Origin of the sequence: Pulveribacter sp., assembly GCF_032079985.1 — a bacterium.
In the GTDB taxonomy this organism is placed as follows: domain Bacteria; phylum Pseudomonadota; class Gammaproteobacteria; order Burkholderiales; family Burkholderiaceae_C; genus Melaminivora.
The window spans coordinates 110,638-298,432 of the sequence record NZ_DAMATK010000003.1; the positions used below are offsets into that span (position 1 = coordinate 110,638).

Genomic DNA, 187,795 nt, shown 5'->3' on the forward strand with positions numbered 1-187,795 from the left:
GAACATGGGGCCCGAATACGTCTCGGCCTTCGTGATCGGCGACCAGTTGCTGTGGGGCGCCGCCGAGCCGCTGCGCCGCATGCTGCGCATCCTGCTGCAGCCCTGATCGGGCCATGACCGGCGGCCCTGCGCCTGCCGCGGGGGCGCGCAACGTATGGATACGCGCTGTTACCGTACGTTGTCCCGCACCAACATGAAAAACGGCTTTCCCTCCCTTTCCCCAGGGGCGGGAAAGCCCACGCACCCCGTTAGCTTGTCAGTGCAAACTGTTGCTGATATGGTGCTTTTTACATGTATTCACGCGCCGGCGCGGCCCCTGAAATGACCATAACAAACCCGCCTCTCCCGGCAATCTCCCCTCTTCGACCCGTTGCACCCATGCGTCGCTGGAAATTCTCTGCCTTGGCCACGGCGGCCATCTTGTCCGCCGGCCTGTACGCCACCGAGGCCAGCGCCCTTGCCCTGGGACGCCTGAATGTGCAATCCGCGCTGGGCGAACCCTTGCGCGCCGAGATCGACCTGCCGCAAATCACGCCGGCCGAGGCCGAGTCGCTGCGCGTGGCGCCGGCCAGCCCCGAGGTGTTCCGCGCCCAGGGCATGGAATATTCCTCCGCCGCGCACACCGTGCGTGTGCAGCTGCAGCGCCGCCCTGACGGGTCCATGGTGCTGCGCCTGAGCAGCACCCAGCCCATTAACGATCCCTTCGTGGATCTGGTCATCGACGCCAACTGGAGTTCGGGCCACATCGTGCGCAGCTACACCATGCTGCTGGACCCGCCCTCGCTGCGCCGCCCGCCCGCTGCCGTGACGGCCGCTCCCCAGGTACAGGCCCCGCGCACTCCTGCCCCCGCTCCCATCGCGCAGCGCGCCCAGCCGGCGGCACCCGCTGTAGCCGCTCCCGTGTCGGTACGCCCGCCGGCTGCCGCCCCCGCCGCCGCACCTGCTGCAACCGCCGAGGGCGCTGAAGTGACCGTGCGCGCTGGCGACACTGCCGGCCGCATCGCCAGTGCCCATCGCCCGTCCGGTGTGTCGCTGGACCAGATGCTGGTCGCACTGATGCGCGCCAACCCCGATGCCTTCATCGGCGGCAACGTCAACCGTCTGCGTGCCGGCGCGGTGCTGCAAATGCCCAGCCAGAGCGATGCCCAGGCCACGCCCCCGGCCGAGGCCCGCCGCATCGTTACCGCGCAAAGCCGCGACTTCAACGAATTCCGCCGTCGTCTGGCCGATGCCGCCCCCGCCGCCCAGGTGGCGGCGGCCGAGCGCTCCGCCAGCGGCAAGGTGCAGACCCAGGTCGAGGACAAGGCCCCCACGGGCACCACTCCCGACAAGCTGACCCTGTCCAAGGGCGCTGCCAACACCGCCAAGGCCGACGAGCAGCTGGCGCGCGAGCGGCAGGCGGACCAGAACGCAGCCCGCATGGCCGAGCTGTCCAAGAACATCTCCGAGCTCAACCAGCTGGGCAGCGCCAGTGCTGCGGCCGGTGGCGGCACGGCTCCGCAGGGCCCTGCACCGGGCATCAACGTGCCCGCCCCGGCAGGCCTGCCGGCCTCGGCCGCCGCTGCGGATGAGGCGACGCCCACACCTGCGCCGGCCCAGCCGGTGGCCTCTGCTGCCGACGTTGCCGCACCTGCCGCCTCGGCAGACGCGGTCGCACCGGCCGCGGGCGAGGCCTCCGCCCCGGCCGAGCAGGCGTCCGCGCCTGAGCCTGATCCGGCACCCGCTCCCGCACCCAAGCCTGCGCCGGCGCCACCTCCGGCATACGAAGAACCCAGCTTCTTTGACTCTCTGACCGGCGATCCGCTGATGGCCGGCGGCGCGCTGGCCATCGTGCTGCTGCTGCTCGGCTACGGCGGCTGGCGCGTGGTGCAAAAGCGCCGCAACGACGCCCCCGTGGACAGCTCCTTCATGGAAAGCCGGTTGACGCCCGACTCCTTCTTCGGCGCCAGCGGCGGGCAGCGCGTGGACACGGCCAACAGCGAGCTGACCACCGGCTCATCCTCCATGACCTATTCGCCCAGCCAGCTCGATGCCGGTGGCGACGTAGATCCCGTGGCCGAGGCCGACGTGTACCTGGCCTATGGCCGCGACCTGCAGGCCGAGGAAATCCTCAAGGAAGCGCAGCGCCACTACCCGGATCGCGTCTCCATCCCCGCCAAGCTGGCCGAGATCTACGCCAAGCGCCAGGACCACCGCGCCCTGGCCGCCGCGGCCGGTGACGTGCTGCGCCTGACCAACGGCCAGGGCCCGGACTGGACGCGCGTGTCCGACCTGGGCCGCACGCTGGACCCGGACAACAGCCTGTACCAGCCCGGCGCACACGCCGGCGCCTTGGGCATCGGTGCGGCAGCCGCCGGCGCCGCCGCTGCGGGCGTCGCAGCCAGCAGCTTCGCCAGCACCCTGGAGCAGGAAGACCGCCGGATCGATCCCGCGCCCGAGTCCGTGCTGCCCGACCTGGACCTGGATCTGGATCTGGATCTGCATGAGGCACCTCCGGCCCCTTCCGAGCCCAGCACCTTCGCCGCCGCGGCCGCCAGTCTGAATGCACAGCCTCCCGTCGCCCCGGCCCCGGCTGCCAGCGCCATCCCCGAGCTGCCGGACATGGACCTGACCGCCCCCCCTCTACCAGGTGGCGAGTGGGAAGCTTCAGCCCCTGCCCCGATCGAGTTCTCGCTGCCGGCCGCCAGTGCCCTGCCGACCGAGCCTTCGCCGCTGGACCTGGACGACGCCGGCCTGTCACTGATGGACTCTGCCAGCGCGCCTCTGGCTGCCGAGCCGGAGTCCACGACCGCCGCCTCCACCCTGGAATTTGACCTGGGCGACCTGTCGCTGGACTTGGGCTCCACGGGCAACGCAGAGACCCCCACCATGGCCCAGCCGCTGAGCCATGCCGCCGACGCGCTGCCCGAAGACCCGCTGGCCACCAAGCTGGCGCTGGCCGAAGAGTTCAACACCATCGGCGACAGCGAGGGCGCCCGTGCCTTGGTCGAAGAGGTCATTGCAGAATCCTCGGGCGACCTGAAGGTCCGCGCCCAGCGCTTGCTGGCCAAGCTGTCCTGATGGCCGCATCGCCGTGTGCGCGCGGCGCCAGCCGCGCCACCGGCCGGAGGGTGCCCCGATGAGGATGGCGCTTGGCTTGAGCTACTACGGCCAGGCCTACAGCGGCTGGCAGAGCCAGCCGGGCGGCAACACCGTGCAGGACCACTTGGAGGCGGCCCTGGCCCGCTTCGCCACCCAGCCCGTGCATACCCTGTGCGCCGGCCGCACGGATGCCGGCGTGCACGGCCTGATGCAGGTGGTGCACTTCGACACCCTACTGAAGCGAGAGCCGTTTTCCTGGGTGCGCGGCACGAATACCTTTCTGCCGCCAGGCATCGCCGTGCAATGGGCACAAGCGGTGCCCGACAGCTTTCATGCGCGCGCCAGCGCTATCGGCCGGCGTTATGCCTACGTGCTGTTGCAGTCCAGCGTGCGGCCCAGCGTGGAAGCGGGCCGCGTCGGCTGGGTGTTTCGTCCGCTGGACGGGGCGGCGATGCAGCAGGCCGCCCAGCATTTGCTGGGCGAGCACGACTTCACTTCCTTTCGCGCCAGCTCCTGCCAAGCCCATACGCCGGTCAAGACCCTGCGCCGCATCGACATTTCGCGCCGCAGCCTGGACGATGAGTCAGCCAAAGAACTGCACGGCGTCGTGCCCTGCTACTGGCGCTTCGAATTCGACGGCAGCGCCTTCCTGCACCACATGATTCGCAACATCATGGGCTGCTTGGTGATGGTCGGCCAGGGGCTCAAGCCGCCGGAATGGATGGGTGAAGTGCTGCAGGCCCGCTCGCGCGATGCCGCCGCACCGACTTTTTCGCCCGATGGGCTGTATTTCCTGGGCCCTCAGTACGACCCAGCCTGGGGCCTGCCCACGCGGACCGCTGCGTATGATTGGCTGCCATGAGCAGCAGCAATCTCCTTTCCGCGCCTGCGCGCACCCGAGTGAAGATCTGCGGCCTGACGCGCGAGCAGGACGTGGATGCGGCGGTGGACGCCGGCGCCGATGCCGTCGGCTTCGTGCTGTATGCGAAAAGCCCGCGCGCCGTGACGCCCGCACGCGCCGCCCAGCTGGCCGCCCGGCTGCCGCCCTTCGTCACGCCGGTGCTGCTGTTCGTCAACGCGCCTGCTACCGAAGTAATAGCTGCCAGCGCAAGAGTGGCGGGCGCTTGCGTGCAATTTCATGGTGATGAATCGCCCGAGGAATGCCTGCGCGCCACCGACGGCGGGCGCATTCCGTTTCTGCGCGCCGCACGCATACCCCTGGGGGCCGAGGGTGCGCGCTTTCCCCTCGTAGAATACGCAAGGCAATATTCCCACGCCCGCGCCATCCTGCTCGACGCCCTGGTCGAGGGCTATGGCGGTGGCGGCAAGGCATTCCATTGGTCACTTCTTCCAACAAGCGCCGACTCTCACCTCGTTTTGTCTGGTGGACTCACGCCTGCAAACGTGACCGATGGCATTGCGCAGGTGCGGCCGCGGTGCAAGACGCTCGCGGTTGACGTCAGCTCCGGCGTAGAAGCCACAGGCCCCGATGGCCTGGCCCTAAAGGGCATCAAGGACGCCGGCAAGATCCAACGCTTCATCGCCGCCGTGCGGGCGGCCGATGCGGCACCTGCCATTCTTTCTTCATAAATGTCCGACTACCAGCAACCCGATGCATCGGGCCATTTCGGCCCCTATGGCGGCAGCTTCGTCAGCGAGACGCTGACGCACGCCATTCAAGAGCTGCGCGACGCCTACGCGCGCTACCAGAACGACCCCGAGTTCCAGGCGGAATTCCGCTACGAGCTGGCGCACTTCGTGGGCCGGCCCTCCCCGGTCTACCACGCCGCGCGCACCAGCCGCGAGCTGGGTGGAGCGCAGATCTACCTCAAGCGCGAGGATCTCAACCACACCGGCGCGCACAAGATCAACAACGTGATCGGCCAGGCCATGCTCGCCAAGCGCATGGGCAAGCCGCGCATCATCGCCGAGACCGGCGCCGGCCAGCACGGCGTGGCCACGGCCACCATCTGCGCCCGCTACGGCCTGGAATGCGTGGTCTACATGGGCGCCGAGGACGTCAAGCGCCAAAGCCCCAACGTCTATCGCATGAAGCTGCTGGGCGCCACCGTGGTGCCGGTCGAATCCGGCAGCCGCACGCTCAAGGACGCACTGAACGAGGCCATGCGCGACTGGGTGGCCAACGTGGACCACACCTTCTACATCATCGGCACCGTGGCCGGCCCGCACCCCTACCCCATGATGGTGCGCGACTTCCAGAGCGTGATCGGTCAGGAATGCCTGGCGCAGATGCCCGCCATGCTGGCAAGCCAAGGCATCGCAGCCGAGCAGCCCGACGTGGTGGTCGCCTGCGTGGGCGGCGGCAGCAACGCCATGGGCATCTTCCACCCCTACATTGGCTACGCCGGCACGCGCCTGATCGGCGTGGAGGCCGCGGGCGAAGGCCTGGACAGCGGCAAGCACTCGGCCAGCCTGCAGCGCGGCTCCTCAGGCGTGCTGCACGGCAACCGCACGTACATCCTGCAGGACGAGAACGGCCAGATCACCGAGACGCACAGCATCAGCGCCGGCCTGGACTACCCCGGTGTGGGCCCCGAGCACGCCTGGCTGCAGGAGATCAAGCGCGCCGAATACGTCGGCATCACCGACACCGAGGCGCTGGCCGCCTTCCATCACCTGTGTCGCACCGAGGGCATCATCCCGGCGCTGGAGTCGAGCCACGCCTTCGCCTACGCCATGAAGCTGGCGCCGACCATGAAGCCCGAGCAGTCCATCCTGGTCAACCTGTCCGGCCGCGGCGACAAGGACATCGGCACCGTGGCCGACCTGTCGGGCGCCGACTTCTACGACCGCCCCAGCATGCGCGGCCTCGCCGTGAAGGGGGCCAAGGAATGAGCCGCATCCAGGCCACCTTCGCTGCCCTGCAGGCGGCCGGCCGCAAGGCCCTCATCCCCTACGTGACGGCCGGCTTCCCGTTCGCCGACATCACCCCCGCCCTCATGCACGGCATGGTCGAAGCCGGCGTGGACGTGATCGAGCTGGGCGTCCCCTTCTCCGATCCCATGGCCGACGGCCCGGTAATCCAGAAAGCGGGCGAAAAGGCGCTGGCCATGGGTGTCGGCATGGCGCAGGTGCTGGACATGGTGCGCAGCTTCCGCCAGCGCAACCAGACCACGCCCGTGGTGCTGATGGGCTACGCCAACCCGGTCGAGCGCTACGAGCAGCAGCGCGGCAAGGGCGCGTTCGCCCGCGACGCCGCCGAGGCCGGCGTGGACGGGCTGCTGATCGTGGACTACCCACCCGAGGAATGCGAGCAGTTCGCCTCTGAGCTGCGCTCGCACGGCATTGACCTGATCTTCCTGCTGGCTCCCACCAGCACCGACGAGCGCATACAGGAAGTGGCGCGCGTAGCCAGCGGCTACGTGTACTACGTGTCGCTCAAGGGCGTGACGGGCTCGGGCGCGCTGGACACCGCCGCCGTCCAGGCCATGCTGCCGCGCATCCGCCAGCACGTGAAAATCCCCGTCGGCGTGGGCTTTGGCATCCGCGACGCGGCCACGGCCCAGGCCATCGGCCGCGTGGCCGACGCGGTGGTCATCGGCAGCCGCCTCATCCAGCTCATCGAGGATCAGCCGCACGAGAAGGTGGTCGGTATCACCGTGGACTTCCTGCGCTCGATCCGCAAGGCGCTGGACGCATAATTTCCGCCCCACAAGGAATCCCTATGTCCTGGCTTGAAAAACTCCTGCCCTCCAAGATCCAGCAGACCGACCCGGCCGAGCGCCGGCAGATGCCCGAAGGGCTGTGGATCAAGTGCCCCAGCTGCGAGACGGTGCTCTACAAGAACGACCTGGAGGCCAACCAGAACGTCTGCCCGCAGTGCGGCCACCACCACCGTATCGGCGCGCGCGCGCGGCTCAACGCCTTCCTGGACGGCGAGGGCCGCTACGAGATCGGGCAGGAAGTGCTGCCCGTCGACGCCCTGAAGTTCAAGGACAGCCGCAAGTACCCCGAACGCCTGAAGGAAGCGCTGGAGAACACCGGCGAGACCGACGCGCTGGTGGTCATGGGCGGCGCCGTGAAGAGCATCAACGTGGTCGCCGCCTGCTTCGAGTTCGACTTCATGGGCGGCTCCATGGGCAGCGTGGTGGGCGAGCGCTTCGTGCGCGGCGTCGAGACGGCCATCGAGCAGAAGGTGCCCTTCATCTGCTTCACCGCCACCGGCGGCGCGCGTATGCAGGAAGGCCTGCTGTCGCTGATGCAGATGGCCAAGACCAACGCCGCCCTGACCCGCCTGGCCAAGAAGGGCCTGCCCTACATCAGCGTGCTGACCGACCCGACCATGGGCGGCGTCTCCGCCGGCTTTGCCTTCATGGGCGACATCGTGATCGCCGAGCCCAAGGCCCTGATCGGCTTTGCCGGCCCGCGCGTGATCGAATCCACCGTGCGCGTGACACTGCCCGAGGGCTTCCAGCGCGCCGAATTCCTGCAGGCCAAGGGCGCCGTCGACTGCATCGTGGACCGCCGCGAACTGCGCGACACCGTGGCCCGCAGTCTGGCCATGCTGCAGCGCCTGCCGGCCGACGCCGTGGCCTGATCGGGCGCCTGCAACAGCAAAAAAGACCGCCTGCCCGGCGGTCTTTTTTTGGGCCCATGAACCTCTTCCGAGCAGTTCTTAGGACATCAAAAACAATAGCTCCCAGCGCTTATCTGACGGGCATTGGAGGCCATTTTTACTCGAAAAACCCGGAGCCTCACAGCATCACCCCCGCCTGCAGGTTCGCCAGCACGATCATCACCACCTGCAGCAGCACCAGCACCACCAGCGGCGACAGGTCCACCCCGCCCAGCAGCGGTACCACGCGGCGCACCGGGGCCAGCAGCGGCTCGCACAGACGCGCCACCACGTCGGCGATGGGCGAGCGGGTCTGCACCCACGACAGGATGGCGTAAACGATGACCAGCACCATGAGCCCCATGACGGCCACGTGTGCAGTGCCGAACAGCGCCATGACCGGCGCCCAGGCCAGGCCTGCGCCGCCCAGCATCAAACCCAGCAGCAGGTACTGGCACAGCTTGAGCAGCAGGGCGCCGGCCAGGCTGGCCAGGTCCCAGCGGCCGGCGGCCGGCACGGCCTTGCGCAGCGGCAGCACCAGCCAGTCCGTCAGCGCGAACACCAGCCGCCCGAGGGGGTTGCCGAAGGGGACGCGTTGCAGCTGCATGTACAGGCGCAGCAGGCAAGCGCCCGCCAGCAGGCCGGTGGCCACGTCGAGGAGGTAGGTGAGGATTTGAAGCAGCATGGATGGATGTGGGCGCGAAAAGGAACCGTGCCGTGGGATGATAGCCAGGCACCGCCGCGCGTCTCTTTGCCCATGTCCCAAGCCCTGACCCTGACTTCCCTGCCGCTGTTTCCGCTGTCCACGGTGCTGTTTCCTGGTGGCTCGCTACAGCTGCGCGTGTTCGAGGTGCGCTACCTGGACATGGTGCGCAAGTGCCAGGCCGCTGGCGCGCCCTTTGGCGTGGTGGCGCTGGCCGACGGCAGCGAGGTGCGCCGCGCCGGCGCGCCGGCCGAGCAGCTGCACGACGTGGGCACGCTGGCCGCCATCGAGCAGCTGGACAGCCCCCAGCCTGGGCTGATTACCCTGCGCTGCCGGGGCGCGCAACGCTTTCGCATCACGCGGCGCAGCCGGCTGCCGCACGGCCTGTGGGTGGCCGACGTGGAGCAGCTGCCCGATGACGTCCCGGTGGCCGTGCCGCAGGACCTGCAGCACGCCGCCGCCGCGCTGGCCCAGGCCCTGGCCTCGCTGCGCGAACGCGGCACGCTGCCGGCGCCTGACGCGCAGGAGGCGGAGCTGCTGCAGGACTGCGGCTGGGTCGCCAACCGCTGGTGCGAACTGCTGCCGCTGCCGCTGGCACTGCGCCAGCAACTGATGGCGCTGGACAATCCGTTGATGCGGCTGGAGCTGGTGAGCGACGTGCTGGAGCGCACGGGCATCACGCGCTGAGAGAAGCCGTGCCTAGTAACGGGGCGTGTACTCCGGCACCCGCTCACGCAGACCCTGGCGCAGCTCCTGCGGCTCGGGCGCCGGGCCCAGGCCGTGCACCCAGTGCTCCAGCGCCTGCAGATCGGCCAGCAGCGGCAGCCCGCCCTCCCGCACCATGCGCAGGCGCGGGTGGGCGGTGGGCTCAGTGGTCTCGCCGTTGGCCAGCCATTCCTCGAACAGCTTCTCGCCCGGGCGCAGGCCGGTGAAGGCGATGGGCACCTCGGCCTCGGTCTTGCCCGACAGGCGGATCAGCAGGCGCGCCAGCTCCACGATGCGCACCGGTTCGCCCATGTCCAGCACGTAGATCTGGCCCGAGCGGCCCATCCAGCCCGCCTGCACCACCAGTTGCGCCGCCTCGGGGATGGTCATGAAATAGCGCACGATCTCCGGGTGCGTGACGGTGACCGGCCCGCCGCGCGCGATCTGCGCCGAGAACAACGGCACCACCGAGCCACTGGAGCCCAGCACGTTGCCGAAGCGCACGGCCACATACTGCGTACCCGGGTGCTGCGCGGCCACGGCCTGCACCACCCGCTCGGCCAGGCGTTTGCTCGCGCCCATCACGTTGGTCGGGTTCACGGCCTTGTCGGTGGAGACCAGTACGAACCGAGCGGCCCCGCACTCGCCGGCCGCCCGGGCCAGGTGGAGCGTGCCCAGCACGTTGGTGTGCAGGGCCTCGATCTCGTTGAGCTCCTCCATCAGTGGCACGTGTTTATAGGCCGCCGCATGAAATACCACGGCGGGTCGGTGCCTGCTGGCGATCGCCGCCATGCGATCCGGTTCGCGCACGTTGGCTGTGTAGTAGTGCCCCTGCAGGTGCGGGTGCACGGCGCGCAACTCCTGAGCCAGCTCGTAGATCGCGGCTTCGGACGCATCCACGCACACCAGCCGCGCCACCCCCAGCCGTGCCACCTGGCGGCACAGCTCGGCGCCAATGGAGCCGCCGGCGCCGCTGACCAGCACCGTCTGTCCGGACAGCCACTCGGCCAGGTCGCGCGCGTCCAGCACCACGGGCGCGCGGCCCAACAGATCCTCCAGCTGCACCTGGCGCAGGTCGGTCGTGGAGGCGCTCAGCCAGTGGTCGGCCACCGGCATGGACAGCACGTTCAGTCCCGTGCCCGACCAGCGCAGCAGCACTTCGCGCCGCAGGGCCGAGCCCGGCGGGCTGGCCACCAGCACCGAGCGCACACCCAGCGCCTCGGCCACACTGCCCAGGGCGTCGCTGCCGCCGACCACGGCCACGTTCTGCAGGCTGCGCCCCGCGTCCTCGCCGCGCGGCGAGACGATGCCCGCCACGTGCCAGCCGGGCACGCCCTTGAGGGTGCGCAGCGCCTGGTCGGCCTCCTCCAGCGTGCCCACGATGAGCAGCGGCGTGTGCCCGGGCGGGCGCTGGCGCAGGGCGTGCCGCTCGGCCAGCGTGCGCCAGGCGGCGCGGCTGCCGGCCAGCAGCACCAGGGTCAGCACGCCGAACAGCGGCAGTACCGAGCGCGCAAAACCCTCGTAGCGCAGCGCCATGATGCTGGCCGTGGCCGCCAGCGTGCCCAGCAGCACGCCCCAGGCCAGGTGGCGCAGGTCGGCCAGCCCCACGTAGCGCCAGGCCTGGCGCTGCACCTGCGCCAGGCCCAGGCCCAGCGCCATGCACAGCACGCCCCAGGGCATGGTCCTGAACGCCAGCGACAGGTATTCCTGCGGCATCTCGAAGTTGAAGCGCAGCCAGAACGCCGCCCACCAGGCCAGCGCCACCATGGCCAGGTCGGCCAGCGCAAACAGCAGCACGCCGCGGCTCCAGCGCATGGGGGTGCTCATGCGCGCACCCCGCCCAGCAACGCTGCGGCGGTGCGCAGCAGGATGGCCAGGTCGCCACGCAGGCTTTGCGTGCGCACGTAGTCCAGGTAGTAGCGCTGCTTGAGAGGCATGATGGTGTCGATATAGGTGCGCTCGGGCTCGGGCGAGGCGGCCAACAGCTCCTCCTCGTGGCGGAAGGCGATGCTGGCCGGGTCGGTCAGGCCCGGGCGGACGGACAGGATGATGCTGCGCGCCTCGGCCGGGTACAGGTCCATGTAGCGCGCCACCTCCGGGCGCGGGCCCACCAGGCTCATGCGGCCGCGCAGAACATCCAGCAGTTGCGGCAGCTCGTCCAGCTTGTGCCGGCGCAGCACGCGGCCCAGGCGGGTGATGCGCGCGTCGCTGGCGGCGGTGACCAGCGGCCCGCCCTCGCCTGCCGCACGCATGGTGCGGAACTTGTGGATGCGAAACGGCTGTCCCCGCAGTCCCACACGCTCCTGGCGAAACAGCGCCGGCCCGGGCGAATCCAGCCGCACGGCCAGCGCCAGCGCCAGCAAGAGCGGCCACAGCAGGGCCAGCGCCAGCAGCGACACGGCCACGTCCAGCGCCCGCTTCATGCGCCCGGCAGTACGCGGCGCACGGCCGCGATCACGCGCTGCACCGTGGCGTCGTCCATGCGGCTGTAGATCGGCAGCGAGGCCGTGCGCTCGTACACACCCTGGCTGACGGGAAAGTCGCCCGCATCCAGGCCGCAGGACTGGCGCCAGTAGCTCAGCTGGTGCAGCGGCACGTAGTGCACGCTCATACCGATGCCCTGGGCGAACATGGCGTCGATGAAAGCGTCGCGCGCCATGCCCTGCACCTGCACGGGGAAAAGATGCCAGGCGTGCACATCGCCCGGCGCCGGCAGGGGCGGCAGCGCCAGCGGCAAGCCGGCCAGCGCCTCGCGGTAGGCGGCGGCGATCTCGGCGCGGCGCTGCTGCATGGCGCGCAAACGGGGCAGCTGCGCCAGGCCGATGGCGGCGGCGATGTCCGTCAGGTTGTACTTGAAGCCCGGCGCCACCACGTCGTAGCGCCACGCGGGCACGGCGGTGTTGAAGCGGGCGAAGGCGTCGCGGTCGATGCCGTGCAGCCGCATGGCGCGGGCACGCCGGGCGTGTGCCTCGTCACGCAGCACGAGCATGCCGCCTTCGCCCGTGGTCATGGTCTTGTTGGCATAAAAGCTGAAGACGGTGGCGTCGCTGCCCAGGGTGCCGACCAGCTGCCCGGCGTGCGTGGCCGGCAGCGCATGGGCCGCGTCCTCCACCACGCGTAAATCATGCGTGCGCGCCAGCGCCAGCAGGGCCGTCATGTCGGCGCTGCGCCCGCCGAAGTGCACGACGATCAGGGCGCGCGTGCGCGGCGTGATGCGCGCCGCCACCTGTGCCGGGTCCATGCACAGGCTGCCAGGCTCGATGTCCACCAGCACCGGCTGCGCGCCCATATAGCGTATGACCTCGGCCGTCGCGGTGAAGGTGTGGGTGGTGGTGATGACCTCATCGCCCGGGCCGATGCCCAGCGCATCCAGCGCCAGGTGCAGGCCGGCGGTGGCGGAATTCACCGCCAGCAGGTGCAGGCCCGGCGCGCCCAGTAAATCGGCAAAGGCCTTCTCGAAACGCGCCGCCTTGGGGCCGGTGGTCAGCCAGCCCGAGCGCAGGGTATCCAGCACCTCGGCTTCTTCCTGCGGGCCGATGTCGGGCAGGGCGAAGGGCACGAAAGAGTCGGTCGATGGCATGGCGGGTCAGGGTTTCTCGATCAGGCACAGCACGTGGGTGCGCAGCCAGGGCAGCGCGTTGGCCCAGGCATACAGGCCGGGATGGGCGCGGCACAGCATGCGCCCCACCGGTGGCGCCAGCGTGACGCGGCGCACCTGCATGCGGCCCTGGGGGAACAGCGCGCGCACGCGGGCCAGCGGCACGCCGCGCACGTCGGGGTTGCGCGGGTTGCCCACGGTGAAATCGTGCCACAGCACCGCCCCGCCCGGGCGCAACCAGTGCCAGGCGCGCGCGGCCAGCGCCTGCTGGGCCGCGTCCGACAACAGGGACGAGAACACGGTGAACAGCAGCACCAGGTCCTGGCTGGCCTCGGGCAGGTCGGCCTGCAGGGCGTCGGCGGTATGGATGCGGCAGGCGGCGGGCAGCACGGCGCGCGCCTGTGCGGCCCGCTCGGCCTGCAGCTCCAGGCCCTGCAGCAGCGCGGGCGTGGCGCCCAGGCGGATCAGGTCCTGCAAATTGCCACCGCTGCCGCAGCCCACCTCCAGCACCGACAGGTCCGCCAGGCGGCGCCCGGCCAGCAGGCGCACCATGGCGCGCTGGCGCTCCTGCCAGGCAGCCAGGGCGTAGGCATCGGTCAGGGCGTAGCGCCGTGCATCCAGGGCCACATCACGCCTTGCGTAGCGCTGGCGCACGCGGCCGGACTCGTCCTGGCTCATCGCGTCAGCGCTCCCCAGCGCGGCTGCGGCGCGCGGTGGCGCCACCAATCCCACCAGCCGCGCAGCGAGCCCCAGCCGTAGCCCAGGTGGTAGGCCGCGATGACCGCCACCGCGCGCGCGGCCACGCCCGGCCCAACGCGCATGCCGGCGACGGCCAGGGCCAGCAGCAGGCCGTAGGCCAGCAACAGCGCGGCCAGGGGCATGGTGCTCCAGGCCAGGGCCAGGCCGGCGCCCGCCATCAGCGCCAGCACGAAGGCGGCGGGCACCAGGTGGCGCCATGCGGCGGCCTGGCCGTGCTTGGCGATGACGAAGGGCTTCCAGTAGCCGTACTGCTGGTACTGGCGAAAGACCTGGCCCAGGCGCGCGCGCGGATGGTAGGTGCTGCGGATGCGCGGGCTCTGCCAGATGCGGCCGCCAGCGCGACGCAGGCGCAGGTTGTGCTCGTCGTCCTGGTTGCGCACCAGTTGCTCATCGAAGCCGCCCACGCGCTGGAAGGTGGCGCGCGGCCAGCAGCCCAGGTAGACGGTGTCCACTTCGCCCTCGTATCCGAGGTCGCGCGAGCGTGCGCCGCCGGCCACCCAGGGCGACTGAAAGGCCGCGGCTACGGCGCGTTGCATGGGGGTGGCGCCCTGGGCGCGCCAGGGTCCACCCACGTTATCGGCGTCGGTCTGCTGCAGCACGGCGATGCACTGGGCCAGGTAGTCGGGGGCGTATTCGCTGTGGATGTCCAGCCGGGCAATCACGGCGCCTCGCGCGGCGGCGAGGCAGCGGTTCAGCCCTGTGGAGACGATGCGCCCCGGGTTGTCCAGCCAGCGAAAGCGCGTGTCCTGGTCGCACCAGCGCTGCAGCAGATCGCGTGTGCCGTCGTCGCTGCCGCCGTCGGCGATCAGCACTTCCATGTGCCAGCCGTGCGGCAGCTGCTGGCGGGCCACGCTGGCGCAAAACGCCAGGATGTGCGCCTGCTCGTTGCGGCAGGGGGCGATGACGGTGACCAGCTGCGGCGTGCCGCCGCCGGCGGCGAGGGGCGCAACGGTCATTGGGCGACCTCCGTGCTCCGCAGTGCGGCGCACGCTTGCTTGGGACGGCCCGGCGCGGCGCTCATGCCGGCGCGCCGCCGCCGCAGCGGAAGTAGTAGTGGTAGCGGTGCAGGGGAAAAACCCCGCTGTCCACGGCGCCCCAGCGCTCGCGCATGGCGGCCTCCAGGGCGCTGCGGCGCGTGCGCCAGTGCGATGCGATCTCCCAGTAGTGCCCGTCGGTCAGCCGCCGCCGGCACGGGATGCGCAAGCCCAGCGCCACGTTGATGAAGCGGTTGTGGATGCCCAGCCGCCCGGCCAGCCCCAGCCAGGGGAAGTGCCCCGGCAGCGAGATGAAGGCCCGCGGCGCCAGCGCACGCAGTGCATCCAGCTGCGCGCCGAATTGCTCGAAGGGGATGTGCTCCAGCACTTCGCAGCACGAGACCACGTCGAACGACTCGCCCGCCAGCAGCGCCGGCAGCTGGTCCAGCGGCGCGCACAGGTCGGCGCCTAGGCCAGGATTGATGTCGGCCGTCACCACCTCGATGCCGGCCTGGCGCAGGAAGGTGGAAACGAAGCCATTGCCCACGCCCACCTCCAGCACCCGGCGCGGGCGCATGGCGTGCAGCTGCAGCACCTGGAAGGACATGGAGTGCAGGTGCTCGGGCGTGAAGTTGGCGTCGCCCACGTAGTGGCCGCGAGCCAGTGCCGCCTCGCGCTGCGCGCCCACCCTGCCCTGCCTGCCCATGCGTTGCCCTTGCAAGAAAATTAAAACCAAATCAGCCTCCAGCGCCCGCCCATCAAGCGCTAGCAGCTATCAATTTTGATAAGCCACGACCATTCTACGCAGCCGGCCGCACGGCCCGCAGCGCCAGCGCAATGTACGCCGCGTAGACCAGCGAGGCAGCCGCCGCGTACAGCACCGCCACGCCCACCACGCCGCCCCACCAATAGCCCGCCACGGCCGCGCCCAGCGCCGCGGCGCACAGCAAAGCCTGCAGCAACACGCTGGTGCCCAGCCAGCCGCGCCAGGCCGGCAGGAAGGCCACCGGGCTGGCCACCAGCCGCACGGCGCCCAGGGGCGCCAGCGCCACCACCACCCACACCAGCTCCTGCCCCTGGGCGGCAAAAAGCCACGGCACCACGGCCGGCGCCAGCGCCATTAGCGCCGCGTGCACCGGCAGCGACAGCAGCGCCATGCGCATCAGCGCCGCCACCACGGCCGCGCGCGCGGCGCCGGCCACCACGCGCGCGCGCAGGTCGTCCGCCCAGGCCAGACCCAGCAGGCTGGTGGGCAGCATGGCTGCGCGCAGGCCCAGGGCGATGGCGCCGGCCGCCGCGTCGCCGCCCACCGCGCCCACGGCCAGCACCTGGCCGTGGTTGGCCACGGTGTTGAGGGCCAGGCCCGTCCATTCCGCCCGGGCAAAGCGCCAGTGGGCGCGCAGCAGGCGGCGGTCCCATGCAGGCACCGACGCCCGCGCGCCCCGCAGCAGCGCCCAGGCCAGCCAGGCCGCGGCCGGCACGCTCCACGCGGCGGCGGCCGGCCGCTCCAGCGCGCAGGCCAGCAGCTGCAGCGGCACCATCAGCAGGGCGGGCAGCGCCCGCGCGGCCGCGGCGCTGGCCAGGCGGTGTGCGCGGGCCTGCTCGGTGGCGCGGATCTGCAGCAGCGCCAGCGGTCCCACGGCCAGCGCGCCGGCCGCCAGCCAGTGCGGCGCGCCACCGGCCAGTGCTGCCAATGCCAGCACGGCGACAGCCAGCGCCGCCGTCCAGGCCATCCGCCGTGCGCTGGTGAACAGGCGCAGGGCGCGGCGCTCGCGCGCATGCAACTGGCCGGCGTATTCCAGCCGCAGCGGGGCCAGCGCCGCCGCCACGCTGGCCAGGGCCAGCGCCTGGCTCCAGGCGCCGAAGGGCTGGGCACCCAGCCAGGTCGACAGCAGCCAGGCCGAGGCAAAGAAGGCGCCGTGCTGCGCCAGCGTGAAGGCGACGGCGGCGCGCACACCCTGGCCCAGGCTTTTCACCGCTGGCCGCGCCCCACGCCCTGGTAGACAAAGCCCTGGCGCTTGAGCTCGGCCGGGTCGAACAGGTTGCGCCCGTCGAAGATGACCGGCGCGCGCAGCGCCCGGCGCAGGGCAGCAAAGTCAGGGCTGCGGTAGATCTTCCATTCGGTGGCGATCACCAGCGCATCCGCCCCCTGGGCCGCCTGCAGCGGGCCGTCGCAAAAGGCCACGCGGGGTGCCAGCCGCGCGCACCGGGCGGGCGGGTCACCGGCCATCAATTGCTCCAGCGAATGCACCAGCGGGTCGTGCGCCTGCACCCGTGCGCCGGCGGCCACCAGCCGGCGCACCACAGTGCGGCTGGGCGCCTCGCGCACGTCGTCGGTGCCTGGCTTGAAGGTCAGGCCCCACAGCGCGATCACCCGGCCGGCCAGCGAGCCGCCGAAGTGCTGCAGCACGCGCTGCACGAAGCGCTCGGCCTGGTCGGCGTTGACGGCCTGCACGGCCTCGACCACGCGCAGGCGCTGGCCGGCGGCGCGCGCCGTGTGGCACAGGGCGGCTACGTCCTTTGGGAAACACGAGCCGCCGTAGCCCAGGCCGGCATAGATGAAGTCATAGCCGATGCGCCGGTCCGAGCCGATGCCGCGGCGCACCTGTTCGATGTCGGCGCCCACGGCGTCGGCCAGCGCCGCCATGTCGTTCATGAAGCTGATCTTGGTGGCCAGCAGAGCGTTGGCGGCGTACTTAGCCAGCTCGGCGCTCTTCACGTCCATCACCACCATGCGCTCGTGGTTGCGGTTGAAGGGCGCGTAGGCACGGCGCAGCACGTCGGCCGCGCGCTCGCCGCCGCGGCCCTCGGGCACGCCGATGACGACGCGGTCCGGGCGCATGAAGTCGTCCACTGCCGCGCCTTCCTTGAGGAATTCGGGGTTGGAGGCCACGGCGAACGCCGGCACCCGTGCCAGCCGGCGCGCGGCCAATTCCTGGGCGATGGCGTCATGCACCCGCTGCGCCGTGCCCACCGGCACGGTGGACTTGTTGGCCACCACCAAAAAGCGCGACAGGTGCCGGCCCACGGCGTGCGCCACCTCCATCACCTGCGACAGGTCGGCGCTGCCGTCCGGCGCCATGGGTGTGCCCACGGCGATGAACAGCACCTCGGCATGGCGCACGCCCTGCGCCAAGTCGGTGGCGAAGGCCAGCCGCCCGGCAGCCCGGTTGCGCGCCACCAGCTCCTGCAGGCCGGGCTCGTAAAGCGGCACCTCACCGGCCTGCAGCTGCGCCACGCGCGCGCTATTGCGCTCCACGCAAAGCACATGGTTGCCCAGTTCCGCGAAGCAGGCGCTGGAGACCAGGCCCACATAGCCCGCGCCGACGATGGTGATCTTCATGATGGGTTGGCTGCGCTGTGGGGCCCGCCGCGCGGGCAGGGCCTAAAATCCGGCGATTGTCCCAAAGCGCGCACCGCGCCGGGCGGCCGGGCCAGCGCCCCGCCGCCCTCCCCCTCTTCCCCCTGCGTTCTTTCGCCTTTTTTCTGTCTATGTCTTCCGACCAGCCCACCCCCGCCAACCCGCCCGTGGATGAAAACCAGCTCATCGCCGAGCGCCGCGAGAAACTGCGGGAGCTGCGCGAGCGCCAGGGGCGCGGCGAAGGCGTGGCCTTTCCCAATGACTTCAAGCCCGCCCACCACGCCGCCGACCTGCAGGCCGCGCATGGCGGGCAGGAGGGCGATGCGCTGGAGGCCCAGGCCATCAGTGTGAGTGTGGCCGGCCGCATGATGCTCAAGCGCGTGATGGGCAAGGCCAGCTTCGCCACGCTGCAAGACGGCTCGCTGGGCGACACCGGCGGACGCATTCAGCTGTACGTGACGCGCGACGCCGTGGGCGAGGAGGCCTACGCCGACTTCAAGCGCTGGGACCTGGGCGATATCCTGGGTGCCGAGGGCACCTTGATGAAGACCAAGACGGGCGAGCTCTCGATCAAGGTGACGCGCGTGCGCCTGCTGACCAAGAATCTGCGCCCCATGCCCGACAAGTTCCACGGCGTGGCCGACCAGGAGGTCAAGTACCGCCAGCGCTACGTCGACCTGATGACCGACGAGGCCGCGCGCCGGCGCTTCGTGGCGCGCAGCAAGGCCATCAGCGGCCTGCGCGCCTTCATGGTGGAGCACGGCTTTCTGGAGGTGGAGACGCCCATGCTGCACCCCATCCCCGGCGGCGCCAACGCCCGGCCCTTCGTCACGCACCACAACGCGCTGGACCAGGAGATGTTCCTGCGCATCGCGCCCGAGCTGTACCTGAAGCGCCTGGTGGTGGGCGGCTTCGAGCGGGTTTTCGAGATCAACCGCAACTTCCGCAACGAAGGCATCTCGGTGCGCCATAACCCCGAGTTCACGATGATGGAGTTCTACGCGGCGTACTGGAACTACCTGGACCTGATGGACTTCACCGAGGCCCTGGTGCGCGATGCCGCGCTGAAGGCCACGGGCAGTTTGCAGCTGACCTACGGCGGTCGCGCCGTGGACCTGTCGCAGCCCTTCGCCCGCCTGACCATCCGCGAGGCCATCTACCAGTACACCGAAGCCGGCGCCCACGTGGACGATGCCGCCTGGCTGGTCAGCGCTCTCAAGAAGCTGGGCATGACGGAAGAAAAGGACCGCCTGTCCACCCGCTCGCTGGCCAGCCTGCAGGTGCTGTACTTCGAGGAGACGGTGGAGGACAAGCTGTGGCAGCCGACCTTCATCATGGAGCACCCCACCGAGATCAGCCCGCTGGCACGCGCCAACGACGCCCGTCCCGAGGTGACCGAGCGCTTCGAGCTGTACATCACCGGCCGCGAGTTCGGCAACGGTTTCTCCGAGCTGAACGACGCCGAGGACCAGGTCGCGCGCTTTTCCGCCCAGGTGGCCGCCAAGGACAGCGGCGACGACGAGGCCATGTTCTTCGACCATGACTTTGTGCGCGCGCTGGAATACGGCCTGCCGCCCACCGGCGGCTGCGGCATCGGCATCGACCGGCTGATGATGCTGCTCACCGACAGCCCCAGCATCCGCGACGTGATCCTGTTCCCGGCCCTGCGCCGCGAGCACTGAGCGAGCCCCGCCGCAGGCCATGGGCTCCACTGTTGCGAGCGTTGCGCCCGAGCACGAGCCGTTTTGCGTGCTGGTGGTGGAAGACCAGGCATCGCTGCGCGCCCAGCTGTGCAGCGAGCTGCAGCGCGCAGGCGCCACCGAGGTGCTGCAGGCTGCCGACGCGGACGCCGCGCTGCAGCTGTTTCGCCTGCGCCGCCCCGACCTGGTGCTGCTGGACATCCGCCTGCCCGGCAGCGAGGACGGCTACTGGGTGGCCCAGCGCATGCGCGAGGCCGAGCCCGGCGGCTGGACGCCCATCATCTTCCTGTCGGGCCTGGATGGCGAGGTGGACGTATGGCGCGGCATCGAGGCCGGCGGCGACGATTACCTGGTCAAGCCCGTCCGGCCCATCGTGCTGGCGGCCAAGCTGCGCGCCATGCGCCGCCTGCGCGACATGCGCCGGCGCCTGGTGCAGCTGACCGAGGAGCTGCACCTGGCCAACCAGCGGCTCAACGAGATGGTGGAACTGGACCCCTTGACGGGCCTGGTCAACCGGCGCGGCTTCGACCGCATCCTGCACAGCGAGATCCTGGCCGCGCGCCGCGACGGCACGCCGCTGACGCTGATGTTGTGCGACCTGGACCACTTCAAACGCTACAACGACACGCTGGGCCATGTGCAGGGCGACGAATGCCTGAAGGCCGTCAGCCGCGTGCTGCACGAGGTCTGCGTGCGCCCGCGCGATGTGGCCGCACGTTACGGCGGCGAGGAGTTCGCGCTGATCCTGCCCAACACACCGCGCTCGGGCGCCATGACATTCGCGCGCGCCCTGGGCCGGCTGCTGGCCGGCCACGCCATCGCCCACCCCGATTCACCCGGCGGCGAGATGCTCACGCTCTCGGGCGGCATCACCACCTGCGTGCCCGATGGCACCACCAGCGCCGAGAGCATGCTGATGCGCGCCGACGAAGCTCTGTACGCGGCCAAGGCGCAGGGCCGCAACCGCTTCTTCAGCTTCGAGATGCAGATGGACACCATCGAGCAGCGCCACCTGTGACCCTGCGGCCCGCCCCGACTTTTCTGAACGCATGCAATCGCGCCTGAAGCCCTACCTACCGCTGTGGATGCACGACTGGCTGGACGTCATCGTGCCGCTGCTGCAACTGGCCCTGATCGCCCTGGCGGCGCTGATGCTGCAAAAGCTGCTGCAGCGCATCCTGCGCCGCGCCAGCGAGCACTACCAGTTCCCGCACGATCTGCTCAAGCCCGTGCGCAACGTGCTGCGCTGGCTGATCTACGGCGGCGCGCTGCTGCTGGCGCTGGAGCGCCTGGGCGTGTCGGCCAGCGTGCTGTGGACCGCCTTCACCGGTTTTGCCACCGTGGGCGCGGTAGCGTTTTTTGCGGCCTGGAGCGTGCTGTCCAACCTGTTTTGCGCCCTGCTCATCGTCACCGTGGGGCCCTACCGCGTCGGCGACCACATCGAGCTGCTGGACAGCGGCGACAAGCCGGGCGCCCTGGGCCGCGTAGTGGACATCAACATGCTCTACACCACGCTGGAGGACGCCACCGCCCCGGAGCCGGGCACGCTGTTGCAGATCCCCAACGCGCTGATCTTCCAGCGCGTGGTGCGGCGCTGGCGCGCCGGCACGCCAGTGCCCGCCGAGCGCCTGGTACCGCTGGCCACGCCCGCAGTGGAACCCCTGCCGCAGACGCAGCGCGGTTCCAGCCTGCTGTAGAAGTAGCCGCCGTAGCAAAATGCTGTGCGCTGCAATACCCGCACTTACCCTGTTGCTGGTTTCCGACGGCGGGATAAGCTGGCGGCCTTCGCCGCAGGCCCCTTCGGGGCCTGTTGATTTTTCCAGCTACCACTTTTGACAATCGAGACACCGATATGACCACTCCGTTTCGCATGCATTCCGTCATCGCCGCCCTGGGCCTGGCCGGCGCCGCCCTGCTGCTGCCCGCGCATGCGCAGATCAAGATCGCCATGGTCATGCCGACCACTGGCCCGCTGACCCAGTACGGTGACATGGTCAAGGAAGGCGTGACCACCGCCGTCGAACTGGCCAACGCCGCCGGCGGCGTGAACGGCAAGAAGATCGAGCTGGTCTCCATGGACGATGCCTGCGAGCCCAAGCAGGGCCCGGTGGCCGCCAACCGGGTGGTCAACGCCAAGATCGGCTACGTGGTCGGTCCCGTGTGCTCGGGCGCATCCATTGCCGCCGCCCCCATCTACAACAACGAAGGCGTGGTGGTGGTGACTCCCTCGGCCACGTCGCCCGCACTGACCGACGGCAAGAACTACCACTTCATCTTCCGCACCATCGGCCGCGATGACCAGCAAGGCCCCTCGGCCGCCAAATTCATCGTCGAAAAGGCCAAGCCCAAGAAGGTCGCCGTGCTGCACGACAAGCAGTCCTACGGCCAGGGCATCGCCTCGTCCGTGCGCGACGATCTGAAGAAGGCCGGCGTGCAGGTCGCCCTGTTCGAAGGCATCAATGCCGGCGACAGCGACTACTCCGCCGTCATCACCAAGCTCAAGAGCGCCGGCGTGGACTTCGTCTACTACGGTGGCTACCACCCCGAGATGGGCCTGCTGCTGCGCCAGGCCAACGAGCAGGGCCTGAAGGTGCGCATGATGGGCCCCGAGGGCGTGGGCAACCCCGAGGTGAATGCCATTGCCGGCCCGGCCGTGGAAGGCATGCTGGTCACGCTGCCCGCCGACTTCTCGGCCAACCCCAAGAACGCCGCCGTGGTGAAGGCATTCCAGGACAAGAAGCGCAACCCTTCCGGCGCCTTCCAGCTGACCTCGTTCGCCGCCACCCAGGCCATCCTGGATGGCATCAAGGCCGTGGGCGACGACCCCGCCAAGGTGGCCGACCACCTGCACAAGGCCACCGTCGAGACGGTGCTGGGCCCCGTGTCCTGGAACAAGCAGGGTGACCTGAACTCGTTCGACTTCCAGGTCTTCGAATGGCACAAGGACGGCAGCAAGTCGCCGGCCGCCAAGTAAGCCTGCTGCTTCTCCATGCACACCGGTGTGCGCTTCCCAGCGCGCACCGGTGTGCTGCCATCGGGCCCCTCGTGGCCCTTTTTTTCGATTGAGGAGGAGGACACACCATGTCCGATCTCTTGCCCCAGCTGATACAGCAGCTGTTCAACGGTCTGTCCCTGGGCGCCATCTACGCCCTGATCGCCATCGGCTATACCATGGTCTACGGCATCATCGGGATGATCAACTTCGCCCACGGCGAGATCTACATGATCGGCGCCTACATCGGCCTGGTGACGCTGTCGGCCATCGGCATGCAGAGCGGCCTGCCGGTGTGGGCCATCATCTCCATCATGCTCATCGTGTCGGTGGTCATCACCGGCGTCTACGGCCTTGTCGTGGAGCAGGTGGCCTACAAGCCGCTGCGCGGCAGCCCGCGCCTGGTGGCACTGATCTCGGCCATCGGCATGTCCATCTTCCTGCAGAACTGGGTGGCCCTGGGCCAGGGAGCGCGCGACATGGCCGTGCCCTCGCTCATCCCCGGCGCGCTGCGCTTCGGCGGCGAGAACGGCGGCTTCGAGATCTTCGTGCCCTACTCGCGCATCCTCATCATCGTGGTGGCCGTGGCGCTGATGGCGCTGCTGACGGTGTACATCAAGCACTCGCGCATGGGCCGCGCCTCGCGCGCCTGCTCGCAAGACATGCACATGGCCAACCTGCTGGGCATCGACACCAACCGCGTCATCTCCTTCACCTTCATCCTGGGCGCCGTGCTGGCGGCCGTGGGCGGCGTGCTGATCGCCTTGGCGGTGGGCAAGCTCAACCCCTTCATCGGCTTCATTGCCGGCATCAAGGCCTTCACGGCCGCAGTGCTGGGCGGCATCGGCTCCATCCCCGGCGCCATGCTGGGCGGGGTGATTCTGGGCGTGGCCGAGACCTTCGCCGCGGCCTACATCTCGTCCGAGTACAAGGACATCGTGGCCTTCGGCCTGCTGGTGCTGATCCTGCTGTTCCGCCCCACGGGCCTGCTGGGCAAGCCTGAAGTGGAGAAGGTGTGATGCAAACCACCGCACAACGACCCATGGCCTTCTCGGCCAACCTGCGCCACGCCTTCGTCTCCGCGTTCCTCGCGGCCATCGTGGTGCTGCCCATCTTCACGCTGCACCTGGAGCGCGCCGGCGCCCGCACCATCATCGTGCCCGAGTGGCGCACGCTGCTGTGGGGCTGCCTGGCCGTCTTCGTGGTGCAGCTGCTGCGGCCGCTTTTCATGCAGCGCCTGCCGCGCCTGTCGCTGCCCAGCCTGCCGCAGCTGGCACCGCGCCAGCACAACGGGCTGCTGCTGGCCGCGCTGATGATCGCCGTCATCTGGCCCTTCTTTGCCGGGCGCAACGCCGTCGACATCGCCACGCTGGCGATGATCTACGTGATGCTGGGCCTGGGCCTGAACGTGGTGGTGGGCTTCGCCGGCCTGCTGGACCTGGGCTTCGTCGGTTTCTACGCCGTGGGCGCCTACACCTTCGCCCTGCTGTACCACTGGGCGGGCTGGAGCTTCTGGCAGGCGCTGCCGCTGGCGGGCGCCATGTCGGCATTCTTCGGCTTCATCCTGGGCTTTCCGGTGCTGCGCCTGCGCGGCGACTACCTGGCCATCGTGACGCTGGGCTTCGGCGAGATCATCCGCCTGCTGCTGGTCAACCTGACCGACTGGACGGGCGGGCCGGACGGCATCTCTGGCCTGCCCAAACCCAGCGTGCTGGGCCTGGAGATGGCGCGCAACCCGAGCACGGAGGGCGGCACCACCTTCCACCAGTTCTTCGGGCTGGACTTCAACTCCATGCACATGGTGATCTTTTTGTACCTGATGGCGCTGCTGCTGGCGCTGGTCACGCTGTTCATCAGCAACCGGCTGATCCGCATGCCCATCGGCCGCGCCTGGGAGGCGCTGCGCGAGGACGAAATCGCCTGCCGCTCGCTCGGCCTGAGCCCGATGAAGATCAAGCTCTCGGCCTTCACGCTGGGCGCCATGTTCGCCGGCTTCGGCGGGGCGTTTTTCGCCGCGCGCCAGGGCATCGTGAACCCCGAGTCGTTCACCTTCATCGAGTCCGCGCTGATCCTGGCCATCGTGGTGCTGGGCGGCATGGGCTCGCAGCTGGGGGTGATCCTTGCCGCCATCCTGTTGACCGTGCTGCCCGAGTTGGCACGCGAATTCTCCGAGTACCGCATGCTGATCTTCGGCCTGGTCATGATCGTGATGATGATCTGGCGCCCCCAGGGCCTGCTGCCCATGAAGCGCCACCACGTGGAGGTGCCGGCATGACGACAACGACGACAAGCCCGGCCGCCGCCTCTCCCCTGCTGCAGGTCGGCGGCCTGTGCATGCGCTTCGGCGGCCTGCTGGCCGTGGACCACGTCGCCTTCGACGTGGCGCCGCAGGAGGTCTTCGCCATCATCGGCCCCAACGGCGCCGGCAAGACCACGGTGTTCAACTGCATCAGCGGCTTCTACCAGCCCAGCGCGGGGCAGATCCAGCTGGCGGGCAGCAGCATCGCCGGCCACAGCAGCCACCAGGTGGCCAACCAGGGCGTGGTGCGCACCTTCCAGAACGTGCGCCTGTTCAAGGCCATGACGGCACTGGAGAACCTGCTGGTCGCCCAGCACCGGCAATCGCGCGCGCCGCTGCTGGCCGGCATCTTCAACACCGCCAGCTACCGCAAGAGCGAAGCCGAGAAGATCGAGCGCGCCATGCACTGGCTGGACGTGATGGGCCTGCGCCAGTACGCCAACCGCGAGGCCGGCAACCTGGCCTACGGCCACCAGCGCCGTCTGGAGATCGCCCGCTGCATGATCACCGGCCCGCGCCTGCTGATGCTGGACGAGCCCGCCGCCGGCCTGAACCCGCAGGAGAAAAATGACCTGCAGCAGCTCATCGACCAGCTGCGGCGGGACTACGGCGTGACGGTGCTGCTGATCGAGCACGACATGGGCCTGGTCATGGGCGTGTCCGAGCGCATCCTGGTCATGGAGTACGGCAAGCCCATCGCCCTGGGCACCCCCGAGGCCATCCGCAACGATGAACGGGTCATCAAGGCCTACCTGGGAGAAGCCTGATGGCTACGACGACCACGACAACGACAACCCGCGCCGCCGGCGTCACGCCGATGCTGCAGGTCAGCGGCCTGTTCACCCACTACGGGGCCATCTGCGCCGTCAACGACGCCAGCCTGCACGTGAATCAGGGCGAGATCGTTTCGCTCATCGGCTCCAACGGCGCCGGCAAGACCTCGCTGCTCATGACCCTGTGCGGCACGCCGCGCGCCAGTGCCGGCAGCGTGCACTTCGAGGGCGAGGACATCACCCAGCAGTCCACGCACCTGATCATGCGCAAGGGCATTGCCGTCTCGCCCGAGGGGCGGCGCGTCTTCCCCTCGCTGACGGTGGTGGAGAACCTGAAGATGGGCGGCTTCTTCCTGGGCAAGGAGGAGATCGAAGCCGGCATGGAGCACGTCTTCAAGCTGTTCCCCCGGCTGAAGGACCGCGCCCACCAGCGCGCCGGCACCATGAGCGGCGGCGAGCAGCAGATGCTGGCCATCGGCCGCGCCCTGATGAGCCGCCCGCGCCTGCTGCTGCTGGACGAGCCCACCCTCGGCTTGGCGCCTTTGATCATTGCCCAGATCTTCGAGATCATTCAAACCATCCGCACCGAGGGCGTGACGGTGTTCCTGGTGGAACAGAACGCGAACCGCGCGCTGGCCATTGCCGACCGGGGCTATGTGCTGGAGAACGGACGCGTGGTGCTGCAGGACACAGGGGCGAATCTGCTGGCCAATGCAGATGTGCGCAAGGCGTATCTGGGAGGGTGATCCGCCACCCCATCCACGCGCAGAAGCGGCCCTCGGGCCGCTTTTCTTTTGATAGCTGCTAGCGCTTACTGGCAAAGGGCTGGAGGCATTTTTGAAGCTTATTTTTAGTCAGCTGGCAAAGCGCGGTTGACAGCCCGCAGCGCGGGCACACCTGCGCGGCGCTTTGAGGCCCGGCCCCTCCCACGAGCGTCGGCCTGCGATTAGCATCCAGGGATCGAATGTCCTGAGGAAGGCTTCCGCCATGTCCACAGAACCCTCTAGCGACGAGCAGGCCACACTAGGGCCACGGAGCGGCGCAGCAGGCAAGCCGCCTCCACTGGAGCGCAGCCGGTTCGGCGGCACGCAAGCCCGCCAGGAGCGCCCGGACGATGACATCCCCGTGTCGCGCGGCGACCTCAGCAAGGGGCCGCAGGAGGTGCTGGAGGACCGCACCGCCCGCATCAACTGGCGCGTGCTGCTGTTCTCCTCGGCGGTGATCGTGGCCTTCTCGGTCTGGGCCAGCCTGTTGCCCGAGGACGCGCGCACGAAGATGAAGCTGGCGGTCGACTGGATTGCCACCAACCTGGGCTGGTACTACGTGCTGACCATGGCCCTGGCGACGGGCTTTGTGCTATGGGTGGCGTTCTCCAAGGAGGGCGACGTGCGGCTCGGCCCCGACCACTCGCGGCCGCAGTACAAGCTGGTGACCTGGGTGGCGATGCTGTTTGCGGCGGGCGTGGGCATCGACATGCTGTTCTATTCGGTCACCGGTCCCGTGGTGCAGTACCTGCATCCGCCCGCAGGCGTCGGCGGCTCCGCCGAGGCACTGCAGGATGCGGTGGTCTGGACGATGTTCCATTACGGCATCGCCGGCTGGTCCATGTATGCGCTGCTGGGCATGGCCATGGGCTACTTCGCATACCGCTGGGGCATGCCCCTGTCCATCCGCGCGGCGCTGTATCCGCTGCTGGGCAAGCGGGTGCGCGGCCCCCTGGGCGATGGCATCAGCGCCATCGCCCTGGTCGGCACGGTGTTTGGCGTGGCCACGTCGATGGGCATCGGCGTGGTGCTGCTCAGCGTCGGCTTTTCCCTGATCTTCGGCCTGCAGCAGGGCCTGGCGCTGCAGATCGCGCTGGTCGTCGGCGCCGTGGTCCTCACCATCGCGGCCACCACCTCGGGCGTGGACCGCGGCATCCGTTGGATCTCCGAGCTCAACCTCTGGAGCGCGGCGGCGATGATGGTCTACATCCTTGTCACCGGGCAAACGGCATTCCTGCTGAACGCCCTGGTCGAGAACATCGGCCGCTTCTTCGTGACGCTACCGGCCCGCACCCTGCAGACTTTCGTTTATGAGCCGGCCGGTGCCGAGTGGATGGGCGGATGGACACTGTTCTTCTGGGCCTTCTGGCTGGCCTGGGGGCCGTTCGTCGGTGTCTTCCTGGCGCGCATCTCGCGCGGGCGCACGCTGCGCGAGTTCGTCATCGCGGCCATCACGGCGCCCGTGCTGTGCGACTTCATCATCGTCTCGCTGTTCGGCAACTCGGCCCTGTTCCACGTGCTGCAGGGCAATACGGCCTTTGCCGAACTGGCCATTCAGAGCCCAGAGCGCGGTTGGTATGCACTGCTGGAGATGTTCCCGGGTGCGATGTTCCTGATCGGCTTGTCCACGCTGTCCGGCCTGCTGTTCTACCTGACCAGCGCCAACTCGGGTGCCATGGTGATGTCCAACTTCTCGGCGGCCATTCCTGATCCCTCGCAGGATGGGCCGAAGTGGCTGCGCATCTTCTGGGCCGTGCTCACCGCCGTGCTCACGGTGGCCATGCTGCTGGCGGGCGGCGTCGCGACCATGGAATACGCTACGCTGATCTTCGCCCTGCCGGTCACCGTCGTCGCCTACCTGGTGATGGCCTCCTTCTACAAGGTGCTGCGCATGGAGCGGGCCGAGCGCGAGGGCCAGGTACTGCACCGGCGCACCATGGCTTCGACGGGCGGCCATGTGCCCGAGCGATCGTGGAAGCAGCGCCTGGAGCAGGTGCTGACCTTCCCCTCGCAGCGCCAGGTCGTGCAGTTTCTCGACCGCACGGTCTACCCCGCGCTTGACGACGTCGCCACCGAGTTCAGGAAGCAGGGCTACGACGTCGAACGCACGACCGTGGCCGGCGCGGGTGGCGTCATGGAACCGGTGCTGCGCGTTTCCATGGAGAGCGCTCGCGCCTTCCTCTACCACGTGGCACTGGTGGAGACGCCGGTGCCCATGTTCAGCGGCCGCATGGCGCGCGAGACCGACGTCTACTACCGGCTGGAAGTGTTCACGCAGACTGGCTCCGGCGGCTATGACCTGATGGGCCTGACCAGGCAGCAGGTGATCGATGACGTGCTCGAGCGCTACGAGGCCCACCTGGCATTCCTCACCGTGTCGTCGGAGAGCAATACCGCTTCGGTGCTCACCCCGCCTGTGCCGCGCGCAGGCAAATAACTGCGGCCGGACCGACGCAGCAGATCCGGCGCATGCGTATACACCGGCTGCCTCCATCCGGACCAGACTCTGTCAACGCTGCCCCACAAGGTGCAAGGGCGCCGGCCGAACCCGGGGCGCCAGACCAGTCCGAGGGCCTGTTCATAATCTTCTCCTCCTGCCCGTTCAGTGAACCGGAGTCACCTCATGGATACCTCTGACACACGCATGCCCGCCCTGTTCATAGGCCACGGCAGCCCCATGAACGCGCTGGAAGTCAACGACTACACCCAGGCGTGGCGCCTCATGGGACGCCAGCTGCCGCGCCCGCGCGCGCTGCTGGTGGTGTCGGCGCACTGGTATTTCGGGGCGACGGCCGTCACCGCCATGGCCCGGCCGCGCACCATCCACGACTTCTACGGCTTTCCCCAGCAGTTGTTCGACTTCGACTACCCCGCGCCCGGCGCGCCCGATGTCGCGCAGGAGATCGTCCAAGTCGCCAAGCCGCACTGGGTCGGGCTGGACCGCGATCAGTGGGGCCTGGACCACGGCACCTGGTCGGTATTGGCCCACCTGTTTCCTGATGCCGATGTGCCGGTGCTTCAGTTGTCGATCAACGCGCTGAAGCCGCTGGACTACCATCTTGAGCTGGCCGCGAAGCTTGCGCCGCTGCGCGAGCGCGGGGTCATGGTGGTGGCCAGCGGCAACGTCGTCCACAACCTCAAGGAGGTGCGGTGGAAGGAGCCGTACGCCGCCTTCGACTGGGCCGAGCGTTTCGACGACGCAGTGGTCGATCAGCTCGCCCGCTCTCCCGGCGACCTGCTCCGCGTGACGGAGCACCCCGACTATGACCTGGCCGTGCCAACCCCCGACCATTTCATCCCACTGCTCTACCTGGCGGGCTTGGCCGCGGCGCAGGAGCAATCCCCGTCGGTGCTGCTGCGGGGATACTCCATGGGGTCGCTATCCATGACCTGCTACGGGCTGGGCACCGCCGGCTTGGAGCTGCTCGCGCCGCAGCGCCATGCGGCCGGCCTGCCACCCCACGTACCGCCCGAGCAAACCAACATCTGACGGCTCTGCCCACACTCAGGGCAGCAAGTCCAGCGCGTGCATGTACGCCGGCTGCACCATCAGCTCGTCCCACGGCTGCGGCAGCGTCTCGGGCAGCAGGGCAACACGGCGGGCCTCGCTCGCCTGGCTGGGCTGCCAGCGGCCGGCTGCGCCTGCGGCGGCCAGGCCGTCGATCAGCTCGTCCACCGCCCTGCCTTCGCCCAGGCTCTGGTTGCACAGCAGCACCAGGTCGCAGCCGGCCTGCAGCGCGGCCACGGCGGCGTCGGTGTAGCCGACCAGTTGCCCGTCCAGGCGGCGCGCGCCTTCCATGCTCAGGTCGTCGCTGAAGATGGCGCCATCAAAGCGCAGGCGCGTGCGCAGGATGTCCTGCAGCCACTTGCTTGAAAAGCCGGCCGGGCGGCTGTCCACCTTGGGATAGATGACATGCGCCGGCATGACGCTGGTCAACACGCTGGACAGCCAGGCATAGGGCGCGGCGTCGTCCTTCAGGATGGCAGCCAGGCTGCGCCGGTCCACCGGCACCTCGGTGTGCGAATCGGCCGCCACGTGGCCGTGGCCAGGAAAGTGCTTGCCACAGTTGGCCATGCCGGCCTGCAGCAGGCCGTGCATGAGGGCGCGCGACAGCATGGCCACGACGCGCGGGTCGCCGTGGAAGGCGCGGTCGCCGATGACCGTGCTGGGCCCCCAATCGAGGTCCAGCACGGGAGCGAAGGAAAAATCCACACCGCAGGCGCGCAGCTCGCTGGCCAGCACGTAGCCGGCGGCCGTGGCCGCGTCCATGGCGCGCAGGGCGCCGCTGCCTTCGCGCTGTTTGCTGCCCTGGCCGTCGTCCATCCACAGCTCGCCCAGGGCACGCATGGGCGGCAGATGGGTGAAGCCGTCGGTACGAAAGCGCTGCACGCGTCCGCCTTCATGGTCCACGCAGATCAGCAGGTCATCACGCACGGCCTTGATGGCGGCCGTCAGCTCCAGCAGCTGCAGCCGGTGCTGCCAGTTGCGCGCGAACAGGATGACGCCGCCCACCAGCGGGTGCGCCAGGCGCCGGCGGTCGTCGGCGCTCAGGGTGGTGCCGGCCACGTCGATGATCAGGGGGGAGTGTTGCGTCATGGTCTTTGCTCTTGAATGGATCGCCGGCAGCGCTTGCTGGGCAAGGGCGGAATGGGCCCGTGACGGCAAGCCCTGGGTGAGCGTCTGCGCTCTTCAGCCACGGACTGTAGGCTGCTGCCGACCTAAGAATGTAATTTTGACTGCTTCAGAGGCGCCCGGGCCGACTCTAAGTTAGAGCTGTCGCACGGGCTCTGGGCCTGTGTACATCGTCATCACTTCAAAGGACCGCATATGAACACCGATCAGATCAAGGGCGCCGCCAAGGAAGTTGCCGGCAAGGTACAGCAAAAGACCGGCGAGGTCTTCAACAGTCCCGAACAGCAGGTCAAGGGCGTTGCCAAGCAGGTCGAGGGTGGCGCACAGAAGTCTTACGGCAATGCCAAGGAAGACATCAAGGACGCCACGAAGTAAGTCCCGGCCAGCCCAAAGGCCCCGTTGCGAAGAGCCGCAGCGGGGCCTTTGCCGTTATACGGCCGAGCTGGGCTGCCTTCACCTGTACAGGCTGCTCAGCCCCGCTCGACCACGACGAAGCTGGCGGCATAGTCGCTCTCGTCCGTCACGCTCAGGTAGGCGCGCAGGCCGCGCGCGTCGAACCATTCCTTGAGCGCGCCGTGCAGCACCAGCGTGGGCTGGCCGCTGGGCAGGTTGGCAACCTCGCAGGCGCGCCAGGTCATGGGCATGCGCATGCCCATGCCGATGGCCTTGCTGAAGGCCTCCTTGGCGGAAAAGCGCGTGGCTAGAAAGCGCGCGCCGCGCTCGGGCCAGCGGGCGCTGCGGGCGCGCCAGGTGGCCAGTTCGCCGTCGGCCAGCACACGCTGGGCGAAGCGCTCACCGTGCCGCTCCAGGCTACCTTCGATGCGCCGCACGTCGCAGATGTCCGTTCCGATGCCGTAGATCATGATTGCATGCCAAATCAGCCTCCAGCGCTTGTCACACAAGCGCTGGTAGCTATCAAATCAGGAGTTCCAGCGCGAGATGCCTTCGTCGATGCACTGCTGGTAGGCGCGCACGGCGGCGGCGTAGCCCAGCTCCAGCGCATCGGACATGAAGGCGTGGCCGATGGACACCTCCAGCAGCCCCGGCACGCTCGCGACGAAGGCCGTGAGGTTGTCCCGGTTCAGGTCGTGCCCCGCATTCACACCCAGGCCGGCGTCCAGCGCCGCCTGGGCGGCGGCGGCGTAGCGCGCCAGTTGCTCTTCCTGCTGTGGCGTGCCCCAGGCGGCGGCATAGGGCTCGGTGTACAGCTCGACGCGGTCGGCGCCCACGGCGCGGGCCGCCGGCATCTGCTCGGGCACCGGGTCCATGAACAGGCTGACGCGCACGCCCAGGGCCTTGCATTCGGCAATCAGGGGCGCCAGGCGTTCGGCGTCCTGCGGAAAGCTCCAGCCGTGGTCGCTGGTGAACTGGTCCTCGCCGTCGGGCACGAAGGTGGCCTGGCTCGGGCGCACGGCACGGATGAACTCCATCAGGTTCTGCGTCGGGTTGCCCTCGATGTTGTATTCGCGCTCGGGCCAATCCTTGGCCAGCAGCTCGGCCAGCTCATGCACGTCGTGTGCGCGTATGTGGCGTCCGTCGGGGCGCGGGTGCACGGTGATGCCCTGAGCGCCGGCCTCCAGGCACAGCCGGGCGGCGCGCGCCACGCCGGGGATGCCCAGGTGACGCGTGTTGCGCACCAGCGCAACCTTGTTGACGTTGACGGACAGGGCGGTGCGCGGGTGGGCGGGTGTCATGGGAAGGGTGCCAGGGTCATCGCAGCGAAGCCGGCCAATATAGCAATCAATCAAGCCTGCGCCGGGCGCGGCGCTTGCAGCCGGTCAGCAATTCGCGCCGGAACCGGGCGGACGGGGGGCAACGGACGGCCAGGCCCGGAGCTTTCACAGGACCTGCAGGTCCATCATCAGCTGGCGCGTGCGCAGCAGCGGGCTGCCGCAGTGGTATTGCAGCAGGGCGCGCAGCTGGGGTTTCAGCTCCGCCGCGACGGGCGCCACGGCGCGCAGCAGCGTGGTGTAGGCGGTGCCGGGCTCCAGCGCGTGCTGCAGCGCCCCCCACTGCGCACCGTGCAGGGCCGCGCGGTCGCCGGAGGTGGCGGCGCGCAGGCCGCCTTCGGCCACCAGGGTGTAGGGCGCGTCGGGCGCCAAGGGGCCGAGGGTGGCCGTCTCCGCGTCCAGCGCGGGCAGCAGGCCGAGCTCGCGCAGCAGCAGCAGCTCGAAGGCGCGCAGCACGGGCTCCAGCGCATCGCCGTGCTCGCCGCTGCCCAGCACACGCACCACGCCGGCATACACATCGAACAGCGCGGCGTAGGGGTCTTCGCGCGCCAGCAAGCGCAGCAGCAACTCGTTCAGGTACAGGCCCGACAGCAGCGCATCGCCCGTGGGCATGACGTGGCCGCCAGCCCATTCGGCGCCGCGCAGGGGATGGATCTCACCCTGGCCGCCGCCCGTCACCGAATACGCCACGCGCAGCGGCTGCAGCGGCAGCAGCACGGGGCGAAAGTTGGAGGTGGGCTTTTTCGCCCCCTTGGCCACCAGCACCACGCGGCCGTGATGGCGGGTGAAGGCCTCCAGGATCAGGCTGGACTCGCTCCAGTCATAGCTGTGCAGGACGTAGGCGGGCTCGTCGGCGATGCGGCGGGTGGCCATCGCACTATTGTTTTAATAGCTGCCAGCGCTTGGCTAGCAAGCGCTTGAGGCCGATTCGACCAAAAAAGATTCTGCTCTGCCGCTGCCATCGCGGCGCACGCCCGGCACCTGACCGCGCCAGGCCAGCAGACGCCGTGGATCTGGCTTCGCCAGTCCACCGGCGTCGTCCCCCTTCCCGCAGCGCGCAGCGCAGCGAGAGAAGGGGGAAGCAGCGCAGCCGAGCAGGGGGTTGATCCCTATTCATAACCGAACGATCGGACACGGGCCTCGTCATCGGCCCAGCCAGAGCGCACCTTGACCCAGACCTCCAGGAACACCTTGGCGTCCAGCAGCTTTTCCAGCTCCTGGCGGGCCTCGGTGCTGATGCGCTTGAGGCGTTCGCCGCCTTCGCCGATGACCATGGCCTTGTGGCCGTCGCGCTCGACCACGATGGTCGCGGCGATGCGGATGAAGCGCTTGTACTGCTTGCTCTTTTCCTCGTCGAACTTGTCGATGACGACGGTGGAGGTATAGGGCAGCTCGTCGCCGGTGAAGCGAAACAGCTTCTCGCGCACCGTTTCGCTGGCGAGGAATTTCTCGCTGCGGTCGGTCAGCTCGTCCTCGCCGTACCACCAGGGTTGCTCGGGCAGGTATTTCTCCACGATGCCGTACAGCCGCTCGATGTCACCCTTGTTCTTGCCGGACATGGGCACGAACTCAGCGAACGGGTGGCGCTCCTGCATGTCCCGCAGCCAGGGCGCGATCTCAGCGCGGCGGTGGACGGTGTCGAGCTTGTTGGCAATCAAGAGCGTGGGGATGCCCGGCTTGAACAGGCTGAGCACCTTGGCGTCGGCCAGGGTGAAGCTGCCGGCCTCGACCACGAACAGGATCAGGTCCACGTCGCCGATGGCGCCCATGACGGTCTTATTCAGCGACTTGTTGAGCGCCGTGCTGTGCTTGGTCTGGAAGCCCGGTGTATCGACGAAGACGAACTGCGTGGCGCCGCGCGTGTGGATGCCGGTGATGCGGTGGCGCGTGGTCTGCGCCTTGCGCGAGGTGATGCTGACCTTTTGGCCCACCAGCGCGTTCATCAGCGTGGACTTGCCCACGTTGGGCTTGCCGACGATGGCAATCAGGCCGCAGCGCTGGCCCTCCACCGCGCCCGCCGCCGCGCCGCCGGGGCGCGCCGCGGCGAGCATGGATTCAAGGTCATTTTGGCCTTCAGCGCCCGCCTGCCCTGCGTCAGTAGCTATGGTTTTGGTAGTACCAGTCATGCCTTCAATGCTTTCAGTTGGGCCAGCATGGCGCTGGCGGCTGCCTGCTCGGCCGCGCGCCGCGAGGCGCCGGTGCCGCGCGCGCGCAGGCCTTTCTCGGCCACTTCGCACTCCACGTGGAAGACCTGGTTGTGCGCGGCGCCGGTGACTTCGGCAACACGGTAGCCGGGCAGCTTCAGGCGCCGGCCCTGCAACCATTCCTGCAGTGCGGTCTTGGCGTCCTTGGAGTCGGCCTGCAGACGGGCGCTCAGCTCCACCCCCTCGAACAGCCGGTGCACCAGCGCCTGCGCTGCCTCATAGCCGGCGTCCAGATAGATGGCACCGATCACCGCCTCCAGCGCATCGGCCAGGATGGAGGGGCGCTGCTTGCCGCCTGACTTGGCCTCGCCCTCGCCCAGGCGCAGCACCTCGGGCAGCTGCAACCGTGCGGCGATGGGGTGCAGCGACTCCTGGCGCACCAGGTGGGCGCGGATGCGCGACAGCTCGCCCTCAGGCAACGTGCGCAGCCGCGTGAACAGCAGGGTGGAGACGGCCAGGTTCAGCACCGAGTCGCCCAGGAATTCCAGGCGCTCGTTGTGCTCTGAGCTGAAGCTGCGGTGCGTGACCGCGCGCTCGAGCAGCGAAGGATCGGAAAACGCATGCTGCAGCCGCTGCTGCAGCGCCGTGAGACTGTCGGAAGGCACCGATGGGAGGAGGAACGGGTGAGGAGAAAGAAAGGTCAGTTCGTCGATTCGCTGAACCGGTAGACCAGGTAGGCCGGGCCGGCCAGCGCGATCTCGCGCGAGTAGCTGAAGGACACGACGACCTTGTCGTTGCGCTTGGTGATCTCCAGGTCCTTGCCGGTGACGGATTCGATGTTGTCGATGGCCGCGGCGCGGTCGAACGAGGCGCGGATCTCCGGCACCGTGCTGCCGTCGCGGGAGGCCTTGATGGCGGCCTTCTTGATGGCGAAGTACTCGATGAAGATGGGCACCGACTGCCCGCCAATGGCAAAGACCGCCACGGCCAGCACGCCGATGAAGACGACGCCGATGAAGGACAGCCCCCGCTGGCGCGAGCGGGTCGCAGCGCGTTGCTTGTTGACCATGCCTGATTTCCCCCGTTGGTGTTGTATGCGCGGTGCGGCCTGCGTTCAGTTGAACGAGCCGATGCGCTTGAGATTGCCGAAATTCATCCACACGAAGAAGGCGCGGCCGACGATGTTCTCGTCCGGCACAAAGCCCCAGTAGCGCGAATCGAGCGAATTATCACGGTTGTCGCCCATCAGAAAATAGTGGCCCTCGGGCACCGTGCAGCTCACGCCTTCCACGCTGTAGCGGCAGTTCTCGCGGAACTTGAAGTTGCTCGCGCCCTGCACGAAGGCGGGCACCTCGGGGTTGTTCAGCACGCGGTGGCGCTTGCCGCCCAGGTCTTCCTCGAACTGCTTGAAGTAGCGCATGGCGTCCTGGTCGAAGAAGTCCGGCAGTGCCGTGGTGGGCACGGCCTGGCCGTTCACCGTCAGGCGCTTGTTCAGGTAGGCCACCTCGTCGCCGGGGATGCCGACCACGCGCTTGATGTAGTCCATGCTGGGCTGGGGCGGGTAGCGGAACACCATCACGTCGCCGCGCTGCACGGGCGTGCCCTGGGTGATCTTCTTGTTGATGACTGGCAGGCGCACGCCGTAGGTGAACTTGTTCACCAGGATCAGGTCGCCCACCAGCAGCGTGGGGATCATGGAGCCGGACGGGATCTTGAACGGCTCGAACAAGAACGAGCGCAGCAGGAAGACGATGGCGATCACGGGGAACAGCCCGGCCGTCCAGTCCAGCCACCACGGCTGCATGAGGATGCGGCTCTTGGCCTCCTGCACATCGCCGTCCACCTTCTGGATACCCATGCGGTCCAGCTCGGCGCGGCGCTGCGCGGCGGCGTCCTCCAGGGCCTGCGCGGCGCGCCGGCGCCGGGGCAGGAAGAGCAGCCGCTCGGCCAGCCAGTAAGCGCCGGTGACCGCGGTGGCCAGAAACAGCAGCAGCGCGAAGTTGCCTTCGATAGCACCCGTATACCAGGCGGCCACGTAGCCGACGAAGGCCGCCAGCACGGCGGCGGTGATGTACTGCATGGCTTGCATGGCCGTTTACTCCTCGACCTGCAGGATGGCCAGGAAGGCCTCCTGCGGCACCTCGACCGAACCGATCTGTTTCATGCGCTTCTTGCCGGCCTTTTGCTTTTCCAGCAGCTTGCGCTTGCGCGAGACGTCGCCGCCATAGCACTTGGCCAGCACGTTCTTGCGCAGCGCCTTGATGGTCTCGCGGGCGATGATGTTGGCGCCGATGGCGGCCTGGATGGCCACATCGAACTGCTGGCGGCTGATGATCTCGCGCATCTTGGCCGCCACGGCGCGACCGCGGTATTGCGCCTGGGTGCGGTGCACGATGATGGACAGCGCGTCCACCTTCTCGCCGTTGAGCAGGATGTCCACCTTGACCACGTCGGACGGCCGGTACTCCTTGAACTCGTAGTCCATCGAGGCGTAGCCGCGGCTGACGGATTTGAGCTTGTCGAAGAAGTCCAGCACGATCTCGCCCAGCGGCAGCTCGTAGGTCAGCATGACCTGGCGGCCGTGGTACTGCATGTTCAACTGCACACCGCGCTTTTGGTTGGCCAGCGTCATCACGGGGCCCACGTAGTCCTGCGGCATGTACAGGTGCACCACGACGATGGGCTCGCGCACCTCCAGGATACGGCCCTGCTCGGGCATCTTGGAGGGGTTCTCGACCTGGATGACCTCCCCGTCACCCTTCACAACCTCGTACACCACGCTGGGCGCGGTAGTGATCAGGTCCTGGTCGAACTCGCGCTCCAGGCGCTCCTGAACGATCTCCATGTGCAGCAGGCCGAGGAAGCCGCAGCGAAAGCCGAAGCCCAGCGCCTGCGACACCTCGGGCTCAAAATGCAGCGAAGCGTCGTTGAGCTGGAGCTTTTCCAGCGCGTCGCGCAGCGCGTCGTACTGGTTGGCCTCGGTCGGGTACAGGCCGGCGAAGACCTGGGGCTGGATTTCCTTGAAGCCGGGCAGTGCCTGCGACGCCGGGCCGAGGTTGTTGGGCAGCTTTTTTTCCAGCGTGATGGTGTCACCCACCTTGGCGGCCTTCAGTTCCTTGATGCCCGCGATGATGTAGCCCACCTCGCCAGCCTTGAGTGCCTCACGCGGGATCTGCGCCGGCGTGAACACGCCCAGGTTGTTGGCATCGTAGGTCGCGCCGGTGGCCATCATCTTGAAGCGCTCGCCCTTCTTGAGTTCGCCATCAACGACGCGCACCAGCATGACCACACCCACGTAGCTGTCGAACCAGCTGTCGATGATCATGGCGCGCAGCGGCGCCTCGGTCTGGCCGCGCGGCGCCGGCACCTTGGCAATGATCTGTTCGAGCACGTCGTCGATGCCCATCCCCGTCTTGGCCGAGATGGGAAGAGCCTCGCTGGCATCGATGCCGATCACGTCCTCGATCTCGGCCTTGGCGGCCTCCGGATCGGCCTGGGGCAGGTCCATTTTGTTGAGCACAGGAAGCACTTCCACCCCCAGGTCCAGCGCCGTGTAGCAGTTGGCCACCGTCTGCGCCTCCACGCCCTGCGAGGCGTCCACCACCAGCAGCGCCCCCTCGCAGGCAGAGAGCGAGCGCGAGACCTCGTAGGAGAAGTCCACGTGGCCGGGTGTGTCGATCAGATTCAGGTTGTAGACCTGGCCGTCGCGCGCCTTGTATTGCAGCGCAGCGGTCTGCGCCTTGATGGTTATCCCGCGCTCGCGCTCGATGTCCATGGAGTCGAGCACCTGCGCTTCCATGTCGCGCTCTGCCAAACCGCCACAACGCTGGATGATGCGGTCGGCGAGCGTGGACTTGCCGTGGTCAATGTGCGCAATGATCGAGAAATTTCTGATGTGGTTCATCAACGGCTAACGACAAGTATTTGAATTGCAAAGGCAGCGGCCAAGAAAAAAGGGCGCATCGACTTTAGCGACGCGCCCTGAACCAACAATCTTTGGCAACTGCGATGGTTGGAGCTTCATTGTAGGCAAAAACACCTGCCCGCACAGCCTGCCCGGCCCCCTGCAGGGGCCATTGCCACGTTGCAAAGAAAATTTATGCACATCTTGTCCACAACCCGCAGCATTGCCGGGTGGCCGTGGACCGCGCCTGGATTCGTGGGGCGCCCGTCGGCGACCGGCCGGCCCGTGCTGGGCCTGGCAGCCTGCCGCGCACAGGGCGGCGGCGGCCATTTTCGGCGGGTCATTCTAGCAAAACGCCCCCGGCAGCCAGGAGGAGCGGTCAGCGGGCAGGGCGGATCAGCGCGTACTGCGCCCACTCGCCGCGGCGCACCAGAACGCTGATGGGTTTGGCCTTGTCGGCCTTGGCCACGGCGGCTTCGAAATCCTTGAGGGTGCGGACCTCGACATTGGCCAGCGCCAGGATGACGTCGCCCTCGCGCAGACCGGCGCGAGCGGCCGCATCGCTGGCGGTGACGACGCGCACACCGCCCTTGGTCTTGAGCTCCTTTTCCTGCGCCGGCGTGAGCTCGGCCACCACCAGGCCCAGCTGCTGGGCCGAGCTGGTCGGTTGCTGCTTGCCGTTCTGGCCGCCCTGCCTGTCTTCGCCCTTGGCCACAGGCTTTTCGTCCGGCTCGATCTCGGCGATGGTCACCGTGAGGTCGCGCGCCGCGCCGCGGCGAAACACCGTGATGCCAGCCTTGGTGCCTGGCTTGGTATTGCCCACCAGGCGCGGCAGGTCGGCCACCTTGTCCACAGGCTTGCCGTCATAGCGGGTGATGATGTCGCCCGCCTCGATGCCGGCCTTCTCGGCGGGCGAGCCCGGCTCGACGCCGCGCACCAGCGCTCCTTGCGCCTTGCCCAGACCGATGGATTCGGCCACGTCTTTGGAGACGCCCTCGATCTGCACGCCGATGCGCCCGCGCGAGACGCGGCCGGTGGCACGAAGCTGCTCACTGACGCGGATGGCCTCGTCGATGGGGATGGCGAACGAGATGCCCATGAAGCCGCCAGAGCGCGAATAGATCTGGCTGTTGATGCCCACCACCTCGCCACGCATGTTGAGCAGCGGGCCACCCGAGTTGCCGGGGTTGATGGCCACATCGGTCTGAATGAAGGGCAGGTAGTCGCCCGTGTCGCGCTGCTTGGCGCTGACGATGCCGGCCGTCACCGTGTTCTCCAGACCAAAGGGCGAGCCGATGGCCATGACCCATTCGCCGGTCTTCAGCCGGCTCACGTCGCCCACCTTCACGGCTGGCAGGCCAGTCGCCTCAATCTTGACCACCGCCACGTCGGTGCGCTTATCGGCGCCGATAATCTTGGCTTTGAACTCACGCTTGTCGGTCAGCGTCACGATGACCTCTTCGGCTCCCTCGACGACGTGGGCGTTGGTCATGACGAAGCCATCGGCGCTCAGAATGAAGCCAGAGCCCACGCCACGCGGCTGCTCTTCGCGCTGCTGCGGCCCCTGCTGGCGCGGCACGTTGGGCACCGGCAGGCCGAAACGGCGGAAGAACTCCAGCATCTCCTCGTCCATGGGCCCGGCGGAGCGTGTGCTGACACGTTCGGTCGTGCGGATGTTGACCACCGAAGGGCCGACCTGGTCCACCAAATCGGTGAAATCAGGCAGGCCGCGCACCGCTGCTCCAGACTGCGCCAGCGCGGGTGTAGCGGTGGCAAACAGGCCCGCACCGCCGGCAAGGCCCAGGGCCACCGCCAGAGCGCAGGCAGACAGACGGTTTCGGGAGGCAGGAGTGGTGGTGAACATCAGCGGCTTTTTCCAGTCAAAGAGTCTTGTTGTTGCGGCCCGCGCTCAGCCGGCGGGACGCAGCTTGGAAAGGCGACAGGCGCATTGGTTCCCCAACGCCTGCGGGGCCGAAGCGGCGGAGCAGCTCAGTGTTCGCGCCCCGCGAAGGTGGCGTTGCGCAGGAAGCCTGCCGGCATCTGCAACGCCGATGTGCTGTTGCCCAACTGGCGATGGGCGGCCAGAAGCTCGTCCAGGCGCGGGTCGCGGATCATGACCTGCGCGCCCTGTCCGGGTTGCGCCGGGCCTTCGGCGTTGGCGGCAACGACGGCCTGCGCTGGCAGGGACGGGGCGGGCGCCGCAGCCAACTGCGCGCCCTGCGGGGCAGTACTCAGGCCCACGTAGGCGTTCCAGCCGAGCACGGCCACAGCGGCCAGCGAGGCGAAGCCCGCAGCCAGCTTCCAGCGCAGCACCTGTGCATTGGCGGCGGGATCGTGGCTGGCCTGCGGGCCGAGCGGCTCCGCCAGCGGCTGCAGTGCCGAAGGCGCCAGGCGCGCGGGCGCTCCCTCTTGCGCCATCTGGCTGCGCAGGCGCGCCAGCAGCGCGCCATCGGCCGGCGCCAGGGCCGGTGCGCTCTGGCGCAGGGCATCGCCCACCATGTGGTACAGCTGCCAGCAGGCGCGGCCTTCCTCGGTGGCCGAAAAATCCATCGCACTTGCGAAGTCCGGCCCGTGCAGCTCCCCGTCGGCCAGGGCCGACAGGCGTTCACGCATCATCACAGCGTCTTGATCGTTCATGGTTTCACCCGTTCTGGCTGTCTGGCTACCAACGTTTGCCCGAGCGCTTGTCGAGCAGCGGCTTGACGCGCGCGGAAATCGCCTCGCGCGCCCGGAAGATGCGCGAGCGCACGGTTCCGATGGGGCAGTCCATGGCTGTGGCGATTTCCTCGTAGGTCAGACCTTCGATCTCCCGCAGCGTGACGGCCTGGCGCAGCTCTTCGGGCAGCGCCGCCATCGCGGCGTTGACCGCGGCGGCGACCTCCTGGGCGGCCAGCACAGTCTCCGGGGTTTCATCGCTGGTTAGTTCGCGATCGAGCAGCGAAGTTTCATCATCATCCTCAGACGCACTGCGCAGCGCGCTTTCGGTGATGACCGGGTCGCGGCGCAGATCCACCAAGGCCTTCTTGGCCGTGTTCACGGCAATGCGGTACAGCCAGGTGTAGAACTGGGCATCGCCGCGGAACTGGTGCAGGGCGCGCCAGGCCCGCAGGAAGGCCTCCTGCGTGATGTCGGGCACCAGGTCCACGTCGCGTACCATGCGGCCGACCAGTCGCTCCACCCGTCGCTGGTACTTGATGACCAACAGTTCGTAGGCCCGTTGGTCGCCCGCCACCGCGCGCTCCACCAGCCGCAGGTCGCTATCGGCGGGAGAGGGGCTGGCAGGTGGAGGAGCTGTCATGTCGTTGATCGTTGTGCCTGCCGTTCAGGAGGAGGAGGCTTCATCGGCGGAGGGCTGGGCAGGCGCCGCAGGGGCGCGGGAATATAACGCACGGCGAATGGCCGGCCAGGCCCCGGGCAGGGGTGCCGCGGCATCCTGCTGCAGCCACAGCCAGCACAAACCACCCCGCGAGAGGCGTCCATGCAGCAGCAATGCGAACTGCAGGTCCAATCGCACCTCGGGCCGGCCAGCTAGCAGTTCGGCCTGCGGCGTCCCGGCCCGTTGCAGATACCACTCGCCGCCGTCCCACAGCAGTTGCCCACGAGGGAGGCGGCGCTGCCAGGACCAGGCAGCTGCGCTACAGCCCAGCCACAACAGCAGCCCTGCCATCGCCTTGAACGCCTGATGGGTGTTGCCCAGTCCACCGGCGAGCCAACAGCTGACGGCCACCAGCCCTGCGGCGCTGACAGCCACCAGTACCCAGGCCACACCCTGGGAAGGCCCGACTGCGTGGCGCGCCGGCGGGGGCAGCAAATGGCCACGCATACGAGAGGCGAGAGGCGGCTCAGGTAGCCGAGCCGGCCTGCCGCGGCTTACACACGCTGGAAGACCAGCGTGCCGTTGGTACCGCCGAAGCCGAAGTTGTTCTTGAGCGCCACGTCCATCTTCATGTCACGCGCGGTGTTGGCGCAGTAGTCGAGATCGCACTCGGGATCCTGCTCGAAGATGTTGATCGTGGGCGGCACCTTCTGCTGGTGCAGTGCCAGCACGGTGAACACACTTTCGATGCCGCCGGCGCCGCCCAGCAGATGGCCAGTCATGGACTTGGTGGAGCTGACGACCATGTTTTTCGCATGGTCGCCCAGGGCCGCCTTGATGGCGTTGGTCTCGTTCAGATCGCCCAGCGGCGTGGAGGTGCCGTGCGCGTTCAAGTACTGGACCTGGTCGGCATTCACGCCGGCATTGCGCAGGGCCGCCTGCATGGCGCGGCGCGGGCCGTCCATGTTGGGCGCCGTCATGTGACCGGCGTCGGCGCTCATGCCATAGCCCGTGAGCTCGGCATAGATCTTCGCGCCCCGCGCCTTGGCGTGTTCGTACTCCTCCAGCACCAGCACGCCCGCGCCCTCACCCAGCACAAAGCCGTCGCGGCCCTTGTCCCAGGGACGCGATGCCGTTCGCGGGTCATCGTTGCGCGTGGACAGGGCGCGCATGGCGGCGAAGCCGCCCACGCCCAGGGGCGAAACCGTGGCCTCGGTGCCACCAGCGACGATGACGTCGGCGTCGCCGTACTCGATCTTCCGCGCCGCCTCACCAATGCAGTGCAGGCCGGTGGTGCAAGCAGTGACCACGGAGAGGTTCGGGCCCTTGAAACCGAAACGCATGGACACGTGGCCCGCCACCATATTGATGATGGAGGCCGGCACGAAGAACGGCGTGATGCGCCGCGGCCCACGTGCTTCCAGCTCGGCATGGGTGTTCTCGATCAGCGGCAGCCCGCCGATGCCGGAGCCGATGATGCAGCCAATGCGCGTGGCCAGCTCTTCATCCAGCGCCTCGCCGGTGGGCAAGCCCGCATCCTGCACGGCCTCCTGCGCGGCGGCGATGCCGTAATGGATGAAGGTATCCATCGTGCGCGCATCCTTGGTGCTCAGGTAGGCGTCCAGGTCGAACCCCTTGACCTCGCCGGCGATCTTGCAGGCGAAGTTCGACGCGTCGAACCGGGTGATGAGGTCGATGCCGGACTTTCCGGCGAGGATGTTGGCCCAGGCGTCCTGCACCGTGTTCCCCACGGGGCTGACGCAACCCAGGCCGGTCACGACAACGCGACGACGGCTCATGCGTTAAAAACCTTGTAGCTATGGGATGCGCGGCGCCGCTGCTGCGGCAATGCGCAAGCCAGAAGAAACCAGCGGCCCTGACCGGGCCGGGGATCCGGCAGAGGGCTGGAGATCAGCCCTTTTGGTGGGAGACGGCGTAGTCGATGGCGTTTTGCACCGTGGTGATCTTCTCCGCGTCTTCGTCGGGGATCTCGATGCCGAACTCGTCTTCCAGAGCCATCACCAATTCCACCGTGTCCAGCGAGTCGGCACCCAGATCGGCCACGAAGGCTTTTTCATTGGTGACCTGGGACTCTTCCACGCCGAGTTGCTCGGCGATGATCTTTTTGACACGTGCTTCGATATCGCTCATGGGTTTCCCTCAAGGGGTTGTGAATGAATCCGCGATTCTAGCCGCTTCGGGATAGTGCCCCAGCGCGGCCTGCCGTGCGGAAGATACGGCGCCAAAAGGCTTCAATTACATGTACATGCCGCCATTGACGTGCAACTCCTGCCCCGTCACATAGCCGGCACCTTCCGAGGCGAGATAGGCCACCGCGTGGGCGATGTCCTCGGGGCGGCCCAGATCGCCCAGGGCGATCTGCGCGCACAGGGCCTTCTTCTGCTCCTCGGGCAGGTCGGCCGTCATGTCGGTGGCGATGAAGCCGGGCGCCACGCAGTTCACCGTGATGCCGCGGCTGCCCAGTTCGCGCGCCAGCGCACGCGTCATGCCGGCCACGCCGGCCTTGGCGGCCGCGTAGTTGGCCTGGCCCGGGTTGCCCGAGGCGCCCACCACGCTGGTGATGCTGATGATGCGCCCAAAGCGCTGCTTCATCATGGGCCGGATGGCGGCGCGACTGGCGCGGAACACCGCCTTCAGGTTGGTGTCGACGACCGCGTCCCAGTCGTCGTCCTTCATGCGCATGGCCAGGGTATCGCGGGTGATGCCGGCGTTGTTGACCAGCACGTGCAGGCCGCCGTCCTGCTTGACGATAGTCTCCACCAGCGCGTCCACGGCCGCGCCGTCGGTGACGTCCAGCCGCACGCCGCGCCCGCCGTGGGCGGCCAGCGCCTGGCTGATACGGGCGGCACCCTCGTCGGTGGTGGCGGTGCCAATCACGCGCAGACCCTGCTGCGCCAGTTGCGCCGCGATGGCGGCGCCGATGCCGCGGGTGGCGCCGGTGACCAGCGCAACGCGGGGGGTGGTTTCAGCGGTGGTGGTCATGCCAGCAGCTCCCTGGTTTCGGCGAGCGTCGCCGGGTCATAGATGGATGCGCCGACCAGCTCCGGGTCGATGCGGCGGGTCAGGCCGGCCAGCACCTTGCCGGGTCCGCACTCGACGATGTGGGTGACGCCGCGCGCCTTGAGCGCCTGCACGCACTCGACCCAGCGTACCGGCCCGAAGGCCTGGCGATACAGGGCGTCGCGGATGGCGTCGGGTTGCTGCTGCACGGCCACGTCCACGTTGTTTAGCACCGGGATCTGCGGCGCGGCCAGCTCGAGGCCCGCCAGCGCGGCCTTGAGCTTTTCGGCGGCGGGCTTCATCAGGCTGGAGTGAAAGGGCGCGGACACCGGCAGCGGCAGCGCGCGCTTGGCGCCGGCGGCCTTCAGCAGCTCGCAGGCCTTGTCCACACCGGCCTTGGTGCCGGCGATCACGGTCTGCGCCGGATCGTTGAAGTTGACGGCCTCGACCACCTCGGGCGAACCCGTGCCGAAGCTGCCTTGCGCCTGGGCGCAGCCGGCGATGACGTGCGCGGCATCCAGACCCAGGATGGCGGCCATGGCGCCCGTGCCCACGGGCACGGCCTCCTGCATGGCGGCGGCGCGCAGGCGCACCAGCGGCGCGGCCTGCGCCAGTGTCAGCACGCCGGCAGCCACCAGTGCCGAGTATTCGCCCAGCGAATGGCCGGCCACTGCCGCGGGCAGCGCGCCGCCTTCTGCACGCCACACGCGCCAGGCGGCCACGCCGGCCACCAGCATCACCGGCTGGGTGTTGGTGGTCAGCGCCAGCGCCTCCTTGGGGCCGTCGTGGATCAATGCGCCCACGTCCTCGCCCAGGGCGTCGGAGGCCTCGCGCAGGGTCTGCTGCACCTCGGGATGATCGCCCCAGCCATCCAGCATGCCCACGGACTGCGAGCCCTGGCCGGGAAATACAAATGCAAAGGTCTTAGCCATTACCAGTGTTGATTGACAATGAAATCGGGCTCTAGCGCTTGCCAGTCAAGCGCTGGCAGCTACATTTTCAGGAGCACCGCACCCCAGGTGAAGCCGCCGCCCACCCCTTCCAGCATGACGGTGTGGCCGGGCTGCACCTGGCCGGCGCGCACGGCGTGGTCCAGCGCCAGGGGGATGGAGGCGGCCGAGGTGTTGCCGTGCTGGTCCACCGTGACCACCACCTTGTCCATGGACAGCTTCAGCTTGCGCGCCGTGCTTTGCATGATGCGGATATTGGCCTGATGGGGGATCAGCCAGTCGATGTCGGACTCCTGCAGCCCGGCCTTTTCCAGCACGGCGCGGGCGGCCTTGTCCAGCACGCTCACGGCGAGCTTGAAAACGGCCTGGCCATCCATGGTCAGCAGCGGGCTGCCCAGCACCTCGCCGCCGTAGACGTTGCCTGGCACGCACAGGATGCCCACGTGGCTGCCGTCGGCGTGCAGGTCGCTGGCCAGGATACCGGGCGTATCGGAGGCCTGCAGCACCACGGCGCCGGCGCCGTCGCCGAACAGCACGCAGGTCGTGCGGTCCTTGAAGTTCAGGATGCGGCTGAACACCTCGGCGCCCACCACCAGCGCCCGCGTGGCGGTGCCGGCGCGGATCATGGCGTCGGCCACCGTCAGGGCGTAGACAAAACCGCTGCACACGGCCTGCACGTCGAACGCCGGGCAGCCGGCGATGCCCAGCTTGTGCTGCAGGATGCAGGCGGTGGAGGGAAACACCATGTCCGGCGTGGACGTGGCGACGATGATCAGGTCGATGTCCGCGGCCTCGCAACCAGCAGCAGCCAGCGCGTTGCGCGAGGCCGTGAGCGCCAGGTCGCTGGCGGCCACGTGCGCTTCAGCGAAATGGCGCGCGCGGATGCCCGTGCGCTCGACGATCCATTCGTCGGAGGTCTCGATACCCTGCTCTGCCAGCTGGGCCACCAGGTCGTCGTTGCTCACTCGGCGCGCAGGCAGGCAGCTGCCCGTGCCGACAATGCGGGAATAGCGTGTCATCAAAGGGGGGCCGAGGCGGCGCCAGGGGCGGGAGGGACGTCAGCGGTGGTGGCCAGCAGCGGCGCCGCATGCGCGACCCGTGCGCGCACGCGCTCGAGCAGGTTGTTGCGTGCCGCATCATACGCGCGGGCGAGCGCCTGCTCGAAGGCCAGGGCGTCGGCCGAGCCGTGGCTCTTGAACACCAGCCCGCGCAGGCCCAGCAGCGCGGCGCCGTTGTAGCGGCGGTGGTCCATGCGGCGCTTGAGGGCCGCCAGCACCGGCCAGGCGACCACGGCCGCCGCCTTGGTCAGCAGGTTGCGCGAGAACTCCTCCTTCAGGAAGCCGCCAATCATGGACGCCAGGCCCTCGATGGTCTTGAGCGCCACGTTGCCGACGAAGCCGTCGCACACCACGATGTCCGCCGTGCCCTTGAAGATGTCGTTGCCCTCGACGTTGCCGACGAAGTTCAGGTCGCCCGAGGCGGCGGCCGCGCGCAGCAGTTCGCCGGCACGCTTGATCTCTTCGCTGCCCTTGATGGCCTCCTCGCCGATGTTCAGCAGCCCCACGGTGGGCTGAGGGTCATCGTTGAGCACCGATACCAGGGCCGAGCCCATGACGGCGAACTGCAGCAAATGCTCGGCGGTGGAGTCGACGTTGGCGCCCAGGTCCAGCACCGTGGTGGCTCCGCCGCGGGCGTTGGGGATCTGGGTGGCGATGGCAGGGCGGTCGATGCCGTCCAGGGTTTTTAGCAGATAGCGGGCAATCGCCATCAGCGCGCCCGTGTTGCCGGCCGAAACGGCCGCCTGGGCCCTGCCTTCCTTGACCTGAGCGATGGCCACGCGCATAGACGAATCCTTCTTGCGGCGCAGGGCCACCTCCACGGCATCGTCCATGGTGACCACCTCGGAGGCCGGCACGTGCTCGGCGCGCTCGTGCTCCAGCGCCTTCAGGCGATCGCCCTGGCCGACCAGCAGCAGCCGGGCGTCGGGGTGGCTCTCCAGAAACTGGCGGCACGCGGCCAGCGTGACGTCGGGGCCGTGGTCGCCCCCCATGCAATCAACAGCCAGTGTGATCATCGGCAGGAGTGGGCCGCTTGCTCGGGCAGGGGCGGCAGGAATCGGGTTGAAGCCGCCATTGTGGCAGCCGAAAAACGCCGAAGGCCCGCGCTACGGGACTCGTAGCCGCGGGCCTTCGGCAACGGAGCGCGGCTCAGAGGCCGCGCGCGTCAGGCTTCGGACTTGTTCTTCAGCACTTGGCGGCCGCGGTACACGCCGTTGGGGCTGATGTGGTGGCGCAGGTGGGTTTCGCCCGTGGTGGGCTCCACGGCGATGCCCGGCACGTTCAGGGCGTTGTGCGAACGGTGCATGCCGCGCTTGGAGGGGGACTTCTTGTTTTGCTGAACAGCCATGGTCGGCTCCTGGTCTTGAAAGGGTTGGATGGAAAAACGCGATCAGCCCATTAAAGACACGAGGGGTTTCGCGCGAAGCCCGCAATTATAGCCCACGCGCCATCAGCCCGCCCAGGGGGTAGATCGGCCTCAGGATTTGTCCTTGCGCAGGCCCGCCAGGGCGGCGAAGGGGTTGGGAGCGCTGGCGCTGGCAGCCTCGAATTCCTCGTCACTGGAGGCCAGCTGCACCGGCACCGGGCACTCGTCGTGGCGCGGCACCAGGGGCACGGCCATGAGCAGCTCGTCCTCGATCAGCTCGCGCAGGTTGAACTCGCGGCTCAGGGCCAGCAGGTCCTCCTCGCTCTCGTCGTCTAGCGCCTCGGCCGTGGCCTCGTCGGCGACGAAGCGGAACTCGCGGTCCACCTCCAGCGGCACGTCCACCGGCTGAAGGCAGCGCTGGCAGATCAGGGGCACGGTGGCGCTGGCCTTCAGGCGCAGCCAGACCTGGCCGCCGATACCGTGGGTGGAGCGCACCTCGCCGTCGGCAGCCCAGTCCACGCGCAGATCGGGGTGCAGGCCCTTGGCCTCCTCGACCAGGCGGGCGTACTTGAGCAGGGTGTCATGACCGGACAGGTGGCCTCCGGCCTGCGCGAAGGCCTTGACGTCCAGCCGGTCGGGGGAGTGTTCCTTGGTCATGAGGGGCAGTGTAAGAGAATCGGCCGATGCCAAATAACAGCCCTACGACGCCCCGCTCCCTGGTCCTCGCCTCGACCTCGCGCTACCGTCGCGAGCTGCTGTCGCGCCTGGGCCTGGCCTTCGACGTGACAGCGCCCGAGGTGGACGAAAGCCCCCGGCCCGGCGAGGCCCCGCGCGCGCTGGCCCTGCGCCTGGCGCTGGCCAAGGCGCGCGCCGTGGCGGCCCTGCGCCCCGAGGCGCTGGTGATCGGCTCGGACCAGGTGGCCGACCTGGACGGCCGCCCCCTGGGCAAGCCCGGCACGCACGAGCGCGCCGTGGCCCAGCTGCGCCAGATGAGCGGCCGGCCGGTGGTCTTCCACACGGCCGTGGCCGTGGCCTGCCAGGCCGGCGGCTTCGAGCAGGTGGAGCTGGCGCCCGTGCACGTGCGCTTTCGCGCGCTGTGCGACGACGAGATCGAGCGCTACCTGCGCGCCGAGCAGCCCTATGACTGCGCCGGCAGCGCCAAGAGCGAGGGCCTGGGCATCGCCATGCTGGAGGCCATCGACAGCGACGACCCGACGGCCCTCATCGGCCTGCCGCTGATCCGCACCTGCCGCCTGCTGCGCGCCGCCGGGGTGGTTCTGCCATGAAGAACGCCCCCGGCACGCTCTACCTGGTGCCCGCGCCGCTGGACTTCGGCTGCGACGCCCAGGCGCCGCTGACCGATGCCCTGCCAGCCGGCACGCTGCGCCAGGCGGCGCAGATCACCCACTGGGTATGCGAGAACGCCAAGAGCCTGCGCGCCTACCTGAAACGCATCGACGCCGAGTACCCGCTGGCCGCGTCGCTGCAGCAGCAACAGATCACCGAGCTGCCGCGCCAGGTGCACAAGAAGGGCGATCACGGCGCCGGCGCGTTCGACGCCACGGCGCTGGTCGCCCCGCTGCGCGCCGGCCACGACATGGGCCTGGCCAGCGAAGCCGGCATGCCCGCCATCGCCGACCCCGGCAGCTCGGTGGTGCGCGCCGCGCACGACGCGGGCGCGCGCGTGGTGCCGCTGGTAGGGCCGGTGTCGCTGCTGCTGGCGCTGGCGGCCAGTGGGTTGAACGGCCAGAACTTCGCCTTTACCGGCTACCTCCCGCAGGACGCCGCTGCGCGCGCGCAGCGCATCCGCGAGCTGGAGGCCCTGGCCCTCAAGCAAGGCCAGAGCCAGCTCTTCATCGAGACACCCTACCGCAACGCCGCGCTGTGGCAGGCTCTGCTGCAGCACCTGCAGCCGGGCACACGCCTGGCCGTGGCCGAGGGCCTGACGCTGGACCAGGCGCGCGTGCACAGCCACGCCGTGCGCCGCTGGCGCGAGCAGCCCGGCGCGGCGCCAGACAACCGCACGCCAGCGGTGTTCGCCATCGGGGGCTGACTCCTCCCCCTTTCGACAAGGGAACCACCATGTCCGACGTCCTGTTCGAGGCCGACGGCCCCGTCTGCCAGATCACGCTGAACCGCCCGGCCAAGCGCAACGCAGTGCACGGGCCCATGGCCGGCGCGCTGCGCGACGCGTTCCGGCGCTTCGAGGCCGACGCCAACCTGCGGGTGGCCGTGCTGCATGGCGCCGGCGGCCACTTTTGCGCCGGCGCCGACCTGGCGGCCGTGAGCGACCCGGCGCTGCGCAACGAGCTCGACCCCGAGGGCGGCGGCACCGGCCCCATGGGACCCACGCGCATGGCGCTGTCCAAGCCGCTGATCGCCGCCATCAGCGGCTACGCCGTGGCCGGCGGGCTGGAGCTGGCGCTGCTGGCCGACCTGCGCGTGGCCGACGAGGACGCCACGCTGGGCGTGTTCTGCCGCCGCTGGGGCGTGCCGCTGATCGACGGCGGCACGGTGCGCCTGCCGCGCATCGTCGGCATGGGGCGCGCGCTCGACCTGATCCTGACCGGCCGCCCCGTGGCCGCGCCCGAGGCCCTGGCCATGGGCCTGGTCAACCGCGTCACGCCCGCCGGCGGCGCGCTGGCGGCGGCGCACACGCTGGCGCGGCAGATCGCCGCCTTCCCGCAGCAGTGCATGCTGGCCGACCGCGCCTCGGCCTACGCCCAGTGGGACCTGCCGCTGGCCCAGGCGCTGCGCCAGGAAGGCCGGCTGGGCACGCCCCTGGTGGCCGCCGAAGGGGCCGACGGCGCGGCCCGCTCTGCCGGGGGCACCGGCCGCCACGGCCGCTTCGACACGCCCGGCGGCGCCTGAACCAACTCCTTTTTTGATAGCTGCTCGCGCTTGACTGGCGGGCGCCAAAGGCACTTTTGGCTTGAAAAGCTGCTACTTGATGCCGGCGCGCATGAAGCTCTGCACGAACTGGCGCTGAAACAGGATGAAGCCGATCAGCAGCGGCGCCACCGACATCAGCGTGGCGGCGGTGATCAGCGACCACTCCACACCCTGCTCCACGGACGAGAAGACCTGCAGCCCCACCGTGAGCGGGCGCGACTCCACGCTGTTGGTGATGATGAGCGGCCACAGGAAGTTGTTCCAGTGGAAGCTCACCGACACCAGCGCGAACGCCGTGTACACCGGCCGCGCCAGCGGCACGTACACGCGCCACAGGATCTGCAGGGCGCTGGCACCCTCCACGCGGGCGGCCTCGTCGAGCTCCTTGGGAATGCCCATGAAGGTCTGGCGCAGCAAAAAGATGGCGAACGCCGAGGCGAAGTACGGCAGGCCGATGGCGGTGAGCGTGTCCACCAGACCCAGGCGGCCCATGGTCTTGTAGTTCTCCACCAGCAGGATGTCGGGCATCACCATCAGCTGCACCAGCACCAGGGCGAAGGCCACGTTTTTGCCGCGAAACTCGTAGCGCGCAAACGCATAAGCCGCCAGCGTCGAGAGCACCAGCTGCGCCGCCAGGATCAGCACGACCAGCACGGCGGTGTTGAGAAAGTAACGCGCAAAAGGCGCCGCCTCCCAGGCGCGGCGGAAGTTCTCAAGCGTCCACGGCGCGTCCAGCGCGAAGCGCGTGGCGTACTCGGCCGGATGGAAGGCCGTCCAGAAGGCATAGGCCAGCGGCAGCACCCACAGCAGGGCCAACAACCAGGCGGCCAGAGTGTCCAGCCAGGTGGCGCCGTACAGGCGCGGAGCGGTGTCTCGGCGCGTCACTTGTAATGCACCCGCTTGTCCAGCACGAAGAACTGCACCAGCGCCACGCTGGCGAGGACTACCACCAGCACCACGGTGATGGCCGCGGCGTAGCCCGTGTCCCAGAACTTGAAGCCCACCTCGTACAGGTGGTACAGCAAGAGCGTGGTGGCGTTGTCCGGGCCGCCGCGCGTCAGGATGAAGATGTGGTCCACCAGGCGGAAGGCGTTGATGACGGCGTTGATCAGCACGAACAGCGTGGTCGGCATGAGCAGCGGCCATTGCACGCGGCGAAAGAAGTACCAGCGCGAGGCGCCCTCGATGACCGCCGCCTCCTTCAGGCTGGGGTTGAGCGTCTGCAGCGCCGCCAGGTAGAAGATCATGAAGAAGCCCGCCTCCTTCCACACCGCCACCAGCGTCACGCAGGCCAGCGCCGTGCTGGGGTCGCCCAGCCAGTTGTGCGGCGGCAGGCCGAAGGCGCCGGTAATCTGCTCCAGCAGGCCGTACTGCGGCGTGTAGAAGAACAGCCAGATGTTGGCCACGGCGATCATGGGCAGCACCGTGGGCGTGAAATAGGCCATGCGCACCAGCGTGCGCCCGGCCAGGCGCTCGTTGACCCACAGCGCCATCAGCAGCGCGATGCCGATCGACAGCGGGATGGTGGCGCCGGCGAACCACAGGTTGTTGCTCACGGCCTGCCAGAACACCGGGTCGTCCCACAGCACGGCGTAGTTCTCCAGCCCCACCCACTCGGGCGGGCGGCTGCCGCGGGGCGTGGAGCGGAAGCTGTCGATCAGGGTGGCTAAGGCCGGCCAGTGCGTGAAGGCCACCAGCAGCACCAGCGCCGGCAGCAGGAGCAGCCAGGCGTGCAGAGCGCGCTGGCTGGCGCCCGCGTTGGCCGAGGAGCCGCCGTGCCCCGCCATCATCACTTGTAGCTGCGCAGGATGCGGTCAGCCTCGCGCTGCGCGTCCTTCAGGGCCTGGGCGGAGGTCTTGGTGCCGCTCAAAGCGGCCTGGATGGCGTCGTTCAACACCTTGGTCACGCGCTGGTTCTCGTGCGTGGAGAACTCGGCCACCGACACCGGCAGCTGGTCGCGCGCCACCAGGGCGGGCGGAAAGTCCTGGCCGTATTTTTTGAGCGCCGGCGTGTCGTAGGCAGCAGGCGAGACGGCGACATAGCCGCTGTCCATGCTCCACTGCGCGGCGTGCTCGGGCTGGGTGATCCACTTGGCGAACTCGAAGGCCGCCTGCTGCTGCTCCCTGGGCGCCTTCTTGAAGATGTAGAAGTTGCCCCCGCCCGTGGGCGAGCCGCCCTTTCGCACGTTGCCGGCGATCTGCGCCACGCCGAAGTCGAACTTGGCGTTGTTCTTCACGTTGGTCAGGTTGCCGGTGGTGGTGACGATGATGGCGGCCTTCTTCTCGAAGAAGTCCTTCGGCGTCGTGCCCCACTCCACCACGCCCTTGGGGTGCACGCCCTCCTTGGCCAGGTTGACCCAGAAGTCCAGCGCCTCCACCACCTTGGGGTTGTCGAAGGTGACCTGGGTGCCGGCCTCGTTGGCCAGCAGCACGTCGTTGGGCGTGGTCAGGGTCTGCAGCATCCAGTAGGCAAAGCCCGTGGACGGGATCTGGATGCCGTACTGCGTCACGTTGCCGCTGGCGTCCTTCTTGGTCAGCTTGCGCGCGGCGTCTTGCAGCTCCTTCCAGGTGGCGGGGGCCTTGTTCGGGTCCAGACCAGCCTCCTTGAAGGCGTCCTTGTTGTAGTACATGACCACGGTGGAGCGCTGGAACGGGATGCCCCAGGTCTTGCCGCCCGTCTGGCTGTTGGCCATGAAGGCCGGGTAGAAGCCCTTGAGCCAGGCGCGGTCGGCGTCGGTCTTCACGAAGTCGTCGATGGGCACGATGGCGTCCTCGTCGATCAGCGTGAACATGTCGGTGGACAGCAGCACCGATGTCGCCGGCGGCTTGCCCGACTTATGCGCGGTGAGCGCCTTGACGATGGTCTCCTGATAGGTGCCGGCGTAGATCGGCGTGACCTTGTACTGCGGGTTGGCCTGGTTGAACTGCTCGGCGTAGCCGTCGATCACCTTGGTGATGGGCCCGCCCACGGCCACGGGGTAGTAGAACGGCACCTCCAGCGGCGCCTGGGCGAAGGCACCGGCGGCGCAGGCAGCCAGCGCGGCGGCGGACACGGACTTCAGGAACGTCTTGCGTTGCATGGATAGGTCTCCTCGGGGAAAAGTCGGAAAGGACCAGGCGGGGGCGGCATCAGGCCGCCATGCGCTGGCCCTGGGCGTCGAAGAAGTGCCGCTCCTGCGGCTGCCACAGCAACTGCACGGCCTGGCCCGGCGCGGCCTGGGCCTGCTGGCCCGGCGCGCGCACGGTGATGAATTCGGAGCCCACGGCGCAGCGCAGCACGGCGTCCGCGCCCAGGTATTCCTGGCTGTGCACGGTGGCGGGCACGCCCTGCTGCCCGGGTGCGGCCAGCGCCACGGCCTCGGGGCGCAGGCCCAGCCAGCGGGCGTCCTGCGGCCCGGCGGGCACGCTGGTGCCGGCGATGCGGCCATCCTCCAGACCCACCAGGTTCATGGGCGGCGTGCCGATGAAGCGCGCGGCAAACGTGGTGGCCGGCTGGGCATAGACGGTGCGCGGTGGCGCGCACTGCTCCACGCGGCCCTGGTGCAGCAGCACCACCTGGTCGGCCATGCTCATGGCCTCGGTCTGGTCGTGCGTGACGTAGACCACGGTCAGCCCCAGGCGCTGCTGCAGTTCGCGCAGCTCGGTACGCATCTCCTGGCGCAGCTGCGCGTCCAGGTTGGACAGGGGTTCGTCCATCAGGCACACGCGGGCCTGGGCCACCAGGGCGCGGCCCAGGGCCACGCGCTGCTGCTGGCCGCCCGAGAGCTGGCCCGGGCGGCGCTCCAGCAGCTGCGACAGGCCCAGCAGCTGGGCCGCCTGGGCGACGCGCTCGCGCGCCTCGGGCTTGGGCACCTTGCGCACCGACAGGCCGAAGCCGATGTTGTCGGCCACCGTCAGGTGCGGGAACAGCGCGTAGTTCTGGAACACCATGGCGATGCCGCGCTCGGCCGGGGGGCGGTGGGTCACGTCCTGGCCGTCGATGAGCACCCGGCCGCTGCTGGCGTTCTCTAGGCCGGCAATGATGCGCAGCGTGGTGGACTTGCCGCAGCCGGATGGCCCCAGCAGCACGCAGAACGACCCGGGCTCGATGCGCAGGCTCATGGACTGCAGCGCCGTGGTCGCGCCCCAGGACTTGGCGACGGCATCAAGCTCGATCAAGGACATCGCGCCAGTGTAGAAGCGCTGCGTGACTGTCACATGACGGCTGCAAGACGCATGTCTGCGGGTTTTCCCCCGCAGGGCGGACCGTCAAAATATCAGTCAAAAATGGCTCCAGCGCTTGTCCCACAAGCGCTGGCAGCTATTGTTTGAGGAGCAATCGCGCCTTCACTGCCCGCGCACGCCGACCGGCGCGTTCGGCGCCACGCCGTACATCTCGGGCGCATACAGGGCCTCCACCCGGCTGGGCGGCAGCTGGAAGTCACCGGCGTTGTTCAGCCGCACGGTGTACTGCATGGTCACCTTGCCCTTGGGCAGGTACTCGTAATAGCTGCGGAAGGCCTCGAAACTGCGCTCCTCGTAGGCGGCCCAGCCGTGGCCGCTGCGCTTTTCGCCCTGGGTGGCGATCTCCGAATCACGCCCCAGTCCGCTGCCCAGGATGGTGGCGCCGCCGGGAATGGGGTCGGTGATCGCCACCCAGGTTATGTCGGCGCTGCTGCTCACCTCCAGCGTCACGCGCAGCACGTCGCCGCGCTTGTAGCTGCCGGCGGGCAGGCTCTTGTCGGCCTGCTCCAGCGGCTCCACGCTCTTCTTGATGGCAAAGCCCGCGGCAAAGGGCGCTTTCAAGGGCACGGCTGCCAGCGACTGCAGCGTGAGCCACGGCTTGCCAGGGCCCTGGTGCGTGACGCTCAAGGTCTGCGCACCGTCGCCCCAGGGCAGCAGCATCTGGTTGCCCGTCAGGTTGCCCGGCGCGGCCGGCGCGCCGAAGGTGCTGGCCTGGTGCGCCGCGCCCTGCGGATCGGCGCTGGTCAGGCGGCGCACCTGCGACCAGTCCACGCCGGCACTGGCGCCGCCGAGGCTGGCGCGGGTGGTGCCGGCCACGGGCGTGGACTCGAAGCGGGCGCTGAAGGTCTCCAGTGCCAGGGCGCCCCACAGGTTGGCGGTGGTGGTGTGCCACGCCCCGCCCTGCTGGCGGGCGATGAAGCCGCCGACCAGGCGCGGCAGGTCGTCCTTCCAGGCGGGATCGTCCATCACGGCCAGCAGCAAGCGCGCCATGTTGGCGTCGCCGCTTTGCATCAGCCACCACCAGTGGTCCTCCTGCTCGGAGGAAAACACCACCCGGCTGCCCTGCCAGGACAGGCGGGCGCGCAGGATCTGCATCGCCTCGGCCAGGCGCTGCTCGCGCTCGGGGACGCCCTGCACGCGCTTGAGCACGTTGACCCAGTCGATCACCGCGTGCGTGGGCCACTGGTTGGGCGCAATCGTCAGGCTGGTCAGCATGCGCGGCTGGGCCTTGCCGTAGCGCGACAGCGCCTCGATGGCGGCCAGCTTGCGCACATCCAGGTCCTTGCGCGGGCTCCAGAAGTCGCGCTGGATGCGCCCTTCGACGAACGCCGTGAGGCCCCGCTCCAGCGGCTCGCGCGCCTCGGGCGGCAGGGCGAACTCCGGGTGCAGCGCGGCGGCCGCGTGCGAGGCCGCCAGCAGGTGGGCGGTGAGTGTGTCGCTGCCGCGCCGGCTGCTGCCCGCGCGCGGCGGGAAGTAGCTGGCCAGCCCGTCCTCGTCCAGGTAGGTGGGCAGGCGCGCGACCACGCCCTGCCACAGCGCGCCGTCGCCCAGGCCTACGGCGCGGCTGGCCTGCTGCTCCAGGCAGCTGTAGGGGTAGCGCTGCCACCAGTCGCGCACGCCGGGCAGGCCTTCGGCCAGCTTCGGCGTGAGGGCCAGGCGCACGCCGCCCCGCCCGGGCAGCGCGCCGGCGGGTGGGGCCACCTCGCGCTGCAGGCTGCCATCGACCTGGGCCAGCGTGGCCTGCTGCACCGTGACGGGCACGGCGGGCACCACGCGCTGGCTCACCTTCAGCGCGTCGCGCGCGCCGCCGGCCCCGGCTGAGGTATCGCGTGCCTCGATCTCCCACAGCAGGCTCTGCGCCTGCGTGGCGGCCAGTTGCTCGGGGGCCGTCACGTCCCAGCCCACTTCGCGCGACTGGCCTGCCGGGATGTCCACGCGCTGGCGCTCCAGCTGCAGCAGCGTGGCGCGCGGCGCCACTTCCACCTGCATGTCCCGGGCCGTGGTGTTGCGCAGCGTGAGCTGGGCGCGGAAGCGGTCGCCGGCGCGCACCAGCGGCGGCAGGCCGCTGATGATCTGCAAATCCTGCGTGGCGCGGATGCTGGTCGCACCCGTGCCGAACAGGCCGGTGCCGGCGTCGGCCACGGCCACCACCTTGAAGGTGGTCAGCGCGTCGTTCAGCGGCACCGTCACCCGGGCCTGCCCCTTGGCGTCCAGCGCGATGGCGGGCTGCCACAGCAGCAGCGTGTCCAGCAGCTCGCGTGTGGGCGCGTGGCCGCCGCCGCCGCCGGCCGGCACGGCCTTCCTGCCGTAGTGGCGCCGGCCGATGATCTCCATCTGCGCGGTCGAGGTCTCCACGCCCCAGGGGCGGCGCGAGAGCATGGCAGCCAGCAGATCCCAACTGGTGTTGGGCATCAGCTCCAGCAGGGCCTGGTCCACGGCGGCCAGGGCCACCTCGGCCCCGGCGGCAGGCTTGCCGTCCGGCAGCGTGGCGGTGATGGTGACCTGGGCCTTGCCACGCACCGGGTAGCTGTCCTTGTCGGCCTGCACCTGGACGGCGATCTGGTGGGCGCCGGCACCGACCTTCAGCTCGGCCATGCCGAAGCGGTAGGCGGGCTTGGCCAGGTCCACCATGGCGGTGGGCGCGACGTATTCGCGGCCCTCATGCCAAAAGGCGTTCCACCACTCGCGCGGCGCCTTGAAGCCCCAGGTGAAAAAGCTGTACCACGGCACCTCGCGCAGCCGTCCGCGCACAGCCAGCACGCTGACGTAGACATTCGGCGCCCAGCCCGGCTCGATCTTCAGAGACACGGTCGGGTCCTGGCCGGACAGCTGCACCACGCGGGTGTCGATCACGCCCTCGCGCTCCACGGCCACCAGGGCCGTGGCCGAGCGGAACGGCATGCGCACCTGCAACCGCGCCGTCTCGCCGGGGGCGTAGCTTTTCTTTTCGGGCAGCACGTCGATGCGGTCGTGGTCCTCGCCGCCGAACCACAGCTCGCCGCGGCGCGTGATCCACACGGAGGCGCCGGCCTCCGCCTCGTTGCCGTCCTTGTCGCGGGCGACGGCAACCAGTTCCACCTCGCCGCCTTCCTCCAGCTTGGCCTCGCACAGCAGCAGGCCGCGGCTGTCGCTCTTGCCGGTGCACAGGGTGCCCAGGTCGCGCGTCTCGGTCTTGTTGTCATAGCTGTAGAAGCCCCCCACCATGCGCTTGCGGCTGGTGGTGGTGACGCGCGCCGTGGCGCGCACCTCCAGCGGCACGCCGGCCTGGGCCTTGCCGTCCAGCGACAGGGCGAGCGCCTGGAAGCGCACGCGCGCGCCGCTGGAGGCCCAGCCCTCGGTCTTGATGCCGGCAATCACCCCCGCCGGCCACAGCGGCTGCGTGCTGCGCAGCGTCTGCATCTCGCCGCTGGGGTCGGAATAGGTGGCCTCCAGCAGCAGCTCACGCGGCTGGCGCGTTGGGGGCAGGTCCTTGATGGCCACCTGGCCGCTGCCGCGCGCGTCCAGCGTCAGGGCCAGCTTGTCGGCCACCACGCGGGCGTCCTGGCCGGCGGCCTGCTCCTCGTCGTCGCCGGCGCCCTCGCCGGCGGCGCGCCCGCGCGGCGGGCGGAAGCTGAAGGACTCGAAGTCGTCGAAATGCAGCGATCGCGCGCGCACCATGGCCGACACGCGCACCGGCAGCCGCGCCGCGGGGCCGCCGGCCACGTAGCTGACCTGCACGCCGGCGTCCACGCTGCGCGCGCGCACCAGTGGCTTGTCCGCCGGCACCGGGCCGATGCGGCCCTCCAGCACCGGCAGGCGGAATTGCTCCACGCGGAAGGAGCCCGTGTCCAGCGTGCGGCCGCGCTCCCGGCCGTCCTGTGCGACCGCCAGGCGCACCTGGTACACGCCCAGCTTGGCGGCCGGAGGCACCTTGAACTCGCTGTGCGCGCTCAGGCCCCCGGTGGGTGTGCGGCGCCAGTGCAGCGGCTGGGTGAATTCCTGTCCGCTGCCCACGTGGGTGACGACCAGCTGCGCCGGGCGCTCCTCGGGCAGGCCGAAGCCCTGGCCGGTCTGGCTGCGCAGCAGGTGCTTCATGGACACCGTCTCGCCGGCGCGCACCAGGGTGCGGTCGAACACGGTGTGGGCCAGCGCATCGGCCTGGGCCTGGCTGCTGGTGGGCACGTTGAAGCGCCAGGGCTCGATGCCGCGCTGCCAGTCGCTCCAGGCGAAGGCCAGCTCGCCGCCGGCGCGCGCGCTCACGAAGTAGGCGCTGCGCCACTCGCCCCGCCCGCTGCAGCGCGGCGGCTCCGGCGACAGGCCGTCGAAGCGCGCCACGCCGCTGTCGTCGGTGGTGGCGCTGGCCAGCTCCTGACCGTCGCAGGAGGACACGCGCACGCGCGCCCCGGCCACGGGCCGGCCCTGGTCCAGCGTGGTGACCCAGGCGGCGGCGTTCTCGCGCCCCAGCTTGAAATGCACACCCAGGTTGGTCACCAGGGCCGAGGTGCGCACGTACATGGTGCGCTGCTCGCCGTGGCGCGCATCCAGCAGCGAGGCGCCCAGCAGGGGCGAGGCGATCTCCACCACCGAAAAGCCTGGCGGCAGCGGTATGCCCACCACCTCGAAGGGCCGCGGGTCGCCCTGCGCAGCGCGCGGCAGCTCCAGCGTGGCCACGCCGGGCCGGCCGGCCAGCAGTGAGACCATGCGCGTCTGCACCTCGCCCGCGTCGTCCTTGTCCAGGGGGCGCGGCAGCGGGCCGCGCACGTCGGCGCGGGCCTCGGCACGGGGCATGCTGAACTGGTCGTAGCGCTCCAGGCGGCGCATCCAGGCGATGATGTCCGCGTCGCCTTCAGGCTGCAGGGTGCTGACCTTGCCGCCCTGGGCGGGCGGAGTCGGCACGCCCGGCTGCAGGCGCTGCGCGGCCAGTTGCGGCTCTACGTTGCGCAGGGTGACGGGCAGCAGGGCCGGGCCGTCCGGGCCTTCGGCAAAGCGCTCGACGATGCCGAACGGCGCGGCGGCGAACTTGGCCAGGGGCGGCATGGGGCCGGTGGCCACCGCCAGCGGAAACTCCTGGGCGTTGACCAAGGCGCGCCCCGAGGCGTCCTTGAAGCCCGAGGGCAGCGTCAGCGTATAGCTGCCCTGCGCGGCCAGCGGCGGCGCGAAGGTGACGAAGCCGGCCAGCGCGTCGCCATCGCCCGCAGGCGTGCCGTCGGCGGGCTCGTCCTCGCCCTCGATGCGCGGCTGCAGCGTCTGGCCCTCGCCCTTCAGGCGGATGGCGCGCGCCAGCTTGGCGGGCACGGGCGCGCTGAAGGTCAGGCGCAGCGGCCGGATGGGCAGGCAGGCGGCCTGGGCGTTCTCGCGCTCGCAGGAGAACTGCGCCGTGAAGGGCTCGCGCACGGTGTAGGCAAAGCGCCGCTCCACCCGGTTGGCGACGCCGCTGGGCGTGGCCACGCCCTGGCCGAAGACCAGCTGCATGCGGCTGCCGGCCGTCAGCCGGCGCGCGCAGGCCAGCGTGGCGTAGCGCAGCGGGTCCTTTTGCGCGGCCTTGTCCAGGCGCAGGTGCTTCAGCAGCTCGGTGCGCTGCGCGCCCTCGACCAGGCGCACGGGGATGCGCTCGCCCACACCGTCGGCCACGCACCAGACGTGCTCGGTCAGGCTGGCCGTGGTGGCCGCGCCGTTGAGCGTCAGCACGAAGTGCTGCTCCTCGTCGATGGCTTCCCAGGTGCCCGGGCGGACGTTCCGCACGAAGGGGCCGCCGGTATTGAATTGATAGCTGCCAGCGCTTGTCAGTGCTGCGTTGGAGGCCGATTTGAACCCTGGTTTGGCGGTGACGGTGCAGCGCACGCCGGGCGGCAGGTCGGCGGCGAAGTCGAAGACCCATTCGCGGTCGCTGGTCCAGCGGCCGGTGCCGCGGGTGGCGTCCGGGTCGCTGCAGGCGACGGCCAGCGGCGCCGGCGCGGCGGCGTCGCCGAAGCGCACGGCGGGCGCGTCGAATTGGGCCACCACCTGGCGCACGCGCGCCACCTCGCCCTGGGGCGACAGGCTGGTGATCGTGAGCGCCTGGGCCGCGCCAGCGGCGGCCAGGGCCAGCGCCGCCCCCGTCCTGGCGGCCCGGCGCGCGAGCGTGAATGCGAAGGCGTGCATCGGTGTTCCCGTCTCTTCATGGCCGCTCGGACGGCGGCATTGCTAGGGGCAGCGCTGCGGCCGCCCGCCGGTCACTGCGGCACGAAGCCGCTGGCCTGGATGATGCGCGTCCACACCCGGGTGTAGGCGCGCTCGCGCTCGGCCAGTTGCGCCGGGCTCATGAAGCCCACGGCCAAGCCCATATTGGCCAGCTGCTCGCGCACGCCCGGCTGGGCCACCACCTGCGCCAGCGCATCCGCGAAGCGCGACAGCGCCGCCGCCGGTGTGCCGGCCGGGGCATAGAAGCCGTAGTAGGGCGTGTCCTCGAAGCCGGCCAGGCCCAGCTCGGCGAAGGTGGGCACGTCCGGCAGCGCGGCCTGGCGCTTGCCGCCCAGCACGGCCACCACGCGCAGCTTGCCGGCGCGGTGGTTCTCGATGAAGTCCTGCACCGAGCCGATGCCGGCGGGAATCTGATTGCCCAGCATGTCGCCGATCATGGGCGCGCTGCCGCGGTACGGCGCGGACACCAAGTCCAGCCCGTAGCGCTGGCCGAGCAGCTTGACCAGGAACTCGGGCGTGGAGGCCGGCGCGGGAATGCCCACGGCGCTCTTGCCGCCCTGCTTGTTCTTGACCCAGTCCACGAACTCGGTGAACGACGCGGCCGGCGTGCCGGGCGACAGCGCCAGGCCGTTGACGAAGGTGGCAAAGCCGCCGGCGGAGACGAAGTCCTGCGCGGGGTCGAAGCCGGCGTTCTTCACCACCTGCGGCAGGATGGAGATGGTGTGGTCGTGCGTCAGGAACAGCACGCTGCCGTCGGCCGGCGCGGCCTTGAGCGCCAGGGCCGCGATCTGCCCGCCGGCGCCGGGGCGGTTTTCCACCACCACGGTCATGCCCAGCTGCTCGCGCAGCTTGTCGGCCAGCAGCCGCGCCACCACGTCGGTGCCGCCGCCGGGGGGAAAGCCGACCAGGATGCGCAGCGTCTTGGCGCCCGGGCCCTGGGCCCAGGCGGGCAGCAGGGCAGGCAGGGCGCTGGCGGCGGCGGCGCGGGCGAGGAGGCGGCGTCGGGTCACGGTCATGGCGGGGTTCCGGGTGGTGGAGGGAAATCGGGGCCGGGCCGAATTGTGAGTCAAATCGGCCTCAAACCCTTATGGGGCAAGCGCTGGCAGCTATTGTTTTTGATGCTTCATCAGCCCGCCAGCCGCGCCTGGTGGCGCGCCAGCTGCACGAGCACCTGGGCCGGCGCCGTGCCGCCCAGGGTGTTGCGCGCACCCAGCGAGCCTTCCAGGCTGAGGGCCTCGAACACGTCCTGCTCGATGGCCGGGTGAAAGCCCTGCAGCACGGCCAGCGGCAGCTCCGACAGGTCCACGCCCTGCGCCACGGCGGCCTTGACGGCGTGGGCCACAGTCTCGTGCGCGTCGCGGAAGGGCAAGCCCTTCTTGACCAGGTAGTCGGCCAGGTCGGTGGCGGTGGCGTAGCCCTTTTGCGCGGCGGCGCGCATGGCCTGCGCATTCACGGTGATGCCGCCTTCCTTCACGCCCGCCGCGTTGGCCTGCCCGCCGATCATCTCGGCAAAGATGCGCAGCGTGTCCTTCAGCGTATCCACGGTGTCGAACAACGGCTCCTTGTCCTCCTGGTTGTCCTTGTTGTAGGCCAGGGGCTGGCCCTTCATTAGCGTGATCAGGCCCATCAGGTGGCCGACCACGCGGCCGGTCTTGCCGCGCGCCAGCTCGGGCACGTCGGGGTTCTTCTTCTGCGGCATGATCGACGAGCCAGTGGTGAAGCGGTCGGCGATGCGGATGAAGCCGAAGTTCTGGCTCATCCAGATGATCAGCTCCTCGGACAGGCGGCTCACGTGCACCATGCACAGGCTGGCGGCGGCCGTGAACTCGATGGCGAAGTCGCGGTCGCTCACGCCGTCCAGGCTGTTTTGGCAGACGCCGTCCATGCCCAGGGTGCGCGCAACGCGCTCGCGGTCCAGCGGGTAGGTGGTGCCGGCCAGCGCCGCGCTGCCCAGCGGCAGCACGTTCACGCGGCGGCGCGCATCGCGCATGCGCTCCTGGTCGCGCGAGAACATCTCCACATAGGCCAGCAGGTGGTGGGCGAAGCTCACGGGCTGGGCCACCTGCAGGTGGGTGAAGCCGGGCAGGATGACCTCGACGTTCTTCTCGGCCACCTCGACCAGGGCGCGCTGCAGCTCGGTCAGCAGGCCGTCGATCAGGTCGATCTCGCCGCGCAGCCACAGGCGCACGTCGGTGGCCACCTGGTCGTTGCGGCTGCGGCCGGTGTGCAGACGTTTGCCGGCGTCGCCGGCCAGCTGAGTCAGGCGCGCCTCGATGTTCAGGTGCACGTCTTCCAGGTCCAGCTTCCAGTCGAAGGCGCCGGACTCGATCTCCTGCGTGATGGTGGCCATGCCGCGCACGATGGCGTCGTGGTCGGCGCCGGAGATGATGCCCTGCGCAGCCAGCATCTCGGCGTGCGCCAGGCTGCCGGCGATGTCGGCCTGCCACAGGCGCTTGTCGAAGAACACGCTGGAGGTGTAGCGCTTGACCAGGTCGCTCATCGGCTCCTCGAAGAGCGCCGACCAGGCCTGGGCCTTGGTGGCGAGCTGGTCGTGGGAGGGCTGGGGCGTGGTCGCGTCAGAGGGCATGGGGGCAATAATCCGGTGAAGGCGCGGCCCCGGCTGCCCGGATGCCACGGTGGCATGACAAATGCAAAAGCCGCAAATTTTATCGACCCCCGCTCCTGCCCCTGCCTTCGACGCCTGCCACGTCGGCGTGGTGCTGCGCGCCGTGCTGTTCGTGCAGCTGGTGCTGGGCGTGGGCGCCCTGTTCGGCCCGGGCGGCCTGGCCGACTGGATGGCGCGGCTGGCGCTGTTGACCGGCGTGGCCCTGCCGGCCACGCTGGCCTGGCTGCTGACGGCCTGCGCCGCCGGCCGCGCCCTGGCCGGCCTGCCGGCCACGCTGCAGTACGGCGCGGGCGTGCTGCTGGGCGCGCTGGCCGGCCTGGGCGCCTGCGCCCTGCTGGCGCTGGCCGACCCGGCCATGCAGCTGTCCCCCCCCTGGCTGGCCGGCGCGGCCACAGGGGCGCTGCTGGCAGCGCTGCTCGTGGCCGCCCTGGCGCTGCGCGCCCGCGCCCGCCTGCCTGCGGCCACCACGGCGCGGCTGACGGAGCTGCAGGCGCGCATCCGTCCGCACTTCCTGTTCAACACGCTCAACAGCGCCATCACCCTGGTGCGCGATGAGCCGGCGCGCGCCGAGGCGCTGCTGGAAGACCTGAGCGACCTGTTCCGCCACGCCCTGGTCGAGCAGGGCGAGGCCGTGACGCTGCACGAAGAGGTGGAACTGGCGCGCAAGTACCTGGACATCGAGCAGGTGCGCTTTGGCGAGCGCATGCGCGTGCAGTGGGTGCTGGACGAGCGCGCGGGCGGCGCGCGCGTGCCGCCGCTGCTGCTGCAGCCGCTGGTGGAAAACGCCGTCAAGCACGGCGTGGAGCCCAGCGTGCGCGGCACGACCAAGCTGCGCATCGCCACCGAGCTGCGCGGCGGCCGGGTGGTGCTGACCATCACCAACACCCTGCCGGCCGGCGCGGATGCCACCGCGCAGGACGGCCCGCGCGGCCACGGCATCGCCCTGGCCAACGTGCGAGACCGCCTGCGCCTGCTGCACGACGTGGACTGCGACTTCCGCGCCGGCCCGCAAGGCGGCCTGTACCACGTGCGCATCGCCCTGCCGGCAGCCTGAGAACGCACTCTTCCACGGCCGAGTGGCATCAGCCTTGACATGGACTTGTGCCCTTGCCGAAAAATTTCATGTAACGTGAACCTTACAATCCGGCCGCCATGCATAGCACGGGGGCGCCTCTCCCTGATTGCGGTGCATCAAACACCTCTGACGCCCGGCACGCGCCACCCCACACCACGAGGAAACCGCCATGGACAGTGCCGTCATGAGCCTGCTGGGGGCCTTCTTGCTGTCGATCATTGGACTGTTCGTGTTCATCTGGTCGATGCGCAAGGGCCTGCTGATGGAGAACCCCAGGGCCGCTTCGGTCATCTTCGCCAAGGGCGAGATCGGCAAGGTGGACGATCCCGCCCTGCACGCTGGCCACCGCGCCCAGCTGCAGGCCGCGGCCGTCGAGCCCGGCGACACGCTGCACGCGCCCGACGAGCAGGAGATCGCCCAGCGCATCGAGGCCGACCGCTCCAGCGCCTTTCCGGTGTTCATGTTCATCGCCTTCGCCTGCCTGTGGCTGGTGCTGGGCTCGGTGGCGGGCCTGACCGCTTCGCTGAAGCTGCACATGCCCGACTGGCTGGTCAGCGAGGCCTGGATGACCTTCGGGCGTATCCGCACCGTGCACCTGACGGCCGTGCTCTACGGCTGGATCACCAACGCCTCGCTGGGCGTCATCGTCTGGCTGCTGCCGCGCCTAGTGCGCACGCCGCTGATGGGCGCCATGTGGGTCATGCTGGGCGGCGCGCTCATCAACGTGGCGATTGCCAGCGGCATCGGCGCCATCGGCGCCGGCTGGACGGACGGCATGGAATACCTGGAGATGCCCTGGCAGATCGGCCTGTTCATCGTGGCCGGCATGGTCTGCATCATCGGGCCAGTGCTGTACACGCTGGTCAACCGCAGGGTCGAGTCGCTGTACGTCACCGTCTGGTACCACGTCGCGGCCCTGCTGTGGATCACGCTGCTGTTCCTGGTGGCCAAGCTCCCGGGCGTGCACTTCGGCGTGCAGCAGGCGACCATGAACTGGTGGTACGGCCACAACGTGCTGGGCCTGTGGTTCACCCCTGTGAGCGTGGGCGCCATCTACTACTTCCTGCCCAAGGTCATCGCCCGGCCGGTGCGCTCGTACAACCTGTCCATCCTGGGCTTTTGGACACTGGCCTTCTTCTACGCCCAGGTGGGCGGCCACCACCTGGTGGGCGGGCCGGTGCCGGGCTGGCTGATCACCCTGTCCATCGTGCAGAGCATGATGATGATCATTCCGGTGGCGGCGTTTTCCATCAACATGGCCGGCACCATGCGGGGCCGCATGCATCTGGCGCTGCGCTCGCCCACGCTGCGCTTCATGATGTTCGGCGGGCTGATGTACATGCTGTCGTCGGTGCAGGGCTCGTTCGAGGCGCTGCGCTCCATCAACCAGGTCACGCACTTCACCCACTTCACGGTGGCCCACGCCCACCTGGGCGCTTACGGCTTCGTGACCATGGTGCTGTTCGGCGCCATCTATTTCATGATGCCGCGCGTGCTGCACTGGGAATGGCCCTACCCGCGCCTGATCACGCTGCAGTTCTGGCTGGCGGCCGTGGGCATCCTGATCTACTTCGTCGGCCTTTCCATTGGCGGCTGGCTGCAGGGCGAATACATGCTGGATGCCAGCCGCCCCTTCATGGATTCTGTGGCCGTCACCCTGCCCTGGCTCAAGTCGCGCAGCCTGGGCGGCGCGCTGATGGTGGCCAGCCAGATCATCTTCGTCGGCCACTTCATGGCCATGGCGCTGCGCTTCGGGCCGGCGCGCACCGGCGCCGCGCTGTTCCGCGCGGGCGCCCACACGCTGGAGGTGGCCCATGGAAAATGAAGTCAAGCTGACCGCGGGCGCCATGGTCACCCTGGGCCTGGCCACCGCTGCCCTGGTGGTGCTGCCCTACATCCAGGTGCGCGACGTGCCGCCGCCCGAAGGACTCAAGCCCTATACCAGCGCCGAGCTGCGCGGGCGCGCCGTCTACATCGCCAACGGCTGCGTGTACTGCCACACCCAGCAGCCGCGCGACAAGAGCTTCGGCCCCGATGCCGAGCGCGGCTGGGGCCGCGCCACCGTGCCGGGCGACTACACCTACGACCGCCCGCACCTGCTGGGCAGCATGCGCACGGGCCCGGACCTGATGAACATCGGCGTGCGCCAGCCCAGCCGCGACTGGCACCTGGGCCACCTGTACCAGCCGCGCGCCTACGTGCCCGGCTCCATCATGCCGGCCTACCCCTACCTGTTCGACGTCAAGGACAAGGCCGAGCCGGGCGAGGAGGCGCTCAAGCTGCCGCCGGGCTACGTGCCGCCGGGCAAGGTGGTGGTGGCCACGCCCGACGCGCAGGACCTGGTGAAGTACCTGCAGGCCCTCAACCGCAGCTACCCCGTGCTGCCGCCCGAGCCGCGCGAGGCGGCCGGCGCCGCAGCCCCTGCCGCCACGCCGGCGTCCGCATCCTGAAAGGGCCTGCCATGCAACCGTCCAATGACCGGCAAGCGCAGCAGCGCGAACACGCCGACCCCGAGGAGGCCATCCGTCCCATGCCGCTGCTGGCGGTGGGCGTCACGCTGGCCATGGTGGTTTTCGGCGTGCTGTACATCTTCTGGTCCGAGCCGCTGGAGGGCTCGCGCTTCGGCGACCAGCGCACCGTGACCGACCTGGCCGGCCCGGCCGCGCCGGCGGCGGGCGCGGCCGTGGACGGCAAGGCGCTTTTTGCCGCCCAGTGCGCGGCTTGCCACCAGGCCACGGGCAAGGGCCTGCCGGGCGTATTCCCGCCGCTGGACGGCTCGGAATGGGTGCACGGCGACACGCGGGTGCTGGCCAACATCCTGCTGCACGGCATCAACGGCGAGATCACCGTGGCAGGCACCAAGTACCAGGGCAGCATGCCGGCCTTCGCCCAGCTCAGCGACGACGAGCTGGCCGGTGTGGCCACGTACATCCGCTCCAGCTGGTCCAACAAAGCCGAGGCCGTGACGGCCGAGCTGTTCGCCCAGGAACGCGCCGCCAGCGACCGCAAGACGCCCTTCGAGGGCGGCGCCGCGCTGCAGGCCTTGAGCGCGCAATAAAGAGCCAGACTGTGCTGCGCACCGCCGCCCTCAGCCTGCTGCTGGCCGCCTGCGGCTGGGCCGCCGCGGCCTGGCTGACGCACGACTTCCAGGTCTGGACCGACGAGGGCGCACGCAGGCTGGAAGTGGCCCTGCGCCCCGTGCCCGTGCCACACGTCACCACGCAGGACAGCCGGGCGCGCAGCGCCACGCTGGCGCAGCTGCTGGCCGCCGAAGGTGAAGGCGGCGGCGCCACCATCGTGGACTTCATCTACACCCACTGCGAGACCGTCTGCCTGTCGCTGGGCAGCAGCTTCCAGCAGCTGCAGGCGGCACTGCAGTCCGGGCCGCCGGCCGGCGTGCGACTGCTGTCCATCAGCTTCGACGGCGGCCGCGATGATCCGGCCGCGCTGCAGCGCTATGCCAAGGGGCTGGCCGCCAACGAGCGGCTATGGCGCTTCGTGCGCGTGTCGGACGGCGCCGAGCAGCAGGCCCTGCTGCAGCGCCTGGGCGTGGTCGTCATCCCCGACGGGCGCGGCGACTATGAGCACAACGCCGCGCTGCTGGTGTTCGACCGCAGCGGCCGGATGCGCCGCGTGTTCGACATGGCCGAGCAGCAGCTGGCTCTGGACTACGCGCGCCACCTGGCGCGCAGCACGGCGCCATGAGCGCCCTTGCCGCACGGCTCCTGGCCGCGCCGCGCCTTGCACGGTGGCGGCTGGGCTGCACCGGCGCGCGCCAGGGCGTGGCGGGCGCCTTGCTGCTGGCGCTGCTGGCCCTGCCAGCGGTGCGCGCGCTGCTGGAAGCCAGCATGTGGCGCCACATGGTGCTGCAGTTCCCGCTGTGGATGCTGGCTGGCGCATTGCTGGCGGGCGCGCTGCCGGCCCGCGCCCGGGCCGCGCTGGCGCGCTGCAACGCCCACGGCATCAGCGGCCTGGTGGGCGTGGCGATGGTGCTGGCCGTCCTCATGGTGCCGCGGGCGCTGGACCTGGCGCTGCGCAGCACTCCGGCCGAGGCCCTCAAGTGCGCCGCCCTGGTGCTGGCCGGCGGCGCGCTGCGCCTGTCCTGGCAGGCGGCGGGGCGGGTGGTGCAGGGCTTTTTCCTGGGCAACGTGCTGCCCATGAGCTTCGTGGTCGGGCAGCTGTACGTGGACTCGCCCCTGCGCCTGTGCAACGCCTATCTGCTGGACGACCAGGAGCGCCTGGGCCGCTGGTTGATGGCGCTGGCCGCCGCCGTGGCGGTGGCCTGGGTGGCGCGGGTGTTCTGGGTGCTGGCGCGGCCCGAGTCCTGCAACACCCAATAGGAAAACCGCCGCCCGCCGGCCTAAGATGCGCGCGGTTTTCTCACGCATCCCCCACCATGCACATCCTCATCGTGGACGACGAACCCCTGGCGCGCAGCCGCCTGCGCCGGCTGCTGGCCGACTGTGGCCCGCACTACCGGGTGGGCGAGGCGCAGCACGCGGCCGACGCGCTGGCGCAGCTGCAGGGGCCCGGCGCCAGTGCAGTGGACGTGGTGCTGCTGGACATCCACATGCCGGGCATGGACGGCATGGCGCTGGCGCACCAGCTGCGGGCGCTGCCCGAGCCGCCCGCCATCGTGTTCGTCACGGCCCACAGCGGCCACGCTTTAAGCGCCTTCGAGCTGGACGCCGTGGACTACCTGACCAAACCGGTGCGGCTGGAGCGCCTGCAGCAGGCGCTGGCCAAGGCCCGCCGCGCCGCGCCTACGGCGGCCGTGTCACCGCCGCCTGCGGCGGCACCCGTGGCGGCCGAGGCGCTGGTCATCCACGAGCGCGGCCACACCGAGCGCGTGCCCATGGCCGAGGTGCTATACCTGCGCGCGGAACTGAAATACGTGACCGTGCGCACGCCCTCGCGCAGCTACGTCATCGACGACCCCTTGACCGAGCTGGAGGCGCGCCACGCCGCGCACTTCCTGCGCGTGCACCGCAACACCCTGGTGGCGCGCCACGCCATGCGGGCGCTGGTGCGCCATGACGCGGGCGACGGCGAGGGCGAGGGCTGGGCCGTGCGCCTGCACGGCCTGGCCCAGCCCCTGCCGGTCTCGCGCCGGCAGGTGGCGGCCGTGCGCGAGGCCCTCAGCGACGGCTGAAACCGGCTCAGTGCACGTGCATCGCCAGGCTGACCAGCGTGACGGCCACGATGCCCACCGCCAGCCAGGCGATTTGCGCCAGGGTCTGCACCGCAGACAGCCGCTTTTGCAGCTGCGGGATGAGATCGGCCAAGGCCACGTAGATGAAGCTGCTGGAGGCGATGGTCAGGAAGTAGGGCAGCGCCGGCTCCCACTGTTCCACCACGAAATAGCCGGCCAGGCCCCCAAGGACGGACACTGCCCCGGCCAGCGACACCTTCATCAGCGCCGCTTTGCGCCCCGCGCCGCGCTGACTCAGCACCACGAGATCGCCCACGTGGTGCGGCACCTCGTGCGCCAGCACCGACAGCGCGGCCACCAGACCCAGCCGCATGTCGGCCACGAAGGCCGAGGCGATCAACACCCCGTCGCCAAAGCAGTGCACGCTGTCGCCGGTGATCAGTGCCCAGCCGCCCCCGCCATGGTGGTGATGATGATGGTGACCGTGGTCATGGCTGTGTTCGTGCTCGTGTTCGTGTGCGTCGCCGTGCTCGTGCCCGTGGTGCCACAGCTCGGCTTTCTCCAGTACGAAGAAGAACACCAGACCCAGCAGCAACGTGGCAAACAACGACTCCACGCTGGCGCCGCCCTCGAAGGCCTCGGGCAGCAGGTGCATGAAGGCGGTGGCCAGCAGCGCGCCGGCGGCCAAGCTCAGCAAATGCTGCGGCCCTACGCGCCAGCGCCCGCCCAGGCCCAGGCGCAACAGGCCCGCAGCGATCCACACGCTGCCAATGCCGGCGGCCAGCGTGGCCCCGATGATTGCTACCAATGTCATAGCTTCTCGCGCTTTCCCTGATTGCCTTTGAGGCCGATTTTGCCCAAAAAAACGGACCGCTGCGCCGACCGGCCTTTGGACCGAAGAAAGCGCGGTTGGCTGACGGCCATTGCCGCCCCCTGGGCGGAGGCGGTCGCGGCCGCTGCGGAGAACATCGCTCCACTGTTTCACGGCCACGCCGCCCCTCATGGCGAAATTGCCGCCTCGGAAAGGTCTCCCATGCATTCACGCTCTTCGTCCCTGCACCTGCTGGCGCTGGCAGGTTGGCTGGCCTGCTGTTTCGCGGCCGCCGGTTTCGGCGGCATCGCCTCGGCGCAGGCGCCCGAGTTCTATGCCCAACTGGCCAAGCCCGCCTGGGCGCCGCCAGCCTCGCTGTTCGGACCGGTGTGGACACTGCTTTACCTGCTGATGGCCGTGGCCGCCTGGCTGGTATGGCGCGCCTTCGACTCGCCGGCCCGCCGGCCCGGGCTGGCCCTGTTCGTGCTGCAGCTGGCGCTGAATGCGCTGTGGAGCTGGATGTTCTTCGCCTGGCACCAGGGCGGCCTGGCACTGGCCAACATCGCCATGCTGTGGGTGCTGATCGTTGCCACCATCGTGTTGTTCTGGCGCGCACGGCCGATGGCTGCGGCGCTGTTGGTGCCTTATCTGCTGTGGGTGAGCTTTGCCAGCGCACTCAACCTGGCAGTCTGGCGCATGAACCCGCAGCTGCTGGGCGGCGGCTGAGCGCACGCGCGGCGGGCGAGCCGCCGGTCGCCCGCAGCAGCAGGTGCTTCCGTCCTACAGCGGCAGGCAGTCCGTTCCCAATACTGCCCAGGGTCGCCCATCAGAAAAAAGGCTCGAGCCGTGGCCCACGATCCCCTTGCCGACCAGGTGCAGGCTGCTGCACCTCCCCCGCACACCGTTGCTCTACGCGTCAACGGTGAACAGCGCACCGTCGAAGCTCAGAGCTGGGTGACTCTGCTGGATCTGCTGCGCGAGCGGCTGCGCCTGACCGGTACCAAGAAGGGCTGCGACCACGGCCAGTGCGGTGCCTGCACGGTGCTGGTGGACGGGCGGCGCATCAATTCCTGCCTGGCCCTGGCCGTGATGCAGGAGGGCGCGGATATCACCACGGTCGAAGGCCTGCCGGCGCTGGCCGGCTGCACCGGCGACGCACTGCATCCGCTGCAACAGGCCTTCATCGACCACGACGCCTTCCAGTGCGGCTATTGCACGCCCGGCCAGCTGTGCTCGGCCGTCGGGCTGATGAACGAAGGCGGTGTGCGCCACGTGGGCGATATCCGCGAGCGCATGAGCGGCAACCTGTGCCGCTGCGGCGCCTACCCGCAGATCGTGCAGGCCGTGGCCGAGCTGGCCCTGCCTCAGCAGGGCAAGGAGGCGCCATGAGGGCTTTCGACTACGCCGCCGCGCCCGACCTGGACTCAGCCCTCTCGGCCATCGGTGTCGGTGCGCTGCCCCTGGGTAGCTCGCACAGTGCCCGTTTCGTCGCCGGCGGCACCAACCTCATCGACCTGATGAAGGAAGACGTGATGCAGCCCTGGCGCCTGGTGGACATCAGCCGCCTGCCCCTGGCCGCGATCGAGGAGACGCCCGAAGGCGGCCTGCGCCTGGGCGCGCTGGCCCGCAACGCAGACACCGCCAAGCACCCGCTGGTGCGCCAGCGCTACCCGCTGCTTTCGGCTGCCATCCTGGCCGGCGCCTCGCCCCAGTTGCGCAACATGGCCACCAACGGCGGCAACCTGCTGCAGCGCACGCGCTGCTACTACTTCTATGACGTGGGCGTGCCGTGCAACAAGCGCGCGCCCGGCAGCGGCTGCCCGGCCCGCACCGGCCTGGCGCGCCAGCTGGCCATCCTGGGGGCCAGCCAGGCGTGCATCGCCACCCATCCGTCGGACATGTGCGTGGCCCTGGCGGCGCTGGAGGCGCGGGTGCACGTGCGCTCGCCCCGCGGCAACCGGGCCATCGCCTTTGCCGACTTCCACCGCCTGCCTGGGGACCAGCCACAGGTGGATGCGACACTGGAGCCCGACGAACTCATCACCCACATCGAGCTGCCCGCACGCGGCTACGCCCGGCACTGCGCCTACCTGAAGGTGCGCGAGCGCGCTTCCTACGCGTTCGCCCTGGTGTCCGTGGCCGCCGCCTTCGAGCTGGACGGCGAGGGGCGCATGCGCCACGTGCGCCTGGCCCTGGGTGGCGTGGCCCATAAGCCCTGGCGCGACCTCGAGGCGGAAGCTCTGCTGGAAGGCCAGGCGCCGCAGGCCGAAACCTTCGAGCGCGCCGCCGAGCAGCTGCTGGCCCCGGCACAGGCCTACGGCAGCCCCGGCGGGCCCGGCCACAACGGCTTCAAGATTCCGCTGGCGCGCCGCGCCATCGTGCGCACGCTGGAGATGGCGCGCGACGGCGAGCTGACCAACACCGGCGAGCTGGGTGCCGGCATCTTCCAGGAGCAGTAGCCATGACAGCGGCAGACAGCAGCCAGCAGCCGGTGGCCGAGCCGGGCACCGGAGAGGTGCGCATCGGCATGCCGGTGGCGCGTGTGGATGGGCGTCTGAAGGTGACGGGACAGGCGCTGTATTCGGCCGAATACAGCGCACCGGACCTCGCCTACGGCGTGGTCGTCAACAGCACCGTCGCGCGCGGGCGCATCGTGCGTATCGACACCGCGCACGCGCTGGCGGTGCCGGGCGTGCTGGACGTGCTGTCGCACGAGAGGCGGCCCAAGGTGCGCTCCATGGACCTGTTCTACAAGGACATGACGGCCCCCGGCGGCAGCCCCTTCAAGCCCTTCCTGGACGCCGAGGTGCACTACAGCGGCCAGCCCGTGGCGCTGGTGGTGGCCGAGACTTTCGAGGCGGCACGCGAGGCCTCGCGCCTGGTGGTCATCGACTACGAGCAGCAACCGCACGAGACCCACCTGACCGCCCACATGGGCCGCGCCCGTGAACCCAGCCGCCTGAAAGCCGGCTACTCGCCGCCCCCGAAGCCCCGCGGCGACGCCGACGCGGCCTATCGCGACGCGCCGGTGAAAGTGGACGCGACCTTCTACAGCGGTGTGGAGCACCACAACCCGATGGAGATGCACGCCTCCACCGTCATTTACGGCGAGGACGGGCACCTGACCATCTACGACAAGAGCCAGGGCTCGCAGAACTGCCGCTGGATGGTTTCGCGCGTGTTTGGCCTGTCCAAGGACCAAGTCACCGTGCGCAACCCCTTCGTTGGCGGCGCCTTCGGCTCGGGCCTGCGTCCGCAGTACCAGCTGATTCTGGCCACCATGGCCGCGCTGCACCTCAAGCGCTCGGTACGCGTCGTGCTCACGCGCCAGCAGCAGTTCACCTTCGGCCACCGGCCCGAGACCTGGCAGCGCATTCGTCTGGCCGCCGAGCGAGACGGGCAGCTGCGCGCCGTGGTGCACGAGGCCGTGGCCGAGACCTCGCGCTTCGAGGACTATGTGGAGGTGGTGGTCAACTGGTCGGGCCAGCTCTACCGCTGCGACAACGTGCGGCTGGAGTACCAGCTGGTGCCGCTGGACCAGTACACGCCCATCGACATGCGCGCGCCGGGCGCTGCGCACGGCGTATACGCGCTGGAGATTGCCATGGACGAGCTGGCCTACGCCCTGTCCATGGATCCGCTGGCGCTGCGGTTGAAGAACTACACCGAACACGACGCCAGCAAGAACCTGCCCTACTCCACCAAGGAGCTGCGCACCTGCTACGAGCAGGCGGCCGAGCGCTTCGGCTGGAGCAAGCGGCCGCCGGCGCCGCGCTCCATGCGCCGCGGGCGCGAGCTGGTCGGCTGGGGCATGGCCACCGGCATCTGGGACGCCATGCAGATGTTCGCTCGCGCCCGCGCCGTGCTGCACGCCGATGGCCGCCTGGTGGTAGGCAGCGCCGCCACCGACATTGGCACCGGCACCTACACCGCCATGAGCCTGTTGGCGGCCGATGCAATGGGCCTGCCGCTGGAGCAGGTCACCTTCATGCTGGGCGACTCCAACCTGCCCGTGGCACCCATCGAGGGTGGCTCGTCGCACATGACGACCGTGGGATCGGCCGTGGCAGGCGCGTGCGAGAAACTGCAGCGCGAGCTGTGGACGCTGGCGCGGCACGTGCCGGGCGCCGGCTTTGAGAAGTCGCGCTTTCGGGATGTTGAGTTCGCTGACGGCGCCATCCGTCTGCGCAGCCAGCCGCAAGTCGCCTTGTCCTATACGCAGCTGCTGTCCCGCGCGGGCAAAGACGAGATCGACGCGAAATATCTGCTGCTGCCCAACGTCCTCAAGCAGAAGAAATACATCCGCGCCGTGCACTCGGCCGTGTTCTGCGAGGTCTGCGTGGACGAGGAGCTGGGCACGGTGCGCGTCACGCGCGTGGTCAGTGCCGTGGCGGCGGGCCGCATCATCAGCGCGCGCACCGCCCGCAGCCAGATCACAGGTGGCGTGGTCTGGGGCATCAGCCAGGCTTTGCACGAGGAAACGCACACAGACCATGCGCTGGGCCGCTTCATGAACCACAACTATGCCGAATACCACGTAGCGGCGAATGCCGACATTCCCGACATCGACGTGATCTTCGTGCACGAGGACGACCGCATCGTCAGCCGCATCGGCGCCAAGGGTGTGGGAGAAATCGGCATCGTGGGCACCGCAGCGGCCGTAGCCAACGCGATCTACCACGCGACCGGCAAGCGCCTGCGCAGCACGCCCATGACACCGGACAAGGTGATGAAGGACGCCCCGGCGGAGTCATTCCCGGTGAAGTAAGCGACCGGCGGCGCAGGCGCGGCGGCACAATGCCGGCTCGTTCCTCGCCGCCTCTTCATGATCGACAAGCTGGAGCTGAACCACCTCAGAACGCTGGATGCGCTGTACGCGCTGGGCCACATGTCCGCCGCGGCGCAGCGCCTGGGCGTGACGCAGCAGGCGGTGAGCCTGCAGCTGAAGAACCTGCGCACGCTGCTGGGTGACCCACTGTTCGTGCGCACCGGCCACGGCATGGTGCCCACAGCGTATGCGCAGAGCATCCGCGCGCAGGTCGGGCAGATCCTGCAGCTCGTGAGCACCCTCCCTGCCCCGCAGCCACAGGCGCTGGACCAGCTGGAGCGCACGCTGACCCTGTGCGCCACAGACTACACACAGCAAATCGTCGTGGCCGACCTGGTGGCCGCGCTGCGCGAGCATGCGCCGCGGGTACGCGTGCTGGTGGCCAATATCGAGGGTGCGGCGCTGCTGCGCCGGATGCAGCAGGGCGAGATCGCGCTGGCCTTCACTTCCAGCGGCTACGTGCCCGAGGGGCTGCACAGCTTGGCGCTGTTCACCGAGCGCTATGTCTGCGCCAGCGCCCGCGCGCTGGCCGCGCCGGGGCACACGCTGGCGCTGGAAGCGCTGGTCGCGCATGGCTTCGTGGTCGTTTCGCCCGGCGTGCCGGACCTGGAGGGCTCGGCCGCCGCGTGGTTCGCACGCCAGGGCCTGCAGCGCCGCGTGGCGCTGTCGGTGCCATCGTTCTTCATGGCGCAGCAGGTGCTGCGGCGCACCGACTTGGTGGGCTTCATGCCATCCCGCCTCATGCCCTGCGAGGGGCTGGTCGACGTGCCGCTGACCCAGTATCCGCCCGGCTACCAGGTGGTCGCGGCCTGGCACCCGGCGGCCGCCTCCGACCCGCTGCTCGCATGGATGCTGGAGTACCTGCGCGCACGTTTCGCCGACGGGGCGCAGAGCGGCTTGTAACGGTCACAAGGGGTGGTCGATGGCGCTGCGCGGGCGTCTTGCCTACGCTTTGGCGTTCGTTACTAAGCAAGCACTTCATGGATATGCAACTGATCAACCCTGCCCCGCTTTACGACGGCGCGCCTGCCGGCATGTCGCAGGCCGTGGCCGACCCGGCCAGCGGACTGGTTTTCATCTCTGGCCAGGTGGACTGGGACCGCGAATCGCGCGTGCGCCACGCCAGTCTGGGCGACCAGGCCGAGGGGGCCATTCAAAACCTGCTGGCCGTGCTGGCCGCTGCCGACAGCTCGCCTGCCCAGGTGCTGCAGCTGCGCGTCTACGTGCGCGGCGAGCTGGCCGACGCAATGGCCGACGTCATTCCGGTAATCACACGGCATTTCGCTGCCGTGCGGCCGGCGCTCACTGGCGTGGGCGTGGCGTCGCTGGCCTCGCGCGACACGCTGATCGAGATCGAAGCCGTGGCGCGCCGCAACCCGTCCTCGGCGTTGCGGTAAGAGGTGCGCGCTCGGCGCGCTGGGGCATGCGGCACCACATGTGCACCTTGCCCAGATAGCCCGCGGGCGCGCGGATCGCCATGGGCTCGGTGCCGAAGGCGCAAAAGCCGGCGCCCTGGTACAGCGCCAGCGCCGGCATGTTGCCTTCGGTCACGGTGAGGGCGACCGCGGTGACGCCCGGCCGGTGCTGGCGCAGGTAGTCCAGCGCGGCCTCGACGAGACGGTGCCCAGGCCGACGCCGCGCCACCCCTGCCGGACAAACATGGCCGCCAGTTCCGCCTTGTGCCGGGTCTTGGTCCGCTGCGACAGGCTGAGGGTGACCGAGCCCACCAGCTGCGCGCCCCCGGCAAACGCTCCCAAGGACACGCTGCCGACCTCGGGGCCCGCCAGGCGCTCACCCCACCAGGACAGCGGCTGCGCCGCGCGCTCCTCGGCAGTGGAGGTAAACGCATCGGGCTCGCTTGCATAGGCGTGCAGCAGCAGCTCCCGGTAGGCCGGTGCATCGGCAGGGCCAGGCAGCGCAAGGCGCGGGCAGGCGCTGCTTACACGCTGCCCTCATGCTCCACAACGAGCACCCGCGCCTCGCCGATCGGGTGCGCCACATGCTCGGTGCCCACGGTGGCGTGGAACACGTCGCCCGTCTCCAGCACGGTCCGCTGCTCCACGCCGGACTCGCGCCAGCGCATTTCCACCCGGCCAGCCAGTACGGCGAAAACCTCTTCACCGTCGTTCACGTGCCAGCGGTAGGGCTGGTCGGTCCAGTGCAGCCGCATGCTGATGCCATTCATGCGGGCGATGTCCAGAGCGCCCCAGGGACGGTCGGCCGTGAAGTCGCGGGAACGGATGATTTTCATGAGGTCACGCCACGCCGTGGCGCTTGAACCAGTCGAGCAGCCGGCGCCAGCCGTCCTCTGCGGCTTCCTTGCGAAAGCTGGGACGGTAGTCGGCATGGAAGGCGTGCGGCGCGTCCGGGTAGACCACGAACTGCGATCCCTGCGCCGCCGCGGAGCCCTTGGCCAGGGCCGCCTTCATCTGCTCCACCGTCTCCTGCGGTATGCCGCTGTCGGCGCCGCCGTACAGGCCCAGCACCGGCGCCTTCAGCTGCGCGGCAACGTCGATCGGATGGTTCGGTGTAAGGCTGCCGCTCGTGCCGACCAGGCGGCCGTACCAAGCCACACCCGCCTTCACGGGGCCGTGAGCCGCATACAGCCAGGCGATGCGGCCGCCCCAGCAAAAGCCGGTGATGCCCACCTTGTCCAGACTGCCGCCGTTGACGTCAGCCCAGCGCACCGTGGCGTCCAGGTCGGAAAGCACCTGGGCATCGGGCACCTTGGCCACCAGTTCGCTCATCAGGCGGGCCGTTTCGGTGTACTGCCGCGGGTCGCCGTGGCGGGCATACAGCTCGGGGGCAATGGCCAAGTAGCCAGCGTGCGCGAGGCGGCGGCAGACGTCGGCAATGTAATCGTGCACGCCGAAGATCTCCTGCACCACCAGCACCACGGGCAGGCCCGTGCGCCCGGCCGGGGCGGCCCGATAGGCCGGAACCTGAAAGTCCTGCGCTTCGATGTGCACAGTGCCGGCCACCAAGCCTTCGGCCGGTGTGCGGATGGCTGCCTGCGCCAGCACCGGCGCGGCTGCGGCGGCGTAGCCGGCTCCGAGCATCAGCTGCAACGCAGTGCGGCGGCTACCGCTGCCTGTACCAGGCACGAGGGTGTCGAAATCCTGCTGCATATCGTCACGCATGATGGAAGCCTTTCAGAAGTAGACAAGCCGTTGGGAACTCTTCCCCTTTGCATTCTCCGGCGATGCTCGTTGCCGGACTCTTGAAGGTGTCATGCCGTGTCCCGAGCAGTGGCAGGCAAGGTTGAGTCAGCAGTGGTTCGAGCCTTTTTGGTTACTCATCGAGTAAGGCGTTGATCAACACATAGGGCTGCAAAGGCTTGTCCAGATGCCGGTTGAAGCCTGCCGCCAGCGCATGCTCGCGGTCTTGCGGGCGTGCGAACGCGGTAAGCGCGATCGCCCGGATCGGCGCCCTACCGGCCTCACGCTCCCATTGGCGCACCGTCCTGATGAGGTCGTAACCGTCGCGCCCCGGCAGCCCGATATCGCTGACCAGCAACTCAGGCCATGCGGCCTGGAACTCGCGCAGCGCGGAGTCATAGTCAGACGCTAGCCTTACCTTTGCCCCTTCATCCCCCAGGACCACCTTCAGCATATCGCCGGTGTCCACGTTGTCTTCGACGATCAGAATGTCCCTGTCGCGCAGAAGGCGCCCCTCCTGCTGGGGAGCGACAGTGCTTTTCTGCTCTGCAGCCACCGCGTCCGTATGCGCCACATTCAGGCGTACCGTCATCCGGGCGCCTTTGCCCACGCCCTCGCTGTAGGCACAGACAGTGCCGCCGTGCAGCTCCGACAGGTGCCTCACGATCGACATGCCCAAGCCCAGACCCCCGTGGGCGCGGTTGCCTGGGGTGTCGTTTTGCGTGAAACGGTCAAAAAGGAAGGGCAGGAAGGCGGCGTCGATTCCGCAACCCTGGTCCTGCACAGTCAGCGTCAACTCGTCTCCGGCACGGGCGAGGCGCAGTGTGACGACTCCCGGGCTCTTGGAGAACTTGATGGCGTTGGTGGTGAGGTTCCAAACGATCTGCTGAAACCGCGTCGTGTCCAGCCAAGCGGGAATTTCGGCGCCGGCGGACTCGACGCTCAGCTCAACGCCCTTGGCGAGGGCTTGATCCCGTAGCGCATCCAGGGAAGTGCGCACCAGTTCCAGCGGGTTGGCCCACTCCCTGTGCAAGCGCAGCTTGCCCGAGGCCAGGCGAGAAACATCCAGGATGTCCGAGATGATGCGCCCCTGGGCCTTGGCACCGCGCTCGATGGCGTCCAGGCCGCGGGCCACGGTTTCCGGCGTGCCGATGGCGCGGCGCATCATGTGCACCCAGCCGGTGATGAGGGTCAAGGGGGTGCGCAGTTCGTGCGACAGCACGGCCACGAAATCGTCCTTGGTGCGGCTGTGCCTCTCGGCCAGCACGCGGGCTGCCTGCTCGCGCTCCAACAGATCCTGGCGCCGTTGCTCGAAATCCCTGCGTTCGGTCAGATCCGTCACGATGCCGATGTGCAGGCTTGGCTCGACGTGGTCCGACATCGTCCAGTTGAGCATCATTTCGCGGCCATCGGCCTTGAGCAACGGAAACTCCGCCTCCCACGACGAGGTGCCATGGTCCTGGAAGCGCTTCTTGACGATGTCCGCCCAGGAGTGGGGGGCCAAGGCGGCCACCTCGGTACCCATCAGTTCGGCCCGGCTCCTCTGGAACAGCTCCTCTGCCTGGGGATTCACATCCGCGAAGCGCCCCTCGGCATCCACCAGCATGATGGCCACGGGCGCTTTGTCATAGATGGCACGGAACTGCTTTTCGCTATCGCGTACGCGCTCCTCCGCCATGCGGGCCCGGATGAGCGCCTGCAGCGTGGCCACGAGCAGGGCCGGCTCCGCCGGATGCACCATGTAGGCATCGGCCCCTGCGTTCAGGCCCGCGATCTTGTGTGCGCTCTCCACATAGGCGGCAGACAGGTGGATGACCGGGGTGTATGCGGTGCGGGGATCGGCGCGCAGCACGCGGCACACCTCTAAGCCATCCATGTCCGGCAAATGCACATCCAGCACCACGGCGGAGATGTTCTCGTGCGCCACGGCGATGGCGGCCGCGCCCGTTTCCGCTTCGAGGGTCTGGAAACCGGCCGCCTTCAGCACCCGCGAGGTGGAATAGCGCGTCGTAGGGTTGTCATCGACCACCAGCACGGTGTGCCGCCCGCGATCAATGGACAGAGAAACGAGGCCGGTGGTAGACATAGGCAAGCGGATCAACGGGGCGCGGAAGTATCCAACTCTATCGGAACCACTACCGAGAAAACAGAGCCGCGGCCCAGTTCGCTCTGGGCTTCCACATAGCCACCCAGCAGTGTCGCCAGCTGCCGGCTCAACGCCAGGCCCAGACCAGTGCCCCGCAACCGCTTCTGAATCGGCGAGTCCACCTGGGAGAAATCATTGAACAGATGCGCCAGATGCTCGTGCGCGATGCCGATGCCCGTATCGGACACGGAAAAGCGCACCATGCCTTCACCTTCGGCCCGTGCGGCTACGCGCACCTCTCCCTGAGGCGTGAACTTCAGCGCGTTCGAGATGAAATTGCGCAGGATCTGCGAGAGCTTGCGGTCATCGGTATAGAGCCGGGTAAGGCCATGCGGCTCCTCGAACACCAGGTTCAATTCCGCGTTCGCCAGGATGGGCTTGAACATTCCGCGCAGCGCCACGAACAGGTCCATCATTTCGAACCATGCGGGCGATATGTCCAGCCGGCCGGCTTCGATCTTCGCCAAGTCCAGCAGGTCGTCGACCATGTTGGAAAACTCCTGGCAAGTGCTTTCGATGAACTTGACCTGGCGCTCCTGCTCGCTCGTCAGCGGCCCATCCACACGGTCGAGGAGCAACCGGGTGATGCTGAGCGCGGCCCCGATGGGCGTGCGAAATTCATGGCTCATGTACGACAGGAACCGGCTCTTGAGCTGCGTGGCCTGCCGCAGCTGTTCGGCCTGCTGGTCAAGTTCGGCATACAGCGCCACGACGCCACGGTTGGTTTCCTCCACTTCGGCGCGCAGGGCCTGAACCTCCTGCCGTAATGCTCCAGCCTCGTCGCCACCGTCCGGCATCCGCGTTGAGATCTCTTCAGTCAAGCGCATCCCCTGGTTTGAGCACGACCACCGTTGCATCGTCCCGTCCTCGGCCGTGCCGCCAGCAGATCGCAGCGGCAAGCAAGGTGGGATCACGAGACAGCAGGGGGGACAGCTCATCGCTCTTCCACCGCGACGCCACCCCATCGCTGTACAGCACGGCCACCGCATGTGCGGGCAGCTGCGTGCAGGTGATCTCGGGCCTGCGCACCTGAACGCCCGCGGTGCCATGCTGGGTGAGCAGGGTCCGGTCCGCCACGCCCGAGACCAGGCGCCCCAGCACGTTGCCAGCGCCCGTGTGGCGCACCTGCGCGGCTACGTCGCAGCGCAGCAGGAAAAGCGCGGCCCCGCGCGTGGCCTGCAGCGCCGCGTGGGTGTGCTGCATGCACAGCTCCAGCGCGGCGAATGGCGCGTCCGCGAACACGGCCACAGCCGCCTGCGCCGCCTCGGCCGCGTGGATGCCATGTCCCAAGCCATCGGCCACCATCACGGCCACTTCGCCCGAATCACCCAACGCAAAGGCCCAGCCATCGCCACAAACGGTTTCGCCCGGGGCGCAAAGGCTCACGGCGCCCACATGGGGGCGGCGCACAGCGGCCTGGCCGGATGCGCGCACGCGCGCCAGGCACAAGGTGCCGCTGGCGGCGGAGTACAGGTCGAAATCATCGGCCAGCCGGCGAATGCCACCCAGGCCGGTGCCTGGGGATCCGGAGCCGGTGGACATGCCGTCTTGCAACGCCCGGGCCACATCGTTGATTCCGGGTCCGTTGTCCAGCGCCAGCACTTCCACCTCCTGGGGCTGATCCTTGATGGCGATCCACAGGGCGCCATTCTTGGCGTGGCGCTGCAGATTGGTGCCCAACTCGGTCACGATGATGGCCAGCCGGCCCGCATCAGCGTCGGCCCAGTTCCAGTGCTGCACGGCCCTGGCACAGAAACGCCGAGCCTCTCCTATGCAACTCGGATCGGTGATCTGAAAAGAGCGGTGGCTCCAGCCACGAGTCACTTCCACTTCGTGATGCTCACACGCGTGCCCTGTCCGGGCGCGGTTTCGATCTCGAAGTCGCTCACCAGCCGCTTGCTGCCGGGCAGTCCCAGCCCCATGCCGGAGCCAGAGGTCCAGCCGTCGGACATGGCCAGCTTCAGATCGGCGATGCCCGGGCCGCGGTCCTCGAAGCAGAGCTTCAGGCCGCTGCGCCCGTCCCGCTCGAGGAGCTCCCAGTGCATGCTGCCCCCGCCGCCGTGGATGAGCGTGTTGCGCGACAGTTCGCTTGCGGCGGTGATCATCTTGGTCTGCTCGACCAGCGACAGCTTGATCTGCTGGCACAGCTGGCGCACGACCTGGCGGCTGGCAACGATGTGCTGCTCCGATGCCAGCGGCAACGATCCCGAGGTGTCAACTGACAAAGCGGCTCTCCTCGCGCGTCCGGCGCAGCAATGCCATGCCGCGCTCCACGTCGAGAGCCGTCTTCACGCCCTCCAGGGAGAGCCCGAGTTCCACCAGCGTGATGGCCACCGCGGGCTGCATGCCCACCACCACCGTCGTCGCCGACAGGATGCGGGCAATGCCCGAGATGCTGGCCAGCATCCGGCCAACGAACGAGTCGACGATCTCCAGGGCCGAGATGTCGATCATCACGCCGCTGGCGCCCGTCTTGGCGATGCGCTCGGCCAGGTCCTCCTGCAGCGCCAGGGCTGTCTGGTCCTGCATGTCCACCTGGATGGTGACCAGCAGGGTCTCACCCATGCGCAGGATGGGAATACGCTCCATGGTTGCTCCTTAGACCTTGCGCGTGATCTGCCAGCCGGACTGCTGCATCGCCACCGCCAGGGCATCGGCCAGCGTGGCCTTGGTCACGATGCCTTGCAGGTCGATGCCCAGGTGCACGATGGTCTGCGCGATCTGGGGGCGGATGCCGCTGATGATGCAGTCGGCCCCCATGAGGCGGATGGCGGTGACCGTCTTGAGCAGGTGCTGCGCCACCAGGGTGTCCACGGTGGGCACGCCCGTGATGTCGATGATGGCCAGCCCCGAGCCGGTCTCCACGATCTTCTGCAGCAGCGTCTCCATCACCACCTGCGTCCGGTTGCTGTCCAGCGTGCCGATCATCGGCACGGCCAGCACACCCTCCCACAACTTGACCACCGGGGTGGACAGTTCCAGCAGTTCCTCCTGCTGGCGCACGATGATGTCCTCGCGGGCTTTCTGAAACGTCGTGGCCGTCAGCTGGGCCATGCGGTCCACCAGCTGGGACAGCTCCCAGAACGAAGACGCCACGGCGGAGGCATCGGCCCCGGACAGCTCGCGCTGGAGCACGTCCAGCAAGGGTTTCTTCAGCGCCAGGACGAACACGCTGGTGTCGCCGGCGCTCTGCCCCTGCGCCGCGCGCGAGCGCGAGAGGTCGGCCAGCACTTCATGCAATTGCGCCCATGCGCTGTCGCCGAAAGCATCCACCCGGGCGCCGTTGCGCAAGGCCTCACCAAGCACGGTTGCGATGGTCCGCGCCTCGCTTTCCGTCGCCTTGGTCCTTTGCAGGCCGGCGGCCGACGCGGCCTGCAGCCATTGCTGGAGCACGGTGGCCTGCTGTTCGCCTTGCAGCGCTCCGATCACGATGTCGGAAAAATGAATCATCTATTCTGTCCCTCGGTTGTGCTGCTCTGTATCTCGGGTGGCGGGTGCTGGTGAACCGCTCGTCCCACGGGCCTACCGGCGGGCAGGGTCCTCGAATGTACTACCGTCCATCTCGAGCGCCTGGCTGGCGCTGATGGACAACCGCTGAGCGCCGGGCCCGTGCGCCACAGTGCAGACGGAACGCTCGCGCCGTCAATGCGCCTCTTCCCAGTTGCTGCCAAAGCCCACCTCGGCCAGCAGCGGCACCTTCAACTGCGCCACATCGGCCATGATGCGCGGCACCTGCGTGCGCACCCAGTCGGCCTCGCCCTCAGGCAGGTCGAACACCAGCTCGTCGTGCACCTGCATGACCATCAGCACCTGGGGTTTGTCGCGGTCCAGCACCTCCTGCACCTGCACCATGGCCATCTTGATCAGGTCGGCGGCCGTGCCCTGCATGGGCGCGTTGATGGCGGCGCGCTCGGCGGCGCTCCTGCGCGGGCCATTGGGCGAGTTGATCTCGGGCAGCACCAGGCGCCGGCCGAACACGGTTTCCACATAGCCGCGCTCCTTGGCCTGCACGCGCGTCTCGTCCATGTAGCGCTTCACGCCGGGGTAGCGCTCGAAGTAGCGGTCGATGTAGTTCTTGGCCGCCGCCGTGCTGATGCCCAACGACTTGGCCAGGCCGAAGCTGCTCATGCCGTAGATCAGCCCGAAGTTGATGGTCTTGGCGTAGCGGCGCTGCTCGCTGCTGACCTGGGCCAAAGGGATGCCGAAGACCTCGGCGGCGGTGGCGCGGTGCACATCCAGGCCTTTGGTGAACGCCGCCAGCAGTGCCTCGTCGCCGCTGATGTGGGCCATGATGCGCAGCTCGATCTGGCTGTAGTCGCAGCTAGCGATCAGCCGGCCCGGCGGGGCGATGAAGGCCTCGCGGATGCGCCGGCCCTCGGCCGTGCGGATGGGGATGTTCTGCAGGTTGGGCTCGTTGCTGGACAGCCGTCCCGTCACCGCCACGGCCTGGGCATAGTGCGTATGCACGCGGCCGGTGCGCGGATCCGCCAGCTGGCCCAGCTTGTCGGTGTAGGTGCCCTTGAGCTTGGACAGGCTGCGGTGCTCCAGCAGCGTGGCGGGCAGGGGGTAGTCCTCGGCCAGCTTTTCCAGCACCTCCTCGTCGGTGGAGCGCGCGCCGGTGGCGGTCTTCTTGACCACCGGCATGCCCAGCTTGTCAAAGAAGATCTCGCCCAGCTGCTTGGGCGAGCCCAGGTTGAACGGCTGGCCGGCAATCTCGAAGGCCTGCTGCTCCAGCGCCATGATGCGCCGGCCCAGCTCGTGGCTTTGCTGCGCCAGCCGCTCGGCGTCGATCAGCACGCCGTTCCTCTCAATGCGAAACAGCGTCTCGCTGCAGGCGATCTCCAGCTCGTAGATGGCGCGCAGCTTGGGCTCCTTCTCCAGCTGCGGCCAAAGCACGCCGTGCACATCCAGCGTCTGGTCGGAATCCTCGCAGGAATAGGCCGCGGCCTGCTCCACCGACACCTGCGAAAACGGGATCTGCTTGGCACCCTTGCCGCACAGGTCCTCGTAGGTCAGGCCGGTGCGGCCGGTGTGGCGCTCGGCCAGGCTGGACAGGCCGTGCGGCTTGTGCACCTCCAGCACGTAGCTTTGCAGCATGGTGTCGTGCACGTAGCCGCGCACCTGGATGCCGTGGTTGGCCAGCACATGGCGGTCGTACTTGACGTGCTGGCCCAGCTTGGGCCGCGTGGGGTCCTCCAGCCAGGGCTTGAGCCGCGCCAGCACCTCGTCGATGGGCAGCTGCTCGGGCGCGTCCGGGCCGTCGTGCGCCAGGGGGATGTAGACGGCACTGCCGGGCTGCACACTGAAGCTCAGGCCGACGATGCGCGCGCGCAGCTCGTCCAGCGACGTAGTCTCGGTGTCCAGCGCCACCAGCGGCGCGGTCTGGATGCGGACGAGCCACTGATCAAACTGCTCCCAGGTCAGCACCGTCTCGTAGGCCACCTCGCGCTGCTGGGCGATCTCGGCCACCTGCGTCGCTTCCTCGCTGGTGAGCGCGGCGGCGGCCACGTCCGGGTCAGCCTCCAGCGCCCGGGCCAGGGAACGGAAACCGTATTTCTCATAAAAATCGCGCAAAGCGTCCGTCTGGCGTGCGCCGACAGCTATCGAATCCATAGCATCTGGATAGTTCGCCAGCTGCTGCGACAGATCGCAGTCGGTCTTGATGGTGACCAGCTCGCGCCCCGTGGGCAGCCATTGCAGCGCACCGCGCAGGTTCTCGCCGGCCACGCCCTTGATGGTGTGGGCGTTGGCAATCAGCCGGTCCAGCGAGCCATGCTCCCGCAGCCACTTTGCGGCCGTCTTCGGGCCGACCTTGGGCACGCCCGGCACGTTGTCCACGGCGTCGCCCACCAGCGTCTGGAAGTCCACCATCAGCGAGGGCGGCACGCCGAACTCGGCCGTCACGCCGGCCACGTCGCGGCGCTTGCCGCTCATGGTGTCGACCACAGTGACATGCTCGTCCACCAGCTGCGACAGATCCTTGTCGCCGCTGGCGATGATCACGCGCAGGCCGCGCGCGGCCGCATGGCGCGCCAGGGTGCCGATCACGTCGTCGGCCTCCACGCCCTCGATGCACAGCAGCGGCCAGCCCAGCAGGCGCACCACCTCGTGGATGGGTTTGATCTGCGCGCGCAGGTCGTCGGGCATGGGCGCGCGCTGGGCCTTGTATTCGGGATAGAGGGCGTCGCGGAAGGTCGGGCCGCTGGCGTCGAACACGCAGGCGGCGTAGGCGGCGGGCACGTCCTTTTGCAGCGCGGCCAGCATGTTGACCATGCCGCGGATGGCGCCGGTGGCGGGGCTGTTCGGGTCGCCCGGCACGGCGCGCAGGTCGGGCATGGCGTGGTAGGCGCGGTACAGGTAGCTGGAACCGTCCACCAGCAGCAGGGTTTGGGGGTCGCTCATGGCGGCATTTTGCACACGATGGCGCCGTGCGCGGCGGCACAATGCGCGCTTCGACCCACCTGCGACGCCCTCGCCCGCGCCATGCTGAAACACCCCATGATCGCCCTTGCGCTGACGGCCTGCGCCACCCTGGCCACGGCCGCCCAGCCGCAGTTCACCGACGTGCCGCCGTCCCTGCAGAAGGTGCTGCTGGGCAACGGCCTGAAGAGCGCGCAGCTCGGACAGGGCGTGCTGCGCCTGGTCATGGACAAGCCCCAGGTCAGCGAGCTGACCTATGCCAGCCTGGTCTACCACGGCATCTGCGCCGAGCAGTGGCGCCACCCCGAGGAGTTCAGCCGCTGGCAGCTGGCGCGCGTGGAGCTGCTGGACGCCGGCGCCAGCCAGGGCTATGCCTTCGACGCACGGGGCGACACCTGCGAGCAGATGGGCCGCATGGGCAAGAACTACCGCGACTTCATCGCCCGCTTCACCACACCTTGCACGGGCGGCCAATGCCCGGCCAAGCCATGAGCGGACGACTGGCGCGCATCACGCTGGGCACCGCTGCCGTGCTGGCCGTGGCGGCAGCGGGCTACTGGTTCAGCCTGGACAAGGAAACCCGCGGGCTGCTCAAGACGCTGCCCACCAACCGCGACCTGTTGTTTTGGACGCAGGAGCAGCGCGACGCGGCCTTTCGCGCGATGGACCGGCTGCCCGTGCTGGCCAAATGGCGCACCATGCACCCCAGCGGCACGCCGCGCCCGCTGCCCCAGGGCGAGCCGCTGGCACTGCCGCTGGACCTGGACGCCTACCTGCAGGAGCAGCACGCCGCTGCCCTGCTCATCGTGCAGGGCGGCAAGCTGCGGCTGGAGCGCTACGGCCTGGGCTTTGACGGCGACGGGCGCTGGACCAGCTTCTCGGTGGCCAAGTCCTTCACCTCCACGCTGGCCGGCGCGGCGCTCAAGGACGGCTTCATCAAGAGCCTGGACGACAAGGTCAGCGACTACGTCCCCGACCTGCGCGGCTCGGCCTACGACGCGGTCAGCGTGCGCCAGCTGCTGACCATGACCTCGGGCGTGGCCTGGAACGAGGACTACGCCGATCCGCAATCCGACGTGGCGCGCTTCAACAACCACCAGCCCGAACCGGGCGTGGACGCTCTGGTCAGCTACATGCGCCAGCTGCCGCGCGCCGCGCCGGCGGGCGAGCGCTGGAACTACAGCACCGGCGAGACCAACCTGGTCGGCATCCTGGTCAGCCAGGCCACCGGCAAGACGCTGGCCCAGTACCTGGAAGAAAAGGTGTGGCGCCCTGCCGGCATGGAGCAGCAGGGCACCTGGCTGCTGAGCAAGACGGGCCAGGAGATCAGCGGCTGCTGCATCCAGGCGGCCGCGCGCGACTACGCGCGCTTCGGCCAGTTCATCCTGGAGGGCGCGCGCTCGGAGGGCACCTCCGTCCTGCCCGCGGACTGGCTGGAACAGGCCACGCGCAAGCAGGCCGACATCGGCGTGGCCGGGCGCGGCTACGGCTACCAGTGGTGGACGTATGACGACGGCAGCTTCGCCGCGCGCGGCATCTTCGGCCAGGGCATCTTCCTGGACCCCAAGCGCCAGTTGGTCATCGTCTCCGCCGCCAACTGGAGGGGCGGCGCGCGCGACCCCGTGGCCCTGCCGGCCCGCGAGGCGTTCTACCGCGCCGTGCAGCAGGCGGTGGACGGCGAGGCGGCGCGCTGATGGACGACAGGGCTCGCCGCCGGGCCCGCCTACAATCTCCCCCATGCGCGCCCTAGCTCCCCTGTCCCTGCTCCTGCTGGCCCTGGCTGGCCTGCCGGCCTCGGCCCAAAATACCAGCCAAAATGGCCTCCAGCCCAATGCTGATAAGCGCGAGCAGCTATCAGAACAGGAGCAACCCCAGGCCGGCCGCCACAACCAGCGCGTGCAGCGCATCGTGGTGGAAGACGCCGGCAGCCGCGTGGACGAGCTGCGCGTGGGCGGGCAGACGCAAAGCATCACCGTGCAGCCCAAGACCGGCACGCCCCTGCCCGCCTACGAGGTGCGCTCGGGCGACGGCGCCCGCTCCCGGCCCGGCAACCTGGGCGACTCCGACAGCGTGAACGCCCCACGCGTGTGGAACCTGGGCCGCTTCTAAGCCTTCGCCCTTTTCCCGCTCCGTCCGCGCGCCTGGCGCGCCGCCACTCTCCTCCCCTCTCCCGCCGACCGTCCCGCTTTTCACCCGATGGCCGTCTTCACCGAAGTCTCCAACAAGGAGGCGCGCGACCTGCTGCGCCGCCTGCAACTGGGCAAGCTGCTCGCCCTGCGTGGCATCCAGGGTGGTATCGAGAACACCAACTACTTCCTGACCTGCGAGTCGGGCGAGTTCGTGCTCACCCTGTTCGAGCGCCTTACCGCCGAGCAGCTGCCCTTTTACCTGCACCTGATGCAGCACCTGGCCCGCGCCGGCATCCCCGTGCCCGACCCGCAGGCCGACAAGCGCGGTGCCATCCTGCACACCGTGGCCGGCAAGCCCGCCGCCCTGGCCACCAAGCTGCGCGGCCAGAGCCAGCTGGCGCCGTCGGCCGTGCACTGCGCCGCCGTGGGCGCCGTGCTGGCGCGCATGCACCTGGCCGGGCGCGACTACGAGCGCAGCCAGCCCAATCTGCGCGGCCTGGAGTGGTGGAACGCCACCGTGCCCGTGGTGCTGCCCCACCTGGAGCCCGCACAGGCGGTACTGATCCAGTCCGAACTGGCCTACCAGAACCACGTCGCCGCTTCCAGCGAATATGCAGCGTTGCCGCGCGGCCCCATCCACGCCGACCTGTTCCGCGACAACGTGATGTTCGACGGCGAAGAGCTGACCGGCCTGTTCGACTTCTATTTCGCCGGCGTGGACACCTGGTTGTTCGACCTGGCCGTGTGCCTGAACGACTGGTGCGTCGACCTGCCCACCGGTCGCCATGTGCCGGAGCGCGCCGCTGCCCTGGTGGCGGCCTACCAGGCCGTGCGCCCGCTCACGACCAGCGAGCGAGCGCTGCTGCCGGCCATGCTGCGCGCCGGCGCGCTGCGCTTTTGGGTCTCGCGGCTGTGGGACTACCACCTGCCGCGTGAGGCCAGCCTGCTCACACCGCACGACCCCACGCACTTCGAGCGCGTGCTGCGCGAGCGGGTGCAGCACCCCTGGCTGGCGGATTGACGGGCCCCAAGCCCCCAGGCGTCGGTCACCGCGCCGCCCTGGGGTAAATTCCTCCGCAGGCTGCGCATGCCGCCCCGGCCTGCGCCATTGCTCCTTGTCTCCATGAAACTGCACATCGTCCCCGCCCGTACGGGCCTGGAATGGACACGCCTGGGCATCCGCGTGTTCTGGCGCCAGCCCATGGCGCTGGCGGCCCTGTTTTTCCTGTGCATGGCGACCATGTCGCTGGCCGCGGCGCTGCCGCTGGTGGGACCGGCCGTGGCGCTGGCGCTGCTGCCCTCGGCCACGCTGGTCATGATGGTGGCCGCCGCCGAGGCCAGCCACGGCCGCGTGCCCACGCCCACCCTGCTGCTGGTGGCCTTTCGCACCGGGCGCCAGCGCATGCACTCCATGCTCACCCTGGGCGCGCTGTACGCGGCAGGCTTCTTGCTGGTCATGGGGCTGTCGGCACTGATCGACGAGGGGCAGTTCGCCCTGGTGTACCTGGGTGGCGAGCCCCTTACCCGCGAGGTGGCCGAGTCGGGCAGCTTCCAGGCTGCCATGTGGCTGTCGCTGCTGCTGTACGTGCCGCTATCGCTGCTGTTCTGGCACGCGCCGGGGCTGGTGCACTGGCACAACGTGGCGCCGGTGAAGGCGCTGTTCTTCAGCATCGTCGCCTGCGTGCGCAACCTGGGCGCCTTCACCATCTACGGGCTGGCCTGGCTGGGTGTGTTCGTGGCCGCCGGCCTGGCGGTAAGCCTGATGGTGGCGCTGCTGGCGGGGCTGGGCTTGAGCGCGGGCTTTGCCGGCGGCGTGATGGCTGCCACGGCCATGATGCTGGCCGCCATGTTCTTCACCTCGGTGGTGTTCACCTTTCGCGACAGCTTCGAGGCGCCCCAGCAGCCGCCGGCACCCGAGCCCCAGCAGACAGAGGAATAGCCGTTGCGTGTGGTCGCGGCCTCCTGACGGGGCCGCGTCTCAGCCTGCGCGGCCAGGCCATGAAAAACCCTGCACACGCGTCACGGCGTGTGCAGGGTGCTCATTGACTCAGCGAACGCGCTTCAGACGCCGACCACGCCGCCGTCGTTGCGGGTGATGACGATGGTGGCCGAGCGCGGGCGGGCGCTGCCGCCGTCGGGCCAGTGGCTCTGGAATCGGGTCGCGTCGGTGATGTCCGCGTCCTTCGTGTCCTCGCCCGGGTGCTGGATGTTCACGAAGATCGCCCGGCCGTCGCCCGACTCGGCGATGCCCGTGATCTCGCAGCCCTTGGGACCCACCAGGAAGCGGCCCAGCTGCGTGCCCTTCTCCCCCGGCCGAGCGCCGGCGATGGTGTCCTGCGTGCGCTTGGCGCCGTCGGCACCGGTGTTGGTGATGGTCTTTCGGGCGCCGTCGCCGACCTTGCCGGGAACGGCGGCCAGCATCATGCAGTTGCTCACGTCGGTATAGGCGCCGTCGTCGGTCTGCAGCCAGGCGAGGCCGGCCGAGGCTTGGCTGAACCATAGGCCGTCGGGGCTGGAGAAGTCGTTCTCGGCCGTCAGGCCGGAGATGTTGACGTCAGCGCCGGCCGTGGAGCGCGCGCCGAACAGGTACACGTCCCAGGTGAAGGCGGTGCCGGCATTGCCGGCGCTTTCGGCAAATCGCACGATGTGGCCGTTGGGGTTGCCGGTTTGCGCCTTCTGCTCCGCACCCTTGGGATCGTTGTAGAAGCGCGGATTGGCCGCATCGGTCTTGTCCAGCGGGCGCGACGAGGCGTTGGTGTTGGTCAGCGTCACGTACACGTCGCCGGTCTTGGGGTTCACGGCGGTCCACTCGGGGCGGTCCATCTTGGTCGCGCCGGCCGCGTCGGCCGCCAGGCGGGCGTGCAGGAGCACGTCGGCCTGGTCGGTAAAGCCGTAGGCGGCGTTGGACGCGGTGATGCCGTTCTTGCCCAGGGCCAGCTCCAGCCACTCGCCCGTGCCGTCGGCCTTGAAGCGCGCCACGTAGAGCCTGCCATCGTCCATGTACTTGTCTCCGGCGGCCAGGCCGCCGGTGGCGTCCTTCGGGTCCCAGTTCTTGTTGGACACGTACTTGTAGACGTACTCGTTGCGCGCGTCGTCGCCCATGTACCAGACCAGGGGCTTGCCGGCCTCGACCACGCCCAGGCAGGCGCCCTCGTGGCCGAAGCGGCCCAGCGCCGTGCGCTTCTTCGGCGTGCTACCCGGCGCAAAAGGGTCGATCTCGACAACCCAGCCGTAGGTGTTGTGGGCGTTGCGGTAGTCGGCCACAGCGCTCTCGCCCGACACGTCCAGGTTCCAGCGATCGAAGCTGTCCTGCTCGTCGGCATTGGCAGCACCCTGGGTGGTGCCCCACAGGCCGTAGAACTCCTGCGGGCCCACGCCGTAGCGCTTGATGGCCGCCAGCTCGCGGGGCGAGCGCTTGGCGTCGTCGGCGGCCGGGGTGCGGAAGAAGTAGCCGTACCAGTTCTCTTCGCAGGTCAGGTAGGTGCCCCAGGGCGTAGTGCCGTTGGCGCAGTTGTTGACCGTGCCGCGGGTGCCCGTGCCTTTGGCCGAGTAGCGGGTCTTGAGCGCCTCCGCGCCGCGCACGGGACCGGAAAGCTCCATCGGCGTCAGCGTGTGCACGCGGCGGTTGAAGGCCGAGTCCTGCTTGTAGCTCCACTGGCCGTCAGCGCCCTTGGTGGTCTCGATCACGCTTACGCCGTGCAGGTAGAACTCGCGCAGCACCTCGCTAGGCTCGGTGCGCTGGCCCTTGACCACGGTGCGGCCGCGGGGGTGCAGGAAGACGGGGGTCAGCGATTCGTGGTTCATCACCAGCAGGCCGCGACCGCTGGCCTTGGCGTCCCACTGGCCGCCTGCGCCCAGGCCAAACCAGCTCATGCCGTCGTGGTGGTCGCCGGCGCGGCGGTCGTAGGTGGTGGGGTCGTCCGTGCCGTCATTCTTGTACGCGGCCACGCCCGCAGCGAGCGGGTCGCCCAGGCGGTAGAGCACGCTGGCGGTGTAGCCCGCCGGCACGACGACCGCATCGGCCAGGCTCTTGGCCACCGGATTGAAGCCCAGCTTCAGGCCTCCCGGGGGCTCGACGGGCGCCGGGTCATCGTAGCCTCCACCGCCGCACCCGGCCAGCGCGATGCTGCCCAGCATGGCGCCGCCCGCCGAGGCGAAGCCGCCGCGCAGCAGATTGCGGCGGCTCAGCCGGCCTTCGATGAGCGTGGAAAACGAGGGGTTGGCAGTGGGGTTGTAGCCGATGTCATCAGGGTCGATCAGGGCCGCCTCGGGCCGGGTCGTGGGTGCGTTCATCTAGCGCTTGCCTTTCGTGGAATAGCCACCCGCTGAACCTCTCGGGGGGCAGACCACGATGCTCCACGGCCCATGTGACAGGCACGTGAAGAACCGGTGACGGCGGCGTGACGGCGCGGCCGCCCTCAGCCCTTGGTGAACAGGAAGTAGGCCACCACGCACACCGCCAGCGCCACGATCAGGCGCGCCAGCCAGGGCGTGACCAGCCAGGCGCCCAGCACTATCGCCAGCCGGCCCCACACGTGTGAGGAGCGCCAGGCAGGCTGGCCGTTCTGCGGCTGCAGCGGATGGCCGCAGCCGGGGCAGGCCTGGGCCTGCGTGGAGACTTCCCGACCGCATTCGGGGCAGCGTGTGAGTGCCATGCGTCAGCCTCCGGCAGGCAGTCCGATGAGAATTTGCACTCGCCGGTTCAGCTGCCGTCCCTGGGGGTCGTCGCCGCCGTCGGGCGTGGTGTTGGGGGCGACGGGCTGGCGCTTACCCATGCCCCGGGTTTCTGCTTTGCGCCCGCCCTGCTGGCCCAGCGCATGCGCCACGGCCTGGGCGCGGCGCAGCGACAGGGCGTCGTTGTAGGCATCGGCGCCCTTGCCATCCGTGTGTCCCACCACCGTGATGGGAGCTCGCGGGTAGCTGCGGATCAACTCGGCCGCCTTGGCGATGGAGGGTGCCGCGTCCGGGCGCAGCTGCGCCTTGTCGAAGTCGAACAGCACATCGGCTGGCAGGTCGATGGAGATCGCCTGCTGCGGCGTGGCCTGGGCCTTCAGCTCGGCCAGCAACGCCCGTGTCTGCTCCAACCGCTGCGGCGGGACCTCGGCCTCGCGCAGGATGGTCTGCGGCCCCTGGCGGACTTGCAGCGGGGCGGCCTCGACGCGGGGCGTGAGCCCCCCGGGCGTGGCTTTCGGCTGCAGCACGGTCGCCGGCGCGCTGGCGGGCGTCAGCTGCGTGGCGGCCTGCGCCAGCGGCCGCGTACTGCGGTGCACTACCACGCCCTCGGCCAGGGCCGCGCTGCAGAGCAGCAGGCCCGCCGCCCACGGCAGCAGCGACCGGAACCTGGGAAGCACACTCATCCGCCAGCCTGCAGGGGCAGCTCCATCACCAGGCCCGGGGCGACGATGTTGTCCCCATCGTTGCCGTCGTTGAAGACCAGCCGCAGCTTGTGCGCCGTGGCCGGCACGCTGCCCAGGAATACCAGCTGGCCGTCCAGCGTCTGGCCTTCGCGAATGGTGATGTCGCGGTTGCCGTCGGGTCGCTTGATGTGCAGGCGCGCGCCGCTCTCGTCCTCCAGGAAGGTGTCTGCCAGGGCCAGCATGGTGCTGTCAGTGATGCGGTTGGCGAAGGAAATGCTCACGTCCAGCACCGTGGCGTCGCTGCCCAACTCCACGCCCTTGACGCGCACGGTGACACCGGCCGGGGCCACGCCCTGCACGGCCAGCGGCAGCTTGCGCGGTGCCGCGGCCGGCGCAGCAGCCGCCGCGGCGGTGGGCTCCGCAGCCGGGGCAGCGGGCGCGACAGGTGCGACAGGTGCGACGGGCGGGGCCGGCGGGGCCACGGGCGCCGGAGCGGGTGCGCCGGGTGGTGCCTCGGGGCTGGCCGCCTGGTCCTTGCAGCCGGCCAGGGCCAGCGTGGCCAAGGCCAGGGCCACCGCCAGGCGCCGCGAGGCCGTGGCTTGGCAGGAAAAGTGTTGGGTCACTGGTGTTCTCCGTTGTCGATGCCGCCGCCCGCGGTCAGCGGATGCGGATGCTGTTGATCTGTGCCGGGGCCTGCTTCGGGGACGGGGCGTCGCCCGGCGCCGGCGCCGGGCAGTCGCGCGTGTCCACGTCCCGCGTGTTGCGCCCCTGCACGATGACGGTGCGCCCTTCCAGCCGGGCGCCCTGCACGTCCACGCTGTTGACGCTGGCGCCACCCGGGCCGCAGATGACACCGTTGGCCTTGTTGCCCGACGCTTCGATGTGGTTGCCCGGCGGCTGCCGGGGAGGAGCGGCGGCAGGCGCCGGCGCCACCACGGTGCTGCCGGGCGGTCCAATCCGGCCCTGGGGACCGATGGGCCCTTGCGGGCCCTGCCCCTGCGCCAGCGCCGGCCCTCCCAGGCAGGCAGCCGCCAACCACAGCAGGGCCACGCCCGCGCCTTCATGAAACAAATGGCACCGCATGCCTGGCCCCTTGCGCTTCATTGCGGCGCAGGCGTCCCGGGCAGGCGTGTGCCCGGAAGCGCGGGCGCAGCCGCATCGGTTCGCCCGGGCACCATGCCCGGCAGACTGCTGCCCGCACCGGTCGCCGGCGCCATGGCCGGCGCACCCGGCGCGGCTGCGCCGGCCTGCATCACCTGCGCCTGCAGCTCGGCGGCAAAGCGCTCGGCCAGGGCCACCTCTTCCACGGCCATCTCAGCACCCAGCTGCTCGATGACCTGGGCCACTTCCTGGCCCGCCGCCGTGGCGCCCGGCAGGGCCAGGCGCTGGGCCAGCCGCGCATAGCCGAGTGCCTTGACCTTGTCCTGCGGCGTGCCCGTGCCCTGGCGGTTCATCTCGGCCAGGCGCTGCATGGCATGCGGATCGCCGCGCACGGCGGCCAGCAGATACCAGCGGTAGGCCTGGCCGGCATCCGCCAGTCCCGAGCGGCGGCTTCCATAGGCATCTCCCACCAGCGACAGCAGCTGCGGGTTCTGCGTGGCCAGCGCCTCGCGCTGCAGCCGCTGCAGCTCATTGCGATACAGCGGCCCCTGGCAGCCCAGGTCGGTCACGCCCTTTTGCAGTGACAGGTTGCACGCCTCCAGGAAGCGCGCGCCGGTGCTGGCCGCCGGAGCGCCGGCCGCAGGTGCCGGCAGCGCGCCCTGCGCCGCAGCCGCGCCGGCGGCAGCGCCTGCCGGAGCCTGCGCCTGCGCTGCGGCCGCGCACAGGGCCAGTGCGGCAGCCATGCACCTGGCCCGCATGGGATGCGCCACGGCGGGCCTCATGCGCCCGCCTTGGCACCGGCCGGGGCAGTCGTGCCATCCCAGGGCATGGGTACGTTGAAGAACAGCGGCTCGAAGCCCTCCCAGGTCATCACGTCCACCTCGCCCAGAGTGGCGAAGCGGCTGTCATAGACGGACTGCAGCGCGGTGCGCGTGGGCTCGTCGTACTGCTGCGTCACCTGCAGCGGGTGGCCGTACTTGCGCAGCATGACTTGGATCAGTCCCACCTTCAACTCAGGCGCCAGCCCGTTGAAGGCGGCGCGCATGTTCTCCACCACCACCGGGTCGGGCGTGCCGCCGGGAATGCAGCGCCAATAGGGCGTGTTGGTGGCCTTGCCCACCAGTTCCAGCACGCTCAGGTCCACCAGGGTGCGGATGGCGGAGTGGCGGCCCTGCAGGTACTTGCCCTCCAGCTTGAAGCCGAAGGCGTCGCCATAGAACCCCAGGCTGGCGTTGTCCTCCGAGCTGAAGTTGAGCACCTTGACCGCATTGGAGGCCTGAATGCGCGGCACCATCTGCTGGGTAGAAAAACTGACCAGGTTCAGGTCCAGCGCCAGCGCCGAATAGATGGCCGTGCGCTTCACGTCGCCGCCCAGCGTCACCGTGCCGTTGCCGCCGCCGAACTCGATGCCCACCGAGTTCACGCGCCCCGCACCGGCGATGGCACGGTCGAACTCGGTCAGCGCGCCGGTGATCAGGAAGTCGGGCATGGTCACGCCGAACTTGGCGCCCAGCTGGGCCTGCGAGACCAGGTACTCCGGGTGGTAGGGCACATAGACCACGCGCGCCCCGATGCGGTTGACGGCGGTGCGCACCATCTCGGTGATGTCGCCCGGGATCTCGGCGCCGGCCAGCGGGCTGGACAGGTTGGTGGCGTCCAGGATGTTGCGCGTCTGCAGGTAGATGACGGGGTCGCCGTCCTTGTAGATGTCGAGCATGTGCCCGAAGCGCCCCAGCGCCGTCGCATAGGGGCTGAGGTTGGTCACGGGCAGGAGCTTTTGCGCTTCGCGCTCCTGCAGCAGCCGGTCGGCATCGCCCAGGGCGTTCTCGGTCGTGGCGCACCCGGCCAGCAGTGCCAGCGCAAGCGCGGCGCCTCCCCAGCGCTTGCAGCTTGTTATTGTCATTTTCATGGTGGTTGTGGTCTTAGTGGTGAAGCGCGCCGCCGCTACCTCCCTGGCGCGGCGGCACGCGAATGCCCGCGGGCCGGCGCCCGCCGGCTGTGTCAGCGCGAATTGAGCACGGTGATGTTCTCCACGCCCCGGCCTTCCACGTACAGCGTGACGTTGCCCGTCACGTTGCCCTGGATGACCGGGCTGGCGATGCGCAGCGAACCGTCGGCGCCGCGCTGCACGTCGGAATAGCTGCTGCGGATCACCACGTTCTGCTGGTTGTCGGGCAGGCGCAGCGTGCCGTCGGGCTGCAGCAGCGCGCTCTGGTCGACCAGCGTGTTGCGCGCGATGGCGCGGGCCACCCGGGCCTTGGCGCTCACAGCCGGGTACACGCCGTCGGTAAGCCGCACGCCGCTTTGCGACATGTCCTTGTAAGCGCCGAGCTGCTCGCCATAGTTGACCAGCTGCGCCTGGGCGCTTGCGGCGCACAGCGCCAGCGCCGCCATGCCATGGCTGAGGAAAAGGGAGAGATACCGCATGGAGGGCTCCTGGAACAAAGCTTGGAAACTTCGAAAAGGGCTGGCCGAACAGGTCTACATGCTCAGCAGGTTGACCGCCGGCAGCACCGTCACCGACTGATTTATCACGCCCGAGGAGGGCACCGTGTAGGTGTAGCCCGGATTGGCCGCGAAAGCCGCATTGCCGGCCACACCGGCGGCGCCGGTGATGGCCCCGCCCACATTGCGCACACTGCCCGAGGTCATGCCCGCGGCGGCAGCGGTGGCGTTGCCCACGATGGTCACGGCCCCGGTGACCACGCCCTGGTTGATGAGCGAGTTGGAGACGCCGCCGGCCAGGGCGCGGCCCTGGTTGCCGATGATGGCCACGGTGCCCGCGAGCACCCCCTGGTTGACCACCGAGTTCACCGTGCCGCCCAAGGCCGTGCCGCCGCGGTTGCCGGCGATGACCACGTTGCCCGTCAGCAGGCCGCGGTTGTCCACGCTGTTGACCGTGCCCCCGCCCGTGGCGCTGCCCTGGTTTCCGGTGATGACGATGTTGGCGCCGCGGATGCTGCCGCGGTTGCGCACGCTGTTAACCAGCCCGCCGCCCTGGGCGCTGCCCGTGTTGCCCGCGATGAGCACCTGCGCCGCGCTAGCGGAGCCGCTGTTGGCCAGCGTGTTGACCTGCCCGCCGCCCCGGGCGCTGCCCTGGTTGCCCAGGATGGTGATCTGCGCCCCGCTCAGCGAGCCGTCGTTGCGCACACTGTTCACGCTGCCGCCGCTGGCCGAGCCGCTGTTGCCCAGCACCGCGATCTGGCTGCCCGTGATGCGTCCGCGCCCCACCACGCTGCTGGCCAAGCCGCCGGCGTCGGCCCGGCCCTGGTTGCCCAGGATGGTGATGCTGCCGCCCTGCAGCGAACCGGCCACGTCCACGCTGTGGGCCGTGCCGCGTTGTGCGCTGCCCTGGTTGCCGGCCACCGTGACCTGGGAGCCACGCACGCTGGCACCCTGGCGCACGCGCACGCTGCTGCTCAAGGCCGCCTGCCCGCCCCCCGAGGACGCACTGCCCTGGTTGGCGGCGATCTGCACCGCGCTGCCGCTCACGCTGCCTTCCGTGAGCAGGCTGCTGGCCAGCGCCGGCTGGCCGCCGTCGGCCTGCACGTTGCCGGAGGTGTTGCCGGCAATGCCGATCTGCACACCGGACAGGCTGCCCGCGCTCTGCACCACGCTGTTGGCCGCGGCCAGGCCCTCGTTAGCGCGCACCGCCGCGGCCTGGTTGCCGGCCAGCACCAGGCTGGCGGCACGCAGTTCGGCCAGGGCCTGCACGGCGTTGGCATTGGCCTGCCCGACCCCCTTGCCCCAGGCGGCAAAGCCGGCCACCGTGCCCTCGCGGCCCTGACTGCGCACGTCGGATGCGTTATTGCCCGCCAGCACCACGCTGCTACCCCGGACCTGCGCCTGTCCGTTGAGGGCTAGCGCGTTGGCGTTCACGCGTCCGCCCTGCGCCTGCAGCTGGCGCGCCTGGTTGCCAGCCACCAGCAGGGACGAGCCGGACAGGGCCGTGGAGGACGGCCCGTCCATGTACAGCGCATTGGCGGCCAGCACGCCGTTGCCCTTGGAGCCTACGCCCAGCACCTGCGACGCGCCGCCCTCGGCGCGCACGTCCTGCGCTGCGTTGCCCGCCAGCACGACGGTGCTGCCCTGCAGCCGCGCGCCGCGGTAGCCCGCCAGCGCGTTGACCAGGGCCGTGCCCCCGTCGGCATGCACCCCCATGGCCTGGTTGCCGACAATGGTCCAGGCCGAGGCGGCGTCCGCCGCCGCGCCGTCGTGCAGCACCAGGGCGTTGGCCGCGGCGCGGGCGCTGGCACTGCGCGAGGCCACGCCGGCACCGGCCGACGCCGAGCTGGCCTTGGCCGATATGCCGGATGCCGTGTTGCCCGCCAAGGCACCGGCGGCCGACAGGCGTGCGGACTGCCCGCCACCGTCCTCCAGCGCCACGCTGTTGGCCATGGCCAGGCCGCCTTCGGCCTGCACCTGCGCCGCGCGATTGCCGGCGATGGCCAGGCTGGCCGCATCGAGCTGCGAGCCCGTCACCGCCAGCGCATTGGCCAGCGCACTGCTGCTTTGGGTGGCGGTGAACAACACACCGGCCCCTGCCTGCATGGCATAACCCGTCGAGCTGACGCCCTGCGCGTCATTGCCCACCAGCGCCACCGAAGACTGCTGCACCCGTCCTTCGCTGACCAGCAGGCTGTTGGCTGCCGCCAGACCGCCACGCCCTGTGACCTGCTGCGCCGTGTTGCCGGCCAGCGCCACCTGGGCCTGGGCCAGCGTGGACTGGCGGTCGGCCGCCACGGTGTTGGCCAGCGCGCGCCCGTTGCCCTCAAAGCCGGCCACCGCGCCGCCGCCAATGCTGCCCGAGCCGCCCACGGTGTTGACCTGGGCCGCCGTGTTGCCGGCGATCAGCACCTGGCCGGCGGCCACCGTGGCGTCGTCCAGCCACAGGCTGTTGGCGACGGCGGCGCCGCCGGTGGCCACCACCGTGTCGGCGCGGTTGCCCGCCACGTCGTGGCGCGGCGCATCCCGCAGGCTGCCGCGCAGCACCGAAATACTGTTGGCCAGCGCCGCCGCGGACACCCGCACGTCCGCCAGCGCGCCGCGCAGCACCGAGGCCGCGCCGCCCCAGGCGCGCACGCCGGTGGCCGTGTTGCCGGCCAGCGTGGCCTGGTAATTGCTGCCCGCCCGCTGCCCGGACAGGCTGATGGAATTGGCCAGCGCGCTGCCGCCGTCGGCCGCGACGCCCTCGGCCTGGTTGCCGGTCTGCAGCACGCGGGCATCGGCCAGGCTGCTGTCGGCCAGGGTCAGGGCGTTGGCCGCGGCCACGCCGACCAGCTCCACCTGCGCGATCGTGCCGCGCCCCACGCCGGCCGCGCCGCCGCCGGCACGCACATCGCGCGCCCGGTTGCCGGCCTGCACCACGTCGGTGCGCGACAGCTCGCTGCGTGCCGCCGTAACGGCATTGCCCACGGCAGCGCCGCCGATGGAAGTGACCTCGTCGGCCTGGTTGCCGCTCAAGGCGACGCGTGAATGGCGCACGGCCGTGGCGTCGAGCAGCACCGTGTTGGCCGTGGCGCGGCCGGGCAGCTGCAGCGAGCCCGTGCCCAGCAGCACCTCGCTCTTGGCGCCGAAGGCGGAGACGTTGGATGCGCGGTTGCCCACCACCTGCAGGCTGCTGGCCGTCATCTGCTGCGGCCCCGTGCTGCTGGCCGCCAGCACGGCGTTGGCCGTGGCTGCCCCGCCCAGCGCGGTGACGAAGCCCGCGACCTCGTTGCCCAGCACCTGCACGCGCGACTGGCGCAGCTGCATGGCGGCCAGGCCAGCCACATTGGCCTGCGCCGTGCCGGCCAGGTCCACCCGCATTCCGGCGTTGGCCAGGGCCGAGCCCTTGCCGCCCGTGGAAACCACCTGTGCATTGGAACGGTTGCCCTGCACCCGCACCTCGCTCTGGCCGTCGACCTCGGAGCCGGGGCTGTTGCGGTGCCAGCCCAGGCCAGCGAGCATCGATTCCTGCGCCACGGCACCCAGCGGCATCGCCGCCGCCAGGGCCGCCAAGCCAGTCATTGCCAACGCACGCTTCTTCGCTTGCATCCACACATCCTCAGTTCAGCCAGGCGGACCGCCCGCCCGGCGGGCCACGCCATGGACCGTGCGCGGTCAGTTGATGTTGATGCTGTTGACGTTGGCGGTGCCGCCGATGGCCTTGATGTCGGTGGCCTCGTTGCCGCTGACGGTGATCTCCGAGTTGCGGACCTTGGAGCCGGTGATGTTGATGCTGTTGACGTTGGCCACGCCTTCCATGGACACCTCGGCCACCTTGATGCCAGCCTTGCCGCCCCCGGCGATCACGTTGGTGGCCTTGTTGCCGGTCACGGTGATGCGGCTGTTGGTGATTTCCGAGCCGGCCGATCCCTTGCCGGACAGCAGCCCGGGAATGGTCACGTTGCCGCTTTGGGCAAAGGCGGTGCCGCAGACGAGGGATACGGCAGCAACGGCAGTCATAGCAATCTTGCGCATTTCGGTTTCCTTTCGGTTGGAGAGGCGGAGATATCGCCAAAAAAAGCGGCCCTTGGGCTGCGGGCGGATTCTTGGCGGAACCCTTCCGCCCAGCCGTAAGCAAAAGTTGAAAGTTCCCCGGTCCATGTGCGCAAGCACTGACATTCATTGGCAGCGTTACATCCCTGCCCTCCTCCACACTGTGGTCAGTCTGACCGCTTCTCTTACAAAGCAATTATTTTTTACATCACGCCGGTTAACCCGTGGAAATACCAAAACCGAATGCCCGCCGCGATTAATCAATTGGTTACCCTTTGAATAACCTTTAAACCAACATGGCAATTTGGTGTCATTTTCCTTAATGAAAATGTTTGCACCATTCAGCCTTTTCAAAAAACCGCCATGAAAATCCCTTGCCGGACGCGATATGCCCTCCTGCCACTGATTGGCGCCCTGCTGCTTCTGCAGGGCTGCTCACGCCAGGACGAAAGCCGTGCCATCGTTTTTCCGTCGGACACGCAGATCCACAAGGCCCTGCAGGACCAGTTCGCGCAGGACCCGGCCAACGAGGCGGCGCGCCAGCTGGTGCGCACGCTGGCCGGCGAGCGCGGCGAGCTGCGCTACCAGGTGCGCCAGGTGATCTACCGCCAAGGCGCTTTCGAGGCGCGCTACGACGCCGCGCTGCATCTGGGCCAGCCGGGCGCGGCCAGCCTGCAAGCGCTGTACGCCACCATGATTCCGCAGGCCGAGCGCGACAAGCTGCCTGCGCAAAACCTGGCCGACTACGAGGCCTGGCTGCAGCGCCACGCCGCCGGCCTGGACAAGACCGACGCGCCCCAGGCCCAGGCCCTGCGCACCACGCTGCAGGTGCTGGGCGAGTGCTACCGCTCCGCCGCCGAAGGCAGCGACGTGGTGGTCATGCAGCAGCTGGCGGCGCTGCTGTCGCCCGAGCGCAGCGGCTGGTTCGCGGAGAAACTGCCCGCCGCTGGCGCCTCGGTGCGCTGCCTGCCGGTGTGAGGCGCGGGCCGCGGGCCTATTCGACGACCGTGAGCTTGGCCACGGCCAGCGCCAGCCACTTGGTGCCGTGGCGCGGAAAGTTCACCTGGGCGCGGGCGTCGTCGCCTTCGCCCTCGATGGCCAGCACCTTCCCTTCGCCAAACTTGTTGTGAAACACCGCCATGCCGGCGCGCAGGCCGTGGCCGGGCGCCTCCTTGCGCTGCGGCACGGGCGGGTTGGCAAAGCTCTCCGGTTGATAGCCAAATCCGCCTCTAACGCCCGTCCCATAAGCGCTGGCAGCTCCTGAAGAAGGAGCAAAACTGCCGAAGCCCGGCTGGCGCGGCGTGAGCCACTTGAGCGCGCCCTCGGGCAATTCGTCGAAAAACCGGCTGCGCACGTTGTAGCGCGTCTGGCCGTGCAGCAGCCGCGTCTGCGAATGGCTGAGGTACAGGCGTTTCCTGGCGCGGGTGATGGCGACGTACATCAGCCGGCGCTCTTCCTCCAGCCCGGCGCGCTCGCTCATGGCGTTCTCGTGCGGAAACAGGCCCTCCTCCAGCCCGCCGATGAAGACGCAGTCGAATTCCAGTCCCTTGCTGGCGTGCACGGTCATCAGCTGTACGGCGTCCTGGCCGGCCTGGGCCTGGTTGTCGCCGGCCTCCAGCGCCGCGTGGCTCAGGAAGGCCGCCAGCGGCGACAGTGTCTCGCCCGTCTCGGCGTCGATGCTCTCATCCGGGCCGGCCATGGGCAGGCTGGCGTCGATGCCCTGGCTGGCCGGGCTTTGCGTCAGCGCCGGGCGCTGCTCGTCCAGCGGCAGGGCCACGGCGTCGCGGCCGAAGCCCTCCTGGGTGACAAAGCTCTCGGCGGCGTTGACCAGCTCCTCCAGGTTCTCCAGCCGGTCGGCGCCTTCCTTGTCGTTCTGGTAGTGCTCCACCAGGCCGCTGGCCTGCAGCATCTGGCCGATGATGCCGCGCAGGCTCTGGCCCTGCGAGCCCTCGCGCATCACATCCACCAGCGCCACGAAGGCGGTGAGGTTGGCGCCGGCGCGCCCGGTCAGCGTGCTCACGGCGTCGTGCAGCGAGCAGCCGGCGGCGCGCGCGGCGTCCTGCAGCTGCTCCAGCGTGCGCGCGCCGATGCCGCGCGGCGGGAAGTTCACCACGCGCAGGAAGCTGGTGTCATCGTGCGGGTTCTCCAGCAGGCGCAGATAGGCCAGGGCGTGCTTGATTTCGGCGCGCTCGAAGAAGCGCAGGCCGCCATACACGCGGTAGGGCACGCCGGCGTTGAACAGGGTGGATTCGATCACCCGGCTTTGCGCATTGCTGCGGTAGAGCACGGCGATCTCGCGGCGCGGCGCCTCGCCCTCCTTCACCAGGGTGCGGATCTCCTCGACCATCCAGTGCGCCTCGGCCAGGTCGGTCTGCGCCTCGTGGACGCGCACCGGCTCGCCCGGGCCCTGGGTCGTGCGCAGGTTCTTGCCCAGGCGGCCCTGGTTGTGGGAGATCAGCGCGTTGGCGCTGTCCAGGATGTTGCTGTAGCTGCGGTAGTTCTGCTCCAGCTTGATGGTGCGCTGCACGCCGAACTCGCGCACGAAGTCCTGCATGTTGCCCACGCGTGCGCCGCGGAAGGCGTAGATGCTCTGGTCGTCGTCGCCCACGGCGATCACGCTGCCGCGCGCATGCAGCTGGCCGTCCACCACGTCGCCCGCCAGCTGCTTGAGCCAGGCATACTGCAGGCGGTTGGTGTCCTGAAACTCGTCCACCAGGATGTGCGCGAAGCGCCGCTGGTAGTGCGCGCGCACGGGGTCGTTGTCCCGCAGCAGCTCGTAGCTGCGCAGCATCAGCTCGCCGAAGTCGACCACGCCCTCGCGCTGGCACTGCTGCTCGTACAGCTGGTACAGCTCGACCTTCCTTTCCGTCTCCTGGTCGCGCACCGGCACGTCCTTGGGACGCATGCCTTCTTCCTTGCAGCCGGCGATGAACCACACCAGCTGCTTCGGGGGAAAGCGTTCCTCGTCCACGTTGTGCTGCTTGCACAGGCGCTTGATGGCCGAGAGCTGGTCCTGCGTGTCCAGAATCTGGAAGGTGGCCGGCAGGCCGGCCAGCTGGTGGTGGGCGCGCAGCATGCGGTTGCACAGGCCGTGGAAGGTGCCGATCCACATGCCGCGCACGTTGATGGGCAGCATGGCCGACAGGCGCGCCACCATCTCCTTGGCCGCCTTGTTGGTGAAGGTGACGGCCAGAATGCCGCCGGGCGAGGCCTGGCCGGTCTGCAGCAGCCAGGCGATGCGGGTGGTCAGCACGCGCGTCTTGCCCGAGCCGGCCCCGGCCAGGATCAGCGCGTGGCCGGCAGGAAGCGTCACGGCGGCCAGCTGCTCGGGGTTGAGGTGGTCCAGCAAGGGAGATGCGAAGAGGCTGCCTGCCGGCGCTCCCGCTCGGGCGCCGGCGTCGTCGTCAGCGCCAAAAGGCGCTGTCGCGCCGGAAAACAGGTCTTGGGAGGGCATGTCGGCATTGTAGAAAGCCGCCTTCAGACCGCCCGAGGGCAAGCCCATGCGCGGGCCTCGGCCCGCTGCGAACGCCCTCCAAGTTGCGTGCCGGCTGTGCGAACATGGCGCCATGCCCGCCCACCCTGCTCTTGGCTCCCGTGCCGCGATCCTGGGCCTGGCCGCCCTGGCCTGCGCTGCCGGCACGGCGCAGGCGCAGTGCACCAGCATCCTGCCCGCCCCGCGCCTGCTGGTCGAACGCTTCATCAGCGCCGATTGCGAGGACTGCTGGACACAGCCCCGCGCCCGGCTCTCGCCACCGCCCTCCTCCACGCTGGTGCTGGACTGGATCGTGCCCGGCCGGCAGGGCGACGATGCGCCGCTGGCCGCCGCCGCCGTGCGCGAGAGCGAAAGCCGCCTGGCCGAGCTGGGCCGCGCCACGCCCGCGGACAGCGACCTGCACGTCACCGACCTGCCTGCGCAGCCCACGGCACGGCTGCGCGTGGGCCAGGGCCCGGCAGTGGCGGACTATCTGGGCATCACCGCGCGCTTCACGCCGCCGGCGCGTGCGGCCGGCCCCTACCGCCTCGGCGTGGCGCTGGTCGAAGCCATCCCTGCCGGCACGGAGGGCACACCCATCGCCAGGAATGTGGTCAGAAATGCCTTCGAAGCCTTGTGGGACGTGCGCAAACCGCTATCGAAAAAAGAGCAGCAGGGCTGGCTGGAAGTGCGCGCCATGCGCATCCCCGACGGAGCGCAGCCCGAGCGCCTGCGCGTGCTGGCCTGGGTGCGTGATGGCGCGGGCCGGCTGGTGGCGGGCGCCCAGACGCGCTGCGATTGACCCCACGGAAGCCGGCACAGCCGGGCGACACTAGAATCAGCCACCGGGCCCAAGTTTCTTGCGCCCGGTTTTTTATGCCCGCACGGGCCGCACAGGAAACCGGAGCCCTGAGCCAAGCGCCCTTCTCGCGCCGCGAAATCCCTCGCCGCGCGACCCTCACAGGAGCTTGGAGCCTCATGGAAATCTTCGACTACGACAACATCCTGCTGCTGCCGCGCAAGTGCCGCGTGCAAAGCCGCTCGGAGTGCGACGCGAGCGTGCAGCTGGGCGGACGCAGCTTCAAGCTGCCCGTCGTGCCCTCCAACATGAAGACGGTGGTGGACGAGCAGATCTGCGTCTGGCTGGCGCAAAACGGCTACTTCTACGTCATGCACCGATTCGACCTGGACAACGTGCAGTTCGTGCGTGACATGCAGGCCAGGGGGTGCTTCGCCTCTATCTCGCTCGGTGTGAAAAAGCCCGACTACGAGATGGTGGACCGCTTCGTGGCCGAGGGCCTGTGCCCCGAGTACATCACCATCGACATCGCCCACGGCCACGCCGACACCGTCAAGGAGATGATCGGCTACCTCAAGGCCAAGCTGCCCCAGGCTTTCGTGATCGCCGGCAATGTGGGCACGCCCGAGGCCGTGATCGACCTGGAGAACTGGGGCGCGGACGCGACCAAGGTGGGCATCGGCCCGGGCAAGGTGTGCATCACCAAGCTCAAGACCGGCTTCGGCACGGGCGGCTGGCAGCTGTCGGCGCTGAAATGGTGCGCCCGCGTGGCCACCAAGCCCATCATTGCCGACGGCGGCATCAGGAGTCACGGCGACATCGCCAAGAGCATCCGCTTCGGCGCAACCATGGTCATGATCGGCTCGCTGTTCGCCGGCCACGAAGAGTCTCCCGGTCAGACGGTGGAGGTGGACGGCCAGCGCTTCAAGGAGTACTACGGCTCGGCCTCGGACTTCAACAAGGGCGAGTACAAGCACGTGGAGGGCAAGCGCATCCTGGAGCCCGTCAAGGGCCACCTGGCCGACACGCTCATCGAGATGGAGCAGGACGTGCAAAGCTCCATCAGCTACTCCGGCGGCACCCGGCTCATGGACATCCGCAAGGTCAACTACGTCATCCTGGGCGGGGACAACGCGGGCGAACACCTGCTGATGTGAAATTTTGCGCCGCTTTTTCTACGAAGGCCAAAAAATCGTGCATAATCGCGGACTTCGCTGCAGTGCACGACTTTAGCGAAAAGGGCTCTTAGCTCAGTTGGTAGAGCAGCGGACTCTTAATCCGTTGGTCGAAGGTTCGAATCCTTCAGGGCCCACCAACACCTCGAAACCCGCTACGGCTTGACGGCCGCAGCGGGTTTTTGTTTGGCTGGACAAAAAAAAGCTGGCACGCAGCCAGCCTTTCAGAACGTGCCCCTTGGGCCAAGCGCTGCCTTGCAGCAGCCGCCAGAGCCCAGGAGTTGGGCAGTGACTGTCAGTAGCGCCCGCCGCGGTAGCCACCGCGGTCGCCGCCAGTGCGGGGCTCCATGGGGCGTGCAACGTTCACGGTCATCGCGCGGCCTTCCACGGATTTGCCATTCAGGCCATCGATGGCGGCCTGCGCCTCGGCATCGCTGCCCATTTCCACGAAGCCAAAGCCCTTGGAGCGTCCGGTATCGCGCTCCATCATGACCTTGGCGGAATTGACGGCGCCGAACTGGGAAAACTGCTGCTGGAGCGATTCGTCGCGCATGGAGTAGGCCAGATTGCCCACGTAGAGTCGGTTGTTCATGAGTGTGTGTTTCAGGTGAAGGAAAGGGCAGCCTCTCCAGGCCCACCCTTTAAGGGGAAATTCCGGTGCAGACGTCAGCGGCGACGTGCGGTCGGCGGGCCGGTTCGCGTGCGGTTCTCGATGTGGCGGAAGGTGATTCGGCCCTTGGTCAGGTCGTAGGGAGACATCTCCAGGGTCACCAGGTCGCCAGCGAGGATGCGGATGCGGAACTTGCGCATCTTGCCTCCGGTATAGGCAATGAGCGGGTGGCCATTGTCCAGCGTCACGCGGTAGCGGGCGTCGGGAAGGACTTCGTCGACCTTTCCCTGCATTTCAATCAATTCTTCTTTGGCCACGAGTCTCCTTAGGTGAAAAGGGGTGGAAGAGAGACGCTTCTCAGCCCAGCTGGCCCAGCAGCACCATGCTGCGGCCCTGCGTCAGGGCATATCGCACGGCCTGCGCATCGCAGGCGAAGCGCGGGATGAAGCGGAAGATGCGGTCGTGCATACCGCGGCGGATCGAGACCGAGGCAGCAAACGTGCCGGCGTCGGTCGGTTGGGTGAGCGCTGTGACAACATAGTTGCCCACGCGCTCGGCGTTTCTGGTATCAGGCATCGCAAGGCTGAAGACGCCCGCCGAAAGTGCGCGCCATCAGAAATTCATGGGTGGAGATGGATCCCCAGGCGGCGCCAGGCGCTGGAAGGGGGTGAGCGGACCCTGGGCTCAGTGCGCGGATCCGCGATGGGCTCGCTGCTACGGACACGCTAACAGCTGGCAAACCTGGCAGGTAAGCGCGGCCAGAAGGCCGCAGACGTCAGATGGCTGCCGCCTTGGCGAGCAAGCAGGCGGCGCAAGGGCGAATTATAGCCGATTTCGCAGATAAAAACTAATTTTTATTCGCAAAATTCATATTCGAACGGAGACCTCGATTGCCATCATCCAGCCACGTCAGGGGTTGGGCTGAAGCTGGGCTTGGGAGTCGGCCTCCGGCACGTAAACCATGGACCCATCCTTGAGCCGATAGGCCACACCGGCCTTCGCACCCTGCCCCTCGCCGATCTCGCCGCTGGCCTTGTAACGATCGATCTTGTGGCCGTCCTTGACGACGATCTCCATGTTGTCCTTGCCGGGGTTCTTGATGACGGTGACCGACTCGCTGGAAAACGGGTTCACCGCGCTGCCCGCCACGGCCAGCAGCAGCGCGGCGATGACCACGAGGAACACGTCGATGAGGTTCACGACCGAGAGGATGGGGTCGTCCCCTTCCAGGTCTTCCATCAAACGCAGGCGGCTCATTGCGCGCCCTCCACGGCCATGGTGGCCAAGGGATCGTGAACGCGCGCGGGCGCGGATGAGGCAAGTGCCTCGTGCTCGATGGCCGCCAGGTCCACGGCGTACCAGCGCCGGCGCACGTTGACCACCACGTAGCTGATGGACGCGGCCAGCAGCGCCAGGATCACCGCCGAGAAGGCCACCGTGAGGTTGCGCGAGACGTCCTGCATCTGTCCGTCGGACAGAGCCATCAGCGCCGGACCCATGGGGATCATGGTGGCCACCAGGCCCAGCATGGGCGCGATGCGCGTGGCAATGCGGGCGAACTCCATGCGCTTGGTGGCCAGCGCCTCCAGCTCGGTCAGCGTCAGTTGCGGGTTGCGCACCCGCGCGGCGGCCAGCTCGAAGCCGCCGGCCTGTCCCGCATGGCGCTGCCAGGCCTGCCACAGGAAGGCGCCCAGCGCGTAGAAGGCATGAACGAACAGCAGGGCGATCAGCAGCAGCACGGGCGTGAGGAACAGCTGGCTGGCGGAATACATCGCCGATTCGATAGGGTTGACAGTCATGGTCTTGCGGTGTCAGTTAGCAGGAGAGTGGAAAAAAACGGTCGCGGCGGCGCTGCTGCCAGGCGCCCATGCCGCCGATGCCCGCCAGGGCCAGGACGAACAGCGCCGTGGCGGGGTTGAAGGGCTGCGGGGCGGACGGCTCGACCTTGGCCAGGCGCATGCCGGTGACCACGGGCGGGGCCGGCGCCGGGGGTGCAGGTTCGGCAGCGGCACCGGCGGCTTGCTGCACCGGCTGCGAAGGAGCCGCCGCGGCCTGGGGCGCTTGCAGGCCGTAGCCGGCTTGGGCGGCATCAGCTGCGCCCTGGCCCACGAAAGCGGCGAAGCGCGCGTTGTCGCTGCGCACGTCGAAGCGCTCAGCCAGGTCACGCCAGCGGCTTTTCAGCTCGCGCACGGTGGCAGCGTCGGCCTGCCAATAGCCCTGGCGGGCGGCCTCCAGCATGCGCTCCATCGTCTGTGCCAGGGCATGCGGGTTGTTCGCCTCGAACCACTTCTTCAGGCCCAGCTGGTGCTTGTCGCGCACGTAGACGTCCACCATCTCCTGCCACTGGTCGTCGCGCACTATTTCTCGCGCCGTCGCCGTCCAGCCCCAGAAGTTGTTGGTGGCGTCCAGCACCTGCAGCGTGCCGGCATAGCCTTCCTTCATCAGGCCCTGGATGTAGCCGGGATGGAACTGGCGCGTGGCCAGCTCCTTGGCCAGGAACTGGGCCGCGCCCTCCACCCGCCCGCTGCCAGCCCCGCGCAGGTTGCTGATGTACAGCTCGGGCGCCTTGCCGTCGAGGTGGCGCACGGCCAGGGCGATGCCGCCCAGGTACTGGAAAGGGTCGTCGGTGGTCAGCATGCCGTACAGGTTGGAGCTGCGCGAGAGCACCGCGCCCTCGGTGCCGCTCAGGTGCTCGGCGTACAGGTTCACACCCCTGCCCGCCTCGGTGCCGGCGCCGGCCTGGCCCCACTGCGCCTCGTCGGGGCCGTAGGCGAACTGCATCTTGGACAGGTAGAGCCGGGCCAGCTTGCGGTCGCCCTCCTCCTTGCCCTTCCAGGTGTCGGTGGCCAGGGTTGCATCGTCCAGGCCGGTGCCGTAACGCCCGCTCTCCGACGCAAAGATGCGCGTGGCGCCGGCCAGTTCAGCGGCCTGGGCGTCCACGCCCTGCGCCACAAGCTTGCGCGCGATGCGCCCGGCGTTGGCGGCAACGGGGTTGTCGCCCTCATCCGCCGCGCGCGCCGCCAACAGCACCGCCTGAGCCAGCTGCTTCATGACGTTGGGGAAATGGTCGCGGTACAGGCCCGTGGCCGACAGCACCACGTCCACGCGGGGACGGCCCAGCTCTTCGCGCGTCACCAGCTTCACGCCGGTGACGCGCCCGCCGGCGTCCCACACCGGCTCCACGCCCAGCAGCCACAGGGCCTGGGCTTCGAGCATCCCGAAGTGGCGCATGGTCTCCACCGACCACAGGCTGAAGGTCAGCTTGGCCGGCTGCCTGCCGCGCAGGCGGCGGTGCTCGGCCAGCAGGTTCTCGGCCGCCTGCTTGCCTGCCTCCCAGGCCTGTCTGGTGGGCACGCGCGAGGGGTCGAAGCCGTACAGGTTGCGGCCCGTGGGATAGGCGTCGGGGTTCTTGATCGGGTCGCCGCCGTAGGACGTGGGCAAGTAGCGCCCGTCCAGCACGGCCAGCAGGCCGCGCAGCTCGTCCTGCGCGCCCAGGTTGGCGTAGGCCTGGCGCGCCTGTTGCAGGGATTCCTGCAGCGCTTCTGGCAGGCCGTCCAGGGGCTCGGCGGCGACCACGTGGCGCTGCAGCAGCTGGTAGGGCGCGCTCTGCGCCAGCCGGCCCCAGGGGCCGACCAAGGCCTCGTCGAGGTCGGCGGCGGGCACGCCCGCATGCTGCGCGGCGGCCTCCCAGAAGCTCTTGCTCAGCATGAGCAGCACGGTGCCCAGGCGGTGCAGCTCCTCGGGCGGGCGGCCCAGGGTGTGCAGGCCCTGCGGCTGGGCGGTCTGCGCCAGCTCGTGCAGGTGGTTGTGCAGTTCGCCGACGAAGGCGCTGAACTCCTGCCGGGCCCGCGCCTCGGTCCAGCCCATGTCGGCAATCACGCGCTCCTTTTTTGCCAAGGCCAGCAGGTCGGCGGCTATTGCGGAGCGCAAGGCGCCATCGTCCTGCGCCTGCCACTGGTGCAGCAGGTCGTGCATCTGCGTCAGCGCGTCGTGCAGGCCGCCGGGGGTGAACGGCGGGGTCTGGTGGCTGACGATGGTGGCGCGCCCGCGCCGCTTGGCCTGGGTGGCCTCGCCGATGTTGTCGGCGATGTAGGGGTAGGCCACGGGAATGTCGCCCAGGGCCAGCAGCGGCGCGTCGTGCACGGACAGGCCGCGCTCCTTCCCTGGCAGCCATTCCTGCGTGCCGTGCGTGCCGAAGTGCACCAGCGCATCGTTGCCCTGGCGCGTCCACAGGTAGGTGGCCAGGTAGTGGTGCGGCGGCAGCTCGGTGGTGGAGTGGTAGATCTCCTTTTCCTTGGCGCGCGCGTCGCTGCTGCCCGGCGCCATACCGCTGCGTCCCGGCTGGGGCAGCAGGGTGACCTGGCCCAGCTGCAGGCGCGGAATCACGAAATAGGCCTGGCCGTTCTGACGGATGACCCAAGGCGACTGCTCCGGCTCGCCCCAGGCGGCGCGCAGCGCATCCTGCGTGGGCTGCGGCAGGCCGGCCACCCAGGCGCGGTAGTCGGCCACGGGCAGCAGCGCGGCCAGGCCGTCGCGAAGCAGCGGCTGCAGCTCGCCGGCGCGGTAGGCGGGGGCCAGCAGGCGCTGCAGCAGGGCGATGAGGTGCGTCTCGTCCGGCACTTCGGTGCGGTAGCCGGCGGCGCTCATGGCCGACAGGGTGCTTTGCAGGCTGCGCGGCACGTTCAGGAACGACGCCGACAGGTTCTTCTCGCCTGCGGGATAGTTCCAGAACATGACGGCCACGCGCTTGTCCGCGTTGGGCGTGCGCTGCAGCCGCGCCAGGTTCAGTGCCTTGGCCGCCACGGCGGCGGCCTGGGGCGCAATCGGCACGATCTGCTCGTCGCCCTTGCGCACGGCCGACGCCACCTGGATGTCGGTCACGCCAGCGTATTCGGCCTGCGCCAGGTAGAACGGCACGTCCATCACCGGCACGCCCTGCGGGCTGGCGGCCCAGTCGGCCGCGTCGCCGCGGCGGTAGGTCATGGCCTGGATGACGGGGATGCCCAGCCGCTGGAACTCCTCGCGTCGCTCCTCGGCGTTCAGCATGATCTGCGTGTTGACCAGCACGTCGGCCAGCGCGGGCGTGCCGGGCCCGCCGGGCTGCAGCACCTGGGCGAAGCCGCCCTCCCCCATCATGGGCGTGTAAAACGGCAGGGCCACGGCGCCGCCAGCCTCGATGCGCGCAACCAGGTCGTCGATGAACGCCGTCTGTAGGGAGCCGATGTACTGCTGGTGCAGCGCAATGGCGATCACCGGCCTGCGGCCCGGCGCGCCGGGCTGCGTGCCCTGCCCGCGCAGGTAGGCCAGCGCATCGGCCGTGACCAGGCTGCCTAAGCGCGGGTGGTACACGCCGGTCTTGGGAAACACCACCGGATCGGGCGCCGCGGCCAGGGCGTTGCCGCCGGCCAACTGCGCCGCCAGCGTGGCGAAGAAACCCTCGTAGTTCTGCCGCCCGCCGCTGGCGTAGTAACCGATGAGCCGGTGCGCCACGGGCTCGGGGAGCCCGCCGCCCCAGGCCGGGCGCTGGTCGTACAGCCAGGCATGGGGCACGGCCAGCGCCGGCAGGGCGCGCACCAGGCGGCCTTTCACCTGGTCCTGCAGATAGCTGTCGAAGAACACGGCGTCCCGGCCCTGCCACAGCCCGGCGTCCACGTCGGCGGGCAGGCTGTTCAGGTAGCGCACCTCGACGCTGATGCCGTGCGAGCGCGCGATCTCGGCCAGCTGGTGGAACTTGCCCTGGGGCACGTTGCCGGTGGCGATGAACAGCACCGACGCGGCCCGCGCCGTGCCCGCCAGCAGCAACAGCAGCGCCGCGCACAGCCGCAGCCAACGCAGCTTGTTGTTTGTAGTCAAATCAGCCTCCAGCCCTTTGCAGACAAGCGCAAGCAGCTATGATTTTCATAGTCAAAAATCCAGCCGGGCGGACACGAAGGCACGGCGCCCCTGCTCGGCGTAGCCGAAGGCGGGGGAGCGCTCGGCCAGGCGCAGATCGCCCAGGTTTTCCAGGCCGGCGCGCAGGTTCAGGCGCTGACCGTTGCCCACGTCCCAGGCGCGACCGAGGCTGGCGTTCCACAGGGTGTAGGCCGGCAGCCGCATGCCGCTACTGGTTTGGCGGCCGGTGTATTCCATGCCCAGCTGCGCATCCCACTGCGCCACGCGCCAGGCCAGGCGCGAGGCAACGCTGGTGCCCGGCCGGTCGGACAGGCGCTCGCCGGTGGTCTTGTCGCGCGTGCGCAGCAACGTGGCGTCCACGCTCCAGCGCAGCCGCGGGATGATGTTCCAGGTGGCGCCGGCCTCCAGGCCCTGGATGCGCGCCGCGTCCACGTTGTCGTAGAGGTAGCTGCGGCGCGTGCCCACCTGTTCCATCAGCCGGTAGGTGATGAGCTGCCTGACCTCGGTGTGGAAGGCGGTGGCGCGCAGCGACCAAGCGTCGCTCACCTGCCAGTCGGCGCCCAGCTCGAAAGAGTTGGACGTCTCGGGCTGGATGTCGGCGTTGCCCCGGAAGGTGTGCGGCCCCTCGGCGCCGACGTAGTTGGGCGAGATCTGCTTGAGCGTGGGCGCCTTGAAGGCGTGGCCGTAGCCGCCCTTGACCACCAGCTGCGGGCTGGCCTCCCAGACCAGGTAGGCGCGCGGGCTCAGCTCGGTGCCGAAGATGCCGTGGTGGTCGGCGCGCAGGCCCAGCGTGGCCAGCAGGTTGTGCCCCAGGGCGAACTCGTCCTGCACGAACAGCGCCTTGTGTTTGACGCTGTCGCTGCCGGTGGTCAGGCCGGCGTTGACCAGTTCCTCATCGCGCCACTCGCCGCCCACCGTCACCTGGTGGCCACCGAAGCGGGTGCTGGCGAAGCCGTCCACCACGCCGTCCGTCATGTCCTGGGCGCGCGTGGGCGCCACGCCGTTGGTGCGGCTGTTGCGCACGCTGAATTCGCTGCGGTAGGCGCGCAGCTGCATCTTCCAGCCTTGTACCTCGCCCTTCCAGCCGATATGCGTCTGGCGGCGCTCCAGGTCGTAGCGGTTGGCATAGGGCTTGGTGCCGCTCACGTCGTCGTAGAAGCGCCGCTCCTCACCGTCGGTCACGCCGGCCTCCAGCCGGTGGCCGGGCGCGAGGTCGAACTCGGCATTCAGCCCCAGGCTGCGCGGCTTGCGGCCCTCGATCTCGCTGGTGCGCGGGTCATCCACATTGGGCACGGCGTCGCGGTGGGCGTATTCGGCGTTCACCGACAGGCGCAGCCGCTCGGTCAGCGGCCCGGCGGCGAAGACCGAGGTGCCGCCCTCGAGCGCGCCCTCGCTGCCCACGGGGAAGGCGCCGCTGGTGCCGACCGAGCCTATCCAGTGGTCCCTGGGCTTCTTGGTGATGATGTTCATCACCCCGCCCAGCGCCTCGGAGCCGTACAGCGCCGACATCGGCCCGCGGATGATCTCCACGCGCTCGATGGCCGAGATTGGCAGCCAGCCGTATTGGTAGTCGGAGTGGCCGATCACGTCGTCGCTGGCGCTGATGCGCCGCCCGTCGATCAGCGTCAACGTGTGCTTGCCCTCCAGGCCGCGCAGCGCCAGCGTCTTGCGCCCGCCGACCTGGCGCGCGCTCAGGGTGACGCCCGGCGCGCCGCGCACGGCGTCCAGCAGGTCCGAGGCATGGCGCTCGGCCAGCTCTTCGGCGGTGATGACGGTGACGCTGGCCGGCGCGGTGCGCGCGTCCTGCTCGGTCAGTGTGGCCGTGACGGTGACGGCGGGCAGCGCGGCGCCGGTCTCAGCGTGGGCGGCGCCGGCCAGGCAGCACAAGGCGGCGGCCGCGGCGGCCAGCGGATGCAGCCGGGCACGCCGGCGGGTGACGGTAAAAGGTTGGGCTTGCATGGGCGTTTTTCCGGGAAAAACCGCGGTGGCTGGACGCTGGCATGCAGGGGCTTGCGTGGGGCTGGGCGGGTGACAGCAAAGCGCGCGCGCCATGTCGGCGCACACGAAAACAAATGAGATTCATTTGTATTTGCGTATCATGACACAAATTCCAACAGATCCGGCTTGCGCTGCATCAACCCGCCGGTGATCAAGGCGGGCTCGTCCGCCAAGGGCCCGGTGTCCATAATCCCTCCCATGCAAGCCTTCCGACTCCTCCCCTCCTTCGCCCTGGCCGGTGCCGCCCTGCTCGCTGCTCCGGTTTACGCCCAGGTCGCCGTGCACGACGCCTGGGTGCGCGCCGCCGTGCCGCAGCAAAAGGCCACCGGCGCCTTCATGCGCCTGACGGCCGAGAAGGACGCGCGCCTGGTCGCCGCCAGCAGCCCGGCCGCCGGCGTCACGCAGATCCATGAGATGAAGCTCGAGGGCGAGGTGATGAAGATGCGCCACGTGCCGGGGCTGGACCTGCCCGCCGGCACGCCGGTGGAGCTCAAGCCCGGCGGCTACCACATCATGCTGATGGACCTGAAGCAGCCCGTGGCGGCCGGTGCCGACGTGCCGTTGACGCTGGTTTTCGAGGCCGCCGACGGCCAGCGGCAGACGTTGCAGGTGCAGGCCCCGGTGCGCGCCCTGGGCGCCGCCCCAGCCCACGGCCACGGTCACGGCAACCAGCGCTGAGCCGCAGATGGTTTGAGGTCTTTTTGGCCTCAAGCCCTTGCTGGACAAGCGCCAGCAGCTATCAATTCAGTAGTCTAGGTGCCCGCCCGCCCCGCCCCCGGCCGGGCCTTGGCCGATAATTTCCGGCCCGGCGCCGCGCGTGCGCCCTGCCCGCCTGCCGCACCTTGCCCCTGCCGCCCGACCATGCATCCTGATGCCTCCCACCTCTGGCGCGGCCCGCGCTGGGCCCTGGCCGTCCTGCTGGCGCTGCTGGGCATGGTGGGGCCGTTTTCCATCGACACCTACCTGCCGGCCTTCGGCGCCATCGCGCGCTCGCTGGGCGCCACGCCGGTGGGCATGCAGCAGACCCTGTCGGCCTACCTGTTCGGCTTTGCCTTCATGACGCTGTTCCACGGCTCGCTGTCCGACGGCTTCGGCCGCCGGCCGGTGGTGCTGTGGGGGCTGGCCATCTTCACCCTGGCCTCGGCCGGCTGCGCGCTGGCGCAGAGCATCGGCCAGCTGATCTTCTTTCGCGCGCTGCAGGGGCTGTCGGCGGGCGCGGGCATCGTGGTCTCGCGCGCCGTGATCCGCGACATCTACCCCCCCGCCCAGGCCCAGCAGGTGATGAGCCAAGTGACCATCTTCTTCGGCGTGGCCCCGGCCATCGCCCCCATGGTGGGCGGCTGGCTGTCGGCGCACCTGGACTGGCACAGCGTGTTCTGGTTCCTGACCGGCGTGGGCCTGTTCCTGTGGCTGGCCAACTGGCGGCTGCTGCCCGAATCGCTGCCGCCGGCGCAGCGCCAGCCGCTGCACATGGGCCACCTGATGCGCGGCTACTGGGAGCTGGGCACCAGTCCGCGCTTCGTGCTGCTGGCGCTGGCCAGCGGCGTGCCGTTCAACGGCATGTTCCTGTACGTGCTGTCCGCGCCGGCCTTCCTGGGCGAGCACCTGCACTTGGCGCCCACCGAGTTCTACTGGTTCTTCCTGCTCAACATCATGGGCATCATGGGCGGCGCCTGGGCCAGCGGGCGCCTGGCCGGGCGCATTGCCCCGAAGCGCCAGATCCGCCATGGTTTCGTCATCATGCTGGCCATGGCGCTGCTCAACCTGGGGCTGAACCTGGTGCTGCCTCCGCACCCTGCCTGGGCCATGCTGCCGATCGCCATCTTCTCCTTCGGCTGGGCGCTGATGGTGCCGGTGGTCACGCTGCTGGTGCTGGACCTGTACCCCCACCGCCGCGGCATGGCCTCGTCGCTGCAGGCCTTCGTGGGCTCCACCGCCAACGGCCTGGTGGCGGGCGTAGTGGCGCCGCTGGTCATGCACTCCACACAGCTGCTGGCGCTGGCCTCGCTGCTGATGATGTGCGTGGGGCTGTTCTCGTGGATTTACCTGCACCACCGCTGGCCGGAGATCGGCCGCACGGCGCAGGGCTGAGTCAGACGCTCCGGCCGCGCCGGTCCGCGCGCTGCCCCGCAGCGTAGTACTGCGTCTTTTGCGCGTACATGGCCTGGTCGGCCAGGTGCATGGTCGCCTCCAGCGAGTCGCCCGGCTGCGCCAGCGCCGTGCCCACCGCCAGGCTGAGCGCCTGACCCGGGTAGAACTGGTTGTTCAGCTCCTGTAACGCCAGCAGACGGTCGGCCATGGCCTGCACGGCACGCTCGTCGGCGCCGGGCAGAAGGATGGAGAACTCGTCGCCGCCGATGCGCGCGGCACAGGCCGGCGCATCCACGGCCTTTTGCAGCACCTCGCCGGCGCGGCGCAGCATGGCATCGCCCGCAGCGTGGCCCTGCTCGTCGTTGAGCGCCTTCAGGCCATTCACGTCGATGGCCAGCACGCCCACCGGCCACGGCCCCTTGCGCGCCAGGCGACCCATTTCCTCGACGTAGTAGGCGCGGTTGCGCAGGCCCGTCAGCACGTCGTGCTTGCCCAGGTATTCCAGGTAAGCTTCGGCCTTCTTGCGCGCGGTGATGTCCACCAGCGACAGCAGCACCATGCCCCAGTCGTCCCGGTGCTCGTGCAGCACGGCGAACTGCAGGTGGATGTGCAGCGGCTCGCCGGCCAGGTTGTAGTTGACCACCTCGCGCTGCTGAAAGAGCTTGCCCTCCCACAGGTCCAGCAGCTGCTCGGTGAAGGACTCGTGCATCTCGCCGCGCAGCACACGGTGGATGGCAGCCAGCAGCTCTTCCTTGTCGGCCGCGCCGAACAGCTGCAGGGTCAGCTGGTTCACGTCGATGACCCGGATCTCGCGCATGCACTGTTCGACGAAATCCGGGTGCACCCTGAGGAAGGTCCGGAAGTCCACGATGCCACGCGCGCGCATGTCATCCAGCAGACGCTTGACCTGGCTGAAGTCCTCCACCCACAGCGACACGGGCGAGTGCTCGAACAGGCTGCGCGCGTACTGCTCGCTGCGCTGCAGCCGGCGGCGGGCGCTCAGCTCCTCGGTGTTGTCCTCCAGCGAGACCAGCACGCGGCTCCAGGTGTCCTCGTGCCCGGGCAGGATGCGGCCGCGGATGTGCACGTCCAGCCGCCGCCCGTCCAGGGCGTAGTTCACCGTCTGGTTGGAAAATTCCCGCGCGCCGCTCCACAGCTGCTCGATCTCGGCGATGGCGTACTCGTGCATGTCGCCGCTGAAGACCCGGCCCAGCGAGGCCTCCAGCACCGCCTGGTCGGGCGCCGCCAGCAGCTGCAGCGTGCGCTGGTTCACCTTCAGCACTCGGATGGCGGCACCATATTCGGCCACGCACTCGGGGTGCTGGCGCAAGTGCCGCGCCAAGTCGGTCACGCCCTCGACGCGCCAGCGCGCGAACAGCGCGCGCACGCCGCTGTAGTCCTCCAGCCAGAGGGAGACGGGCGCCAGCTCGAACATGTGTTCGAAGTCGGCCTGCGAAGACAAAGCGGATGACATGCACAACCTCCCGGAGAGGGCGCCATTATCCGGGCCGTCGCAGTCATGAAAAAAAGCCAGCGTGCAGGCTGCAGGCTGGCTTTTCGCGTGAATTCAGCGCCATGGGCGCTGCGGCGGCCGATCAGCGGCCGGAACGCTCCGTGCGGCGCGGTGCATCGCCGCGCGGCGTGTAGGGCCGGCCGGCGCCTTGCGGCTTGCCGAAGGCCGGCTTGGCGGGACGGGCGAAGTCGCCGCCGCGGCCGAAGTCGGCACGGCCGGCGCCGCCGCTGCGCTCGCGGCCCTCGCCAAAGCCGCCGTGGCGACCATAGCCCTCGCCGTCGCGGCGTGGCGCATGGCCGTAGCCACCGCGGCCGGCACCCGTGGGGCCGCCGGCAAAGCCATCGCCACCGCGTGCCGGGCCGCGCGGGGCGCGGGCCTCGAAGTCCTGGCGCGGCGCGCCAAAACGATTGTCAGCACGGTCGCCGAAACGGTTGTCGGCGCGGTCGTTGAAGCGTGCGCCGCCAAAGCCGCCGCTGCGCTGCTCGCCACCACGGCCAAAGCGCTCGCCCCGGCCACGGCCGCCATCGCGCCCGCCACGGCCGTTGCCCCCGAATCCGCCCCCTTGCGGGAAGCGCTGCGTGGGCTCCAGCCCGGCTACCACTTCGGCCTTGAATGGCTGGCGGCTGTAGCCTTCGATGTCGAAGATCTTGCGACGGTCGCGGATCTCGGCGAACGTCACGGCCACGCCGTCGCGGCCGGCTCGGCCGGTGCGGCCAATGCGGTGCGTGTAGTCCTCCGCCTTCATCGGCAGGCCGAAGTTGAAGACGTGAGTGATGGTGGGCACGTCGATGCCGCGCGCCGCCACATCGGTGGCCACCAGGATCTGCACCTGGCCGTTGCGCAGCGCCATCAGGCGGCGGTTGCGCAGGCCCTGGCTCAGGGCACCGTGCAGCGCGACGGCCGAAAAGCCCTCCTGCTGCAGGTCGTTGGCCAGGCCGTCGCATTCGATCTGCGTGCTGGCGAAGACGATGGCCTGGTCGATGGTGCTGTCGCGCAGCCAGTGGTCCAGCAGCTTGCGCTTGTGCTGGGCGTTGTCGGCCCAGTAGAGCATCTGCTTGATGTTGGCGTGCTTTTCCTGCGGGGTGTCGATCTGCACCCGCTGCACGCTGGCGCCGCCGTCGTGCATCACGCGCATGGCCAGCTGCTGGATGCGCGGGGCGAAGGTGGCGCTGAACATCATGGTCTGCTTGCGCGCGGCCGTCAGGTCGTTGATCTCGGCCAGGTCGTCGGCAAAGCCCAGATCCAGCATGCGGTCAGCCTCGTCCACGACCAGGAACTGCACCTGGTCCAGCTTGATCTGCTGCGAGCGCTGCAGGTCCAGCAGGCGGCCGGGCGTGGCCACCACCAGGTTGGCGTTCTGCAGGCGAGCGATCTGCACCTGGTAGGGCATGCCGCCCACCACATTGGCGATGCGCAAGCCCTTGCAGTGCTTGACCAGCTCGATGGCGTCGTGCGCCACCTGCTGCGCCAGTTCGCGCGTAGGGCACAGCACCAGGGCGCCGGGCGTGGCGGCCTTGAAGTTGCGCGCCTGCATGGGGTTCTTGCGCTTGGGGCGCTTCGGCGGGGCCTCACCGCGGGCGGCGGCCTCGGCGGCGGCACGCTCGTGCTCGGCGCGGGCAGCGGCCTCGGCCTCGGCCTGCTGGCCGATCAGCGTGTGCAGCACGGGCAGCAGGAAGGCGGCGGTCTTGCCGCTGCCGGTCTGGCTGGAGACCATCAAGTCGATGAAGCGGCCGGCTTCGTCGCCTGCGCCCATGGCCAGGGGAATGGCCTTGTCCTGCACGGCGGTGGGCTGGGTGTAACCCAGGTCGCGCACGGCCTGCACCAGCTCGGGCGCCAGGCCCAGGCGGGTGAAGCCCTCGGGCAGGGAAGCTTCGGTGAGTTCAGGGGCGACGAGGGTGGCAACGCCCTCGGGCAGCAGGGTGGTATCGGCAGGCGCGGCTTGGCCCTGCTCTTGCAAACGATCAGTCATGGATTTTCTCCGGCAACGAGCGCCGCTGGCGCTACCCGAACGGGGGCCTCGTCAATGGTTACAAAACATCAACCATCAAACGAGACCCAAGGCCGTAGCGGACGGCCTGGGTGGGCAATTCATGCTGCACGGCCGCTTGTGTGAGCGATCAGTGCAAGGACCCGGAGAATGAAGGGAGATGCGCAAAAAAATTGCACCACCCTCAGGCGGTGCAATGCGTGATTATTGCACGATCCGGGTTTTCCCGCAGATCGTGCAAGGTCATCATGCTCAGTAGCTGGCCAGCGGCTTGGCCTTGCCGCTCTCGAAGGTCATGACCACCACAGGCGCCTTCACGCGGTTGCCTTTGGCGTCGTAGGCGTAGTCGCCCATCACGCCCTTGTAGGTGTTCTGGTGCATGTACGCGCCCACCTTGGCAGGGTCGACGGAGCCGGTCTTTTCCATGGCTTGACCGATGTTCATGACCTGGTCGTAGTAGAACGGGCCGTACACGTCGGGCGCCTGGCCGTAGCGCTTCTTGAACTTGTCCTGGAAGGCCTTGGCGCCCGCGTCGCTGTCCATCAACATGCCGGCGTAGGCGCAGTACACCACGCCATCCACGGCGTCGCCGCCCAGCTTGGGCATTTCGGGACTGCACAGGGTGTCGCCGCCCAGCAGCTTGGCGTTGATGCCCAGCTGCTTGATCTGGCGCGCCATGGGGGCGGCCTGCGGGGCGTAGCCGCCGTAGAAGATGGCCTCGGGCTGCTTGGCCTTGATGTTGGTGAGGATGGCCATGAAGTCGGTGGCCTTGTCGGTCGTGAACTCGCGGCCCACCACGGTCATTCCCAGCTTTTGCGCCTCCTTGGCGAACTCGTCCGCCAGGCCCTGGCCGAAGGCCGTGCGGTCGTCGATCACGGCGACCTTCTTGGCCTTCAGGTCCTTGGCGGCATAGGCGGCCATGTTGGCGCCAGCCTGCACGTCGCTGGCGACAATGCGAAACAGGTTCTTGTAGCCGGCCTCGGTGATCTTGGGGTTGGTGCCCACGGTGGAGACCAGGGTGCCGCCCTTGTCGTACTCGCGCGATGCGGGGATGGTCACGCCCGAGCAGTACGGGCCCATGACGTAGCGCACGCCGGTGTCGACGAACTTCTGCGCCACGGCCACGCCGGCCTTGGCGTCGCACTGGTCGTCCTCGGAGACGACCTCGAACTTCAGCGTCTTGCCGCCCACGTTGATCTTGCGTGCGTTCAGCTCCTCGACGGCCAGGCGCACGCCGTTGTCGTTGTCGCGGCCGGCAAAGGTGTTGGGGCCGGACAGCGGGCCGCTATGGCCGATCTTGACGACCTGCTCCTGGGCGAAGGCGCCCGTGGCGCAGACGAGTGCGGCCGCGGCGAGGGCGGAAGATTTGAACGAAAAGAAGAAAGACATGGCGAAGTCTCCGATGGGAACACTGTTTGGAAGGCCGCGGGCCTGCTGGTGGGCAGGCCCGGGCACTGTGTGCCTGGGTACAGGCAGCCTTTGATTATCCCGCCTGCGGGGGGACGAAAAAATGCGTGCGGTAGTGCGCCAGCTCGTCAATGGATTCGTACACGTCCGCCAGCGCCGTATGCCGCTGGGCCTTCTTGAAGCTGGAGTAGGCCTCGGGCTTCCAGCGCCGGGCCAGCTCCTTGAGCGTGCTCACGTCCAGGTTGCGATAGTGGAAGAACGCCTCCAGCCTCGGCATGTACTTCACCAGGAAGCGCCGGTCCTGGCCGATGCTGTTGCCGCACATCAGGGCCTTGCCCTTGGGCACGTAGCGCTTGAGGAAGGTCAGCAGTTCTTCCTCGGCCTGCGCCTCGGTGACGGTGGACATGCGCACCTTCTCGATCAGGCCACTGCGTCCGTGCGTGCCCTTGTTCCAGGCGTCCATGGCGCCCAGCAGTTCGTCGCTCTGGTGGATGACAAGGACCGGACCCTCGATGCGTGGGGAGAGGTCGGGGCCGGTGACGACCACGGCGATCTCCAGCAGTCGCTCTTTCTCGGGGTCGAGGCCGGACATTTCGCAGTCCAGCCAGACCAGGTTCAGGTCGGATTTGGCCAAGGTGGGGGAAGCAGTGGGCGCGGTGTCGGTCATCCGGCCGATTTTCACCGATAGCCGCAGGCCCCCAGGCTCTAAACTGCGGCGTCCATGCCCTCGCTTCTTTCCCCTTCCCTCCTGCTGACCTACGCCTTCGCCGCTGCCCTGGTGGCCGGGTTGCTGCTGAAATTCTGGCTGGCCTCGCGCCAGGTGCGCCACGTGGCGCAGCATCGCGGCGCCGTACCCGCGCCGTTTGCCGCGCGCATCGCGCTGACCGCGCACCAGAAGGCGGCCGACTACACGCTGGCGCGCACGCGCTTTGGCCTGCTGCAGCTGGCCTTTGGTTCGGCCGTGCTGCTGGGCTGGACACTGCTGGGCGGGCTGGACGCGCTGAACCAGGCGCTGCTGGCCTGGCTGGGCGGCGGCATGCTTCAGCAGCTGGCGCTGCTGGGCTGCTTTGCCCTCATCAGCGGCCTGCTGGATCTGCCGGTGCAGCTGTACCAGACCTTCGTGCTGGAGCAGCGCTTCGGCTTCAACCAGATGACGCCCCGGCTGTGGCTGGCCGACCTGACCAAGTCCACGCTGCTGGTCGCCCTCATCGGCCTGCCGCTGGCCGCGCTGGTGCTGTGGCTGATGCACGCTGCCGGCCCGCTCTGGTGGCTGTGGGCCTGGGCTGCGTGGATGGGCTTCAACCTGCTGCTGATGGTGGTCTACCCGCTCTTCATCGCGCCCCTGTTCAACAAGTTCCAGCCGCTGGCGGACGAAGCGCTGCGCACCCGCGTCACGGCGCTGATGCAGCGCTGCGGCTTCACCGCCCGCGGCCTGTTCGTGATGGACGGCAGCCGCCGCAGTGCGCACGCCAACGCCTACTTCACCGGTTTTGGTGCGGCCAAGCGCGTGGTGTTCTACGACACGCTGCTCAAGCAGCTCTCGGGCGACGAGGTCGAGGCCGTGCTGGCCCACGAGCTGGGGCACTTCCACCACAAGCACATCGCGCGGCGGCTGGTAGCCCTGTTCGCCCTGACCCTGGTCGGCTTTGCGCTGCTGGGCTGGCTGTCCACGCGCGGCTGGTTCTACACCGGCCTGGGCGTGGTGCCCAACCTGTCGCTGGATGGCTCCGCGCCCAACGACGCGCTGGCGCTGCTGCTGTTTCTGCTGGCGGCACCGGTGTTCACCGTGTTCCTCACGCCCCTGATGGCGCAACTGTCGCGCAAGCACGAGTTCCAGGCGGACGCCTATGCCGCCGCTCAGGCGGACGGCGGGCAGCTGGCCTCGGCCCTGCTCAAGCTCTACGAGGACAATGCCTCCACGCTGACGCCCGACCCGGTGTACGCGCGGTTCTACTACTCCCACCCCCCGGCCACGGAGCGCCTGGCGCGTCTGCCGGCCGCCCCGCTGCAAGGTGCCACGCCATGACCACGACCACCCCCTCCTCCATGCTGCCGAAGAAAGACTGGTCGCGCGAAAGCCGGCGCGCCCTGGGCCCCACCGAGGTGGTGGCGCAGCTCGGCCTGCTGCCCGGCTGGCGCCTGGCCGGTGACGGCGACCAGGTCGCCATCGAGAAGACCTTCACCTTCGCCAACTACCACGAGACCATGGCCTTCGTGAACGCCGTGGCCTTCATCGCCCACGTGCAGGATCACCACCCCGACCTGTCCGTGCACTACGGCCGCTGCGTGGTGCGCCTGAACACGCACGACGTGGGCGGCATCTCGGCCACGGACATCGACTGCGCCACGCGCATCGAGGCCCTGCTCTCGCTACAGCCCGCATGAGCGAGCGCGAAGGCCTGGTGGTGGCCAGCCACGGCCGCCACTGCGTGGTGGAGACCGGCGACGGCCAGCGCCGCATCTGCCATCCCCGCGGCAAGAAGGCCTCGGCCGTCGTGGGCGACCGCGTGCTGTGGCGCGCCCCGGCGCCCGGCCAAGGCGATGAGGGCACGATCGAGAAGGTGCTGCCGCGGCGCAACCTGTTTTATCGTCAGGACGAGGTGCGCACCAAGTCGTTTGCCGCCAATTTGGACCAGGTGCTGGTGCTGATCGCCGCCGAGCCGGTGTTCTCGGAAAGCCAGCTGACCCGGGCGCTGATCGCCTGCGAGGCCGCCGGCATCACGGCGCTCATCGCGCTGAACAAGAGCGACCTGGTCGAGCCCTTCGCCCGCGCCTGGGAGCGCCTGTGGCCCTACCGGCACATGGCCGGCGAAGGCGGCGCGGCCCACCACTACCGCGTGCTGCCGCTGTCGCTGGCCGAATCCAGCGAGGTGGACCGCGAGGCCCTGCTGGCGCTGCTGGAAGGCAAGACCACGCTGGTGTTGGGCCCCTCGGGCGCCGGCAAGAGCACGCTGGTCAATTTGCTGGTGCCCGGCGCCGCGGCGCAGACGGGCGAGATCTCGCAGGCGCTGAACTCCGGCCGGCACACGACCACCAGCACCCAGCTGTACTGGATCGACCCAGGGCGCCACACGGCACTCATTGACTCGCCGGGCTTCCAAGAATTCGGCCTGCGCCACCTAGCACCCACCGACCTGGCGCGCTGCATGCCGGACATCGCCGCCCACGCCGGCGAATGCCGCTTCTACAACTGCACCCACCTGCACGAGCCAGGCTGCGCCGTCATGGCCCACGTGGGCGAGGCGCGCGAGGCCGGCGCCATCAGCGTGCAGCGCCACCGCATCTACGGCGAGCTGTTCGCCGAGCTGAGCCAGAGCCGCTATTGATTAGGCATCAAATCGGCCTCCAACGCCTGTCCAGAAAGCGCCAGCAGCTATAAAAAAGATAGCTTTCAGCCCAGCAGCCGGGCCAGCGTGAGCAGCGCCAGCAGCAACATCCACACCACCACCGAACGCCAGACCAGCCCAACCACGCTGCGCAGGTGGCCCACCTCGGGCTCGCGCCCAGGCGTGCTGTCGCTGTCGCCCAGTTCGGCGCCGGCCTCGAAGCCGGGCGTGACGTAGGCGTCGGCGCTGGCCTTGCGTAGCGCCTCGCCGCCCAGGCGCACGTTGATGGCGCCAGCCGTGGCCGCCAGGATCACGCCGTCGTTGTCGCTGGGAAAGCGCTGGGCGTGGAAGCGCCAGCCCTCGATGGCTTCCTCGAAGCTGCCGACCACCGCAAAGCACAACGCCGTCAGGCGCGCCGGCACCCAGTCAATGACCGTCCAGGCCTGCGCGGCCACGGTCTGCAGCGCGCTGCTCGCCGGGTGGGCGGTGGCGGTGTGTGGCGCCCAGTAGCGCGCCACGAACTCCGCCAGCCGGTACAGCACCGCACCTGCCGGTCCCAGGCCCAGCGCGGCGCACACCGAATACCAGGCCAGCACGCCGAACACGTGGCGGTGCGCGGCGATCACCGAGTATTCAATGACGTGGCGCACCACCTCGCTGCGGGGCAGCTCGCTGGCGTCCACCTGCTTCCACTGCGCCAGGCGGGCACGGGCACCAGCGGCGTCGCCCTCCTCCAGCGCATCGCGGATGCCGGTGAAGTGGTGGCTGAACTGGCGAAAGCCCAGCGTGACGTAGAGCACGGCCACGTTCCACACCAGGGCCAGCGGCCAGCCGATGAAATGCAGCAGCGCCCAGTACACGCCCAGCACCGCCAGCGGCGGCAGCAGCACGCCCAGGGCCCAGGCCACCCAGGCGTGCTGGGAGCTGCCGGCGTCGAAGTTGCGGTTGACCGACAGGGCCCAGGCACGCAGGCCGGCGTGCATGGGGTTGCTGCGCGCCAGCGGCCGCGCCTGCTCGATCAGCAGTGCAAACAGGATGGCGAAGAAACTCATGGCGGGCAATCATAGCGGCGCAGGTGGCGCGCTCCGTCCAGCGCTTTCAGGCGCTGAGGAAGCGGTAGAGGTTGCGCAGCATGCCGGCCGTGGCACCCCAGATGAAGCGCGCCTTGTCGCCATCCTGGTAGGGCATGGCGAACCATTCGCGCTGGTGGCCCTGCCAGCGCAGCAGGTGGCGCTGGTGGTGCGAGGGGTCCAGCAGGTAGTCCAGCGGCACCTCGAACACGTCCGCCACCTCGTGCGGATTGGGATGCAGCGGTGCGCCCGGGCGCACCAGGCCGACCACGGGCGTGACGATGAAGGAGGTTCCCGTCACATACACCGGCAGGTGGCCCAGCACCTCCACGGCCGCCGGCTCCAGGCCGACCTCCTCGTGCGCCTCGCGCAGCGCCGTGGCGGCGGCGTCCACGTCGCCCGGGTCGGTGCGCCCGCCGGGGAAAGCCACCTGGCCGGAGTGCGTGGACAGGTGGGCCGTGCGCTCGGTCAGCAACACCGTGGGGCGCTCGTGCAGCACGATGGGCACCAGCACCGCGGCCTTGGCCGGCTGGCGGTCGGCGAACTTGGGCTCGCAGCGGATCTCGGGCGCCCAGGGCGGCGGCGCGGCAAAGCGCCGGCGCAGCGCATCGGGCAGTTGCTCGGCCGGCGCCACGCGCGGCAGGTGCGCGTCCACGCCGATGACGGGCACGGTGCGAGGGTCGAAAACGGGCAGACTGGGGGGCAGCGGCATCGCAGGGATGACAGGGAAATGCGGGGACGGGCAGGCGTGCCGGAAAAAGAAGACCCAAAAAAAACGCTACAGGGCCGAAGCACTGTAGCGTTTTTCCCGAACCCTGGCGGGCGCCTGGTGGCGCCCGTCGGGTGCCTATCCTTACGCGGCGGTCGGAGCGACCTTGACGCGCGAGGGCAGCTTTTCCTTGATGCGGGCCGACTTGCCGCTGCGGCTGCGCAGGTAGTAAAGCTTGGCACGGCGCACGTCGCCGCGGCGCTTGACTTCGATGCCGGCGATCAGCGGGCTGTAGGTCTGGAACGTGCGCTCCACGCCTTCGCCGCTGGAGATCTTGCGCACCGTAAAGCCGCTGTTCAGGCCGCGGTTGCGCTTGGCGATCACCACGCCTTCATAGGCCTGCACGCGCTTGCGGGCACCTTCCACCACGTTCACGCTGACGATCACGGTGTCGCCGGGGCCGAACTGGGGAATGTTCTTGTTCAAGCGGGCGATTTCTTCCTGCTCGAGGGTCTGGATGAGGTTCATGGTTGCACTCGAATGCGATCTTGTCCGCGCCAGGATTGGCATGCGGCGCCACGATTGGCGCCTGTGTGCTGTGCTTGGAATGTTGCGGTGCGCAGCGGCCGGCCAGAGGATCGAAAGCCCGCCATTATAGCAAGGGCGGCGTTCGAGACAAAAACGCCTCATCCTCGCGCGTGATGCGGCCCTGCTGGCGCGCCTGATCCAACAGGTCGGGACGATGCCGTGCGGTGACGGCCAGGCGCTGCTGGCGTCGCCAGCGCTCGATCTGCGCGTGGTGGCCCGACAGCAGCTCGGCCGGCACGGCCTGGCCCTGCCAAGCCTCGGGGCGTGTGTAATGAGGGCAGTCCAGCAGACCGTCCAGCTCGGGGTTGAAGCTGTCGAGCTGGTGGCTGCCGGCGTCGTGTAGCACGCCGGGCTGCAGGCGCGCCACTGCGTCCAGCAGCGCCATGGCGGCGATCTCGCCGCCGGAGAGCACGAAGTCGCCCAGGCTGATCTGCAGCTGCACGTAGCTGTCGATGAAGCGCTGGTCCACGCCTTCGTAACGCCCGCAGAGCAAGATGGCGCCGGCGCCCTCGCTCCAGCCCTGTACGCCGGCATGGTCCAGCCGCCGGCCGATGGGCGAGAACAGCACCAGTGGCGCCTGCGCGCCCTCGCCTTCCGCCCGCTCGGCACGGATGGCCGCCACGCAGCGCGCCAGCGGCTCGGCCAGCATGACCATGCCGGGGCCGCCGCCGAAGGGGCGGTCGTCCACACGGCGGTAGTTGCCCTCGGCCCAGTCGCGCGGGTTCCACAGCTGCACCTGCACTTGCCCCGAGGCGTAAGCACGGCGCGTCACGCCGCTGGCCAGAAAAGGCGCGAACAGCTCGGGGAACAGCGTGATGACGTCAAAGCGCATGGCGGGCAGGCGGGTACGTCAGAAGTCGGGCTGCCAGTCCACGGTGATGCGTCGCCCGGCGAGGTCCACCTGGTCGACGAAGGCCGAAACGAAGGGCACCAGCCGCTCGTGCGGCTTGCCATCCTCTTCATAGCTCAGCACCAGTGTGGTTTGCGGACCGGTGGGCAACAGGTCGCGCACGGTGCCCAGGGCCACGCCCTCGCGGTTCACCACCTCCAGGCCAATCAGGTCGACCCAGTAGTACTCGTCCTCGCCGGCCGCCGGAAAGCCCGAGCGCGGCACGAAGATGCGCGCGCCGCGCAGGCCCTCGGCCGCGTCGCGGTCGTCCACGCCGCGGGCCCAGGCCACCACGGCGTCCGAGTGGATGCGCGCCTGGCGGATGTCCAGCTGCACGGTGCCGGCAAAGGTGTTCTTGCTGCCGCGCTCGGCCGGCTGCAGAAACCAGGTGCGCGCCGACAGCAGGCCCTCGGCATCGCTGCTGTAGGGCAGCACCTTGAACCAGCCCTTGACGCCCCAGGCGTCGGCGATGCGGCCGACCTCCACGGCATCGGCCGGCAGTTCGGCGGGGTTCAGCGCGGGCAGCGGGGGTGTCATGGTGGTGCGTGGCAAAAAGAGAAAGGAAAGAAGGCCATCAAAGCAAAAAGGCGAGCCCGCCGGTCATGCCAGCGGGGCTCGCCCTGTGCGCTTGGTCGGCCGGGCCGTTATCAGGCGGCCGGCTGCTGCTTGGCAGCTTGCTTGACCAGGCGTTCCACGGTGGGGGACGCCTGGGCGCCGACGCCCTTCCAGTAGGTCAGGCGGTCCTGGGCGATGCGCAGGGTTTCTTCGCCGCCCTTGGCCGAGGGGTTGTAAAAGCCCAGGCGCTCGATGAAACGGCCATCGCGGCGCACGCGCTTGTCGGACACGACGATGTTGAAGAAAGGACGGCCCTTGGAGCCGCCGCGCGAGAGTCGAATAACGACCATGATGAATCCTTCGGGTGGAGCAGCCTTTGGCAACAATGCGAAGGCCGCGTCATTCTTGCCGCGTTTGAGACACGCGACTGGCCACCCGGCCAGCGACACGCAGCAAAGCCCGCGATTATATCCACAACCCTTCCTCCTACCATGCCCCTTATCCGTCCCAGCCATGAAGGCGACCTGCCCGCCATCACCGCCATCTACGCCCACCACGTGCTGCACGGCACGGGCACCTTCGAGACCGAGCCTCCCAGCGTGCAGGACATGGCGGGGCGCCGCGCCGAGGTGCTGGCCCGCGGCCTGCCCTGGCTGGTGGCGAAGGACGAGGCCGGCGCCGGACTGCTGGGCTTTGCCTACTGCAACTGGTTCAAGCCGCGCCCGGCCTATCGCTTCTCCGCGGAAGATTCCATCTACGTCGCCGATGACGCCCGCGGCCGCGGCGTGGGCCGGCTGCTGCTGGCCGCACTGGTGCGTGAGGCCGAAGGCGCGGGCGTGCGAAAGCTCCTGGCCGTTATCGGCGACTCGGCCAACGCCGGCTCCATCGGCGTACACCGGGCCGCCGGCTTCACCGAGGTGGGCGTGCTGCGCTCGGTGGGCTGGAAGTTCGGCGCCTGGCGCGACGTGGTGCTGATGGAAAAGCCCCTGGGCCAAGCCGACGGCACGGCGCCCGAATGATCGCCGGCCAATAATCGCACCCCATGAAGAACAAGACCGTGGCCGCCTGGCTGGCCTTCCTGGGGGGCCCGCTGGGGCTGCATCGCTTTTACCTGTACGGCCTGCGCGACTTAGCTGGCTGGCTGCTGCCCATCCCCACGGCGCTGGGCGTGTACGGCATAGAGCGCGTGCAGCAGTGGGGGCTGGACGACCACCTGAGCTGGGTGCTGATCCCGCTGCTGGGCTTCACCATCGCCGGCTGCGCGTTGCGCGCCATCCTCTATGGCCTGATGACGCCCGAGCGCTGGAACGCCCGATTCAACCCCCAGGCTGCGCCCGACGCCCCTGCCGGACGCACCGGCTGGGTCACGGTGTTCGCCATCGGCCTGTCGCTCATGCTGGGCACGGCCGTGCTGATGGCCAGCCTGGCGTTCAGCTTCCAGCGCTACTTCGAATACCAGATCGAAGAGGCGAGAAAAATCTCTCAATAAAACAGGCGCCAGCGCTTGTCCAGCAAGCGCCAGCAGCTACATAAACAATAGCAAATCGCCGACCGCTTGAAACCGGCGCGCCCCCGCTGCCAGCAGACGCCGTGGATCTGGCTTCGCCAGTCCACCAGCGTCGTCCCCCTTCCCAGCGCGCAGCGCGCCAGAGAAGGGGGAAGCCGCGCAGCGGCATAGGGGGTTGTTCTCTAGTACAGCTGCAGACTGATCCAGTACGCGATCGCGGCGACGAAGGCGCTGGCGGGAATCGTGAGGATCCACGCCCAGATGATGTTGCCCGCAACGCCCCAGCGCACGGCGCTGGCGCGCTGGGTGGAGCCCACGCCGACGATGGCGCCGGTGATGGTGTGGGTGGTGGAGACAGGGATGCCCAGGGCCGTGGCGATGAACAGCGTCATGGCCCCGCCCGTCTCGGCGCAAAAGCCCCCCACGGGCTTGAGCTTGGTGATCTTCTGGCCCATCGTCTTGACGATGCGCCAGCCGCCGAACATGGTGCCCAGGCCGATGGCGGCGTAGCACGAGATGATGGTCCACAGGGGCGGCGTGGTGTCGCTGGCCGAAGCGTAGCCGGTGGCTATCAGCAGCAGCCAGATGATGCCGATGGTCTTTTGCGCGTCGTTGCCGCCGTGGCCCAGGCTGTAGGCACCGGCGGAGACCAACTGCAGCCGGCGGAACCACTTGTCGATGCGGCTGGGGCGTGCCCGGCGGAAGGCCCAGGCCACGACCACCATCATCACCGACCCCAGCAAGAAGCCCAGCAGCGGCGAGACGAAGATGAAGGCCACGGTCTTCAGGATGCCGCTGGCCACCAGCGCGCCGGCGCCGGCTTTGGCGATCACCGCGCCCACGATGCCGCCGATCAGCGCGTGCGAAGAGCTGCTGGGAATGCCGTAGTACCAGGTGATGACGTTCCAGGTGATGGCGCCCACCAGCGCGCCGAAGATCACGTGCGTGTCCACCACGCCCGGATCCACGATGCCCTTGCCGATGGTGGCCGCCACGCTCAGGTGGAACACGAAGATGGCGACGAAGTTGAAGAACGCCGCGAACACCACGGCCTGCGCGGGCTTGAGCACGCCCGTGGAGACCACGGTGGCGATCGAGTTCGCGGCGTCGTGGAACCCGTTCATGAAGTCGAACAGGATGGCCAGCGCCACCAGCAGGGCGACGATCCACAGGGCGGTTTGCATTGTTTCCATGGTGGTGGCGGTAGCCGATGCCAGATGCGGCCGGCCCGGCTCAGGAATTCTCGAGGATGATGCCCTCGATGTGATTGGCCACGTCCTCGCAGCGGTCGGTCACGCTCTCCAGCAGCTCGTAGATGGCCTTGAGCTTGATCAGCTCGCGCACGTCCGCCTCCTCGCGGAACAGCTTGCTCATGGCGCTGCGCAGTACGCGGTCGGCATCGCCTTCCAGGCGGTCGATCTCCTCGCAGGTCTTGAGGGCCGCCTCAGCCACGGCCGGGTCGGCGATGCGGGCCAGCAGCTTGACGGCATCCTGCACGCGCTCGCAGCACTTGAGGCTCAAGTCGGTCAGGCGAGTGATCTCCTCGGTCATGTGGCGGATGTCGTACAGCGCCATCGTCTCGGCCGAGTCCTGCAGCAGGTCGGCCACGTCGTCCATGGTGTTGATCAGCGAGTGGATCTGCTCGCGGTCGATGGGCGTGATGAAGGTCTTGTGCAGCGTGCGGTTGACCTCGTGCGTGACGCGGTCGGCGGCGCGCTCGGCGTTGTCCACGTCCAGGTTGTAGCGGTCGCGCAGGTGCGGGTCGTTGTAGTTGGCCACCAGCTGTGAAAACGCGCGGGCGGCCTCCACGATGCGCTCGGCATGCTGGTTGAACATCTCGAAAAAATTGCCTTCGCGCGGCAACAGCTTGCCAAACAGCATGAGGGCTCCTGGAGGGGGTAGTCGAAGGGCGGGGAAGGAGAAGGGGCCTCGCAGGCCCTGACCCGTCGTGGGGGCCGGGGTCCGGGTGGGCGCGAGTTTAACCGGGTGCCGCGCCCGCGCTCAGGCGCCGCGAAAGATGAAGTACACGGCCCCGACCAGGCACAGGCCCGCCCACAGGTAGTCCCACTTCAGCGGCTCGCCCAGGTACAGCGCGGCAAAGGGCACGAACACCGTCAGGGTGATGACCTCCTGCATGATCTTGAGCTGGCCCACGCTGAACTGCGTGTGGCCGATGCGGTTGGCGGGAACCTGCAGCAGGTATTCGAACAGCGCGATACCCCAGCTGAGCAGCGCCGCCACGTACCAGGGCGAGGACGCCAGGTTCTTCAGGTGGCCGTACCAGGCAATGGTCATGAAGACATTGCTGGCCACCAGCAGCAAGATGGTCTGCAGCGAGACGGGCAGGGATTGCAGGGCGTGCATAGCAAATCGGGTTTTCAAGCCAAATCGCACTCTAGCGCAATACGGACAAGCGCTGGCAGCTATGAATACAGAAGCACACAGGCAGAAAAAAGCCCCGCCGCAGCGGGGCCAAGCCTGGCGTTCCTGATGCGCCAGTTCCCCAAAATATCTGCCCTGCCGGCCTACTCGCCCAGGTAGGCGGCGCGCACGCGCGGGTCGGACAGCAGCTGCTGTCCGCCGCCTTCCATCGTGATCAGGCCCGACTCCATGACGTAGCCGCGATCGGCAATCGCCAGGGCGCGGCTGGCGTTCTGCTCCACCAGCACGATGGTCACGCCCAGGGCGTACACGTCGCGCACCACCTCGAAGATCTTGTCCACCATGATGGGCGACAGGCCCATGGAGGGCTCGTCCAGCAGCAGCACCTTCGGCTGGCTCATCAGCGCACGGCCCATGGCCAGCATCTGCTGTTCGCCGCCGGACATGGTGCCGGCCAGCTGGTCCTTGCGCTCGCGCAGGCGCGGGAAGATGTTGAACATCTTCTCCACGTCGGCGGCGATGCCGGCCTTGTCGTTGCGGGTGTACGCGCCCATCAGCAGGTTCTCCGTGATGGTCATGCGCGCGAACACGCCGCGGCCCTCGGGCACCATCACCAGTCCCTGGCGCACTAGGTCCCACGCACCCTTGCCGCGGATGCTCTGGCCCATGTACTCGATGTCGCCATCGTTCATGCCCTGAGTGCCGGTGATGGCCTTCATGGTGGTGGTCTTGCCGGCACCGTTGGAGCCGATCAGCGTGACCAGTTCCCCCTCGCGCACCTCCAGGTCCACCCCCTTGACGGCCTGGATGCCGCCGTAGGCCACCTTCAGTCCCTTGACCTGCAGCAGCACTTGCTTGGATTGATCGGCCGTTGTTGCCATGTGTGCCATTTCCTCAGTGTCCACCGGTGCCGAGGTAGGCCTCGATCACCTTTTCGTTCTTCTGCACATCGGCGGGCGAGCCCTCGGCGATCTGCTTGCCGTAGTCCAGCACCGTGACGCGGTCGCACAACCCCATGACCAGCTTCACGTCGTGCTCGATCAGCAAGATGGTGCGGTTGTCGTTGCGGATGCGGTCGATCAGCTCGCGCAACTGCACCTTCTCGGTGGCGTTCATGCCGGCGGCCGGCTCGTCCAGGGCGATCAGCTGCGGGTCGGTGGCCAGGGCGCGGGCGATCTCCAGGCGGCGCTGGTCGCCGTACGACAGGGTGCGCGCCTTGTAATCGGTGTACTTGCCGATGCCCACGTAGTCCAGCAGCTCCTGCGCGCGCTGGGCGATGGCTGCCTCCTCCTGCAAGAAGCTCTTGGTGCGAAAAATCGCCCCTCCCAGGCCGGAACTCGTGCGGATGTGCCGCCCCACCATCACGTTCTCCAGCGCCGTCATGTCGGCGAACAGGCGGATGTTCTGGAAGGTGCGCGCGATGCCGGCCTTGGCCACCAGGTGCACGGCGCGCGGCTCGTACGGCTGACCGGCCAGCTCGAAGCTGCCGGTGTCGGGCGTGTACAGCCCGGTGATCACGTTGAAGAACGTGGTCTTGCCGGCGCCGTTGGGTCCGATCAGGCCGTAGACCTGGCCGCGGTGGATGGTGATGCCCACGTCGGACAGGGCCTGCAGGCCGCCAAAGCGCTTGGAAATGCCCGCGACCTTGAGCACCACTTCTTTATCTGCTGCTGTATCTGCCATGTTGTGAATGCGATGTCGATGGGGTTCAGGACTTCTGCGCCAGGCTCTTGCCGTGCTCGGGCGCCGGCCACAGGCCGCGCGGGCGCAGCAGCATGACGATGATCATGGCCAGGGCGATCAGCAGCTGGCGCAGGATGGAGGAGTCCAGTCGGCCATCGGTCATGGCCTGCAGCGGGCCGGCCACGTAGCGCAGCACCTCGGGCAGCGCCGACAGCAGCACGGCGCCCAGAATCACCCCGGGGATGTGGCCGATGCCGCCCAGCACCACCATGGCGACGATCATCACGGACTCCATCAGGCTGAAGGACTCGGGCGAGACGAAGCCCTGGAATGCGCCGAACATGGCGCCCGCCACGCCGCCGAACGAAGCGCCCATGCCGAAGGCCAGCAGCTTCATGTTGCGCGTATTGATACCCATGGCCTTGGCGGCGATCTCGTCCTCGCGGATGGCCATCCAGGCGCGGCCGATGCGCGAGTCCTGCAGGCGGTAGCAGATCACGATGGTGATCAGCACCAGGGCCAGGAACAGGTAGTAGTACAGCGTGACGGAGCTGATGTCGAAGCCGAACAGCTCCAGGCGCCGCCCGAAGTCCAGCCCGAAAAGCTTGACCGAGTCGATCTGCCCCAGGCCCTTGGGGCCGTTGGTGATGTTGACCGGGTGGTCCAGGTTGTTCAGGAAAATGCGGATGATCTCGCCGAAGCCCAGCGTCACGATGGCCAGATAGTCGCCGCGCAGCTTGAGCACGGGAATGCCCAGCAGCACGCCGGTGATGGCCGCCAGCACCAGGGCCAGCGGTATCACCATCCACAGCGACATGTGCAGGCCCTCGGGGAAGTGCGCCGCGAACCAGGCGAAATTGTCGGCCAGGTGGGGCGAGGCCAGCAGGCCGAACATGTAGGCGCCCACGGCATAGAAGGCCACGTACCCTAAGTCGAGCAGGCCGGCATAGCCCACCACGATGTTCAGGCCCAGGGCCAGCATGACGTACAGCAGCGCCAGGTCGGCGATGCGCACCCAGGCGTTGCCGAAGTACTGCAGGATCAGCGGCAGCACGAGCAGCGCGATGCCGCCCAGGATCCATTGGATCTTGTGATTTTTCATGGTGTGGTTGCTCCCCTCTTCAGGCCCGGTCGGCCACGCGCTCGCCCAGCAGGCCCGAGGGGCGCAGCGTGAGGATGATGATCAGCACGATGAAGGCGAAGATGTCGGTGTAGTGGCTGCCCAGCACGCCGCCCGTGAGGGTGCCGATATAGCCCGACCCGATGGCCTCGATCAGGCCCAGCAGGATGCCGCCCACCACGGCGCCGGTCAGATTGCCGATGCCGCCGAACACCGCCGCCGTGAAGGCCTTCAGGCCCGGCAGGAAGCCCATGGTGTGCTGGGCCGTGCCGTAGTTGGAGGCGTACATGATGCCGGCGATGGCCGCCAGCACGGCGCCGATGATGAAGGTGGCGGAGATCACCATGTCCGGCTTGACGCCCATCAGGGCCGCCACGCGCGGGTTCTCGGCCGTGGCCCGCATGGCGCGGCCCAGCCGGGTGTAGCTGACCAGGTAGACCATGGCCGCCAGCGAGATCACCGTCACGCTCAAGATCAGCACCTGGGTGCTGGTGATCACGGCGCCGCCGACCTGGAAGGGCGTGGACGGCAGCAGCGTGGGATAGGGCTTGTAGTTGGGCTTCCAGATGATCATGGCCAGCGTCTGCAGCAGCAGCGACATGCCGATGGCGGTGATCAGGGGGGCCAGGCGCGGGCTGTTGCGCAGCGGCCGGTAGGCCACCTTCTCGATGGTGTAGTTAAGCACCGCCGCCACGAAGCAGGCAATGAGGGTGGCCAGCAGCAGGATGAGCCAGCCGGGCGCGCCGGGCATGGCATCGCGCATCAGACCGATGCAGCTCCAGCTGGTGAGTGCCCCGATCATGAGCACCTCGCCGTGCGCGAAGTTGATGAGCTGGATGATGCCGTACACCATGGTATAGCCCAGGGCTATCAAGGCGTACATGCTGCCCAGAACCAGACCATTGATGATCTGTTGCAGCAGGATGTCCATAAGTTGAGTCCTTCGGTCCTTCGTGAGTGACGCATGCGCCCGGCGGGCAGCCCCCTTGGCTCAGCCTTGTGGGCCGCCTGCCGGTCAAGTCCACGCCAGCTGCCTCGAAGACAAATTCAGCGTTTCCTTACTAAAAAACCCGGCAGCCACCATGCTGCGCGGGTCTTCTGTGTGAAATTCTGTCACGGCTTTGATGAGCCCCGCAGTGCCGTCTCGGCGGGGTTTTCCCTCGATCGCCAAGCCCATCAGGCAAGCATCCGAATCATTAGAAATACTGATGTTGGCCAAAAATTCAGGGTATGCGCTTATTCCCAGCGCGGGCGGCGGCCACCGCTTCGGGGCCGGCCTTAGTCGAGGTCGGACTCGCTGGCGCGGGCCGCAGCGTTGCGCTCACGCAGCTCCTGCATCTTCTGGCCGATCTTGATCTCCAGCCCACGCGGCACGGGCTGATAGAAGCCCGGCGGCTCCATGCCCTCGGGCAGGTAGGACGCGCCGGCGGCAAAGCCGCCCTCCTCGTCGTGCGCATAGCGGTAGCCGCGGCCGTAGTCCAGCTGCTTCATGAGCGCCGTAGGGGCGTTGCGCAGGTGCAGCGGCACGGGCTGGCTGCCGCCTTCCTTCACAAAGGCGCGCGCCTTGTTGTAGGCGGCGTAGCCGGCATTGCTCTTGGGCGCCACGGCCAGGTAGAGCACGGCCTGCGCCAGGGCCAGCTCGCCTTCGGGTGATCCCAGGCGCTCATAGGTCTGGGCCGCCTCGTTGGTGATCTGCAACGCGCGCGGATCGGCCAGGCCGATGTCCTCCCAGGCCATGCGCACGATGCGCCGCGCCAGGTAGCGCGGGTCGGCCCCACCGTCGAGCATGCGCACCAGCCAGTACAGCGCCGCATCCGGGTCCGACCCGCGCACCGACTTGTGCAGCGCGCTGATGGTGTCGTAGAACTGCTCGCCGCCCTTGTCGTAGCGGCGCACCTGCTGGCCCAGCACCTTGAGCAGCCAGTCATCGGCGATACGCTCCACGCCCGCCTGAGCGCCGGTGATGGACAGCGTCTCCAACGTGTTCAGCAGGCGCCGCGCGTCGCCGTCGGCATAGGCCACCAGACGCTCCAGCGCTTCGTTTTCGATAGCTGGCACCGCTTGGCTGGCCTGGGCTTTGGCCACTATTTGCTTCAAATCATCGGCCGTCAGCGGCTGCAGCACGTAGACCGTGGCGCGCGACAGCAGGGCGGAGTTGACCTCGAACGACGGGTTCTCGGTGGTCGCGCCCACAAAGGTGAACAGGCCGCTTTCGACATGCGGCAGGAAGGCGTCCTGCTGGCTCTTGTTGAAGCGGTGCACCTCGTCGACGAAAACGATGGTGCGCTGGCGCATCAGGCCGTCACGCGCAGCCTCGGCCTGCTGCACGGCCTCGCGGATCTCCTTCACGCCCCCCAGCACGGCGCTGATGCTGATGAACTGCGCGTCGAACGCCTCGGCCATCAGCCGGGCAATGGTCGTCTTGCCCGCCCCCGGCGGCCCCCACAGGATGCAGCTGTGCGGGCGCCCGGACTCGAACGCCAGCCGCAGCGGCATGCCCGGCCCCAGGATGTGCTGCTGGCCGATCACCTCACCCAGTGTGCGCGGGCGCAGGCGTTCGGCCAGGGGTTGATGAAGGGCAGCGGAGGGAGGAGAAGACGGCATGGCAACCCGAAAAAGCAGCACCGATCGTAGCGGCTTCGCCCTCCACGGCCCGGCAGGCGCGGCGGCGTTCCTTCCTATGATGCACGTCTGTCTTCAGGAGATGCCATGCAATACCACGGAAGCTGCCACTGCGGCCAGATCGCCTTCGACGTGGAAGGAGACGCCATCACCCAGGCCATGGCCTGCAACTGCTCCATATGCTCGCGCAAGGGCTCGCTGCTGTGGTTTGTGCCGCGCGAGCGGCTCGCGCTGCGCACCGACGCCGCCCGGATGGCCACCTACACCTTCCACAAGCACGTGATCCAGCATCACTTTTGCCCCACCTGCGGCATCCACCCCTTCGGCGAGGGCACGGGGCCGGACGGCCGCACCATGGCGGCCGTCAACGTGCGCTGCCTGGACGGAGTGGACCTGGACACGCTGCACATCGAGCACTACGACGGCCGCGCGGCCTGAAGCCGGGAGGCCGCGCCATGCCTGTCCGCATCGTCCGCCTGGGCAGCCCGCGCGCGCCCAACGAGGGAACGCGCATCGGCACCGTGCGCCGTCCGCCGCGCGGCGTACCCCGCGACCAGTTCGCTGCGCAGGACTGGTATTACGCCTGGCTGCCCAACCTGGCACCCAGCGCCGAGGCCGTGAAGCAGGCGCTGGCGGCGCACAGTGACGCCGAATGGGGCGAGTTCGCCCGCCGCTACCGCCGCGAGATGGCAGAGCCTGACCGGCGCCATCTGCTCGACACGCTGGCCCAGCTGTCCAGGCAGGCCAACTTCTCCGTCGGCTGCTACTGCGAAAACGAGGCGCGCTGCCACCGCTCGCTGCTGCGCGAGTTGCTGGCGCAGGCCGGCGCGGACATCCGCGAAGACTGAACAAGAGCCCCATGGCGCCCAGAACCCTGCCCGCTGCTCCACAACCTCTTTTGCCCCTGGGCGATCTGCTGCAGCGCGTGCGCCAGTGCACGCTGTGCGCGCCCGTCCTGCCGCTGGGCCCGCGACCGGTGCTGCAGGCGGGCACGGGCGCACGCATCCTCATCGCCAGCCAGGCGCCCGGGCGCAAGGTGCATGCCTCGGGTGTGCCGTTTGACGACGCCAGCGGCGAGCGCCTGCGCGACTGGCTGCAGCTGCCGCGCGAGGTGTTCTACGACCCGGAGCGCGTGGCCATCGTGCCCATGGGCTTTTGCTACCCGGGCAAGGGCGCCTCGGGGGACGCCCCACCGCGCCCCGAGTGCGCGCCCACCTGGCGCGCGCCGCTGCTGGCGCTGCTGCCGCACATCACGCTGACGGTGGCCGTGGGCCAGTACGCCATCGGCTGGCACCTGCCGGCCAGCCGCGGCCGGCCACTGGCCGAAACGGTGCGCGCCAGCGGCGCGCCCGGCAGCCCGGTGATCGCCCTGCCCCACCCCAGCCCGCGCAACAATGGCTGGCTCAAGCACAACCCGTGGTTCGAGGCCGAATGGCTGCCCGGCGTGCGTCAGCGGGTGGCCGCGGCGCTGGCGCAGGATACAAGCGAAATCGACCTCTAGTACCCGCCAGTCAAGCGCTGGCAGCTATCAAAACAGGAGTTTTACTGCTGCAACACGTCCGCCCCCGCGGGCGGCTTGAAGGTGAAGGTGCCCGCGGGTAGCACGGGGTTGAGCTTCATGCCGCTGAAGCGGATCAGCGAGCGCTGGCCAAAGCTGTCCAGGATGTCCAGCGCCGCCAGGGTCTCGCCATCGAAGCCCACGCGCACGCTTTTCAGCTGGCCATCGCGCGCCTTCGGCGTGGCCAGCACCCACTGCAGACCGTCCTGGTCGGGGGCGGATTCCAGCGTGAAGTCGGCGCGCAGCGCCGCCAGATCGGGTGCAGAGGCCAGCAGCGCGGCGGGCGTAGAGCCCAGCGCCTTGTCCTGCGCACGCTGGGTGACCTGGTTCAGGTCAGCGTCGTAGAGCCATAGCGTCTTGCCGTCGGCGACGATGGTCTGCTCGAACGGCTTTTGGTAGACGAAACGGAAGTGCCCCGGCCGCTGGAAGTCAAAAGTGCCGCTGCTGGTCTTGCTGCGCGCGGGCTGGCCTTCCTTCGGGGGTGCGGTCACCGTCTGCGTGAACTGCGCGCTGCCGCTCTGGGCAGACTTCATGAAGTTTTCGAGGCTGGAAAGGCCGTCAGCCCAGGCCCACTGGGCGCTGGCAGCTATCAAAACAGTAGTGAACAGTTTTTTCATAGGGATTTCTCAAAAGCGCTGATCCGGGCGCTACCGATCCAAACAGACCGCCCGCAGCCAGCGGACACCGCGCAAGGGCCGCCCCGCAGCGCTGGTGTCGTCCCCCTTCCCGGCGTCAGCCGAGAGAAGGGGGAAGCCGCGCAGCGGCTCAGGGGGCTGCCCTTACTCCCGAGCGGGCACCAGCACTTCGCGCTGGCCGTTGGACGTGAGAGCGCTGACCAGGCCGGCGTTCTCCATGTCCTCCAGCAGCCGCGCCGAGCGGTTGTAGCCAATGCGCAGCTTGCGCTGGACGTAGGAGATGCTGGCCTTGCGGTCTTTCAGCACCACCTCCACGGCCTGGTCGTACATGGGGTCCTTCTCGCCCCCGCTGCCGCCTTCGCCGTCGCCCAGCCCGAAGCCGCTGTCGTCACCGTCGACGGTACCGCCTTCCAGCACCCCGTCGATGTAGTCCGGCTCCCCCTGGCTCTTGAGGTAGTTGACGACGCGGTGCACTTCCTCGTCCGACACGAAGGCGCCGTGCACGCGCACCGGCAGGCCGGTGCCGCTGGCCATGTAGAGCATGTCGCCCATGCCCAGCAGGGCCTCGGCGCCCATCTGGTCCAGGATGGTGCGGCTGTCGATCTTGCTGGAGACCTGGAAGGCGATGCGCGTGGGAATGTTGGCCTTGATCAGGCCGGTGATCACGTCCACGCTGGGCCGCTGCGTTGCCAGGATCAGGTGGATGCCGGCGGCACGCGCCTTCTGCGCCAGGCGGGCGATCAGCTCCTCGATCTTCTTGCCCACCACCATCATCAGGTCGGCCAGCTCGTCGATGACGACCACGATGTGCGGCAGGCGCTCCAGCGGCTCGGGCTCCTCGGGCGTGAGGCTGAAGGGGTTGTAGATGAACTCCTCGCGCGCCTTGGCCTCGTCGATCTTGGCGTTGTAGCCCGCCAGATTGCGCACGCCCAGCTTGCTCATCAATTTATAGCGCCGCTCCATCTCGGCCACGCACCAGTTCAGGCCGTGCGCGGCCTGCTTCATGTCGGTGACCACGGGCGCCAGCAGGTGCGGAATGCCCTCGTAGACCGACATTTCCAGCATCTTGGGGTCTATCATGAGCAGGCGCACGTCGCGCGCCTCGGCCTTGTACAGCAGGCTCAGGATCATGGCGTTGATGCCCACCGACTTGCCCGAGCCGGTGGTGCCGGCCACCAGGCAGTGCGGCATCTTGGCCAGGTCGGCCACCACCGGGGCGCCCACGATGTCCTTGCCGAGGCCTACGGTCAGCATGCTGCGCGCATCGTGGTAGACCTGCGAGCCCAGGATCTCCGACAGGCGGATGGTCTGGCGCCGGGCGTTGGGCAGCTCCAGCGCCATGGTGGTCTTGCCAGGAATGGTCTCGACCACGCGGATGGACACCAGCGACAGCGAGCGCGCCAGGTCCTTGGCCAGATTGACGATTTGCGAGCCTTTCACGCCCGTGGCCGGCTCGATCTCGTAGCGCGTGATGACCGGGCCGGGCGCGGCGGCGACCACCGTCACCTCCACGCCGAAGTCGCCCAGCTTCTTCTCGATCAGGCGGCTGGTCATCTCCAGCGTGTCGGCGGACACGCTCTCCTGGCGCGTCTGGGCGGTGTCCAGCAGGTCCACCTGCGGCAGGGCGCTGTCGGAGATCTCGGTGAACAGGGGCTTTTGCCGCTCCTTGACCACCCGGGTGCTGGGCACCGGGTCGGCCAGCTGCGGCTCGATGATGGTGACAGGGGCGTGTACCCGCGCGGCGGAGGCCGCGGGCGCATCGTCCGCATGCGGCTCCTCGCGCACCGCCGGGCCCTGGCGCTCGCGCGCCGCGCGCCGGCCCACGGCCGCGTCGCGCACGCGCTCGCGCCGCGCCCGGCCGGCCTGCACCAGGGCATCGATGCGCGCGCCCAGGCGCTCGGCCAGCTGGCCCCAGGAGAAATGGAACACCAGGCCCGCACCCAGCACCACCAGCACCACGCCGGCCAGGCCCGAGCCAGTGAAGCCCAGCCACTTCACCGCCAGCGGCCCCATCAGGTAGCCCAGCACACCGCCGGCGTGGCCGGGCAGCAAGTCTTCGAAGCGGTACAGGCGCGACCACTCCAGCGCGCAGCTGGCGCCCAGGAGCAGCGCCAGCCCCAGCCAGTACAGGGCGCGGCGCAGCCAGGGGTGGGACGGCGTGGCGCCACCGGCGTGCTGGCCGCCGCGCATCCAGTGCGCCAGCGAGGCCAGCCAGGCGTGGACCGCCGCGGCCACCGCCCACCAGACGGAAAAGCCGAGCGCGAAATAGCTGGCGTCCGCCGCCCAGGCGCCCAGGCGGCCGACCCAGTTGGCCACCGCGCCGTGCTCCGGCGCGCCCGTCGTGGACCAGGCCACGTCCTGCGGCGAAAAGCTGGCCAGCGCCAGCAGCCAGAACACCAGCGCCAGCAGCCCCGCGATCAGGCTGAGCTCGTGGCCGAAGCGGGCCACGCCGCCGCGCCCCGCGCCCTTGGCCTGCGACGTTGCGTTCAGGGTATTGAGGGAATAAGTCATAGAGCGAAAAGCCAAGCGCGGAAGCTTACCCCATGCCTTTGGCGGGGCGATGGCCGCTCCCTACAATGGCCCGGCCGGGCGCCGCAGCGCCCTTCTCCAACCGCTTTGTCGACGACCATCATGTCCAATACGCAACACGCCAAAGTCCTGATCCTGGGCTCGGGCCCCGCCGGCTACACCGCCGCCGTCTATGCGGCGCGTGCCAACCTCAACCCGGTGCTGATCACCGGCATGGCCCAGGGTGGCCAGCTCATGACCACCACCGAGGTGGACAACTGGCCGGCCGACGCCAACGGCGTGCAGGGCCCGGACCTGATGCAGCGCTTCCTGGAGCACGCCGAGCGCTTCAAGACGCAGGTGATCTTCGACCACATCAGCGCCGTGGACCTGTCCAAGCGCCCCTTCACCCTCACCGGCGACAGCGGCACCTACACCTGTGACACCCTGATCATCGCCACCGGCGCCTCGGCCAAGTACCTGGGCCTGCCCTCCGAAGCGGCCTTCATGGGCCGCGGCGTGTCGGCCTGCGCCACCTGCGACGGCTTCTTCTACCGCGAGCAGGACGTGTGCGTGGTCGGCGGGGGCAACACCGCCGTGGAGGAAGCCCTGTACCTGTCCAACATCGCCCGCAAGGTCACCCTGGTGCATCGGCGCGACAAGTTCAAGGCCGAGCCCATTCTCGTGGACAAGCTGATGGAGAAGGTCAAGGAGGGCAAGATCGAGCTCAAGACCCACTTCACGCTGGACGAAGTGCTGGGCGACGACAGCGGCGTGACCGGCATCCGCATCAAGAGCACCCGGGACGAGCACACCGAGGACATCGCCCTGCAGGGCGCCTTCATCGCCATCGGCCACCACCCCAACACCGACATCTTCCAGGGCCAGCTGGACATGGAGAACGGCTACATCACCACCCAGGGCGGCTTGAAGGGCTTCGCCACCCAGACCAGCGTGCCGGGCGTCTTCGCCGCCGGCGACGTGCAGGACCATGTGTACCGCCAGGCCATCACCAGCGCCGGCACGGGCTGCATGGCGGCGCTGGACGCGCAGCGTTTTTTGGAGCAGCAGGACTGAAGCTGCGCGCGAAGCAGGTCCACAGGCCTGTGCCACAATCGCGCCCGCCGCCCGCCAGGCTCTGCCTGACAGGCGGCTTTTCACCAGGTGCTTCGCCCGCTCCACGCGGGCAACGAAGTTCAACGGGAAGCAGGTGCGCGTCGTCTTGTGAACAAGACCCGCAATTCCTGCGCTGCCCCCGCAACGGTCAGCGGAAACCAAGTCTTGCCCGCCAGCATGCCCCGCATGCCGGCTGCCACTGCGCCACATGGCGCGGGAAGGCGCAAGGCCTGGTGCGCCATGCGCACCATCCGTGAGCCCGGATACCGGCCTGCGTGAACATGTAGCGGCGGCTGCGGGCGAGCGGCGGGCCGGACAAGCACGGCCCTTGCACCGGCCTTTTTGCTTGGCCGTTCTCATCTCATTCCAGCTGCCATCAGCAACGTAGCGCGTCCCGCGGGAGAGCAGGCGCGCCACTGGAGGAATGACCATGAGCCTAGGCGGCTTGGTACGCGCGCAGCTGTGCGCTCTCGCACACCACCGCGCGATCGCGCTGACAGGCCCCGGCGTGCTGCTGGTCGCCGCCAATGCGGCAGCGCAAACCGCGGCGCCGCCGGCCGATACAGCGGCGCAGAGGGCGCTGCCGGCGGTCACGGTCAGCAGCGAGGCCGTCGCCCACGACGCCAGCCTGAACCAGTTGCAGCCGCAAGAAACCGGTTCGCGCCTGGGCCTGACGGCGCGCGAAACGCCGGCCAGCGTGAGCGTGATGTCGCGCGAACAGATCCTCTCGCGCAACATCATGCGTACCCAGGACGCCGTGGTCAGCCTGACCGGCATCGCCGAAATGCCGGCGCCTGGCAACGGCTTCAGCAGCCTCAGCGCGCGCGGATTCGTGGGCCACAACTCGGTTGCGCAACTGCTGGACGGCACGCGCCTGACGGTCGCCGCCGGAACCGTCACCTACCCGTTCTCGACTTGGCCGATCGAATCGATCCAGGTCTTGCGCGGGCCGGCTTCGGTGCTGTACGGCGACGGAGCGATCGGCGCGGTTGTCAACTACGTCACCAAGCAGCCGTTGTTCGATCGCAGCGAGCGCGAGGCCTATGTGAGCCTGGGCCAGCACCGGACGATCTCAGGCGGCGTCGGGCTGCGCGGGCCGATCAGCGACGCCCTGGCGTACTCCGCCTATGTCGACGCGGCGCACAGTAGCGGTGTTCGCCGCGACAGCCAATATGACCGCCAGAACGCCTCCCTGGCGCTGACCTTCAGGCCCAACGCGCGCTTTGCCGCCACGATGAGCTTCGACGGCGGGCACAACGATGACACCACCTACTTCGGCACGCCCACGCGCGATGGTGGCGTGCCGCGTGAATGGCGACGCACCAGCTTCAACGTCAGCGACGCGCGCGTGCGCTACAACGACCAGGCCTGGCGCCTGCGCCTGCGCCACGACGTAGCCGATGGCGTGCAACTGCGCAACGAGACTTATCACTTGCGCTCGAACCGGGTCTGGCGCAACGCCGAGGACTACACCTTTGTCCCCGCCAGCGGCCTGGTCGATCGCACCGACTTCCTGCACATCGGCCACGGGGTCAAGCAAACCGGCAACCGCTTCGAAGCCCAGGTGAACGGCGAAGTCGCCGGCATGCGGCACAGGCTGGTGGCCGGTCTGGATGCCTATCGCACCGATTTCGATACCCTCAGCAACTCGCCCTACGGCGGCGCCGACCGGGTCGACCCTGGCCAGGTCGACCCCGGCGTGTTCCTCAGCCCTGTCCCCTACGGGCTGGCCCGCCGCTCCGACCTGACCACGACCGCCTTGTTCGTCGAAAGCCACTGGACGCTGACGCCCCAGTGGACGGTGTTGGGCGGCCTGCGCGCCGACCGCATCCGCCTGCATACTCAAAACATGCGCACCAGCGCTGCACCGGACGACGTGCGCTATTCACCCGTCACCGGCCGGCTCGGCGCCGTATGGAAGGCCAGCGATGCACTCTCGCTGTACGGCCAATTCGCCACCGCGACCGACCCGGTGAGCGGTGCGCTGGCGCTGCCCGGCGGCACCACCAGCTACGACCTGACGCGCGGGCGCCAAGCGGAAGTCGGCGTCAAGGGCGACGTGCCGGCGCTGCGCGGCGAATGGAGCGTGGCGCTGTACCGCATCGACAAGCGCAAGCTGCTCACACGCGACGTGGACAACCCTGCTCTCACGCAACAGATCGGCAGTCAAAGCTCCACCGGCCTTGAGCTTGCTTTCGCCGCTGAGCCCGTGCGCGGCTGGACGGTCGATGCCAACGCCGCACTGGTACGCGCTCGTTACGACCAGTTCGCCGCCGCGTCGGCTGGCCGCGCCGTGATCTACGACGGCAACGTGCCCACCGGCGTGCCGCAGCGCCTGTTCAACGTCTGGAGCACCTGGCAGTTCCTGCCGCAATGGCAACTCGGCGCCGGCCTGCAGTACGTCGGCAAGCGCCCCACCAACCCGGCCAACAGCGGCTACCTGCCCGGCTATACGGTCGCCAACGCCTCGCTCACCTACAGGCCGACACAGGCGAGCAGCATCAGCCTGGGGGTGCGCAACCTCGGCAACCGGATCTATCCTGTGTCAGGCAGCACCAATCGTTGGCTGCTGGGCGAACCACGCACGGCAACCCTGACCGGGCGCATCACGTTCTGAAGCATCACAACGCCAGCATGTACGCGCAGCACACCAACGTAGCGCTCGAAGTGCAGGAAGCGAGCCTGACGCTTGGCGGGCGCCGCGTGCTGCAGCCGCTCAGCCTGCGTGTGGACGCCGGCGAGCGCCTGGCCATCGTCGGCCCTAACGGCGCCGGCAAGAGCAGCCTGCTGCAAATGCTGTCCGCGCGCCTGAAGCCCGACGCAGGGCGCGTGCTGTTGTTCGGTCAGGACATCGCACGGACCCCGCCCCAGCAGCGCGCCACACACATGGCTGTGCTGCACCAGGACGAGCTCCCGAGCCGCCACCTGAGCGTGAGCGACTACGTGGCGCTGGGCCGCATTCCACATGGCTCGGATCGGGCGCGCGACGTGCACGCGGCCATCGTGCGCTTCGGCCTTGCGGCCCTGGCCGGGCGGCGCATGGACCAGCTTTCTGGCGGGCAGCGCCGCCTGGCAGCGCTTGCACGCGCGGTGGCGCAGGCGCCGCGGGTGCTGCTGCTCGATGAGCCGACCAACCACCTCGATCTACGCACTCGCATCGACGTGCTGGACAGCTTGGCAACGCTGGGCATCACGGTGGTGGCCGTCCTGCATGAGCTGAGCCTGGCGGCGCGCTTCGCGCAACGCGTGCTGGTGCTGCACCGGGGCCGCGCGGTGGCGCTGGATACGCCAGACGCCGCATTCAATCCCGACCTGGTCCGCCAGGTGTTTCGCATGAACGTGTGCCGCGCGCCAGCAGCCGGCGGTGCGCCTGCGCTGATTTTTGACGTGCCCGCCGATGGGCGGCCTTTCGACGTGCAGGAGGAGGGACTCCCGTGAACGCTGCTTTTTCAACCGCGCCAGCTCGCGCGCACGCCTGGCAGGTGGCGGCCGCCCTTGGCCTGGCGCTTGGCGGATGGCTGCCCGCGCCGCAGGCCCAGGCCCAGGCCCAGCCATTTCCGCTCACCGTGCAAAGCTGCGGACAGCCACTGCGCTTTGATGCGCCGCCTAAGCGCGCCGTCTTTCACGACAAGAACATGTTGGCGATGGCGCTGGCGCTGCAGTTGCAGCCCCAGATGGTCGGCGTCACGGGCCTGACGGGCTGGTACGGCGTCGGCCCGCAGCTGCAGCGCGCACTGGGTGACGTGCCAGAGCTCGCGCCCCGTGCGGCAAGCCTGGAAACCCTCCTGGCCGCGAGGCCGGACTTTTTCTTTGCAGGCTGGAGCTACGGCATGCACCCCGGTGGGCCCGTCACCCCCGACACCCTGGCGCGCGAGGGCGTCAAGACCCTGGTGCTGAGCGAGAGCTGCATCCGCGTCGACAAGAGCCGTCCGACCGCGTCGATGGCCTTGCTGTACGACGATTTCATCAAGCTGGGCGCGATCTTTGGCAAGCGCGAGCAGGCGCAAGGCCTGGTCAACAGCTGGAAAAAACGCGTGGCGGATCTGCCACCGCCGCCCGCTGGCGAGCCTGTGCGCGTATTCCTGTACGACTCGGGCGAGGGCAGCCCCACCACGGGCGGGCGCCATGCCATGCCTGAAGCGTTGATCACCGCGGCCGGCGGGCGCAACATCATGGACGACTTGGCAACCAGCTGGACCAGGACGTCCTGGGAGATCGTGGCCACGCGCAATCCCGAGTTGATCCTAATGCTGGGCTCACAAGGCGACCCCGATGCCGCGCGCCTGAAGAACTACTTGCGCACGCACCCGGTCATGCGGCGGTTGGAGGCCGTGAAAAGCGAGCGCTTTCTGGTGTTGCGCTACGAAGAGGTCACGCCCAGCCCGGCCAACATCGACGCCATCGAAAAGATCAACGCCGCCATTCGCGCCACGCGCGTGCCTGCCACGCGCGCATCCTCGGCCAACGTGCCCGCTGCCCATGCCCAGTGATCTCCAAAGCCCCGCAGTGCCCCTTCCACCGGCCTGCCCGCGCGCCCATGCGCTGGTGCTGGGCGCGTTGCTGCTCGCACTCGTGCTGCTGATGCTGGCGTCGATCGCCTTTGGCACGGCTGCCGTGCCATTCGATCAAGTGCCGCACTTGCTCTGGCGTGGCTGGGTCGAACGCGAAGCGTCGGATGGCGACATGCTGGCCCACATCCTGTTCGACCTGCGGCTGCCGCGCACGCTGATGGCGGCCAGCGTGGGCGCTGCCTTGGCGGTGACCGGGCTGCTGCTGCAGACCGTCAGCCACAACGGCCTGGCCGATCCCTATTTGTTCGGCCTGTCTTCCGGCGCAGCGGCCGGAGCCGTACTGGTCATCACCACCGTGGGCGACTTCATGGGCGTGTGGAGCCTGCCGCTGGCTGCGTTTGCCGGCGGCCTGGTTGCGGCGGGCGCGGTGATGCTGCTGATGCGCCGCCAGCGCGAGCACACGCCTGAGTACATGGTCCTGGCCGGGCTGGCGGTGTCGTTCATGTTCACCGCGGTGACGCATTTTCTGACGCTGATGGGCGACCAACGCGCTGCGCAATCGGTGCTGTTCTGGACTCTGGGCGGCTTTGGCGGCGCGCGCTGGGACAACCTGCCGATGGCGCTGGCGGGCGCAGCGCTGGCCGCCGGGTTTGCGGGCCTGCGCCATCGCCAGCTGGACGCGCTGCTGGCCGGCGATGCGGCGGCGCATAGCCTGGGCGTCAATCCTGACCGGCTCGGCCGGCAGGTGTTTGCCGTTACCGCGCTGGCCACTGCCAGCTGCGTGGCGGTGGCGGGTGTCATCGGCTTTGTCGGCCTGATGGCGCCGCACTTGGCCCGCGCGGTAGCGGGCGCATTGCATCGGCGCGCGCTGGGCGTTTGCGCATTGACGGGCGCCGTGTTGATGGTCCTGGGCGACTTGCTTTCCCGCCGCCTGCTGGCGCCGCAAGAGCTGCCTGTCGGGGTCTTGATCGCCCTGGTCGGTGCGGCTTTCGTGATCGGCCTGCTGTCCAGGCGCTGATGGCTCCAGCGCGCCCAGCGCCCTGAACTTCTCGATGCCAATTCCAATACTCGATGACCGCTGCAATCCGACCACCGCCAACTGACCACGCCTCCGTCGCCATCGTCCTCCTTGGGCGCGGCGGCGTGGCGGCCTCCACCACGGCGGAGCTGGCCGGGTTGGCGCAGCAACTTGCGGCCCAGTGGCCGGGCGTGCGGGTGCAGCCCGCCTTCGTCGATCGCTGGCAACCCGACCTGCCGACGGCGCTGGGCCTCTGCGCAGATGCGGACACCATCGTCATCCTGCCACTGATGCTGCCCGACGAGGCCGCGCTGCGCCGCTGGCTGCACAAGGTGGCCATGCGCTGGCGTGCTGGGCGCGACCAGAGCCCCACGCTGATCTTCGGCGAGCCCTTGGCGCAGGCTGTTGCCCTGCCCGAACTGCTGGCCGCGGCCGCCCGCCAGGCGCTGGATCTGCCCGACGTGGCGACCCTCGTCGATGAAGACTGGCGACACGACCCCAAGGGCTGGTCCAGCGTGCCGGAGCACACGCATCACGCGCTGTGGTGCATCGGGCCACGCTGCGCCGCAGCGGGCGCGGTGGCCCTCTGGCCCGTGCTGACCGGTGCGATCAACCAGAACCCCGCTTTGAAAAAACGTGTGCGGCCCCTGCAAACCAGTTGCCAGTACCCCTGCAACCACGGCCCGCTGATGATCGTCTACCCGGAAGGTGTCTGGTACGGGCCGCTGGGGCAAGCCGACATCGGCCGCGTCCTGGCGCAGCACGTGGCGCACCAGCAGGTGGTCCAAGCGCTGCGCGTGCATGGGCCGAAAGAAGTCACCAATTCCTGAAGTACCGCTTTTCCCACTCGAAGTCCGAATCATGAACACCTCCAAGATCCCCGCCACCATCGTCACCGGCTTCCTGGGCAGCGGCAAGACCACGCTGCTGCGCCACGTGCTGGCCAACGCGCAAGGCCGGCGCATCGCCGTCATCGTCAACGAGTTCGGCGAGCTCGGCATCGACGGTGACATCCTGAAAGCCTGCGGCATCGGCTGCGAGGACGAAGGGGGCGAAGGCGGCGAGCAGGCCGGCCAGCTGTACGAGCTGGCCAACGGCTGCATGTGCTGCACGGTGCAGGAGGAGTTCTTTCCCGTCATGCAGCAGCTGGCAGCACGCCGCCACGAGATCGACGCCGTGCTGATCGAAACCAGCGGCCTGGCTTTACCGAAGCCCCTGGTGCAGGCCTTCCAGTGGCCCGAGATCGCCGGCGCCTTCACGGTGGACGCCGTGGTCACCGTGGTGGACACGCCCGCCACCGCCGCCGGCCAGTTCGCCGCCCACCCCGAGGCGGTGGACGCCCAGCGCCGCGCCGACCCCAACCTGGACCACGAGTCGCCCCTGCACGAGCTGTTCGAAGACCAGCTCTCCGCGGCCGACCTGGTGGTGCTGAACAAGTGCGACCTGGTGGGCGCCGATGCCCTGGCGCAGGTCGAGGCCCTGGTGCGCGCCGAGCTGCCGCCCGAGGTCAAGGTGGTGCACGCCACCGAGGGCCGCCTGCCCCTGGACGTGCTGCTGGGCCTGCAGCGCGCCGCCGAGACCACCATCGACCAGCGCCCCAGCCACCATGACCACGACGAGGACCACGACCACGACGAGTTCGATTCCTTCGACGTGGCGCTGCCTCCGGTCGAGCGTGAGGCGCTGATCGCCGCGCTGCAGCAGCTGGTGGGCCGTCAGCCCATCCTGCGCATCAAGGGCTTCGCGGCCCTGCCGGGCAAGCCCATGCGCCTGTTGGTGCAGGGCGTGGGCGCGCGCTTCACGCACCACTTCGACCGCCCCTGGCGCGAGGGCGAGGAGCGGCGTACGCGGCTGGTGTTCATCGGCCAGGGCCTGGACGAGGCCGCGGTGCGCGCCGCGCTGGCGCCGCTCGCGGCGTGATTTGCTTCTATTTCGATAGCTGCTCGCCCTTTTCCACAGAGGCCTACAGGGGATTTTTACCATGCATCTGCTGAGCACCCGCCCCGGCGGCTTCGTCGAGGACGACAGCGCCGTCATCTGCCTGGAGCAAACCCCGGCCGACATCGTGGTGCTCAGCAGCGCCGACACCACGCTGTCGCTGCTGGCCGCCGCCCGCGCCCAGCTGGCGCAGACGGACCCGCACTTTCCCAGCCTGCGCCTGGCCAACCTGCTGCACCTGCGCGGCAACGCCTCGCTGGACCGCTACGCCGACGAGGTGCTGCGGCATGCCTGCGTGGTCATCGTCGATCACCTGGGCTCGGAATCCACCTGGCCCTACGGCATCCAGCAGCTGGCCGCGCTGGCGCGCCGGCACGGGCAGGCGCTGACGCTGTTCTCGGGCGACCTGACCGAAGACCCCGAACTGCTGGCGCGCGGCACCCTGCCCGCGGACACCGGCCGGCTGCTGTGGCGCTACCTGCGCGCCGGCGGCAGCGCCAACGCCCTGCAGTTTTTGCGCGCCGCCGCCTTCCACGGCATGGGCCACGGCGCCGAGCCCGAGCCCCCGCGCCCGCTGCCGCAGGTGGCGCTGCACGTGCCCGCCGCCTGGGCCGCTGCCCATGCCGATGCGCACGCCGATCCGCTGGCCGCCCTGCAGCGCGCCTGGCACCCCGGCGCGCCGGTGGTGGCGCTGGTGTTCTACCGCTCGCACTTGCTGGCGGGCAACACCGCCGTGTTCGACGACCTGGCGCTGGCGCTGCACGCGCGCGGGCTCAACGCGCTGCCGCTGGCGCTGGATTCGCTCAAGGACCCGCTGTGCCTGGCCACGCTGCGCCAGCTGTGCCAGCAGCACGCGGCGCAGCTGGTGCTCAACACCACCGCCTTCGCCGCGCTCGGCCATGAGGGCGGCGGCGCGCCGCAGCCGGCGCTGGCGGGCGACGCGCCGGTGCTGCAGGTCATCGTCAGCGGCGCAGACCGGGATGGCTGGCTGCAAGACAGCCAGGGCCTGCGCCCGCGCGACATCGCCATGCAGGTCGTGCTGCCGGAGATGGACGGGCGCATCGTCACCCGCGCCGTCAGCTTCAAGGCCGGCACCGAGCGCTGCCCCCACACCCAGGTGGACCTGGTGCGCTACCGCAGCGAGGGCGACCGCATCGACTTCGTGGCCGAGCTCAGCCAGCGCTGGTGCCGCCTGCGCCAGCTGCCCGCCGCCGACAAGCGCCTGGCGCTCATCCTGGCCAACTACCCCGGCAGCGAAGGCCGCATCGGCAGCGGCGTGGGGCTGGACACCCCCGCCTCGGTCATGCAGTTGCTGCACCTGCTGCGCCGCGAAGGCCATGACCTGGGCGACCCCGCCGACCTGCCAGCGGATGGCGACGCGCTGATGCGCCGCCTGACCGAGGGCATCGCCAACGACCCCGCGCAGTGGCCGCTGCGCCCGGCCTGGCAGAGCCTGGACCTGGCGCACTACCGCCAGCGCCTGGCCGCCCTGCCCCCGGGCCTGGCCGCCGCCATCGATGCGCGCTGGGGCCCGCCCGAGCAGGACCCGGCCCTGCGCCGCGGTCGCTTCATGGTCGCCGGGCTGCGCCTGGGCAAGGTCTTCGTGGGCATCCAGCCGGCGCGCGCCCTGGGCGCGCCGCAGGACTGGGCCAGCTACCACGACGCCGACCTGGTGCCCCCGCACGGCTACCTGGCGTTTTACTTCTGGCTGCAGGGTGCCTTCGGCGTGGACGCCGTGGCGCACGTGGGCAAGCACGGCAACCTGGAATGGCTGCCGGGCAAGAGCCTGGCGCTGTCGGCCAGCTGCTGGCCCGACGCCATCCTGGGCCCCCTGCCGCACCTGTACCCCTTCATCGTCAACGACCCCGGCGAGGGCGCGCAGGCCAAGCGGCGCACCCAGGCCGTCATCATCGACCACCTGATGCCGCCGCTCACCCGCGCGGAGAACCACGGCCCCATGCAGGAGCTGGAGCGCCTGGTCGACGAGTTCTACGACGCGCTGCTGGTGGACGGGCGCCGCGCCACCCTCCTGCGCCAGCAGATCCTCGCGATGGTGCGCCAGCAGCAGCTGGCCGGCGAGCTGGGCCTGGAGGGCGCGCTGGCGCAGGGCCAGGACGACGCCGTGCTCGAACGCATCGACGCCTACCTGTGCGAGCTGAAGGAAACGCAGATCCGTGACGGCCTGCACATCTTCGGCGCCAGGCCCACCGGGCGCCAGCGCCAGGACACGCTGCTGGCCCTGGCCCGCTACGCCAGCGCCGACGGCGCCCCAGGCCTGATCTCCGCCCTGGCCGCCGACCTGCTGGGGGACGGCACCGACCCCTTCGCGCCCGCCAGCGCCGAGCCCTTCACCGGCGCACGGCCCGCCCTGCTGCAGGACGTGAGCGATGCGCCCTGGCGCCACTGGGGCGACACGCGCGAGCGGCTGGAGCTGCTGGCCGCGCAGCTGCTGGCCCGGCGCCTGGAGCCGCAAGCTGAAGAAAATGATAGCTGCTCGCGCTTGTCCAGCAAGGGTTTGAGCCCGATTTCACTGAAAAACACCGACGCCGCGCTGGACCGCGTGCTGCAGGTGCTGGCCCCGCGCCTGGACGCCTGCGGCAGCCAGGAGCTGCATCAGTTCAGCCAGGCGCTGCGCGGGCGCTTCGTGCCGCCAGGGCCCAGCGGCTCGCCCTCGCGCGGGCGGCCCGACGTGCTGCCCACGGGGCGCAACTTCTACACCGTGGACACCCGCGCCATCCCCACGCAGACCGCCTGGGCCCTGGGCGAACGCGCCGCACGCCAGCTCATCGAGCGCCACCTGCAGGAGCACGGCGAATACCCGCGCAGCCTGGGCCTGTCCGTGTGGGGCACGGCCACCATGCGCACCGGCGGCGACGACATCGCCCAGGCGCTGGCGCTGATCGGCGTGCGCCCGCGCTGGGCGCCGGGCAGCCAGCGCGTGGTGGACTTCGAGGTCATCCCGCGCGTGGGCCTGCACCGCCCGCGGGTGGACGTGACGCTGCGCATCTCCGGCCTGTTCCGCGACGCCTTTCCGGTCACCGTGCAGCTGTTCGACGCTGCCGTGCAGGCGGTGGCCGAGCAGGACGGCGAGGACGAGGACGACAACCCCATCCGCGCGCGCATCCTGCACGACGCCGCCGCGCTGCAGGCCGGCGGCATGGCGGCCGAGCAGGCACGCCGGCGCGCCGGCTGGCGCGTGTTCGGCAGCCGCCCGGGCCACTACGGCAGCGGCCTGGAGCTGCTCATGCAGCACGGCCAGTGGCAGGACGATGCCGACCTGGGCAGCGCCTGGCTGGCCGCCAGCGGCTACGCCTACGGCCAGGCCGACGACGGCAGCGCCGCCGCCGACGTGCTGCCCCTGCGACTGGCTGGCATGGACGCCGTGCTGCACAACCAGGACAGCCGCGAGCACGACATCCTGGACTCCAGCGACTACTACCTGTTCCAGGGCGGCATGGCCGCCAGCGTGCGCCACCTGTCGGGGCGCCAGCCGGCGCTGTACCACGGCGACCACGGCAACCCCGAGCAGCCCCGCGTGCGCGCTCTGCAGGAAGAGATCGGCCGCGTGGTGCGCGCGCGCATGGTCAACCCCAAGTGGATCGCCGGCGCCATGCGCCACGGCTACAAGGGCGCCTTCGAGATGGCCGCCAGCGTGGACTACCTGTTCGGCTTCGACGCCACGGCGCGCGTGGTGGGCGACCACCACTACGCCTTGGTGGCCGACGCCTACGCGCTGGACGAGCGCGTGCGCGCCTTCTTCGAACAGCACAACCCCCAGGCGCTGGCCGACATCCTGGCGCGCCTGCGCGAAGCCATGGCCCGCGGGCTGTGGCAGCAGCCGGGCGACTACGCGCCGCGCCTGCACGAGCTGGCGCTGGCGCACGACGAGGGCATGGAGCGCTGATGCACTCCCCCGCACTACATTATTGATAGCTGATGGCGCTTTCCCCATAAGGCCTGGAACGTGATTTCATCCCAAAACGACGCCCCCGCCGGGCTGCCCCCGCCCTTCCCGTTTGCGGCCATCGCCGGGCAGCCGCAGCTCACCCAGGCGCTGCTGCTGGCCGCCATCGACCCGGCCATCGGCGGCGTGCTGATCGAAGGCCCGCGCGGCACCGCCAAGTCCACCGCCGCGAGGGCACTGGCGCAGCTGCTGGCGCCGGCGCCCTTCGTCACCGTACCGCTGGGCGCGTCGCTGGAGAGCGTCAGCGGCACGCTGGATCTGCAGCAGGCCCTGGCCGGGCACGCCGTGCGCTTTGCCCCGGGCCTGCTGGCGCGTGCCCACGGCGGCGTGCTCTACGTGGACGAGATCAACCTGTTGCCCGATGCCCTGGTGGACGTGCTGCTGGACGCCGCCGCCAGCGGCCTGAACGTGGTCGAGCGCGACGGCATCTCGCACCAGCACGCGGCGCGCTTCGTGCTGGTGGGGACCATGAACCCCGAGGAAGGCGAGCTGCGCCCCCAGTTGCTGGACCGCCTGGGCCTGGCCGTGCGGCTGGACAACGTGCTGGGCGCCGCCCAGCGCCAGGCTATCGTGCGCGCACGCCTGGCGTTCGACGCCGACCCGCAGGCCTTTGCCGCGCGCCATGCCGCCGCCCAGCAGCAGTTGGCCGCGCAGCTGGCCGCCGCTCGCGCGCGGCTGCAGGACGCGGCCGCCCTGCCCTGGAGCGACGCCGTGCACGACGCCGTCAGCCAACACTGCCTGGCCGCTCGCGTGGACGGCCTGCGCGCCGACCTCGTGCTGCTGCGCGCCGCTCGCGCCCTGGCCGCCTGGGAAGGCGCCGCCGCCGTCACGCCCGGGCACGTGGAGCAGGTCGCAGACATGGTGCTGCGCCACCGCCGCCATCCCGACGCACCGCCGCCGTCCCCCGCGGCCGCGCAACCGCCGCCACCGCCTGCGAATGGCGACCAGGCGCAGGACACGGGCGTCGCGCCCGGCGAAACGGGGGCGGACGAATGGGGCGCGCTGTCCCCTGAGCCGGTTCCCATGGCCAGCGCCAAGCCGCTGGTGCCCCTGCGCGGGCTGCTGCCAAAAAAAGCCTGAGCCCCCCGTCCGCGCTGGCAGGTCGCCACGCGGCCGGCGGGGCTGCCCTCACCCCCGGGCTGCGCGCCGGCGCCGCGGCAGCGCCCGCGCAGGCCGGCATCGACTGGCCGCGCACGCTGGCCGCCCGCGGCGCGCAGGGTCTGCAGCCGCAGCACCTGCGCCTGACCCCGCGCGCGGCGCAGGCGCAGGCGCTGCACTGCTTCGTGCTGGACTGCTCGGCCTCCATGCGCACCAGCGGCCAGCTGGCCCGCGCCAAGGGCGCGGTGCACCTCTTGATGCAGCAGGCCGGCCGCTGGCGCGACCAGGTGGCGCTGGTGGTGCTGGACGGCACCGGCGCCCACCTGGCCCTGGCCCCCCAGCGCGCCCTGGCGCAGGGCTTTGCGGGCGCCCTGGCGCCCCTGCCGGGCGGGGGCGGCACGCCGCTGGCCGCCGCCCTGCAACTGGCCGACGGCGTGCTTGCGCGCCACTCCCGCGGCGCGCGCTGGCTGTGGCTGCTGACCGACGGGCGCACCCGTGCCAGCCCGCCGCGCCCGGCGCACGCCCAGCAGCTGCACGTCATTGACTTCGAGACTGCCCGCCCCCCGCTGGGCCGCGCCCAGGCCCTGGCGGCGCTGTGGCAAGCCGGCTACTGGCCGGCTAGGGCGCTGTGGCAGTAAGGAGAGGCGCGCCCGCGCGTCAGGGCGACGGCAGGGCCTGCAGGCAGTGCAGGATCTGCTGCGCCGCCTCATCGATGCGCGGACCGGCGCGCAGCAGCACGTCCAGCTGCGCCGCGGGCAGCACGCACACGCGCTGCTCGCGCACGGCGCGCATGGCATGCCAGCCGGGGCGCGTGGCCGGCGCCGGGCTGGTAGCCGCCACGATCAGCACGTCCGGGTCGGCGCGCAGCACGAACTCGGGCGAGACCTTCGGAAACGGCCCCAGCCGCGCCGGCACCACGTTGGCCAGGCCCAGGCGCGCCAGCGTCTCGCCGATGAACGACTCCTCGCTGGCGGCGGCCTTGCCGCCGTGCAGCTCAAGATAGACGCGCCGGCCGCGCCAGGCCGGCGGCAGCTGCGCGCGCAGCGCCTGCAGCCGCGCGTCGATGCGCTGCCACTGCGCCTCGCCGGCGCCGGGCCGGCCCACGGCGCGGGCCACGATCTCCAGATTGGCGCGGATGTCGGCGTGGCTTTTCGCCTCCAGCACCAGCACCTGCAGGCCCAGCGACTGCAGCCGCTCGGCGGCGCGGCTGCGCGGGCCCAGCAGCACCAGGTCGGGGCGCAGGGCGACGATGGCCTCCACGTCGGCGTCTGCCAGGCCGCCCACGCGCGGCAGTGCGCGCACGCGCTCGGGCCAGTCGGAGTAGCGGTCGATGCCCAGCAGCCGCTCGCACGCGCCCAGCACACACACGGCTTCGGTCAGCGAGGGCTGCAGCGCCACGATGGCCGGCGCCGGCGCGGCCCCTGGCGCCGCCGTGGACCACATCGAGGACGCCGCCGCTGCGGCGCCCAGAACCCAGGAAGAGCGTCGGGACACGCGAAAGACCTTTGCCGAAAAAATGGGGGAGACTTGGGCCCGGCTGGCGCCTTGGCGGCGCCAGTGCGGGCAATTTCGACATTCTGGCTATAATTGCCGGCTTTGCGAAAAACGGGCGCGCCTTTTTCAGGCCCGCCGCCAGTATTTGCAGCCGGGTTACCGCCACCCGTTCCAACTGGCGAGGTGAGGCTGCGGGCCAGCAGGGCCGGCAGCCGTGAACGATCGGAGTGTCCTTTCATGGCACGCGTATGTGAAGTAACGGGCAAGAAGCCCATGACCGGGAACAACGTTTCCCACGCCAACAACAAGACCAAGCGCCGCTTCCTGCCCAACCTGCAGTACCGCCGCTTCTGGGTGGAGAGCGAAAACCGCTGGGTGCGCCTGCGCGTTTCCAGCGCTGCCCTGCGCCTGATCGACAAGAACGGCATCGAATCCGTGCTCGCAGACATGCGTGCCCGCGGCCAAGCCTGATTCACTGAAGGAGAAACACCATGGCTGCTAAAGGCGGACGCGAAAAGATCAAGCTGGTGTCGACGGCTGACACCGGTCACTTCTACACCACTACCAAGAACAAGAAGACGATGCCCGAGAAGATGAGCATCATCAAGTTCGACCCCAAGGCTCGCAAGCACGTCGAGTACAAGGAAGCCAAGCTGAAGTAATTCGGCTTCGCAAGAAGAAAAAGAAAACCGCCACGGCGCCTGTCGCCCTGGCGGTTTTTTCATGGGCGCGCCTCAGCGGCGGCCGCCCGCGCTGCTGCCCCTCACTTGCGCTGCCAGACGGCGGCGAAGAAACCGTCCGTGCCGTGCAGGTGCGGCCACAGGCGCATGAAGCGCCCGCCGCTGTCGCCCCCGCTGCACAGGCTGGCGGCCTGCTCGACCTTCAGGCCGGCCAGCAGCTCGGCCGCCTGCAGCGGCACGAAGTCGGCGTGCGCCTGGCCGAAGGCCTCGGCGACGGCCTCGTTTTCTGCAGGAAGCAGGCTGCACGTGGCATACACCAGCCGACCGCCGGGCTTCACCAGCCGCGCCGCGCTGTCCAGGATGGCCGTCTGCAGCTTGGCCAGCTCGGCCACGGCGGCGGGCGACTGCCGCCACTTCAGGTGCGGGCTGCGGCGCAGCGTGCCCAGGCCGGAGCACGGCGCATCCACCAGCACGCGGTCCATCTTGCCGGCCAGGCGCTTGATGCGTTCGTCGCGCTCGTGGGCGATGGCCACCGGATGCACATTGGACAGGCCGCTGCGCGCCAGCCGGGGCTTGAGGCCCTCCAGCCGGTGGGCTGACACGTCGAAGGCGTATAGCCGCCCGGTGTTGCGCATGGCCGCGCCGATGGCCAGCGTCTTGCCGCCGGCGCCGGCGCAAAAGTCCGCCACCATCTCGCCGCGCTTGGCGTCCAGCAGCAGGGCCAGCAGCTGCGAGCCCTCGTCCTGCACCTCGACGGCGCCGCTGGCAAACGCCGGCACCCGGCCCAGCGCCGGCTTGCCGCGCACGCGCAGGCCCCAGGGCGAGTACGGCGACGCTTCCGTTTCGATAGCTGCCTGCGCAAGCTCCTTGCGGGTTTGCTCGCGTTTTGCCTTCAAGATATTGACCCGCAGGTCAAGCGGCGCGCTGGTGCCCAGGCTGGCGGCCAGAGCCCAGAAGCCCTCCTCGCCCAGCTGCTCCTTGAGCGGCGCGACCAGCCACTCGGGCAGGTTGTGGCGGTGCGGCGCCAGCAGGTCCTCCTGCTGCACGGCGTCGCACTGCGCCAGCCACTGGCGCTCGGGCTCGGAGAGGGCGCTGTTCAAAAAATCGCGCGGGCCGCGCACGGCCTGCGGGTCGGCAGCGCGGGCCTGCTCGTCCTGCACCAGGGCAAAGCCCAGGATGGCCAGGCGCCGCTCGCGCGCTCCGCTGCCGGAGCGGGCCAGCTGCTCCAGCAGAAGCTTCTTGCGCAGCACGGCGTAGGTCACGTCGGCCAGAGTGGCGCGCTCGCGGGGGCCGAGCTGGCGGTGCTCGCGGAAATAGCGTGCCACCACCGCGTCGGCCGGGTGTTCAAAGGTCAGCACCTGCGCGAGCAGCTCGGCACAGGCCTCCAGAAGGGCTTTGGGATGCATGGGGCGATTGTCCCATTGCCGCCTATGGCCTCGCCTGTGCGTTGCGGCGTCCTGTGCCCATGCGGCGCAGCTGGCGGAATTTCAAGTAAAAATAGGCTCAAGCGCTGGCCCAGCAAGCGCCGGAAGCTCCTTTTTCAGGAGCAGTTGCCCGGCTGTGATAAGCGCTCCCCGCCCTGCGGCGCCGCACTCCATTGTCCTACCGCGCCTGCGCGGGCCGCGCGCTACGGTGCAAGGGCAAGCCAACCCCGCACATCGGACATAAGGAGAGCACCATGGACTATCTGCTGCAAGGCATGTTTGGCGAAAAGTCGCTGACCAAGGTCGTGGCCCTGTTTCCCGACCAGGCCGGTGCCGAAGCCATGATCGGCCGCCTGCTACGCCTGCCCGGCATGGAGCCGAGCCAGGTGCGCCTGCTCAGCCGCCAGGACCTGCGGACCCACCGTGCCGACCTCTTCGGCCGCAAGATGGAGCCCGAGCAGCGCGGCATCTTCCACACCGCCTTTCGTGCCCACCTGGTGACGGGCTTTGCCGGTTTTGCGCTGGGGCTGGTGCTGTACGCCTACCTCATGTCCACCGGCCACCCCATGATGACCAGCAGCCCGCTGCTGGCCTTCATCGCCATCGTGGGTTTTGCCACCACCTTCGGGCTGCTTGTGGGCGGGCTGATCACCCTGCGCCCGGACCACGTGCGCGTGATCGCCAAGACACGCTCGGCTCTGCGCGCCGGGCAGTGGGCGCTGGTGGTGCACCCCACGGATTCGCACCAGACGCAGCTGGCGCAGGAGCTGTTGGAGGGCAACGGCGCCAGCACCGTGATGCGCACGCTTTAAGACCAAAACGGGCTCCAGCGCCCGTCCAGTCTGCGCTAGCAGCTATTGATTGCGTAGCAGATGCGCCAGCACGGCGCGCGGATAGATGACGTGCTCCTGCGTCAACACCCGCACTGCCAAAGCCTGGGCCGTGTCGCCTGGGAGCACTGGCACTACGGCCTGGTCCAGGATGGGGCCCACGTCCAGTTCGGCCGTCACCTCGTGCACCGTGCAGCCGGCGAAGCGGCAGCCCGCATCGATGGCGCGCTGGTGCGTGTCCAGCCCGGTGAATGCCGGCAGCAGCGACGGATGGATGTTGAGCAGCCGCCCGGCGAAGCGCTCGACAAAAGCTGGCGTCAGGATGCGCATGAAGCCGGCCAGCACCACCAGGGCCGGATCATGGGCGACGATGGCCTGCGCCAGCGCGGCGTCGAACGCCTCGCGCGAGGGGTAGGTCTTGTGGTCCAGCACCTCGGTGGCGATGCCCTGCTCGCGGGCGAAGGCCAGGCCGGCGGCGTCCTGCCGGTTGCTCAGCACGGCGGCCACGCGGATGCCGTGGCGGCCCGCCCAGTCCTGCTGGCGCGCCGCGCGCACGATGGCCGCCATGTTGGAGCCGCCGCCCGAGATCAGAATCACGATGTTTTTGCTCATTGGCGCGGATTATCCGTGCCGCTTGCCTGCCCTATAGCCATGCCATTCGACACCCGCACCCAGCCCCTCACGCACGCCCAGGCCCGCGTTCTGGCCACCCTGATGGAGAAGTCGCGCACCGTGCCCGACAGCTACCCGCTCACCCTGAACAGCCTGCTGGCCGGCTGCAACCAAAAGAGCAGCCGCGACCCGGTCATGCAGCTGGACGAGGCCGCTGCCGCCCAGGCCCTGGACGAGCTGCGCCAGCGCGCCCTGGTAGTGGAGATCGGCGGCGCCCGCGTGGCCCGTTGGGAGCACAACTTCGCCCGCGGCGCGGGCGTGCCCGACCAGGCTGCCGTGCTGCTGGCGCTGCTGATGCTGCGCGGCCCGCAGACGGCCGGCGAGCTGCGCATCAACGCCGAGCGCTGGCACCGCTTTGCCGACATTTCCTCGGTCGAGGCCTTCCTGGAGGAGCTGGCCGAGCGCAGCGACGAGCGCGGCGGCCCCCTGGCCGTGCAGCTGCCACGCGCCCCCGGAGCGCGGGAGAGCCGCTGGGTGCACCTGCTGTGCGGGCCGGTGGACGTGCAGGCGCTGCAGGCGGCTCAGCCGCAGACGGCCGCGCCCGCCAGCAGCGCCCTGCAGTCGCGCGTGGACGCGTTGGAGGCCGAGGTGGCCGCGCTGCGCGCCATGGTCGAGCAGCTGCGCGCCGACCTGGGGCTGGAGGCGCAGCCCCCCGCCTGACATTCGCCGGGCACATGCCTGGCGCGGCCATGTCGCGGCCTGGACAGTGCAAAAGCGAACGCCCGTGCTACAAACTGCGCTTCGTTAGGAGACACGCATGGACCTCGCATTCACCCCTGAAGAACAGGCCTTCCGCGCAGAGGTGCGCGAGTGGGTCCGCAGCCACCTACCCCCGGAGCTCGCGCACAAGGTGCACAACGCCCTGCGCCTGACGCGCGAAGACATGCAGGGCTGGGCCAAGATTTTGGGCAAGAAGGGCTGGCTTGGCTACGCATGGCCCAAGCAGTTCGGCGGCCCGGGCTGGAACGCGGTGCAAAAGCACCTGTTCGAAGAAGAATGCGCCCTGGCCGGCGCGCCGCGCATCATCCCCTTCGGGCCCGTGATGGTGGCGCCAGTGATCATGGCCTTCGGCTCGCCCGAGCAGCAAAAGCGCTTCCTGCCCGGCATCGCCAGCGGCGAAGTCTGGTGGAGCCAGGGCTACAGCGAGCCCGGCGCAGGATCGGACCTGGCCAGCCTGAAGACCCGCGCCGAGCGCGTGGGCGACAAGTACATCGTCAACGGCCAGAAGACCTGGACCACGCTGGGCCAGTACGGCGACTGGATGTTCAACCTGGTGCGCACCAGCACCGAGGGCAAGCCGCAGACGGGCATCTCCTTCCTGCTGCTGGACATGAAGTCGCCCGGCGTCACCGTGCGGCCCATCAAGCTGCTGGACGGCGAGTGCGAGGTCAACGAGGTGTTCTTCGACAACGTCGAAGTGCCCGCCGACCAGCTCATCGGCGAGGAGAACAAGGGCTGGACGTATGCCAAGCACCTGCTCAGCCACGAGCGCACCAACATCGCCGACGTGAACCGCAGCAAGCGCGAGCTGGAGCGCCTCAAGCGCATCGCCAAAGCCGAAGGCGTGTGGGACGACCTGCGCTTTCGCGACCAGATCGCGCTGCTGGAAGTGGACATCGTGGCGCTGGAGATGCTGGTGCTGCGCGTGCTCTCGGCCGAGAAGAGCGGCAAGAACTCGCTGGACATCGCCGGCCTGCTCAAGATCAAGGGCAGCGAGATCCAGCAGCGCTACTCCGAGCTGATGATGCTGGCCGCCGGACCGTTCAGCCTGCCCTTCATCGAAGAGGCCATGGAGGCCGGCTGGCAGGGCGACTTCCCCGGCGGGGCCGTGGCCAACGCGCCGCTGGCGTCCAGCTACTTCAACCTGCGCAAGACAACCATCTACGGCGGCAGCAACGAAGTGCAGCGCAACATCGTCGCCCAAACCGTGCTGGGCTAAGGAGGCAAAGAACATGGACTTCGACTTTTCCGACGACCAGCAGCAGCTGCGCGACGCCGTTCGCCGCTGGGTGGACAAGGGCTACACCTTCGAGCGCCGCCGCGCCATTGCCAAAGCCGGCGGCTTCGACCGCGCCGCCTACGGCGAGTTGGCCGAGCTGGGCCTCACCGCCCTGACCGTGCCCGAGGCCCATGGCGGCCTGGGCCAGGGCCCCGTGGACGCCATGGTGGCGCTGGAGGAGCTGGGCCGCGGCATCGTCATGGAGCCGCTTGCCCAGGCCTTCATCGCCACCCGCGTGCTGGCCGACCACGCCCCCGAGGCCCTGCAAAGCGAGTGGCTGCCACGCATCGCCAGCGGCGAGGCCCTGGTGGTGCTGGCCCACCAGGAGCGCAAGGCCCGCTACCGCCTGGACGCGTGCGAGGCGAAAGCGGCGCAAACCCAATCCGGGCATGCGGTGACAGCTACGAAAAGCATAGTACTCGCCGGTGACCAGGCGGACGCCTTCATCGTCCCAGCCCAGCTGGAGGGGCGCATCGCCCTGTTCCTGGTCGAGCGCGACGCCGCCGGCGTGGCCGCCGCCGGTTACGCCACCCAGGACGGCAGCCGCGCCGCCGAGGTGACCCTCAAGGACACGCCCGCCACCCTCATCACCACCGACGGCCTGGCCGCGCTGGAGCTGGCCGCCGACGTCGGCATCGCCAGCACCTGCGCCTACGCCGTGGGGGCCATGGAGCGCACGCTGCAGCTGACGGCCGAATACCTGAACCAGCGCAAGCAGTTCGGCGTGCCGATCGCCAGCTTCCAGGCCCTGCGCCACCGCGCGGCCGACATGAAGATGCAGCTGGAACTGGCCCGCTCCATGAGCTACTACGCCAGCCTGAAACTGGGCGAGGCCCCCGACGAGCGCCGCCGCGCCCTGTCGCGCGCCAAGGTGCAACTGGGCCAGTCGATGCGCTTCGTGGGGCAGCAGTCGGTGCAGCTGCACGGCGGCATCGGCGTGACGGACGAGTACGCCGGCAGCCACTACTTCAAGGCGCTGACGCAGCTGGAGATGTGCTGGGGGGATACGCTGCACCACCTGGGCGAGGTGTCGGGGAGGATGCAGGAGACGGCGGGAGTGTTTGCCTGAAGGCGCAGACCTGTCCGGTAACAACCAAAAAGCCCCGTCGGCGTTGCGCCGACGGGGCTTTTTCAAGGGACGATGAAGGCTTGCGGTCACGCTTCAATGCGCGTGCCCGTCGCTTTCATGTTGGTGCGTCTGGGCACGCTGGCGGTCGTCCACCACGTTCACCGTGACGCCATTGGGCAGCACCATGTCTCCGGGGCGCTGCCCCGGTTGGCAGGCGCCCAGCCAACGCCCTTCGAACAGCATACGGCCGGTGTTGTGGAGCGGGGTCTGGGAGTACTGGACGCTGAACGCCCCGCTGTAGGCCGACTGCAGGTCTCCGCGCAGTTCCACCTGCGCCTCCACCCGGTTGTCGTGCACGTAGCACACGGTGGCGATGTCGTATCCCGCCACCGCCTTGCCCGACCGGAGGGGGGTCACCTGGGTCTTGTGGCAGTCTTCCTGGGCCGGCACCACGGCCAGCAGCATGACTGCCTCGGCATCGGCGCTGGTGCACATCTGCACTGTCTGGGGCCGCCGGGGCGCCTGGCCCGAGCGGCGCAGCATCAAATCAGCGGGGCGCACCGTCACCTCCCACAGGCCGCTCTTGCGCGCGGGCAAGGGGAAGGATTTCTGGGCCGGATGGCGCGGCGCGGCCGGGATCTCGCGCGCGAGGGGCTGGGCTCCGGGCCAAGCCAGACACAGGGCCAGCGCCCATGGGCCGTAGTGCCACCGTGCTTTCATGATGCTCCAAAAATAATAGCTGCCCGCGCTTGCTGTACAAGCCCTAGAGGCAATTTTAATAAAAAAGCCAGCGGCGTTGCTGCACCGCTGGCTCGTGGTTCGTGTGCCGCAGGCGGTGGCCCGCGGCGCGGCCCGGATCAGCGCATGCGGCGGCGGTGCATGCCCACCATGAACAGCCCCATCAGGGCCGACAGGAGGGCCAGGCCCCACTGGCTCAGCGTCGGGATGCTGGCCGGCGCCACGGGCGCGGGCGGCAGTGCGGCAAAGCTGAAGACCACGGCACAGTTCGCCGTCACGTTCGGCACGGTGTAGGTCGTGCCGGCCGCATCGAAGCTGCCGGCCGGGCAGGTGCTGGCGGGGTCCACGGTGCCGGGACGGCTGAGCGTGAAGACCGCCGTACCGCCACCCGTCACCGACTGCGTGCTGCCCATGGTGATCGTGCCGGGGCCCGCCGACGTGGGGCTCACGCTGGCAGTCACCGTGTAGGCAGCGGCGAAGCTGAAGTCGACGTTGCAGTCGGCGGCGACCGCGGCCACCGTGTACTCGGTCCTGTCGGCGTTCCAGGTGCCTGCCGGGCAGGAGCCCGTGACGGGGCCCGGCGCGTAGCCGGAATTGGCCACCAGCTTCCACGTCGCCGATCCGCCCGGCTGCACGGTCTTGGCGCCGCCGATGACCGACCCGTTGGAAGGTGCATTGGGCGTTGCGGTGACCACGCCCGCGGCGTTGGTGAAGGTGATGTCCACCGTGCAGCTGGCGTTCACGGCACCGGTCGTGTAGGTGTTGCCCACGTAGCTGCCGGCAGGGCAACTGCCGCCGAAGACCGGGGCGTAGCCACTGCTGGGCACGACCGTGATCGCGGTGGTGGCGCCGGGGGCCACGGGCACCGTCGTGCCGGTGCCCGGCGTCGCCGTGCCGCCGGCGCCCACGGTGATGCCGACGTCCACGGGCGTGGAGAACGTGGCGGTCACGCTGCGCGCCTGGGTCATGGTCACCAGGCAGGGCTGGGCCGTGCCGGAGCAGACGCCGCCCGTCCAGCCGGAGAAGATCGACCCGGACGGGGCGTTCGCGTACAGCGCCACCTGGGAGCCCTGCGGGAACTGCTTGGAATCGGCGCAGGACGCGCCCGTCTTGTCGCACACGATGCCGGGCAGCACGGAAGTCACCTTGCCTTGGCCGCTGCCCGTGGCGCTGACGTTCAGGGTTTGCAGCGCGGCGCCGGCGCTCAGCGTCTGCGCGCCCGTGTTGTTGCTGGCGTCGGGGTCGACCGTGGTGTTGTCGGTGGACGGCAGGGCCAGGCTCACCGGGTAGGTGATCAGCCGGGCCCCGCTGGCGCACGCGTCCACGGTGGCGTTGACCGTGTAGACCAGCTTGTCGCCCGCCGCCCACGCGGTGGTCGTCGTCGCGCTGATGGACCCCGTGCCGCTGGCGGCGGGACAGGCCAGGGTGGAGCCGGTCGCGGAACAGGTCCAGCTGCCGGGCGTCAGCCCCGCGGGTACCGTGTTGTCGATCACCACGCGTGCGGGCGCCTCATCGGGGCCGTTGTTCTCCAGCGTCACCGTGTACGCCGTCGGCGCGCCGCAGGACAGCGACGAGGCCGCGTTGGTCACGGTGGCCTTCAGGTCGGCCAAGCGCAGGTTGGTCAGGTTGGTCTTGACCAGCGGGCCCAGCAGCGGCTGCGAGCTGGCCGACTGGATGTAGTAGTTGCCATGGTTGAGCGTTGGCCCCCGGGCGTCGCTCGGCACGATCCACTTCAGTTGCAGGTCGCCCACGCTCCCGGGGTTGAGGGTGCCTACCTCACAGGTCACGATGTCGATGGAACCCAGCGATTTGTCGGCGTGCGGCCCGGGCTGCTCGGCAACCGTGCAACCGTTGGGCAGCGCGGACTTATCCACCCTCAGATTCTGCTGAGGGGTGGTCTGTGTGCCGCCGCTGCTGCGCACGTCCTGGTCCTGCGGCGAGCGGATGATGACCTGGGAGCCAGGCATGGGCGCATCGCCGCCGTTGCTGTAGTGGTAGTTGTAGGTGACGGTCCGCTGGGTTACCGGGCTAGCATCCGAGGGAACCGCGTACTGCGGGCCCGTGGCCGACACGAAAGGCCCCGGCAGCGTGGTCAGGCCCTGGCCCGAGTCGGCGTAGACCAGCGCGCCATGGCCTCCCTGGCCGCAACCGCCGCTGACGATGATGACTTCCACATCGTCGCCAATGTCCAGCACCCCTTGGCCCGGGGCGATGTCGATGGCCTGCCAGCTGGTGAACTGGTAGCTGCCAACGGATTGCCATGCCACGCCGGTCTGGTTGGCAAAGTTGAAGGTATGGAAGAGCTGGGTTCCTTTCGTGCGGTTCTTGACCTCCACGAAGAAGTAGGGCTGCTGGTCCGCGGGGTGGTTGGGCGCCTCCAACACGGGGGCGACGGCGAAACGCACGTGCACCTTGCCGTCGGCAGGGTCCACGTCCCCCACCTTCATGGTGGCAGTCTGCCGAATGGAGGCGCCGCGGTAGTTGCTGACCCCATCACCGACCCGGGCGCTCTTGTCGCCGAACAGCGGCGTCTTCAGCACTCCATTGGTATTGGATGCCGAGGTCGTGCCAACCACCGTCGATACGCTGGGGGACAAAGCGGTCCATGGAGTCGTCCCCAGGTCTTCGAACTTGGTGGGCGGAAATGCGGGAATGTGGGTCGCCACCTCTAAAGCATCGACCGTCCAGCCCGCGAAGTCCGATTCGAAGCTGCCGTTCTGGAATTCGGCGTGGGCCAGGGGGGCGGCCAGCAGCGTGGCGGCCAGGCCTGCCCCGGCCGCGCTGCGCAGTCCCCGGGGCTGCAGCCACCTGCGGCCCGCGGCCTGCAGGCGCTGCAGTGCGCTCAAGATGTTCATGAATACTCCTGTATGTCTCTGCGAACGAAATAACAACGATGGACGGGCTTTGGTGCCCACAGGGCGGCCCGAGGGTGGAACACGGACCCGTTCAGGGGATGAAAACCAGGCCTTTGCCGAACACGGCGCGCACTGGCAACGCCATGCCCGTACCGTCCAATGTTTTGCGGCGCAGCCGGGTGAGCTGCGACTCGATGCGGTGAAAACCGTCCTCCACGTCCCCCGCCCCCAGGACCTGCACCAGGTGCTGCTTGGTGACCAGGCCGCCCTGGGCGGCAATCAGCAGCCCCAACAGGTCCAGTTCGCGTGTGGTGAGTTCGACAGAACGCTGGTTCGGGGCCACGAGCCGGGCGCTACCGGCATCCAGCCGCCAGCGTGCCAGCGCGCCGCTGTCCGTATCCCGGGGAGAGGTCCGGCGCAGCTGTGAGCGGATGCCGGCCACCAGTTCGTGCAGGTCGGTGGGCTTGACGAAGTACTGCAGTGCGCCCGCATCCAGGCCGGCAATGCGGCTTTCCAGGTCACCCCGTGCCGTCAACACCACTACAGGAATGTTCTGGGCCGTCAGCCGCCTGACCAGGCTCAGGCCATCCTCGCCGGGCAGGCCCAGGTCCACGACGACCAGGTCAGCACGCTCGCGCAACAGGCGCACGTAGAAGTCCTCCGCCGACTCGGCGGCCCAGCAGTTCAGTCCGGCCTTGTTCAGGAAGCGGCAGACGTTCGTGCGGATATCCTCATCGTCCTCAACGACCGCGACCGTTTGTCCAACTTCGGGAACAGAGATATGCATAGGTTGAAACTGTAGAGAAGTTGATTTTGATCACACTTGCTTACCAACGCCATGCACAAAAACTCACAAAAACACACATTTTGGCGGCTGGCGAGTTGGCTCTTGCTCCTGGTAGGGATAGCTGTTCTTCTGACTGGCCTCTCTGCACTGCTCTCCCCGCCCGCCACGGGACTTCGGTTGGGGACGGAGGTGCCTGTACAGGTGTTGGTGGACCGTGACAGACGATTCACGATTGATGAGGTGGCGGCGCTGCCCGATGCTGCGTTTACCCCTTTGGCGGGGCCGCTGAACGCCGGATATACAAAGGCGACCTATTGGCTCCGGGCAGATGTGTCCGCAGTTGCAGCCTCACCTGTCGGCTCTCTATGGCTCGAGATCACGCCCACCTACCTGGACCGGGTCACGCTGTACCAGCCTGAGCAATCAGGCTGGTCCCAGCACGTCAGTGGCGATGCCGTTCCCATGGCCAAGCGCATACCTGTGCGCCCGCTGGTATTTCCACTGCTGCCCGACCAGCCCGTATTCCTGCGGATCGAAACTACCAGCGCCATGCAGCTGTATGGCACCGTATGGCAGAGCACCAGCCTCCTGGCTCACTTGTCACGAGCGGAATGGGCTCTCGGTGCGTACCAGGGCATCAACCTGTCTATCGCCCTGCTGCTCATCTGCGCAGCCCTCGCGTTGCGGATGCGCCGTTTGGCTTCTATGGCCGTTCTCTCGGTCGTGTTTCTGGTGCATGGCGCCAGCGTACGCGGCTATCCACAGCTCTGGCTGCCGCAGGAGTGGAGCCTGATGGGCGACCTGATGGTCAAGATAGGCGCCTTCATCCTCCCCGCCGCTTTTGCCTGGCAAGGGCGCGAACTGCTGACTTATGGCACGCAGTGGCGCCGACTGGACAAGGCCCTCTTGCTGCTGGCCCTTGTCCCGCTGGCCGGCATCCTGAGCATCCCTCTGGATCTTTATGCACAGTCGATCTCATTGGCGCTGCTCTCGCCCTGGATCGCCAGTTGCCTGTGCGCCGTGGTGGTATGGAGCAATCTGCGGCGCCATGGGCCAAGCATGGTCAACGTGCTCATGGCGATTCCCTACACACTGCATTCCGTTGCGGGCGCGCACACCGCAGCGGCATTCGCTGGTCTGGTGCCGTCCAGCGTGGAGGCAGGTACGTTCTGGCAGCTCGAGGCTTTGCTGTTCAACCTTCTGACTGCCACAGCGGTGGGCGTCGCTTTGGCGCGGGAATTCCGTGATTCGATGAAGCAGCAAGTGCTCCTTGTGGACTCTCTGGCTCGCTCCGAGCATGTTCTCGAAGAGCGCGTGCGCCAGCGCACGGAGGAACTGCTCCATACGCAGAACGCCTTGCAGGCCGCACTGCACAGCGAGCGGGAGATGCGTCTGGACCAGCGGCAGTTCTTCAACATGGTGAACCACGAGTTCCGCACGCCATTGGCGGTGGTGGACAGTGCGGCGACCGAGCAGTTGGCCTTCCCTTCACCCGACCTTGAATCACAGATGGAGCGCGCCATGCAAATCAGGCGCGCTTGCAGGCGCCTGACAGCCCTGGTGGAGAACTGCCTGGTCAGCGACCGGCTGGACTTTGCCGGTTTCCGCCTGCGCGCAGAGCCAACGGCGTTACGCCCGCTCTTGCAGGAGGCCGGTCAGCTCGTCCACTGGTCCTCGCGGCACCACCTGCAGCTGACTGACGACGAAGCCCCGGCGGAGTGGACATGCGATCCGATGCTGGCCCGCATCGCCCTGTCCAACCTGGTGGACAACGCCGTCAAATATGCCCATGCCGGAGCCATCTTCATCACGGCCCGCCTGAACGCCCGGGGGCAGTTGGAAGTATCGGTCGCCGACGAGGGGCCAGGACTGCACGAACAGGCGTTGCAACGCATCTTCGCGCAGTTCGAGCGCGGCCTGCATGCGGATCAGGCGCGCGGCTTCGGACTCGGGCTATGGGTGGCAAGGCGCATTGCCCAGCTGCATGGCGGCAACGTGGATGTGCAGTCCATCCACGGACAGTGCAGCTGTTTCACGCTCACGCTGGCGCCTTGCGCGCCTCACGCACACGCCTGAGTAGCAGGCGCCCCGAGCGCCGGCTCCGGCGCCGCGTCGCCAGGCCACTGGAGCAATCTTCGATAATGTCGGATTGGCCGCACGGCTGCCGCTGGTCCCTGGCGCCAGCGATTCGGGCCGCGCCCACCTTCTGTCCATTTCTCTTCATGAGCGCCACCACCACTTCCGACCCCATCCGCAAACTCCTCGAAACCGCCCGCGCCCAGATCGGCAAGGGCGAGCTGCGCGAGGCGGCACAGGCGCTCAACCAGGCGCAGCGCATCTGGCCGGGCGACGCCCGCGTGTTCATGCTGGCCGGCCTGATGGCCGAGAAGTCGGGCAATGCCAAGGGAGCGCTGGAGGCCCTGCGCAAGTGCGTGGCCATGGCGCCCGACTGGAACCCCGGGCTTCTGGAGCTGGCGCTGCTGCTGGCGCGGCAGAACCAGTTCAAGGAAGCCGTGGAGACGGCCGAGAAAGTGGCCGAGCGCGAGCCCAAGAACCTGCTGGTGCTGGCCAGCGTGGTGGACATCGCCCACCGCGCAGGCCACCACGAGATGGCCGTGCGCCACCTGCGCCGCGGTCTGGAACTGGTGCCCGGCGACGTGCAGCTGCGCCGCCTGCTGGCGCGCGACCTGGACACGCTGGGCCAGCATGCCGAGGCGCTGCAGGTCTGGGGCGGCCTGATCGAGCAGGACGCCAAGGACACCGAGGCCCTGCTGGGCCGCGTGCTGACCCTGCTGGCCGTCGGCAAACCCTCACAGGCGATTGCCGACACCACGGCGCTGCTGGAGCTGGCGCCGGGCGATTCGGTCTATGCCTACTACAACGCCCTGGCCCATGGCATCACGCCGCCGCACCAGCCCGTGGAGCTGAACCGCCAGCTGTTCGACGGCATGGCCGAGGTGTACGACCAGCACACGGTGCGCGGCCTGCGCTACCAGCTGCCCAAAATCGTGGCCGACAAGATCCTGGCGCGCTACCCGGAAAAGCGCCTGAACGTGCTCGACTTAGGGTGCGGCACCGGCCTGCTGGGCGTGTGCCTGGGGCGCATCGACGGCTTCCTGATCGGCGTGGACATTTCCTCCAAGATGGTCGAGCAGGCCGCGCGCCACAACGTGTACGACCGCTTCCACACCGTGAACCTGCTGGAGGCGCTGGATGCCACGCCGGCCGCGCAGTACGAGGTCATCACGGCGCTGGACGTGTTCATCTACGCCGGCGACCTGAGCGAGGCCATCCCCAACGCCCAGCGCATCCTGCAGCCGGCGGGCGATCTGTACTTCTCGTGCGAGACCGCGCCCGAGGACGGCCCCGACCTGGTGCTGCAGGCTAGCGGCCGCTACGCCCATAAGCGCAGCCACGTGCTGGCGCTGTGCCGCCAGGCCGGCTTCGAGTCGGTGACCGCCGAGGACCTGGTGCTGCGCTACGAGGCCGGCGAGCCGGTGCAGGGCTTTCTGGTCGTGGCGCGCAAGGCGGCTGCCTGATGCCAGACAGCGGGCAGTAAAAAAGCAAACGCGGCCTCGGCCGCGTTTTTTCATGGCCTCGTCAGATCCGTCAGCTCAGCAACCGCGACGACTTGGGCACGTGCGCCATCAGAAACTCCATCTGGTCGGCCAGGATGCGCCGGTTGCGCAGGATGAAGTCCTCCCACAGGCTGGGCACGTAGGGCGCGTACAGCAGCGGCATGTGCGCCTGCTCGGGCGTGCGCGGGCCCTTGCGGTGGTTGCAGGGCCGGCAGGCGGTGACCACGTTCATCCAGTGGTTCAGGCCGCTGCGCGCCACGGGCACGATGTGTTCGCGCGTCAGGTCGTGCTCATGGAAGTGCCCACCGCAGTAGGCGCAGACGTTGCGGTCGCGGGTGAAGAGCTTGGCGTTGGTCAGGCTGGGCGTCAGGTCGAAGGGGTTGATGCCCGGCGCCCCGCGCGTGCCGATGATGCTGCTGACCGGGATCTGCGACTGCGCGCCGGTCAGGGCGTTGTGCCCGCCGCGGAACAGTGCAATGCGCGCGCCCAGCTCCCAGCGCACGTCGCCCGCGGCATAGTGCGTCACCGCCTCTTCCAGCGAAATCCACGATTGCGGCAGCCCTTGGGCCGACAGCTTCAAGACCTTCACACAACCTCCCTTTGCAACACGGCATGAGAAAGAAAGCAGGAGCAGGACACGCAGATGCTCGGTCCGCCCGGCGCGATGCGCTGCGCCGGCCGATGCCGCACAATATACCCCTTTCAAGCCAAATTGGCCTCAAACCCTTACGGGACAAGCGCCACCAGCTATCAAAATAAAAGCACACAGATGAAGATCTTCCGCGGTTTCCAGCACCCCGGCGTGGCGCGCGAATGCGCACTCACCATTGGCAACTTCGACGGCGTGCACCGCGGCCACCAGGCCATGCTGGCGCTGCTGGCCGGGGAGGCCCAGCAGCGCGGCCTGCCCAGCTGCGTGCTGACCTTCGAGCCCCACCCGCGCGACTACTTCGCCCGGGTGCACCGCCGCCCCGAGCTGGCGCCCGCGCGCATCGGCACGCTGCGCGACAAGCTGTGCGAGCTGGCGCGCTGCGGCGTGCAGCAGGCCGTGGTGCTGCCCTTCAACCAGCGCCTGGCGGCCCTGCCGGCGCAGGCTTTCATCGACCAGGTGCTGCTGCAGGGCCTGGGCGCGCGCTATGTGCTGGTGGGCGACGACTTCCGCTTCGGCAGCCAGCGCGCGGGCGACTACGCGATGCTGGATGCGGCCGGCAGCGCCCAGGGTTTCGACGTGGCGCGCATGAACAGCTACGAGGTGCATGGCCAGCGCGTGTCCAGCTCGGCCGTGCGCGACGCCCTGGCCGCCGGCGACATGGACGGCGCCGCGCGCCTGCTGGGCCGGCCGTACGCCATCTCCGGCCACGTGGTACATGGGCGCAAGCTCGGGCGCGAGCTGGGGCGCGAAGGCAGCAGCGGCGGCTTTCCCACCCTGAACCTGCGCTTTTCGCACTGGAAGAGCGCCGCCAGCGGCATCTTCGCCGTGCGGGTGCACGGACTGGCCGATGAGCCCCTGCCCGGCGTGGCCAACCTGGGCGTGCGGCCCTCGCTGGATGCCAGCGATGTCAACGGTGGCCGGGTGCTGCTGGAGACGCACTGCCTGGCCTGGCCGGCCCACCTGGGGCCGGAGGGGGGGTACGGTAAAATCATCCGCGTGGAACTACTGCACAAACTGCACGACGAGCGCAAGTACGAGAGCCTGCAGGCCCTCACCGCCGGCATCGCCGCCGACTGCGACGAAGCGCGCGCGTACTTCGCCGCCTCCACCCCGGCCACCCACGCCGAAACCCGTCGCCAAACCACCCGCGACCGAATTTGACGGGGACTGCCTGCACCCCGCGCGGGCCGGCATCCGGCCCGCTTGAAGCTCCCATTGGCGCTGCCGCCAGCCGCAGCGCACCCCTGAAGGCTTGAAATCCCCATGTCCGAACAGAACGCCAAGAACGCCCCTGCGAGCAGCTACCGCAGCACGCTGAACATGCCCGACACGCCGTTTCCCATGCGCGGCGACTTAGCCCGGCGCGAGCCCCAGTGGGCGCGCGAGTGGGACGAAAAAGGCATCTACAAGCAACTGCGGGACGCCCGCCGCGGCGCGCCGAAGTTCATCCTGCACGACGGCCCGCCGTACGCCAACGGCCAGCTGCACATCGGCCACGCGGTCAACAAGATCCTCAAGGACATGATCGTCAAGGCACGCCAGCTGGAGGGCTTCGACGCGCTGTACACCCCCGGCTGGGACTGCCACGGCCTGCCGATCGAGAACGCCATTGAGAAGCTGCACGGGCGCAACCTGCCTCGCGACGAGATGCAGGCCCGTGGCCGGGCCTTTGCCACCGAGCAGATCGCGCAGCAGATGCAGGACTTCAAGCGCCTGGGCGTGCTGGGCGAGTGGGACCACCCCTACAAGACCATGAACTTCGCCAGCGAGGCCGGCGAGCTGCGCGCGCTGAAGAAAGTCATGGAGCGCGGCTTCGTCTACCGCGGCCTCAAGCCCGTGTACTGGTGCTTTGACTGCGCCTCGTCCCTGGCCGAGTTCGAGATCGAATACCAGGACAAGCAGAGCCAGACGCTGGATGTGATGTTCCCCGCGGCCGAGCCCGGGAAGCTGGCCGCCGCCTTTGGCCTGCCCGCATTGGACAAGCCGGCCTTCGCCGTCATCTGGACCACCACCTCCTGGACCATCCCCGCCAACCAGGCGCTGAACGTGAACCCCGAGCTGGAGTACAGCCTGGTGGACACCGAGCGCGGCCTGCTGGTGCTGGCCAGCGCCCTGGTGGACAAGTGCCTGGAGCGCTGGGGCATTGAAGGCACGGTGGTCGCCACTGCTCTGGGTGAAAAGCTGGACCACATCAACTTCAGGCATCCCCTGGCGCACGTGGACAAGGCCTTCGACCGCCTGTCGCCCGTGTACCTGGCCGACTACGCAACGGCCGAGGACGGCACCGGCATCGTGCACTCCTCGCCCGCCTACGGCGTGGACGACTTCAACTCCTGCGTGGCCAACGGCGTGCGCTACGAGGACATCCTGAACCCCGTGCAGGGCAACGGCGTGTACGCCCCCGAGCTGGGCCTGTTCGGCGGCCAGCACATCTGGAAGGCCGTGCCCGTCATCATTGACGCGCTGCGCGTGGCCGGCCGGCTGATGGACACCAAGACCATCACCCACAGCTACCCGCACTGCTGGCGCCACAAGACGCCCGTGATCTACCGCGCCGCCGCGCAGTGGTTCATCCGCATGGACGAGGGCGAGGGCGTGTTCACCGACCCGGCGCAAAAGCCCACGCAGACCCTGCGCCAGATCGCCCTCGAGGCCATCGAGCACACGCAGTTCTACCCCGAGAACGGCAAGGCCCGCCTGCAGGGCATGATCGCCGGGCGGCCCGACTGGTGCATCTCGCGCCAGCGCAGCTGGGGCGTGCCGCTTCCCTTCTTCCTGCACCAGGACTCGGGCGAGCTGCACCCGCGCACCATGGAGATCATCGACCAGGCGGCCGCCATCGTCGAGCAGGGCGGCATCGAGGCCTGGAGCCGCGCCACGGCCGAGGAGATCCTGGGCGCTGAGGACGCGCAGCACTACACCAAGAGCACCGACATCCTGGAAGTCTGGTTCGACTCCGGCTCCACCTTCTGGCACGTGCTGCGCGGCACGCACGCCGGCATGCACCACGACGTTGGGCCCGAGGCCGACCTGTACCTGGAAGGCCACGACCAGCACCGCGGCTGGTTCCACAGCTCGCTGCTGCTGGCGTCGGCCATCTTCGGGCGCGCGCCCTACCGCGGCCTGCTCACGCACGGCTTCACGGTGGACGGCCAGGGCAAGAAGATGAGCAAGTCGCTGGGCAACACCGTCTCGCCGCAGGAGGTGAGCGGCAAGCTGGGCGCGGAGATCATCCGCCTGTGGTGCGCCTCCACCGACTACTCCGGCGACCTGGCCATCGATGACAAGATCCTGGCCCGCGTGGTGGACGCCTACCGGCGCATCCGCAACACGCTGCGCTTCCTGCTGGCCAACGTGAGTGACTTCGACCCCGCCGCCGACGCCGTGGCCGACCAGGACCTGCTGGAGATCGACCGCTGGGCCCTGGCGCGCGCTGCGCAGTTCCACGCCGAGGTGCTGGCGCACTACCAGGTCTACGAGTTCCACCCGGTGGTGGCCAAGCTGCAGCTGTTCTGTTCGGAAGACCTGGGGGGCTTCTACCTGGACGTGCTCAAGGACCGCCTGTACACCACGGCCCCAAAGTCGCTCGCCCGGCGCAGCGCGCAGACGGCGCTCTACCAGATCACCCACGCCATGCTGCGCTGGATGGCCCCCTTCCTGTCTTTCACGGCCGAGGAGGCCTGGCAGGTCTTCGGCCACTCGCCTTCCATCTACCTGGAGACCTTCACCACCCTGCCGGCCGGTGACGACGGCCTGCTGGCCAAGTGGCAGCGCCTGCGCGAGATCCGCGACGCGGTGAACAAGGAGATCGAGACCGTGCGCGCCGCCGGCACCGTGGGCTCGTCCCTGCAGGCCGTGGTGCGCCTGGCCGCCGCGCCCGAAGACCACGCGCTGCTGGCCAGCCTGGGAGACGACCTGAAGTTCATCTTCATCGTCTCCGCTATTGAATTGGTAGCTGCTGACGCGCTCCAGATCAGCGTTACGGCCAGTTCCGACACCAAGTGTGAGCGCTGCTGGCACTGGCGCGCCGACGTCGGCCACGACGCGCAACACCCCACGCTGTGTGGGCGCTGCACCAGCAACCTCTACGGCAGCGGCGAAAGCCGCCTGCACGCCTGATGGCGCGCGCGGGCAGCGGCAGCAGCGGCCGCAAGGGCGGCGCCAGTCTCTGGCCCTGGCTGGGCTGGGCGCTGGTGATCTTCCTGCTGGACCAGCTCACCAAGACACTGATCCTGGGCTACTACCGGCTGGGCGACGCCACGCCGGTGACCAGCTTCTTCAACATCGTGCGCGCGCACAACACGGGCGCGGCTTTCTCCCTGCTGGCGGACGCGGGTGGCTGGCAGCGCTGGCTGTTCACGGCCATCGGCCTGGCGGCGGCGGCCTTCATCATCTGGCAGCTGCGCCAGCACCCGGGGCAAAAGCTTTTCGCCTTCTCGCTGGCCAGCATCCTGGGCGGCGCCATCGGCAACGTGGTGGACCGGCTGCAGCACGGCTATGTGGTGGACTTCCTGGACTTCCACTGGTCGTTCCTGGCCGGTGTGTTCCACCGCGGGCACTTCCCGGCGTTCAACATCGCCGACGCCGCCATCACCGTCGGCGCGGCCTGCCTGATCCTGGACGAGCTGCTGCGCGTGAAAAAGGCGGCCTGAAAGCCGCCTTTCCCGTCCCGCCGGACGACTGACTAGTTCGCCGCCAGCGCCGGCAGCGCACCGCTGACGGCGCCGCGGCCCTCCAGCTGGAAGGTGGCCGCCATGCGGGCCAGCTCGCGCGCCTGGGCCTGCAACGCGTCCGAAGCGCCCGAGGTTTCCTCCACCAGCGCGGCGTTTTGCTGCGTCACGCCGTCCAGGTGGGCCACGGCCTGGTTGATCTGCGACAGGCCTAGCGACTGCTCGCGGCTGGCCGCGGCGATCTCGTCCACGATGCGCGCCACGCGCTGGATGACGCCCACGATCTCCTGCATGGTGGCGCCCGCCTCGCTCACCTGCGCGCCGCCGGTCTCCACCTGGGTCGCGGCGTCGGTGATGAGCTGCTTGATCTCGCGCGCGGCCTCTGCGCTGCGCTGGGCCAGCTGGCGCACCTCGGCCGCCACCACGGCAAAGCCCCGGCCCTGTTCGCCGGCGCGGGCGGCCTCCACCGCAGCGTTCAGCGCCAGGATGTTGGTCTGAAAAGCAATCGAGTCGATCACGCCAATGATGTCGGCCACCCGGCGCGAGGCGCTGCTGATGGCCTGCATGGTGTCCACGACCTGCCCCACCACGGCGCCGCCGCGCTGCGCCACCCCCGTGGCCGAGGCCGCCAGCTGGCTGGCCTGGGCGGCGTTCTCGGCGTTGTTGTGCACCGTGCCCGACAGCTGCTCGGTGGCCGACGCCGTCTGCTCCAGGGCGCTGGCCTGCTGCTCGGTGCGCGCGGACAGGTCGCGCGTGCCCGCCGCCACCTGGGTGGAGGCGCCGGCAATGGTTTCCGCCCCGCCGCTGACCTGGCCGATGACGTGGTTCAGGTTGGCGCGCATGACCTCCATCTGCGCCAGCATGGTGCCGATCTCGTCGCCGCCGCTGGCCGGAATGCGCTGGGCCAGGTCGCTGGCGGCAATGGCCGCCGCCGCCCGGTTGGCGGCGCGAAAGCCCTGCACCAGGCGCGTCAGCAGCGCCAGGCCCATCAGCGAGGCTGGCAGGCCCAGCAGGAAGGTGGCGGCGGCAAAGATCCACAGCGCCATCTCGTAGCGCTGCTGCGCCGCCGCCCGCGCGGCATCGGCCTGCTCCACCTGGGCGGCGCGAAAGCGCTGGGTGGCGGCCACCAGGGCCTCGCCCTCGCGGCCGCCGACCTGCAGAAAGCGCGCCATGCGCTCGGGCGAGAAGTCCCCCTGGCGCACGGCCTGCACCGCAGCGTCCAGTTCGGCCACCCAGGTCACGCGGCTGCTCTGCACGGCGGCAAAGAGCGCCTGCTCCTGCTCGTCGGTGATGGCCGCATCGATGGCCTGCAGCGCCTCGGAAACCTTCTGCCGGTTGGCCGCCAGCGCGTTCAGATGCTCGTCGATGGGATGCTGGTGGATGGCGGCCAGCGGGCTGTCCGGCGCATGCTGGAAGGCCAGCAGCACCAGCAGGCGGTTTTGCACCGTCAGGGCCACCAGGTCGTCGGCCCGCAGCGACAGCGCCATGCTGTGGCCGTGCACCGCCCTCAGGCCGTCACGGGCGGAGGACAGGCCCCAGAAGCTCACCGCGATGACGGCCGCGCCCGACAGCCAGAAGACGCCGAGGATAAGGATGAAGCGATGGGTGATGCGCAATCGGTTCCACATGACGAACAAATACCTGCCAGGACAATATTGATACTGGATGTTACGGCGACGGTCATTGGCCGTGTTCCCTTGATCCGGGGTCATTGATGCACATCAAGCTTGGGCGGTCTGGTCGGTCACGCTGCCCGGCTGTCAAGCACCGGCCGAGCGCGCAGGCCGGCTCGGGGTCTATGGGTGCGGGTGCGGCGCGAAGGCCCTGGGCGCGCTATGCTGTGCCGTTTGGCGCGCCAGCCCATGTCTGCCTGAGCGCATTGGCGCCTGGCGCCGCCCGCCTTTCTTCTTCCAACATGAAGCATTTGCTGAATCTGCTGGCGGCCGTGGCCCTGCTGGTGTGGGGCACGCATCTCGTGCGCACGGGCGTGCTGCGCGTGTTCGGCGCCAATCTGCGCACGCTGCTGGCGCGTAGCCTGGGCAACCGGTTCACCGCCGCGCTGTCGGGCATCGGGGTGACGGCGCTGGTGCAGTCCAGCACGGCCACCTCGCTCATGACCGCCTCCTTCGTGGGCCAGGGACTGATCACCTTGCCCGCGGCACTGGCCGTCATGCGCGGTGCGGACATCGGCACGGCGCTGATGGCGCTGCTGTTCGCGCAGGACCTGTCGTGGCTGTCGCCGGTGTTCATCTTCGTGGGCGTGGTGCTGTTCATCACCCGCCAGGCCAGTACCGCCGGACGCGTGGGCCGCGTGTTCATCGGCCTGGGCCTGATGCTGCTGGCGCTGGAGCGCGTGGTGCAGGCCACCGAGCCCATGATGGCCTCGCCCGTCACGCAGATGCTGCTGGCCAGCCTGGCCAGCGACCTGTGGATGGAGATCATGGTGGGCGCGGTGCTGGCCATCGTGTCCTATTCCAGCCTGGCCGTGGTGCTGCTGATCGCCGCCATGGCGGACACGCACGTCGTGCCCTTGGGAATGGCCCTGGGCATGGTGCTGGGCGCCAACCTGGGCAACGGCCTGGCGGCGGTGCTGACCATGGCCCGCTCCAGCGTGGAGGTGCGCCAGGTGACCATCGGCAACATGGTCTTCAAGATCATGGGCGTGGTGCTGATGGCGCCCTTCATCGGCGTGTGGATCGCCTACGTCGAGCCCATGCTGCCCGGCACAGCGCACAGCGTGGTGTTGTTCCACCTGGCCTACAACGTGATCATCAGCGTGGGCTTCATCGGCTTCACGCAGTGGGTGGCCAAATGGGTGGCGCGCCTTCTGCCCAAGCCGGCGAGCGCCCAGAGCGGGCGCCCGCACCACCTAGACGCCTCGGCCCTGGCCACGCCTTCGCTGGCCATCTCGTTTGCCGTGCGCGAGGCGCTGTACCAGGCCGACGTGGTGGAGACCATGCTGCTGGGCGTGATGGACGTGATCCGCAAGAACGACGAAGACCTGTCGCAGCGCCTGCGCCGCATGGACGACGAGGTCGACCAGCTCTACTCCTCCATCAAGTACTACCTGACGAAGATCTCGCGCGACGACCTGGGCGAGGAAGAGAGCCGGCGCTGGGCCGACATCGTCAGCTTCACCATCAACATGGAGCAGATAGGCGACATCGTCGAGCGCATCCTGCAGGACATCGAGGAAAAGAAGATCAAGAAGGGCCGCGAGTTCTCCGAGGCCGGCATGGCCGAGATCACCGAGCTGCACCAGCGCCTAGTGAGCAACCTGCGCCTGGGCATGAGCGTGTTCCTCAACGGCAACGTGCGCGATGCCCAGCGCCTGCTGGAGGAGAAGGTGCACTTTCGCAACCTGGAGCGCGCCTACGCCACCAGCCACCTGCTGCGCCTGTCCGACCGCACCGTCAACAGCATGGAGACCAGCTCGCTGCACATCGACCTGATCAGTGACATGAAGCGCATCAACTCGCACATCAGCTCCATCGCCTACCCCATCCTGGAGTCGGCCGGCGTGCTGGCACCCAGCCGCCTCAAGCCGGGCGTGCGGCCCATGGCCGAGCCCCAGGGCGATCACCCTTAGCCGTTGAAAGCGGCCGGGTCACCCGGTTGCCTTGCGCGCATAGCGTTGGGCCAGAACCGCGCAGACCATCAGCTGCAGCTGATGGAACACCATCAGCGGCAGCACGATGGCGCCGGCGGCCTGCGAGTCGAACAGCACCTTGGCCATGGGCACGCCGCTGACCAGGCTCTTTTTCGATCCGCAAAAGACGATGGTGATCTCGTCCTCGCGCGAAAAGCCCAGGCGGCGCGACAGCCAGGTGGTGAAAGTAAGCACCAGGCCCAGGATCACCGCGCACACCGCCAGCAGGCCGGCCAGCGCCGGCAGCGGCAGCTGGCGCCACAGCCCGCCCACCACGGCGGCGCTGAAGGCGGTGTAGACCACCAGCAGCACCGAGCCCTGGTCCACATACTTCAGCCCCGCCGCGTGGCGCGACATGAAGCCGCCAATCCACGGCCTGGCCAAGTGCCCGGCCACGAAGGGCAGCATCAGCTGCACCAGGATGCGCAGTATCCCGCCCAGCACATCCTGCTGGGCGCCCGCGGCCTGGGGCAGCACCACGCCGACCAGCACCGGCGTGATGAAGATGCCCAGGAGCGTCGAGGCCGAGGCGCTGCACACGGCCGCGGCCATGTTGCCGCCCGCCACGGCCGTGAAGGCGATCGCCGACTGCACCGTGGCCGGCAGCACGCACAGAAACAGCACGCCCACGTACAGCTCGGGCGTGACCAGCGGTGCCAGCACCGGCCGCAGCGCCAGCCCCAGCAGCGGAAACAGCGCGAACGTGCTGCCCACCACCACCAGGTGCAGCCGCCAGTGGCCGATGCCGGCCAGCACCGCCTGGCGCGACAGCTTGGCGCCGTGCATGAAGAACAGCAGCGCCACGACGAAGGTGGTGGCCCGCTCCAGAAAGGCGCCCACTGGCCCCGAGGCCGGCAACACGCTGGCCAGGGCCACGGTGGCCGCCAGGGCCAGGGTGAAGGAGTCGGGGCGCAAGCGGAAGGAGGCCATGGAGAAATTTTAGCCAAAAAGGCCTTCAGCCCTTGCTGGACAAGCGCCGGCAGCTATGAATAGTGAAGCAACCGACTACCAGCCGTAGTAGGCGGACAGCACCAGCGCCGCCTCGGGCGTGAAGGCGCCGGCGGCCAATCGGGCCTGCACTTGGTCATGCGGCAGACACTCGAAGCACTCCACCTCGCCGTCCTGCCCCTCGGGCAGCAGCGGCGCCGGCAGCACGGCCTGGTACCAGGCGATGCGCTCGACCATCCAGCCGCAGCCGGGGCCACCCTCGTCGCAGGGGCGGGTCATGTCCAGCGTGCCGCCCGGGCGCAGGGCCTGCAGCTGGTGCAGGTGCAGGCCGGCCTCCTCCCAGCTCTCGCGCGCCAGCGCCGTTTCCAGCGTGTCGGCGGCGCTGACCAGGCCGCCCATCAGCGTGTCCCAGGCGCCGGGGTGGGTGGGTTTGGACAGCGAGCGCTGCTGCACCCACAGCCGCTGCCCGTCCGCCGTGCAGCCCACCAGGTGCACGGCCTGCGTGGCCAGGCCCAGCACGCGCACGGCGCCGCGCTCCACCGTGGCCAGGCGATCGCCGGCGGGGTTGCACACCGCCACCTGTTCGTCGCGCCACGGGCCGCAGCGGCCGGCGGCGCGCAGCGCCAGGGCGACGGCCTGCAGGGCGGCGCTGGCGTCATCGGGGCCGCCGGCCTGCAGCTGCCAGGCGGGGGTGTCGGCATACTCTGTTTTTGATAGCTGCCAGCGCTTGTCCAGCAATTGCCGGAGGCCGATTTCATCAAAAATCTGCGCCTCCACCGAACCGATGGCCTGGCCTGCCAGCAGCAGCGCCGAGCGCGGCCGCGGGCTGGCGCGCCCGGCCAGAGCGCGCGCCGCGCCCACCCAGGCGGGAGCGGCGCCGCCACTGCTCACGGCAGGGTCAGGATGGTGGAGCCGGTGGTCTTGCGCGCCTCCAGGTCGCGGTGCGCCTGCTGTACGTCGGCCAGCGCGTAGCGCTGCGCGATGTGGATCTTGACCTGCCCGCTGGCGACGACGTCGAACAGGTCGTCGGCCATGGCCTGCGTGGCCTCGCGCGAGCTGATGTGTGTGAACAGCGTCTGGCGCGTGACGTACAGCGAGCCCTTGGCGCCCAGCATGCCCGGCGCGAACGGCGGCACCGGGCCCGAGGCGTTGCCGAAGCTGGCCATCAGACCGAAGGGACGCAGGCAGTCCAGCGACTTGTCCCAGGTGTCCTTGCCCACGGAGTCGTAGACCACCTTCACCCCCTTGCCGTCCGTGATGTCCTTGACGCGGGCGGCGAAGTCCTCGGTGCGGTAATTGATGGCATGGGCCGCGCCGTTGTCCAGCGCCAGCTGGCACTTGTCGTCGGTGCCGGCGGTGGCGATCAGCTGCAGGCCCAGGGCGCGCGCCCACTGGCAGGCGATCAGGCCCACGCCCCCGGCCGCGGCGTGGAACAGCACGTGGTCGCCCGCCTGCAGGCCCTGAACGGGCAGGGTTTTCTTCAGCAGATACTGCGCCGTCAGGCCCTTGAGCATCATGGCCGCGCCGGTCTCGAAGCTGATGGCGTCGGGCAGCTGGCACACGTTCATGGCCGGCATGACGCGCGCCTGGCTGTAGCTGCCCGGCGGGTTGGCGGCGTAGGCCGCGCGGTCGCCCACGGCCAGGTGCGTCACTCCCTCGCCCACGGCCTCGATCACGCCGGCGCCTTCCATGCCGATGGTGGCGGGCATGTGCAGCGGGTACAGCCCCGTGCGGTGATACACGTCGATGAAATTCAGCCCGATGGCGTGGTGGCGGATGCGCACCTGGCCGGGGCCGGGCTCGCCCACCTGCACGTCGACGAGCTGCAGTTCCTCGGGGCCGCCGTGCTGGCGGATCTGTACGGCTTGTACGGTGCGGGTCATGGCTGGGGTCTCCTTGCGTAGCGGTGTTCGGGGTAGCCCGGCATCGTGCCATGTTTATCCCACCGCTGCCGGCGTACCGGCAGGCGCGGGGGTACAGTGCCGGCCCTGATGAGCACCACACCCGACCGCCCCGTCCCGGGCCTTGCCCTGTCCACCGCCCTGCTGCTGACCACCGCACCCCTGATGTGGGCCGGCAACGCCGTGGTCGGGCGCCTGGTCCACACCCTGGTGGCGCCGGTGGCGCTGAACTTTCTGCGCTGGCTGCTGGCCTTTGCCCTGCTGGCGCCGCTGGCCTGGCGCGTGCTGCGCCCCGGCAGCAGCCTGTGGCCGCACTGGCGCCGCTACGCGCTGCTGGGCCTGCTGGGCATCGGCAGCTACAACGCGCTGCAGTACATGGCGCTGCAGACCTCCACGCCGCTGAACGTGACGCTGGTGGGCGCCGGCGTGCCGATCTGGATGCTGGCCATCGGCGCGCTGTTCTTCGGTGCTCCCGTGTCGCGCCGGCAGGCGGTGGGGGCGCTGGCGTCGGTGGCCGGGGTGCTGATGGTGCTGTCGCGCGGCAGCTGGCAGGAGCTGCTGGCGCTGCGCCTGGTGCCGGGCGATTTGTACATGCTGGCGGCCACGCTGGCCTGGGCGCTGTATAGCTGGCTGCTGGTGCGCACCGACCGCCCTGCCGATATACGCGCCGACTGGGCCGGCTTTCTGCTGGCGCAGATGCTGTTCGGGCTGATGTGGTCCGGCGCCTTCGCGGGCGTGGAATGGTCGCTGGGCGTGCGCCGCTTCGAGTGGGGCTGGACGCTGGCGGCGGCGCTGGCCTTCATCGCCATCGGGCCGGCGATCGTGGCGTATCGCTGCTGGGGGCTGGGGGTGCAGCGGGCGGGGCCGGTGATGGGAGGGTTCTTCATCAATCTGACGCCGTTGTTTGCGGCGGTGCTGTCGGCGGCTTTCCTGGGGGAGGTGCCGAGGCTGTATCACGCAGGGGCGTTTGTGTTGATCGTGGGGGGGATTGTGGTTTCTTCGCGGCGTTCTTGAAGGGGTTTGCTGCTATTTTTGTAGCTGCTTGCGCTGATTGGGCAAGGGCTGGACGCTGTTTTGGCTTTGGGTTTGTTTTGATGTGGCTGGCCGGGACTCGCCCCGGCGGGCGACTTCCTTTCTTGCTCGT

173 protein-coding genes, 1 tRNA gene and 1 riboswitch (1 of these 175 cut by a window edge) are annotated in these 187,795 nt (G+C 69.1%); of the genes, 77 read left to right on the forward strand and 97 right to left on the reverse strand.

Annotation, left to right across the window (positions count from 1 at the left end; all coding sequences use genetic code 11):
- The 7 genes from asd to accD all read left to right on the forward strand — a co-directional run.
- A protein-coding gene (gene asd / locus RT282_RS11735) for an aspartate-semialdehyde dehydrogenase (RefSeq protein ID WP_313314261.1) crosses the window boundary here: on the forward strand, positions 1–106 show its end. It extends 1,007 nt beyond the left edge of the window; only the last 106 of its 1,113 coding nucleotides appear in the window; the start codon falls outside the window, past its left edge; it ends in the stop codon at positions 104–106.
- A 272-nt stretch (positions 107–378) separates the two neighbouring features.
- The gene (locus RT282_RS11740) at positions 379–3,060 is read left to right on the forward strand and encodes a FimV/HubP family polar landmark protein (protein WP_313314263.1); all 2,682 of its coding nucleotides are present in this window, start codon (positions 379–381) and stop codon (positions 3,058–3,060) included.
- 58 nt (positions 3,061–3,118) lie between these two features.
- Positions 3,119–3,943, forward strand: a complete 825-nt coding sequence (gene truA / locus RT282_RS11745; protein WP_313314265.1) for a tRNA pseudouridine(38-40) synthase TruA — start codon at positions 3,119–3,121, stop codon at positions 3,941–3,943.
- A complete protein-coding gene (locus RT282_RS11750) occupies positions 3,940–4,671 on the forward strand; it encodes a phosphoribosylanthranilate isomerase (RefSeq protein WP_313314267.1) in 732 nt (243 codons plus the stop codon). Before truA ends, RT282_RS11750 begins: the two co-directional genes overlap by 4 nt.
- Positions 4,672–5,937: a tryptophan synthase subunit beta gene (trpB, locus tag RT282_RS11755; RefSeq protein WP_313314269.1), complete on the forward strand. Its 1,266-nt coding sequence runs from the start codon at positions 4,672–4,674 to the stop codon at positions 5,935–5,937.
- Entirely contained in the window at positions 5,934–6,743 is an 810-nt protein-coding gene (gene trpA / locus RT282_RS11760; RefSeq protein WP_313314271.1) for a tryptophan synthase subunit alpha, read from the forward strand. The genes trpB and trpA overlap by 4 nt, the downstream gene beginning before the upstream one ends.
- A gap of 23 nt (positions 6,744–6,766) precedes the next feature.
- A complete protein-coding gene (gene accD, locus RT282_RS11765; RefSeq protein WP_312303499.1) occupies positions 6,767–7,639 on the forward strand; it encodes an acetyl-CoA carboxylase, carboxyltransferase subunit beta in 873 nt (290 codons plus the stop codon).
- Positions 7,640–7,796: 157 nt separating this feature from the next.
- Here the strand turns inward: accD and RT282_RS11770 are convergent, their stop codons facing one another.
- Positions 7,797–8,342: a YggT family protein gene (locus tag RT282_RS11770; protein ID WP_312303501.1), complete on the reverse strand. Its 546-nt coding sequence runs from the start codon at positions 8,340–8,342 to the stop codon at positions 7,797–7,799.
- A gap of 72 nt (positions 8,343–8,414) precedes the next feature.
- On the opposite strand from RT282_RS11770, the gene RT282_RS11775 reads away from it, so the two are divergent.
- The gene (locus tag RT282_RS11775; protein ID WP_312303506.1) at positions 8,415–9,047 is read left to right on the forward strand and encodes an LON peptidase substrate-binding domain-containing protein; all 633 of its coding nucleotides are present in this window, start codon (positions 8,415–8,417) and stop codon (positions 9,045–9,047) included.
- Between the two features lie 12 nt (positions 9,048–9,059).
- Here RT282_RS11775 and RT282_RS11780 read toward each other — a convergent pair whose 3' ends face one another.
- The 8 genes from RT282_RS11780 to RT282_RS11815 form a co-directional block, all read right to left on the reverse strand.
- Entirely contained in the window at positions 9,060–10,892 is a 1,833-nt protein-coding gene (locus tag RT282_RS11780; RefSeq protein ID WP_313314274.1) for a nucleoside-diphosphate sugar epimerase/dehydratase, read from the reverse strand.
- Positions 10,889–11,488: a sugar transferase gene (locus tag RT282_RS11785; RefSeq protein WP_313314276.1), complete on the reverse strand. Its 600-nt coding sequence runs from the start codon at positions 11,486–11,488 to the stop codon at positions 10,889–10,891. Before RT282_RS11785 ends, RT282_RS11780 begins: the two co-directional genes overlap by 4 nt.
- A complete protein-coding gene (locus RT282_RS11790; RefSeq protein ID WP_313314278.1) occupies positions 11,485–12,645 on the reverse strand; it encodes a DegT/DnrJ/EryC1/StrS family aminotransferase in 1,161 nt (386 codons plus the stop codon). Before RT282_RS11790 ends, RT282_RS11785 begins: the two co-directional genes overlap by 4 nt.
- Before the next feature lie 6 nt (positions 12,646–12,651).
- The gene (locus RT282_RS11795; RefSeq protein WP_313314279.1) at positions 12,652–13,341 is read right to left on the reverse strand and encodes a class I SAM-dependent methyltransferase; all 690 of its coding nucleotides are present in this window, start codon (positions 13,339–13,341) and stop codon (positions 12,652–12,654) included.
- Entirely contained in the window at positions 13,338–14,378 is a 1,041-nt protein-coding gene (locus RT282_RS11800; protein ID WP_313314282.1) for a glycosyltransferase family 2 protein, read from the reverse strand. Before RT282_RS11800 ends, RT282_RS11795 begins: the two co-directional genes overlap by 4 nt.
- A gap of 61 nt (positions 14,379–14,439) precedes the next feature.
- On the reverse strand, positions 14,440–15,102 hold the full coding sequence (locus RT282_RS11805) for a methyltransferase domain-containing protein (protein WP_313314284.1): 663 nt from the start codon (positions 15,100–15,102) through the stop codon (positions 14,440–14,442).
- 94 nt (positions 15,103–15,196) lie between these two features.
- Positions 15,197–16,372 (reverse strand): hypothetical protein, encoded by a 1,176-nt coding sequence (locus RT282_RS11810; RefSeq protein ID WP_313314286.1) that lies wholly within the window; start codon positions 16,370–16,372, stop codon positions 15,197–15,199.
- The gene (locus RT282_RS11815; RefSeq protein ID WP_313314288.1) at positions 16,369–17,739 is read right to left on the reverse strand and encodes a UDP-glucose/GDP-mannose dehydrogenase family protein; all 1,371 of its coding nucleotides are present in this window, start codon (positions 17,737–17,739) and stop codon (positions 16,369–16,371) included. The genes RT282_RS11810 and RT282_RS11815 overlap by 4 nt, the downstream gene beginning before the upstream one ends.
- A gap of 149 nt (positions 17,740–17,888) precedes the next feature.
- Between RT282_RS11815 and lysS the strand changes: the two genes are divergently transcribed.
- The 10 genes from lysS to ygiD all read left to right on the forward strand — a co-directional run bounded on the left by lysS (position 17,889) and on the right by ygiD (position 29,775).
- On the forward strand, positions 17,889–19,439 hold the full coding sequence (gene lysS, locus RT282_RS11820; protein WP_313314290.1) for a lysine--tRNA ligase: 1,551 nt from the start codon (positions 17,889–17,891) through the stop codon (positions 19,437–19,439).
- A 19-nt stretch (positions 19,440–19,458) separates the two neighbouring features.
- Entirely contained in the window at positions 19,459–20,475 is a 1,017-nt protein-coding gene (locus tag RT282_RS11825; protein ID WP_313314292.1) for a diguanylate cyclase domain-containing protein, read from the forward strand.
- A 31-nt stretch (positions 20,476–20,506) separates the two neighbouring features.
- On the forward strand, positions 20,507–21,154 hold the full coding sequence (locus RT282_RS11830; protein ID WP_313314293.1) for a mechanosensitive ion channel family protein: 648 nt from the start codon (positions 20,507–20,509) through the stop codon (positions 21,152–21,154).
- 155 nt (positions 21,155–21,309) lie between these two features.
- A complete protein-coding gene (locus RT282_RS11835) occupies positions 21,310–22,431 on the forward strand; it encodes a branched-chain amino acid ABC transporter substrate-binding protein (RefSeq protein ID WP_313314294.1) in 1,122 nt (373 codons plus the stop codon).
- A gap of 107 nt (positions 22,432–22,538) precedes the next feature.
- On the forward strand, positions 22,539–23,468 hold the full coding sequence (gene livH / locus RT282_RS11840; protein ID WP_312303538.1) for a high-affinity branched-chain amino acid ABC transporter permease LivH: 930 nt from the start codon (positions 22,539–22,541) through the stop codon (positions 23,466–23,468).
- A 23-nt stretch (positions 23,469–23,491) separates the two neighbouring features.
- Positions 23,492–24,724 carry a high-affinity branched-chain amino acid ABC transporter permease LivM gene (locus tag RT282_RS11845; protein WP_312758475.1) on the forward strand — a complete coding sequence of 411 codons (1,233 nt, stop codon included), beginning with the start codon at positions 23,492–23,494 and terminating at the stop codon, positions 24,722–24,724.
- Positions 24,721–25,515, forward strand: coding sequence for a high-affinity branched-chain amino acid ABC transporter ATP-binding protein LivG (gene livG, locus RT282_RS11850; protein WP_313314297.1), 795 nt, complete (start codon positions 24,721–24,723; stop codon positions 25,513–25,515). The genes RT282_RS11845 and livG overlap by 4 nt, the downstream gene beginning before the upstream one ends.
- Positions 25,516–25,565: 50 nt before the next feature.
- Complete coding sequence (locus RT282_RS11855) at positions 25,566–26,267, forward strand: ABC transporter ATP-binding protein (protein WP_312303547.1); 702 nt, start codon at positions 25,566–25,568, stop codon at positions 26,265–26,267.
- Between the two features lie 241 nt (positions 26,268–26,508).
- A complete protein-coding gene (gene betT / locus RT282_RS11860; protein WP_313314298.1) occupies positions 26,509–28,722 on the forward strand; it encodes a choline BCCT transporter BetT in 2,214 nt (737 codons plus the stop codon).
- A gap of 186 nt (positions 28,723–28,908) precedes the next feature.
- Complete coding sequence (gene ygiD / locus RT282_RS11865; protein ID WP_313314299.1) at positions 28,909–29,775, forward strand: 4,5-DOPA dioxygenase extradiol; 867 nt, start codon at positions 28,909–28,911, stop codon at positions 29,773–29,775.
- A gap of 15 nt (positions 29,776–29,790) precedes the next feature.
- Here the strand turns inward: ygiD and nagZ are convergent, their stop codons facing one another.
- Positions 29,791–30,882: a beta-N-acetylhexosaminidase gene (gene nagZ, locus RT282_RS11870; RefSeq protein ID WP_313314301.1), complete on the reverse strand. Its 1,092-nt coding sequence runs from the start codon at positions 30,880–30,882 to the stop codon at positions 29,791–29,793.
- A gap of 231 nt (positions 30,883–31,113) precedes the next feature.
- On the opposite strand from nagZ, the gene RT282_RS11875 reads away from it, so the two are divergent.
- Positions 31,114–31,293 (forward strand): CsbD family protein, encoded by a 180-nt coding sequence (locus RT282_RS11875; RefSeq protein WP_106845807.1) that lies wholly within the window; start codon positions 31,114–31,116, stop codon positions 31,291–31,293.
- A 95-nt stretch (positions 31,294–31,388) separates the two neighbouring features.
- Here RT282_RS11875 and acpS read toward each other — a convergent pair whose 3' ends face one another.
- The 20 genes from acpS to RT282_RS11975 all read right to left on the reverse strand — a co-directional run bounded on the left by acpS (position 31,389) and on the right by RT282_RS11975 (position 49,064).
- On the reverse strand, positions 31,389–31,781 hold the full coding sequence (gene acpS, locus RT282_RS11880; protein ID WP_313314302.1) for a holo-ACP synthase: 393 nt from the start codon (positions 31,779–31,781) through the stop codon (positions 31,389–31,391).
- Between the two features lie 57 nt (positions 31,782–31,838).
- Positions 31,839–32,612, reverse strand: a complete 774-nt coding sequence (locus RT282_RS11885) for a pyridoxine 5'-phosphate synthase (RefSeq protein WP_313314304.1) — start codon at positions 32,610–32,612, stop codon at positions 31,839–31,841.
- A 144-nt stretch (positions 32,613–32,756) separates the two neighbouring features.
- Positions 32,757–33,521 carry a DNA repair protein RecO gene (recO, locus tag RT282_RS11890; RefSeq protein WP_313314306.1) on the reverse strand — a complete coding sequence of 255 codons (765 nt, stop codon included), beginning with the start codon at positions 33,519–33,521 and terminating at the stop codon, positions 32,757–32,759.
- 236 nt (positions 33,522–33,757) lie between these two features.
- A complete protein-coding gene (era, locus tag RT282_RS11895; RefSeq protein WP_313314309.1) occupies positions 33,758–34,699 on the reverse strand; it encodes a GTPase Era in 942 nt (313 codons plus the stop codon).
- A gap of 71 nt (positions 34,700–34,770) precedes the next feature.
- Positions 34,771–35,457: a ribonuclease III gene (gene rnc, locus RT282_RS11900; RefSeq protein ID WP_313314312.1), complete on the reverse strand. Its 687-nt coding sequence runs from the start codon at positions 35,455–35,457 to the stop codon at positions 34,771–34,773.
- A gap of 35 nt (positions 35,458–35,492) precedes the next feature.
- Positions 35,493–35,861, reverse strand: coding sequence for a DUF4845 domain-containing protein (locus RT282_RS11905; RefSeq protein WP_313314314.1), 369 nt, complete (start codon positions 35,859–35,861; stop codon positions 35,493–35,495).
- Positions 35,862–35,906: 45 nt separating this feature from the next.
- Positions 35,907–36,881: a signal peptidase I gene (gene lepB / locus RT282_RS11910; protein WP_313314317.1), complete on the reverse strand. Its 975-nt coding sequence runs from the start codon at positions 36,879–36,881 to the stop codon at positions 35,907–35,909.
- A 6-nt stretch (positions 36,882–36,887) separates the two neighbouring features.
- Positions 36,888–38,696 (reverse strand): translation elongation factor 4, encoded by a 1,809-nt coding sequence (lepA, locus tag RT282_RS11915; protein ID WP_313314320.1) that lies wholly within the window; start codon positions 38,694–38,696, stop codon positions 36,888–36,890.
- Positions 38,697–39,075: 379 nt separating this feature from the next.
- Positions 39,076–40,560 carry a DegQ family serine endoprotease gene (locus RT282_RS11920; RefSeq protein ID WP_313314324.1) on the reverse strand — a complete coding sequence of 495 codons (1,485 nt, stop codon included), beginning with the start codon at positions 40,558–40,560 and terminating at the stop codon, positions 39,076–39,078.
- 125 nt (positions 40,561–40,685) lie between these two features.
- Positions 40,686–41,333, reverse strand: a complete 648-nt coding sequence (locus RT282_RS11925) for a sigma-E factor negative regulatory protein (RefSeq protein ID WP_312305920.1) — start codon at positions 41,331–41,333, stop codon at positions 40,686–40,688.
- Between the two features lie 25 nt (positions 41,334–41,358).
- Positions 41,359–41,994, reverse strand: a complete 636-nt coding sequence (rpoE, locus tag RT282_RS11930) for an RNA polymerase sigma factor RpoE (protein ID WP_312305918.1) — start codon at positions 41,992–41,994, stop codon at positions 41,359–41,361.
- A 24-nt stretch (positions 41,995–42,018) separates the two neighbouring features.
- Positions 42,019–42,462 carry a hypothetical protein gene (locus RT282_RS11935; protein WP_313314328.1) on the reverse strand — a complete coding sequence of 148 codons (444 nt, stop codon included), beginning with the start codon at positions 42,460–42,462 and terminating at the stop codon, positions 42,019–42,021.
- 104 nt (positions 42,463–42,566) lie between these two features.
- Positions 42,567–43,811 carry a beta-ketoacyl-ACP synthase II gene (gene fabF / locus RT282_RS11940; protein ID WP_312305916.1) on the reverse strand — a complete coding sequence of 415 codons (1,245 nt, stop codon included), beginning with the start codon at positions 43,809–43,811 and terminating at the stop codon, positions 42,567–42,569.
- A gap of 112 nt (positions 43,812–43,923) precedes the next feature.
- On the reverse strand, positions 43,924–44,163 hold the full coding sequence (gene acpP / locus RT282_RS11945; protein ID WP_106845792.1) for an acyl carrier protein: 240 nt from the start codon (positions 44,161–44,163) through the stop codon (positions 43,924–43,926).
- A gap of 105 nt (positions 44,164–44,268) precedes the next feature.
- Positions 44,269–45,015 (reverse strand): 3-oxoacyl-ACP reductase FabG, encoded by a 747-nt coding sequence (fabG, locus tag RT282_RS11950; RefSeq protein ID WP_313314332.1) that lies wholly within the window; start codon positions 45,013–45,015, stop codon positions 44,269–44,271.
- Positions 45,012–45,965 carry an ACP S-malonyltransferase gene (fabD, locus tag RT282_RS11955; protein WP_313314333.1) on the reverse strand — a complete coding sequence of 318 codons (954 nt, stop codon included), beginning with the start codon at positions 45,963–45,965 and terminating at the stop codon, positions 45,012–45,014. Before fabD ends, fabG begins: the two co-directional genes overlap by 4 nt.
- 59 nt (positions 45,966–46,024) lie before the next feature.
- Positions 46,025–47,002, reverse strand: coding sequence for a beta-ketoacyl-ACP synthase III (locus RT282_RS11960; protein ID WP_313314335.1), 978 nt, complete (start codon positions 47,000–47,002; stop codon positions 46,025–46,027).
- The gene (gene plsX / locus RT282_RS11965; RefSeq protein WP_313314337.1) at positions 47,002–48,057 is read right to left on the reverse strand and encodes a phosphate acyltransferase PlsX; all 1,056 of its coding nucleotides are present in this window, start codon (positions 48,055–48,057) and stop codon (positions 47,002–47,004) included. Before plsX ends, RT282_RS11960 begins: the two co-directional genes overlap by 1 nt.
- A 149-nt stretch (positions 48,058–48,206) precedes the next feature.
- Entirely contained in the window at positions 48,207–48,389 is a 183-nt protein-coding gene (gene rpmF, locus RT282_RS11970; RefSeq protein ID WP_012207072.1) for a 50S ribosomal protein L32, read from the reverse strand.
- A 129-nt stretch (positions 48,390–48,518) separates the two neighbouring features.
- Positions 48,519–49,064 (reverse strand): YceD family protein, encoded by a 546-nt coding sequence (locus RT282_RS11975; protein WP_313314341.1) that lies wholly within the window; start codon positions 49,062–49,064, stop codon positions 48,519–48,521.
- A 26-nt stretch (positions 49,065–49,090) separates the two neighbouring features.
- On the opposite strand from RT282_RS11975, the gene RT282_RS11980 reads away from it, so the two are divergent.
- The 3 genes from RT282_RS11980 to RT282_RS11990 are packed head-to-tail and all read left to right on the forward strand — an operon-like array spanning position 49,091 to position 51,278.
- Positions 49,091–49,693 (forward strand): Maf family nucleotide pyrophosphatase, encoded by a 603-nt coding sequence (locus RT282_RS11980; protein ID WP_313314342.1) that lies wholly within the window; start codon positions 49,091–49,093, stop codon positions 49,691–49,693.
- Positions 49,690–50,460: an SAM-dependent methyltransferase gene (locus RT282_RS11985; RefSeq protein ID WP_313314343.1), complete on the forward strand. Its 771-nt coding sequence runs from the start codon at positions 49,690–49,692 to the stop codon at positions 50,458–50,460. The genes RT282_RS11980 and RT282_RS11985 overlap by 4 nt, the downstream gene beginning before the upstream one ends.
- A gap of 29 nt (positions 50,461–50,489) precedes the next feature.
- Positions 50,490–51,278 carry a crotonase/enoyl-CoA hydratase family protein gene (locus RT282_RS11990; RefSeq protein WP_313314347.1) on the forward strand — a complete coding sequence of 263 codons (789 nt, stop codon included), beginning with the start codon at positions 50,490–50,492 and terminating at the stop codon, positions 51,276–51,278.
- Between the two features lie 72 nt (positions 51,279–51,350).
- On the opposite strand, the gene RT282_RS11995 is transcribed toward RT282_RS11990, so the two are convergent.
- The 7 genes from RT282_RS11995 to argH all read right to left on the reverse strand — a co-directional run bounded on the left by RT282_RS11995 (position 51,351) and on the right by argH (position 64,268).
- Complete coding sequence (locus RT282_RS11995; protein ID WP_313314351.1) at positions 51,351–52,184, reverse strand: carbohydrate ABC transporter permease; 834 nt, start codon at positions 52,182–52,184, stop codon at positions 51,351–51,353.
- A complete protein-coding gene (locus RT282_RS12000) occupies positions 52,181–53,086 on the reverse strand; it encodes a sugar ABC transporter permease (RefSeq protein ID WP_313314603.1) in 906 nt (301 codons plus the stop codon). Before RT282_RS12000 ends, RT282_RS11995 begins: the two co-directional genes overlap by 4 nt.
- A gap of 2 nt (positions 53,087–53,088) precedes the next feature.
- On the reverse strand, positions 53,089–54,378 hold the full coding sequence (locus RT282_RS12005) for an ABC transporter substrate-binding protein (RefSeq protein ID WP_313314354.1): 1,290 nt from the start codon (positions 54,376–54,378) through the stop codon (positions 53,089–53,091).
- 49 nt (positions 54,379–54,427) lie between these two features.
- Positions 54,428–55,462, reverse strand: coding sequence for an ABC transporter ATP-binding protein (locus tag RT282_RS12010; RefSeq protein ID WP_313314357.1), 1,035 nt, complete (start codon positions 55,460–55,462; stop codon positions 54,428–54,430).
- A 162-nt stretch (positions 55,463–55,624) separates the two neighbouring features.
- A complete protein-coding gene (locus tag RT282_RS12015) occupies positions 55,625–61,642 on the reverse strand; it encodes an MG2 domain-containing protein (RefSeq protein WP_313314360.1) in 6,018 nt (2,005 codons plus the stop codon).
- A gap of 71 nt (positions 61,643–61,713) precedes the next feature.
- A complete protein-coding gene (locus RT282_RS12020) occupies positions 61,714–62,697 on the reverse strand; it encodes a Bug family tripartite tricarboxylate transporter substrate binding protein (RefSeq protein WP_313314364.1) in 984 nt (327 codons plus the stop codon).
- 110 nt (positions 62,698–62,807) lie between these two features.
- Positions 62,808–64,268, reverse strand: a complete 1,461-nt coding sequence (gene argH, locus RT282_RS12025; RefSeq protein ID WP_313314367.1) for an argininosuccinate lyase — start codon at positions 64,266–64,268, stop codon at positions 62,808–62,810.
- Positions 64,269–64,329: 61 nt separating this feature from the next.
- On the opposite strand from argH, the gene RT282_RS12030 reads away from it, so the two are divergent.
- The 7 genes from RT282_RS12030 to RT282_RS12060 all read left to right on the forward strand — a co-directional run bounded on the left by RT282_RS12030 (position 64,330) and on the right by RT282_RS12060 (position 70,534).
- Positions 64,330–65,361 (forward strand): histidine kinase, encoded by a 1,032-nt coding sequence (locus RT282_RS12030; RefSeq protein WP_313314370.1) that lies wholly within the window; start codon positions 64,330–64,332, stop codon positions 65,359–65,361.
- 190 nt (positions 65,362–65,551) lie between these two features.
- The gene (locus tag RT282_RS12035; protein ID WP_313314373.1) at positions 65,552–67,207 is read left to right on the forward strand and encodes a cbb3-type cytochrome c oxidase subunit I; all 1,656 of its coding nucleotides are present in this window, start codon (positions 65,552–65,554) and stop codon (positions 67,205–67,207) included.
- Positions 67,197–67,832, forward strand: a complete 636-nt coding sequence (locus tag RT282_RS12040) for a cbb3-type cytochrome c oxidase subunit II (RefSeq protein WP_312758734.1) — start codon at positions 67,197–67,199, stop codon at positions 67,830–67,832. The genes RT282_RS12035 and RT282_RS12040 overlap by 11 nt, the downstream gene beginning before the upstream one ends.
- A gap of 11 nt (positions 67,833–67,843) precedes the next feature.
- Positions 67,844–68,440 (forward strand): cytochrome c, encoded by a 597-nt coding sequence (locus tag RT282_RS12045; RefSeq protein ID WP_313314377.1) that lies wholly within the window; start codon positions 67,844–67,846, stop codon positions 68,438–68,440.
- Positions 68,441–68,451: 11 nt separating this feature from the next.
- Positions 68,452–69,087: an SCO family protein gene (locus RT282_RS12050; RefSeq protein WP_313314379.1), complete on the forward strand. Its 636-nt coding sequence runs from the start codon at positions 68,452–68,454 to the stop codon at positions 69,085–69,087.
- Complete coding sequence (locus RT282_RS12055) at positions 69,084–69,722, forward strand: hypothetical protein (RefSeq protein WP_313314381.1); 639 nt, start codon at positions 69,084–69,086, stop codon at positions 69,720–69,722. Before RT282_RS12050 ends, RT282_RS12055 begins: the two co-directional genes overlap by 4 nt.
- Before the next feature lie 56 nt (positions 69,723–69,778).
- Complete coding sequence (locus RT282_RS12060; protein ID WP_313314383.1) at positions 69,779–70,534, forward strand: LytTR family DNA-binding domain-containing protein; 756 nt, start codon at positions 69,779–69,781, stop codon at positions 70,532–70,534.
- A 7-nt stretch (positions 70,535–70,541) separates the two neighbouring features.
- Here the strand turns inward: RT282_RS12060 and RT282_RS12065 are convergent, their stop codons facing one another.
- On the reverse strand, positions 70,542–71,348 hold the full coding sequence (locus tag RT282_RS12065; RefSeq protein WP_313314385.1) for a ZIP family metal transporter: 807 nt from the start codon (positions 71,346–71,348) through the stop codon (positions 70,542–70,544).
- A gap of 219 nt (positions 71,349–71,567) precedes the next feature.
- Between RT282_RS12065 and RT282_RS12070 the strand changes: the two genes are divergently transcribed.
- The 6 genes from RT282_RS12070 to RT282_RS12095 all read left to right on the forward strand — a co-directional run bounded on the left by RT282_RS12070 (position 71,568) and on the right by RT282_RS12095 (position 77,570).
- Positions 71,568–72,071, forward strand: a complete 504-nt coding sequence (locus RT282_RS12070) for a TspO/MBR family protein (protein WP_313314388.1) — start codon at positions 71,568–71,570, stop codon at positions 72,069–72,071.
- A 120-nt stretch (positions 72,072–72,191) separates the two neighbouring features.
- Positions 72,192–72,734, forward strand: coding sequence for a 2Fe-2S iron-sulfur cluster-binding protein (locus RT282_RS12075; RefSeq protein ID WP_313314390.1), 543 nt, complete (start codon positions 72,192–72,194; stop codon positions 72,732–72,734).
- Entirely contained in the window at positions 72,731–73,804 is a 1,074-nt protein-coding gene (locus RT282_RS12080; protein ID WP_313314392.1) for a xanthine dehydrogenase family protein subunit M, read from the forward strand. Before RT282_RS12075 ends, RT282_RS12080 begins: the two co-directional genes overlap by 4 nt.
- Positions 73,805–73,806: 2 nt before the next feature.
- Positions 73,807–76,113 (forward strand): xanthine dehydrogenase family protein molybdopterin-binding subunit, encoded by a 2,307-nt coding sequence (locus tag RT282_RS12085; protein WP_313314394.1) that lies wholly within the window; start codon positions 73,807–73,809, stop codon positions 76,111–76,113.
- Positions 76,114–76,170: 57 nt separating this feature from the next.
- Positions 76,171–77,076 (forward strand): LysR family transcriptional regulator, encoded by a 906-nt coding sequence (locus tag RT282_RS12090; protein WP_313314396.1) that lies wholly within the window; start codon positions 76,171–76,173, stop codon positions 77,074–77,076.
- 77 nt (positions 77,077–77,153) lie between these two features.
- Positions 77,154–77,570, forward strand: coding sequence for a RidA family protein (locus tag RT282_RS12095; protein WP_312759220.1), 417 nt, complete (start codon positions 77,154–77,156; stop codon positions 77,568–77,570).
- On the opposite strand, the gene RT282_RS17265 is transcribed toward RT282_RS12095, so the two are convergent.
- The 10 genes from RT282_RS17265 to polA all read right to left on the reverse strand — a co-directional run bounded on the left by RT282_RS17265 (position 77,476) and on the right by polA (position 87,879).
- Positions 77,476–77,817, reverse strand: coding sequence for a GNAT family N-acetyltransferase (locus RT282_RS17265; protein ID WP_409519481.1), 342 nt, complete (start codon positions 77,815–77,817; stop codon positions 77,476–77,478). The two genes, RT282_RS12095 and RT282_RS17265, sit on opposite strands and share 95 nt — an antisense overlap.
- 295 nt (positions 77,818–78,112) lie before the next feature.
- Positions 78,113–78,424, reverse strand: a complete 312-nt coding sequence (locus RT282_RS12100) for a cupin domain-containing protein (RefSeq protein WP_312759222.1) — start codon at positions 78,422–78,424, stop codon at positions 78,113–78,115.
- A 4-nt stretch (positions 78,425–78,428) separates the two neighbouring features.
- Positions 78,429–79,313 (reverse strand): dienelactone hydrolase family protein, encoded by an 885-nt coding sequence (locus tag RT282_RS12105; RefSeq protein ID WP_409519482.1) that lies wholly within the window; start codon positions 79,311–79,313, stop codon positions 78,429–78,431.
- A 151-nt stretch (positions 79,314–79,464) separates the two neighbouring features.
- Positions 79,465–81,417, reverse strand: a complete 1,953-nt coding sequence (locus RT282_RS12110) for a response regulator (RefSeq protein ID WP_313314400.1) — start codon at positions 81,415–81,417, stop codon at positions 79,465–79,467.
- Positions 81,418–81,428: 11 nt separating this feature from the next.
- Positions 81,429–82,274 carry an ATP-binding protein gene (locus tag RT282_RS12115; RefSeq protein ID WP_313314609.1) on the reverse strand — a complete coding sequence of 282 codons (846 nt, stop codon included), beginning with the start codon at positions 82,272–82,274 and terminating at the stop codon, positions 81,429–81,431.
- Positions 82,275–82,290: 16 nt separating this feature from the next.
- Entirely contained in the window at positions 82,291–83,307 is a 1,017-nt protein-coding gene (locus RT282_RS12120) for an ATP-binding protein (RefSeq protein ID WP_313314402.1), read from the reverse strand.
- The gene (locus RT282_RS12125) at positions 83,298–83,702 is read right to left on the reverse strand and encodes an anti-sigma regulatory factor (protein ID WP_312307344.1); all 405 of its coding nucleotides are present in this window, start codon (positions 83,700–83,702) and stop codon (positions 83,298–83,300) included. Before RT282_RS12125 ends, RT282_RS12120 begins: the two co-directional genes overlap by 10 nt.
- Positions 83,692–84,066, reverse strand: a complete 375-nt coding sequence (locus tag RT282_RS12130) for an STAS domain-containing protein (RefSeq protein ID WP_312307345.1) — start codon at positions 84,064–84,066, stop codon at positions 83,692–83,694. The genes RT282_RS12125 and RT282_RS12130 overlap by 11 nt, the downstream gene beginning before the upstream one ends.
- A gap of 9 nt (positions 84,067–84,075) precedes the next feature.
- The gene (locus tag RT282_RS12135; protein WP_313314405.1) at positions 84,076–84,927 is read right to left on the reverse strand and encodes an STAS domain-containing protein; all 852 of its coding nucleotides are present in this window, start codon (positions 84,925–84,927) and stop codon (positions 84,076–84,078) included.
- 192 nt (positions 84,928–85,119) lie between these two features.
- Complete coding sequence (polA, locus tag RT282_RS12140; protein ID WP_313314408.1) at positions 85,120–87,879, reverse strand: DNA polymerase I; 2,760 nt, start codon at positions 87,877–87,879, stop codon at positions 85,120–85,122.
- Positions 87,880–87,960: 81 nt separating this feature from the next.
- Between polA and RT282_RS12145 the strand changes: the two genes are divergently transcribed.
- The 5 genes from RT282_RS12145 (at position 87,961) to RT282_RS12165 (ending at position 91,965) form a co-directional block, all read left to right on the forward strand.
- Positions 87,961–88,389 (forward strand): hypothetical protein, encoded by a 429-nt coding sequence (locus RT282_RS12145; RefSeq protein WP_313314410.1) that lies wholly within the window; start codon positions 87,961–87,963, stop codon positions 88,387–88,389.
- Positions 88,386–89,591 carry a serine hydrolase gene (locus RT282_RS12150; RefSeq protein WP_313314412.1) on the forward strand — a complete coding sequence of 402 codons (1,206 nt, stop codon included), beginning with the start codon at positions 88,386–88,388 and terminating at the stop codon, positions 89,589–89,591. Before RT282_RS12145 ends, RT282_RS12150 begins: the two co-directional genes overlap by 4 nt.
- 43 nt (positions 89,592–89,634) lie before the next feature.
- On the forward strand, positions 89,635–90,006 hold the full coding sequence (locus tag RT282_RS12155) for a hypothetical protein (RefSeq protein WP_313314415.1): 372 nt from the start codon (positions 89,635–89,637) through the stop codon (positions 90,004–90,006).
- An 87-nt stretch (positions 90,007–90,093) separates the two neighbouring features.
- Complete coding sequence (locus RT282_RS12160; RefSeq protein ID WP_313314417.1) at positions 90,094–91,047, forward strand: homoserine kinase; 954 nt, start codon at positions 90,094–90,096, stop codon at positions 91,045–91,047.
- 102 nt (positions 91,048–91,149) lie between these two features.
- Positions 91,150–91,965: a BPSS1780 family membrane protein gene (locus RT282_RS12165; protein ID WP_312307153.1), complete on the forward strand. Its 816-nt coding sequence runs from the start codon at positions 91,150–91,152 to the stop codon at positions 91,963–91,965.
- Between the two features lie 122 nt (positions 91,966–92,087).
- On the opposite strand, the gene RT282_RS12170 is transcribed toward RT282_RS12165, so the two are convergent.
- The 10 genes from RT282_RS12170 to RT282_RS12215 form a co-directional block, all read right to left on the reverse strand.
- Positions 92,088–94,319 (reverse strand): PhoX family phosphatase, encoded by a 2,232-nt coding sequence (locus tag RT282_RS12170; RefSeq protein ID WP_313314419.1) that lies wholly within the window; start codon positions 94,317–94,319, stop codon positions 92,088–92,090.
- Between the two features lie 125 nt (positions 94,320–94,444).
- A complete protein-coding gene (locus RT282_RS12175; RefSeq protein ID WP_313314422.1) occupies positions 94,445–94,681 on the reverse strand; it encodes a zinc ribbon domain-containing protein in 237 nt (78 codons plus the stop codon).
- 3 nt (positions 94,682–94,684) lie between these two features.
- The gene (locus RT282_RS12180; protein WP_312307156.1) at positions 94,685–95,383 is read right to left on the reverse strand and encodes an OmpA family protein; all 699 of its coding nucleotides are present in this window, start codon (positions 95,381–95,383) and stop codon (positions 94,685–94,687) included.
- A complete protein-coding gene (locus tag RT282_RS12185) occupies positions 95,380–96,006 on the reverse strand; it encodes a hypothetical protein (RefSeq protein ID WP_312760595.1) in 627 nt (208 codons plus the stop codon). Before RT282_RS12185 ends, RT282_RS12180 begins: the two co-directional genes overlap by 4 nt.
- Before the next feature lie 34 nt (positions 96,007–96,040).
- Entirely contained in the window at positions 96,041–96,466 is a 426-nt protein-coding gene (locus RT282_RS12190; protein WP_313314424.1) for a hypothetical protein, read from the reverse strand.
- 17 nt (positions 96,467–96,483) lie between these two features.
- Positions 96,484–97,227, reverse strand: a complete 744-nt coding sequence (locus RT282_RS12195) for a sel1 repeat family protein (protein ID WP_312760598.1) — start codon at positions 97,225–97,227, stop codon at positions 96,484–96,486.
- A gap of 35 nt (positions 97,228–97,262) precedes the next feature.
- Positions 97,263–98,393, reverse strand: a complete 1,131-nt coding sequence (locus tag RT282_RS12200; RefSeq protein ID WP_313314425.1) for a hypothetical protein — start codon at positions 98,391–98,393, stop codon at positions 97,263–97,265.
- Positions 98,394–98,485: 92 nt separating this feature from the next.
- Entirely contained in the window at positions 98,486–98,911 is a 426-nt protein-coding gene (locus RT282_RS12205; RefSeq protein WP_313314427.1) for a hypothetical protein, read from the reverse strand.
- A 54-nt stretch (positions 98,912–98,965) separates the two neighbouring features.
- The gene (locus RT282_RS12210; protein WP_313314429.1) at positions 98,966–102,520 is read right to left on the reverse strand and encodes a hypothetical protein; all 3,555 of its coding nucleotides are present in this window, start codon (positions 102,518–102,520) and stop codon (positions 98,966–98,968) included.
- 66 nt (positions 102,521–102,586) lie between these two features.
- Positions 102,587–102,946: a hypothetical protein gene (locus RT282_RS12215; RefSeq protein ID WP_313082948.1), complete on the reverse strand. Its 360-nt coding sequence runs from the start codon at positions 102,944–102,946 to the stop codon at positions 102,587–102,589.
- 381 nt (positions 102,947–103,327) lie between these two features.
- Here RT282_RS12215 and RT282_RS12220 point away from each other — a divergent pair, with 381 nt between their 5' ends.
- A complete protein-coding gene (locus RT282_RS12220; protein WP_313314432.1) occupies positions 103,328–103,942 on the forward strand; it encodes a hypothetical protein in 615 nt (204 codons plus the stop codon).
- A 16-nt stretch (positions 103,943–103,958) separates the two neighbouring features.
- On the opposite strand, the gene RT282_RS12225 is transcribed toward RT282_RS12220, so the two are convergent.
- Entirely contained in the window at positions 103,959–106,418 is a 2,460-nt protein-coding gene (locus tag RT282_RS12225) for a UvrD-helicase domain-containing protein (protein WP_313314434.1), read from the reverse strand.
- A gap of 112 nt (positions 106,419–106,530) precedes the next feature.
- On the opposite strand from RT282_RS12225, the gene RT282_RS12230 reads away from it, so the two are divergent.
- The 3 genes from RT282_RS12230 (at position 106,531) to RT282_RS12240 (ending at position 108,550) form a co-directional block, all read left to right on the forward strand.
- Positions 106,531–107,238, forward strand: coding sequence for a hypothetical protein (locus RT282_RS12230; RefSeq protein ID WP_313314436.1), 708 nt, complete (start codon positions 106,531–106,533; stop codon positions 107,236–107,238).
- A 176-nt stretch (positions 107,239–107,414) separates the two neighbouring features.
- Positions 107,415–108,392, forward strand: coding sequence for a GMP reductase (locus RT282_RS12235; protein ID WP_313314439.1), 978 nt, complete (start codon positions 107,415–107,417; stop codon positions 108,390–108,392).
- Positions 108,393–108,474: 82 nt separating this feature from the next.
- A tRNA-Lys gene (locus RT282_RS12240) sits at positions 108,475–108,550 on the forward strand.
- Positions 108,551–108,705: 155 nt separating this feature from the next.
- Here the strand turns inward: RT282_RS12240 and RT282_RS12245 are convergent.
- The 7 genes from RT282_RS12245 to RT282_RS12275 all read right to left on the reverse strand — a co-directional run bounded on the left by RT282_RS12245 (position 108,706) and on the right by RT282_RS12275 (position 116,871).
- Complete coding sequence (locus RT282_RS12245) at positions 108,706–109,002, reverse strand: RNA-binding protein (RefSeq protein ID WP_312305528.1); 297 nt, start codon at positions 109,000–109,002, stop codon at positions 108,706–108,708.
- Between the two features lie 74 nt (positions 109,003–109,076).
- Entirely contained in the window at positions 109,077–109,337 is a 261-nt protein-coding gene (gene infA / locus RT282_RS12250; RefSeq protein WP_312305525.1) for a translation initiation factor IF-1, read from the reverse strand.
- 40 nt (positions 109,338–109,377) lie between these two features.
- A complete protein-coding gene (locus RT282_RS12255; protein ID WP_312305522.1) occupies positions 109,378–109,596 on the reverse strand; it encodes a hypothetical protein in 219 nt (72 codons plus the stop codon).
- Between the two features lie 333 nt (positions 109,597–109,929).
- Positions 109,930–110,277, reverse strand: a complete 348-nt coding sequence (locus RT282_RS12260) for a DUF2149 domain-containing protein (RefSeq protein ID WP_313082917.1) — start codon at positions 110,275–110,277, stop codon at positions 109,930–109,932.
- Positions 110,274–110,819 carry a MotA/TolQ/ExbB proton channel family protein gene (locus RT282_RS12265; RefSeq protein ID WP_313314443.1) on the reverse strand — a complete coding sequence of 182 codons (546 nt, stop codon included), beginning with the start codon at positions 110,817–110,819 and terminating at the stop codon, positions 110,274–110,276. The genes RT282_RS12260 and RT282_RS12265 overlap by 4 nt, the downstream gene beginning before the upstream one ends.
- A gap of 16 nt (positions 110,820–110,835) precedes the next feature.
- The gene (cobN, locus tag RT282_RS12270) at positions 110,836–114,873 is read right to left on the reverse strand and encodes a cobaltochelatase subunit CobN (RefSeq protein ID WP_313314445.1); all 4,038 of its coding nucleotides are present in this window, start codon (positions 114,871–114,873) and stop codon (positions 110,836–110,838) included.
- A 51-nt stretch (positions 114,874–114,924) separates the two neighbouring features.
- On the reverse strand, positions 114,925–116,871 hold the full coding sequence (locus tag RT282_RS12275; RefSeq protein ID WP_313314448.1) for a TonB-dependent receptor plug domain-containing protein: 1,947 nt from the start codon (positions 116,869–116,871) through the stop codon (positions 114,925–114,927).
- Positions 116,872–117,108: 237 nt separating this feature from the next.
- On the opposite strand from RT282_RS12275, the gene RT282_RS12280 reads away from it, so the two are divergent.
- Both RT282_RS12280 and RT282_RS12285 read left to right on the forward strand, forming a co-directional pair.
- Positions 117,109–117,588, forward strand: a complete 480-nt coding sequence (locus RT282_RS12280) for a copper chaperone PCu(A)C (protein ID WP_313314450.1) — start codon at positions 117,109–117,111, stop codon at positions 117,586–117,588.
- Positions 117,589–117,771: 183 nt separating this feature from the next.
- Positions 117,772–119,001, forward strand: a complete 1,230-nt coding sequence (locus RT282_RS12285; RefSeq protein ID WP_313314453.1) for a multidrug effflux MFS transporter — start codon at positions 117,772–117,774, stop codon at positions 118,999–119,001.
- Between the two features lies 1 nt (position 119,002).
- On the opposite strand, the gene RT282_RS12290 is transcribed toward RT282_RS12285, so the two are convergent.
- The 4 genes from RT282_RS12290 to orn all read right to left on the reverse strand — a co-directional run bounded on the left by RT282_RS12290 (position 119,003) and on the right by orn (position 124,575).
- The gene (locus tag RT282_RS12290) at positions 119,003–120,475 is read right to left on the reverse strand and encodes a sensor domain-containing diguanylate cyclase (protein WP_313314454.1); all 1,473 of its coding nucleotides are present in this window, start codon (positions 120,473–120,475) and stop codon (positions 119,003–119,005) included.
- Between the two features lie 121 nt (positions 120,476–120,596).
- On the reverse strand, positions 120,597–122,483 hold the full coding sequence (locus RT282_RS12295) for a DEAD/DEAH box helicase (RefSeq protein ID WP_313314457.1): 1,887 nt from the start codon (positions 122,481–122,483) through the stop codon (positions 120,597–120,599).
- 270 nt (positions 122,484–122,753) lie between these two features.
- A complete protein-coding gene (locus RT282_RS12300; protein WP_313314459.1) occupies positions 122,754–123,890 on the reverse strand; it encodes a branched-chain amino acid ABC transporter substrate-binding protein in 1,137 nt (378 codons plus the stop codon).
- 94 nt (positions 123,891–123,984) lie between these two features.
- Positions 123,985–124,575 (reverse strand): oligoribonuclease, encoded by a 591-nt coding sequence (gene orn, locus RT282_RS12305; protein ID WP_313314462.1) that lies wholly within the window; start codon positions 124,573–124,575, stop codon positions 123,985–123,987.
- A 54-nt stretch (positions 124,576–124,629) separates the two neighbouring features.
- Here orn and RT282_RS12310 point away from each other — a divergent pair, with 54 nt between their 5' ends.
- The 3 genes from RT282_RS12310 to rsgA are packed head-to-tail and all read left to right on the forward strand — an operon-like array spanning position 124,630 to position 127,234.
- On the forward strand, positions 124,630–125,934 hold the full coding sequence (locus RT282_RS12310; RefSeq protein ID WP_313314465.1) for a M48 family metallopeptidase: 1,305 nt from the start codon (positions 124,630–124,632) through the stop codon (positions 125,932–125,934).
- The gene (locus tag RT282_RS12315; protein WP_313314467.1) at positions 125,931–126,293 is read left to right on the forward strand and encodes a 4a-hydroxytetrahydrobiopterin dehydratase; all 363 of its coding nucleotides are present in this window, start codon (positions 125,931–125,933) and stop codon (positions 126,291–126,293) included. The genes RT282_RS12310 and RT282_RS12315 overlap by 4 nt, the downstream gene beginning before the upstream one ends.
- Positions 126,290–127,234 (forward strand): ribosome small subunit-dependent GTPase A, encoded by a 945-nt coding sequence (gene rsgA / locus RT282_RS12320; protein WP_313314469.1) that lies wholly within the window; start codon positions 126,290–126,292, stop codon positions 127,232–127,234. Before RT282_RS12315 ends, rsgA begins: the two co-directional genes overlap by 4 nt.
- Positions 127,235–127,299: 65 nt before the next feature.
- Here the strand turns inward: rsgA and RT282_RS12325 are convergent, their stop codons facing one another.
- From RT282_RS12325 to rpsP, 6 genes are all read right to left on the reverse strand, one after another.
- Entirely contained in the window at positions 127,300–128,286 is a 987-nt protein-coding gene (locus RT282_RS12325) for a CobD/CbiB family protein (RefSeq protein ID WP_313314472.1), read from the reverse strand.
- Positions 128,287–128,332: 46 nt separating this feature from the next.
- Entirely contained in the window at positions 128,333–129,016 is a 684-nt protein-coding gene (locus tag RT282_RS12330; protein ID WP_313314475.1) for a CoA pyrophosphatase, read from the reverse strand.
- Between the two features lie 141 nt (positions 129,017–129,157).
- Positions 129,158–129,541, reverse strand: coding sequence for a 50S ribosomal protein L19 (gene rplS, locus RT282_RS12335; RefSeq protein WP_312305486.1), 384 nt, complete (start codon positions 129,539–129,541; stop codon positions 129,158–129,160).
- A gap of 124 nt (positions 129,542–129,665) precedes the next feature.
- Positions 129,666–130,433: a tRNA (guanosine(37)-N1)-methyltransferase TrmD gene (gene trmD / locus RT282_RS12340; RefSeq protein ID WP_313082093.1), complete on the reverse strand. Its 768-nt coding sequence runs from the start codon at positions 130,431–130,433 to the stop codon at positions 129,666–129,668.
- Positions 130,434–130,451: 18 nt separating this feature from the next.
- Positions 130,452–131,027: a ribosome maturation factor RimM gene (gene rimM / locus RT282_RS12345; protein WP_313314480.1), complete on the reverse strand. Its 576-nt coding sequence runs from the start codon at positions 131,025–131,027 to the stop codon at positions 130,452–130,454.
- A 110-nt stretch (positions 131,028–131,137) separates the two neighbouring features.
- Positions 131,138–131,395, reverse strand: coding sequence for a 30S ribosomal protein S16 (gene rpsP / locus RT282_RS12350; RefSeq protein ID WP_312305481.1), 258 nt, complete (start codon positions 131,393–131,395; stop codon positions 131,138–131,140).
- 141 nt (positions 131,396–131,536) lie between these two features.
- Between rpsP and RT282_RS12355 the strand changes: the two genes are divergently transcribed.
- Together RT282_RS12355 and RT282_RS12360 are read left to right on the forward strand one after the other, a co-directional pair.
- Positions 131,537–132,064, forward strand: coding sequence for an N-acetyltransferase family protein (locus tag RT282_RS12355; RefSeq protein ID WP_313314485.1), 528 nt, complete (start codon positions 131,537–131,539; stop codon positions 132,062–132,064).
- Between the two features lie 23 nt (positions 132,065–132,087).
- Complete coding sequence (locus RT282_RS12360) at positions 132,088–132,534, forward strand: hypothetical protein (protein WP_313314487.1); 447 nt, start codon at positions 132,088–132,090, stop codon at positions 132,532–132,534.
- A 200-nt stretch (positions 132,535–132,734) separates the two neighbouring features.
- Here RT282_RS12360 and RT282_RS12365 read toward each other — a convergent pair whose 3' ends face one another.
- The 8 genes from RT282_RS12365 to RT282_RS12400 all read right to left on the reverse strand — a co-directional run bounded on the left by RT282_RS12365 (position 132,735) and on the right by RT282_RS12400 (position 140,341).
- Positions 132,735–133,745 carry an inorganic phosphate transporter gene (locus RT282_RS12365; protein WP_313314490.1) on the reverse strand — a complete coding sequence of 337 codons (1,011 nt, stop codon included), beginning with the start codon at positions 133,743–133,745 and terminating at the stop codon, positions 132,735–132,737.
- Between the two features lie 40 nt (positions 133,746–133,785).
- Positions 133,786–134,433: a DUF47 domain-containing protein gene (locus RT282_RS12370; protein ID WP_312306762.1), complete on the reverse strand. Its 648-nt coding sequence runs from the start codon at positions 134,431–134,433 to the stop codon at positions 133,786–133,788.
- Positions 134,434–134,553: 120 nt separating this feature from the next.
- On the reverse strand, positions 134,554–134,916 hold the full coding sequence (locus tag RT282_RS12375; RefSeq protein WP_312306763.1) for a DMT family protein: 363 nt from the start codon (positions 134,914–134,916) through the stop codon (positions 134,554–134,556).
- A 161-nt stretch (positions 134,917–135,077) separates the two neighbouring features.
- Complete coding sequence (locus tag RT282_RS12380) at positions 135,078–135,815, reverse strand: ABC transporter ATP-binding protein (protein ID WP_312306765.1); 738 nt, start codon at positions 135,813–135,815, stop codon at positions 135,078–135,080.
- 13 nt (positions 135,816–135,828) lie between these two features.
- The gene (locus RT282_RS12385; protein WP_312306766.1) at positions 135,829–136,617 is read right to left on the reverse strand and encodes an ABC transporter ATP-binding protein; all 789 of its coding nucleotides are present in this window, start codon (positions 136,615–136,617) and stop codon (positions 135,829–135,831) included.
- A 25-nt stretch (positions 136,618–136,642) separates the two neighbouring features.
- On the reverse strand, positions 136,643–137,719 hold the full coding sequence (locus RT282_RS12390) for an ABC transporter permease subunit (RefSeq protein ID WP_312306767.1): 1,077 nt from the start codon (positions 137,717–137,719) through the stop codon (positions 136,643–136,645).
- 19 nt (positions 137,720–137,738) lie between these two features.
- Complete coding sequence (locus tag RT282_RS12395; protein WP_312306768.1) at positions 137,739–138,668, reverse strand: branched-chain amino acid ABC transporter permease; 930 nt, start codon at positions 138,666–138,668, stop codon at positions 137,739–137,741.
- Between the two features lie 347 nt (positions 138,669–139,015).
- Positions 139,016–140,341, reverse strand: a complete 1,326-nt coding sequence (locus RT282_RS12400) for a replication-associated recombination protein A (protein ID WP_313314495.1) — start codon at positions 140,339–140,341, stop codon at positions 139,016–139,018.
- A 105-nt stretch (positions 140,342–140,446) separates the two neighbouring features.
- Between RT282_RS12400 and RT282_RS12405 the strand changes: the two genes are divergently transcribed.
- Genes RT282_RS12405 through RT282_RS12415 form a run of 3 tightly spaced genes read left to right on the forward strand, consistent with a single transcriptional unit; the run spans position 140,447 to position 141,860 of the window.
- Positions 140,447–140,797, forward strand: a complete 351-nt coding sequence (locus RT282_RS12405) for a GFA family protein (protein ID WP_312306771.1) — start codon at positions 140,447–140,449, stop codon at positions 140,795–140,797.
- A gap of 17 nt (positions 140,798–140,814) precedes the next feature.
- Complete coding sequence (locus RT282_RS12410) at positions 140,815–141,207, forward strand: DUF488 domain-containing protein (protein WP_313314498.1); 393 nt, start codon at positions 140,815–140,817, stop codon at positions 141,205–141,207.
- Between the two features lie 11 nt (positions 141,208–141,218).
- On the forward strand, positions 141,219–141,860 hold the full coding sequence (locus tag RT282_RS12415; RefSeq protein ID WP_313314501.1) for a uracil-DNA glycosylase family protein: 642 nt from the start codon (positions 141,219–141,221) through the stop codon (positions 141,858–141,860).
- 41 nt (positions 141,861–141,901) lie between these two features.
- Here the strand turns inward: RT282_RS12415 and lolA are convergent, their stop codons facing one another.
- A complete protein-coding gene (gene lolA / locus RT282_RS12420) occupies positions 141,902–142,534 on the reverse strand; it encodes an outer membrane lipoprotein chaperone LolA (RefSeq protein ID WP_313314503.1) in 633 nt (210 codons plus the stop codon).
- Positions 142,535–142,696: 162 nt separating this feature from the next.
- The gene (locus RT282_RS12425) at positions 142,697–145,063 is read right to left on the reverse strand and encodes a DNA translocase FtsK 4TM domain-containing protein (protein ID WP_313314505.1); all 2,367 of its coding nucleotides are present in this window, start codon (positions 145,061–145,063) and stop codon (positions 142,697–142,699) included.
- 120 nt (positions 145,064–145,183) lie between these two features.
- On the opposite strand from RT282_RS12425, the gene trxB reads away from it, so the two are divergent.
- The 10 genes from trxB (at position 145,184) to RT282_RS12475 (ending at position 159,343) form a co-directional block, all read left to right on the forward strand.
- Entirely contained in the window at positions 145,184–146,137 is a 954-nt protein-coding gene (gene trxB, locus RT282_RS12430; RefSeq protein ID WP_313314509.1) for a thioredoxin-disulfide reductase, read from the forward strand.
- A gap of 68 nt (positions 146,138–146,205) precedes the next feature.
- A riboswitch (cobalamin riboswitch) is annotated at positions 146,206–146,466 on the forward strand.
- Positions 146,467–146,606: 140 nt separating this feature from the next.
- On the forward strand, positions 146,607–148,793 hold the full coding sequence (locus RT282_RS12435; RefSeq protein WP_313314510.1) for a TonB-dependent receptor: 2,187 nt from the start codon (positions 146,607–146,609) through the stop codon (positions 148,791–148,793).
- 17 nt (positions 148,794–148,810) lie between these two features.
- Positions 148,811–149,614, forward strand: a complete 804-nt coding sequence (locus RT282_RS12440; RefSeq protein ID WP_313314512.1) for an ABC transporter ATP-binding protein — start codon at positions 148,811–148,813, stop codon at positions 149,612–149,614.
- Complete coding sequence (locus tag RT282_RS12445; RefSeq protein ID WP_313314514.1) at positions 149,611–150,666, forward strand: ABC transporter substrate-binding protein; 1,056 nt, start codon at positions 149,611–149,613, stop codon at positions 150,664–150,666. The genes RT282_RS12440 and RT282_RS12445 overlap by 4 nt, the downstream gene beginning before the upstream one ends.
- Positions 150,667–150,682: 16 nt before the next feature.
- Positions 150,683–151,705, forward strand: coding sequence for an iron ABC transporter permease (locus RT282_RS12450; protein ID WP_313314516.1), 1,023 nt, complete (start codon positions 150,683–150,685; stop codon positions 151,703–151,705).
- A gap of 53 nt (positions 151,706–151,758) precedes the next feature.
- The gene (locus RT282_RS12455; RefSeq protein ID WP_313314519.1) at positions 151,759–152,535 is read left to right on the forward strand and encodes a (2Fe-2S) ferredoxin domain-containing protein; all 777 of its coding nucleotides are present in this window, start codon (positions 151,759–151,761) and stop codon (positions 152,533–152,535) included.
- Positions 152,536–152,566: 31 nt separating this feature from the next.
- Entirely contained in the window at positions 152,567–153,625 is a 1,059-nt protein-coding gene (gene cobW / locus RT282_RS12460; RefSeq protein ID WP_313314522.1) for a cobalamin biosynthesis protein CobW, read from the forward strand.
- Positions 153,626–153,686: 61 nt separating this feature from the next.
- Positions 153,687–157,547, forward strand: coding sequence for a cobaltochelatase subunit CobN (cobN, locus tag RT282_RS12465; RefSeq protein ID WP_313314525.1), 3,861 nt, complete (start codon positions 153,687–153,689; stop codon positions 157,545–157,547).
- 60 nt (positions 157,548–157,607) lie between these two features.
- On the forward strand, positions 157,608–158,687 hold the full coding sequence (locus RT282_RS12470) for an ATP-binding protein (protein WP_313314528.1): 1,080 nt from the start codon (positions 157,608–157,610) through the stop codon (positions 158,685–158,687).
- Positions 158,688–158,890: 203 nt separating this feature from the next.
- Positions 158,891–159,343, forward strand: a complete 453-nt coding sequence (locus RT282_RS12475) for a vWA domain-containing protein (RefSeq protein ID WP_313314530.1) — start codon at positions 158,891–158,893, stop codon at positions 159,341–159,343.
- Positions 159,344–159,362: 19 nt separating this feature from the next.
- On the opposite strand, the gene RT282_RS12480 is transcribed toward RT282_RS12475, so the two are convergent.
- Positions 159,363–160,199: a helical backbone metal receptor gene (locus RT282_RS12480; protein ID WP_313314533.1), complete on the reverse strand. Its 837-nt coding sequence runs from the start codon at positions 160,197–160,199 to the stop codon at positions 159,363–159,365.
- A 237-nt stretch (positions 160,200–160,436) separates the two neighbouring features.
- Between RT282_RS12480 and rpmB the strand changes: the two genes are divergently transcribed.
- On the forward strand, positions 160,437–160,670 hold the full coding sequence (rpmB, locus tag RT282_RS12485; protein WP_312305662.1) for a 50S ribosomal protein L28: 234 nt from the start codon (positions 160,437–160,439) through the stop codon (positions 160,668–160,670).
- A 20-nt stretch (positions 160,671–160,690) separates the two neighbouring features.
- The gene (rpmG, locus tag RT282_RS12490; protein WP_054255593.1) at positions 160,691–160,861 is read left to right on the forward strand and encodes a 50S ribosomal protein L33; all 171 of its coding nucleotides are present in this window, start codon (positions 160,691–160,693) and stop codon (positions 160,859–160,861) included.
- A 101-nt stretch (positions 160,862–160,962) separates the two neighbouring features.
- On the opposite strand, the gene RT282_RS12495 is transcribed toward rpmG, so the two are convergent.
- Positions 160,963–162,285: an RsmB/NOP family class I SAM-dependent RNA methyltransferase gene (locus RT282_RS12495; RefSeq protein ID WP_313314537.1), complete on the reverse strand. Its 1,323-nt coding sequence runs from the start codon at positions 162,283–162,285 to the stop codon at positions 160,963–160,965.
- A 272-nt stretch (positions 162,286–162,557) separates the two neighbouring features.
- Between RT282_RS12495 and RT282_RS12500 the strand changes: the two genes are divergently transcribed.
- The gene (locus tag RT282_RS12500; RefSeq protein WP_313314540.1) at positions 162,558–163,115 is read left to right on the forward strand and encodes a hypothetical protein; all 558 of its coding nucleotides are present in this window, start codon (positions 162,558–162,560) and stop codon (positions 163,113–163,115) included.
- Positions 163,116–163,157: 42 nt separating this feature from the next.
- Here the strand turns inward: RT282_RS12500 and purN are convergent, their stop codons facing one another.
- Positions 163,158–163,745: a phosphoribosylglycinamide formyltransferase gene (gene purN, locus RT282_RS12505; protein ID WP_313314542.1), complete on the reverse strand. Its 588-nt coding sequence runs from the start codon at positions 163,743–163,745 to the stop codon at positions 163,158–163,160.
- 39 nt (positions 163,746–163,784) lie between these two features.
- On the opposite strand from purN, the gene RT282_RS12510 reads away from it, so the two are divergent.
- The 3 genes from RT282_RS12510 to RT282_RS12520 all read left to right on the forward strand — a co-directional run bounded on the left by RT282_RS12510 (position 163,785) and on the right by RT282_RS12520 (position 166,873).
- Positions 163,785–164,465 carry a YceH family protein gene (locus RT282_RS12510; RefSeq protein WP_313314545.1) on the forward strand — a complete coding sequence of 227 codons (681 nt, stop codon included), beginning with the start codon at positions 163,785–163,787 and terminating at the stop codon, positions 164,463–164,465.
- A 97-nt stretch (positions 164,466–164,562) separates the two neighbouring features.
- Entirely contained in the window at positions 164,563–165,744 is a 1,182-nt protein-coding gene (locus RT282_RS12515; RefSeq protein ID WP_313314547.1) for an acyl-CoA dehydrogenase family protein, read from the forward strand.
- A gap of 13 nt (positions 165,745–165,757) precedes the next feature.
- Entirely contained in the window at positions 165,758–166,873 is a 1,116-nt protein-coding gene (locus tag RT282_RS12520) for an acyl-CoA dehydrogenase family protein (RefSeq protein WP_313314549.1), read from the forward strand.
- Positions 166,874–166,966: 93 nt separating this feature from the next.
- On the opposite strand, the gene RT282_RS12525 is transcribed toward RT282_RS12520, so the two are convergent.
- The 3 genes from RT282_RS12525 to RT282_RS12535 all read right to left on the reverse strand — a co-directional run bounded on the left by RT282_RS12525 (position 166,967) and on the right by RT282_RS12535 (position 171,253).
- Positions 166,967–167,593 (reverse strand): DUF3617 family protein, encoded by a 627-nt coding sequence (locus RT282_RS12525; protein WP_313314551.1) that lies wholly within the window; start codon positions 167,591–167,593, stop codon positions 166,967–166,969.
- A 137-nt stretch (positions 167,594–167,730) separates the two neighbouring features.
- Positions 167,731–170,466 (reverse strand): IPTL-CTERM sorting domain-containing protein, encoded by a 2,736-nt coding sequence (locus RT282_RS12530; RefSeq protein ID WP_313314553.1) that lies wholly within the window; start codon positions 170,464–170,466, stop codon positions 167,731–167,733.
- Between the two features lie 91 nt (positions 170,467–170,557).
- Positions 170,558–171,253, reverse strand: coding sequence for a response regulator transcription factor (locus RT282_RS12535; RefSeq protein WP_313314555.1), 696 nt, complete (start codon positions 171,251–171,253; stop codon positions 170,558–170,560).
- Positions 171,254–171,454: 201 nt separating this feature from the next.
- Here RT282_RS12535 and RT282_RS12540 point away from each other — a divergent pair, with 201 nt between their 5' ends.
- Both RT282_RS12540 and RT282_RS12545 read left to right on the forward strand, forming a co-directional pair.
- Entirely contained in the window at positions 171,455–173,329 is a 1,875-nt protein-coding gene (locus tag RT282_RS12540) for an ATP-binding protein (RefSeq protein WP_313314557.1), read from the forward strand.
- Positions 173,330–173,475: 146 nt separating this feature from the next.
- Positions 173,476–174,792, forward strand: a complete 1,317-nt coding sequence (locus RT282_RS12545; protein WP_313314560.1) for a tetratricopeptide repeat protein — start codon at positions 173,476–173,478, stop codon at positions 174,790–174,792.
- Between the two features lie 70 nt (positions 174,793–174,862).
- Here the strand turns inward: RT282_RS12545 and RT282_RS12550 are convergent, their stop codons facing one another.
- Entirely contained in the window at positions 174,863–175,420 is a 558-nt protein-coding gene (locus RT282_RS12550; RefSeq protein WP_312758321.1) for an HNH endonuclease, read from the reverse strand.
- Positions 175,421–175,600: 180 nt separating this feature from the next.
- On the opposite strand from RT282_RS12550, the gene RT282_RS12555 reads away from it, so the two are divergent.
- From RT282_RS12555 to lspA, 3 genes are all read left to right on the forward strand, one after another.
- Positions 175,601–176,644, forward strand: coding sequence for a bifunctional riboflavin kinase/FAD synthetase (locus RT282_RS12555; RefSeq protein ID WP_313314562.1), 1,044 nt, complete (start codon positions 175,601–175,603; stop codon positions 176,642–176,644).
- A gap of 102 nt (positions 176,645–176,746) precedes the next feature.
- Positions 176,747–179,602 (forward strand): isoleucine--tRNA ligase, encoded by a 2,856-nt coding sequence (ileS, locus tag RT282_RS12560; RefSeq protein WP_313314564.1) that lies wholly within the window; start codon positions 176,747–176,749, stop codon positions 179,600–179,602.
- The gene (lspA, locus tag RT282_RS12565) at positions 179,602–180,135 is read left to right on the forward strand and encodes a signal peptidase II (protein WP_313314566.1); all 534 of its coding nucleotides are present in this window, start codon (positions 179,602–179,604) and stop codon (positions 180,133–180,135) included. The genes ileS and lspA overlap by 1 nt, the downstream gene beginning before the upstream one ends.
- 32 nt (positions 180,136–180,167) lie before the next feature.
- Here the strand turns inward: lspA and RT282_RS12570 are convergent, their stop codons facing one another.
- Positions 180,168–181,781 carry a methyl-accepting chemotaxis protein gene (locus RT282_RS12570; protein WP_313314568.1) on the reverse strand — a complete coding sequence of 538 codons (1,614 nt, stop codon included), beginning with the start codon at positions 181,779–181,781 and terminating at the stop codon, positions 180,168–180,170.
- 287 nt (positions 181,782–182,068) lie between these two features.
- On the opposite strand from RT282_RS12570, the gene RT282_RS12575 reads away from it, so the two are divergent.
- Positions 182,069–183,742, forward strand: a complete 1,674-nt coding sequence (locus tag RT282_RS12575) for a Na/Pi cotransporter family protein (RefSeq protein WP_313314570.1) — start codon at positions 182,069–182,071, stop codon at positions 183,740–183,742.
- Positions 183,743–183,760: 18 nt separating this feature from the next.
- Here RT282_RS12575 and RT282_RS12580 read toward each other — a convergent pair whose 3' ends face one another.
- The 3 genes from RT282_RS12580 to RT282_RS12590 all read right to left on the reverse strand — a co-directional run bounded on the left by RT282_RS12580 (position 183,761) and on the right by RT282_RS12590 (position 186,633).
- On the reverse strand, positions 183,761–184,732 hold the full coding sequence (locus RT282_RS12580) for a bile acid:sodium symporter family protein (protein WP_313314572.1): 972 nt from the start codon (positions 184,730–184,732) through the stop codon (positions 183,761–183,763).
- Between the two features lie 75 nt (positions 184,733–184,807).
- On the reverse strand, positions 184,808–185,641 hold the full coding sequence (locus RT282_RS12585; RefSeq protein WP_313314575.1) for an NUDIX domain-containing protein: 834 nt from the start codon (positions 185,639–185,641) through the stop codon (positions 184,808–184,810).
- Entirely contained in the window at positions 185,638–186,633 is a 996-nt protein-coding gene (locus RT282_RS12590; protein ID WP_313314578.1) for a quinone oxidoreductase, read from the reverse strand. The genes RT282_RS12585 and RT282_RS12590 overlap by 4 nt, the downstream gene beginning before the upstream one ends.
- Before the next feature lie 108 nt (positions 186,634–186,741).
- Between RT282_RS12590 and RT282_RS12595 the strand changes: the two genes are divergently transcribed.
- On the forward strand, positions 186,742–187,665 hold the full coding sequence (locus RT282_RS12595; protein ID WP_313314581.1) for a DMT family transporter: 924 nt from the start codon (positions 186,742–186,744) through the stop codon (positions 187,663–187,665).
- The last annotated feature ends 130 nt before the right edge of the window (positions 187,666–187,795 follow it).

Coding starts and splice junctions, on each gene's coding strand:
- RT282_RS11740 (WP_313314263.1), top strand. CDS start 379: ATGCGTCGCTGGAAATTCTCTGCCTTGGCCACGGCGGCCATCTTGTCC.
- truA (WP_313314265.1), top strand. CDS start 3,119: ATGAGGATGGCGCTTGGCTTGAGCTACTACGGCCAGGCCTACAGCGGC.
- RT282_RS11750 (WP_313314267.1), top strand. CDS start 3,940: ATGAGCAGCAGCAATCTCCTTTCCGCGCCTGCGCGCACCCGAGTGAAG.
- trpB (WP_313314269.1), top strand. CDS start 4,672: ATGTCCGACTACCAGCAACCCGATGCATCGGGCCATTTCGGCCCCTAT.
- trpA (WP_313314271.1), top strand. CDS start 5,934: ATGAGCCGCATCCAGGCCACCTTCGCTGCCCTGCAGGCGGCCGGCCGC.
- accD (WP_312303499.1), top strand. CDS start 6,767: ATGTCCTGGCTTGAAAAACTCCTGCCCTCCAAGATCCAGCAGACCGAC.
- RT282_RS11770 (WP_312303501.1), bottom strand. CDS start 8,342: ATGCTGCTTCAAATCCTCACCTACCTCCTCGACGTGGCCACCGGCCTG.
- RT282_RS11775 (WP_312303506.1), top strand. CDS start 8,415: ATGTCCCAAGCCCTGACCCTGACTTCCCTGCCGCTGTTTCCGCTGTCC.
- RT282_RS11780 (WP_313314274.1), bottom strand. CDS start 10,892: ATGAGCACCCCCATGCGCTGGAGCCGCGGCGTGCTGCTGTTTGCGCTG.
- RT282_RS11785 (WP_313314276.1), bottom strand. CDS start 11,488: ATGAAGCGGGCGCTGGACGTGGCCGTGTCGCTGCTGGCGCTGGCCCTG.
- RT282_RS11790 (WP_313314278.1), bottom strand. CDS start 12,645: ATGCCATCGACCGACTCTTTCGTGCCCTTCGCCCTGCCCGACATCGGC.
- RT282_RS11795 (WP_313314279.1), bottom strand. CDS start 13,341: ATGAGCCAGGACGAGTCCGGCCGCGTGCGCCAGCGCTACGCAAGGCGT.
- RT282_RS11800 (WP_313314282.1), bottom strand. CDS start 14,378: ATGACCGTTGCGCCCCTCGCCGCCGGCGGCGGCACGCCGCAGCTGGTC.
- RT282_RS11805 (WP_313314284.1), bottom strand. CDS start 15,102: ATGGGCAGGCAGGGCAGGGTGGGCGCGCAGCGCGAGGCGGCACTGGCT.
- RT282_RS11815 (WP_313314288.1), bottom strand. CDS start 17,739: ATGAAGATCACCATCGTCGGCGCGGGCTATGTGGGCCTGGTCTCCAGC.
- lysS (WP_313314290.1), top strand. CDS start 17,889: ATGTCTTCCGACCAGCCCACCCCCGCCAACCCGCCCGTGGATGAAAAC.
- RT282_RS11825 (WP_313314292.1), top strand. CDS start 19,459: ATGGGCTCCACTGTTGCGAGCGTTGCGCCCGAGCACGAGCCGTTTTGC.
- RT282_RS11830 (WP_313314293.1), top strand. CDS start 20,507: ATGCAATCGCGCCTGAAGCCCTACCTACCGCTGTGGATGCACGACTGG.
- RT282_RS11835 (WP_313314294.1), top strand. CDS start 21,310: ATGACCACTCCGTTTCGCATGCATTCCGTCATCGCCGCCCTGGGCCTG.
- livH (WP_312303538.1), top strand. CDS start 22,539: ATGTCCGATCTCTTGCCCCAGCTGATACAGCAGCTGTTCAACGGTCTG.
- RT282_RS11845 (WP_312758475.1), top strand. CDS start 23,492: ATGGCCTTCTCGGCCAACCTGCGCCACGCCTTCGTCTCCGCGTTCCTC.
- livG (WP_313314297.1), top strand. CDS start 24,721: ATGACGACAACGACGACAAGCCCGGCCGCCGCCTCTCCCCTGCTGCAG.
- RT282_RS11855 (WP_312303547.1), top strand. CDS start 25,566: ATGCTGCAGGTCAGCGGCCTGTTCACCCACTACGGGGCCATCTGCGCC.
- betT (WP_313314298.1), top strand. CDS start 26,509: ATGTCCACAGAACCCTCTAGCGACGAGCAGGCCACACTAGGGCCACGG.
- ygiD (WP_313314299.1), top strand. CDS start 28,909: ATGGATACCTCTGACACACGCATGCCCGCCCTGTTCATAGGCCACGGC.
- nagZ (WP_313314301.1), bottom strand. CDS start 30,882: ATGACGCAACACTCCCCCCTGATCATCGACGTGGCCGGCACCACCCTG.
- RT282_RS11875 (WP_106845807.1), top strand. CDS start 31,114: ATGAACACCGATCAGATCAAGGGCGCCGCCAAGGAAGTTGCCGGCAAG.
- acpS (WP_313314302.1), bottom strand. CDS start 31,781: ATGATCTACGGCATCGGAACGGACATCTGCGACGTGCGGCGCATCGAA.
- RT282_RS11885 (WP_313314304.1), bottom strand. CDS start 32,612: ATGACACCCGCCCACCCGCGCACCGCCCTGTCCGTCAACGTCAACAAG.
- recO (WP_313314306.1), bottom strand. CDS start 33,521: ATGGCCACCCGCCGCATCGCCGACGAGCCCGCCTACGTCCTGCACAGC.
- era (WP_313314309.1), bottom strand. CDS start 34,699: ATGCTCGCCGCGGCGCGCCCCGGCGGCGCGGCGGCGGGCGCGGTGGAG.
- RT282_RS11905 (WP_313314314.1), bottom strand. CDS start 35,861: ATGGTCAACAAGCAACGCGCTGCGACCCGCTCGCGCCAGCGGGGGCTG.
- lepB (WP_313314317.1), bottom strand. CDS start 36,881: ATGCAAGCCATGCAGTACATCACCGCCGCCGTGCTGGCGGCCTTCGTC.
- lepA (WP_313314320.1), bottom strand. CDS start 38,696: ATGAACCACATCAGAAATTTCTCGATCATTGCGCACATTGACCACGGC.
- RT282_RS11920 (WP_313314324.1), bottom strand. CDS start 40,560: ATGTTCACCACCACTCCTGCCTCCCGAAACCGTCTGTCTGCCTGCGCT.
- RT282_RS11925 (WP_312305920.1), bottom strand. CDS start 41,333: ATGAACGATCAAGACGCTGTGATGATGCGTGAACGCCTGTCGGCCCTG.
- rpoE (WP_312305918.1), bottom strand. CDS start 41,994: ATGACAGCTCCTCCACCTGCCAGCCCCTCTCCCGCCGATAGCGACCTG.
- fabF (WP_312305916.1), bottom strand. CDS start 43,811: ATGAGCCGTCGTCGCGTTGTCGTGACCGGCCTGGGTTGCGTCAGCCCC.
- acpP (WP_106845792.1), bottom strand. CDS start 44,163: ATGAGCGATATCGAAGCACGTGTCAAAAAGATCATCGCCGAGCAACTC.
- fabG (WP_313314332.1), bottom strand. CDS start 45,015: ATGACCACCACCGCTGAAACCACCCCCCGCGTTGCGCTGGTCACCGGC.
- fabD (WP_313314333.1), bottom strand. CDS start 45,965: ATGGCTAAGACCTTTGCATTTGTATTTCCCGGCCAGGGCTCGCAGTCC.
- RT282_RS11960 (WP_313314335.1), bottom strand. CDS start 47,002: ATGACACGCTATTCCCGCATTGTCGGCACGGGCAGCTGCCTGCCTGCG.
- plsX (WP_313314337.1), bottom strand. CDS start 48,057: ATGATCACACTGGCTGTTGATTGCATGGGGGGCGACCACGGCCCCGAC.
- rpmF (WP_012207072.1), bottom strand. CDS start 48,389: ATGGCTGTTCAGCAAAACAAGAAGTCCCCCTCCAAGCGCGGCATGCAC.
- RT282_RS11975 (WP_313314341.1), bottom strand. CDS start 49,064: ATGACCAAGGAACACTCCCCCGACCGGCTGGACGTCAAGGCCTTCGCG.
- RT282_RS11980 (WP_313314342.1), top strand. CDS start 49,091: ATGCCAAATAACAGCCCTACGACGCCCCGCTCCCTGGTCCTCGCCTCG.
- RT282_RS11985 (WP_313314343.1), top strand. CDS start 49,690: ATGAAGAACGCCCCCGGCACGCTCTACCTGGTGCCCGCGCCGCTGGAC.
- RT282_RS11990 (WP_313314347.1), top strand. CDS start 50,490: ATGTCCGACGTCCTGTTCGAGGCCGACGGCCCCGTCTGCCAGATCACG.
- RT282_RS12000 (WP_313314603.1), bottom strand. CDS start 53,086: ATGGCGGGGCACGGCGGCTCCTCGGCCAACGCGGGCGCCAGCCAGCGC.
- RT282_RS12005 (WP_313314354.1), bottom strand. CDS start 54,378: ATGCAACGCAAGACGTTCCTGAAGTCCGTGTCCGCCGCCGCGCTGGCT.
- RT282_RS12010 (WP_313314357.1), bottom strand. CDS start 55,462: ATGTCCTTGATCGAGCTTGATGCCGTCGCCAAGTCCTGGGGCGCGACC.
- RT282_RS12015 (WP_313314360.1), bottom strand. CDS start 61,642: ATGCACGCCTTCGCATTCACGCTCGCGCGCCGGGCCGCCAGGACGGGG.
- RT282_RS12020 (WP_313314364.1), bottom strand. CDS start 62,697: ATGACCGTGACCCGACGCCGCCTCCTCGCCCGCGCCGCCGCCGCCAGC.
- argH (WP_313314367.1), bottom strand. CDS start 64,268: ATGCCCTCTGACGCGACCACGCCCCAGCCCTCCCACGACCAGCTCGCC.
- RT282_RS12030 (WP_313314370.1), top strand. CDS start 64,330: ATGCAAAAGCCGCAAATTTTATCGACCCCCGCTCCTGCCCCTGCCTTC.
- RT282_RS12035 (WP_313314373.1), top strand. CDS start 65,552: ATGGACAGTGCCGTCATGAGCCTGCTGGGGGCCTTCTTGCTGTCGATC.
- RT282_RS12040 (WP_312758734.1), top strand. CDS start 67,197: ATGGAAAATGAAGTCAAGCTGACCGCGGGCGCCATGGTCACCCTGGGC.
- RT282_RS12045 (WP_313314377.1), top strand. CDS start 67,844: ATGCAACCGTCCAATGACCGGCAAGCGCAGCAGCGCGAACACGCCGAC.
- RT282_RS12055 (WP_313314381.1), top strand. CDS start 69,084: ATGAGCGCCCTTGCCGCACGGCTCCTGGCCGCGCCGCGCCTTGCACGG.
- RT282_RS12060 (WP_313314383.1), top strand. CDS start 69,779: ATGCACATCCTCATCGTGGACGACGAACCCCTGGCGCGCAGCCGCCTG.
- RT282_RS12065 (WP_313314385.1), bottom strand. CDS start 71,348: ATGACATTGGTAGCAATCATCGGGGCCACGCTGGCCGCCGGCATTGGC.
- RT282_RS12070 (WP_313314388.1), top strand. CDS start 71,568: ATGCATTCACGCTCTTCGTCCCTGCACCTGCTGGCGCTGGCAGGTTGG.
- RT282_RS12080 (WP_313314392.1), top strand. CDS start 72,731: ATGAGGGCTTTCGACTACGCCGCCGCGCCCGACCTGGACTCAGCCCTC.
- RT282_RS12085 (WP_313314394.1), top strand. CDS start 73,807: ATGACAGCGGCAGACAGCAGCCAGCAGCCGGTGGCCGAGCCGGGCACC.
- RT282_RS12090 (WP_313314396.1), top strand. CDS start 76,171: ATGATCGACAAGCTGGAGCTGAACCACCTCAGAACGCTGGATGCGCTG.
- RT282_RS12095 (WP_312759220.1), top strand. CDS start 77,154: ATGGATATGCAACTGATCAACCCTGCCCCGCTTTACGACGGCGCGCCT.
- RT282_RS12100 (WP_312759222.1), bottom strand. CDS start 78,424: ATGAAAATCATCCGTTCCCGCGACTTCACGGCCGACCGTCCCTGGGGC.
- RT282_RS12105 (WP_409519482.1), bottom strand. CDS start 79,313: ATGCGTGACGATATGCAGCAGGATTTCGACACCCTCGTGCCTGGTACA.
- RT282_RS12110 (WP_313314400.1), bottom strand. CDS start 81,417: ATGTCTACCACCGGCCTCGTTTCTCTGTCCATTGATCGCGGGCGGCAC.
- RT282_RS12115 (WP_313314609.1), bottom strand. CDS start 82,274: ATGCCGGACGGTGGCGACGAGGCTGGAGCATTACGGCAGGAGGTTCAG.
- RT282_RS12130 (WP_312307345.1), bottom strand. CDS start 84,066: ATGGAGCGTATTCCCATCCTGCGCATGGGTGAGACCCTGCTGGTCACC.
- RT282_RS12135 (WP_313314405.1), bottom strand. CDS start 84,927: ATGATTCATTTTTCCGACATCGTGATCGGAGCGCTGCAAGGCGAACAG.
- polA (WP_313314408.1), bottom strand. CDS start 87,879: ATGAGCGACCCCCAAACCCTGCTGCTGGTGGACGGTTCCAGCTACCTG.
- RT282_RS12145 (WP_313314410.1), top strand. CDS start 87,961: ATGCTGAAACACCCCATGATCGCCCTTGCGCTGACGGCCTGCGCCACC.
- RT282_RS12150 (WP_313314412.1), top strand. CDS start 88,386: ATGAGCGGACGACTGGCGCGCATCACGCTGGGCACCGCTGCCGTGCTG.
- RT282_RS12155 (WP_313314415.1), top strand. CDS start 89,635: ATGCGCGCCCTAGCTCCCCTGTCCCTGCTCCTGCTGGCCCTGGCTGGC.
- RT282_RS12160 (WP_313314417.1), top strand. CDS start 90,094: ATGGCCGTCTTCACCGAAGTCTCCAACAAGGAGGCGCGCGACCTGCTG.
- RT282_RS12165 (WP_312307153.1), top strand. CDS start 91,150: ATGAAACTGCACATCGTCCCCGCCCGTACGGGCCTGGAATGGACACGC.
- RT282_RS12170 (WP_313314419.1), bottom strand. CDS start 94,319: ATGAACGCACCCACGACCCGGCCCGAGGCGGCCCTGATCGACCCTGAT.
- RT282_RS12175 (WP_313314422.1), bottom strand. CDS start 94,681: ATGGCACTCACACGCTGCCCCGAATGCGGTCGGGAAGTCTCCACGCAG.
- RT282_RS12180 (WP_312307156.1), bottom strand. CDS start 95,383: ATGAGTGTGCTTCCCAGGTTCCGGTCGCTGCTGCCGTGGGCGGCGGGC.
- RT282_RS12190 (WP_313314424.1), bottom strand. CDS start 96,466: ATGCGGTGCCATTTGTTTCATGAAGGCGCGGGCGTGGCCCTGCTGTGG.
- RT282_RS12195 (WP_312760598.1), bottom strand. CDS start 97,227: ATGGCTGCCGCACTGGCCCTGTGCGCGGCCGCAGCGCAGGCGCAGGCT.
- RT282_RS12200 (WP_313314425.1), bottom strand. CDS start 98,393: ATGAAAATGACAATAACAAGCTGCAAGCGCTGGGGAGGCGCCGCGCTT.
- RT282_RS12205 (WP_313314427.1), bottom strand. CDS start 98,911: ATGCGGTATCTCTCCCTTTTCCTCAGCCATGGCATGGCGGCGCTGGCG.
- RT282_RS12210 (WP_313314429.1), bottom strand. CDS start 102,520: ATGCAAGCGAAGAAGCGTGCGTTGGCAATGACTGGCTTGGCGGCCCTG.
- RT282_RS12215 (WP_313082948.1), bottom strand. CDS start 102,946: ATGCGCAAGATTGCTATGACTGCCGTTGCTGCCGTATCCCTCGTCTGC.
- RT282_RS12220 (WP_313314432.1), top strand. CDS start 103,328: ATGAAAATCCCTTGCCGGACGCGATATGCCCTCCTGCCACTGATTGGC.
- RT282_RS12225 (WP_313314434.1), bottom strand. CDS start 106,418: ATGCCCTCCCAAGACCTGTTTTCCGGCGCGACAGCGCCTTTTGGCGCT.
- RT282_RS12230 (WP_313314436.1), top strand. CDS start 106,531: ATGCCCGCCCACCCTGCTCTTGGCTCCCGTGCCGCGATCCTGGGCCTG.
- RT282_RS12235 (WP_313314439.1), top strand. CDS start 107,415: ATGGAAATCTTCGACTACGACAACATCCTGCTGCTGCCGCGCAAGTGC.
- RT282_RS12245 (WP_312305528.1), bottom strand. CDS start 109,002: ATGAACAACCGACTCTACGTGGGCAATCTGGCCTACTCCATGCGCGAC.
- RT282_RS12255 (WP_312305522.1), bottom strand. CDS start 109,596: ATGCCTGATACCAGAAACGCCGAGCGCGTGGGCAACTATGTTGTCACA.
- RT282_RS12260 (WP_313082917.1), bottom strand. CDS start 110,277: ATGAGCCGCCTGCGTTTGATGGAAGACCTGGAAGGGGACGACCCCATC.
- RT282_RS12265 (WP_313314443.1), bottom strand. CDS start 110,819: ATGACTGTCAACCCTATCGAATCGGCGATGTATTCCGCCAGCCAGCTG.
- RT282_RS12275 (WP_313314448.1), bottom strand. CDS start 116,871: ATGCAAGCCCAACCTTTTACCGTCACCCGCCGGCGTGCCCGGCTGCAT.
- RT282_RS12280 (WP_313314450.1), top strand. CDS start 117,109: ATGCAAGCCTTCCGACTCCTCCCCTCCTTCGCCCTGGCCGGTGCCGCC.
- RT282_RS12285 (WP_313314453.1), top strand. CDS start 117,772: ATGCATCCTGATGCCTCCCACCTCTGGCGCGGCCCGCGCTGGGCCCTG.
- RT282_RS12290 (WP_313314454.1), bottom strand. CDS start 120,475: ATGTCATCCGCTTTGTCTTCGCAGGCCGACTTCGAACACATGTTCGAG.
- RT282_RS12295 (WP_313314457.1), bottom strand. CDS start 122,483: ATGACTGATCGTTTGCAAGAGCAGGGCCAAGCCGCGCCTGCCGATACC.
- RT282_RS12300 (WP_313314459.1), bottom strand. CDS start 123,890: ATGTCTTTCTTCTTTTCGTTCAAATCTTCCGCCCTCGCCGCGGCCGCA.
- orn (WP_313314462.1), bottom strand. CDS start 124,575: ATGACCGACACCGCGCCCACTGCTTCCCCCACCTTGGCCAAATCCGAC.
- RT282_RS12310 (WP_313314465.1), top strand. CDS start 124,630: ATGCCCTCGCTTCTTTCCCCTTCCCTCCTGCTGACCTACGCCTTCGCC.
- RT282_RS12315 (WP_313314467.1), top strand. CDS start 125,931: ATGACCACGACCACCCCCTCCTCCATGCTGCCGAAGAAAGACTGGTCG.
- rsgA (WP_313314469.1), top strand. CDS start 126,290: ATGAGCGAGCGCGAAGGCCTGGTGGTGGCCAGCCACGGCCGCCACTGC.
- RT282_RS12325 (WP_313314472.1), bottom strand. CDS start 128,286: ATGAGTTTCTTCGCCATCCTGTTTGCACTGCTGATCGAGCAGGCGCGG.
- RT282_RS12330 (WP_313314475.1), bottom strand. CDS start 129,016: ATGCCGCTGCCCCCCAGTCTGCCCGTTTTCGACCCTCGCACCGTGCCC.
- rplS (WP_312305486.1), bottom strand. CDS start 129,541: ATGAACCTCATCCAGACCCTCGAGCAGGAAGAAATCGCCCGCTTGAAC.
- trmD (WP_313082093.1), bottom strand. CDS start 130,433: ATGCGCTTTGACGTCATCACGCTGTTCCCCGAGCTGTTCGCGCCTTTT.
- rimM (WP_313314480.1), bottom strand. CDS start 131,027: ATGACACCCCCGCTGCCCGCGCTGAACCCCGCCGAACTGCCGGCCGAT.
- rpsP (WP_312305481.1), bottom strand. CDS start 131,395: ATGGTCGTTATTCGACTCTCGCGCGGCGGCTCCAAGGGCCGTCCTTTC.
- RT282_RS12355 (WP_313314485.1), top strand. CDS start 131,537: ATGCCCCTTATCCGTCCCAGCCATGAAGGCGACCTGCCCGCCATCACC.
- RT282_RS12360 (WP_313314487.1), top strand. CDS start 132,088: ATGAAGAACAAGACCGTGGCCGCCTGGCTGGCCTTCCTGGGGGGCCCG.
- RT282_RS12365 (WP_313314490.1), bottom strand. CDS start 133,745: ATGGAAACAATGCAAACCGCCCTGTGGATCGTCGCCCTGCTGGTGGCG.
- RT282_RS12370 (WP_312306762.1), bottom strand. CDS start 134,433: ATGCTGTTTGGCAAGCTGTTGCCGCGCGAAGGCAATTTTTTCGAGATG.
- RT282_RS12375 (WP_312306763.1), bottom strand. CDS start 134,916: ATGCACGCCCTGCAATCCCTGCCCGTCTCGCTGCAGACCATCTTGCTG.
- RT282_RS12380 (WP_312306765.1), bottom strand. CDS start 135,815: ATGGCAACAACGGCCGATCAATCCAAGCAAGTGCTGCTGCAGGTCAAG.
- RT282_RS12385 (WP_312306766.1), bottom strand. CDS start 136,617: ATGGCAGATACAGCAGCAGATAAAGAAGTGGTGCTCAAGGTCGCGGGC.
- RT282_RS12390 (WP_312306767.1), bottom strand. CDS start 137,719: ATGAAAAATCACAAGATCCAATGGATCCTGGGCGGCATCGCGCTGCTC.
- RT282_RS12395 (WP_312306768.1), bottom strand. CDS start 138,668: ATGGACATCCTGCTGCAACAGATCATCAATGGTCTGGTTCTGGGCAGC.
- RT282_RS12400 (WP_313314495.1), bottom strand. CDS start 140,341: ATGCCGTCTTCTCCTCCCTCCGCTGCCCTTCATCAACCCCTGGCCGAA.
- RT282_RS12405 (WP_312306771.1), top strand. CDS start 140,447: ATGCAATACCACGGAAGCTGCCACTGCGGCCAGATCGCCTTCGACGTG.
- RT282_RS12410 (WP_313314498.1), top strand. CDS start 140,815: ATGCCTGTCCGCATCGTCCGCCTGGGCAGCCCGCGCGCGCCCAACGAG.
- RT282_RS12415 (WP_313314501.1), top strand. CDS start 141,219: ATGGCGCCCAGAACCCTGCCCGCTGCTCCACAACCTCTTTTGCCCCTG.
- lolA (WP_313314503.1), bottom strand. CDS start 142,534: ATGAAAAAACTGTTCACTACTGTTTTGATAGCTGCCAGCGCCCAGTGG.
- RT282_RS12425 (WP_313314505.1), bottom strand. CDS start 145,063: ATGACTTATTCCCTCAATACCCTGAACGCAACGTCGCAGGCCAAGGGC.
- trxB (WP_313314509.1), top strand. CDS start 145,184: ATGTCCAATACGCAACACGCCAAAGTCCTGATCCTGGGCTCGGGCCCC.
- RT282_RS12435 (WP_313314510.1), top strand. CDS start 146,607: ATGAGCCTAGGCGGCTTGGTACGCGCGCAGCTGTGCGCTCTCGCACAC.
- RT282_RS12440 (WP_313314512.1), top strand. CDS start 148,811: ATGTACGCGCAGCACACCAACGTAGCGCTCGAAGTGCAGGAAGCGAGC.
- RT282_RS12455 (WP_313314519.1), top strand. CDS start 151,759: ATGACCGCTGCAATCCGACCACCGCCAACTGACCACGCCTCCGTCGCC.
- cobW (WP_313314522.1), top strand. CDS start 152,567: ATGAACACCTCCAAGATCCCCGCCACCATCGTCACCGGCTTCCTGGGC.
- cobN (WP_313314525.1), top strand. CDS start 153,687: ATGCATCTGCTGAGCACCCGCCCCGGCGGCTTCGTCGAGGACGACAGC.
- rpmB (WP_312305662.1), top strand. CDS start 160,437: ATGGCACGCGTATGTGAAGTAACGGGCAAGAAGCCCATGACCGGGAAC.
- rpmG (WP_054255593.1), top strand. CDS start 160,691: ATGGCTGCTAAAGGCGGACGCGAAAAGATCAAGCTGGTGTCGACGGCT.
- RT282_RS12495 (WP_313314537.1), bottom strand. CDS start 162,285: ATGCATCCCAAAGCCCTTCTGGAGGCCTGTGCCGAGCTGCTCGCGCAG.
- RT282_RS12500 (WP_313314540.1), top strand. CDS start 162,558: ATGGACTATCTGCTGCAAGGCATGTTTGGCGAAAAGTCGCTGACCAAG.
- purN (WP_313314542.1), bottom strand. CDS start 163,745: ATGAGCAAAAACATCGTGATTCTGATCTCGGGCGGCGGCTCCAACATG.
- RT282_RS12510 (WP_313314545.1), top strand. CDS start 163,785: ATGCCATTCGACACCCGCACCCAGCCCCTCACGCACGCCCAGGCCCGC.
- RT282_RS12515 (WP_313314547.1), top strand. CDS start 164,563: ATGGACCTCGCATTCACCCCTGAAGAACAGGCCTTCCGCGCAGAGGTG.
- RT282_RS12520 (WP_313314549.1), top strand. CDS start 165,758: ATGGACTTCGACTTTTCCGACGACCAGCAGCAGCTGCGCGACGCCGTT.
- RT282_RS12525 (WP_313314551.1), bottom strand. CDS start 167,593: ATGAAAGCACGGTGGCACTACGGCCCATGGGCGCTGGCCCTGTGTCTG.
- RT282_RS12530 (WP_313314553.1), bottom strand. CDS start 170,466: ATGAACATCTTGAGCGCACTGCAGCGCCTGCAGGCCGCGGGCCGCAGG.
- RT282_RS12535 (WP_313314555.1), bottom strand. CDS start 171,253: ATGCATATCTCTGTTCCCGAAGTTGGACAAACGGTCGCGGTCGTTGAG.
- RT282_RS12545 (WP_313314560.1), top strand. CDS start 173,476: ATGAGCGCCACCACCACTTCCGACCCCATCCGCAAACTCCTCGAAACC.
- RT282_RS12555 (WP_313314562.1), top strand. CDS start 175,601: ATGAAGATCTTCCGCGGTTTCCAGCACCCCGGCGTGGCGCGCGAATGC.
- ileS (WP_313314564.1), top strand. CDS start 176,747: ATGTCCGAACAGAACGCCAAGAACGCCCCTGCGAGCAGCTACCGCAGC.
- lspA (WP_313314566.1), top strand. CDS start 179,602: ATGGCGCGCGCGGGCAGCGGCAGCAGCGGCCGCAAGGGCGGCGCCAGT.
- RT282_RS12570 (WP_313314568.1), bottom strand. CDS start 181,781: ATGTGGAACCGATTGCGCATCACCCATCGCTTCATCCTTATCCTCGGC.
- RT282_RS12575 (WP_313314570.1), top strand. CDS start 182,069: ATGAAGCATTTGCTGAATCTGCTGGCGGCCGTGGCCCTGCTGGTGTGG.
- RT282_RS12580 (WP_313314572.1), bottom strand. CDS start 184,732: ATGGCCTCCTTCCGCTTGCGCCCCGACTCCTTCACCCTGGCCCTGGCG.
- RT282_RS12590 (WP_313314578.1), bottom strand. CDS start 186,633: ATGACCCGCACCGTACAAGCCGTACAGATCCGCCAGCACGGCGGCCCC.
- RT282_RS12595 (WP_313314581.1), top strand. CDS start 186,742: ATGAGCACCACACCCGACCGCCCCGTCCCGGGCCTTGCCCTGTCCACC.